This window comes from Streptomyces sp. NBC_00873 (assembly GCF_045207415.1).
GTDB lineage: Bacteria > Actinomycetota > Actinomycetes > Streptomycetales > Streptomycetaceae > Streptomyces.
In genome coordinates this window covers 6,127,340-6,358,025 of sequence record NZ_CP108803.1, presented here as the reverse complement: position 1 = coordinate 6,358,025, position 230,686 = coordinate 6,127,340, and the positions used below count along the sequence as shown (strand labels likewise).

The 230,686-nt window shown below is 70.1% G+C and carries 190 protein-coding genes, 7 tRNA genes and 13 pseudogenes (1 of these 210 only partly in view); 73 read left to right on the top strand and 137 right to left on the bottom strand.

Features of this window, described 5'->3' with window-relative positions; translation table 11 throughout:
• The first annotated feature begins 137 nt into the window (after positions 1-137).
• Complete coding sequence (locus OH809_RS29320) at positions 138-1,175, top strand: rod shape-determining protein (RefSeq protein ID WP_406515846.1); 1,038 nt, start codon at positions 138-140, stop codon at positions 1,173-1,175.
• Between the two features lie 28 nt (positions 1,176-1,203).
• Positions 1,204-1,928: pseudogene (locus tag OH809_RS29315) on the top strand (histidine kinase); the annotation flags it as partial.
• Here OH809_RS29315 and OH809_RS29310 read toward each other — a convergent pair.
• Positions 1,906-2,337, bottom strand: a complete 432-nt coding sequence (locus OH809_RS29310) for an Lrp/AsnC family transcriptional regulator (protein ID WP_406419193.1) — start codon at positions 2,335-2,337, stop codon at positions 1,906-1,908. The pseudogene OH809_RS29315 and the gene OH809_RS29310 sit on opposite strands and share 23 nt — an antisense overlap.
• 41 nt (positions 2,338-2,378) lie before the next feature.
• Here OH809_RS29310 and OH809_RS29305 point away from each other — a divergent pair.
• The 4 genes and pseudogenes from OH809_RS29305 to OH809_RS29290 all read left to right on the top strand — a co-directional run.
• A pseudogene (locus OH809_RS29305) lies at positions 2,379-2,846 on the top strand (MFS transporter); the annotation flags it as partial.
• Positions 2,843-4,318, top strand: a complete 1,476-nt coding sequence (locus OH809_RS29300) for an acyl-CoA synthetase (RefSeq protein ID WP_406515845.1) — start codon at positions 2,843-2,845, stop codon at positions 4,316-4,318. The pseudogene OH809_RS29305 and the gene OH809_RS29300, both read left to right, overlap by 4 nt.
• A 22-nt stretch (positions 4,319-4,340) precedes the next feature.
• Positions 4,341-4,607, top strand: a pseudogene (locus OH809_RS29295) (acetyl-CoA carboxylase); the annotation flags it as partial.
• 80 nt (positions 4,608-4,687) lie between these two features.
• Positions 4,688-5,488 (top strand): VOC family protein, encoded by an 801-nt coding sequence (locus tag OH809_RS29290; protein ID WP_406419197.1) that lies wholly within the window; start codon positions 4,688-4,690, stop codon positions 5,486-5,488.
• A gap of 215 nt (positions 5,489-5,703) precedes the next feature.
• On the opposite strand, the pseudogene OH809_RS29285 reads toward OH809_RS29290, so the two are convergent.
• The 3 genes and pseudogenes from OH809_RS29285 to OH809_RS29275 form a co-directional block, all read right to left on the bottom strand.
• Positions 5,704-5,922, bottom strand: a pseudogene (locus OH809_RS29285) (MFS transporter); the annotation flags it as partial.
• A gap of 122 nt (positions 5,923-6,044) precedes the next feature.
• Positions 6,045-7,928, bottom strand: a complete 1,884-nt coding sequence (locus OH809_RS29280) for an ABC transporter ATP-binding protein (protein WP_406515844.1) — start codon at positions 7,926-7,928, stop codon at positions 6,045-6,047.
• Between the two features lie 258 nt (positions 7,929-8,186).
• A complete protein-coding gene (locus OH809_RS29275) occupies positions 8,187-8,381 on the bottom strand; it encodes a hypothetical protein (RefSeq protein ID WP_406419199.1) in 195 nt (64 codons plus the stop codon).
• A 1,472-nt stretch (positions 8,382-9,853) separates the two neighbouring features.
• Here OH809_RS29275 and OH809_RS29270 point away from each other — a divergent pair.
• Positions 9,854-10,456, top strand: a complete 603-nt coding sequence (locus tag OH809_RS29270; protein WP_406419201.1) for a fasciclin domain-containing protein — start codon at positions 9,854-9,856, stop codon at positions 10,454-10,456.
• 223 nt (positions 10,457-10,679) lie between these two features.
• Here the strand turns inward: OH809_RS29270 and OH809_RS29265 are convergent, their stop codons facing one another.
• From OH809_RS29265 to OH809_RS29230, 8 genes are all read right to left on the bottom strand, one after another.
• Positions 10,680-11,333, bottom strand: a complete 654-nt coding sequence (locus OH809_RS29265; RefSeq protein WP_406419203.1) for a DedA family protein — start codon at positions 11,331-11,333, stop codon at positions 10,680-10,682.
• A 171-nt stretch (positions 11,334-11,504) separates the two neighbouring features.
• Positions 11,505-12,428, bottom strand: a complete 924-nt coding sequence (locus OH809_RS29260) for a M56 family metallopeptidase (RefSeq protein ID WP_406419205.1) — start codon at positions 12,426-12,428, stop codon at positions 11,505-11,507.
• Positions 12,429-12,431: 3 nt separating this feature from the next.
• Positions 12,432-12,809 (bottom strand): BlaI/MecI/CopY family transcriptional regulator, encoded by a 378-nt coding sequence (locus OH809_RS29255; RefSeq protein ID WP_406419207.1) that lies wholly within the window; start codon positions 12,807-12,809, stop codon positions 12,432-12,434.
• Positions 12,810-12,996: 187 nt separating this feature from the next.
• Positions 12,997-13,164: a hypothetical protein gene (locus OH809_RS29250; RefSeq protein WP_406515843.1), complete on the bottom strand. Its 168-nt coding sequence runs from the start codon at positions 13,162-13,164 to the stop codon at positions 12,997-12,999.
• A gap of 140 nt (positions 13,165-13,304) precedes the next feature.
• Positions 13,305-13,619 (bottom strand): hypothetical protein, encoded by a 315-nt coding sequence (locus OH809_RS29245; RefSeq protein ID WP_406515842.1) that lies wholly within the window; start codon positions 13,617-13,619, stop codon positions 13,305-13,307.
• A gap of 230 nt (positions 13,620-13,849) precedes the next feature.
• Positions 13,850-13,923, bottom strand: a tRNA-Ile gene (locus OH809_RS29240).
• A gap of 211 nt (positions 13,924-14,134) precedes the next feature.
• Positions 14,135-14,207 (bottom strand) — tRNA-Asn (locus OH809_RS29235).
• 5 nt (positions 14,208-14,212) lie between these two features.
• Positions 14,213-14,285 (bottom strand) — tRNA-Asn (locus tag OH809_RS29230).
• 182 nt (positions 14,286-14,467) lie between these two features.
• Between OH809_RS29230 and OH809_RS29225 the strand changes: the two genes are divergently transcribed.
• The 4 genes from OH809_RS29225 to OH809_RS29210 all read left to right on the top strand — a co-directional run bounded on the left by OH809_RS29225 (position 14,468) and on the right by OH809_RS29210 (position 20,106).
• A complete protein-coding gene (locus OH809_RS29225) occupies positions 14,468-14,773 on the top strand; it encodes a YtxH domain-containing protein (protein ID WP_406424914.1) in 306 nt (101 codons plus the stop codon).
• Between the two features lie 60 nt (positions 14,774-14,833).
• The gene (locus OH809_RS29220; RefSeq protein WP_406515841.1) at positions 14,834-16,279 is read left to right on the top strand and encodes an FGGY family carbohydrate kinase; all 1,446 of its coding nucleotides are present in this window, start codon (positions 14,834-14,836) and stop codon (positions 16,277-16,279) included.
• Positions 16,280-16,447: 168 nt separating this feature from the next.
• Entirely contained in the window at positions 16,448-18,181 is a 1,734-nt protein-coding gene (locus OH809_RS29215) for an ABC transporter ATP-binding protein (RefSeq protein WP_406419215.1), read from the top strand.
• Positions 18,181-20,106, top strand: a complete 1,926-nt coding sequence (locus OH809_RS29210; RefSeq protein ID WP_406419217.1) for an ABC transporter ATP-binding protein — start codon at positions 18,181-18,183, stop codon at positions 20,104-20,106. The genes OH809_RS29215 and OH809_RS29210 overlap by 1 nt, the downstream gene beginning before the upstream one ends.
• Before the next feature lie 191 nt (positions 20,107-20,297).
• Here the strand turns inward: OH809_RS29210 and OH809_RS29205 are convergent, their stop codons facing one another.
• The 7 genes and pseudogenes from OH809_RS29205 to OH809_RS29175 all read right to left on the bottom strand — a co-directional run bounded on the left by OH809_RS29205 (position 20,298) and on the right by OH809_RS29175 (position 28,057).
• Positions 20,298-21,413 carry an RNA polymerase sigma factor gene (locus tag OH809_RS29205; protein WP_406419219.1) on the bottom strand — a complete coding sequence of 372 codons (1,116 nt, stop codon included), beginning with the start codon at positions 21,411-21,413 and terminating at the stop codon, positions 20,298-20,300.
• Positions 21,414-21,610: 197 nt separating this feature from the next.
• Positions 21,611-23,515 (bottom strand): DNA primase, encoded by a 1,905-nt coding sequence (gene dnaG, locus OH809_RS29200; RefSeq protein WP_406419221.1) that lies wholly within the window; start codon positions 23,513-23,515, stop codon positions 21,611-21,613.
• A gap of 114 nt (positions 23,516-23,629) precedes the next feature.
• Entirely contained in the window at positions 23,630-24,889 is a 1,260-nt protein-coding gene (locus OH809_RS29195; protein WP_406419223.1) for an NAD(P)/FAD-dependent oxidoreductase, read from the bottom strand.
• 488 nt (positions 24,890-25,377) lie between these two features.
• A complete protein-coding gene (locus OH809_RS29190; RefSeq protein WP_406419225.1) occupies positions 25,378-26,703 on the bottom strand; it encodes a deoxyguanosinetriphosphate triphosphohydrolase in 1,326 nt (441 codons plus the stop codon).
• 36 nt (positions 26,704-26,739) lie between these two features.
• Positions 26,740-26,892 (bottom strand): annotated as a pseudogene (locus OH809_RS29185) (sirohydrochlorin chelatase); the annotation flags it as partial.
• A 100-nt stretch (positions 26,893-26,992) separates the two neighbouring features.
• Complete coding sequence (locus tag OH809_RS29180; RefSeq protein WP_406424916.1) at positions 26,993-27,805, bottom strand: Cof-type HAD-IIB family hydrolase; 813 nt, start codon at positions 27,803-27,805, stop codon at positions 26,993-26,995.
• Positions 27,806-27,829: 24 nt separating this feature from the next.
• Positions 27,830-28,057 carry a hypothetical protein gene (locus OH809_RS29175; protein ID WP_406419227.1) on the bottom strand — a complete coding sequence of 76 codons (228 nt, stop codon included), beginning with the start codon at positions 28,055-28,057 and terminating at the stop codon, positions 27,830-27,832.
• Positions 28,058-28,339: 282 nt separating this feature from the next.
• Between OH809_RS29175 and OH809_RS29170 the strand changes: the two genes are divergently transcribed.
• Both OH809_RS29170 and OH809_RS29165 read left to right on the top strand, forming a co-directional pair.
• Positions 28,340-29,044: a vancomycin high temperature exclusion protein gene (locus tag OH809_RS29170; RefSeq protein ID WP_406515840.1), complete on the top strand. Its 705-nt coding sequence runs from the start codon at positions 28,340-28,342 to the stop codon at positions 29,042-29,044.
• A 50-nt stretch (positions 29,045-29,094) separates the two neighbouring features.
• Positions 29,095-29,298, top strand: a pseudogene (locus tag OH809_RS29165) (molybdopterin dinucleotide binding domain-containing protein); the annotation flags it as partial.
• Here the strand turns inward: OH809_RS29165 and OH809_RS29160 are convergent.
• Both OH809_RS29160 and cutA read right to left on the bottom strand, forming a co-directional pair.
• Positions 29,258-29,725, bottom strand: coding sequence for a gamma-glutamylcyclotransferase family protein (locus OH809_RS29160; RefSeq protein ID WP_406424918.1), 468 nt, complete (start codon positions 29,723-29,725; stop codon positions 29,258-29,260). The pseudogene OH809_RS29165 and the gene OH809_RS29160 overlap by 41 nt on opposite strands.
• A 2-nt stretch (positions 29,726-29,727) precedes the next feature.
• Positions 29,728-30,066 carry a divalent-cation tolerance protein CutA gene (gene cutA / locus OH809_RS29155; RefSeq protein ID WP_406419231.1) on the bottom strand — a complete coding sequence of 113 codons (339 nt, stop codon included), beginning with the start codon at positions 30,064-30,066 and terminating at the stop codon, positions 29,728-29,730.
• Positions 30,067-30,206: 140 nt separating this feature from the next.
• On the opposite strand from cutA, the gene OH809_RS29150 reads away from it, so the two are divergent.
• Positions 30,207-30,476 carry a hypothetical protein gene (locus OH809_RS29150; protein ID WP_406515839.1) on the top strand — a complete coding sequence of 90 codons (270 nt, stop codon included), beginning with the start codon at positions 30,207-30,209 and terminating at the stop codon, positions 30,474-30,476.
• A gap of 56 nt (positions 30,477-30,532) precedes the next feature.
• Here OH809_RS29150 and OH809_RS29145 read toward each other — a convergent pair whose 3' ends face one another.
• On the bottom strand, positions 30,533-31,123 hold the full coding sequence (locus tag OH809_RS29145) for an NADPH-dependent FMN reductase (RefSeq protein WP_406419233.1): 591 nt from the start codon (positions 31,121-31,123) through the stop codon (positions 30,533-30,535).
• A gap of 74 nt (positions 31,124-31,197) precedes the next feature.
• Between OH809_RS29145 and OH809_RS29140 the strand changes: the two genes are divergently transcribed.
• The 4 genes from OH809_RS29140 (at position 31,198) to OH809_RS29125 (ending at position 34,477) form a co-directional block, all read left to right on the top strand.
• The gene (locus OH809_RS29140) at positions 31,198-31,989 is read left to right on the top strand and encodes an aminotransferase class IV family protein (RefSeq protein WP_406419235.1); all 792 of its coding nucleotides are present in this window, start codon (positions 31,198-31,200) and stop codon (positions 31,987-31,989) included.
• 18 nt (positions 31,990-32,007) lie between these two features.
• Entirely contained in the window at positions 32,008-32,469 is a 462-nt protein-coding gene (locus OH809_RS29135; protein WP_406515838.1) for a DUF5990 family protein, read from the top strand.
• A gap of 367 nt (positions 32,470-32,836) precedes the next feature.
• Positions 32,837-33,718, top strand: a complete 882-nt coding sequence (locus tag OH809_RS29130; protein ID WP_406425476.1) for a hypothetical protein — start codon at positions 32,837-32,839, stop codon at positions 33,716-33,718.
• A 132-nt stretch (positions 33,719-33,850) separates the two neighbouring features.
• Positions 33,851-34,477: a class F sortase gene (locus OH809_RS29125; RefSeq protein ID WP_406419239.1), complete on the top strand. Its 627-nt coding sequence runs from the start codon at positions 33,851-33,853 to the stop codon at positions 34,475-34,477.
• Positions 34,478-34,493: 16 nt separating this feature from the next.
• Here the strand turns inward: OH809_RS29125 and OH809_RS29120 are convergent, their stop codons facing one another.
• Both OH809_RS29120 and OH809_RS29115 read right to left on the bottom strand, forming a co-directional pair.
• Complete coding sequence (locus OH809_RS29120) at positions 34,494-35,279, bottom strand: sulfite exporter TauE/SafE family protein (RefSeq protein WP_406419241.1); 786 nt, start codon at positions 35,277-35,279, stop codon at positions 34,494-34,496.
• A gap of 284 nt (positions 35,280-35,563) precedes the next feature.
• The gene (locus tag OH809_RS29115; RefSeq protein WP_406424920.1) at positions 35,564-35,974 is read right to left on the bottom strand and encodes a VOC family protein; all 411 of its coding nucleotides are present in this window, start codon (positions 35,972-35,974) and stop codon (positions 35,564-35,566) included.
• Between the two features lie 123 nt (positions 35,975-36,097).
• Between OH809_RS29115 and OH809_RS29110 the strand changes: the two genes are divergently transcribed.
• Positions 36,098-36,253 (top strand): hypothetical protein, encoded by a 156-nt coding sequence (locus tag OH809_RS29110; protein ID WP_406419243.1) that lies wholly within the window; start codon positions 36,098-36,100, stop codon positions 36,251-36,253.
• Positions 36,254-36,286: 33 nt separating this feature from the next.
• Here OH809_RS29110 and ppdK read toward each other — a convergent pair whose 3' ends face one another.
• The 4 genes from ppdK to OH809_RS29090 all read right to left on the bottom strand — a co-directional run bounded on the left by ppdK (position 36,287) and on the right by OH809_RS29090 (position 43,045).
• On the bottom strand, positions 36,287-39,025 hold the full coding sequence (ppdK, locus tag OH809_RS29105; protein WP_406515837.1) for a pyruvate, phosphate dikinase: 2,739 nt from the start codon (positions 39,023-39,025) through the stop codon (positions 36,287-36,289).
• 544 nt (positions 39,026-39,569) lie between these two features.
• Positions 39,570-40,718, bottom strand: coding sequence for a tRNA dihydrouridine synthase DusB (gene dusB / locus OH809_RS29100; RefSeq protein WP_406419247.1), 1,149 nt, complete (start codon positions 40,716-40,718; stop codon positions 39,570-39,572).
• 398 nt (positions 40,719-41,116) lie between these two features.
• Complete coding sequence (locus OH809_RS29095; protein WP_406419249.1) at positions 41,117-41,347, bottom strand: DUF6243 family protein; 231 nt, start codon at positions 41,345-41,347, stop codon at positions 41,117-41,119.
• A 315-nt stretch (positions 41,348-41,662) separates the two neighbouring features.
• Positions 41,663-43,045: a glycine--tRNA ligase gene (locus OH809_RS29090; RefSeq protein ID WP_384136712.1), complete on the bottom strand. Its 1,383-nt coding sequence runs from the start codon at positions 43,043-43,045 to the stop codon at positions 41,663-41,665.
• Positions 43,046-43,254: 209 nt separating this feature from the next.
• Here OH809_RS29090 and OH809_RS29085 point away from each other — a divergent pair, with 209 nt between their 5' ends.
• The 4 genes from OH809_RS29085 to OH809_RS29070 all read left to right on the top strand — a co-directional run bounded on the left by OH809_RS29085 (position 43,255) and on the right by OH809_RS29070 (position 46,440).
• Positions 43,255-44,208: a metal ABC transporter substrate-binding protein gene (locus OH809_RS29085; RefSeq protein WP_406419251.1), complete on the top strand. Its 954-nt coding sequence runs from the start codon at positions 43,255-43,257 to the stop codon at positions 44,206-44,208.
• Between the two features lie 38 nt (positions 44,209-44,246).
• Entirely contained in the window at positions 44,247-45,029 is a 783-nt protein-coding gene (locus tag OH809_RS29080) for a metal ABC transporter ATP-binding protein (RefSeq protein ID WP_406419253.1), read from the top strand.
• Positions 45,030-45,031: 2 nt separating this feature from the next.
• Complete coding sequence (locus tag OH809_RS29075) at positions 45,032-45,940, top strand: metal ABC transporter permease (RefSeq protein ID WP_406419254.1); 909 nt, start codon at positions 45,032-45,034, stop codon at positions 45,938-45,940.
• 65 nt (positions 45,941-46,005) lie between these two features.
• Positions 46,006-46,440 carry a transcriptional repressor gene (locus OH809_RS29070; protein ID WP_037698100.1) on the top strand — a complete coding sequence of 145 codons (435 nt, stop codon included), beginning with the start codon at positions 46,006-46,008 and terminating at the stop codon, positions 46,438-46,440.
• A gap of 49 nt (positions 46,441-46,489) precedes the next feature.
• Here the strand turns inward: OH809_RS29070 and OH809_RS29065 are convergent, their stop codons facing one another.
• The 7 genes from OH809_RS29065 to leuA all read right to left on the bottom strand — a co-directional run bounded on the left by OH809_RS29065 (position 46,490) and on the right by leuA (position 55,065).
• A complete protein-coding gene (locus OH809_RS29065) occupies positions 46,490-47,317 on the bottom strand; it encodes an isoprenyl transferase (protein WP_406419256.1) in 828 nt (275 codons plus the stop codon).
• Between the two features lie 27 nt (positions 47,318-47,344).
• The gene (gene recO / locus OH809_RS29060; protein ID WP_037698093.1) at positions 47,345-48,091 is read right to left on the bottom strand and encodes a DNA repair protein RecO; all 747 of its coding nucleotides are present in this window, start codon (positions 48,089-48,091) and stop codon (positions 47,345-47,347) included.
• Positions 48,092-48,192: 101 nt separating this feature from the next.
• Entirely contained in the window at positions 48,193-48,876 is a 684-nt protein-coding gene (locus OH809_RS29055; RefSeq protein ID WP_406419258.1) for a response regulator, read from the bottom strand.
• Entirely contained in the window at positions 48,873-50,090 is a 1,218-nt protein-coding gene (locus tag OH809_RS29050) for a sensor histidine kinase (RefSeq protein WP_406515836.1), read from the bottom strand. The genes OH809_RS29055 and OH809_RS29050 overlap by 4 nt, the downstream gene beginning before the upstream one ends.
• 32 nt (positions 50,091-50,122) lie before the next feature.
• Positions 50,123-52,165, bottom strand: a complete 2,043-nt coding sequence (locus OH809_RS29045) for an MMPL family transporter (RefSeq protein WP_406419262.1) — start codon at positions 52,163-52,165, stop codon at positions 50,123-50,125.
• A 218-nt stretch (positions 52,166-52,383) separates the two neighbouring features.
• On the bottom strand, positions 52,384-53,088 hold the full coding sequence (locus OH809_RS29040) for a TerB family tellurite resistance protein (RefSeq protein WP_406419264.1): 705 nt from the start codon (positions 53,086-53,088) through the stop codon (positions 52,384-52,386).
• A gap of 180 nt (positions 53,089-53,268) precedes the next feature.
• Positions 53,269-55,065, bottom strand: a complete 1,797-nt coding sequence (gene leuA, locus OH809_RS29035) for a 2-isopropylmalate synthase (RefSeq protein ID WP_406515835.1) — start codon at positions 55,063-55,065, stop codon at positions 53,269-53,271.
• Between the two features lie 294 nt (positions 55,066-55,359).
• Here leuA and OH809_RS29030 point away from each other — a divergent pair, with 294 nt between their 5' ends.
• Together OH809_RS29030 and OH809_RS29025 are read left to right on the top strand one after the other, a co-directional pair.
• On the top strand, positions 55,360-56,436 hold the full coding sequence (locus OH809_RS29030; RefSeq protein WP_406419268.1) for a M4 family metallopeptidase: 1,077 nt from the start codon (positions 55,360-55,362) through the stop codon (positions 56,434-56,436).
• Positions 56,437-56,553: 117 nt separating this feature from the next.
• A complete protein-coding gene (locus OH809_RS29025; protein WP_406419269.1) occupies positions 56,554-56,820 on the top strand; it encodes a protealysin inhibitor emfourin in 267 nt (88 codons plus the stop codon).
• 509 nt (positions 56,821-57,329) lie between these two features.
• On the opposite strand, the gene era is transcribed toward OH809_RS29025, so the two are convergent.
• From era to OH809_RS28980, 9 genes and pseudogenes are all read right to left on the bottom strand, one after another.
• Complete coding sequence (gene era, locus OH809_RS29020) at positions 57,330-58,304, bottom strand: GTPase Era (RefSeq protein ID WP_393299175.1); 975 nt, start codon at positions 58,302-58,304, stop codon at positions 57,330-57,332.
• A gap of 50 nt (positions 58,305-58,354) precedes the next feature.
• A complete protein-coding gene (locus OH809_RS29015) occupies positions 58,355-59,299 on the bottom strand; it encodes a WxL protein peptidoglycan domain-containing protein (protein ID WP_406515834.1) in 945 nt (314 codons plus the stop codon).
• An 87-nt stretch (positions 59,300-59,386) separates the two neighbouring features.
• Positions 59,387-59,941, bottom strand: a pseudogene (locus tag OH809_RS29010) (beta-xylosidase); the annotation flags it as partial.
• A gap of 75 nt (positions 59,942-60,016) precedes the next feature.
• Positions 60,017-60,370: a cytidine deaminase gene (locus OH809_RS29005; RefSeq protein WP_406419274.1), complete on the bottom strand. Its 354-nt coding sequence runs from the start codon at positions 60,368-60,370 to the stop codon at positions 60,017-60,019.
• Positions 60,371-60,467: 97 nt separating this feature from the next.
• Positions 60,468-60,821, bottom strand: a complete 354-nt coding sequence (locus tag OH809_RS29000) for an MmcQ/YjbR family DNA-binding protein (protein WP_406419276.1) — start codon at positions 60,819-60,821, stop codon at positions 60,468-60,470.
• Positions 60,818-62,110 carry a hemolysin family protein gene (locus tag OH809_RS28995; protein WP_406419278.1) on the bottom strand — a complete coding sequence of 431 codons (1,293 nt, stop codon included), beginning with the start codon at positions 62,108-62,110 and terminating at the stop codon, positions 60,818-60,820. Before OH809_RS28995 ends, OH809_RS29000 begins: the two co-directional genes overlap by 4 nt.
• Positions 62,107-62,604, bottom strand: a complete 498-nt coding sequence (gene ybeY / locus OH809_RS28990; protein WP_406419280.1) for an rRNA maturation RNase YbeY — start codon at positions 62,602-62,604, stop codon at positions 62,107-62,109. Before ybeY ends, OH809_RS28995 begins: the two co-directional genes overlap by 4 nt.
• A gap of 12 nt (positions 62,605-62,616) precedes the next feature.
• A complete protein-coding gene (locus OH809_RS28985; RefSeq protein WP_406419282.1) occupies positions 62,617-63,633 on the bottom strand; it encodes a PhoH family protein in 1,017 nt (338 codons plus the stop codon).
• Positions 63,634-63,769: 136 nt separating this feature from the next.
• Complete coding sequence (locus OH809_RS28980; RefSeq protein WP_406419284.1) at positions 63,770-64,879, bottom strand: carbohydrate kinase family protein; 1,110 nt, start codon at positions 64,877-64,879, stop codon at positions 63,770-63,772.
• Positions 64,880-65,228: 349 nt separating this feature from the next.
• On the opposite strand from OH809_RS28980, the gene OH809_RS28975 reads away from it, so the two are divergent.
• Positions 65,229-66,587 (top strand): MFS transporter, encoded by a 1,359-nt coding sequence (locus OH809_RS28975; RefSeq protein ID WP_406419286.1) that lies wholly within the window; start codon positions 65,229-65,231, stop codon positions 66,585-66,587.
• On the opposite strand, the gene OH809_RS28970 is transcribed toward OH809_RS28975, so the two are convergent.
• The 9 genes from OH809_RS28970 to hrcA all read right to left on the bottom strand — a co-directional run bounded on the left by OH809_RS28970 (position 66,551) and on the right by hrcA (position 77,330).
• Positions 66,551-67,543: an adenosine deaminase gene (locus OH809_RS28970; protein ID WP_406516293.1), complete on the bottom strand. Its 993-nt coding sequence runs from the start codon at positions 67,541-67,543 to the stop codon at positions 66,551-66,553. The two genes, OH809_RS28975 and OH809_RS28970, sit on opposite strands and share 37 nt — an antisense overlap.
• Before the next feature lie 27 nt (positions 67,544-67,570).
• A complete protein-coding gene (locus OH809_RS28965; RefSeq protein ID WP_406515833.1) occupies positions 67,571-68,488 on the bottom strand; it encodes a ribonuclease Z in 918 nt (305 codons plus the stop codon).
• A gap of 234 nt (positions 68,489-68,722) precedes the next feature.
• Positions 68,723-69,082 carry a histidine triad nucleotide-binding protein gene (locus tag OH809_RS28960; RefSeq protein ID WP_406419289.1) on the bottom strand — a complete coding sequence of 120 codons (360 nt, stop codon included), beginning with the start codon at positions 69,080-69,082 and terminating at the stop codon, positions 68,723-68,725.
• Between the two features lie 168 nt (positions 69,083-69,250).
• Complete coding sequence (locus OH809_RS28955; protein ID WP_406515832.1) at positions 69,251-72,502, bottom strand: S41 family peptidase; 3,252 nt, start codon at positions 72,500-72,502, stop codon at positions 69,251-69,253.
• An 80-nt stretch (positions 72,503-72,582) separates the two neighbouring features.
• Positions 72,583-73,122 (bottom strand): hypothetical protein, encoded by a 540-nt coding sequence (locus OH809_RS28950; RefSeq protein WP_406419292.1) that lies wholly within the window; start codon positions 73,120-73,122, stop codon positions 72,583-72,585.
• A gap of 94 nt (positions 73,123-73,216) precedes the next feature.
• Complete coding sequence (locus OH809_RS28945; RefSeq protein WP_406515831.1) at positions 73,217-73,963, bottom strand: 16S rRNA (uracil(1498)-N(3))-methyltransferase; 747 nt, start codon at positions 73,961-73,963, stop codon at positions 73,217-73,219.
• The gene (locus tag OH809_RS28940) at positions 73,960-75,033 is read right to left on the bottom strand and encodes a nitronate monooxygenase (RefSeq protein ID WP_406515830.1); all 1,074 of its coding nucleotides are present in this window, start codon (positions 75,031-75,033) and stop codon (positions 73,960-73,962) included. The genes OH809_RS28945 and OH809_RS28940 overlap by 4 nt, the downstream gene beginning before the upstream one ends.
• Before the next feature lie 143 nt (positions 75,034-75,176).
• On the bottom strand, positions 75,177-76,313 hold the full coding sequence (gene dnaJ / locus OH809_RS28935; RefSeq protein WP_406419297.1) for a molecular chaperone DnaJ: 1,137 nt from the start codon (positions 76,311-76,313) through the stop codon (positions 75,177-75,179).
• Positions 76,314-77,330 (bottom strand): heat-inducible transcriptional repressor HrcA, encoded by a 1,017-nt coding sequence (hrcA, locus tag OH809_RS28930; protein WP_393299132.1) that lies wholly within the window; start codon positions 77,328-77,330, stop codon positions 76,314-76,316. It lies immediately after the preceding gene.
• Between the two features lie 183 nt (positions 77,331-77,513).
• Here hrcA and OH809_RS28925 point away from each other — a divergent pair, with 183 nt between their 5' ends.
• Positions 77,514-78,236: an MBL fold metallo-hydrolase gene (locus OH809_RS28925; protein ID WP_406515829.1), complete on the top strand. Its 723-nt coding sequence runs from the start codon at positions 77,514-77,516 to the stop codon at positions 78,234-78,236.
• A 25-nt stretch (positions 78,237-78,261) separates the two neighbouring features.
• Positions 78,262-79,080, top strand: a complete 819-nt coding sequence (locus tag OH809_RS28920) for a DUF3097 domain-containing protein (protein ID WP_406515828.1) — start codon at positions 78,262-78,264, stop codon at positions 79,078-79,080.
• Positions 79,081-79,157: 77 nt separating this feature from the next.
• Here the strand turns inward: OH809_RS28920 and hemW are convergent, their stop codons facing one another.
• The 4 genes from hemW to lepA all read right to left on the bottom strand — a co-directional run bounded on the left by hemW (position 79,158) and on the right by lepA (position 86,723).
• Complete coding sequence (gene hemW, locus OH809_RS28915) at positions 79,158-80,390, bottom strand: radical SAM family heme chaperone HemW (protein WP_406516292.1); 1,233 nt, start codon at positions 80,388-80,390, stop codon at positions 79,158-79,160.
• A gap of 42 nt (positions 80,391-80,432) precedes the next feature.
• Positions 80,433-82,415 carry a SpoIIE family protein phosphatase gene (locus OH809_RS28910; protein ID WP_406419303.1) on the bottom strand — a complete coding sequence of 661 codons (1,983 nt, stop codon included), beginning with the start codon at positions 82,413-82,415 and terminating at the stop codon, positions 80,433-80,435.
• Positions 82,416-82,631: 216 nt separating this feature from the next.
• The gene (locus tag OH809_RS28905; RefSeq protein ID WP_406419305.1) at positions 82,632-84,521 is read right to left on the bottom strand and encodes an AMP-dependent synthetase/ligase; all 1,890 of its coding nucleotides are present in this window, start codon (positions 84,519-84,521) and stop codon (positions 82,632-82,634) included.
• A gap of 327 nt (positions 84,522-84,848) precedes the next feature.
• Positions 84,849-86,723, bottom strand: a complete 1,875-nt coding sequence (lepA, locus tag OH809_RS28900) for a translation elongation factor 4 (RefSeq protein WP_406419307.1) — start codon at positions 86,721-86,723, stop codon at positions 84,849-84,851.
• Positions 86,724-86,938: 215 nt separating this feature from the next.
• Between lepA and rpsT the strand changes: the two genes are divergently transcribed.
• Positions 86,939-87,205, top strand: coding sequence for a 30S ribosomal protein S20 (gene rpsT / locus OH809_RS28895; protein ID WP_030921110.1), 267 nt, complete (start codon positions 86,939-86,941; stop codon positions 87,203-87,205).
• Between the two features lie 282 nt (positions 87,206-87,487).
• Here the strand turns inward: rpsT and holA are convergent, their stop codons facing one another.
• Positions 87,488-88,477 carry a DNA polymerase III subunit delta gene (gene holA / locus OH809_RS28890; protein WP_266985789.1) on the bottom strand — a complete coding sequence of 330 codons (990 nt, stop codon included), beginning with the start codon at positions 88,475-88,477 and terminating at the stop codon, positions 87,488-87,490.
• An 83-nt stretch (positions 88,478-88,560) separates the two neighbouring features.
• Here holA and OH809_RS28885 point away from each other — a divergent pair, with 83 nt between their 5' ends.
• On the top strand, positions 88,561-88,806 hold the full coding sequence (locus tag OH809_RS28885) for a hypothetical protein (protein WP_406419309.1): 246 nt from the start codon (positions 88,561-88,563) through the stop codon (positions 88,804-88,806).
• A 68-nt stretch (positions 88,807-88,874) separates the two neighbouring features.
• Here the strand turns inward: OH809_RS28885 and OH809_RS28880 are convergent, their stop codons facing one another.
• From OH809_RS28880 to leuS, 7 genes and pseudogenes are all read right to left on the bottom strand, one after another.
• On the bottom strand, positions 88,875-89,759 hold the full coding sequence (locus OH809_RS28880; protein WP_406424927.1) for a YceI family protein: 885 nt from the start codon (positions 89,757-89,759) through the stop codon (positions 88,875-88,877).
• A gap of 185 nt (positions 89,760-89,944) precedes the next feature.
• Positions 89,945-90,175: pseudogene (locus tag OH809_RS28875) on the bottom strand (arylamine N-acetyltransferase); the annotation flags it as partial.
• 146 nt (positions 90,176-90,321) lie between these two features.
• On the bottom strand, positions 90,322-92,874 hold the full coding sequence (locus tag OH809_RS28870; RefSeq protein ID WP_406419311.1) for a ComEC/Rec2 family competence protein: 2,553 nt from the start codon (positions 92,872-92,874) through the stop codon (positions 90,322-90,324).
• Positions 92,871-93,563 carry a helix-hairpin-helix domain-containing protein gene (locus tag OH809_RS28865; RefSeq protein WP_406419313.1) on the bottom strand — a complete coding sequence of 231 codons (693 nt, stop codon included), beginning with the start codon at positions 93,561-93,563 and terminating at the stop codon, positions 92,871-92,873. Before OH809_RS28865 ends, OH809_RS28870 begins: the two co-directional genes overlap by 4 nt.
• Positions 93,564-94,061: 498 nt before the next feature.
• Positions 94,062-94,907, bottom strand: a complete 846-nt coding sequence (locus tag OH809_RS28860) for a DegV family protein (RefSeq protein ID WP_406419315.1) — start codon at positions 94,905-94,907, stop codon at positions 94,062-94,064.
• Positions 94,908-95,147: 240 nt separating this feature from the next.
• Positions 95,148-95,897 (bottom strand): hypothetical protein, encoded by a 750-nt coding sequence (locus OH809_RS28855; protein ID WP_406419317.1) that lies wholly within the window; start codon positions 95,895-95,897, stop codon positions 95,148-95,150.
• A 157-nt stretch (positions 95,898-96,054) separates the two neighbouring features.
• The gene (gene leuS / locus OH809_RS28850) at positions 96,055-98,928 is read right to left on the bottom strand and encodes a leucine--tRNA ligase (RefSeq protein ID WP_406419319.1); all 2,874 of its coding nucleotides are present in this window, start codon (positions 98,926-98,928) and stop codon (positions 96,055-96,057) included.
• A 402-nt stretch (positions 98,929-99,330) separates the two neighbouring features.
• Here leuS and OH809_RS28845 point away from each other — a divergent pair.
• Positions 99,331-99,618, top strand: a pseudogene (locus tag OH809_RS28845) (oxidoreductase); the annotation flags it as partial.
• A 110-nt stretch (positions 99,619-99,728) separates the two neighbouring features.
• Here the strand turns inward: OH809_RS28845 and OH809_RS28840 are convergent.
• From OH809_RS28840 to OH809_RS28795, 10 genes and pseudogenes are all read right to left on the bottom strand, one after another.
• A tRNA-Ala gene (locus OH809_RS28840) sits at positions 99,729-99,801 on the bottom strand.
• A gap of 125 nt (positions 99,802-99,926) precedes the next feature.
• Positions 99,927-100,160: a hypothetical protein gene (locus OH809_RS28835; protein WP_266985765.1), complete on the bottom strand. Its 234-nt coding sequence runs from the start codon at positions 100,158-100,160 to the stop codon at positions 99,927-99,929.
• A 224-nt stretch (positions 100,161-100,384) separates the two neighbouring features.
• Positions 100,385-101,851 (bottom strand): annotated as a pseudogene (locus OH809_RS28830) (MFS transporter); the annotation flags it as partial.
• 546 nt (positions 101,852-102,397) lie between these two features.
• Positions 102,398-102,470 (bottom strand) — tRNA-Ala (locus tag OH809_RS28825).
• A 140-nt stretch (positions 102,471-102,610) separates the two neighbouring features.
• The gene (locus OH809_RS28820) at positions 102,611-103,264 is read right to left on the bottom strand and encodes a histidine phosphatase family protein (protein WP_406424929.1); all 654 of its coding nucleotides are present in this window, start codon (positions 103,262-103,264) and stop codon (positions 102,611-102,613) included.
• Positions 103,261-103,692: a ribosome silencing factor gene (gene rsfS / locus OH809_RS28815; RefSeq protein ID WP_406419321.1), complete on the bottom strand. Its 432-nt coding sequence runs from the start codon at positions 103,690-103,692 to the stop codon at positions 103,261-103,263. The genes OH809_RS28820 and rsfS overlap by 4 nt, the downstream gene beginning before the upstream one ends.
• Positions 103,693-103,807: 115 nt before the next feature.
• Positions 103,808-105,544 (bottom strand): LCP family protein, encoded by a 1,737-nt coding sequence (locus tag OH809_RS28810; RefSeq protein WP_406419323.1) that lies wholly within the window; start codon positions 105,542-105,544, stop codon positions 103,808-103,810.
• 19 nt (positions 105,545-105,563) lie between these two features.
• Positions 105,564-106,181 carry a nicotinate-nucleotide adenylyltransferase gene (nadD, locus tag OH809_RS28805; protein ID WP_406419324.1) on the bottom strand — a complete coding sequence of 206 codons (618 nt, stop codon included), beginning with the start codon at positions 106,179-106,181 and terminating at the stop codon, positions 105,564-105,566.
• Positions 106,182-106,219: 38 nt separating this feature from the next.
• A complete protein-coding gene (locus tag OH809_RS28800) occupies positions 106,220-106,384 on the bottom strand; it encodes a hypothetical protein (protein WP_037697690.1) in 165 nt (54 codons plus the stop codon).
• 85 nt (positions 106,385-106,469) lie between these two features.
• Positions 106,470-106,619, bottom strand: coding sequence for a hypothetical protein (locus OH809_RS28795; protein ID WP_406419326.1), 150 nt, complete (start codon positions 106,617-106,619; stop codon positions 106,470-106,472).
• A gap of 109 nt (positions 106,620-106,728) precedes the next feature.
• Between OH809_RS28795 and OH809_RS28790 the strand changes: the two genes are divergently transcribed.
• The gene (locus OH809_RS28790; RefSeq protein ID WP_406419328.1) at positions 106,729-107,838 is read left to right on the top strand and encodes a M48 family metallopeptidase; all 1,110 of its coding nucleotides are present in this window, start codon (positions 106,729-106,731) and stop codon (positions 107,836-107,838) included.
• On the opposite strand, the gene OH809_RS28785 is transcribed toward OH809_RS28790, so the two are convergent.
• From OH809_RS28785 to proB, 5 genes are all read right to left on the bottom strand, one after another.
• Positions 107,783-108,925 carry a hypothetical protein gene (locus OH809_RS28785; protein ID WP_406419330.1) on the bottom strand — a complete coding sequence of 381 codons (1,143 nt, stop codon included), beginning with the start codon at positions 108,923-108,925 and terminating at the stop codon, positions 107,783-107,785. The genes OH809_RS28790 and OH809_RS28785 overlap by 56 nt on opposite strands.
• 227 nt (positions 108,926-109,152) lie before the next feature.
• A complete protein-coding gene (locus tag OH809_RS28780; protein WP_406419331.1) occupies positions 109,153-109,758 on the bottom strand; it encodes a hypothetical protein in 606 nt (201 codons plus the stop codon).
• 65 nt (positions 109,759-109,823) lie between these two features.
• Complete coding sequence (locus tag OH809_RS28775; RefSeq protein ID WP_406419333.1) at positions 109,824-111,107, bottom strand: glutamate-5-semialdehyde dehydrogenase; 1,284 nt, start codon at positions 111,105-111,107, stop codon at positions 109,824-109,826.
• Positions 111,108-111,186: 79 nt separating this feature from the next.
• Entirely contained in the window at positions 111,187-111,699 is a 513-nt protein-coding gene (locus tag OH809_RS28770) for a hypothetical protein (RefSeq protein WP_406419335.1), read from the bottom strand.
• Between the two features lie 142 nt (positions 111,700-111,841).
• The gene (gene proB / locus OH809_RS28765) at positions 111,842-112,948 is read right to left on the bottom strand and encodes a glutamate 5-kinase (RefSeq protein ID WP_406419337.1); all 1,107 of its coding nucleotides are present in this window, start codon (positions 112,946-112,948) and stop codon (positions 111,842-111,844) included.
• A gap of 393 nt (positions 112,949-113,341) precedes the next feature.
• Between proB and OH809_RS28760 the strand changes: the two genes are divergently transcribed.
• Together OH809_RS28760 and rfbC are read left to right on the top strand one after the other, a co-directional pair.
• Entirely contained in the window at positions 113,342-115,381 is a 2,040-nt protein-coding gene (locus OH809_RS28760) for a glycosyltransferase family 2 protein (protein WP_406419339.1), read from the top strand.
• Between the two features lie 52 nt (positions 115,382-115,433).
• Positions 115,434-116,033 (top strand): dTDP-4-dehydrorhamnose 3,5-epimerase, encoded by a 600-nt coding sequence (rfbC, locus tag OH809_RS28755; protein ID WP_406419340.1) that lies wholly within the window; start codon positions 115,434-115,436, stop codon positions 116,031-116,033.
• Between the two features lie 165 nt (positions 116,034-116,198).
• Here the strand turns inward: rfbC and OH809_RS28750 are convergent, their stop codons facing one another.
• From OH809_RS28750 to rplU, 10 genes are all read right to left on the bottom strand, one after another.
• Positions 116,199-116,993 carry a class I SAM-dependent methyltransferase gene (locus OH809_RS28750; RefSeq protein WP_406419342.1) on the bottom strand — a complete coding sequence of 265 codons (795 nt, stop codon included), beginning with the start codon at positions 116,991-116,993 and terminating at the stop codon, positions 116,199-116,201.
• A gap of 154 nt (positions 116,994-117,147) precedes the next feature.
• Entirely contained in the window at positions 117,148-118,032 is an 885-nt protein-coding gene (rfbD, locus tag OH809_RS28745; protein ID WP_406419344.1) for a dTDP-4-dehydrorhamnose reductase, read from the bottom strand.
• Entirely contained in the window at positions 118,029-119,015 is a 987-nt protein-coding gene (rfbB, locus tag OH809_RS28740; protein WP_406419346.1) for a dTDP-glucose 4,6-dehydratase, read from the bottom strand. The genes rfbD and rfbB overlap by 4 nt, the downstream gene beginning before the upstream one ends.
• On the bottom strand, positions 119,012-120,082 hold the full coding sequence (locus OH809_RS28735) for a glucose-1-phosphate thymidylyltransferase (protein WP_406419348.1): 1,071 nt from the start codon (positions 120,080-120,082) through the stop codon (positions 119,012-119,014). The genes rfbB and OH809_RS28735 overlap by 4 nt, the downstream gene beginning before the upstream one ends.
• A 111-nt stretch (positions 120,083-120,193) precedes the next feature.
• On the bottom strand, positions 120,194-121,411 hold the full coding sequence (locus OH809_RS28730; protein WP_406424931.1) for a glycosyltransferase family 2 protein: 1,218 nt from the start codon (positions 121,409-121,411) through the stop codon (positions 120,194-120,196).
• A gap of 149 nt (positions 121,412-121,560) precedes the next feature.
• Positions 121,561-123,606, bottom strand: coding sequence for a hypothetical protein (locus tag OH809_RS28725; protein ID WP_406419350.1), 2,046 nt, complete (start codon positions 123,604-123,606; stop codon positions 121,561-121,563).
• A gap of 134 nt (positions 123,607-123,740) precedes the next feature.
• Entirely contained in the window at positions 123,741-125,240 is a 1,500-nt protein-coding gene (locus tag OH809_RS28720; RefSeq protein ID WP_406419352.1) for a D-ribitol-5-phosphate cytidylyltransferase, read from the bottom strand.
• Between the two features lie 336 nt (positions 125,241-125,576).
• On the bottom strand, positions 125,577-127,016 hold the full coding sequence (gene obgE / locus OH809_RS28715; protein ID WP_406515827.1) for a GTPase ObgE: 1,440 nt from the start codon (positions 127,014-127,016) through the stop codon (positions 125,577-125,579).
• A 165-nt stretch (positions 127,017-127,181) separates the two neighbouring features.
• Positions 127,182-127,439, bottom strand: a complete 258-nt coding sequence (gene rpmA / locus OH809_RS28710) for a 50S ribosomal protein L27 (RefSeq protein WP_018103204.1) — start codon at positions 127,437-127,439, stop codon at positions 127,182-127,184.
• A 14-nt stretch (positions 127,440-127,453) separates the two neighbouring features.
• Positions 127,454-127,774, bottom strand: coding sequence for a 50S ribosomal protein L21 (gene rplU / locus OH809_RS28705; protein WP_030921216.1), 321 nt, complete (start codon positions 127,772-127,774; stop codon positions 127,454-127,456).
• A gap of 343 nt (positions 127,775-128,117) precedes the next feature.
• On the opposite strand from rplU, the gene OH809_RS28700 reads away from it, so the two are divergent.
• The 4 genes and pseudogenes from OH809_RS28700 (at position 128,118) to OH809_RS28685 (ending at position 130,607) form a co-directional block, all read left to right on the top strand.
• A complete protein-coding gene (locus OH809_RS28700; protein WP_406515826.1) occupies positions 128,118-128,810 on the top strand; it encodes a hypothetical protein in 693 nt (230 codons plus the stop codon).
• Positions 128,807-128,950, top strand: a complete 144-nt coding sequence (locus OH809_RS28695; RefSeq protein ID WP_406419358.1) for a hypothetical protein — start codon at positions 128,807-128,809, stop codon at positions 128,948-128,950. Before OH809_RS28700 ends, OH809_RS28695 begins: the two co-directional genes overlap by 4 nt.
• A gap of 563 nt (positions 128,951-129,513) precedes the next feature.
• A pseudogene (locus OH809_RS28690) lies at positions 129,514-129,886 on the top strand (IS3 family transposase); the annotation flags it as partial.
• A gap of 103 nt (positions 129,887-129,989) precedes the next feature.
• Positions 129,990-130,607 (top strand): transposase, encoded by a 618-nt coding sequence (locus OH809_RS28685; RefSeq protein ID WP_406419360.1) that lies wholly within the window; start codon positions 129,990-129,992, stop codon positions 130,605-130,607.
• A 35-nt stretch (positions 130,608-130,642) separates the two neighbouring features.
• Here OH809_RS28685 and OH809_RS28680 read toward each other — a convergent pair whose 3' ends face one another.
• Positions 130,643-130,840: a DUF397 domain-containing protein gene (locus OH809_RS28680; protein WP_406515825.1), complete on the bottom strand. Its 198-nt coding sequence runs from the start codon at positions 130,838-130,840 to the stop codon at positions 130,643-130,645.
• A 13-nt stretch (positions 130,841-130,853) separates the two neighbouring features.
• Complete coding sequence (locus tag OH809_RS28675; RefSeq protein WP_406516291.1) at positions 130,854-131,702, bottom strand: helix-turn-helix domain-containing protein; 849 nt, start codon at positions 131,700-131,702, stop codon at positions 130,854-130,856.
• 227 nt (positions 131,703-131,929) lie between these two features.
• On the opposite strand from OH809_RS28675, the gene OH809_RS28670 reads away from it, so the two are divergent.
• On the top strand, positions 131,930-132,403 hold the full coding sequence (locus tag OH809_RS28670; RefSeq protein ID WP_406515824.1) for an ATP-binding protein: 474 nt from the start codon (positions 131,930-131,932) through the stop codon (positions 132,401-132,403).
• Between the two features lie 243 nt (positions 132,404-132,646).
• Positions 132,647-133,258, top strand: a complete 612-nt coding sequence (locus OH809_RS28665; RefSeq protein WP_406419366.1) for an acyltransferase — start codon at positions 132,647-132,649, stop codon at positions 133,256-133,258.
• Between the two features lie 136 nt (positions 133,259-133,394).
• Here OH809_RS28665 and OH809_RS28660 read toward each other — a convergent pair whose 3' ends face one another.
• Positions 133,395-134,960 (bottom strand): glycosyltransferase family 4 protein, encoded by a 1,566-nt coding sequence (locus tag OH809_RS28660; RefSeq protein WP_406516290.1) that lies wholly within the window; start codon positions 134,958-134,960, stop codon positions 133,395-133,397.
• Between the two features lie 301 nt (positions 134,961-135,261).
• Between OH809_RS28660 and wecB the strand changes: the two genes are divergently transcribed.
• The 4 genes from wecB to OH809_RS28640 all read left to right on the top strand — a co-directional run bounded on the left by wecB (position 135,262) and on the right by OH809_RS28640 (position 141,141).
• Positions 135,262-136,344: a non-hydrolyzing UDP-N-acetylglucosamine 2-epimerase gene (wecB, locus tag OH809_RS28655; protein ID WP_406419367.1), complete on the top strand. Its 1,083-nt coding sequence runs from the start codon at positions 135,262-135,264 to the stop codon at positions 136,342-136,344.
• A gap of 195 nt (positions 136,345-136,539) precedes the next feature.
• Positions 136,540-137,814 (top strand): glycosyltransferase, encoded by a 1,275-nt coding sequence (locus OH809_RS28650; RefSeq protein ID WP_406515823.1) that lies wholly within the window; start codon positions 136,540-136,542, stop codon positions 137,812-137,814.
• Positions 137,811-140,018 carry a hypothetical protein gene (locus tag OH809_RS28645; protein ID WP_406515822.1) on the top strand — a complete coding sequence of 736 codons (2,208 nt, stop codon included), beginning with the start codon at positions 137,811-137,813 and terminating at the stop codon, positions 140,016-140,018. The genes OH809_RS28650 and OH809_RS28645 overlap by 4 nt, the downstream gene beginning before the upstream one ends.
• Positions 140,019-140,064: 46 nt before the next feature.
• On the top strand, positions 140,065-141,141 hold the full coding sequence (locus tag OH809_RS28640; RefSeq protein ID WP_406515821.1) for an acyltransferase family protein: 1,077 nt from the start codon (positions 140,065-140,067) through the stop codon (positions 141,139-141,141).
• Positions 141,142-141,231: 90 nt separating this feature from the next.
• Here OH809_RS28640 and OH809_RS28635 read toward each other — a convergent pair whose 3' ends face one another.
• The 19 genes from OH809_RS28635 to OH809_RS28545 form a co-directional block, all read right to left on the bottom strand.
• Entirely contained in the window at positions 141,232-142,515 is a 1,284-nt protein-coding gene (locus OH809_RS28635) for a nucleotide sugar dehydrogenase (RefSeq protein ID WP_406419375.1), read from the bottom strand.
• A 4-nt stretch (positions 142,516-142,519) separates the two neighbouring features.
• Complete coding sequence (locus OH809_RS28630) at positions 142,520-144,163, bottom strand: glycosyltransferase family 2 protein (RefSeq protein ID WP_406419377.1); 1,644 nt, start codon at positions 144,161-144,163, stop codon at positions 142,520-142,522.
• Complete coding sequence (locus OH809_RS28625; RefSeq protein WP_406419378.1) at positions 144,160-144,411, bottom strand: hypothetical protein; 252 nt, start codon at positions 144,409-144,411, stop codon at positions 144,160-144,162. The genes OH809_RS28630 and OH809_RS28625 overlap by 4 nt, the downstream gene beginning before the upstream one ends.
• Positions 144,401-145,420 (bottom strand): Gfo/Idh/MocA family protein, encoded by a 1,020-nt coding sequence (locus OH809_RS28620; protein WP_406419380.1) that lies wholly within the window; start codon positions 145,418-145,420, stop codon positions 144,401-144,403. Before OH809_RS28620 ends, OH809_RS28625 begins: the two co-directional genes overlap by 11 nt.
• The gene (locus OH809_RS28615) at positions 145,417-146,535 is read right to left on the bottom strand and encodes a DegT/DnrJ/EryC1/StrS family aminotransferase (protein ID WP_406419382.1); all 1,119 of its coding nucleotides are present in this window, start codon (positions 146,533-146,535) and stop codon (positions 145,417-145,419) included. Before OH809_RS28615 ends, OH809_RS28620 begins: the two co-directional genes overlap by 4 nt.
• Before the next feature lie 366 nt (positions 146,536-146,901).
• Positions 146,902-150,954, bottom strand: coding sequence for an Rne/Rng family ribonuclease (locus tag OH809_RS28610; RefSeq protein WP_406515820.1), 4,053 nt, complete (start codon positions 150,952-150,954; stop codon positions 146,902-146,904).
• Positions 150,955-151,186: 232 nt separating this feature from the next.
• Positions 151,187-151,969 (bottom strand): TIGR03936 family radical SAM-associated protein, encoded by a 783-nt coding sequence (locus OH809_RS28605; protein WP_406515819.1) that lies wholly within the window; start codon positions 151,967-151,969, stop codon positions 151,187-151,189.
• Between the two features lie 125 nt (positions 151,970-152,094).
• Positions 152,095-153,324, bottom strand: coding sequence for a hypothetical protein (locus OH809_RS28600; protein WP_406515818.1), 1,230 nt, complete (start codon positions 153,322-153,324; stop codon positions 152,095-152,097).
• Between the two features lie 104 nt (positions 153,325-153,428).
• Positions 153,429-155,354: a TIGR03960 family B12-binding radical SAM protein gene (locus OH809_RS28595; RefSeq protein WP_406515817.1), complete on the bottom strand. Its 1,926-nt coding sequence runs from the start codon at positions 155,352-155,354 to the stop codon at positions 153,429-153,431.
• Positions 155,355-155,404: 50 nt separating this feature from the next.
• Positions 155,405-156,931: a CHAD domain-containing protein gene (locus tag OH809_RS28590; protein WP_406419392.1), complete on the bottom strand. Its 1,527-nt coding sequence runs from the start codon at positions 156,929-156,931 to the stop codon at positions 155,405-155,407.
• A 60-nt stretch (positions 156,932-156,991) separates the two neighbouring features.
• Positions 156,992-158,182, bottom strand: coding sequence for a rod shape-determining protein RodA (gene rodA / locus OH809_RS28585; RefSeq protein WP_406419394.1), 1,191 nt, complete (start codon positions 158,180-158,182; stop codon positions 156,992-156,994).
• Positions 158,182-160,356, bottom strand: coding sequence for a penicillin-binding protein 2 (gene mrdA / locus OH809_RS28580; RefSeq protein WP_406419396.1), 2,175 nt, complete (start codon positions 160,354-160,356; stop codon positions 158,182-158,184). Before mrdA ends, rodA begins: the two co-directional genes overlap by 1 nt.
• 58 nt (positions 160,357-160,414) lie before the next feature.
• Positions 160,415-161,074 (bottom strand): rod shape-determining protein MreD, encoded by a 660-nt coding sequence (mreD, locus tag OH809_RS28575; protein WP_406419398.1) that lies wholly within the window; start codon positions 161,072-161,074, stop codon positions 160,415-160,417.
• An 11-nt stretch (positions 161,075-161,085) separates the two neighbouring features.
• The gene (gene mreC / locus OH809_RS28570) at positions 161,086-162,123 is read right to left on the bottom strand and encodes a rod shape-determining protein MreC (RefSeq protein WP_406419400.1); all 1,038 of its coding nucleotides are present in this window, start codon (positions 162,121-162,123) and stop codon (positions 161,086-161,088) included.
• 109 nt (positions 162,124-162,232) lie between these two features.
• Complete coding sequence (locus OH809_RS28565) at positions 162,233-163,252, bottom strand: rod shape-determining protein (protein WP_037698738.1); 1,020 nt, start codon at positions 163,250-163,252, stop codon at positions 162,233-162,235.
• A gap of 290 nt (positions 163,253-163,542) precedes the next feature.
• Positions 163,543-163,956: a nucleoside-diphosphate kinase gene (ndk, locus tag OH809_RS28560; protein WP_037698740.1), complete on the bottom strand. Its 414-nt coding sequence runs from the start codon at positions 163,954-163,956 to the stop codon at positions 163,543-163,545.
• A 93-nt stretch (positions 163,957-164,049) separates the two neighbouring features.
• Positions 164,050-164,406 carry a DUF4233 domain-containing protein gene (locus OH809_RS28555; RefSeq protein ID WP_406419402.1) on the bottom strand — a complete coding sequence of 119 codons (357 nt, stop codon included), beginning with the start codon at positions 164,404-164,406 and terminating at the stop codon, positions 164,050-164,052.
• A 4-nt stretch (positions 164,407-164,410) separates the two neighbouring features.
• Entirely contained in the window at positions 164,411-165,943 is a 1,533-nt protein-coding gene (gene folC / locus OH809_RS28550) for a bifunctional tetrahydrofolate synthase/dihydrofolate synthase (RefSeq protein ID WP_406419404.1), read from the bottom strand.
• A gap of 312 nt (positions 165,944-166,255) precedes the next feature.
• Entirely contained in the window at positions 166,256-168,877 is a 2,622-nt protein-coding gene (locus OH809_RS28545; RefSeq protein ID WP_406419405.1) for a valine--tRNA ligase, read from the bottom strand.
• A 140-nt stretch (positions 168,878-169,017) separates the two neighbouring features.
• On the opposite strand from OH809_RS28545, the gene OH809_RS28540 reads away from it, so the two are divergent.
• Complete coding sequence (locus OH809_RS28540) at positions 169,018-170,064, top strand: hypothetical protein (protein ID WP_406419407.1); 1,047 nt, start codon at positions 169,018-169,020, stop codon at positions 170,062-170,064.
• 75 nt (positions 170,065-170,139) lie between these two features.
• On the opposite strand, the gene clpX is transcribed toward OH809_RS28540, so the two are convergent.
• The 5 genes from clpX to OH809_RS28515 form a co-directional block, all read right to left on the bottom strand.
• Complete coding sequence (clpX, locus tag OH809_RS28535; RefSeq protein WP_030921263.1) at positions 170,140-171,438, bottom strand: ATP-dependent Clp protease ATP-binding subunit ClpX; 1,299 nt, start codon at positions 171,436-171,438, stop codon at positions 170,140-170,142.
• Positions 171,439-171,595: 157 nt separating this feature from the next.
• Complete coding sequence (locus OH809_RS28530) at positions 171,596-172,279, bottom strand: ATP-dependent Clp protease proteolytic subunit (protein WP_030921266.1); 684 nt, start codon at positions 172,277-172,279, stop codon at positions 171,596-171,598.
• A 47-nt stretch (positions 172,280-172,326) separates the two neighbouring features.
• Positions 172,327-172,932 (bottom strand): ATP-dependent Clp protease proteolytic subunit, encoded by a 606-nt coding sequence (locus OH809_RS28525; RefSeq protein WP_051956806.1) that lies wholly within the window; start codon positions 172,930-172,932, stop codon positions 172,327-172,329.
• A gap of 297 nt (positions 172,933-173,229) precedes the next feature.
• Positions 173,230-174,624, bottom strand: a complete 1,395-nt coding sequence (tig, locus tag OH809_RS28520; RefSeq protein WP_406419409.1) for a trigger factor — start codon at positions 174,622-174,624, stop codon at positions 173,230-173,232.
• 150 nt (positions 174,625-174,774) lie between these two features.
• Positions 174,775-174,851 (bottom strand) — tRNA-Pro (locus OH809_RS28515).
• A 165-nt stretch (positions 174,852-175,016) separates the two neighbouring features.
• On the opposite strand from OH809_RS28515, the gene OH809_RS28510 reads away from it, so the two are divergent.
• A tRNA-Gly gene (locus tag OH809_RS28510) sits at positions 175,017-175,090 on the top strand.
• Positions 175,091-175,176: 86 nt separating this feature from the next.
• Here OH809_RS28510 and OH809_RS28505 read toward each other — a convergent pair.
• Complete coding sequence (locus tag OH809_RS28505) at positions 175,177-175,371, bottom strand: hypothetical protein (protein ID WP_037698756.1); 195 nt, start codon at positions 175,369-175,371, stop codon at positions 175,177-175,179.
• Positions 175,372-175,851: 480 nt separating this feature from the next.
• Here OH809_RS28505 and OH809_RS28500 point away from each other — a divergent pair, with 480 nt between their 5' ends.
• On the top strand, positions 175,852-177,006 hold the full coding sequence (locus OH809_RS28500) for an acyltransferase family protein (protein ID WP_406419411.1): 1,155 nt from the start codon (positions 175,852-175,854) through the stop codon (positions 177,004-177,006).
• Positions 177,007-177,011: 5 nt separating this feature from the next.
• On the opposite strand, the gene OH809_RS28495 is transcribed toward OH809_RS28500, so the two are convergent.
• Positions 177,012-177,518, bottom strand: a complete 507-nt coding sequence (locus tag OH809_RS28495) for an HD domain-containing protein (protein WP_406419413.1) — start codon at positions 177,516-177,518, stop codon at positions 177,012-177,014.
• A 289-nt stretch (positions 177,519-177,807) separates the two neighbouring features.
• Positions 177,808-178,953 carry a PP2C family protein-serine/threonine phosphatase gene (locus OH809_RS28490; protein WP_406419415.1) on the bottom strand — a complete coding sequence of 382 codons (1,146 nt, stop codon included), beginning with the start codon at positions 178,951-178,953 and terminating at the stop codon, positions 177,808-177,810.
• Between the two features lie 105 nt (positions 178,954-179,058).
• Between OH809_RS28490 and OH809_RS28485 the strand changes: the two genes are divergently transcribed.
• On the top strand, positions 179,059-180,291 hold the full coding sequence (locus tag OH809_RS28485; RefSeq protein WP_406419417.1) for a GNAT family N-acetyltransferase: 1,233 nt from the start codon (positions 179,059-179,061) through the stop codon (positions 180,289-180,291).
• A gap of 238 nt (positions 180,292-180,529) precedes the next feature.
• Here the strand turns inward: OH809_RS28485 and OH809_RS28480 are convergent, their stop codons facing one another.
• Together OH809_RS28480 and OH809_RS28475 are read right to left on the bottom strand one after the other, a co-directional pair.
• The gene (locus OH809_RS28480; RefSeq protein WP_406515816.1) at positions 180,530-181,339 is read right to left on the bottom strand and encodes an Fpg/Nei family DNA glycosylase; all 810 of its coding nucleotides are present in this window, start codon (positions 181,337-181,339) and stop codon (positions 180,530-180,532) included.
• 77 nt (positions 181,340-181,416) lie between these two features.
• Positions 181,417-181,905, bottom strand: a complete 489-nt coding sequence (locus OH809_RS28475) for a ribose-5-phosphate isomerase (protein WP_406419421.1) — start codon at positions 181,903-181,905, stop codon at positions 181,417-181,419.
• A gap of 248 nt (positions 181,906-182,153) precedes the next feature.
• Here OH809_RS28475 and OH809_RS28470 point away from each other — a divergent pair, with 248 nt between their 5' ends.
• Complete coding sequence (locus OH809_RS28470; protein ID WP_406419423.1) at positions 182,154-183,617, top strand: amino acid permease; 1,464 nt, start codon at positions 182,154-182,156, stop codon at positions 183,615-183,617.
• A 284-nt stretch (positions 183,618-183,901) separates the two neighbouring features.
• Positions 183,902-184,336, top strand: a pseudogene (locus tag OH809_RS28465) (FAD-binding protein); the annotation flags it as partial.
• 5 nt (positions 184,337-184,341) lie between these two features.
• On the opposite strand, the gene OH809_RS28460 reads toward OH809_RS28465, so the two are convergent.
• Positions 184,342-184,938, bottom strand: a complete 597-nt coding sequence (locus tag OH809_RS28460; protein WP_406419425.1) for a biotin transporter BioY — start codon at positions 184,936-184,938, stop codon at positions 184,342-184,344.
• Between the two features lie 289 nt (positions 184,939-185,227).
• Between OH809_RS28460 and OH809_RS28455 the strand changes: the two genes are divergently transcribed.
• Complete coding sequence (locus OH809_RS28455) at positions 185,228-186,637, top strand: amino acid permease (protein WP_406419427.1); 1,410 nt, start codon at positions 185,228-185,230, stop codon at positions 186,635-186,637.
• 147 nt (positions 186,638-186,784) lie between these two features.
• Entirely contained in the window at positions 186,785-188,200 is a 1,416-nt protein-coding gene (locus OH809_RS28450) for an amino acid permease (protein ID WP_406419429.1), read from the top strand.
• Here OH809_RS28450 and OH809_RS28445 read toward each other — a convergent pair.
• A complete protein-coding gene (locus OH809_RS28445; RefSeq protein ID WP_406419431.1) occupies positions 188,190-188,822 on the bottom strand; it encodes a histidine phosphatase family protein in 633 nt (210 codons plus the stop codon). The two genes, OH809_RS28450 and OH809_RS28445, sit on opposite strands and share 11 nt — an antisense overlap.
• Positions 188,819-188,971 carry a hypothetical protein gene (locus tag OH809_RS28440; protein ID WP_406419433.1) on the bottom strand — a complete coding sequence of 51 codons (153 nt, stop codon included), beginning with the start codon at positions 188,969-188,971 and terminating at the stop codon, positions 188,819-188,821. The genes OH809_RS28445 and OH809_RS28440 overlap by 4 nt, the downstream gene beginning before the upstream one ends.
• 329 nt (positions 188,972-189,300) lie before the next feature.
• On the opposite strand from OH809_RS28440, the gene OH809_RS28435 reads away from it, so the two are divergent.
• Complete coding sequence (locus tag OH809_RS28435) at positions 189,301-189,942, top strand: superoxide dismutase (protein ID WP_406419434.1); 642 nt, start codon at positions 189,301-189,303, stop codon at positions 189,940-189,942.
• A gap of 134 nt (positions 189,943-190,076) precedes the next feature.
• Here OH809_RS28435 and OH809_RS28430 read toward each other — a convergent pair whose 3' ends face one another.
• Complete coding sequence (locus OH809_RS28430) at positions 190,077-190,937, bottom strand: alpha/beta fold hydrolase (protein ID WP_406419436.1); 861 nt, start codon at positions 190,935-190,937, stop codon at positions 190,077-190,079.
• Positions 190,938-191,150: 213 nt separating this feature from the next.
• On the opposite strand from OH809_RS28430, the gene OH809_RS28425 reads away from it, so the two are divergent.
• Complete coding sequence (locus OH809_RS28425) at positions 191,151-191,801, top strand: CatB-related O-acetyltransferase (protein ID WP_406419438.1); 651 nt, start codon at positions 191,151-191,153, stop codon at positions 191,799-191,801.
• Positions 191,798-192,637 (top strand): MOSC domain-containing protein, encoded by an 840-nt coding sequence (locus OH809_RS28420; RefSeq protein ID WP_406419440.1) that lies wholly within the window; start codon positions 191,798-191,800, stop codon positions 192,635-192,637. Before OH809_RS28425 ends, OH809_RS28420 begins: the two co-directional genes overlap by 4 nt.
• A 43-nt stretch (positions 192,638-192,680) precedes the next feature.
• On the opposite strand, the gene OH809_RS28415 is transcribed toward OH809_RS28420, so the two are convergent.
• Complete coding sequence (locus OH809_RS28415; protein WP_406424937.1) at positions 192,681-194,324, bottom strand: IS200/IS605 family accessory protein TnpB-related protein; 1,644 nt, start codon at positions 194,322-194,324, stop codon at positions 192,681-192,683.
• 295 nt (positions 194,325-194,619) lie between these two features.
• Between OH809_RS28415 and OH809_RS28410 the strand changes: the two genes are divergently transcribed.
• Positions 194,620-194,808, top strand: coding sequence for a hypothetical protein (locus OH809_RS28410; RefSeq protein WP_406419441.1), 189 nt, complete (start codon positions 194,620-194,622; stop codon positions 194,806-194,808).
• A gap of 228 nt (positions 194,809-195,036) precedes the next feature.
• Here OH809_RS28410 and OH809_RS28405 read toward each other — a convergent pair whose 3' ends face one another.
• Positions 195,037-196,014 (bottom strand): ArsR/SmtB family transcription factor, encoded by a 978-nt coding sequence (locus tag OH809_RS28405; protein ID WP_406419443.1) that lies wholly within the window; start codon positions 196,012-196,014, stop codon positions 195,037-195,039.
• 74 nt (positions 196,015-196,088) lie between these two features.
• On the opposite strand from OH809_RS28405, the gene OH809_RS28400 reads away from it, so the two are divergent.
• A complete protein-coding gene (locus OH809_RS28400; protein WP_406419445.1) occupies positions 196,089-197,324 on the top strand; it encodes an MFS transporter in 1,236 nt (411 codons plus the stop codon).
• Between the two features lie 175 nt (positions 197,325-197,499).
• Positions 197,500-198,426: an NADP-dependent oxidoreductase gene (locus OH809_RS28395; RefSeq protein WP_406419447.1), complete on the top strand. Its 927-nt coding sequence runs from the start codon at positions 197,500-197,502 to the stop codon at positions 198,424-198,426.
• A 58-nt stretch (positions 198,427-198,484) separates the two neighbouring features.
• Here the strand turns inward: OH809_RS28395 and OH809_RS28390 are convergent, their stop codons facing one another.
• Positions 198,485-198,943: a GNAT family N-acetyltransferase gene (locus OH809_RS28390; protein WP_406419449.1), complete on the bottom strand. Its 459-nt coding sequence runs from the start codon at positions 198,941-198,943 to the stop codon at positions 198,485-198,487.
• A gap of 82 nt (positions 198,944-199,025) precedes the next feature.
• On the opposite strand from OH809_RS28390, the gene OH809_RS28385 reads away from it, so the two are divergent.
• Positions 199,026-199,559 carry a DUF4240 domain-containing protein gene (locus tag OH809_RS28385; protein ID WP_406419451.1) on the top strand — a complete coding sequence of 178 codons (534 nt, stop codon included), beginning with the start codon at positions 199,026-199,028 and terminating at the stop codon, positions 199,557-199,559.
• A 55-nt stretch (positions 199,560-199,614) separates the two neighbouring features.
• Here OH809_RS28385 and OH809_RS28380 read toward each other — a convergent pair whose 3' ends face one another.
• Positions 199,615-200,265 (bottom strand): DsbA family protein, encoded by a 651-nt coding sequence (locus tag OH809_RS28380; protein WP_406419453.1) that lies wholly within the window; start codon positions 200,263-200,265, stop codon positions 199,615-199,617.
• A gap of 131 nt (positions 200,266-200,396) precedes the next feature.
• Between OH809_RS28380 and pepN (OH809_RS28375) the strand changes: the two genes are divergently transcribed.
• The 4 genes from pepN (OH809_RS28375) (at position 200,397) to OH809_RS28360 (ending at position 209,042) form a co-directional block, all read left to right on the top strand.
• Positions 200,397-203,018: an aminopeptidase N gene (gene pepN, locus OH809_RS28375; RefSeq protein ID WP_406419455.1), complete on the top strand. Its 2,622-nt coding sequence runs from the start codon at positions 200,397-200,399 to the stop codon at positions 203,016-203,018.
• A 167-nt stretch (positions 203,019-203,185) separates the two neighbouring features.
• Complete coding sequence (locus tag OH809_RS28370) at positions 203,186-204,220, top strand: hypothetical protein (RefSeq protein WP_406419457.1); 1,035 nt, start codon at positions 203,186-203,188, stop codon at positions 204,218-204,220.
• 168 nt (positions 204,221-204,388) lie between these two features.
• The gene (locus OH809_RS28365) at positions 204,389-207,688 is read left to right on the top strand and encodes a S8 family serine peptidase (RefSeq protein ID WP_406419459.1); all 3,300 of its coding nucleotides are present in this window, start codon (positions 204,389-204,391) and stop codon (positions 207,686-207,688) included.
• Positions 207,689-208,013: 325 nt separating this feature from the next.
• On the top strand, positions 208,014-209,042 hold the full coding sequence (locus OH809_RS28360; protein ID WP_406419461.1) for an aspartate-semialdehyde dehydrogenase: 1,029 nt from the start codon (positions 208,014-208,016) through the stop codon (positions 209,040-209,042).
• Positions 209,043-209,123: 81 nt separating this feature from the next.
• On the opposite strand, the gene OH809_RS28355 is transcribed toward OH809_RS28360, so the two are convergent.
• Positions 209,124-209,630, bottom strand: coding sequence for a DUF1203 domain-containing protein (locus tag OH809_RS28355; RefSeq protein WP_406419463.1), 507 nt, complete (start codon positions 209,628-209,630; stop codon positions 209,124-209,126).
• A gap of 114 nt (positions 209,631-209,744) precedes the next feature.
• Between OH809_RS28355 and pepN (OH809_RS28350) the strand changes: the two genes are divergently transcribed.
• Positions 209,745-212,321, top strand: a complete 2,577-nt coding sequence (gene pepN, locus OH809_RS28350; protein ID WP_406419465.1) for an aminopeptidase N — start codon at positions 209,745-209,747, stop codon at positions 212,319-212,321.
• A gap of 273 nt (positions 212,322-212,594) precedes the next feature.
• Here the strand turns inward: pepN (OH809_RS28350) and alc are convergent, their stop codons facing one another.
• The 5 genes from alc to OH809_RS28325 all read right to left on the bottom strand — a co-directional run bounded on the left by alc (position 212,595) and on the right by OH809_RS28325 (position 217,557).
• The gene (gene alc / locus OH809_RS28345; RefSeq protein WP_406419467.1) at positions 212,595-213,740 is read right to left on the bottom strand and encodes an allantoicase; all 1,146 of its coding nucleotides are present in this window, start codon (positions 213,738-213,740) and stop codon (positions 212,595-212,597) included.
• Positions 213,741-213,805: 65 nt separating this feature from the next.
• Positions 213,806-214,726, bottom strand: coding sequence for a LysR substrate-binding domain-containing protein (locus tag OH809_RS28340; protein WP_406419469.1), 921 nt, complete (start codon positions 214,724-214,726; stop codon positions 213,806-213,808).
• A gap of 192 nt (positions 214,727-214,918) precedes the next feature.
• Positions 214,919-215,149 (bottom strand): hypothetical protein, encoded by a 231-nt coding sequence (locus tag OH809_RS28335; RefSeq protein WP_266985615.1) that lies wholly within the window; start codon positions 215,147-215,149, stop codon positions 214,919-214,921.
• 20 nt (positions 215,150-215,169) lie between these two features.
• Positions 215,170-217,326, bottom strand: a complete 2,157-nt coding sequence (gene malQ, locus OH809_RS28330; protein ID WP_406419471.1) for a 4-alpha-glucanotransferase — start codon at positions 217,324-217,326, stop codon at positions 215,170-215,172.
• Positions 217,327-217,557, bottom strand: coding sequence for a hypothetical protein (locus OH809_RS28325; RefSeq protein WP_406419472.1), 231 nt, complete (start codon positions 217,555-217,557; stop codon positions 217,327-217,329).
• A gap of 309 nt (positions 217,558-217,866) precedes the next feature.
• On the opposite strand from OH809_RS28325, the gene OH809_RS28320 reads away from it, so the two are divergent.
• The gene (locus OH809_RS28320; protein WP_406419474.1) at positions 217,867-220,866 is read left to right on the top strand and encodes a beta-N-acetylglucosaminidase domain-containing protein; all 3,000 of its coding nucleotides are present in this window, start codon (positions 217,867-217,869) and stop codon (positions 220,864-220,866) included.
• A 32-nt stretch (positions 220,867-220,898) separates the two neighbouring features.
• On the opposite strand, the gene OH809_RS28315 is transcribed toward OH809_RS28320, so the two are convergent.
• On the bottom strand, positions 220,899-221,435 hold the full coding sequence (locus tag OH809_RS28315) for an HNH endonuclease (RefSeq protein ID WP_037698282.1): 537 nt from the start codon (positions 221,433-221,435) through the stop codon (positions 220,899-220,901).
• Between the two features lie 363 nt (positions 221,436-221,798).
• Here OH809_RS28315 and OH809_RS28310 point away from each other — a divergent pair, with 363 nt between their 5' ends.
• From OH809_RS28310 to OH809_RS28275, 8 genes and pseudogenes are all read left to right on the top strand, one after another.
• Positions 221,799-222,863 (top strand): mechanosensitive ion channel family protein, encoded by a 1,065-nt coding sequence (locus OH809_RS28310; protein WP_406419476.1) that lies wholly within the window; start codon positions 221,799-221,801, stop codon positions 222,861-222,863.
• Positions 222,864-223,177: 314 nt separating this feature from the next.
• A complete protein-coding gene (locus OH809_RS28305; protein WP_406419478.1) occupies positions 223,178-224,401 on the top strand; it encodes an ROK family protein in 1,224 nt (407 codons plus the stop codon).
• Positions 224,402-224,471: 70 nt separating this feature from the next.
• A pseudogene (locus OH809_RS28300) lies at positions 224,472-224,627 on the top strand (carbohydrate ABC transporter permease); the annotation flags it as partial.
• 3 nt (positions 224,628-224,630) lie between these two features.
• The gene (locus OH809_RS28295) at positions 224,631-225,920 is read left to right on the top strand and encodes a 6-phospho-beta-glucosidase (RefSeq protein ID WP_406419480.1); all 1,290 of its coding nucleotides are present in this window, start codon (positions 224,631-224,633) and stop codon (positions 225,918-225,920) included.
• Positions 225,911-226,894, top strand: a complete 984-nt coding sequence (locus OH809_RS28290; protein WP_406515815.1) for an N-acetylglucosamine kinase — start codon at positions 225,911-225,913, stop codon at positions 226,892-226,894. Before OH809_RS28295 ends, OH809_RS28290 begins: the two co-directional genes overlap by 10 nt.
• A gap of 314 nt (positions 226,895-227,208) precedes the next feature.
• Positions 227,209-228,597, top strand: a complete 1,389-nt coding sequence (locus tag OH809_RS28285; RefSeq protein WP_406419484.1) for a hypothetical protein — start codon at positions 227,209-227,211, stop codon at positions 228,595-228,597.
• An 11-nt stretch (positions 228,598-228,608) separates the two neighbouring features.
• A complete protein-coding gene (locus tag OH809_RS28280) occupies positions 228,609-229,640 on the top strand; it encodes a glutamate ABC transporter substrate-binding protein (protein ID WP_406515814.1) in 1,032 nt (343 codons plus the stop codon).
• Between the two features lie 49 nt (positions 229,641-229,689).
• Positions 229,690-230,686: the 5' portion of a hypothetical protein gene (locus OH809_RS28275; protein ID WP_406515813.1), read on the top strand. 329 nt of this gene lie beyond the right edge of the window; 997 of the gene's 1,326 nt are visible here — the first part of the coding sequence; it begins with the start codon at positions 229,690-229,692; its stop codon lies off the right edge, out of view.

The following is a 230,686-nucleotide window of genomic DNA, read 5'->3' as shown; positions in this document are numbered from 1 at the left end:
CGCCCGCATCTGTCGACCCGTCAGCTCCATACTCCCTCCGGCTCATCCCAACGCGCGCGATTCGTCCGGACGGCGCACGATGCAGAGAGGGTCGGCTGCCGCCGGCACCCCCATCAGCGCTCTCGGGAGAACCTGCCGTGACCGTCAGTCTTGAGCAGTTGCGCCGTTGCCATGTCGCCGTCGACCTCGGGGCCGCCCGTACCCGGGTGTACGTCAAGGGGCTCGGGCTCGTCGTCGACGAGCCGAGCGCCGCCGCAGTGAACACCCGTACCGGCTCGCTCATCGCCGTCGGTGCGCTCGCCGAGCAGATGACAGGCCGCACTCCCGACTACATCCGGGTGGCGCGCCCGGTCTCCGGCGGAACCGTCGTCGACATCGACATGGCCCAGCGCATGCTCCGCCATCTGCTCGGCGAGAAGCTCCGCCGCCAACTGCGCCGCAAGCCGCGGCTGCGGGCGGCCGCCTGCACCCCACACGACAGCGATCCCCTCGCCCAGCGGGCCACCGTCGAGACCCTGGTCGGGCTCGGCGCCCGGCGGGTCGAGCTGATCGACACGCTGATCGCGGCGGCCGTCGGCTGCGGGCTCCCGGTCGAGGAGCCTGTCGGGAGCATGATCATGGTGTGCGGGGCGGCGACCACACAGATCGCGGTGCTCTCGCTCGGTTCGATCGTCACGGCCACCCGGATCCCGATCGGCGGCGACGCCATCGACCACGCGGTGATCCAGCATCTGCGCCAGCACCACGAGTTGATGCTGCCGAGTCAGTCGGTACGTCCGTTGCAGCTGGCGCTCAGCGGCAACGGTCTGACCCCGTACGGTCCCGCGACGACCGAGATCCACGGCCGTGACGTGGCGACCGGTCTGGCCCGCTCGGTGCACGTCGACACCGCCGCCGTGCGGCAGGCCATCCAGACCCCGCTGACCGCGGTCCACGACGGCCTCGGCAAGGTGCTGCGCGACTGCCCGCCCGATCTGGTGGCCGATCTCGCGGACCGCGGGATCATGATGGTCGGCGGCAGCGCGCTGCTGCCGGGTCTCGACCAGATGCTGCGTGATGCGACGGGCATGCCGGTACAGATCGCCGAGCGCCCCGACGTCTGCTCCGTCCTGGGGCTCGGCGCCATGCTGGACGGCAAGATCCAGCCGTTGGTCCTCAACCCGCTGGCCGCCTGACGACCGCGGGGGCGGCGTATGACGCACGAGGACGCGGTTCGGTCCCAGCATGATGCTGCCGCTGCAGAGCGGCGGGCGGCTCATCGGCACCCTCGCGCTGCCCCGGCGGCGCGCTGTACACGGCGGTGGACCGGCTGCTGGCCTCCCAGTTCGCCTCGCAGACGGCGCTCGCCCTGGTGCCGGCGGACGCCCAGCACAACAGGGAACAGCTCGCGGTGTACGAGGACCGTGACCGGATCGCCCGCGACCTGCACGATCTCGTCTTCCAGCGGCTCTTCGCGACGGAAATGATGCTCGAATCGACCCGCCGCCGGGCCGCCGCGCCGGAGACGGACGAGCTGCTCAGCCGGGCCGTCGACGAGCTGGACTCCACCATTGCAGGAAGCGCGGACCGCGATCTTCGCCCTCCAGCAGCCGCCCACCGAGGCGCCCTCCACGTTCGGCGGCCGGGTGCTGCGGAAGACCGGGGGCGCGGCCTCCGTGCTCGGATTCCAGCCGTCGGTGCAATTCTCCGGGGCGGTGGACGCCCTGGTGCGGCAGCCGGTGGACCAGCAGCTCCTCGCGGCGCTGCGCGGCGCCCTGGCGGCGGCGCACCGGCGGGCCGGGGTGCCGGCCATAGAGGTGGAGGTGGAGGTGGATGCGACGGCGCGGCTTCCGGACGGACGGTCCGCGGTCTGGCTGTTGGTTGCCGACGACGGGCGCACCGAGGACGGCTCGCGCTCGACGACCGTCACCTGGCAGGCGCCGCTCTGAGCGCGACCCGGGTGCTGGAGTGGGCGACGCCCGCCTCACGCTTGAGCCTGCGCAGAAGTCCGTCCAGGGCGGCGGTGTCGGCGACCGTGGCGCGTACGAGATAGTCGTGCCCGCCCGTCACATGCACCACTTCGGTGATGCCGGGCAGCGCGAGCACCGCGCGTTCGAACACCTCGTTGCTCGTGTCGATACGCAGCGTCACATCGATGAAGACCACCAGGCCCGTCCGTGTGTCGGCGGCCGGGTCGATGATCACGGTGAAGCCGCGGATGACGCCGTCCCGGCGCAGCCGGCGCACCCGGTCGGCCGCGGCGTTGGCGCTGAGGCCGACCCGTACCCCCAGATCGCGATACGAGATCCGCGCGTCCTCCTGGAGGACGCCGAGGATTTCCCTGTCCAGACGGTCCATACCGCGATTGTCGCAGCTTGTGCCGGATTGCGAATGCGGAGACCCGGGTCTTCCGGCCGATCGGCGGCTGGCTGCCGGACCGCATCCACCCGGCGCTGATCACCTCGGCGGCGCTGGGGCCGGCCGCACTGATGGCGATCGTCCGGGCCTTCGACCCGAAGCTGGCCCCGGGCGGCACGATCGCGCTGCTCTGCATGGCGGCCGGTCTCGGCACGTCGAGCGGCAGCATCTTCGCCCTCGTCTCGCAGGTGACACCGCAGCCGAAGGTGGGCAGCGTCACCGGGATCGTCGGCGTGATGGGCGGACTCGGCGGCTTCGTCCCTCCGCTGGTGATGGGCGCTGTCTACAGCGCGAAGGGCTCGTACTCGATCGGATTCATGCTGCTGTCCGACCTGGCACTGGCCGGGTGTGTGTACGCGTACGGGCGGATGCGGAACGTCAAGCGGGACGAACGGCCGTCCGGCGGATCGGGGCCGGGGCGGAGGAGGCCGTTAGGGTCGGGAGGGTGACTCCTCTTCTGCCTGCGCTGCAGGACGGTTCCGGCCCGGCCGCCTCCCGGGAAGCCGTCCGGTTCGGCGAACACACCCTGACGTACGCACAGTTGGCCGCAGCCTCGGATGCCCTCGCCGCGCGGCTCGCGGGCGCCGGGCGGGTCGCCGTCTGGGCCACCGCGACCCCGGAGACCGTGGTCGCGGTGGTGGCGGCGCTGCGGGCCGGGGTGCCCGCCGTGCCCCTCAACCCGAGGACGGGCGAGCGGGAACTGGCCCATATCGTCGCCGACAGCGCCCCGTCGGCGGTGCTGGCCGGAGCGGGCGACGTGCTCCCGCCCGCACTGGGCGCGCTGGACCGTACGGATGTCGACACGTCGGCAACGGTGGCGAACGGCGCCGGCTTCCCCGAGCCCTCCCCCGAGTCCCCCGCCCTGATCGTCTACACCTCCGGCACCACGGGCCCGCCCAAGGGCGCGATCCTGCCGCGCCGGGCGATCGCCGCCTCCCTGGACGCGCTTGAGGACGCCTGGCAGTGGACCGGCGACGACGTCCTCGTCCACGCCCTGCCGCTGTTCCATGTGCACGGTCTGATCCTCGGCGTCCTGGGTCCGCTGCGCCTGGGCGGTTCGGTGCGTCATCTGGGACGGTTCTCCGCCGAGGGTGTGGCCCGGGAGCTGGGGTCCGGCGGCACGATGCTGTTCGGCGTACCGACGATGTACCACCGGCTGGCCGAGACCCTCGGCGACGGTTCGGCGACGGACGCCGCCGGGCTGGCGAAGGCGCTCACAGGGGCGCGGCTGCTGGTCTCGGGGTCGGCCGCGCTGCCCGTCCATGACCACGAGCGGATCGCGGCGGCGACCGGGCGCCGGGTCGTCGAGCGGTACGGCATGACGGAGACCCTGATGAACACCGGTGTCCGCGCGGACGGCGAACCACGGCCCGGGACGGTCGGCGCACCCCTGCTCGGCGTCGGACTCCGGCTGGTCGAGGAGGACGGCACCCCGCTCGCCGACCCGACGGCCGAGGGCGCTGTGGGCGAGATCCAGGTACGCGGCCCGAACGTCTTCACCGGCTATCTGAACCGCCCCGACGCGACGGCGGCCGCGTTCACCGAGGACGGCTGGTTCCGTACGGGCGACATGGCGACCCTCGACACGGACGGCTATGTACGGATCGTCGGCCGCAAGGCGACCGACCTGATCAAGAGCGGGGGCTACAAGATCGGCGCGGGCGAGATCGAGAACGCGCTGCTGGACCACCCTGGCGTCCGCGAGGCCGCCGTCACCGGGGAGCCGGACACGGATCTGGGCGAGCGGATCGTCGCCTGGGTGGTGCCGTCCGATCCTGGCGCCCCTCCCACGGAGGCCGAGCTGGCGGACCACGTGGCGGCTCAGCTCGCCCCGCACAAGCGGCCGCGCACGGTCCGTTATCTGGAGGCGCTGCCCCGCAACGACATGGGCAAGATCATGAAGCGGTCCCTCGGTGCGTAAGCGGATGACGGCGCGGCAGGCGTTCGCGGTGATCGCCGAGGCCCGGGTTCCGGTGACGACCCTGGTGATCGGCGAGGGCGGCGCGCTGGCCCTGGCGGCGGCGGACAACACGTATGTCACCCGGGACAGCTACTTTTCCTTCATCGCCCCGGAGCTCGCGGCAGCCATCCCGAAGCGCTCCCCCGACGCCGTACGCGCCACGGCCGACCAGCTACGCCTTCGCCCCCAGGACCTGGGGGAGCTGGGCATCGCCCGCGGGATCGCGGCCCCTGGCGCGCCGACCCTCTGACGGCGAGTCCTCCGCGCGGGGTGCCGGATGGCTGGTTAGCGTGAAAACCGGACCAATCATCGAGTCAGGAGCGCAGAGTGATGGCCGCAGAACCTGAGGGCACGCCGTGCTGGGCGGACGCCATGTTCACCGATCTCGAGGGGGCGAAGAGTTTCTACGGTGACGTGCTGGGCTGGACCTTCAGCGAGGCGTCGTCGGAGTTCGGCAACTACACGCAGGCGTACGCGAACGGCAAGGCGGTGGCCGCCGTCGTACCGCCCATGCCCGGCCAGGAGGGCCAGTCTGCATGGTGTCTGTACTTCGCGTCGCCCGACGCCGCCGCCACCGCCGCGAAGATCCGGGACAACGGCGGCGAGGTGCTGATGGACCCGATGCAGGTCGGCGACTTCGGCTCGATGCTACTGGCCCGCGATCCGAGCGGAGTGACGTTCGGCGTGTGGCAGGCGGGGCAGCACGAGGGATTCGAGGCCAAGGGCACGCCCGGTGCGTACTGCTGGTCGGAGGTGTTCACCCGGGAGCCCGCGAAGGCGGACTCCTTCTTCCCCGCCGTCTTCCCGTACAACGTGAAGCAGATGAAGGACGACGCGATCGACTTCTCCATCTACGACCTGGGCGCCGACCCGGTCATGGGGCGGATGAAGATGACGGACGACTTCCCGCCCGAGGTCCCGCCGTACATCAACGTGTACTTCACCGTCGAGGACTGCGACGCGGCGGTGGCGAAGGCGACGGAGCGCGGGGCGATCCTCCGGTTCGGGCCGATGACCAGCCCCTTCGGCCGGTTCGCCGCGCTGAGCGACCCGCAGGGTGCGGCGTTCTCGGTGATCGACGTCAAGACGACCGGGGGCGACATGCCGGAGTTCTCCGACGCGACCACCTGAGCGGCGGCACAGTCCGGCCGTCCGGGTCACCGGCGGCCGGTCACAGTCAGCCGGTCGCCGTCTTTCGGCGACCGGCTGCTGTCTTCCCCCGTCCACTCAGCTCCGTACACAACTCCACAGGAGCGAGAGCACTGCCCTTGACTGCGAGCACCGCACTTGGAGGGCATTGCGTCCGACCGGTCACGGCTGCGGATCGCGCGCGTCGTACCGGGTGTGGTGGTCTTCGCGTCACCGCCGTACCAGACCACGGCGACGACCGGGAAGAGGGCCCGCGGGTGGACGAGGACCATGGGGCACAGGTCGCTGAAGAAGGTCATCCGCAGATTGGGCCGGGCCCCCAGGAAACGCAGCCCGTCGGCGGCGGACGCCCGCTTCTCCCCGCTCCCCCTCCCCACGCCGTCCCCCCGCTCGGGAAGCATCGGTGGCCGCCGGTAGTCGGGCGAGGTCCGCAGTGGAGTCAGCTCGGCGAGTACGCGCGTGCGATGTACAGGTTCTTCGGTCGTTTCGGTCACAGCGGATGGTGACGACCGGTCCGGAGCCGGCTCCCCCTAGGGCCCTACCGCCAATGGATTCCCGATGGGCGCGCATGCCGGGCGCGGGAGTTCACGGTGCCGTTGCGACGCGAGGGTTTGGCGTCGAACAGCGTGGCGTACAGGCCGCTCCGGTCGAGCAGCTGGGCGTGCGTGCCCGACTCCACCAGACGCCCCTCGTCCAGCACCAGGATGCGGTCGGCGTCGGCGGCAAGGGCCAGGTCGTGCGTGATGACGATGGTGGTGCGTCCCTCAGCGAGGCGTCGCAGCGGGCCGAGGATGCGTTGTGCGGCCAGTGCGTCCAGGCCGGTGGTGGGCTCGTCGAGAAGGAGAACGGGCGCGTCGCGGACCATGGCACGGGCGATCGCTATGCGCTGCAGCTGGCCTCCGGAGAGCCGGGATGTGCCGGGCGAGACAACGGTGTTGTAGCCGTCGGGAAGGGCACGGATGAAGTCGTGCGCGCCGGCTGCCCGCGCGGCCTCCTCTATGTCATGGAGGGTCGTATCGGTGCGCCCGCACGCGATGTTCTGCTCGATGGTGTCGTGCAGGACGAGAGTGTCCTGCGGCAACAGCGTGATGTTCCGGCGGAGGTGGGTCAGCGGCAACTGGTCCACGGATGTGCCGTCCAGCCGGACACTGCCGGAGTCCGGGTCGTAGAACCTCAGCAGCAGAGCAGCCAGGGTCGACTTGCCGGCTCCGCTGGGGCCGGTGATGACCAGCAGTTCGCCGGGGACCGCGGTGAACGAGAGACCGCGGAGAACCGGCTCCGGGTTACCTGGGTAGTGGAAGTCGACCTGCCGCGCCTCCACCTCACCGACAGCGCGCCGCCGGGCCGGGGCCGCCACGGAGGCGCTCGGGTCGGTGACGGTGGGCTCGGTGTCAAGAATCTCCAGAAGCCGCTCGGCTCCGGCGGTCGCGGCGGTGGCCGTCAGACCGAGCTGGCCGAGGGAGCGGATCGGCGGGTAGAGGGAACCGACGAAGGCGGCGAAGGCGAGGAGCTGCCCGAGTGTGATCCCGCCCGTGGAGATCTGCCACGCACCCAGACCGATGATCACCAGGACGCACACGGTTTCGAGGACCTCCACGAGTTGCTCGTAGAGCTCGGCGAGCCTGGTGCCCCTCACCGCCGCCGTGAACCGGGCACGCGCCTTGCCGAGGAGCCGCTCCTCCTCATCGTGCTGCCTGTTGTACGCCTGGGTCATGACGACGTTGACCAGCGTCTCCTCGACCACGGCAGTGATGGCACCGTCCGCCGCACGTCCGCGCCGGGACACCGCGCGCAGAGGCCCCGTGAACAGGCGGGTGGTGAGGTAGAAGAACGGGACCATGGCAAAGGTGGCGAGGGCCAGTTTCCAGCTCAGCCACACAGCGGCGGCAGCGTAGAAGAAGGTGTTGAAGAGAGCGGTCGCAGCCCCGACGATGCCGGAGACCACGAGGGCTTCGATGGCTTCCACATCGCCGGTGAGCCTCTCGACCAGGTCACCGCGGCGATTGCGCTGGTAGAAGTGGGGCGGCAGCGTCTGCAGATGACTGAAGACCCGGGCCCGCAGCCGCATCACGAAGCGTTCGGCGGTCCAGACCGCGAGCGAGCTGCACAGGTACCCCACAATCGCACCGATGACAGCCACGGTGAGCCACTGACCAGCAGGTTTCCAGAAGGCGCTGACGGATCCCTGCTGCAGAGCGTTGTCGGTCAGTTCCGCGAAGAGAAGGATGGTGATGGTCTCCGCGATCGCGGTCACGATGGCGAGGGCGCAGATGAGCAGCAGCCATCGCCGGTCGCCATAGGTGAGCGGCCAGAACCGTCGGAACGACCGCACCACGCTAATGGGGTCGGTACGGATCGGAACGTCCGCCACCGATTCCGGGGGCGGTTCGTCGGGGCGCGCGAGGGGGCCGAGAAGGCGCATGGGCCTCACATCACTGAGGAGTGCGGAATGCGGACCGCCGCCGGAGCCTCTTCCCGAATCAGAGCCGGATCGCGGCGCGAACTGCAATGCCGCCGCGATTCAAGCCTTGAAGAGCGCCTGCGGAGCGCCTGTCAGGGGCCGCAGGTCGACATGATCCGAACGGGAGGCCCCTGGGGCGCGGGCCCCAAAACCACAAGGCGGACCCGCGCGGGTGCGCGGGCCAGCCTCGTGTAGGGGGTTTGGAGATTCTGGGTAGGACTAGCGGCCTCCGAAGCCTCCGCGGCCTCCGCGGCCTCCGAAGCCTCCGAAGCCTCCGAAGCCTCCGCGGCCGAAGCCGCCGAAGCCGCCGAAGCCGCGTCCACGCCCGCCGTAGCCGCCGTAGCCGCCGCGACCGCCGTAGCCGCCGTAGCCGCCGCAGTCGCCGCCCCAGCGGAAGATGCTACGTGCGTTCATCTTCGCCTCCTTACGAGGTTGGTGTGCCGCCCCTTGCTCCAGCTGCGGCACTTCCGACATTACGACCACCCCCGACTACCAACAAGTCGGGCAAGCGCTGATTCGACCGGAACTTACGAAACGCCCCGAATCTCCGGAGTGTTGCCGGGCGCGACGCTCCTACATGCCCCTCCCGCACGGCCCGTCGGCGGCTCCCGCCGTGGCGCGGGCCGTGCCCGCCTGCGCGCACTCGACCTGACGGCACCTCGCGGCACCGAGCATCCGGATATCCGATCCACATGATGCATATGCCAATTGCACATTCAATTGGCATATGCGGTTCTTGCATGTCTCTGGCGCGACGCCGAGCCCGACGCCAACCAGGCCCGAACACAGCATTTCTGACGACTCAAAAGGTATTGGGGCTACCACTGCATCCCGCCCGGCGCATGCCCTGGACTCCCGGACCGTGTCGCCGCATCGACATCACCGATCCGGTTCGGGCGGGCAACGCGTCACCGCACGAGCGCACTTCCCGCAGCACACCCGGCATCGGAGCGCGCCGGGCGCCGGAAGCCCGCAGAAAGAAACCCGTATAGAGAGGAGTAGGGACGCATGCCGGACCGGACAGGCGGCCCGCACGGCCACCTAGGCGCCGAGTCCGGCGGGTCGCGACCCGCCAGGCCGACGCACAACCACTTGATCTCGGTCCGGCACCGGGGCGAGGACCCTCACATCTGCGTCGACGCAGGTCATAACGTTTCTGCCGGAACATCAGCGGTCGGGCGGGTGGCTCGAACCCACGGGCGACGGATGATGAGTATCCGGCGGCCCCACACATCGTAGTTGTCTGCCGACTCTCCTCGTCGGCTCACTCCCGGGCCGACGGTATGTCTCTTCCGCGCCGTCGAAATACGTTCACACGCGCTCATCGGGACCGTCAGATGGCGTTCGGACCAGCAGAAATCCCCCGCCACCAGCGGTGACGGATGCCTTGTACGTTCGACTTCCACGCCCCTCCAGTCCCTCCCTGCGAAGGCTCCGGGGCGGCCTCCACCAACTTCCACGCCCGAGGAACCAGCGCGGCCGCCCTCTCCGCGTTCTCCAGGTCCATCTCCTTCAGACGGCTGGTGTACGTGTCCGAATACCAGCCAATTGTCCAGCGACCTCCGTAGCACCAACGCCACCTGGGACCAGCCGGCCGAACAGATGCGTCAGCGACCGCCAGGACCACCGGGCGCTGACGGCGCGCATACGGCCGTAACTGTGGCCGCAATCCTCCTTGTACTCGTCCCCCCTGCTCCGGGGCCCAGGGGAGCCGGCAGGCCGGTCGCCGTCAAAATGCGCCTCCCATGGGGTGATGCCTAATCTTGACCTGGTGGTCCGATGAGGCATGCCGGAGCGGTGCAGACAACACCCCGGCCAGGTCGGCCATACAACTCCGGTCGCAGTCGGCACCTCGCGGACCTCCGCCCAGGCGAAGAGGAGCCGATATGAGTTCACATCGCGTCCGCACCACCGCCGCAGCGGTGACCGCTGTGGTGGCTCTCCCACTTTCGCTCGGAGCGTTCGCCCCGCAAGCGTTCGCCGACAACGCGGAATCCAGCCCTTCCAGCACACCGAGCCCGTTCGGCCCGGGATGCTCCGCGCTGCCGCACGGCGGCAAAGGCAGTGTCAAGGGCATGGCCAAGGAACGCGTGGCCACCGCGGCGGCCAACAACCCGAAACTGACCAAGCTGGCACTCGCGTTGAAGCACGCCGGACTCACCGCCAAGCTCAATCACGCGAAGCACGTCACGGTCTTCGCTCCCACGAACGCGGCCTTCGACAAGATTCCCAAAACACAGTTTGCCGACCTGCTCAGGAACAAGGCGCAGCTGAAGAAGGTCCTGACGTACCACGTCGTGGACAAGACGATCACCCCCAGCGAGCTTCCCAAGGGCAGCTTCAAGACGCTGGAGGGCTCCACGCTCAAGACCTCTGGATCTGGCACGTCGTTCAAGGTCAATGACACCGCCAACATCGTCTGTGGGGACATCAGGACGGCCAACGCCACCGTCTACCTCATCGACAAGGTCCTCGTGCCTCCGGCCTAGGCCGCTTCGCTGCGAGACCTGAACCGGACGTCTCCATCTACCAGGGTTCATCCGCCTGGGCGCCAAACTGGCTCGACGGCCTCAAGCCCGGTTACGGCTTCGGCATCCCCGGCGGCAAGACCGTGGGGCCCTGGAACCTCGCCGTACCGGATACTTGACGCCCCCTGCCCCACCTTCGGGCCGGGCAGGGGGCCGGGGACAGCATTCAACCCGGCGCCGGGTATCAGGGGGCGTCGCGCAGGCCACCCGCCGATTGGCCGGAGGCGCCGGACTCCTGGTGGGCTCGGCGCCGGCGCAGATGCCAGGCCACCAGGACGACGATCACGATGGCGGCCAGCACGAGTGCGAGGGCCCGGCCGACGGTGTGCTCGACCTGGGTATAGGCGGAGCCGGCGAAGTAGCCGAGCAGGGTGAAGCCGACGCCCCAGACGAGGCCGCCCAGGGCGTTGAAGAGCAGGAATGTGCGGTAACGCATGTGCGAGCCGCCGGCCAGGGCGGGCATCATCGCGCGGAAGAAGGCGATGAAACGGCCGAGGAAGACCGCGGCGGGCCCCCGGCGGCGGATCAGTGCCTGGGCGTCGGCGATCCGGTCCTGGTGTCGGCGCAGCGGGCGGGTGGTCAGGATTCGGGGCCCGAAGTGGTGGCCGACCTCGTAACCCACGGAGTCACCGGCGATCGCCGCGAGCACCACGGCCAGGGCGAGCCAGTACACGGAGACGTGGTGCTGACTGGCCAGGACCCCGCCCAGCACCACAGCGGTTTCCCCGGGAAGGACAAAGCCGACGAAGAGGGCATCCTCGCAGAAGACCAGAGCTGCGACGACGGCGTAGATCACCGGGCCGGACAGTCCGGCCAGCCAGTCGGTGATCACGTGCATGCCTGCGCTCTCCTTCGCGGAACGTGAGGGACGTGCTCCGCCGACTCTACAACATGTAGTAGAGTAGCCGGGCGGTCACTACGGGTTCACCCGAACGTCCTGAACTGGCCCCGCGCCACTGTCGGCCTGCGGTCGCCACCGGCGCGGCCGCCCCGGTCCGCCCGGCGGACCTCAGCGCGTCTCGTGTGTGGCGGCGCTGGTGTGCATGGCGTTCTCGAAGAGCTGCTCGGTGTCGTGGGTGGCCTCGGCCAGGCCCGCGCAGCAGACCAGCGTCAACGCGGCACAGACCAACACCGGGCCCCGCCGGAAGGGCGTGGGCGGGGTCAGCAGGGCTTGCACGCGCCGCGGGACCGGGCCGCCGGTAGCCGGGAGAGCGCGTTGCGGTGCCCTTTTCGCGGCCAGTGCCGCGCGGGCGACGGCATGGGCCACCAGAGTGCGGTCCGCGACCGCGGCGGCTGCTTCCTCGTCCGCCCACCGTTCCACCGTGAAGGCCCCCTCCCTGACCAGCGGGCGCAACAGAGGATGCACGGCCGCCGCCAATTGGAGCACGAGCAGGAACAGATGGTGGCGATGGCGCAGATGCGCTCGTTCGTGCGCGAGCAGGGCGCGTCGTTCATCGGCGGACAGTGCCTGAAGCATGCCGGAGGAGACCACGACCCTGCCCGGCATCCCGGGCAGGGCGAACGCTGTCGGCACCGGGTCGTCGACCACGGCCAGATCCCCCGCCGCCGGAAGCTCCCGGCATTCCCGCCACCCGTCGACAAGCACGCGCACCCGCCGCCAGGACACCACTGCCAGCCCCGCCACGGACGCCAGCAGCACCAGCCCGCAGACCAGCGCCACCGAGCGGTGCACCGGATCGTTCGCCGCCAGCACCCCGGCCGACCACGGACCTTCGGAGGCCACCAGCGGGATCTGCCCCACGAGGGTGAAGGCCAGCAGTGCCAGCGCCGTTGCCCAGGTGCCCGCCGCCACCACCGCGGTGCAGGTCAGCAGCCACGTGGCGGCGCGGGGCGGCAGCCTCCGGACGGCCCACGGTGCCGCCACGCCGGACAGCATGCTCAGCAGCAGCGGTACGTACACGTCGATCCGCAACCGTCAATCCTCCTGGTGTCCGTGCAGGAGCCGCTCCAGCACCTGCTCGTCCTCCGCCTCCAGCTCGGAGACGAACCGGGCGAGCACCGCGGCCCGGTCACTGCCCTTTTCCAGCAGCGCCCGCATCCCGGCCGCCGTGTGCGCCGCCTCGTCGCGCACCGCCGCATAGAGATAGGCGCGCCCCGCCCGCTCGCGGGTCACCTGGCCCTTGTCGTGCAGGCGGGTGAGGATCGTCAGCACCGTGGTGTAGGCAGGATCGCCGTGCAGCTGCTCACGTACCGTGCCTGCCGCCACCGGCTCGCCGGCCGCCCACAGGGCCGTCAGCACCTCGCTCTCCAACGCTCCGCGCGCCCGCCGGCCTGCCGCCCCCTGATCGCTCACTCCTGTCGCTCCTTCCGCACACGGATGGGACTGAACACCCAAACTACTACGAGACGTAGGAGATGACTCCGACGCCAAGGCAAGTATGAGGTCGAGCCGGTCCCTGCTGGGCGGTGGGCGCGGTTCAGCCGCGGGCGGGCAGTTCGTCGTCCCGCGGTGCGGTAGCGGCGGGGCGCGCGGACAGGTCCTACACGCTGAGCACGTTCGTGGCCGGCAGGCCGAAGAGCAGGAAGAAGCCGATCAGCAGCCCGGTTTCGGCGAAGATCACCGCGATGACGCCGAGCGCGCCGAGGCCGGTGAGCAGGGACGTGGTGTCGAGCGGATTCAGGGCCGGCGCCGCGGTCCAGCGGCCCACGGGTGGGAGGGCATGGGGTCCTTGTGTGCCGAAGCGGCCGGTCCCGGCGCCACGATGCGTGCGGCCGGAGAGGGACGCGCTTGGCCTCCAGCCGGAGCGAGGTCCCGCAAGGCCGTGATCAAGCGCAACGACTTCCGCGGCTAGGGTGTGGCGCTGCCCTGTCGATTACCACCCGGGCGCTGGCTCATTCCCATCAGGATGAGGCCGGTCAGCAGAAGCGCGCTGCCGAACAGGGTTCCCCACTGCCTGATGTCGATGTCGCTGATCACCGAGAAGAAGACCATCTGCCAGCACAGGGCGAAGGCAGCCACCAGCTGGCCCCAGCCGTAGAGGCGAGGGCGGCGGACCGGCCGCCGGTTCGTGGGGAGCACCCAGCCACGGGTAATCCCCGCTGCGCCGGAGGCGGCGAAGAGCAACGCCACCAGAACAACTGGTATGACGAGGTAGAGCTTCATGGTCCCTCCCTGTGCGCCGGACCCGCGCCGGACGCCCGCATGATCATGGCAGCGGGAGCAGTGCGACGCACTGTTCGAGGGAAGCCACCGGCGCGCCTCCCTGACTCCATCGACATTTCGGCCGAGCATGGGGCGAGCGAGCGATCACGAGGGACACGAAGAGGCCCCCGCCGACGCGGGGGCCTGATGCGTTGTTCCAGGTCAAACGTTTCCGCCAGGAACAGTGGGCGTGGGGCGGGTGGGACTCGAACCCACGGCCGACGGATTATGAGTCCGCTGCTCTAACCGGCTGAGCTACCGCCCCTTTTCGGCGTGGCGCGTACAAATGTGCGCGCCGTCTGCCGCAGCATAGCCGGTCATACGATCTCTCGCTCCGGATGGTCGGCTTCGCATGACCATGAAGCCAGAGTCGGCCGCTGCCCGGTTCCGAACAGCGGAAATCAGACGCGAAAGAGTCCGGGCCGGCGTCGGCCCGGCACGCGAAAAAGGACCCCGAAGGGTCCTCTTCCGTTCCGCTCCCCCGACTGGACTCGAACCAGTAACCCTCCGGTTAACAGCCGAATGCTCTGCCAATTGAGCTACAGGGGATCGCGCTCCCCCGACTGGACTCGAACCAGTAACCTGCCGGTTAACAGCCGGCTGCTCTGCCAATTGAGCTACAGGGGATTGCTGCGTTTGCACCGAACCCTACCTGCCTGGCTGCTGCCGGGCGGCGCGCGTTCGCTGCGACACATACATTAGCGCAAGCAGGGGGGTGCTTCGCCAATCGGTATCGCCCCGGGTGATCTCGGGCGTCGACGGGTAGGCGGGCAGCACACGTCGCACGGAGCAGGAGAAGGGTGGCAACCATGCGGTACCGGCTCACGTTCATCGCCGGAATGGCCCTCGGTTACGTACTCGGCACACGGGCCGGACGCGAGCGCTACGAGCAGCTGAAGAAGTCCGCACGCCAGTTCGCCCAGAATCCGGCCGTGCGCAACAGCGCCGAGTCCGCGGCGCAGAGCGGCCGCGAGTTCGCCGGCAAGGCGTACCACGCGGTGAGCGGCAAAGTAGGGGAGAAGGTGCCCGCCTCGGTGATCGAGCGGGTGCGGTCGCTGCGGGAGCGGGGCCAGGGTCAGGGCACCGAGGACGACTGGGGCACCAGCAACACGTAACCGGGCCGGCCGGCCCTCCTCCCGTACGGGAAGGGTCCGGCGGTGCGGCAGAATCTCCCCATGGGCATAGTCGCCGGCTTGGACAGTTCTTCGGCCTTCACGCACATCGTCGTCTGCGATGCGGACACGGGTGCCGTACTCCGGCAGGGGTACGCCGCACATCCCGTCGAGGCGAAGGCCACCGAGGTGGACCCGCAGGCGTGGCTGCTCTCACTCGGTGAGGCGGCCACCGGCGGGCTGCTCGAAGGTGTGCAGGCCATCGGGGTCTCCGCGCAGCAGCACGGTCTGGTGCCGCTGGACCAGCAGGGCAATCTCGTCCGTCCGGCGCTGCTCGGCAATGACAAGCGGGCGCAGGTCGCCGCGGCCGATCTGATCGACGGGCTCGGCGGGCGGCAGGCCTGGGCCGAGGCGGTCGGGGCTGTCCCGCAGGCCGCGCAGCCGGTGTCGAAGCTACGGTGGCTGGCGCGGAGCGAGCCGGATTCGGCGCAGCGTGTCGCCACGGTGCTGCAGCCGCACGACTGGCTGGTGTGGCAGCTGCTGGGCCGGCCGAGCCGACGGACCACCGACCGCGGTGCCGCGTCCGGGACGGGGTACTGGTCGGCCGGGACCGGTTCGTACCGGCCCGATCTGGTGGAGCTCGCGCTCGGACAGCAGGCGGCGCTGCCGGAGGTGCTCGGTCCCTCCGATGCGGCCGGGACGACGCCCGAGGGGCTGCTGATCTCGGCCGGGACCGGCGAGACGATGGCGGCGGCGTTCGGGCTCGGGGTCGGGGTCGGCGATGCGGTCGTGTCGCTCGGAGCCTCCGGCTCGGTGATGGCGGTGCACCACGAGGCGCTGTCCGATCCGACCGGGATCATCACGTCGTTCGCGGATGCCACCGGGATGCATCTGCCGGTCGTGCACACACTCAATGCGGTGCGCGCTCTGCGGGGCTCCGCCGAGATGCTGGGGCTGGAGAGCCTGGAGGAGCTGTCCGCGCTGGCGCTGAAGTCGACGCCGGGCGCCTCCGGGCTCGTACTCCTGCCCTATCTGGAGGGCGAGCGCACCCCGCATCTGCCGCACACGGCGGGCACGCTGAGCGGGCTGCGGCGCGAGTCGATGAAGCCGGAGCATCTGGCGCGGGCGGCGTTCGAAGGGATGCTGTGCTCGCTGGCCGACGCGCTCGATGTACTGCGCGGCCGTGGGGTCGAGGTGCGTCGGGTGTTCCTGCTGGGGGCGGCGGCCGAACTGCCGGCCGTGCAGGGTCTTGCCCCCGCGCTGTTCGGTACACAGGTCGTCGTGCCGCAGCCGGCCGAGTACGCGGCGCTGGGCGCCGCCCGGCAGGCGGCCTGGGCGCTCGGGGTCTCTCGGGGGACGCTCGATCCGCGGACTCCCCCGGCCTGGCAGGGTGCGGCGGCCCAGGTGCTGGAGCCGGGCGAGGAACTGCCGGTCGGCCAGGCGGTGCGGCAGCAGTACATGGCCACGCGGGACCAGCTTCACCCCGGGGCGTTCGACTCCGCGCGCTGAGCCGGGCACTCTCGGTGACAAGGCCGGTCCCCGGCCGAAGGTTCGGTCTCCGGCGGGTGGACCGGGGCTCGTTTTGACCCGGGCTTGAGGAAAATCGTTCGCGGTCACACCGGGCCTTGCCGGAAAATGGGTCGACTCCCGACCTCCTGCCGACTCCGAGAGACACGCGTGCTCATAAAACTCCTGCGGGGCTACCTCGGCCCGTACAAGAAACCGATCGTGCTACTGGTGGCGCTCCAGCTGCTGCAGACCTGCGCCACCCTCTATCTCCCCTCCCTCAACGCCGACATCATCGACAACGGTGTTGTCGAGGGGGACACGGGCTACATCCTGGAGTACGGCGGCATCATGCTCGCCGTCTCCCTCGCCCAGGTCGTCTGCAACGTGGGAGCGGTCTTCTACGGTGCGCGCACCGCGGCCTCACTCGGCCGGGACGTCCGGGCATCGGTCTTCGACCGGGTTCAGTCGTTCTCGGCACGCGAGGTCGGGCGCTTCGGGGCGCCCTCGCTGATCACCCGTACGACCAATGACGTCCAGCAGGTCCAGATGCTGGTCCTGATGACGTTCACCATGATGGTCTCGGCGCCGATCATGTGTGTAGGCGGCATCATCCTGGCGCTCGGCCAGGACGTTCCGCTGTCGGCGGTGCTGCTCGCGGTGGTGCCGGTACTCGGCATCGCGGTGGGTCTCATCGTGCGGCGGATGCGGCCGCTGTTCCGCACGATGCAGGAGCGGCTCGACACGGTGAACCGGGTGCTGCGCGAGCAGATCACCGGCAACCGGGTCATCCGCGCCTTCGTGCGGGACCCGTACGAGGAGAAGCGGTTCCGCGGCGCCAACACCGAGCTGACCGATGTGGCGCTCTCCACCGGGCGTCTGATGGCGCTGATGTTCCCGACCGTGATGACGGTCGTGAACGTGTCGTCGATCGCCGTGGTCTGGTTCGGTGCGCACCGGATCGACAGCGGCGGGATGCAGATCGGCGCGCTGACCGCGTTCCTCTCCTACCTGATGCAAATCGTCATGTCGGTGATGATGGCCACCTTCATGTTCATGATGGTGCCGCGCGCCGAGGTCTGTGCCGAGCGCATCCAGGAGGTCCTGGAGACCGATTCGAGCGTCGTACCGCCGGTCAAACCGGTGCGGGAGCTGCGCGCCCACGGTCATCTGGAGGTGCGGGGAGTGGACTTCCGCTACCCGGGCGCCGAGGAGCCGGTGCTGCGGTCGGTGGATCTGGTGGCACGGCCCGGCGAGACGACCGCGATCATCGGGTCGACGGGCAGCGGGAAGTCGACGCTGCTCGGTCTCGTACCGCGGCTGCTCGATGTGACGGACGGCCAGGTGCTGGTCGACGGCACGGACGTACGGACGCTGGAGCCGGCACTGCTGGCGAAGACGGTGAGTCTGGTTCCGCAGAAGCCGTATCTGTTCTCCGGGACGGTCGCGACGAATCTGCGGTACGGAAACCCGGACGCGACCGACGAGGAGCTGTGGCACGCGTTGGAGGTCGCGCAGGCCAAGGAGTTCGTCGAGGAGCTGGAGCATGGGCTGCACGCGCCGATCGCGCAGGGCGGCACCAATGTCTCCGGCGGGCAGCGGCAGCGACTCTCGATCGCGAGAACGCTGGTGCGGCGGCCGGAGATCTATCTCTTCGACGACTCGTTCTCCGCGCTCGACTACGCGACGGATGCCGCGCTGCGCGGGGCGCTGTCGCGGGAGACGGCCGAGGCGACCGTGGTGATAGTGGCGCAGCGGGTGTCCACCATCCGTGACGCGGACCGGATCCTGGTGCTCGACGAGGGCCGGGTCGTCGGGTCCGGCACCCATCACGAGCTGATGGACGGCAATGAGACCTACCGGGAGATCGTGCTCTCCCAGCTGACGGAAGCGGAGGCCGCGTAATGGCCGGTCCTGGCGGACGCATGATGGCGGGCGGGGCACCGACCGACCGGTCCATGGACTTCAAGGGGTCCTCGAAGCGGCTAGTGAAGCGCTTCGCGACGGAGAAGGCCACGCTGTACTGGATGCTGGCGGCCGGTGTGCTGAGCGTCGGGCTCTCGGTCGTCGGGCCGAAGATCCTCGGCAAGGCGACCGACCTGGTGTTCGCCGGCGTCATCGGCCGGCGGATGCCCGAGGGCACGACCAAGGAGCAGGCCGTCGAGGGCCTGCGCAGGAGCAACAGCGGCCTCGCCGACATGCTCTCCGGGGTCGACTTCACCCCCGGGCAGGGTATCGACTTCAGTGCGGTGGGGAACGTACTGCTGGCGGCGCTGGCGATCTACGTCGGTGCCGGTCTGCTGATGCTGGTGTCGACGCGGCTGTCGATCCGGGTGATCAACCGGGTCGTGTTCCAGATCCGCGAGGACATCCAGACGAAGCTGTCCCGGCTGCCGCTGTCCTACTTCGACCGGGCCAAGCGCGGTGAGGTGCTCAGCCGGGCGACCAACGACGTCGACAACATCTCGCAGACGATGCAGCAGACGATGGGCCAGCTCATCAACTCCCTGCTGACCATCATCGGCGTGCTGGTCATGATGTTCTGGATCTCGCCGCTGCTGGCGCTGGTCGCGCTGGTGACGGTCCCGCTGTCGGTGGTCGTGGCGACGAAGGTCGGCAAGCGGTCGCAGCCGCAGTTCGTGCAGCAGTGGAAGGTGACGGGCAAGCTCAACGCCCATATCGAGGAGATGTACACCGGGCACACCCTGGTGAAGGTCTTCGGACGGCAGGAGGAGTCCGCGAGGGACTTCGCCGAGCAGAACGACGCGCTGTACGAGGCGAGTTTCAAGGCGCAGCTCAACAGCGGGATCATGCAGCCGCTGATGATGTTCGTGTCGAACCTGAACTATGTCCTGATCGCCGTCGTCGGTGGTCTGCGGGTGGCGTCGGGTTCGCTGTCGATCGGTGACGTCCAGGCGTTCATCCAGTACTCGCGGCAGTTCTCGATGCCACTGACGCAGGTCGCGTCGATGGCGAACCTGGTGCAGTCGGGCGTCGCGTCCGCCGAGCGGATCTTCGAGCTGCTGGACGCCGAGGAGCAGGACGCCGACCCCGAGGCGGGTGAGCGTCCGGCGGAGCTGCTCGGCAGCGTCTCGCTGGAGAAGGTGTCGTTCCGCTACGACCCCGACAAGCCGCTCATCGAGGACCTGTCGCTGAATGTCGAGCCGGGCCACACGGTGGCGATCGTCGGCCCGACCGGTGCCGGCAAGACGACGCTGGTCAACCTGCTGATGCGCTTCTACGAGGTGACGGGCGGGCGGATCGCTCTCGACGGGGTCGACGTGGCGAAGATGTCGCGCGACGAGCTGCGGTCGGGGATCGGCATGGTCCTGCAGGACACCTGGCTGTTCGGCGGTTCGATCGCGGACAACATCGCGTACGGCGCTTCGCGCGAGGTCACCCGGGAGGAGATCGAGGAGGCGGCGAGGGCGGCCCACGCCGACCGCTTCATCCGTACCCTGCCGGACGGTTACGACACGGTGATCGACGACGAGGGCTCCGGGGTCAGCGCAGGTGAGAAGCAGCTGATCACCATTGCGCGGGCGTTCCTGTCCGACCCGGTGATCCTGGTGCTCGACGAGGCGACGAGCTCCGTCGACACGCGTACCGAGGTGCTGATCCAGAAGGCGATGGCCCGGCTGGCGCACGGCCGTACGAGCTTTGTGATCGCGCACCGGCTCTCCACCATCCGGGACGCGGACGTCATCCTGGTGATGGAGAACGGATCGATCGTCGAACAGGGCACGCACGAGGAGCTGTTGGAGGCGCAGGGGGCCTACGCCCGGCTGTACGCGGCACAGTTCGCGCAGGCGGTCGCCGAGGTCGACTGATCCCTCACGGAAGTTCTGTCGTCACACTGCCGTCGTCACCCGGAGGGCGGCGCGCGGCGCGCGGCGCCCGGTGTGTGTGCCGGGCGTCGTGCGGCGTCCGGCGTCCGGCAGTGTGACGACAGAACCTGGGGCCTTCCGGGTGGATCAGGCCGCATCAGGGAGCGGCCCGCCGCGGAGCGGCTGGACAGGACCTAGTCGAGGTAGCCGCGGAGCTGGTCGGCGAAGGCGTGGTCCCGCAGCTTGTTGAGGGTCTTGGATTCGATCTGGCGGATGCGCTCGCGCGTCACGCCGAAGATCCGGCCTATCTCCTCAAGCGTGCGGGGCCGGCCGTCGTCCAGCCCGTAGCGCAGCTGGACGACCTTCCGCTCCCGCTCGTTCAGGGTGGAGAGCACCGCTTCGAGGTGCTCGCGCAGCAGCAGGAACGCGGCGGACTCCACGGGGGACGCCGCGTCGCCGTCCTCGATCAGGTCGCCGAGCGCGACGTCGTCCTCCTCGCCGACCGGTGCGTGCAGCGAGACGGGTTCCTGGGCGAGCCGCAGCACTTCGCCGACCCGTTCCGGCGTCAGGTCGAGCTGGGCGGCGACCTCTTCGGGCGTCGGCTCGTAGCCGCGCTCCTGGAGCATCCGGCGCTGGACCCGTACGACGCGGTTGATCAGCTCGACGACATGGACCGGAACCCTTATGGTCCGCGCCTGGTCGGCCAGGGCGCGGGACATGGCCTGCCGGATCCACCAGGTCGCGTACGTCGAGAACTTGTAGCCCCGGGCGTAGTCGAACTTCTCGACCGCCCTGATCAGTCCGAGGTTCCCCTCCTGGACCAGATCGAGCATGGTCAGCCCGCGGCCGACGTAGCGTTTGGCGACGGAGACGACGAGCCGCAGGTTCGCCTCGATCAGACGGCGCTTCGCCATCCGCCCCATGACCACCAACCGGTCCAGATCGACGGCGAGCCGGGAGTCCGGGTCCGGGGTGCTCGCCAGCCGCTCCTCGGCGAACAGACCGGCTTCGACGCGGCGGGCGAGTTCCACCTCGTCGGCTGCGGTGAGCAGCGGGATGCGTCCGATCTCCCGCAGATACTGGCGGAAGAGGTCAGAGGACGGGCCGCCGGTGTCGGGGCGCCCGCGCGGCTCCGGCGGTTCGGGCAGCTCCGCCTGCTCCTCCATGACGTCGGCTGCTTCGGGTATTTCCGACGACTCGGGCGGTTCGGGTGTCGGCGGGTCCAGCGCGGCCTCCGGATGATGCATGGCCCGGTTCTGCGCGGGGACGGCCGAGACACGCTCGGTTGTGGTCACGGTCCGGGTCTGCACGGGGGCGACCTCCAGGTGATCGCTGCCGGATCGCGGGGGATGGGGGCCCACCGTGCAGTGGGCAGACCGCGCTCCGATGACTCAGGCACCGCCATCCAGTGTGGGGGAAGACTCATCGCCGCCACGAGGGGCGTGCGCGGACTTTCTGAGTCCGGTCCGTAACCGCTCGGTTACCGGAGGGAACCCTCAGGGGTCGGTCAGAGTGCGTCGGCACCGTGATTGTGCAGGGACTGGGCGTACTGCTGCAGCACCCAGACCTCGTTCTGCGCGGCCGCCAGGTGATCCGGGGCGACATTGCTGCCCAGGCGGGTGAGGCTGCCCTGGACGTCGTTGATCCGGCGGTCCACGGCTCGCAGCCGGACCTTGACCAGATGCTCGCCCGCGTACGCCTCGTCGATGGACTTGCCGTGGAAGACCTCGACGGCGAGCTCGGTGACCAGCTTGCGCACAGTGTCGTTGGGGGCGGCGTCGAGGACGCCGACCAGATACTCGCGGTTGTCGGCGAGGCCCTGTTCGGCGCCGCCCGCCTCCGCGATGCACTGGCGCACCGCGGCGTACGGCGGGGCGGTGAACTCGTCGATCCCGTAGGCGTCGAAAGCCGGGGAGACCAGGGCGGGCTTCTGCAGGGCGAGCTTGAGGAGCTCCCGCTCGGTGCGGTGGGCCGGGCTGCGGAGGTTGAGCGCGGGGCCCGAGGGGCCGGCGAGGGCCTGGACCTGCTGGTGCGGGGGGCCGCCGCGGGAGGGTGCGGGTGCGGGACCCCGGTCGCCGCGGTCGCGGGCCCAGCGGGCGAGCTGGGCGACGCGCTTGACGACGAACTGGGTGTCGAGAATGCCGAGCATCCCGGCCAGCTGGACGGCGACCTCGTGCTGGGAGGAGCTGTTCTTGATCCGTGCGACGACGGGCGCGGCCTCGTCGAGCGCGGCGCCGCGGCCCGCCGGGGTCTCCAGGTCGTACCGCCCGACGATCTGGCGGAGCGCGAACTCGAAAAGCGGGGTGCGGGGTTCGACCAGGTCACGGACGGCCTCGTCGCCCTTGACGAGGCGCAGATCGCACGGGTCCATGTTGTCCGGGGCGATCGCGATGTACGTCTCCGCGGCGAACTTCTGGTCGTCCTCGAAGGCGCGCAGGGCGGCCTTCTGACCGGCCGCGTCACCGTCGAACGTGAAGATCACGCGGGCGCTGCCGTTGTCCATCAGGAGCCGGCGGAGGATCTTGATGTGGTCGCCGCCGAACGCCGTGCCGCAGGTGGCGATGGCGGTGGTGATCCCCGCGAGGTGGCAGGCCATGACGTCGGTGTAGCCCTCGACGACGACGGCCCGGCTGGCCTTCGCGATGTCCTTCTTCGCGAGGTCGATCCCGTACAGCACCTGCGACTTCTTGTAGATCGCGGTCTCGGGGGTGTTGAGGTACTTGGGGCCGTTGTCGTCGTCGCGGAGCTTGCGGGCGCCGAAGCCGACGACCTCGCCCGACGTGTCGCTGATCGGCCACATCAGCCGGCCGCGGAAGCGGTCGATGGGGCCGCGGCGGCCGTCCTGGGAGAGGCCGGAGGTGATCAGCTCCCGGTCGCTGAACCCCTTGCCGCGGAGGTAGCGGGTGAGGTGGTCCCAGCCGGCCGGGCTGTAGCCGACGCCGAAGTGGGCGGCAGCCGCCTGGTCGAAGCCGCGCTCGGCGAGGAACTTCCGGCCGATCTCCGCCTCGGGGCTGTCCAGCTGCTCGACGTAGAACTGGGCGGCGATCTTGTGCGCCTCGACCAGCCGGATGCGCTCGCCGCGCTGGTGGGAGGGGTTGTAGCCGCCCTCCTCGTACCGCAGGGTGATGCCCGCCTTGGCGGCGAGGCGCTCGACCGTCTCGGAGAAGGAGAGATGGTCGATCTTCATCACGAAGGCGATCGTGTCGCCGCCCTCCTGGCAGCCGAAGCAGTGGAAGAGACCCTTGCTCGGGCTGACCTGGAAGGAGGGGGACTTCTCGTCGTGAAACGGACAGAGCCCCTTGAGGTTGCCTCCGCCCGCGCTCCTCAGCTGCAGGTACTCGGAAACGACGGCGTCGATCGGGACCGCGTCCCGGACCGCCTTCACATCGTCGTCATTGATCCTGCCTGCCACGGGTGAAGTCTACGGGTGGGCTCGGACAGGACAGGTCCGTGATCGGTGTCGCGGGCGCCGGGCGGGATGGTGATCACACCCGCCCGGCGCGGAACAGCAGCTTCCGCAAAGGGCTCAGACCAGGGATTCCAGCGGTACCGACGGGTCCGCGAGCGCGTCCGCGTCGACCGGCCGGCCGGCCTTGATCAGCTCCTGCAAGGTCTCGGTGACGTCCCACACATTGACGTTCATCCCGGCCAGCACCCTGCGGTCCTTCAGCCAGAACGCGATGAACTCCCGCTTGCCCGCGTCCCCGCGGATCACGACCTGGTCGTACGAGCCCGGCGGCGCCCAGCCCGAGTATTCGAGCCCCAGGTCGTACTGGTCGGAGAAGAAATACGGCACCCGGTCGTAGCTGACGTCCTGGCCGAGCATGGCGCGGGCCGCGGCCGGACCGCTGTTCAGCGCGTTCGCCCAGTGCTCCACGCGCAGCCGGGTGCCGAGCAGCGGGTGCAGCGCGTTGGCGACGTCCCCGGCCGCGTAGATGTGCGGGTCGGAGGTGCGCAGCGAGGCGTCGACGGCGATGCCGCCGCCGTCGCTGCGGGCCGCGATGTCGAGACCGGCGGCCTCGGCGAGGGCGGCGCGCGGGGCGGCGCCGATCGCGGCGAGCACGTCGTGGGCGGGGTGTTCCTCGCCGTCGTCGGTGCGGGCGGCGAGAACCATCCCGTTCTGGCCGATGATCTCGGTCAGCTTGCGGCCGAAGTGGAAGCGGACGCCGTGGTCGCTGTGGAGCTCGGTGAAGATCTGGCCGAGTTCCGGGCCGATGACCCGGAACAGCGGGGTCGCCTCCGGTTCGACGATGGTGACCTCCGCGCCGTATCTGCGAGCCGCCGCCGCGACCTCAAGGCCGATCCAGCCAGCTCCGGCGATCACCAGATGGCCGTTGTCGCGGCCGAGCGCGGACAGCACGTTCTTCAGCCGGTCGGCGTGCGCGAGGCGGCGCAGATGGTGGACGCCCGCCAGGTCCGTACCGGGAATGTCGAGGCGGCGCGGTTCTGCGCCGGTGGCGAGCAGCAGCTTGTCGTAGTGGATGACCGTGCCGTCTCCGAGCTCCACGGAGCGGGCGTCGCGGTCGAGAGCGGTGACGGGCGTGCCGAGGTGCAGCTCCACATCGGCGCCTGCGTACCAGGCCGTCTCGTGGACGAATACGCTCTCGCGTGCCTCCTTGCCGACCAGATAGCCCTTGGAGAGGGGAGGCCGTTCGTACGGATGGTCACGCTCATCGCCGACCAGGATCACCCGGCCGCTGAACCCCTCCGACCGGAGTGTCTCTGCCGCCTTCGCTCCTGCCAGTCCTCCGCCGACGATGACGAACGTGCGATGTGCGTCGACCACTTGATGCCTCCTCGGTGCTTGCTGCGCGGCGCCGCCAACTGCGAGCGTCCCGCACGCAGCGTGATGGCGAAAGAGGGTGTACCCCGATCAGGTCACACCCAGTGGTCACAGGCCAGTCTGCCGACCGGGACCGGCACCACGCAGAGCAGGGTCCCCCGGACGGAGCCGGCGACACCTGGATACGGGGCCGGAGTGGGCCGGTGGCATGGGGTGTGCTGTGAGACAGCTGCTTTCACGGCGGCCCGGCTCCCCTGCGCAGTGCGGTATGTGCTCCCAGCACATCACCTGCGGCATTGCTGTGCGTCATCGCCGCGCCCCACTGCCGCAGGACATGCCCGAGGGAGCCGCCTGCGAGGGACCCCGGGTGCGTGCCGGCGGAGACGCTCCCTGCGGATGGTCCCGCCTGCCGCCCCCGTGGGGCACGCGTGGACCACCGCCCGCCACGGAGTCCTGCGGACGGCGGCCCGCGGAACGGGCCTGCCGGGCTCTCACCCCTCCCGCGACCACCGCCCCCGCGAGGTGAGCGAGGTGTTCAGGGAGCGGGCCGACGCATCGGTGAGGGCGGCGATCTGGTCGACCAGGACCCGCTTGCGCGCGCGGTCGTCGGGCGCGTGCTCGTACAGCGCGCGGAACTGCGGTTCCATGCCCTCCGGGGCGCGCGCGGTCAGCGCCGCCGCCAGTTCGGCGATGATGATCCGCTGGTCGGCACGGATCGCCTCCTGTTCGGAGCGCTGCATCACATAGCGGTCGGCCACCGCCTTCAGGACCGCGCATTCGCTGCGCGCCTCGCGGGGGACGACGAGTTCGGCGGCGTACCGTCCGAGGCGGCCGTGCCCGTACGCCTGCCGGGTGGCGGTCTCCGCCGCGAGGCAGAACCTGCCGATCAGCTGGCTCGTCGCGTCCTTCAGGCGGGCCTGGGCGACAGCCGATCCGTCGTAGCTGTGCGGCCACCACTCCTGGGCCATGAGCCGGTCGAGGGCGTCGGCCAGCTCCTGCGGGTCGGTGCCGGCCGGGACGTACCGTCCGATCGCGACGTCCCAGATCTCGCGGCGCTCCGGCTCGGCGAAGAGGCAGTTGGGGTCGATGTGACCGGCGTGCAGCCCGTCCTCGAAGTCGTGCACCGAGTACGCGACGTCGTCGGACCAGTCCATCACCTGGGCCTCGAAGCACTTGCGGTGCCGCGGGGCGCCCTCGCGGGCCCAGCGGAAGACCGGCAGGTCGTCCTCATAGACCCCGAATTTCGGCGAGCCGGGGTCGGTGGGGTGGGCGCCGCGCGGCCACGGGTACTTGGTGGCGGCGTCGAGCGCGGCCCGGGTCAGATTGAGCCCGACACTGACCAGCTCGCCGGTCCGCACATCGCGCACGAACCGCTTCGGTTCGAGGCGGGTCAGCAGCCGCAGCGACTGGGCGTTGCCCTCGAAGCCCCCGCAGTCCGAGGCGAAGTCGTTGAGCGCCTGCTCGCCGTTGTGCCCGAACGGCGGGTGCCCCAAGTCGTGCGCCAGGCACGCCGTCTCGACCAGGTCGGGGTCGCAGCCGAGTGCGGCCCCGAGCTCCCGGCCGACCTGGGCGCACTCCAGGGAGTGGGTGAGTCTGGTCCGGGGGCTGGCGTCCCAGGCGAGGCTGCGGGTGCCGGGCGTGACGACCTGGGTCTTCCCGGCGAGTCTGCGCAGCGCGGCGGAGTGCAGCACGCGGGCGCGGTCCCGCTGGAAGGCGGTGCGACCGGGCCGTTTGTCGGGCTCGGTGTCCCAGCGCTCGGCGTCGGCAGCACCGTAGGGCGCGGTGCTGTGGTCCTGTGTGCCCTGCGTACCGTCCATGGTTCCGACAGTAATCGGCCGGACCGACAAGACGGCTCAGGCAGACGCCAGGAGAGGCCCGTTCGCCGCGGATTCATGCGCCTCACGTGCGCCGGAACGTGCCTGGCCGGCCAGCGCCCGGTCGTACCGGTGCAGGATCAGCCGCGCCATCGCGGGGTGCGCGCCCAGCGGAGCCGCAGCGGTCCCGGGGCGGCAGCGGCGGCAGCTGTGCCGACTCCGTCATGGACCGATGGTGCAGGGCGTAGATTGCCGGGCCGTTGCGCAGGGGTGACGGGGCGTTGCCGCGGACTCACGGAGCGGCCGGCGGCCCGAAGAGGCCCTCCAGGACGTGCGCGACCCCGTCCTCCTCGTTGGACACCGTGTGCGTGGGTACGGCGGCGAGCACGGCCGGGTGGGCGTTGCCCATGGCGTAGCCGATGCCCGCCCAGTCGAGGACGGTCAGGTCGTTGGGCATGTCACCGAAGGCGATGACCTCTGTGGCGTCGATCCCGCGCCCGGCGCAGAGCTCGGCGAGGGTGCCCGCCTTGGTGACTCCGGACGCGCTGATCTCCAGGAGTCCGCGTCCGCCGGAGTGGGTGAACTGCACTTCGCGGCCCGTCGCGCCAGCCCCTTCGCGGGCGGCGGCCAGCAGAGTGTCTGCGTCGAGCCGGGCGGACCAGGCGAGGAGTTTGGTGACGGGCACGTCGGTGAGCCACAGGTCGGCGAGGGACGGTACGGGCAGTTCGGCGTCGATGTCCTCGGAGAGCCGCAGCCGGTACGCCGGTTCGTACAGCACCTGGTTGCCGGTCTCCAGGGCGAATCCCACCTCCGGCACGGCGGCGGCGACCGCCGTGGCCACGCGCCGGGCGACGGCGACGGACAGGGCGCGGGAGGAGACGACCGTACGCGTCCCGATGTCGTAGACGAGCGCGCCGTTGCTGCACACCGCCGTCCCCGCCAGCCCGGTCGCGGCGGCGAGCCGGTCGACGAACCTGGGCGGTCTGGCGGTGACGAGGACGACCTCCGCACCGGCGCTCTCGGCCGTGCGCAGGGCGCGGAGGGTGCGGGGTGAGAGAGTCCCGTCGCCCCGCAGGAGAGTGCCGTCGAGGTCGGAGGCGATCATCCGGGGAAGCAGCATCGCACGATGCTACTGGGCTGGATCCGGGCGTGGCGGGCGTACGGCCCGCTCCGCCGCCGCATGCCACCAGCGCGGCGGCGAGGGCGAGTTGGGCTGTGCCCAGGGCTGATCCGGGTGAAGGCCGAGCGGGAGGAGGGCTGTTGCGCGGATGCGGACGGTGATCCAGCCGTGCCAGTGCCCGTCGGGTCCGGGGCCGCAGGCCAGGCTCCACTGCATGTCGTCGAGCGGGAAAGGCATCCAGTCGATGCCCCGGTCACGCAGTCAGGCGCGGACGGCGGCCGCCGGGTGCGGGCGGCCCTTCACGTTCTCGTACGCGGCGATGGTCACCCAGTCGTCGGAGGGCCTGCGGGCGCTCGGGAGGTTCATGGCTGCCATGATGCCCGACGCGTCGACGGCTCGTCAGTGGTTCACCAGGAGCGCGTCGACGGCTCGTCGGCGAAGAAGTCCGCAGGGCGGAGAACCCTTGCGCCCAGATACTCGTCCGACCAGGTAACGCACCGACACTGACAAGGGGCTCCGATGCGAGGGAAACGGCCGCAATGGCCGGTGCGGCTGTGGCCGCGCACGCGGCGTGGGCAGCGCCGGGCCGTGCAAGGGGTCATGATCGCCTGTGTGCTGGGGCTGGCACCCGTCACGTGGATGTACTCCGTGGCCGACGCCCGTGTCAGGACGACCGCGGACGCGCCCGCACAGCAGGTCGCCGTGGTGTTCGGGGCCGGGCTGTGGGACGGGAAGCCGTCGCCGTATCTCGCGAACCGGCTGCGGGCCGCCGCCGAGCTGTACCGGGACGGCAAGGTGAAGGTCGTGCTCGTCACCGGGGACAACAGCCGGAAGGAGTACGACGAGCCGGACGCCATGCGGACGTTTCTCGTCGCGCACGGGGTGCCGGACCGGCGGATCGTCAGCGACTTCGCCGGGTTCGACACCTGGGACTCCTGCGTGCGGGCCAAGAAGATCTTCGGTGTCGACCGGGCCGTGCTGGTGAGCCAGGGGTTCCATATCCGGCGGGCGATCGCGCTGTGCCGGGCCGCGGGGATCGATGCGTACGGCGTCGGGGTCGACGCCAAGCACGATGTGACCTGGTACTACGGCGGGACGCGGGAGGTGTTCGCGGCGGGGAAGGCGGCGCTGGACGTGATGTTCAAGCCGGACCCGCGCTTCCTGGGGCCGCAGGAGCCCGGGGTCGGGGAGGCCCTGACGGCCAGGACACCCCCTCAGGGGTGAGGCTCCGGCCGACCTCACGGTCCCGGTGGTGGCGGGCTGGGATGCACGTTCCGGTGGCGGTCACCCCACGGCGCGGGCGGGCGGTGGCGCCTGCCCGGATCACCGGGGCCATCCGGCAGGACACCGTCTTCATGCCGTTCCGCTGGGCGGGTGAGGGCCGGGCCGACACGCTGACGAACTCGGCGCTGGACCCGGTGTCGCGGATGCCGGAGTTCAAGGTGTGCGCGGTGCGGGTGGAGGCTGTCGGCGGGTGAGCCAACTGCCTCCGGGGATGAGGGTGCCGTTGGAGCGGAGGGAGCGGGCGACGGGAGCGGCGGCGAGATAGACCCAGGCGCGGGCGGTTCCGGTGCCGGGTGGCTTCCCGGCCGGGATGCGGACTTCTCGGGCGACCCTCTCGTACAGGTTGCCCGGATGTCCGGGACCGACGTACTCCTCCAGCCGGTCGAGCTCTACGAGCATCTCGGCGTAGCTCGCGGGCGCGGCGGTGAGGAGCGCGCCCTGCACGGCGCCGTCGCCCTCGATTGCGTACGGGTAGCCGGGGCCGTCGTAGAGGAGGGCGCCCGGCAGGAGGGCGGGCTGTTCCGCGATCGCCCGGCCGTGGAGGAACAGGTCGTGGTTGGGTTCGCCGGGGAGCAGCGTTCCGTAGACGAAGAAGGGCAGTTCGGGGGCGGTCTGCGGCATGGTCACAGGGCCGTGATCGGAGCTGTCTCCGACGTCAGCCAGGCGAGGTAGCCGGCGCTTCCGCGTACCACCGGCATGGCGATGATCTCCGGGGTCTCGTAGTCGTGCGCCGCTCGGAGGTGCTCCTCCAGTTCGTCGTAGCGCTCGGCCGTCGTCTTGAACAGCACCTGCCACTCCTCGGTGGTCTCGATGGCGTTCTGCCACCGGTAGACGGAGGTGACGGGCGCGGAGATCTGCGCGCACGCGGCGAGCCGTGCCTCCACCGCACCCTGGGCCAGGGTGTGGGCCTTCTCCTCACTGTCCGTGGTGGTCAGTACGGTCAGCCATGCCGGCGATGTCACCGTCGGTCTCCTCGGTTCTTCTCGGTTCTGCTGCCTGTCGGGCTTCCTTCTTCGTCGATTGTCCGGGTGCTCCGGCCCGCTGTCCTCCCCTCGATCCCGCGATACGGCATGAACATGAAATGTCGTGAACCCTGAATCTGATGCGAGCTCAGATTCACCGCCCGCCGCCCGCCGCCCGCACGGCGACGCTCAACGCGGCGAAGGACCTGTACGGGGCGGGCAGCGCGGAGCAGAACGCGGGGGCGGACAACGCGGAGCAGAACGCGGGGGCGGACAACGCGGAGCAGAACGCGGGGGCGGACAACGCGGAGCAGAACGCGGGGGCGGACAACGCGGAGCAGAACGCGGGGGCGGACAACGCGGAGCAGAACGCGGGGGCCGCGACCTGGTCCGCGGTCTCGGTCGGCTGACAGGGAGCAGGTCCCGGAAGCACTCGCTCCGGGACCGGCGTCCGGCCGAGAAGGGATCAGCTTCCGTACGGGCGGACCGCCTTGGCGTCCCGCAGCGCACTCCCCCACCAGGTCAGCTGGTCGAGCAGAGTCTTCGCCGCCGCGTCGACGGCCACGGGGTCCTTGTGCCGGCCCTCGTCGTCGAAGAGAGCGCCCGCGTTGTGGAACGACACGGTGTCGCGGAGGGAGACGGCGTGCAGCTCGGCGAAGACCTGGCGAAGATGTTCGACGGCCCGCAGACCGCCCGACACTCCCCCGTACGAGACGAAGGCGACGGGCTTGGCCTGCCATTCGGCGTGATGCCAGTCGATGAGGTTCTTCAGCGGGGCGGGGTACGAGTGGTTGTACTCGGGCGTGACCACGACGAAGGCATCGGCGGCGGCCAACCTGGGCGACACTCTCGCCAGTCGGGCCTGCACGTCCGGTCCCGGGCGGTAGGTGAGCGCGAACGGAAGCTCGAGTTCGGCGACATCGATCAGGTCGGTCTCGATACCCGGGTGGTCGGCGGTACGGGAGAGGAACCAGTCGGCGACGACCGGGGCGAAACGGCCCTCGCGATTGCTGGCAAGGATGACCGCGACCTTCAGGGGTGCTGTGGTGAGTTCCATGCGGCGAGACTCGTATGTCAACCATGGTTGGGGTCAAGCGCCGCCGCTCACCTCTCCGACGTACGGTGGAACACATGACGACCGCCGCGCCCCTGTACGTCGAGTTCAACGGACACGCAGCAACGGAGGCGGATCTCCGGATCCCCGCCTTCTCCAACTACGGTCACTTCACCGCCATGCAGGTCAGGGACGGGAAGGTACGCGGCCTCGCACTCCACCTGGCACGGCTGGACGCCGCCAACCGGGAACTCTTCGGTCATGGGCTCGACGGCAGCCGGGTGCGCGAGCTGATCCGGCACGCGCTGGACGGCGCCGGGGTGCGGGACGCCTCGACCCGGGTGCACGCCTTCCTGCCGCCGGGCGACACCGGGACGACCGTCATGGTCACCGTGCGCGGACCGGCGCAGAAGTCCACCGAACCGCACTGCCTGATGTCCGTTCCGTACGTCCGCACCGTCCCGCACATCAAGCGCCCCGGCGAGTTCGGCCAGACCTATTACGGGCAGCTCGCCGCACGCTCCGGCTTCGACGAGGCGCTGCTGATCGCACCGGGCGGGACGGTGACGGAAGGGGCGATCACCAACGTCGCCTTCTGGGACGGCACTTCGGTCGTCTGGCCCGACGCGCCCGCACTGCTCGGCATCACCATGGCCCTGCTGGAGCAGGAACTGCCGGGCGCCGGGCTCGAGTCCGTACGGCGCCCGGTGACGCTGGACGGGATCGGCGCCTACCGGTCGGCATTCCTCACCAACGCGCAGGGCATCGCTCCGATCCGGCGGATCGACGACACGGAGTTCGTGGTCGACGAGGAACTCATGAAGCGGGTGGGGTCGGCGTACGAGGCTGCGCCCTGGGACACCGTCTGACAGGGGAGCATGGGGCTCATGCAGATCCACATCGAGGGCTCGGACCTCCCCGGCCGCACCTGCGGGCCCGACAGCGACTTCCCCGGCGCCCGGAACATCCATGTCGGCGTACAGCGCAAGGACAGGCCCGGCGAGCTGCTGGGCCTGCACCCCGGCGACGCACCGTCGGCCGGATGGACACTGGACTGCACGGCCACCGCGACCGACGACGGCATCACGGTCGCCGGGCCGTATGTGCAGAACCGGCTCGGCGGGCGCTTCGTCCATCTGTCCTGGGGCACCGTGGACGACCACGGCGTCTTCTCCATGTTCCGGCGGGCCAAGCTGATGTTCGACGACATCGATCCGACCGTGCTCGAGGCCGCCGCGCGCTCCGGACATCTCACCGCACGCCTGCGCCTCTCCGACGCCAAGGGGCAGCCTCTCTGCGCCCGCGTCCGGCCGCCGGCCGTCACCTGGACCGCCCTCGCCCCCGAGTGACGGGACAGGACCGCCCCCATCGGGCCCAGGGGGGGTGGGTCCGATGAGGGCGGCGACCTGGGGCGGCGGGGGGAAAGCCGTCCCGTGGGGGGGGTGTCATGCGTGTGCCCGGGGCCGGCGAGGTCATGCATGTGACGTACACCACTCATTCCTCGTGGCTCGTCACCCGATCAGCACGGTGTGTCGCGGGGACGGCCGCCCGCCCTCCCATCCCCACTCTGACCTGCACGCTTACCTCTCGACAAGGGGCCCGGCCCGGACCGGTCGAGTGAAAGCTGACCCGGTGTCAGCATGCATGGGTGGCGCGTCGCCCGTTAGCTCTGCAACAAGAGATACCCGCCAGCGCCTCTGCTCGGAGGAACCCCCCATGCGCAGTCCTGCCCGCCTCGTGACCGGCACCGCCGCCGCAGCGCTCACCGCTGCCACGCTCGGCCTGTCCACCGCCGCGCCGTCCGCGTCCGCAGGGGACCTCGGTCAGCTGGAGATATCCCCGGCGGACGCGGCTCCGGGCACCACGGTCACGGTGAACACCACCGCTTGCGGGAACGACACGAAGGCCGCCGGGGATGCGAACTCCCTGGAAGCGGGGGACTTCACGCTGGCGTCCACCACCCGCGAGGAGGTGGTGGTCGGCACGTTCACGGTGCCGAAGAAGACCCATGCAGGGCCGTACAGCATCGACGTGTCCTGCGAGAACGGCAGAGAGGTCACCGGAACGCTGCGGGTGAAGGCGGCGGACACCGCGAAGTACGCCGCCGCGGGTTCCCCCGCCGGCACCGTGGAGGACAACGGCTCCGGCGGCAACACGGGCAGCGGCAACTCGGTGCCTTCCCTCGACGACCTGGCAGCCAGGGGCGAGAGCCTCCTCGGGAACCAGAACCCCTTCGGCATCGGCAACTCCTCCGGAAACGAGAGCGGGCGGGGCACCGGGAACGGGACCGGGCGGGGCACCGGCCGTGACACCGGAAACGGCCAAGGCCGCGACACCGGGAACGGCCAAGGCCTCGACACCGGCCGCGACACCGGGAACGGCCAAGGCCTCGACACCGGAAACGGCCAAGGCCTCGACACCGGCCGCGACAGCTCCGTGCCCACCTCTCCCTCCGGGCACGTCAAAACTGGTGTAGGCGGCAGCGTCCGCCCGGACACCTCCCAGATCGCGGCGGGTGCCGGCGTTCTCGCCGTGTCCGCCGTCGGCGGAGCCTGGCTCCTGCGTCGTCGGGCGAGCGGCACGCAGGCGGACGGCTGACTGACGGGGACGTACCCACGTCCCCGTACCGCCACGATTCCGTCCCGGTGGCCGCGCGTCACCGGGACGGGACCCCCACTTCCTTCCTCACGTCCTTCCCCGTCCCGGAGGACGACACCCCGGAGGACGACCGTGCCCCAGAAGGCCAAGGGCTGGCTGGTCGCCGTCGCAGCGCTGGTCGGCGTCTGGCTGATCCACAACGGCGCCGGCACCGTGCTGGTACCGCCGCAGCCGACCACCGCCCAGGCCTTCGCCGCCGGCGGTCCCGGAGTGCAGCCCGGCTCGCCCGTCGCCGCCCCTCTGCGGCCCTCGACGCCCGTCCGTCTCCGTATCCCCAGCATCAAGGTGGACGCCCCGATGATCCGGCTCGGGCTCAGGTCCGACGGCAGTCTCGATGTGCCGCCGGCCGAGAACCGTAACGTCGTCGGCTGGTACAAGGACGGCACCCCGCCCGGCGCCAAGGGCACCGCACTCGTGGCCGGTCATGTCGACAACGCACAGGGACGGTCCGTCTTCTACGACCTGGGGACCCTGGCCAAGGGCAGCACCGTCGAGGTGGTCCGGCAGGACGGGAGCACCGCCGTCTTCTCGCTCGACGCCATCGAGGTGTACAAGAACACGAACTTCCCCGACCGGCGGGTGTACGGCGCCTCGTCGTTCGCCTCGCTGCGGCTGATCACCTGCGGCGGCGGCTTCTCACCGAACACCGGCTACCAGGGCAACGTGGTCGCGTACGCGCACCTCACCGGAGTGCGCTGACGCCGGTCGCGCACCCTCAGGCCCACTGGTCGAACGCCAGCTTCGCGACGAGTGAGAACACCACGACCAGCAGCACACCACGGACGAACTCGCTGCCCTTGCGCAGCGCCATCCGCGCACCGAGCAGCCCACCCGCCAGGTTGAACACCGCCATCAGCGCGGCCAGCTGCCACAGCACGCTGCCCTGGTAAGCGAACATCGCGAGGGCGCCGGCGTTGGTGCAGACGTTGACGATCTTGGCGGTGGCGGACGCCGTCACCAGGTCGAGGTGGAGCACAGCGGTCAGCGCGAGCACCAGGAACGTGCCGGTGCCCGGCCCGAACAGCCCGTCGTAGAAGCCGATGCCGCCGCCGACCAGCACGATCGCGGTGACGGTACGGGCCCGGGTGACCTTCCGGTCCGTGCCCCCGTCCGCCTCCTTGCCGAACTGCGGCCGCAGCATCACGAACGCCGCCACCGCCAGCAGCACCACCATGATCACCGGACGGAGCACGTCACTGCTGATCCCGGCGGCGAAGAAGGCACCGGTCATCGATCCGGCCAGCGCCATCAGCCCGATCCGCACCGCCGTCCCGACCTTCACCGGCGCCTTGCGCACGTAGGTCACGGCGGCGCCCGAGGTACCGACGATGGCCACCGCCTTGTTGGTGCCGAGGACGTGCGCGGCCGGGACGTGCGGCAGGCCGAGCAGCAGCGCGGGCAGCAGGAGCAGCCCGCCGCCGCCCACCACCGCGTCGATCCAGCCCGCGGCGGCAGCGGCGAGGCACAGGACAACGAGGGTGGTCAGGGTGATGTCGGGCATGCTCGCGACCCTATGGAGGCGATACGTGTCCCGTCCAACTGCTTCTGCGGGATTGCCGGAAAGTTGAGCCAACTCTGAGCTTCCGGGGCTCTGCGGCCCTCACAGACCCTCTTCGGAGGCGCTGAGCGCAAGGTTCCTTCCGGGAAACAGCGGGGATCCGGTCGGGCAACACCCGCCGCGCACGCGTCTCACCATGAGGCGCGCAGCGGTGCGCGGGTGCTGAGCAACTCACCGGGGTGACCTGGCCGGGCCTCGGGGCCTGAGGCCCGGGCCGCGCGCTGCGCTCAGCCCTGGTCCTGGACCGCGGCCGGGTCCATCCACACGATCTCCCAGATGTGGTGATCGGGGTCCTGGAAGGACCGGCCGTACATGAACCCCTGGTCGATGGGCTCGTTGGCAGGCGATCCGCCGGACGCGAGCGCGGTGTCGGCCAGCTCGTCGACCTTCTCGCGACTCTCGGCGCTCAGCGCGATGATCGCCTCGGTGGACTTCGAGGCGTCGGCGATCTCCTTCTTGGTGAAGTCCTTGAAGCGCGGCTCGGTGATGAGCATGGCGAAGATCGTGTCGCTGATGACGAGACACGTGGTGGTCTCGTCACTGAACTGCGGGTTGAACGAGAATCCGAGCTTGCCGAAGAAGCTCTTGGTCGTCTCAAGGTCCTTGACCGGCAGGTTCACGAAGATCATCTGCGGCATGTCCGTCTCTTCTCTACTCATGTGTGGTGCTCTGTTCGAGTACTTTCGAGGGGTAGACGGCGGGCAGACTCCGAACTCATCGCCGACGGCGAAAAAATCGCCGGAGCTCCTACCGTCGGACCCATGAACGTATCGAAGGACTGGGCAGGGAGCGGAGCGACCGGCCGACGGATCACCGAGAAGCTGTCGGACGACCGTGAAGCGGCGGCACCCCCGCACGGGGTGCCGCCGCTTCAGGGTCGTCCGGAGCTGTCGTCGAGTCGTGGAGGGTGGACGTGAGCCGACGACAGCCCCGGAGTCCGGGTGGTCACATCAGCGGCTGTCACTGCCCTTCGCCTCTGCCGCGGCGCGGCCCGCCTCCAGGCGCGCGACCGGGATCCGGAACGGCGAGCAGGAGACGTAGTCGAGGCCCACCTCGTGGAAGAAGTGCACCGACTCCGGGTCACCGCCGTGCTCGCCGCAGACACCGAGCTTCAGGTCCGGGCGGGTGGCCCGGCCGGCCGCGACGGCGCTGCGGACCAGCGAACCGACGCCGTCCTTGTCGATCGTCTCGAACGGCGACACCCCGAAGATGCCCTTCTCCAGGTACGCGGTGAAGAACGAGGCCTCCACGTCGTCGCGGGAGAAGCCCCACACCGTCTGGGTCAGGTCGTTCGTGCCGAAGGAGAAGAACTGCGCGGCCTCGGCGATCTGACCGGCGGTCAGCGCGGCGCGCGGCAGCTCGATCATCGTGCCGATCGTCAGCTTCAGCTTGGTGCCCGTGGCCGCCTCGACCTCCGCGATGACCTGGTCGGCCTCCTCCCGGACGATCTCCAGCTCCTGGACCGTGCCGACGAGCGGAATCATGATCTCGGCGCGCGGGTCGCCCTTGGCGTTCTTGCGGTGGGCGGCCGCCTCGGCGATCGCCCGCACCTGCATCGCGAACAGACCGGGGATGACCAGCCCGAGCCGCACGCCGCGCAGACCGAGCATCGGGTTCTGCTCGTGCAGCTTGTGCACGGCCTGGAGGAGCCGCAGGTCGTTCTCGTTCGCGTCCTTGCGGGACTCGGCGAGCGCGACCCGTACCGACAGCTCGGTGATGTCGGGCAGGAACTCGTGCAGCGGCGGGTCGAGCAGCCGCACGGTGACGGGCAGCCCGTCCATCGACTCGAACAGCTCGATGAAGTCGGCCTTCTGGAGCGGCAGCAGCGCGGCAAGCGCGGCCTCGCGCTCGTCGTCGGTGTCCGCGAGGATCAGCTTCTCGACCATCTCGCGGCGCTCACCGAGGAACATGTGCTCGGTGCGGCACAGGCCGATGCCCTGGGCACCGAAGCGCCGCGCCCGCAGCGCGTCCTCGGCGTTGTCCGCGTTGGCCCGCACCCGCAGCCGGCGCACCCGGTCCGCGTACGCCATGATCCGGTGCACCGCTGCGACCAGCTCGTCGGCGTCGTCGGCGCCCGCGTGCATCCGGCCCTCGAAGTACTCGACGACCGGGGACGGCACGACGGGGACCTCACCGAGGTACACCTTGCCGGTGGAGCCGTCGACCGAGACGATGTCGCCCTCCTCGACGACGGTCCCGCCGACGGTCAGCCGGCGCCGCTTGGTGTCGACCTCGATCTCCTCGGCGCCGCAGACACAGGTCTTGCCCATGCCACGGGCGACGACGGCGGCGTGCGACGTCTTGCCGCCGCGCGAGGTCAGGATGCCCTCGGCAGCGATCATGCCGTCGAGGTCGTCGGGGTTGGTCTCGCGGCGGATCAGGATGACCTTCTCGCCCGACCGGGACCACTTGACCGCGGTGTACGAGTCGAAGACCGCCTTGCCGACCGCGGCGCCCGGCGACGCGGCGATGCCACGGCCGAGCAGCACCGTCTTCGCGTCCTCGTCGAAGCGCGGGAACATCAGCTGCGCCAGCTGAGCCCCGTTGACGCGCTGGAGCGCCTCCGCCTCGTCGATGAGCCCCTGGTCGACGAGCTGCGTCGCGATCCGGAACGCGGCACCGGCGGTGCGCTTGCCGACCCGGGTCTGGAGCATCCACAGCTGGCCGCGCTCGATGGTGAACTCGATGTCGCACAGGTCCTTGTAGTGCGTTTCGAGGGTCTGCATGATCTGCATCAGCTGGTCGTACGACTTCTTGTCGATCGACTCCAGATCGGCGAGCGGCACGGTGTTGCGGATACCCGCGACGACGTCCTCGCCCTGCGCGTTCTGCAGGTAGTCGCCGTACACGCCCGCGTGGCCGCTGGCCGGGTCGCGGGTGAAGGCGACGCCCGTACCGGAGTCGGGACCGAGGTTGCCGAAGACCATCGAACAGACGTTGACGGCCGTGCCGAGGTCGCCGGGGATGCGCTCCTGGCGGCGGTAGAGCTTGGCGCGGTCGGTGTTCCACGAGTCGAAGACGGCCTTTATGGCCAGGTCCATCTGCTCGCGCGGGTCCTGCGGGAAGTCACGCCCGGCGTCCCGCGAGACGATCTTCTTGAACTGCTTGACCAGCTTCTTCAGGTCGGCCGCGTCGAGATCCACATCGACGGTGACGCCCTTGGCCTCCTTCGCCGCCTCCAGCGCCTCCTCGAAGAGGTCGCCGTCGACACCGAGGACGGTCTTGCCGAACATCTGGATCAGGCGGCGGTAGGAGTCCCACGCGAACCGCTCGTCGCCGGCCTGGGTGGCGAGACCGGCCACGGACTCGTCGGACAGGCCGATGTTGAGGACCGTGTCCATCATGCCGGGCATCGAGAACTTCGCACCGGAGCGGACCGAGACCAGCAGCGGGTCGTCCGCCTGGCCGAGCTTCTTGCCCATCCGCGCCTCAAGGGCGTCGAGATGCGCGCTGACCTCGTCCCGGAGCTCCGCCGGCTCCTCGCCACTGTCGAGGTAGACCTTGCACGCCTCGGTGGTGATCGTGAAGCCCGGAGGGACGGGCAACCCGAGGTTCGTCATCTCGGCGAGGTTGGCACCCTTGCCGCCGAGCAGGTCCTTCAGATCCTTGTTGCCCTCGGTGAAGTCATAAACGAACTTCTGCCCCGGGAGCTCCGGCGTGGGTACGTGAGGATCTTTGTTTTCCGACACGGGTCTCGACTCCTAGAGGACTCGGGTGGCTGCCCTGACGGCGAGGAACATACCCAGATCGAAGGAGTCTGGGTACGTCCACTTGCGCGTCATGCGGCCTTAACCACTCGTCCGCCCGCAAATCGAAAGTTTTGTTCCAGACCCACGCATCGAAGCATTCATTCACTTCTTGAACGCATAACTACTTAAAGTGCCCGAGTTCAGAGAATTACACACGCTACGTAGTGGATGCGTTGATCGATCAAAGTAAAGCGGGGGTGGCACCGAGTGCCATCATTTGAGAAGTGCAGTTCGCAAAAACCCGCTCATCTGAGCAATGCGCCCCTCAGGGGTGGCGAGAATCACGCCCCGACGGGCGCTCAGATGTCACTATCCGGACGCCTCCGAGGCCACGCACGGTCACGCGCCGACCACAAACGGCGAAAGAAGTGCGGACGGGGCACCCCCAGCGCACGCCGCGGCGCCCCATGCCATCCGCTCCACCCTCGATTCACCCCGGATTGACGCTCAGATGAGCGGGAGGGAATCAAGGGCACCCGGTGCCTCAGCCGCCCGAGGTGTCGAGCTCGGCTTCCGCGCTCACGCCCGAGCAGTCGTAGGGGTCATTCAGCCAGCCGTCCGGCAGTACCACACGGTTGTTGCCGGAGGTGCGCCCGCGCGGCCCGTCCGCCCCGTCCGGCCAGGCCTGGTCCAGGTCGAGCTCGTGCAGCTGCGCACCCAGCTCGTCCAGCGACGAGGTGATCGCCAGCTTCTTGCGCATCTCCGAGCCGACCGAGAAACCCTTGAGATACCAGGCCACATGCTTACGGAAGTCGATCACGCCACGGGTCTCGTCGCCGATCCACTCCCCCAGCAGCGTCGCGTGCCGCAGCATCACCGTCGCGACCTCCCGGAGCGTCGGCGCCTGCCTCGCCTCCGTGCCCTCGAAGGCACTCACCAGGTCACCGAAGAGCCACGGGCGCCCCAGGCAGCCGCGGCCCACGACCACGCCGTCGCAGCCGGTCTCGCGCATCATCCGGCGGGCGTCGTCCGCACACCAGATGTCGCCGTTGCCGAGGACCGGGATCTCCGGGACGTGCTCCTTGAGGCGGGCGATCGCGTCCCAGTCGGCGGTGCCGCCGTAGTGCTGGGCGGCGGTCCTGCCGTGCAGGGCGACGGCCGTGACGCCCTCCTCCACCGCTATCCGGCCCGCGTCGAGGTAGGTGAGGTGGTCGTCGTTGATGCCCTTGCGCATCTTGATGGTGACCGGCAGGTCGCCGGCGTTGGATACGGCCTCGTTGAGGATCGCGCGCAGCAGCGGCCGCTTGAACGGGAGCGCGGAGCCGCCGCCCTTGCGGGTCACCTTGGGGACCGGGCAGCCGAAGTTCAGGTCGATGTGGTCGGCGAGGTTCTCGTCGACGATCATGCGGACGGCCTTGCCGACCGTGACCGGGTCCACTCCGTACAGCTGGATCGAGCGCGGGGTCTCGCTCGCGTCGAAGTGGATGAGCTGCATGGTCTTCTCGTTGCGCTCGACCAGCGCCCGCGTCGTGATCATCTCGCTGACGAACAGCCCCTTGCCGCCGGAGAACTCCCGGCACAGGGTGCGGAACGGGGCGTTGGTGATACCGGCCATGGGGGCGAGCACCACCGGCGGCTGCACCGCGTGCGGGCCGATCCGGAGCTGCGGGAGCGAGGGGGCGAGCGTGGTCATTGCTCCATTGTCGCGTACAGCGGGAGCTGCTTCGGCGGGCGCCGAGGCGAGAGGCGGGCAACCGCGCGGCGGTCGCCTCGACCAGCCGGCAGATCGGCGGGACGCCGGGCGCCGCCGTGATCGGTGCAGGCGGCGGGCGTGGCGGGCACCGGTTCCCCGCGCCGCGCCGCATATGCCACCGCCTTCGTGCAGTCCGACGTGGGTGGCGACCTCCTCGCGCCGCAGGCCGGGGTGCGACGGCGTCCGCCCCGGGGCAGACCGACCTGCTCGGGGGTCTGCGGCTGCCGCGCACGGTGGCGTGAGCCCGCGCACGGACGGGGCACGGGTACGGGAACGGGTGTGGGCCCGGATCACCAGGGGTGATCCGGGCCCACAGTCGTACGGGCGCCGAGAAGGCGTCAGCTCTGCGCCGCGGAGTCGCCCGCGCCGGCCGACGTCGCGGCATCGGCGGACGCCGGGGCCTGCCCGGACCCGGCGCGCTCGCGCATCTTGCGCAGCAGTTCCTGCTTCTGTTCGTCCGCGGTCCTGCGGTCGGCGTTGCGCGCACTGCCCGCGCCCTGCTGATCGGCGCGGGACAGCTTCTTGCGCTGTCCGCCGACACCGAGAAGGTTGTTGCGGCTCTTGGCCACGGGGTTCTCCCATTCGTGGTGAGACGTCGTGTGACGTGAGGTCGTGAGCGACCTGGAATCGATCCGGTGGGCGGCGGGTGGTGGGCCCGCCGCGCTCTCACTCGTAGATCTGGAAGAAGGAAGACATGCGGGAACCGTACCCCGGCCGCACCGGGTGCGGCACCCGGTTTTCGGCCTGCCCGCGCGAAGCACACGGAACCCGCCCCGTCGCAGCTGCGGCACTGGCCGGCGGCGGGGTCGGATGGTGCCCAGTGTGCAACGAAGCCCCCGGTTCCGTACGAGGAACCGGGGGCTTCGCGGTGGAACCGTGATGCGTCAGCAGCCGAGCAGACGGGCGCCGAGGTACGCCTGGATCTGGTCCAGCGAGACGCGCTCCTGCTTCATGGTGTCGCGCTCGCGCACCGTGACCGCGTTGTCGTCGAGGGTGTCGAAGTCGACGGTGACGCAGAACGGCGTACCGATCTCGTCCTGGCGGCGGTAGCGGCGACCGATGGCGCCGGCGTCGTCGAACTCGATGTTCCAGTTCTTCCGCAGGTCGGTCGCGAGGCCCTTGGCCTTCGGCGACAGCTGCGGGTTGCGGGACAGCGGCAGCACCGCGACCTTGACCGGCGCGAGGCGCGGGTCGAGGCGCATCACGGTGCGCTTCTCCATGACGCCCTTGGCGTTGGGCGCCTCGTCCTCGATGTAGGCGTCGAGGAGGAAGGCGAGCATCGAACGGCCGACACCGGCCGCGGGCTCGATGACGTACGGAGTCCAGCGCTCGCCGGCCTCCTGGTCGAAGAACGACAGGTCCGTGCCGGAAGCGGCGGAGTGGGCCTTGAGGTCGTAGTCCGTGCGGTTGGCGACGCCCTCCAGCTCGCCCCACTCGCTGCCGCCGAAGCGGAAGCGGTACTCGATGTCAGCGGTGCGCTTGGAGTAGTGGGAGAGCTTCTCCCTCGGGTGCTCGAACCACCGCATGTTCTCCTCGCGCAGGCCCAGGTCCGTGTACCAGTTCCAGCGCTGCTCCATCCAGTACTCGTGCCACTGCTCGTCCTCGCCCGGCTTGACGAAGAACTCCATCTCCATCTGCTCGAACTCGCGGGTGCGGAAGATGAAGTTGCCCGGAGTGATCTCGTTCCGGAAGGACTTGCCCATCTGCGCGATACCGAACGGCGGCTTCTTGCGCGAGGTCTGCTGCACCTGACCGAAGTTGGTGAAGATGCCCTGCGCGGTCTCGGGGCGCAGGTAGGCGACCGAGCCGGAGTCCTGGGTCGGGCCGAGGTGCGTGGAGAGCAGACCCGAGAACTGCTTGGGCTCGGTGAAGGTGCCCTTGTTGCCGCAGTTGGGGCAGTTGAGGTCGGCGAGGCCGTTGACGGGCGGCTTGCCGTGCTTCTCCTCGTACGCCTCTTCCAGGTGGTCCGCGCGGAAGCGCTTGTGACAGGAGGTGCACTCGGTCAGCGGGTCGGTGAACGTGGCGACGTGGCCGGAGGCGACCCACACTTCGGGGGCCAGGACGACCGACGAGTCGAGACCGACCACGTCCTCGCGCGAAGTGACCATGTAGCGCCACCACTGGCGCTTGAGGTTCTCCTTCATCTCCACGCCCAGCGGCCCGTAGTCCCAGGCGGCCTTCTGGCCACCGTAGATCTCACTGCAGGGGTAAACGAAGCCACGGCGCTTGCTCAGGCTGACGATGGAGTCGATCTTGTCGGCGGCCACGGTGCTCTCTTCATTACGACGACGAAATTGGACAGGGGTGGCGCGAAGCGCCTCGGTGGGGGGTGGTGGTCGGGAGACGGGCGGGCGAATGCTTCAGATTACCGGCGGGCACGCCCTCCGGATCAAATCGGTGTGCGGACGGCTCACCCAGTGGGCACCCCCATCAGCCTTGTTGACAATCGTTTCCAATTTTGTTGAAAATGACTGTCATGAACATACGCCGCCTCATACCCACCGCTGCCGTCGCCGGCGCAGTCGCCCTCGGGCTCACGGCCCTCTCCGCCTGCTCCACGTCGGACGCCGCCGACCGCAAGCCCGGCGACAAGCTGAATGTGGTGGCGTCGTTCTATCCCATGCAGTTCCTTGCCGAGGAGATCGGCGGGACCCACGTCTCGGTCAGCACGCTGACCAAGCCGGGCGTCGAGCCGCATGACCTGGAGCTCAGTCCGCGGCAGATCGGCGGACTCGGCGACGCCGACTACATCCTCTACCTCAAGGGTATCCAGCCCGCCGTCGACGACGCGATCAAGCTGTCCGCGTCGACCCACAGCGTCGACGCGGCGAAGCTGACCACGCTGGAGGACCACGGCACCGAGACCGGCGGCGACGAGCACGGCCACGACCACAAGGGCGACGGCGCCGGGGCCGACCCGCACATCTGGCTGGACCCGGTGAAGTACGCCGAGGTCGCCAAGGGCGTCGGCGCGTCCCTGGAGAAGACCGACCCAGGCCACGCCGCGGACTACCGCAAGAACACGGACGCCCTGGTCAAGAAGCTCGACGCGCTGAACACGGCGTACGAGACGGGCCTGAGGAACACCGCCACCAAGACGTTCATCACCACCCACTCCGCCTTCGGCTACCTCGCCGAGCGCTATGGCCTGGTCCAGGAGGGCATCGCCGGCATCGACCCCGAGGCCGAGCCCAGCCCCGCCCGGATCCAGGAGATCCACACCATCGCGGAGAAGAGCAAGGCCACCACGGTCTTCTTCGAGACCCTCGCCAGTGACAAGACCGCGAAGACCGTCGCGGCGGACACCGGCCTGAGGACCGGCGTCCTCGACCCGCTCGAGGGAATCACGGACAAGTCCAAGGGCGACAACTACTTCGAGGTCATGCAGTCCAACCTCGCCGCCCTCCAGAAGGCGCTCGGTGCGAAGTGACCCTCGTAACACCCGCCACAGCAGCATCGGAGGCGCTCATGCCCGAGCCCGAGAGCACCCAGCCCGACGCCGTGATAGCCCTGCGCGGAGCCACCGCGACCCTCGGCGCGCGGCCCGTGCTGCGCGGCATCGACCTCACCGTGCACCGCGGCGAGGTCGCCGCGCTGCTCGGCGCCAACGGCTCCGGCAAGTCCACCGCCGTCCGGTCCGTCATCGGCCAGGTCCCGCTCACCGGCGGCTCGGTCGAGCTGTTCGGCACCCCCCTGCGCCGCTTCCGCAGCTGGGCACGGATCGGCTACGTACCGCAGCGCACCACGGCGGCCGGCGGAGTTCCCGCCACCATCCGCGAGGTCGTCTCCGCCGGGCGGCTGTCCCGTACGAAGCTGGGGCTGCTCCGCAAGGCGGACCGGGCCGCCGTCGACCACGCCATCGCGCTCGTCGGCCTCGCCGACCGGGCCGGGGACTCGGTGAGCGCCCTCTCCGGCGGTCAGCACCAGCGGGTGCTGATCGCCCGGGCACTCGCCGCCGAGCCCGAGCTGCTGATCATGGACGAGCCGATGGCCGGCGTCGACCTGGCCAGCCAGGAGATCCTCGCCGAGACGCTGCGCGAGCAGGTGACGGCCGGCACCACCGTGCTGCTCGTCCTGCACGAGCTGGGCCCGCTGGAACCCCTCATCGACCGCGCGATCGTCCTCCGCGACGGCTGTGTGATGCATGACGGGCCGCCCCCGAAGGCCGTCGGCCAGCACGCGCTGCCCGGCCACGACCACGTACACCCCCATGCGGCTTCCGAGCCCGTCCGGACGGGACTGCTGACCTGATCATGGAATTTCTCCAGCCCCCCTTCATGCAGCGGGCCCTGCTCGCCGCCGTACTGGTCGGCGTCATCGCCCCCGCCGTCGGCATCTACCTCGTGCAGCGCCGCCAGGCCCTGATGGGCGACGGCATCGGCCACATCGCGATGACCGGTGTCGGTCTCGGCTTCCTGCTCTCCACCAGCCCGGTCTGGATGGCCACGGCCGTCGCCGTCGTCGGCTCGATCGTCATGGAACTGGTCCGCTGGTACGGACGCACGCGCGGCGACATCGCGCTGGCCATGCTCTTCTACGGCGGTATGGCGGGCGGTGTGCTGCTGATCAACCTCTCCGACACCGGCTCCAACGCCAACCTCACCTCGTACCTCTTCGGCTCCCTCTCCACGGTCTCGTCCGAGGACATCACCGCGATCTGCCTGCTCGCCGCCTTCGTGCTGCTGGTGACGCTGGGGCTGCGGCGACAGCTGTTCGCGGTCAGTCAGGACGAGGAGTTCGCGCGGGTCACCGGACTGCCGGTACGCGCACTCAATCTGCTGATCGCGGTCACGGCGGCGGTGACCGTCACCGTGGCGATGCGGGTCGTCGGTCTGCTGCTGGTCAGTGCGCTGATGGTGGTCCCGGTCGCCGCGGCGCAGCAGATCTCGAAGTCCTTCAAGGTGACGTTCGTGCTGTCCGTCGTCATCGGTACGGCGGTCACCCTGGCCGGCACCGTGACCTCCTACTACCAGGACGTACCGCCCGGGGCGACCATCGTGCTGCTGGCCATCGGCGTCTTCGTCGTGCTGACCCTGCTCGCCACGCCGCTGGCCAGAAGGCGCGCCCGCAGCAGCGATGCGGTCTCGGCGGAGTGCACCCTGGAAGAGGAGACTCAGGAAGTACCGGCTGCCCGCCCGGCCACGAACGGCGTCCGGGTCTGACCCCGGCGCCCGGGCGGGCTGGCACAATGGCCCGACACATGTACGGGCGACACGAGGAGGCACCTGTGGCGACGGCGCCGATCAGTGGAACGAACGCAGCCCCGGTACGCGGCCGGTCGACCCGGCAGCGGGCCGCGGTGGCGGCGGCGCTCGACGAGGTGGACGAGTTCCGCAGCGCCCAGGAGCTGCACGACGTACTCAAGCACCGCGGTGACTCGGTCGGGCTGACCACCGTCTACCGCACCCTGCAGTCCCTCGCCGACGCGGGCGAGGTGGACGTTCTGCGCACGACGGACGGTGAGTCCGTCTACCGGCGGTGCTCCACCGGCGAGCACCACCACCATCTGGTGTGCCGGGTCTGCGGCAAGGCGGTCGAGGTCGAGGGTCCCGCGGTGGAGCAGTGGGCGGAGACGATCGCCTCGCAGCACGGGTTCGTGAATGTGGCGCACACGGTGGAGGTCTTCGGTACGTGTGCGGAGTGCGCGACGGCGACGGGGTGACCCTCCGGGGGCTGCGCCCCCGGGTTCCCGCTCCTCCATTCCGGCAGGGTCAGGCCGTCGGTTCGGTCTTTTCCGCCGCCTCCACCGCGCCGCCGAAACGCCGGTCGCGCTGGGCGTACTCCAGGCAGGCCCGCCACAGGTCACGGCGGTCGAAGTCCGGCCACAACACATCCTGGAAGACCATCTCGGCGTACGCGCTCTGCCAGATCAGGTAGTTGGAGGTGCGCTGCTCGCCGCTGGGGCGGACGAAGAGGTCCACGTCCGGCATGTCCGGGTAGTAGATGTATTTCGCGAAGGTCTTCTCGTTGACCTTCGCGGGGTCCAGCTTTCCGGCCGCGACGTCCTCCGCGATGCGCTGCGCGGCGTCGGCGATCTCGGCCCGGCCGCCGTAGTTGACGCAGAAGTACAGCGTCATCCTGTCGTTGTCCTTGGTCTGCTCCTGGGCGACCTGGAGCTCCTGGACGACGGACTTCCACAGCTTCGGCATCCGGCCCACCCAGCGGATGCGGATGCCCAGTTCGTCCATCTCGTCGCGGCGGCGGCGGATGACGTCCCGGTTGAAGTTCATCAGGAACTTCACTTCCTCCGGGGAGCGCTTCCAGTTCTCGGTGGAGAAGGCGTACAGAGAGAGGTTCTTGACGCCCATCTCTATGCAGCCCTTGAGGACGTCCATGACGACGCCCTCGCCGACCTTGTGGCCCTCGGTGCGCGGGAGACCCCGCTCCTTGGCCCAGCGGCCGTTCCCGTCCATGACGACGGCGACGTGCTTGGGCACCAGTTCGCCGGGGATCTTCGGGGGCGTTGCCCCGGAGGGGTGCGGCTCGGGGGTCTTGTACGTACGCCTGTTACGGCCACCGAGGATCCCGCGTACTGCCATGAGCTGTCTCGTCTCCCTGTGCCTGTGTTACTTCTCTACGTATCGCAACGAGCGCAGTCCGCGCTCCAGATGCCAGTGCAGATAGGCGGACACCAGCCCGCTCCCCTCCCTGACATGCCGCGCCTCGCACGCGTCGGCCGTCTCCCAGTCACCGGTGAGCAGCGCGCTCAGCAGGGCGACGGCCTCAGCTGAGGGTACGACGCTGCCGGGCACCCGGCAGTCGCCGCATATGACGCCGCCCGCCGCGACGGAGAAAAACCGGTTCGGACCGGGCATTCCGCACCTCGCGCAGTCCTCGAAGCTGGGTGCGTAGCCGTTGACCGCGAGGGAACGCAGGAGGAAGGCGTCGAGGATCAGGTTCGGGGCGTGCTCCCCGCGGGCGAGGGTGCGGAGCCCTCCGACGAGCAGCAGGTACTGCTGGACCGCGGGCTCGCCCTCGTGGTCGGTGAAGCGCTCGGCGGTCTCCAGCATCGCGGTGCCCGCGGTGTACCGGGCGTAGTCGGTGACGATGCCGCCCCCGTACGGTGCGATGGTCTCGCTCTGGGTGCAGAGAGGCAGTCCGCGGCCGATCAGCTCGCTGCCGCGGGCGAAGAACTGCACGTCCACATGGGAGAACGGTTCGAGGCGGGCGCCGAACTTGGACTTTGTACGCCGCACCCCGCGTGCGACGGCCCGCACCCGGCCGTGGCCGCGGGTCAGGATCGTGATGATCCGGTCGGCCTCGCCCAGTTTCTGCGTGCGCAGCACCACGCCGTCGTCCCGGAACAAGCTCATGCGCCCATTGTCCTGTACGCAGCCGCCGGAGCGGGCCCGCCCCGGAAGACCGCCCGCGACGGGCGCCCCGGTTCAGACCGACCGGCAATTGGGGGGCGGTGTCAGCTTCCGTCGGCCGCACCGCCGGCCGGTACCGCGAGCCCCGACTCGTACGCCACGATGACCAGCTGCGCCCGGTCCCGGGCGCCCAGCTTGCCCATGATCCGGCTGACGTGGGTCTTGGCGGTGAGCGGGCTGAGGCCCAGGGTCTCGGCGATCTCGGTGTTGTTGAGTCCGCGCGCGACCAGGCCGAGCACCTGCCGTTCCCGGTCCGAGAGGCAGTCCGGACCGCTCGGGGCGCCCCGGAACGGCAGCCCGGGCCCGCGCAGCACACGGGAGATCAGCCGGGCGGTCGGGCCGGGCGAGAGCAGGGCCTCGCCCGCCGACACCGTTCTGATCGCCGCGAGGAGTTCGGCGGGCCTGGTGTCCTTGACCAGGAAGCCCGAGGCGCCCGCGCGCAGCGCCTCGACGACATGCTCGTCGGTGTCGTACGTGGTCAGGACCAGCACCTTCACCCCGGCGAGTTCCCCGTCGGCGGCGATCAGCCGGGTCGCCTCGATGCCGTCGAGCTCCGGCATGCGGATGTCCATGACGACGATGTCGGGCCGGTGCGTGCGGGCCAGGCCGACCGCTTCGAGGCCGGTGCCCGCCTGTGCCACGACCTCCATGTCGGACGCCGACTCGACGAGCATCGCGAACGCCGCCCGGACAAGGGTCTGGTCGTCGGCGAGCAGTACGCGGATCATGGCGCGGTCTCCCCCTCGTGGCAGGGCAGCACCGCCGCGACCTCGAAGCCCCCGGCCGGGCCCGGCCCGGCCGTCAGCGTGCCGCCGGTGCTGCGTGCGCGTTCGCGCATCCCGACTATGCCGAACCCGGGTGCCGGGCCGTTCGCCCGGGGTCCTGCGCCGTCGTCGGTGACCTTGACGCTCAGTGCGCCACGGCCGTCCGGTTCGACGGCCACCGTGATCCGTACCTCGGGTCCGGCATGGCGCAGCGCGTTGGTCAGCGACTCCTGCACGATCCGGTAAGCGGCCGCGCCGGTCGCCGGGGCCACCCTGCTGCCCGGTGTGCGGACAGCCAGGTCGACCCGGGCCCCGGCGGCCTCCGCGGCCCGCACGAGACCGGGCAGCGCCGCCAGGTCCGGCAGCGGTCCGTCCGCCTCGTGTCCGTCGCCGCGCAGCACCTGCAGGGTGGTGCGCAGTTCGGCGCGTGCCCCCCGGCAGGTGTCGGCGATGTCCTCCAGCGACTGGGCGACCGCCTGCCGGTCGAGCCGGTCCGGGTCGACGGTCAGGATGTGCGAGGCCACCGAGGTCTGGACGCCGATCAGGGTGATGCTGTGGGCCAGCAGGTCGTGCAGGTCGCGGGCGATCCGCAGCCGCTCCTCGGCGACCCGGCGCCGGGCCTCCTCCTCGCGGGTCCGTTCGGCGCGTTCGGCGCGCTCCAGCACGGAGGCGACGTACTGGCGGTAGATGCGCACATCGACGCCGCAGAACAGCACGGCGATGATCCACCCGGAGATCCGCAGCAGCTGCAGGCCTTCATGGGCGTTGATGGTGAGCACCACCGTCACCATGACGGAGAGCACACCGATCCCGGTCAGCAGCGTGCGCAGCGGCCGTCCGGTCACCGCCACCGTGTAGAGGGCGATCCAGGTCTGCGGCATCGGTGCCGCATGCGCGTTGTCGAGCGCGTGGTACGGCACCAGGACCGGAATCATGGCGAGCAGGGCGAGCAGTGGGCTGCGCCGTCGCCACACGATCGGTACGGCGCTCGCGATCAGCAGCACCCAGCCGAGCGCGTCCGGCGTCCGCGCCTGGTCGGTGGTGAGGGCGAGGACGGCGGAGAGCGCACCGGCGCCCCCCGCGACGAGGGCGTCGGTGCGCGTCTTGTGCGGTGCATGCAGGGGGTCGCGGTTGACGACCGCCAGGATGCGTTCGCGCCGGCGCGTGGATCGGGACACGCCGCCATCCTCCGGTACGCGCACGGGCACCGTCACGGGTTCCGTACGAGTTCGGGCTCGCGCGGCCCGGGGGCGGCGGGCGTCCGGCTGAGCTTCCCCGGCCACCAGATGGTGCGCTGGAGTGCCACGCTCGCCGAGGTCACCAGGTAGGTGCGGACGACGAAGGTGTCGAGGAGGACACCGACCGCGATGACGAAGCCCATCTCGACCAGGCTGACCATCGGCATGTTCGTCAGGACGGCGAAGGTGGCCGCGAGCACCAGTCCGGCCGAGGCGATCACACCGCCGGTGGTGCGCAGGGCGGTGAGTGCGGCTGCGGTCGGTTCGGCGCCGGAGAGCGCCTCCTCGCGGACCCGGTGCATCAGGAAGATGCCGTAGTCGACGCCGAGCGCCACCAGGAAGACGAAGGAGAGCAGCGGCAGTCCGGGATCGGCGCCCTTCAGTCCGAGGACCGGTTCGAAGACCAGGCCGCCGATGCCGAGGGCGGCGCCCCAGACGGCGACGACTGCGGCGACGAGCAGCAACGGGGCGACGAGGCTGCGCAGCAGCGCGATCAGGATCAGCAGGACGGAGAGGAGGACGAGCGGGACGACGATCTTCAGGTCCCGGGCGTCGGCCGTCTCCAGGTCCATCTGCTGGGCGCTGGGGCCGCCGACATGGCTGCCGTCCAGTCCGTCGCGCAGGGCCTTGATGGTGGCCTGTTCGCCCGCGGACTCGGGGGCGTCGGTGGCGGCGACGGAGAGTTCGGTCCAGCCGCCGCCGCTGCGGCCGCGTTCGACGGCGGCGACACCGTCGGTGTCGCGGGCTTTCGCCATGGTCTCGGCCACCCGGTCGGTGGGGGCGATCACGGTGATCGGCTGGGTGGACCGCTCGGGGTAGGCGGCGGCAAGTGTCTCCATCGCGGAGATCGAGTCCGGTTTGCTGGTGAAGGAGTCCTCCTGCTTCAGGTCTCCGGGCATGTTGAACGCGCCGAGCGCCAGCGCCCCCAGCAGCACACCGCCGCAGGCGAGTACGGCGACGGGCCGGCGTCCGGCCGAACTGCCCATCGCGGCGAACAGTGAACGCCGTCGCCCGGGCGTGCTGCCGTACGCGGGGACGAGCGGCCAGAACACCCGGCGGCCGAGCAGGACAAGGAGCGCGGGCAGCAGCGTCAGCATGGCGAGCAGCGCACAGAGCACGCCGACAGCGGCGATGGGGCCCATGCCGCGGCTGCTGGTGAGGTCGGCGGCGAGCAGGCACAGGAGGCCCGCGGCGACGGTGCCGGAGGAGGCGAGGACAGCGGGTCCGCAGCCGCGCAGGGCGGCGGCCATGGCGTCGTACGGCCGTGCGGCGCGGCTCAGTTCCTCGCGGTAGCGGGAGACGAGCAGCAGCGCGTAGTCGGTGCCCGCGCCGAAGACGAGGATGGTCATCACGGCGGAGCTCTGGCCGGTGACGGTGACGTCGAAGCCCCGGTTGAGGCCGTAGACGACGGCCATGGACAGCGCGTCGGCGACGCCCGCGACGACGAGCGGCACCAGCCACAGCAGCGGACTGCGGTAGATGACGATCAGCAGGATCGCCACGACGGCGACGGTCGTGTAGAGCAGCGGTCCGCCCAGCGACGTGTAGACCTCCTGGGAGTCGACGACCAGCGCCCCGGGGCCACCCACCTCGACGCTCAGCCCGCCGCCGCCCTTGGCGACGTCGCGCACCTCGTCGACGAACGCCTTCCTGGCCTCGTCGTCCTGGCCGGGCTCGGTCGAGGAGACGGGGTACATCAGCGTCGTACCGTCCTTGGCCGGGACGCCCCTGGGGGTGCCGGTCAGGGTGTGGCCGCCCGCGAGCGCGGCGGCCTGCCGGGCCGCCGTGGCCCGGTCGGCGGCGGTCAGACCGCCGTCGCGGTGGTAGACGAGGACGAGATCGGTGGACTCCCCGCCGGGCAGCGCGTCCTGGATCTTCGCCACCTGCGTGGAGTCGGCACTCGCCGGCAGGTAGTCGACGGCCCGGTTGGTCTGTACGTCGGCGAGCTTGCCCGCCAGCGGCCCGGCGAGCGCGATCACGGCGACCCAGAGCGCGAGGACCGCCCAGGGCAGCATGCGTCTTTGGCTACCCGCCCGGTGCGGTGTGCCGCTGTCTTCTGTTACGGCCCTCATCACGGGCCCCCCTTCGTCCGGTTGTCCGGTACGTGTCCAGACTCCCGGCCGCCGGGGGCCGATTCGTCGCGCTGGGGGCCGACTTCGCGGCTACTGCCGGGGTGGGCGAAGAGGCGCCCGTACTCCCGCGGGAGTACGGGCGCGGTGCGGAGCGGTGTATGTCACGAGGGGGTGCGCGCCGCCGCGGCGAGCAGCCGGGCCGTGTCCTGCGGGCAGAGCTGCAGCGCGGCGCCGACCGTGGTCAGCACCTCGCGCTCCGCCTGGCTGTACGGGCCGTCGGCGAGCGCGATCCTGGCGCCCTGCAGGAGGATCGATTCGCGTCCGCCGGGCGCCAGGTGCGGGGCGAGGGGTTCCAGCGCCTCGTGGAGCTCGATGGCGAGGGCGGCGCCGCACGCCTCGGCGGCGGCGTCGAACGCGGAGCCGTGTCCGATGTCGGCGGCGAGGACCTCGACGACGGTGGAGAGTTGGTCCTCGGTGCAGTCGTCGACCCCGGCGCCGCGCACGGTGGCCGCCGCCGTCTCCAACGCGGTGCGGGAGGCGGTGCCACCGGCGGCGAGGATGCCGAGCGCGACGATGTGGACGGCGTCCCGGAGCATCGCGGAGAACCGGGTGGTGGTGGGGTGGTCGAGCGCGTCGGTGCCGAAGTGGGTCCGGCAGGCGGCGCATTCGACGACGGGGCCCACGGTGCCGCGGCGCAGCAGTGGCACGCCGAGCACGGCGAAGCGGCGACGGCCGGTGAGACGGCGGTAGTTGCGGTCGCCGCCGCAGCCGGGGCAGAAGAACTCGCCGTCACCGACGGCGTCCCAGGTGGTGCGGATGCCGCAGATACGCAGCTTTATGGCGCGTTGTCCCAGGGCTGACCGCACTTCGCACACCTCCGTAACGCTCCGGCAACATTGCCGTGTTGACGTGATGTTAACCACAGTCGCGATGTGACGTCAGCACCTCGCTCGTCACAACCGTCGGGAGATGGCCGAACCCCGCCCCCTGGAGCGGGTGGGCGGGGTCCGTCGGCCGTGCGGTTCTACGCCCTTTCGGGCGCGGGGTCAGCGGGTCGCGCGGTTGACCGCGGAGACGACCGCCTTCAGCGAGGCCCGCGTGGTGTTGGCGTCGATGCCGATGCCCCACAGGACCTTTCCGTCGATCGCGCACTCGATGTACGAGGCGGCCTGGGCGCTCGCGCCCTCGCTCATGGTGTGCTCGGTGTAGTCCAGCAGACGGGCGTCGATGCCGATGGCCTGCAGCGCTTCGAAGAACGCGGAGATCGGACCGTTGCCGGTACCGGTCAGCACGGTGTCCGCGCCGTCCACGGTCGCGTCGACGGTGATCGTGTCCTGGCCGTCGGAACCGGTCGTGGTCTGACCGGAGCGGATCTGTACGCGACCCCATTGAGCCGCAGCATTCTCCGGGTTGGGCAGGTACTCGTCCTGGAACGTGGACCAGATCTGCGTCGGCGTGACCTCGCCGCCCTCGGCGTCGGTCTTGGCCTGAATGATCCGGGAGAACTCGATCTGCATCCGGCGCGGCAGGTCCAGCTTGTGGTCGTTCTTCAGGACGTAGGCGATTCCGCCCTTGCCCGACTGCGAGTTGACCCGGATGACCGCCTCGTACGAGCGGCCGACGTCCTTCGGGTCGATCGGCAGGTACGGCACCGCCCACTCGATGTCGTCGACGGTCCTGCCCTGGGCGGCCGCGTCGGCCTCCATGGCGTCGAAGCCCTTCTTGATGGCGTCCTGGTGGGAGCCGGAGAAGGCGGTGTAGACCAGGTCGCCCGCGTAGGGGTGCCGCGGGTGGACCTCCATCTGGTTGCAGTACTCGCTGGTGCGGCGGATCTCGTCGATCTGCGAGAAGTCGATCTGCGGGTCGACGCCCTGCGAGAACAGGTTCATGCCCAGCGTCACCAGGTCGACGTTGCCGGTGCGCTCGCCCTGGCCGAACAGGCAGCCTTCGATCCGGTCCGCTCCGGCCATGATCGCCAGCTCGGCGGCGGCGACGGCGGTGCCGCGGTCGTTGTGCGGGTGGACCGACAGGCAGATGTGCTCGCGGCGCGACAGGTTGCGCGACATCCACTCGAACCGGTCCGCGTGCGTGGACGGCGTCGAACGCTCCACGGTGGCAGGCAGGTTGAGGATGATCTCGCGGCCCTCCTCGGGCTGCCAGACGTCACAGACGGCCTCGCAGACCTCCAGGGCGAAGTCCAGCTCGGTGTCGGTGAAGATCTCCGGGCTGTACTGGTAGCCGAAGATCGTCTCGTCGCCGAGGATCTTCTCCGCGTACTCCATGACCAGTCGGGTGCCGTCCACCGCGATCTGCTTGACCTGCTCCTTCGAACCGCGGAAGACCACGCGGCGGAAGGTGGGAGCGGTGGCGTTGTACAGGTGCACCGTGGCGCGCCGCGCACCGACCAGCGATTCAACAGTTCGCTCGATCAGCTCCTCGCGGGCCTGGGTCAGGACGGAGATCGTCACGTCCTCGGGGATCGCACCCTCTTCGATGATGGAGCGCACGAACGCGAAGTCGGTCTCGCCGGAGGACGGGAAGCCGACCTCGATCTCCTTGTACCCCATGCGTACGAGCAGATCGAACATCTCGCGCTTGCGGGCCGGCGACATCGGGTCGATCAGTGCCTGGTTGCCGTCACGCAGGTCGGTGGAGAGCCAGCGGGGCGCCACGGTGATCCGGTTGTCCGGCCAGGTGCGGTCGGGGATCTCGACGGCCTCGTACCGGCCGTACTTGTGGACCGGCATCCCGGACGGCTTCTGCAGCTGAGTGGCGTTGGTGATCGGCGTGGGCCGGCCGACGGCGTTCTCGGCGGGGGTCTGAGCGGGATTCGCGGTGGTCATGGCGTACGGCTCCTCGGGGTCCAGCGGTGGGACGGCCGACTGTGTCGCTGCAACACCAGACTCCGCGGGGAGGGGGTCGGCCTACGACTACAGGCCCTCGCCGCGGCAGCTAAGAAGAAGCAGCCCGAAACGCATGATGCGACGAGACTAACCGAGAGGCGCCCGAGACGTCCGTCGCGTATCAGTATGCGGGACCGGACCTCGGTAACGGGTAAACAGTGATCGATCACTCCATTTGTTCAATCCTGATGGCAAACAGTGACATCACGATGACGCAGTGCCACAGTCGAACCCATGCAGCCTCGACCTCAGCACGGGTTCCAGCCCGTCTTCTGCACGATCGTGCCGCCCCACGTACTCGACAAGCTGTCACAAGCCGACGACCCCGATCTGGCCGGTCCGGCCCGCCGCACCCTGGAGGGCGACGCCGCCCGGCGCACCCGCCGCCAGATGGCCACCCTCGTCACCCCCGCACCGGGCCCCGCGACGGCGGACCAGCTGTCCGACAAGCCTGAGCGCACGCTCTACGACTGCCGCCACGGCACGCAGCTGCCGGGCTTCAAGGTCCGCGGCGAGGGCGAGGAGCCGACGAGGGACGCGAGCGTCAACCGCGCGTTCGCGGGACTCGGCGCCACCTTCGAACTGCTGCTCACGGCGTACGGCCGCCATTCGATCGACGGCAACGGGCTGCCGCTGATCGGCTCCGTCCACTACGACGAGAAGTACAACAACGCCTTCTTCGACGGCGAGCAGATGGTCTTCGGCGACGGGGACGGGGAGATCTTCCTCGACTTCACCGTCGCCATCGATGTGATCGCCCACGAGCTGACGCACGGGCTGACCCAGCACACGGCCAACCTGAGCTATTTCGGCCAGTCCGGCGCGCTCAACGAGTCCATGTCGGACGTCTTCGGTTCCCTGGTGAAGCAGTACTCACTGGGCCAGACCGCCGACCAGGCGGACTGGCTGATCGGTGCAGGTCTGCTGGCCCCACGGGTGCAGGGCGAGGCGCTGCGCTCGATGAAGGCGCCCGGGTCGGCGTACGACGACGACGTGCTCGGCAAGGACCCGCAGCCCGCGTCGATGGAGGACTACATCCACACCACCGAGGACAATGGCGGTGTACACCTCAACTCCGGCATCCCGAACCGTGCCTTCTACCTGTTGGCCACGGCACTCGGCGGCAACGCGTGGGAGCGGGCGGGACAGCTCTGGTTCGACGTCCTCACGGGCCGCCGCCTGGCCGCGGACGCGGAGTTCACGGACTTCGCCCGCCTGACGGTCGAGGCGGCAAGGGACCGCTTCGGCGAGGGCGACGAGTTGGAAGCGGTACGGAAGGCATGGTCGGAGGTGGGCGTGCCGTCCGCGTAGGCCCGGTCACGGTTCCTGTCCTCGATCGCCGGAGCCCGGCCAAGAACAAGCCCCTCCGGCGATTGAGGAGCGGGATCCGGGGCAGAGCCCCGGAAACAACCTGAGAGGAGTCGAACCATGCGGATCCAGGTCACCCGCACCGGCGGCTTCACCGGCATCGCCCGCCACCGCGAGATCGACACCTCGGACCTCACCGACGCAGCGGAGTGGGAAGCCCTGGCCGAATCCGCACTCGCGGCGGGCCGCGGCACCGCACCGCCCGGGGTACCGGACGGCTTCCGGTACCGGATCACGGTCGACGACCGCACCGCGCACTGCGCGGATCCGCACCTGACCGACGCCCAGCGCGCACTGATCTCACGCGTCCTCAAGGAGGGCGCGTGAGATCAGCGCACAGCTGACCCGTCTCAGAACCCCGGCTTGCGCAGCCGCTTCGAAAACACCCCCACGGCCACCCTCGCACCGTTCCTGGGCAGTGAGCAGGAGTGAGTCCCGGCTCACCGGTACGCCCCGAACGGTCTTGGGCGCACTGGTACTCCGCTTTCGCGTCCCGGTCGGCGACGCATATCCCGTATGCGGTCCGTCCCGGGCGGGCGGAATTCCTACGACCTGGCCATATGGGTGTGGCCAGAGGCGACGGGGAGGCCCCGAACCATCTCGCTGGTGACACGGGGGCCCCGACTGCTGACGCCACACCCGGCGTCCCAGATCGCACCGAGAACGCTACGCACACCCCGCCGGGCATACCCGCAGCTCGTCACACCGTTCACCCCATCGTGTCCACGTTCACCAAAACGACGTGCGCGCCCAGCAGTTGTGAGCCCCTCGACCTCAGGGGTCTCAACGGCTTCGGGCGGCTGCGCCGGCCTCCGGCCGCCGGACTCCGCCGGCGCTCAGAACCCCAGCTTGCGCAGCTGCTTCGGATCACGCTGCCAGTCCTTGGCGACCTTCACGTGCAGGTCCAGGAAGACCGGCGTGCCGAGCAGCGCCTCGATGTGCTTGCGCGACTTCGTGCCGACCTCTTTCAGCCGCTTGCCCTTCGGGCCGATGATGATGCCCTTCTGGCTGGGCCGCTCGATGTACACGTTCGCGTGGATGTCGAGCAGCGGCTTGTCCGCGGGCCGGTCCTCGCGCGGCAGCATCTCCTCGACGACGACCGCGATCGAGTGCGGCAGCTCGTCGCGTACGCCTTCGAGCGCGGCCTCCCGGATCAGCTCCGCGACCATCACCATCTCGGGCTCGTCTGTGAGGTCGCCCTCCGGGTAGAGCGCCGGGCTCTCGGGGAGCAGCGGCGCGATCAGGTCAGCGAGAAGGTCGACCTGGCTGTCCTTCACCGCGGAGACCGGAATGATCTCTGCCCATTCGAAGCCGAGCTCCTCGCCGAGACGGGAGACGGCGATCAGCTGTTCGGCTAGCTGCTTGGAGTCGACCAGGTCGGTCTTGGTGATGATCGCGATCTTCGGGGTCTTCTTGATGCCCGCGAGTTCCTTGACGATGAACTTGTCGCCGGGGCCGAGCTTCTGGTCGGCGGGCAAGCAGAAACCGATGACGTCGACCTCGGCCCAGGTGGTCCGCACGACGTCGTTCAGCCGCTCGCCGAGCAGCGTGCGCGGCTTGTGGAGGCCGGGGGTGTCGACCAGGATCAGCTGTGCGTCCTCGCGGTGCACGATGCCGCGCACCGTGTGGCGGGTCGTCTGGGGCCGGTTGGAGGTGATCGCCACCTTCTGGCCGACCAGAGCGTTCGTAAGGGTGGACTTGCCCGCGTTGGGGCGGCCCACGAAGCAGGCGAAGCCGGCCCGGTGGGGGGCGTTGTTCTCAGCCTGCTGCGCAGCAGCTTCTGGGTTCGGTCGAGCGCTCATGGCGCCCATTGTCCCCGATCCCGGCGGCCCCGCCGCACAGCGGGCGGCCTGCTGTCGTCTCAGGCCCTACGGATGCGGCTCCGCCGGGCCCGTATCCACATCCCCGTACCGCCGCCGACGATCACCAGCAGGACCGCGGCCATCAGCCAGGGCAATGCGATGTACCGGGCGGCGGCGGACTCGTGGGTGTCGCGGGCGCTCGCGGTCAGTTCGATCTCGCCCCATTCCAGCTGCGGCGCGTCGGCCCACTGCTCGGTCAGCCGGACCTCCTGGCGGGGCAGCAGCTCGGACGGGATCTTCTTCAGGTCGCGGGCGAGCAGGGTACGGCCGAAGAGCCCCTGGGCCTTGAGGGCGACCTTGGGGTTGAGGGTGACGTTCCCGCGGTTGTGGAGGGTGTACGAGATGACGGCCCGGCTCTTTCCGGTGCCCGGGACGAGCGGCTGGGTGTGCTCGATGGTGACATCGTCGACGGACAGCGCGGGCATCGCCGGCCCGTTCACCCGGAGACAGATCCGGGCGCCGACCGCTTTCCGGATGCCGACGGCGACGGCTCCCCGGTCGGCGGGGGCGATGCGCTCGTCGAGGGCGACGAGGGCGCCCGGGTGGTCGCCGGGCTCGGCGGTCTCCGGGAGGGTGACGGTGACCGGCACGGTGACGGAGCCGTGCGGTTTGACGGTGACCTTGTCGCGGCCGGTCCTCACCCAGGCGCCGACGGAACGCTGCTTCTCGTCCGGGGAGCGGACGGCGAACCCGCCGTCGCGTTCGGTGTTGTAGGTGTCGGCGGCATACAGCCGGAAGGTCAGCGGCTCGGCGGTCTTGTTGGTGACGGTGACCTTGTCGGTGAGGGTGGCACCGGGGTCGGCGGAGAGATAGAAGTACGGGCGCTGCCCGAGCTTCGTGGTGGCCGGGTAGACGGACCAGCTGCCGTTGTCGGCGGCATGGCCCGCGGGTGCGCCGGCCAGCAGCAGAACGGCGGCCAGGAGGAGTACGTACAGCTTGCGCACGGTGCGGAACCCCCAGGGTGCTCGGTACGGACGGGGTGGGCCGGCCGGGTTCGCCGCCCGACCCACCGGTCAGTCGGGGACCGACGCTCAGGTGAGGGTGAGCGTCAGCACGCCGGAGTACGTGCCGGTCGCGGTGTACGCCGGTACGTCCAGGGCAAGCCGGGCGTCGACGGTGAACTCACCGCCGGTGAACGCCCCGTTCGGGGTGGACGCCAGGGTGGCGCCCGCGCTGCCGACCGAACCCTCGGAACCTGCGGCGCAGGTGCTCGGGCTGCCGGGCTTTGTCGCGCAGACCGGGGTCCAGCTGAGCGCGGAGGCGCCGATCGTCGCACCGCCGGGGCCGCTGAAGTCGGTGACCTTGCCGGTCAGGGACCAGCCCGCGGGGCCGCCGCGGAAGTCCTTGACCGTCACCGTCTGCAGGGAGCCGCGGGAGGCGCCGCCCGTGCCGAAGTCGACCGCCGACATCTCGACGGTGTCGTCGGCCTGGGCCATGGACAGGGTGCCCGCCTTGACGGACGAGGTGAGTCGCTGGCTGTCGCCGGGGATCTCCCCGCCGCCACCGGTGACGGTGTATGCCTGCGGGCCCGCGCCCTTGTCGGCGTCCCAGCCGGAGCCCTCGTACGCGACGATGCCGGTGGTCGCCGGAATGCACCGACTGATGGGCCATCAGGTGCTGTCAAGATCCCTGCTCCCCAGGGATCCTGACGACATCCGAGGTCAGCCGGCCGTCACACTGACCCGCACCGCGCCGTCCGGTCCGGCCAGCAGCACCGGGGTCTGCGGCCCGCCCAGGTCCCGCACCGCCGCGCGGTCCGCGTCCGACGGGGTCTCCGCCTCGGAGACGATCGCGGCCGCCTCCAGAGAAGTGGCGCCGCTGGCCACCGCCATCGCGACGGCGGTCTGCAGGGCGCTCAGCTTCAGCGACTCCAGCTGTACGGTGCCCGCGACATACGTACGTCCGGTCTCGTCCCGTACGGCCGCGCCCTCCGGCACACCGTTGCGGGCGCGGGCGCTGCGCGCCAGCGTGACGATCTTGCGGTCCTCGGGGCCGAGTTCGGTGCTCTCAGTCATGTGCCGAGCATACGAAGCGGACGGCCGGGACCGGCACGCGGGCGGTCACCTTGTCACCCGGCGGGTCCGGCGCGGCGCCCCGGACCTCGGGCCCGCTCTACCCCCGGTCCAGCCGCAGCCGCTCCGCCCGCGGCAACCCCGACACCACCAAGTCGTACGAGTCCTCGATCAGCTCCCGCAGCAGCCGCCCCGGCACTCCCGGCACCGTCACCGTGTTCCAGTGCCGTTTGTTCATGTGCCACCCCGGGGCGATCGCCGCGTGCTCCTCCCGCAGCCGCACCGCGTCATCCGGATCGCACTTCAGATTGACCGTGAGCGGCCGTGCGTCCAGCGTGCTGAGCGCGAACATCTTGCCGAGCACCTTGAACACCGAGGTCTCCGGTCCGAACGGAAACTCCTCGACGCTCGCGTTGAACTCCAGGCAGAACGCCCTCAACTCCTGCGGAGTCATTCCGCTGCCGCCTCCTCCGGCACCACCGGCTCCACCAGTACCGTGACGATCTTGTTCCGGCGCCCCGCCGGGGACTCCGCGGTCAGCCGCAGCCGACGCCCGTCAGGCAGATCGACGACCGCGGAAGCCCCGGCGATCGGCACCCGGCCGAGCGCCTTCGCCAGGAGTCCGCCGACCGTCTCCACGTCCTCGTCGTCGAAGGCGCCGACCCCGAACAGCTCGCCCAGGTCGCCGATGTCGAGCCGGGCGGTCACCCGGAAGCGGCCGTTCTCCAGCTCCTGGACGGGCGGGAGCTCACGGTCGTACTCGTCGGTGATCTCACCGACGATCTCTTCCAGGATGTCCTCGATCGTGACGATGCCCGCCGTGCCGCCGTACTCGTCGATGACGACAGCGACATGGCTGCGTTCCTGCTGCATCTCGCGCAGCAGATCACCGGCGTTCTTGGTGTCCGGCACGAACGCCGCAGGACGCATCGCCGTGGAGACCGGATCGGCCTCCGACTCCCGGTTGATGTGCGTCTTGCGGACCAGGTCCTTGAGGTAGACCATCCCGACGATGTCGTCCTCGTTCTCCCCGGTGACCGGGATCCGGGAGAACCCGGAGCGCAGGGCCAGGGTCAGCGCCTGCCGGATCGTCTTGGACCGCTCGATGCAGACCAGGTCCGTCCGCGGCACCATCACCTCGCGCACCAGCGTGTCGCCGAGCTCGAAGACGGAGTGCACCATGCGCCGCTCCTCGTCCTCGATCAGCGACTCCTGCTCGGCGAGGTCGACCATCGCCCGCAGTTCCGCCTCGCTGGCGAACGGGCCCTTGCGGAACCCCTTGCCGGGGGTGAGCGCGTTGCCGAGGAGGATCAGCAGCTGCGGGATCGGGCCCATGATCCTGGCGAGCGGCAGCAGCACGTACGCCGCCGCCGTCGCCGTGTTCAGCGGGTGCTGCCGCCCGATGGTGCGCGGCGAGACGCCGATGGCGACGTACGACACGAGGACCATCACGCCCATCGCGACGGCCAGCGCCTCCCAGGTCTCCGGGAACTCCTTCAGGCAGGCGTACGTGACGAGCACGCCGGCCGACATCTCGCAGGCGACCCGCACGAGCAGGGCGACATTGAGATAGCGGGTCGGGTCGGCCGCGACCTGTTCCAGCTTGTCGCTGCCACGCCGCCCGGAGCGCACCGCCTCGGCCGCCCGGAAGCTCGACGTGCGGGCGATGCCCGCCTCGGCGCAGGCCGCCAGCCAGCCGAACACGACCAGCAGAACGGCGCCCAGGACGAGGGGGACGCTCACGAGACGGTGGGGGCGGGCGACGGACCGGTCAGTCCGTGCTCGGCGCGCCAGCCGTCCACGATCGCCGCTTGGAGACCGAACATCTCGGTCTTCTCGTCCGGCTCCTCGTGGTCGTACCCCAGCAGATGCAGCACCCCGTGGACGGTGAGGAGCTGGAGCTCCTCGTCCATGGAGTGCCGGGTCTCCGCGTCCTCGCCCTGCTTCTTCGCGACCTCCGGGCAGAGCACGATGTCACCGAGGAGCCCCTGCGGGGGCTCCTCGTCGTCCTTCGCCGGCGGACGCAGTTCGTCCATCGGGAAGGACATGACATCCGTCGGACCCGGCAGGTCCATCCACTGGATGTGGAGCTGCTCCATGGCGTCGGTGTCCACCACGATCACCGAGAGTTCGGAGAGCGGGTGGATCCGCATCCGTGCGAGCGCATAGCGGGCGATGTCGAGGATCGCCTGCTCGTCGACCTCGGTTCCGGACTCGTTGTTGACGTCGATCGACATGGTGCGCTGCGACTACTTCCGTTTGTGGCTGTCTCGGTTGTCGTACTTCTCGTACGCGTCGACGATACGGCCGACCAGCTTGTGCCGGACGACATCCTGGGAGGTGAGCCGGGAGAAGTGCACGTCCGGCACGCCTTCCAGGATGTCCTGGACCTGGCGCAGACCGCTCCTGGTGCCGCTCGGCAGGTCGACCTGGGTGATGTCACCGGTGACGACGATCTTCGAGTCGAAGCCGAGCCGGGTCAGGAACATCTTCATCTGCTCGGCGCTGGTGTTCTGCGCCTCGTCGAGAATGATGAACGCGTCATTGAGGGTCCGTCCGCGCATGTACGCCAGCGGCGCCACCTCGATCGTGCCCGCCGCCATCAGCCGCGGGATCGAGTCGGGGTCGAGCATGTCGTGCAGCGCGTCGTAGAGCGGGCGCAGATACGGATCGATCTTGTCGAAGAGCGTGCCGGGCAGGAACCCGAGCCGCTCGCCCGCCTCGACGGCGGGCCTGGTCAGGATGATCCGGTTGACCTGCTTGGACTGCAGGGCCTGGACCGCCTTCGCCATGGCGAGATACGTCTTGCCGGTACCGGCGGGCCCGATGCTGAAGACGATCGTGTGCTTGTCGATGGCGTCGACGTAGCGCTTCTGATTGAGCGTCTTGGGGCGGATCGTGCGACCGCGGTTGGAGAGGATGTTCTGCGTGAGCACCTCGGCGGGCGTCTCGCCCTGCGGCTCCCCCTGCCCGTTGCCACTCGCCCGGAGCATGGCGATCGACCGTTCCACTGCGTCCTCCGTCATCGGCTGCCCGGTGCGGAGCACGAGCATCATCTCGTCGAACAAGCGCTGAATGAGGGCGACATCTGCTGCGTCACCCGTGGCTCGGATTTCGTTGCCCCGGACATGGATATCGACCGCCGGGAAAGCCGATTCGATCACGCGCAGCAGGGAGTCGCCCGATCCGAGGAGCATCACCATGGGGTGTGCGGCCGGGATCCTGATCTGGGCACGCGCCTGCGGCTGTGTGGGTGTCTGAGTCATGGGCCGGCCCTCAGGCCTGCACATACCTCCCGTTGCAGGGTTCTCGCCGCTCGACAACCTCTGGAACCAAGCCTACGACTCCGCACGGACAACACCGAGGGCTTTTTCGCACACGGTGCGAACATCCGTGCCCGCGTCACGCGGGATGGCGGAAGCCGATCGTCGGTACGGCCCGGCGCAGCGGCCACGGCCGGGCGGCGGCGGGAAGCAGATGCTCCAGGAACGCGTACCGCTGGAGGGCCGCCGGATCCTGCCCGTCGCAGGTGCGGACCCGCTGCCACCAGGCGGCGATCTCCGCCCAGCCCGGCGCCGACAGGGACCCGCCGAACTCCTGGACGGAGAGCGCCGCGGTCAGTCCGGCGAAGGCCAGCCGGTCGGCCAGCGGCCAGTCCGCCAGGGTGCCGGTGACGAATCCGGCGACGAAGACATCGCCCGCGCCGGTCGGGTCGAGGGCCTCGACCTCGATCGCGGGCACCTCGGCGGTGACACCGGTCGCCGCGTCCACCGCGTAGGCACCCTCCGAGCCCAGCGTGACGACGGCGAGCGGCACCCGTTCGGCGAGGGCGCGGGCGGCGGCACGGGGGCAGTCGGTACGGGTGTAGCGCATCGCCTCCTCCGCGTTGGGCAGGAACGCCTGGCAGTGCTGCAGGTCGGGCAGCGCGTCCAGGTCCCAGCGGCCGGTCTCGTCCCAGCCGACGTCGGCGAAGATCCGGGCGCCGTGCCGGGCCGCGACGGCGACCCACGGCTCGCTGCGGCCGGGGGTCAGCGAGGCGACGGCGGCGCGGGCGCGCGGCGGGCAGCGCGGGAAGGCCCGGTCCGCGCGCGAGGGGGCGGCGGGTGGCGGGGCCTCATGTCCGTGCGAGACCATCGTCCGCTCGCCCTCGTACGCCATGGAGACGGTCACCGGTGAGTGCCAGCCGGGGACGGTGTGCGACATCGAGAGGTCGATGCCCTCGCCCTGTTCGAGGGCGTCCCAGCAGTACTCCCCGTAGTGGTCGTCGCCGAACGCGGCGGCGAGCGAGGTGTGCAGTCCGAGCCGGGCCAGCGCAGTGGCCATGTTGGCGACGCCGCCGGGGCTGGAGCCCATGCCGCGCGCCCAGGACTCGGTGCCGCGGACCGGGGCGCTGTCCAGGCCGGTGAAGACGATGTCGAGGAAGACCGTGCCGGTGAGGAACACATCGCAGTCCGGGTCCTGCGGGGCACGCAGCCCGTCCAGTGGGTCGATGCCTGGATTGTCTGTGCTCACCTTGCACTCCCCGGTCGTGGCAGATCCGGCCAGTGTGCCCGATTCGCCCCTGCAACCGGCGGGTCCGCGCCGTCGCACCGGGCGGGCGTGAGCCGGACCGGTGCCTGACGCGCCCCGGGTCCGCGCACACCGACACTGACCTGCGTAAACATGCGCTGTTACCCGCTTCGTAAGGCAGCAAACACCAATGTGACCCAGATCACTCAGGGACGCCTTTCGGTCGGCCGTGCGCACTTGATACAAATTGGCCCGCACGCGCCGTCGCGATCGACACCGACGAGTGCCACGTCCCCCCGCTGTACCCCTCCCCGCCTTCCCTGCCTCCTCCGGCATGTCTTCAGGAACGCCCATGTCCCCGCGCCCTCGCGCCGCGTGGCCCCTGGTCGCCGTGTTCACCGCCGGTTACCTCGCCGCCTATCTGCTCCCCACCATCGTCGGCCGGCTCTCCGCCCATCTGGGCCTCAGCGCGGCCCAGGCGGGTCTGGTCGGCAGCGCGCTCCTGCTGAGTTCGGCCACCGCCGGGTTCACACTGGCGGGCCGTGTCGAGCGGTACGGGTCGCGGAGACCGGCGCGGGCCGGACTCGCGCTGGCCGTGGTGGGCTACGGCTGCGCCGCACTGGCCGGGTCCGTGCCCCTCGTGGTCATGGGCGCGGTGATCGGCGGGCTCGGCTCGGGTACGGCGACGGCAGTGGCCGCGGCCGGTATCGCCGCACAGCGTGATCCGCACCGGACCTCGTCCCTGGGCCTGCTGAGCGTCTCCGCGACCGCGGGCGCCCTCTACCTGACAATCCCTCACCTGACTGGCGGCCACCGGCTGCCGTTCGCCTCGATCGCCCTGGTCGCCCTGCTCGTCTGGCCCGCCACCGCGCGGCTCGGCGGCTCGGCGCCCACCGGTTCGACGGCACCGGTGGGCGGCCGGCTGCCGCACCGCCGCTCCGGTCTGGTGCTGGCGGGCGGCATGCTCGTCTGGTCGATGGCGCAGAACGCCCTATGGGGGGTCAGCAGCCGGATCGGCGTGTCCCAGGCCGGGCTCTCCGAGGTCACCATCGGCGCGGTGTTCGCCGCCGCGCTCGGCGCCGGCCTGCTCGGCGTGATGGGCGCCGGAGTGCTGGGCGCCAGACTCGGCCGGGCCGTCCCGATCGGTCTCGGCACCGTGATCATCGCGGGCAGCATCGTGCTCAGCTCGTCGGCCGCCGGGCTCGGCTCGTTCGCCACCGGTGAGATCACGTGGAACACCGTCTACCCGGTGGTCCTGTCGTATCTGATCGGTCTGGCCGCCTCACTGGATGTACGGGGCCGCTGGGCGGTCCTCGCGGGCTCCGCGTCGTCCGTCGGCGTGGCCTGCGGCCCGGTCCTCGGCAGTGTGCTGTCCGAGACGGCCGGCTACCCGGTGATGGGCCTGATCCTGGGCGCCGTGACCCTGCTGGTCGCCGCCCCGGTCACGGCCGTCGCGCTGCACACCGGCGGCCGTCCGCTGGTGCCCGGTTCGGTCCGCCGCCGAGGTGGCGCTCCCGCGGCGCTGCTCGCCGCGACCACCGGCACGCTGCCCGGCGCGGTGCCCAGGATGGGCGCGCCCGAACAGGCCGTCACGGAGATCAGCATGCCCGCGCTGCGCCGCAGGCGCCTCGGCAGGAACGCGTTCCGGACGGCCGGTCCTTCGGGCGCGGACGGTCAGTCGAACGCGTACGCCTCGACCTCCGACAGGTAGCGCGACCTGCGCTCCTCGTCGTGGTCGAGGAAGGCCGCCTCGAAGGAGTTCCGGGCCAGGGTGCGCAGCTGCTCACGCTCCAGTCCGAGCGCCTCGTGGACGGCATGGAAGGTGTCTCCGACGTATCCGCCGAAGTACGCGGGGTCGTCGGAGTTCACCGTGCAGAGCAGCCCGGCGTCCAGCATCGCCCGCAGCGGGTGCTGCTCCAGGGTGTCGACTGCGCGCAGCCGTACGTTGGACAGCGGGCAGAGGGTGAGCGGCACCCGGTCGGCTGCGAGCCGCTTCACCAGGTCCGGGTCCTCCATGCAGCGCAGTCCGTGGTCGATGCGCTCGACCCCGAGGACGTCGAGCGCCTCCCGGATGTACTCCGGCGGACCCTCCTCCCCGGCGTGTGCGACCTTCCGCAGCCCGAGCGCCCCGGCCGCCTCGTACACCTCACGGAACTTCGCGGGCGGATGCCCGACCTCCGCCGAGTCCAGGCCGACGGCGCTGATCCGGTGCAGGTACGGCTTCGCGGCGTCGAGGGTCTCCAGGGCCGATTCGGCGGACTGGTCGCGCAGGAAACACATGATCAGCTGGGTGGAGATGCCATGGGTCTCCTCGCTGCGGTCGAGCGCCCGGCCTAGTCCTTCGACGACGGTGCCGATCGGGACGCCGCGGGCGGTGTGCGCCTGCGGGTCGAAGAAGATCTCCGCGTGGCGGACGCCCTGGGCGGCCGCGCGGGTGAGGTAGGCGTCGGCGAGCTGCTCGAAGTCCTCCTCGGTGCGCAGGCCGGCCATCAGCGCGTAATAGAGGTCCAGGAAGGACTGCAGATCGTCGAAGAGATAGGCGGTGCGCAGCTCTTCGCTGGTCGCGTACGGCAGCTCCACGCCATTGCGCTCGGCGAGGGCGAAGGCCAGCTCGGGTTCGAGGGTTCCTTCGATGTGGAGGTGGAGTTCTGCCTTGGGGAGTTGCACGGGTTGCTCGCTCACTCTCGCTGCGGGTTATTGCTGCTGTTGATGTCGGCTCGGGACGGGAACGCTGATCAGGTCCTGGGCGATGGTCAGTTCGCTCTCGAACCCTGCGGCGCGGGCCTGGGTGGCGAAGGCGTCCGGATCTCCGTACCGCTGCGAGAAGTGCGTCAGCACGAGATGTCGTACGCCCGCCTCCCGGGCCACCCGGGCCGCCTGTCCGGCGGTGAGATGACCGTGGTCGACGGCGAGCCGTTCGTCCTCGTCGAGGAAGGTCGACTCGATGACCAGCAGGTCGCACCCTTCGGCAAGCCTGTACACGCCGTCGCAGAGCCTCGTGTCCATGATGAACGCGAAGCGCTGGCCGCGCCTGCGCTCGGAGACCTCGTCGAGGCCGACGCCGCCCAGCGAGCCCTCGCGCTGGATCCGTCCGACGTCCGGCCCGCTGATCCCGTGCTCGGCGAGCCGGTCGGGCAGCATGCGCTGCCGGTCGGGCTCGACGAGGCGGTAGCCGTACGACTCGACGGGGTGGGAGAGCCGGTGGGCGTGCAGGGTGTACGCGGCGGTCTCGGCGAGCACCCCGTCGGCCGTGACCGGGGCCTCGGTCAGCTCGACGGATTCGCGGTAGGCGGTCGCGTACCGCAGCCGCTCGAAGAAGCGCTGCCCGCTCGCCGGGTAATGCGCGCTCACCGGGTGCGGAACCTGGTCGAGATTGATGCGCTGGATCACCCCGGCAAGGCCGAGGGAGTGGTCGCCGTGGAAGTGCGTGACGCAGATCCGGTTGATGTCGTGCGCGGCAACACCGGCGCGCAGCATCTGGCGCTGGGTGCCCTCACCGGGGTCGAAGAGGATGCCCTCGCCGTCCCAGCGCAGCAGATAGCCGTTGTGGTTGCGGTGCCGGGTGGGGACCTGGCTGGCGGTGCCGAGGACGACGAGTTCGCGTACGGACATGGGTGCGGAGGCCTGCGATTCGGGTGTTTCGGCGTTAGACCGACCGGCAATTGGGGGGTGGGTGAAGGAGCGGGGCTGGGGTGCGTGCATCGCAAGGCGGAGGATTGAGCCATGGCGAATGGGGCCTCCCCTGCTCGAGCGAAGCCGAGAGCTCGGGGAACATGGTGATGGACGACAACGCCGCGAGGTGCGTGCCCCAGCCCCGTGACGCCGCCCCCCAATTGCCGATCGGTCCTATCCGGGCGGCCACTGCATTCCGCGGCCGCCCAGGATGTGGGCGTGCGCGTGGAAGACGGTCTGCCCGGCACCGGTGCCGGTGTTGAAGACGACCCGGTAGCCGGTGTCGGTGATCTTCTCGTCGGCGGCGACGTTCGCCGCCTCGAGCAGTATGTCGGCGGCGATCTGCGGCTCGGCGGCGGCGAGGGTGGCGGCGTCGCGGTGGTGGACGCGGGGGATGACGAGGATGTGGGTGGGGGCCTGGGGGTTGATGTCGCGGAAGGCGACGGTCGTCTCGGTCTCGCGGACGATGGTTGCCGGGACGTCTCCCGAGACGATCTTGCAGAACAGGCAGTCGGGCTGCGGTTCTCCCGCCATGGCCGGGCTCCTCGGTCGCGTGGTTGATCCGTACACCGGCATGCTATCGGGCGCGGTCGCCCCGCTACCGAAACCGGGGGCGGAGCCCCGGTCCCGGGAACGGGCGGGTAGGGGATCGAGGGCCTTTCTTCCGGATCGGGCCGGATCCGGAAGAAAGGCCCCGGCCCCCTATCCCGGCAGACCCGGTGCCGACTTCGCCGGGCTCTCCGCGAGCCCCTCCAGCGCGATCCGGATCGCCGCGTCCAGCTGCGGATCCCGCCCCGCCGCATGGTCCTGCGGCGCCATCACGACCTCCACATCCGGGTCCACCCCGTGGTTCTCCACACCCCAGCCGTACCCCTCAAGCCAGAACGCGTACTTGGGCTGCGTGACCAGCGTGCCGTCGACCAGCCGGTACCGGCTGTCGATGCCGACCACGCCGCCCCACGTCCGCGTACCGACCACCGGCCCGATCCCGAGCGCCTTGATCGCCGCGTTCACGATGTCGCCGTCCGAGCCGGAGAACTCGTTCGCCACGGCCACCACCGGACCGCGCGGCGCGTCCCCGGGGTAGCTGTACGGCTGCATGCCGCGCGGCAGGTCCCACCCGACGATGCGGCGGGCCAGCTTCTCCACGACCAGCTGCGACGTGTGACCGCCGCGGTTCTCCCGTACGTCCACCACCAGCCCCTCACGGGCCACTTCGACCCGCAGGTCCCGGTGGAGCTGCGCCCAGCCGGAGCCGACCATGTCGGGGACGTGGAGGTAGCCGAGGCGTCCGCCGGACTGCTCGTGCACGTACGCCCGCCGGTCCGCCACCCACGCGTGGTACCGCAGCGCCTCCTCGTCCGCGGTCGGCACGACGACCACATGACGCAGGTTGCCGCCGTCCGCCGGCGAGACGGTCAGCTCGACCGGCTTGCCCGCCGAGCCGGTGAGCAGCGGCCCTGGCCCGGTCAGGGGGTCGATCTCCTGCCCGTCGACGGCGAGGATCGCGTCCCCGGCGCGGACCGCGACGCCGGGCGCGGCGAGCGGCGAGCGGGCTGCCGGGTCGGACGTCTCGGACGGCAGGATCCGGTCGATACGCCAATGGCCTTCGTCCGTGCGGGAGATGTCGGCCCCGAGCAGCCCCTGCAGGCTCGCGTCGTCGTGCCGGCCGCCCGGCGGCGTCACATACGCGTGCGAGGTGCCGAGTTCCCCCTGCACCTCCCAGAGCAGGTCGACGAGGTCGTCATGGGTGGCGACGCGCGCCAGCACCGGCCGGTAGCGGCCGAGGACGCCGTCCCAGTCGACGCCGCCCATGTCGGGCCGCCAGAAGTTGTCGCGCATGATGCGGCCGGCCTCGTCGTACATCTGGCGCCATTCGGCGGCCGGTTCGACGGTCCGGCGGATCCGGGAGAGGTCGACGGTGATGCTGTTGTCGCTGCCGCCGTCGTGGTCGTCGTCGGAGCCTGCCGGGACACGGCTGTCGGCGGGTACGACGCGCAGCTTGCCCCGGGTGTGCAGGACCAGCCGCTTGCCGTCGCCGCTGACGGCGAACCGGCTGACGTCGGAGGCGAGTTCGTCGCTGTGCAGCTTCTCCAGGTCGTACCGCTCCAGGACGGTCTCCGGTCCCCGGGAGTCCGGCGTCGCCGCTGCCGTACCGAGCACGCCCGTCACCGGGTGCCGCAGCCACAGCAGTCCGTCCTTCGCCGCGCGCAGCGAGGAGTAGCGGGCGGCCTCAACGGGCAGCGGCACGATCCGGTCGGCGAGCCCGTCGAGGTCGATCCGGGTGACGGGCAGCGCGGTGGGGTTGTCCTGGTCGCCGTCGCCGGAGCTCTTCTCCTTCTCGGTCGGGCGGCCGTGGCGCTGCGGCCCGAACGGGGAGGGCGTGGTGGCGGCGAGCGTCAGCAGGTGCGGGCGGCAGGCGCCGACGAAGGCCAGGTCGAAGACGTGCGCGTCGTAGACCGGGTCGAAGGCCCGCTCGGAGAGGAACGCGAGGTGCTTGCCGTCGACGGTGAACGCGGGGGCGTAGTCCCGGAAGCGGAGCGGCGTGGCCTCGGCGACCGACAGATCGGCGAGGTGCGCGAGCTTGAGCTGTCTCAGCGGCGCGGGCCCGGGGTGGGACCAGGCGAGCCATGCCGAGTCCGGCGAGAAGACGAGTCCGGAGGCGTCGCCGTGTTCGCTGCGGTCGACCTCGTGGACCTCGCCGCTCTCCCGGTCGACGATCAGGATCCGGCCGTCGTGCGAGGCGACGGCGAACCGGCTGCCGTCGGCGGCCGCCGCCAGGTCGAGCACCCTGCCGAGCCGGCCGGCGGCCAGTCGGCGCGGTGCGGTGCCCGGAGCGGTTCCGATGGCGGGTACGCACTCCAGGGCGTCGTCGCCCTCCGCGTCGGTGACCCAGACGACGTGCTGATCGCCGTCGGCCTGGAAGGTACGGGGCAGTCTGGCCCGCACCCCGGGTTCGACGGCCAGGGCGCGGGCCGGGCCCTCACGGTGGGTGACCCAGTGGACTGCGCCGCGCGTCCCGACGGCACTGCCGCGGCCGGTACGGTCCGGGGACGCCGAGTCGAGGTGGCTCCCGGCGTGCACCGAGTGCGGCTGGAGGTCGGCGCGCTGGCCGCCGAGGCGGATGTCGAGACGCCGGGGTCCGGCGCCTTCCAGGTCGTCGAGCAGCCACAGCTCACCGGCCGAGGCGTAGCTGACGCGGGTGCCGTCGGTCGTCGCGTGGCGGGCGTAGAAGCCCTCGGCCTCGGTGTGCCGACGCAGGTCGGAGCCGTCGGGGAGCGAGGAGTAGAGCGCGCCGACGCCTTCGTGGTCGGAGAGGAAGGCGAGACGGTCGCCGACCCACATCGGGCATTCGATGTTGCCGTCGAGGCCCTCGTGGATCCGTACGAAGTCCGGGACGCCGTGCGGCCCCTGGCCTTCCCCGGGTGCTTGCGCGAGCCACAACTTGCCTGCCGTGCCGCCCCGGTAGCGCTTCCAGGTGGCGGCCTCGCGCCCCATGGTGGCGGAGAGCAGCAGGACCCGTCCGCCGGGTCCGTACGCGAGGGAGCCGACCGGTCCGTACGGCAGGGTCCGCGCGGGCCCGCCGTCGATCGGGACGGCCCGGGCCCAGCTGCGGCGCAGCGACACCTGCCCCTGGGTGCTGGTGACCAGGACGTCGCCCTCGGGGGTCCAGCCGCGTACGGTGGTCCGCGCGTCGCCCCAGTAGGTCAGCCGCTTCGAAGGGCCTCCGTCGACGGGGGCGAGGTGCACCTCGGGGGCGCCGTCCCGGGTGGATGTCCAGGCGACGTGGGTGCTGTCGGGCGATATGCGTGGCTGGCGGACGGGCCGGTTGTCGGCGCTGACCCGCCAGGCCCGGCCGCCGTCGAGCGGCGCGAGCCAGACATCGTCCTCGGCGGTGAAGGCGATCAATTCGCCCTGGACATGGGGGTACCGGAGATAGGCAGGCTGTGTCACATCGATCACCCTAGGCTGCGGTCGTGCTCCGGGGAACGGGGTTGGCCGGAGTCCGCCGCCCGTCCGCGTGTCGGACGCACTCACTTGCCCTGCGGATATCCGGTCACCGTGACGGTCACCGTGACGGTCGGCCGGGCACGGCCGCCACCGCCGTTTCCACCGCCCGTCGGCGGTGTCACGCGGCTGGTCGAGGGGGCGGCGTCACAGTTGCCGAGCGCATCGGCCCGCAGGACGGTCCTGCCATCGACCTTCCCGGTCAAGTCCCCCCGTACACAAAGCCCGTTGACCTCCCTCGTGACCTTGCCGACGAGCGTGACGTCCTTGCCGCCCGCGGTCCGGCCGCGGCAGTCGACGTGCGCCACCTGCCGCACGGACGCGGAGGGCGAGGTCGAGGACGGCGTCGTACCGCCGCCCTCGACCTCGGCCGTGCAGTTCAACCACTGCACATCGACCCCTTTGCGCTCCAGCGCCCCGGTGCCGGTCCGGTCGGTGGTCAGGGCGACGGACGCGGAGTTCAGCCCGTCGATCGGCTCACAGGCGACGGCCCCCGCAACCGCCGTACCGACGAGGCACAGTACGGCCGGAATTCGATGGGTCCGGCCGCGACCCCATGGACTCAATGCCCTCAATGTCCCCATACGTGGCAGGGTCCCACCACTCCCCCGCGGTGCGGTAGACCGCTTGCAGCCACACCGGACATCCTGTATACGGCGGTTACGCCCAGCGGCCGGTGCGCCCCAGCAGCAGTGCCGTCGCCGCGGTGCCCGCCGTCGAGGTGCGCAGGACGCTCCTGCCGAGCCGGCAGGTCCGGGCGCCCGCCTCGGCGAAGGCCGCCAGTTCCTCGGGCGACACACCGCCCTCGGGGCCCACGACCAGGACGATCTCGCCCCCTGCGGGCAGTCCGACGGTGGCCAGCGGCTCGCTGCCGTACCCCCGGTCCTCGTGCAGGACGGCTGCGAAGTCGGCTGTGGCCAGAAGTGCGGCAACCTGTTTGGTCGTCAGTGCGTCCGCCACCTCCGGGAATCGCACCCGGCGCGACTGCTTGCCCGCCTCGCGGGCCGTGTTCCGCCACTTCGCGAGGGCCTTGAGACCGCGGTCGCCCTTCCACTGGGTGATGCAGCGCGAAGCCTGCCACGGCACGATCGCGTCGACGCCCGTCTCCGTCATCGTCTCGACGGCGACCTCGCCTCGGTCGCCCTTGGGGAGTGCCTGGACCACGGTGATGCGGGGTGTGGGCCGGGGCTCCTCGTGAACCGTGCAGAGGTCCGTCACCACCAGCCGGTCCTTGCCCTCGGCGGCCCGCACGACCCCTTCCGTCCACCGGCCGTGCCCGTCCGTCAGGACGACGTCCTCACCGGCCTGCAGCCGCTTGACCGAAACGGCGTGCCGCCCCTCGGGACCGTCCAGGACGAACTCGGGCCCGGCGGGGACCTGTTCGACGACGAAGACCGGTGCGGTCACTGCGTGCTCCTTGTGCTCAGTGCCGTGCGTGCGGCGTCCAGCTCTTCGGCGAGCAGCTCGACCAGCCGGCCGGCCGGCAGCTCGCGTGCCATGCGGTGGCCCTGGCCCGCCCACAGGGCCATGCCCTGCGCGTCCCCGGCCTTGGCCGCGGCCTTGCGCAGCCCGCTGGTGACATGGTGCACCTGCGGGTAGGCGGCGGGGGCGTACGGTCCGTGCTCGCGCACGAAGCGGTTGACGAGGCCGCGGGCGGGGCGCCCGGAGAACGCCCGGGTCAGGGCCGTCCGTACGAACAGCGGGTTGGTCAGCGCCTGCTTGTGCAGCAGATGGGCGCCGGACTCGGGGCAGACCAGGAACGCCGTGCCGAGCTGCGCCGCCTCCGCGCCCGCCGCGACGACCGCCGCGATCTGGGAGCCGCGCATGATGCCGCCGGACGCGATGAGCGGCAGCTGGACGGTCTCACGGACCTGGGCCACCAGGGAGAGCAGCCCGATGCCGGTGTCGTCGGTCTGCGGGTCGTCGCGGTGGGTGGACCGATGGCCGCCCGCCTCGGCGCCCTGGACACAGATCGCGTCTGCGCCCGCCGACTCGGCGGCCTGGGCCTCCTCGGGCGAGGTGACCGTCACGACGGTGTACGAACCGACTCCGGCGAGCGCGTCGAGGGCGTCGCGGGTGGGGCAGCCGAACGTGAAGGAGACCACCGGAACGGGGTCTTCCAGGAGAATCGCGAGCTTGGCCTCGTAGCCGTCGTCACCGCTGGAGTCCGGGTCGCCGAGCGGGGTCTCGTACCAGGCGGCCTCACCGGCGAGCTGGTGCCGGTACACCTCGACGGCGCTCGGGTCGGCGAGGTTCGGCTGCGGCATGAAGAGGTTGACGCCGAACGGCTGACCGGTCATTCTGCGCAGCTGTTTGATCTCGTTGTACATGCCGTCCACCGTCTTGTACCCGGCGGCCAGAAAGCCGAGCCCACCGGCTTCGGCAACGGCCGACACGAGCTGTGGACGGGACACACCGCCCGCCATCGGGGCCTGGACGACCGGATACCGGCAGAGATCGGTCAACGCGGATGACATGACCGCATCGTGTCACGTCCGGTGCACCCTGCCGAATCAGCCACGGCATGGCCGGAGCGGTATACGCGGAACGCGGCAGCGCCCGCCGGTCCGGGGACGGGCGGGCGCTGCGGCGCAAGGGAACATCGGGGTGTGAACGGTCCTCAGCGGCCGTTGAACGCATCCTTCAGGCGGGAGAAGAGTCCCTGTTGCCCTGGCTGGAACTGACCGGTGGGCCGCTCCTCGCCACGCAGCTTCGCCAGCTCCCGCAGCAGTCGCTCCTGCTCCGGGTCCAGCTTCGACGGGGTCGTCACCTCGACGTGCACGATCAGGTCGCCGCGCCCGCCGCCCCGCAGATGCGTGATGCCGCGGCCGTGCAGCGGGACCGACTGGCCGGACTGGGTGCCCGGCCGGATGTCGACCTCCTCCAGGCCGTCGAGCGTCTCCAGCGGCACCTTCGTGCCGAGCGCGCCCGCCGTCATGGGGATGGTGACCGTGCAGTGCAGATCGTCGCCGCGCCGCTGGAACACCTGGTGCGGCAGCTCATGGATCTCGACGTACAGGTCGCCGGCCGGGCCGCCGCCGGGGCCGACCTCGCCCTCGCCCGCGAGCTGGATGCGGGTGCCGTTGTCGACACCGGCGGGGATCTTCACGGTGAGCGTGCGCCGCGAACGGATGCGGCCGTCACCGGCGCACTCCGGGCACGGGGTCGGCACGACCGTACCGAAGCCCTGGCACTGCGGGCAGGGCCGTGAGGTCATGACCTGGCCGAGGAACGACCGGGTGACCTGGGAGACCTCGCCGCGGCCGCGGCACATGTCACAGGTCTGGGCGGAGGTGCCGGGCGCAGCGCCCTCGCCGTTGCAGGTCGTACAGACGACGGCCGTGTCGACCTGGATGTCCTTGGTGGTGCCGAACGCCGCCTCGGCGAGATCGATCTCCAGCCGGATCATCGCGTCCTGGCCGCGCCGGGTGCGCGACCGCGGTCCGCGCTGCGACGCCGTGCCGAAGAACGCGTCCATGATGTCGGAGAAGTTGCCGAAGCCACCCTGTCCGAATCCACCCGCGCCACCGCCGCCGGAGGCGGACAGCGGGTCGCCGCCTAGGTCGTAGACCTGCTTCTTCTGCGGGTCCGACAACACCTCGTAGGCGGCGTTGATCTCCTTGAACCGCTCCTGGGTCTTCGGATCGGGGTTGACGTCCGGATGCAGCTCGCGTGCGAGCCGCCGGAAGGCCTTCTTGATCTCGTCCTGAGATGCGTCGCGGCGCACGCCGAGAACGGCGTAGTAGTCCGTGGCCACTTACGACTCCGCCAGGATCTGTCCGACGTAACGTGCCACTGCGCGTACCGCTCCCATCGTTCCGGGGTAGTCCATGCGGGTCGGTCCGACCACGCCGAGTTTGGCGACTGCCTCGTCGCCCGAACCGTAGCCGACCGCGACGACGGACGTGGAGTTGAGCCCCTCGTGGGCGTTCTCGTGCCCGATACGTACGGTCATGCCCGAGTCCTTGGCCTCGCCGAGCAGCTTCAGCAGCACGACCTGCTCCTCCAGTGCCTCCAGCACCGGCCGGATCATCAGAGGGAAGTCGTGCCCGAAGCGGGTGAGGTTGGAGGTGCCGCCGATCATCAGCCGCTCCTCCGTCTCCTCGACGAGGGTTTCGAGCAGGGTGGAGAGCACGGTGGACACGGTTCCCCGGTCCTCGCCCTCGAAGGATTCCGGCAGGTCCTGCACCAGCTGCGGGACGTCCGAGAACCGGCGTCCCACGACCCGGCTGTTGAGCCGGGCCCGCAGATCGGCGAGAGATGTCTCACCGAACGGCGCGGGACAGTCGATCATGCGCTGTTCGACCCGGCCGGTGTCCGTGATCAGCACGAGCATCAGCCGGGCGGGTGCCAGCGACAGCAGTTCCACATGCCGCACCGTGGACCGGGTCAGCGAGGGGTACTGCACGACGGCGACCTGCCGGGTCAACTGCGCGAGCAACCGTACGGTGCGGCCCACGACGTCGTCGAGGTCGACCGCGCCGTCGAGGAAGTTCTGGATGGCCCTGCGCTCCGGCGACGACAGGGGCTTGACCCCTGCGAGCTTGTCGACGAAGAGCCGGTAGCCCTTGTCCGTCGGGATGCGACCCGCGCTGGTGTGGGGCTGGGCGATGAAACCCTCGTCCTCCAGCACAGCCATGTCGTTGCGGACGGTGGCCGGGGAGACCCCCAGCTTGTGCCGCTCGGTGAGCGCCTTGGAGCCGACGGGCTCCTCGGTGCCGACATAGTCCTGGACGATGGCGCGCAGCACTTCGAGTCTGCGTTCGCTGAGCATGGCGCACACCTCCAGCTGTGTTTCCTCGGTGGTTCTGGTCGATCTCCGGTGATTCCTGGCACTCGATGCGTACGAGTGCCAGCGATCCCCCGCCAGTGTACGGCGGCCGGGTGGGGCCCTAGCAAGGGCGACCGGCCACGCTACCCCGAGACTGTGCAGGTCGTTTGCCGATAGCGTCTCCGCATGGACGCGTCTTGGGAAGAGTTCGGCTGGGAGCGACTGGGCAACGGTGTGGGCCGTCGGAGGCTCCCCGGGTGGGATGCCACGGTGGCACTGGTCGTCGGAGCGGAGGCGGCCCTGCTCTTCGACACGGGATCGACGCTGCGCGAAGGGGTGGAGATACGGACCCAGGTGCAGGCCATGACCGGCCGGAGGGTGACGCATATCGCACTCAGTCACCCTCATTTCGACCATGTGCTCGGCACCGCGGCATTCGCCGGGGCGGAGGTGTACGGCGCGATCGGTACGGCCGCTCTGCTCACCGGCAGCGCGGACGAGCTGTACGCCGACGCGGTACGCCACGGGGTGTCCGAGGAGGACGCGGCGCAGGCGGCGGACGTCCTGGTGGCGCCGCACCACCAGGTGTGCGGCGAATGGACGCTCGACCTGGGTGGCGGCCGTCAGGTGCTGCTGGCGAACGTGGGCCCCGCCCACAGCGGCCACGACCTCGTCGCTCTCGTGCCCGACTCCCCGGCCGTGGTCCTCTGCGGCGACCTGGTCGAGGAATCGGGCGAACCGCAGGCGGGCCCGGACGCGATCCCGTCGCGCTGGCCGGCCGCGCTGGACCGGCTGCTGGCGCTGGGCGGCGAGGACGCGGTGTATGTACCGGGGCACGGGGCCGTCGTGAACGCGGCGTTCGTACGGGCACAACGTGACCGGCTGTCCGCCGCCTTCGGCGTGTCGTGACCGGTTCCCGTCCTATCGTCGTCCGATGCGCAGCTACCACCCGGACCTGACCCCGCCCTGGAAGAAGTCCGCTCCCGTCCCCGAGGTCCCCGCCGAGCCCGATCTGGTCGTGGAGGAGGTCTCCACCGGCTTCTGCGGTGCGGTGATCCGCTGCGAGAAGACGGCGCAGGGCCCGACGGTGACCCTGGAGGACCGATTCGGCAAGCACCGGGTGTTCCCGATGGAACCGCGCGGCTTCCTGCTGGAGGGCCGCGTCATCACTCTCGTACGCCCCTCGGCGGCCGGCCCGGCCCGCCCCGCCCGCACGGCCTCCGGTTCTGTGGCGGTCCCCGGGGCGCGGGCCCGGGTGGCGCGGGCGGGCCGGATCTACGTGGAGGGCCGGCACGACGCGGAGTTGGTCGAACGGGTCTGGGGCGACGACCTGCGCATCGAGGGCGTGGTGGTGGAGTACCTGGAAGGCATCGACGACCTCCCGTCCATCGTCCGCTCGTTCGCCCCCGGCCCGGATGCGCGACTGGGCGTCCTGGTCGACCACCTGGTCCCCGGCTCCAAGGAGTCGAGAATCGCGGCCGATGTCACCGATGCGAACGTGCTGGTGGTGGGCCACCCGTACATCGACATCTGGGAGGCGGTGAAGCCGGCGTCGGTGGGCATCGGCTCCTGGCCGGTGGTGCCCCGCGGCCTGGACTGGAAGACGGGCGTGTGCCGGTCACTGGGCTGGCCGGAGAACACGGGCGCGGCGTGGCAGCGCATCCTGTCGACGGTCCGCTCGTACAAGGATCTGGAGCCGGCACTGCTGGGCTCGGTTGAACACCTGATCGACTTCGTGACGGCGCCGGCCTAGTGCCCCTCCCGGCAAACTCTGCCCCGTCGCACCGCCCGGCACACCCGCTTCCCGATCGAAGGCAGCCCGACAGCCTCTCAGTCCACCAGGTCCCTGACCACCGCATCCGCGAGCAACCGACCCCGCAGAGTCAGCACCGCCCGTCCCTCCGCATAAGGCGCCGCCTCCAGCAGCCCGTCCTCCACCGCGCGCCCCGCCGCTGCCAGTCCGGCGGGCGCCAGCAGCGACAGCGGACACCCGTCGACCAGCCGCAGCTCCAGCAGAATCCGCTCGACCCGCCGGTCCTCCGCCGACAGGATCTCCCGTCCCGCGCCCGGTGACCGCCCCTCCGCGAGCGCCTGCGCGTACGCGCCGGGATGCTTCACGTTCCACCAGCGCACCCCGCCCACATGGCTGTGCGCCCCCGGCCCGGCCCCCCACCAGTCGGCGCCCCGCCAGTACAGCTCGTTGTGCAGGCACCGCCCGTCCACCGTCCGGGCCCAGTTCGACACCTCGTACCAGGAGAAGCCCGCCGCGGCCATGGCCTCGTCGGCGATCAGATACCGGTCGGCGTGTACGTCGTCGTCCGTCATCGGAACCTCGCCGCGCCGGATCCGCCGCGCCAGCTGCGTGCCCTCCTCGACGATCAGCGCGTACGCGGACACATGGTCCGGCCCCGCGCCGATCGCCGCGTCCAGCGAGGCCCGCCAGTCGTCGTCGGACTCCCCGGGCGTGCCGTAGATCAGGTCGAGATTGACGTGCTCGAAGCCCGCCTCCCGGGCCTCGGCGACACACGCCTCGGGCCGCCCCGGCGTATGCGTACGGTCGAGGATCTTCAGCACGTGCTGCCGGGCACTCTGCATCCCGAACGAGATCCGGTTGAAGCCGCCTTCCCGCAGCTCCGCCAGATACGCCGGGTCGACCGACTCCGGATTGGCCTCGGTGGTGATCTCGGCGTCGTCGGCGAGCCCGAACTCGTCACGGATCGCCGCCAGCATCCGTACGAGATCCCCGGCGGCCAGCAGCGTGGGCGTACCGCCGCCGACGAACACCGTACGGACCGGTCGCGGGTCGTCGCCGAGCACCTTGCGGGCCTGGCGGACCTCGCCGGTCAGATGGGTGGCGTAGTTGTCACGGGAGGCCAGCGCGCCGCCCGACCCCCGCAGCTCGGTCGCCGTGTACGTGTTGAAGTCGCAGTACCCGCAGCGCGTGGCGCAGTACGGCACATGCAGGTAGAAGCCGAGCGGCCGGTCGGCGGCGCCTTCCAGGGCATGGCGGGGCAGCGCCCCGTTGTCGGGCACGGGCTCACCATCGGGCAGTACGGAAGGCATACCGTCCATTGTCACTCCTCGCCGGTCGTGCCCCGCCCGCGCTCACCGGGCCTGCAGAACCACCAGCGCCAGATCGTCGTCCGGGGGGCGCTCGGCGAACTCGTGCACGGCGCGTTTGATCCGGTCCGCGATCCCCTCCGCGGTCAGCCCGGTGCACCCGGCCAGCGCCCGGGCGAGCCCGTCCCCGTCGTCGAACATCGCCGGCCCGGAGCGCCGCTCCGTGACCCCGTCCGTGACGCAGAGCAGGCTGTCCCCCGGCACCAGGTCGAAGGTCTGGCTCTCGTACGCGACGTCCTCGACGACCCCGAGCAGTACCTGCGGCTCGGCGGCGGCCCGCACGGTGCCGTCGGGCCGCAGCAGCAGCGGCAGCGGATGGCCCGCGCTGGCGAGGGTGCAGCGCACTCCGCCACCGGGCAGCGGCACCATCTCCCCGTACAGCAGGGAGAGGAACCGGGGCTGCCCGCCGTCCGGCAACTGCGGACCGTCCTCGCGCAGATGCTGGCCGCCGTCCGCCAGGTGCTGCCCGCCCGCAGCCGCGACCATGAGCGCGGCGGCCTCGGCGGTCTCCATCGCGTCGTCGAGAAGCAGCCGGTTGAGCCGGTCCAGCACCTCGCCGACGCGGAACCCCTCCCGGGCCAGCAGCCGCAGCCAGGGCCGGGCGAGACCGGTGACGACGGCGGCCTCGGGTCCGCTGCCCTGCACATCGCCGAGGATGAAGCACCAGCGGTCGCCGGGGCACGGGAAAATGTCGTAGAAGTCACCTCCGACGACACCGTCGTCGGAGGGCTCGTACACCAGCGAGCTGGTGACGCCGGGTATCTCCGCGACCTTGCTGGGCAGCAGACCGCGCTGCAGGACGCGGCTGATGGTGGCCTGCCGGGTGTACGCGCGAGCGGCGCCGACGGCGAGGCCGACGCGGCGCACGAAGTCCTCGACCAGGGCGGTCACCCCGTCGGGAACGCGCGCGATGCCTTCCCGCCCGAGGAGAACGGCGCCGAGCGTACGGCCGCCCGCGGCGATCCGGTAGGCCATCGCCGCCCCCTCGCGGCTGCCCGCACCACCGGAGACCTCGCAGGCCCCCTTGTCGGCCGCGTCCTCGTCCGCCCCGGGCCACGGCATGGAGACGGGTCCGGTGCCCACGCGCTCCGGCAGCCGGATCGGCTCGCGCTCCAACGCCGCACGCAGTCGCCCCGTCTCGGCTTCGTCGCGGTGCCAGACGCTGGCGAGCCGGGGGACTGCCGCGGGTCCGCCGTTCTCCGGCTCCAGCCAGATAGCGCACCAGTCGGCGAGCCGGGGCACCAGGAGCTGTCCGGCGAGCGCCGCCACGATGTCCTCGTCGAGCTGGCCGGTGAGCAGATCGGAGGCTTCGGCGAGGAAGGAGAGGGCGCCGCGGCCCACCCAGTCCGCATCGTCGCGCAGGGCGCGCCGGGCAGTGGGGGCGAGCAATTCGGCGGTGCGGAGCCCGCTGCGGAGATCGGGCTCGGCGGTCCGGCCGGACTGCGCGGTCCAGTCGTCGACGGGCAGCCGGGCCCAGACGGTCTTGAGGCCGGTGCGGTACGTGATGCCCCAGCGCTCGGCGAGAGCGGCGACGACTTGGAGCCCCCGACCGCACTCGGCCGGGCCGTCCTGCTCCGCCGCGGGTAACGAGCCGGGGCGTTCACTGCGCAGCGGACGGGCGGGGTGGTGGTCGGCGACCTCGAGGACCAGCGCGGCGGACTCCTCGTCGGTTGCCTCCTCCAGCCGGAAGAGCAGTTCGACGGTGGTCCCGGCGTGCACAACGGCGTTGGTGACGAGCTCGCTGACCACGATCACCGCATCGTCGCCCAGCCGCTCGCTGAAGCCGACGGCCGCGGGCAGGTTGAGTCCGGTCCACTCGGCCAGCGCGGCCCGGACGAACCGGCGGGCGGCGGCCGGTGCGAGCGGGTTGCCGGGCAGGCTCGTCCGGGCGATCGGGTGCGGGTCCACCTGTCCGAGGTGGGTACCGGGACGCTGAACGGTGTCCCGCTGCACGGGAATGGGCCCCATGGCGCAGCTCCTGACCTGTTTTCGCACGGCCTGTTTTCGCCGTGTGCCGCTGACGACACCGACAGAGTGACAGACCGGCCCTGCATATAAGCACCGAGTTACCGAAGTGAACTAGAGAAGACACAGGACCGGTTGTCAGGAACGGCGGCGCGAAACGACGGTGCGGACGGGGCAGCTCACTCCGTCCGCACCGCGCGTGCTTCATGGCGGCTCGCTCTACGCCTCGCGGGCTCCCGCATACATCTCGTCGATGATGCTCTTGTACTCGCGCTCGACGACCGGCCGCTTGAGCTTGAGGCTCGGCGTCAGCTCGCCGTGCTCGACGTCGAGGTCGCGCGGCAGCAGCCGGAACTGCTTGATGGTCTGCCAGCGCTGCAGCCCCTCGTTGAGCCGCTTCACATAACCGTCGATGAGCTCCACGGTCTGCGGGGACGCGACCACGTCGGCGTACGGCTTGCCCGCCAGGCCGTTCTCGGCGGCCCAGCCGAGGACGGTCGGCTCGTCGAGGGCGATCAGGGCGGTGCAGTAGTTACGGTCCGCGCCGTGCACCAGGATGTTGGAGACGAACGGGCACACCGCCTTGAACTGTCCCTCGACCTCCGCCGGGGCGACGTACTTGCCGCCCGACGTCTTGATCAGGTCCTTCTTGCGGTCGGTGATCCGCAGGTAGCCGTCCACCGAGAGCTCGCCGATGTCACCGCTGTGCAGCCAGCCGTCGGCCTCCAGCACCTCGGCGGTCTTCTCCGGCTGGCGGTGGTAGCCCTGCATGATGCCGGGGCCGCGCAGCATGATCTCGCCGTCGTCCGCGATCCGTACCTCGGTGCCGGGGAGCGGCTTGCCGACCGTACCCGTGCGGTAGGCCTCTCCCGGGTTCACGAAGGAGGCGGCGCTGGACTCGGTGAGCCCGTAGCCCTCCAGGATGTGGATGCCGGCTCCGGCGAAGAAGTAGCCGATCTCGGGGGCGAGCGCTGCGGAGCCGGAGATACAGGCGCGGAGCCGGCCGCCGAAGGCCTCGCGGATCTTGGCGAAGACGAGCGCGTCGGCGACCTTGTGCTTGGCGCCGAGTGCGAACGGTACGGAGGCCGTGCCGGTGCGCCGGAAGTTGTCCTGGGAAACCTTGGCGTACTCGCGGGCGACCCCGGCCGCCCACTGGAAGATCTTGTACTTGGCACCGCCACCGGCCCGCGCCTTGGACGCGACCCCGTTGTAGACCTTCTCGAAGATCCGGGGCACAGAGGCCATGTACGTCGGCTGGACGACCGGCAGGTTCTCGATGATCTTGTCGATCCGGCCGTCGACCGCGGTCACGTGACCGACCTCGATCTGGCCGGAGGTGAGAACCTTGCCGAAGACGTGCGCGAGCGGCAGCCAGAGGTACTGGACGTCGTCCTCGGTGATCATGCCGGTCGCCACGGTGGCCTTGGCCATGTACGACCAGTTGTCGTGCGGCAGTCGCACACCCTTGGGGCGGCCGGTGGTGCCCGAGGTGTAGATCAGGGTGGCCAGCTGGTCGGCGGAGATCGCGCCGACCCGCTCCTGGACCACGGACGGGTTCTTCGTCAGGAGCTCGGTGCCGCGGGCCTCCAGGTCGGCCAGCGAGAGCACCCAGCCCTCGGGGTCGGCCGCGTCGGGCTCGACGCCGTGCGGGTCGATGACGACGACGTGGGCGAGCTCCGGCAGGTCGGCGCGGCGCTCACGGGCCTTGGCCAGCTGGCCGGCGTCCTCCGCGATCAGCACCCGGCTCTCGGAGTCGGCGAGGATGAACGCCGACTCCTCGGCGTTCGTCGACGGGTAGACCGTGGTCGTCGCGGCGCCCGCGCACATCACACCGAGGTCGGCGAAGATCCACTCGACGCGGGTGGCGGAGGACAGCGCGACCCGCTGCTCCGGCTCCACACCCAGACCGATGAGCCCGGCGGCGATCGCGTACACACGTTCCGCGGCCTGTGCCCAGCTCACCGACTTCCACTCATCGGGGCCCTGGCCGGTGGCCGACGGGACCGGGAAGCGGTAGGCCTCCCCGTCCGGAGTGGCCGCCACGCGGTCGATGAAGAGGCTCGCCACGGAGGGCGGCCGGTTATCGATCATGGTCTGTGTGTCGCTCACGACATCCTCCGGGCCTGCGGCAGTGCTTCACGACCGATTGGTGGTTGCTGCGTGCTGCTGCTTGTTCCTGCTTACATACGTCCGTCTGCGTGCTTGTCCTGCGTGCTTTTCCGCGCGGATGGTTCCGCTTGTTTAACTGGCGAGTAACTACGAAGCCGTGATCAGGGTAGAGCGCCCGCGTCCGCCGCGTAAGAGGCAATCGGACGCCGCTTCATAACGAACGGGCCCCCACACCGCAGCGTGCTGCGGTACAGGGGCCCGTTGGGCTACCACCCAGTAGCGGGTACGGGAGCCGGAGCCTGCTCGGAAGCGGGAATCCGCCGGGAACTACTTCTTGCCCTTGCCCTCGCCGCCCGACTCGTCCGTCGACAGCACGGCGATGAAGGCCTCCTGAGGCACCTCCACATTGCCGACCATCTTCATCCGCTTCTTGCCTTCCTTCTGCTTCTCCAGCAGCTTCCGCTTACGGGAGATGTCACCGCCGTAGCACTTGGCGAGGACGTCCTTGCGGATGGCGCGGACGGTCTCACGGGCAATGACCCGGGAGCCGATGGCGGCCTGGATCGGCACCTCGAAGTTCTGCCGCGGGATGAGCTCGCGCAGCTTGGCGACGAGCCGCACGCCGTACGCGTACGCCTTGTCCTTGTGCGTGACCGCGGAGAACGCGTCGACCTTGTCGCCGTGCAGCAGGATGTCGACCTTGACGAGCTGGGCGGACTGCTCGCCGGTGGGCTCGTAGTCGAGGGAGGCGTAACCCCGCGTCTTGGACTTCAGCTGGTCGAAGAAGTCGAAGACGATCTCGGCGAGCGGCAGGGTGTAGCGGATCTCGACCCGGTCCTCGGAGAGGTAGTCCATGCCGAGCAGGGTGCCGCGCCGGTTCTGGCAGAGCTCCATGATCGCGCCGATGAACTCGCTGGGGGCGAGGACGGTGGCCCGCACGACCGGCTCGTGCACCTTGTCGATCTTGCCCTCGGGGAACTCGCTCGGGTTGGTGACGATGTGCTCGCTGCCGTCCTCCATGTCCACGCGGTAGACCACGTTGGGGGCGGTGGCGATGAGCTCCAGACCGAACTCGCGCTCCAGGCGCTCGCGGATCACGTCGAGGTGCAGCAGACCGAGGAAGCCGACACGGAAGCCGAAGCCGAGGGCCGCGGAGGTCTCCGGCTCGTACACCAGGGCGGCGTCGTTGAGCTGGAGCTTGTCGAGGGCCTCGCGCAGGTCGGGATAGTCCGAGCCGTCCAGCGGGTACAGCCCCGAGAACACCATCGGCTTGGGGTCCTTGTAGCCGCCCAGCGCCTCGGTCGCACCCTTGTTCAGGGAGGTGATCGTGTCACCGACCTTGGACTGCCGGACGTCCTTCACACCGGTGATGATGTAGCCCACTTCGCCCACACCGAGACCGTCGGCCGGGGTCATCTCCGGGGAGGAGACACCGATCTCCAGCAGCTCGTGGGTGGCGCCGGTGGACATCATCCTGATGCGCTCGCGCTTGTTGAGCTGGCCGTCGACGACACGGACGTACGTGACGACGCCGCGGTACGAGTCGTAGACCGAGTCGAAGATCATCGCGCGGGCCGGTGCGTCGGCCTTGCCGACGGGCGCCGGGACGTCCCTGACCACCCGGTCCAGCAGGGCGTCCACACCGATGCCGGTCTTCGCGGAGACCTTGAGGACGTCCTCGGGCTGGCAGCCGATGAGGTTGGCCAGCTCCTCGGAGAACTTCTCCGGCTGCGCGGCAGGCAGGTCGATCTTGTTGAGCACCGGAACGATGGTGAGGTCGTTCTCCATCGCCAGGTAGAGGTTGGCCAGCGTCTGGGCCTCGATGCCCTGCGCGGCGTCGACCAGCAGGACCGTGCCCTCGCAGGCGGCGAGCGAGCGGGAGACCTCGTACGTGAAGTCCACGTGGCCCGGCGTGTCGATCATGTTGAGGACGTGGGTGCTGCCCTGGCCCTCGCCCGTGGTGGGCGCCCAGGGCAGACGTACCGCCTGGGACTTGATGGTGATGCCGCGCTCGCGCTCGATGTCCATCCGGTCGAGGTACTGAGCGCGCATCTGCCGCTGGTCGACCACACCCGTCAGCTGAAGCATCCGGTCGGCAAGGGTCGACTTGCCGTGGTCGATGTGCGCGATGATGCAGAAGTTGCGGATCAGCGCCGGGTCGGTACGGCTCGGCTCGGGCACGTGGATAGGAGTCGCGGGCACGCAGGGTCCTGATTCTTGAGACGCCGAACGCCGTGTCTCGGGTCGATGTCGGGTCGGTCGGATCGATACGTAGCTTCCATCGTCCCACGCCCGCGGGGCAGAGACCGGTTTGGGCCGGTCGGAGCGCGACTGGTACCGTTGACAGCTGTGCTTCGTGGCTCTTTCGGGCGGCGGGGCACACATCGAAGATCCAACGAACCTGAAAAGGCTCTTTCGTGGCGAACATCAAGTCCCAGATCAAGCGGAACAAGACGAACGAGAAGGCGCGCCTGCGTAACAAGGCCGTCAAGTCCTCGCTCAAGACCGCGATCCGCAAGGCCCGTGAGGCTGCCGCTGCGGGCGACGTCGAGAAGGCCACCACGGCCGTTCGCGACGCTTCGCGCGCGCTCGACAAGGCCGTCTCGAAGGGCGTCATCCACAAGAACGCCGCCGCCAACAAGAAGTCGGCGCTGGCCTCCAAGGTTGCCGCCCTCCAGGGCTGAGCTTTCTGATGTAACTGCCGGAAAGGACCAGCGGGCCCTCTCTCCCGCCCCTGCCCGGCCCCCGCGCCGCACACCGAACCTGCGTTCGCCACGCGGGTGCGGCGCACCAAGCGTGAAACCGAGGCCCCGGCCATCGCTCTCCCCAGAGCGACAGCCGGGGCCTTCGGCATGCCCGGACATGCCGGTCCCGTCAAGGCCGCCCGGCGATCACCACCGCGGACACACCGCACTCAAGGGCCAACCACCCACCGGCCGCGTCCCCAACCTCACGCGGCAGTACAACTAGCGCCGCCCGGCCCGCGCCGCCCGCGCAACAGCGACTACGGCCTTCTCCAGGGCGTACTCGGGGTCGTCCCCACCGCCCTTCACGCCCGCATCCGCATCCGCGACCGCCCGCAGCGCCGCCGCCACCCCGTCCGGCGTCCACCCTCGCATCTGCTGCCGCACCCGGTCGATCTTCCACGGCGGCATGCCCAGTTCACGCGCAAGATCCGCAGGCCGGCCCCCGCGCGCCGAGGACAGCTTGCCGATCGCCCGTACGCCCTGCGCCAGCGCACTGGTGATCAGCACCGGCGCCACCCCGGTCGACAGCGACCAGCGCAATGCCTCCAGCGCCTCCGCCGCCCGCCCCTCCACCGCCCGGTCGGCGACCGCGAAGCTGGACGCCTCCGCACGACCGGTGTAGTAGCGCCCGACGACCGCCTCGTCGATCGTGCCCTCGACATCCGCGACCAGCTGGGACACCGCGCTCGCCAGCTCCCGCAGATCGCTGCCGATGGAGTCGACGAGCGCCTGGCACGCCTCGGGGCTCGCGGAACGCCCCAGCGCCCGGAACTCCGACCGGACGAACGAGAGCCGCTCGGCAGGCTTCGTGGTCTTCGGGCAGGCGACCTCCCGCGCACCCGCCTTGCGCGCCGCGTCCAGCAGCCCCTTTCCCTTGGCGCCGCCCGCGTGCAGCAGGACGAGCGTGATCTCCTCGGCCGGTGCGTCGAGGTACGCCTTGACGTCCTTGATCGTGTCTGCGGAGAGATCCTGCGCATTGCGCACGATCACCACCTTGCGCTCGGCGAAGAGCGACGGGCTCGTGAGCTCGGCAAGGGTGCCGGGCTGGAGCTGATCGGAGGTGAGGTCGCGGACATCCGTGTCGGCGTCGGACGCGCGGGCCGCCGCCACCACCTGCTGCACCGCACGGTCGAGGAGGAGGTCCTCCTGGCCCACGGCGAGCGTGAGGGGGGCGAGCGGATCGTCGGTGGAATTCCTTCTGGTGGCCATCGCCGTCCAGCATCCCACGCCCCTCTGACAGCCCGGCTTCGACGCCTCTCCCCGCACCCGTCGCCGTACCGGAGAATGGGCAGGTGAGCGATGTGAGACATGTACTGGTGCTGCCCGACCGCGATACCGCGGAGGAGGTGGCCGGGGAGCTCGCCAACCGTTTGGGAGTCGCCGAGGAACCTCAACTCGTACGCGACGCGCTGGCCGGCGAGGACGACGCGGAGGACGCCCAGTGGCTGGTGGTCGTGGAGGACGCGGACGGCCGGCTCGACCCATCGGCACTCGACGCGCTGGCAGCGGAGTACGAGGGCTGGCTGGAGGCGCCCTAGGACTGTCCGACCCTGATCCGCCCGACACCACCCAGCCGCGGGGCCCCGGCAGCAGCGCCCCCCGGGGCTCAGCCCTTGGGGACGATCTGGATGTCCATGTCGATGACGATGCTGGAGCCGACGGCGGCGATACCGCGGGCCAGCATTGTCTGCCAGGTGAGGGTGAAGTCCTCACGGTGCAGCTCGGTGGTGGCCCGGCACGCCGCCCTGGTCTCCCCTTCCACACCGTTGCCGACGCCGAGGTACTGGGTGTCCAGCATCACGGTGCGGCTGACGCCGTGAAGAGTGAGCGCGCCGCTCACGCCCCAGCGGCTGCCGCCCCGGTGAACGAAACGGTCGCTGTAGAACTCCATCGTCGGATAGCGCCCGACGTCGAAGAAGTCGCTGGACCGCAGATGGTCGTCGCGCATCTGCACGTTGGTATCGATCGACGAGGCGTCGATGATCACGTGCATGGCGGAGTCCTCCATGCGGTCGGCGATCCGTATCGCACCTGCGAATGTGTTGAATCGGCCATGGATACGGGCCAGCCCGATGTGGCGGGCCGTGAAGCCGATCTGCGAGTGGTTCGGCTCGATCTCCCACTCACCGGGGTCGGGCAGCTGTGGGGGCGCGGCCACCTGGAGCATGACGTCCCCGAGTCCCGCGTAGCCGCTCTCGGAGACCGTGGCCGAACCGTGGAACGGGGTGAAGCCCTCGGCCGTGACAGCCAGCCGGTAGTCACCTGCCGGTACGGCGGCGAGGACGTTCCCGAAGGGGTCCGTCTCACCGCCGACGACCTTGCGGCCCGCACTGTCCGTGACAACGAACTCAGCCTGCTGAACAGCCTCGTTGACCGGATCGAGGACGCGGCAGCTCAGGACTCCCGCGGTGCGCGGCACCGCGAGTCCCGCGAGCGGGTTGCCTTGCGCCGCACCCGTTGCCTTCTTGCTTTTCAGCCAACGGCCGAACATCTTCACGTACCCCCGGGGGAGATTCACCTTGGGGCCGTACGGCTGGACGTCGTTGTCGGAGCAGCGGCCCGCCGACGAGCATGCATTCGATCACTCTTGAGGTGTTCGAGGCAAACGGAGGGACTGGAAGGGGCTTGGGTGGAGGTGTTACCGAAGGTCCAAATTGAACGTTCCGCTTGTGTACATCAGCTGTTGCGTCCGAAAATCTCAACCTGATGGACCGTGGGCAGCCGGTGGAGACGCAGCCCGAAGTGTTCGCGGTAGGCGTCGAGCACCTCGGCGTCCGTGGCGAGCGGCACCTCGCTGCGTTCGCCACGCACCGTCATGACGAGCGTACGACCGCTCAGGGTGACCCTGCCCTCGTCGGTGAGCCAGGAGCAGACCACGGACCGGGTGAAGTGGGAGTCGGGCGAGGTGGGGGGCACGGCGGTGAGGTGTCGCAGCTGCAGCTCGCGCAGAGCGGCGGCGTCCGGTCGTACGGGGCGCGGTTGAAGGGGGCACGGCCGAACGGGGCACGGTCGGCCACGACGCGGTTGCACGGGTGCGGTCGGCCGGATGGTGGTCATGAGCGCCCGACCACCCGCAGCCGCGACCCGGCACCCGTCACCGCGATCGCACCGTCCAGGTCCGTGCGCAGCACCACCGCTCCCCCGGCCCTCAGCGCCTCGACGGTCCGGGCCGCCGGGTGCCCGTACGGGTTGTCCCTGCCCACACTCACCAGGGCGAGCCGGGGACGCGCGCTGCGCAGCAACGCCGGGTCCTGGTGGGCGGATCCATGATGGGCGACCTTGAGGACGTCCACCCGCGGAAGCGCCGGGTACTGGCGCAACAGCCTTTGCTGGGCCGCTGGTTCGAGGTCACCGAGGAGCAACAGGCTCAGTCCGCCGGTCCGGACGAACAGCGTGACACTGGCGTCGTTCGGCTCCTCCGGTAGGGGGCCTGCCGTCGCGCCTCCCGCCGGCCACAGGACTCGCCAGTCGAGCGTGCCGATGCGGCGGCGCTCTTCTCCTGCTGCCCGTACCAGGGGTACCCGCGCCGCGGCGGCTGTTCTGCGTACGAACGCCGCCTGGTCCGGTGGTTCGTCCAGACTCGTCGTCTGGATCGCGCCGACCGCTCTGCCCCGCAACACGCCGGGCAGACCTCGGACATGATCGGCATGAAAGTGTGTGAGCAGCAGGAGCGGTACCCGGGTGATGCCCAGGTCACGCAGGCAGCGGTCGGCCGGACGTGGATCGGGCCCGGTGTCGATCACCACGCCCTCGCCGTCCCCCGCCGCAAGCACCATGGCGTCGCCCTGACCCACATCGCACATCACGAACGCCCAGCCCGGCGGTGGCCATCCCGTCAGCACCCGGGTGAGCGGCACCGGGCGCAGCACCGCGAGGACCAGCAGCAGCGCGGCAGCCGAGCAGGCCCATGGGTGACGCGCGATACGGCGGGCGAAGAGCGCCGCCAGGGCCGTGAGGGCGGTCAGCAGGAGCGCTCCGCGCCAGCCGTCGGGCCAGTCGATCTCCGCCCCGGGAAGAGCCGCCCCGGTGCGGGCCACGGAGGCGATCCACCCGGCCGGCCAGCCCGCGATCCGGGCGAGCAGCTCGGCCACGGGCATGGCCACCGGTGCCGCGGCGAGCGCGGCGAACCCGAGGACGGTGGCGGGCGCCACCGCGAACTCGGCCAGCAGGTTGCACGGAATCGCCACCAGACTGACCCGCGAGGCGAGCACCACGACGACGGGCGCGCACACCGCCTGCGCCGCGGCGGCCGCACCCAGCGCCTCCGCGAGCCGGGGCGGCACCCGCCTCCGTTGCAGCGCGGCACTCCATCGCGGGGCGATCGTGAGCAGGGCGCCTGTCGCCAGCACGGAGAGGACGAAGCCATAACTGCGTGTCAGCCACGGGTCGTACAGCACGAGCAGCAGAACGGCGGCGGCGAGTGCGGGAATCAGCGAGCGGCGGCGGCCCGTACCGATCGCGAGCAGTGTGATCAGTCCGCAGACCGCGGCGCGCAGCACGCTCGGCTCCGGTCGGCACACGAGGACGAAGGCGAGCGTGAGTCCGCCGCCGAGCAGCGCGGTCATCCGCAGCGGGATGCCCAACCGGGCTGCCAGACCGCGGCGTTCGACCCGGAGCGCGGCGCCGGGCGGTCCGATGAGTAACACGAGCAGGATCGCCAGGTTGGCGCCGGAGACCGCCATCAGGTGCGTGAGGTCGGCTGCTTGGAAGGCCTCGTGGAGTTCGGGGGTGACCCTGGAGGTGTCGCCGACGACCAGCCCCGGGAGCAGCGCCCGCGCATCGGGATCCAGCCCGTCCGTCGCGCGTCGCAGGCCTGCGCGCAGTTCGCCCGCCGTGCGCTGGAGAGGATTCGGCGGCCCGGTGACGCGAGGCGGCCCCTTGCCGTCCGGACGCAGGACCGCGGCGTTGCGTTGCCCGCTGTGCAGCGGTGGCGCGAGTCGGCCGCTCACGTGCAGCCTCGTGGACGGCAGCAGCCGCTCCCATCGCGCCGTCGAACCGGAGGGCGACACGATCAGCAGCACTGGGGTGCGGAGACGGGTGGTGGCACCGTCGGGTGCCGTGAGCCCGGTGATCTCGGCGTCCAGGAGGATAGCGGCCGGGGTGCTGTGGTCGCCGTGGACCCGGGGGCGGGTCCGGCGTGCGTCGGACGTGACCGTTACGTCCGCCGCGACCCTCTCGAAACGGTCGGCCAGACCGGGAACGGGCCCCTGCCGTGCGTCCGCGCCGTGCAGGCCCGCCGCCGTCGCTCCGGCCGCCGCGCAGAGCAGCACCGCGGCCGCCGCGGTGGCATGGAGCCTGTGCCGGTTCCGTCCGGCGCTGCCCTCACCGCCCTCGCACTCCCGGTGGTCGGCGGGCCGAGCGCGCGCTGCGCGGGTCGTTGAGGCCCGTGAGAGGCCGAGGAGCACCAGGGCGGCGACGAGGCAGAGCGCCGTCCCCGCGGCCGTCCAGCGCCACGGCGCACCCACGGCGAGCGCCGCGGCGGCCCAGGCCGCGAGGGCCGGCGGGACCAGTCGCAGATCGACCGGGCCCTCCTGTCGCGGGTCGGAGGCGCCAAGCCGTCGGCCCGACGCCGTATGGACGTCCGGTGGGACGTGCGGGCGGGTCATGGCCGTACCAACGGCTGAAGATCGGCGAACCGGCGGTCGCCGATCCCGTTGACCTCACGGAGTTCGTCGACGGAACGGAAGCCGCCGTGCTGCGTGCGGTAGTCGAGGATGTGCTGGGCCAGGACCGGACCGACGCCGGGCAGGGTGTCCAGCTGTTCCACGGTCGCGCTGTTGAGGCTGACCGGCCCGGCCGCCGGGCCACCACGGCCGCCCGTGCCGGCGCCGCCCGTGGCACCGGAGACGAGTGCGCCGGGTGGCGCGCCGACCACGACCTGTTCCCCGTCCAGCAGCACCCGTGCCCGGTTGAGCCCGGTGATGTCCACGCCCGGCCGGACCCCGCCCGCCGCCCGTAGCGCGTCGGCCACCCGCGCTCCGGACGGCAAGGGGTAGATGCCCGGCCGCCGCACCTTGCCGCTGACGTCGACGACGATCCGCCCGTCCGGTCCCGGGGTGACCGGTGGTCCGGGTGACGGTTCGGGGGTAGGGACGGGATCCGTCATCGGGTCCGATGTCGGGGCGTGCGCACGCTCGTTGACCGGATCGGGCGCGCGCACGGACTGGGGCCGTGCGGACCGGAAGTGGAGCGCTGCGAAGACTGCGGCAGCGACCAGCACGACGGTGAGCGCGGCAAGGGTTCTCGGCTCCAGACCGCACCTGAGCCGCAACCACATCGGGAGCCGCTCCCGCACCGCGGGCACCATCCGCTCCCACCGCCCCGGTGCAGCCGGAGCCGGCTCGACCACCCGCGCCGGCTCGTCGGACGGCGCGGCACTCGCCGGACCAGGAACTGCCGGGGCCGGTGCGGGGGCCGTGTCCGAGGTCGGGGCCGGCCCCGTCACCGACCGGTCCGCACGTCCTCCGTACGCCCCCGCCATGAGCGCGTCCGCACGCCGCCTCGAAGCGGCAGCGACCACGGCGGCGCGCCCGCGCGAAGGCCGTCGCCGCCCGGGGCCAGTACCGGGTCCAGGACCAGGCCCGGAATCAACGCCTTGGCCCGCACCGGGCCTGCGTCGGTCCCGCACGTCCGAGGCCGCAGCGCGGCCGGGTCCACTTCCGCTGCTTGCACGATGTGATCGGGGAGCCATGCCTCACGACGCTAGGCACATGTGCCCGAACCCGCTGAGCAGGCCCATATCCGGTGGACAACCGACCAGTTGTGGATATCTCGCTCACTCCCAGGAGTGAGATCAACGCGGCGAAACCACTGCTCCCAGCAGACCCGGGCCGGTGTGCGCACCGATCACGGCACCCACCTCGCTGACATGCAGTTCGGCCAGTCCCGGGACTCGCACGCGCAACCTCTCGGCCAGTCGCTCGGCGCGCTCGGGCGCTGCCAGGTGGTGCACGGCGATGTCCACCCGGCCCGTACCCGCCCGCTCGACGACGATCTCCTCCAGCCGTGCGATCGCCTTCGAGGCCGTCCGTACCTTCTCCAGCAGCTCGATACGGCCGCCGTCCAGCTTCAGCAGCGGCTTCACCGCGAGCGCCGACCCCAGCAGTGCCTGGGTCGCGCCGATGCGTCCACCGCGGCGGAGATAGTCCAGCGTGTCGACGTAGAAGTACGCGGAGGTGCCCGCGGCCCGCTTCTCGGCGGCCGCGACCGCCTCGTCCAGGCTGCCGCCCCCCTCCGCCGTCTCCGCCGCCGCCAGGGCGCAGAATCCCAGGGCCATGGCCACCATCCCGGTGTCCACGACCCGCACCGGCACCGGAGCATCCTTCGCGGCGAGCAGCGCGGCATCGTACGTACCCGAGAGTTCGGCCGAGAGGTGCAGCGAGACGATGCCGGTTGCGCCCGCCTCGGCCGCCGCCCGGTACGCCGCGGCGAAGACCTCGGGGCTGGGCCGGGATGTCGTCACGGGTCGGCGCTTCTGGAGCGCCAGAGCGAGGGAGCGGGCCGAGATCTCGGTGCCCTCCTCCAGCGCCTGATCGCCGAGGACGACGGTCAGGGGCACTGCGGTGATGCCATGCCGCTCCATCGTCTGGGGCGGCAGGTGGGCCGTGGAATCGGTGACGATCGCGACATGGCGGGACATGAGCGGGAGGTTACCTGCCGGGGCGGTGGCTCGGCAGTCCGCCCCCGAGCGAGTGATCACATCCGGTCGCTTCAGGGCGCATCCTGCCACCACCAGTCACGTCGGTTCGAGCCTGACACGACGGCCACTCGTCTGTGCACGCCCGGACCCGACGGCCACGCGCGTGCGTACCGTGCCCGGAACCGCCCGCAGCCGCCCATGCGCGCGACCGAAGTCCCCGGTCGCGTCCGCCCCGCCGCCTCAGTTCGTCGTCTCGGGCCGCGCGGCCTTCTGCCACGGATAGCCCGTCTGCCCTCGAGGATCCCGAGCCGTGAGCGCCTCCGGCCCCTCCTCGCCGACCTGCGCATTCCACGCCCGTCCGTCCCCACCCGGGCGTGCCCCCGCACCGGCGCCGACCCGCCCTTCGGCACGGGCGTCCGCCCCAGCCGAAGGCTCCACGGGCTCCTCCACCGTCCAGTGCCGCAGCGCCGCCACCTCCACGTCGATCTGCGTGTTCAGCGCCGCCAGATCGTCGTCGGCGAACTGCCGTGCCCGGTCGCGCGCGGCCCACCGCAGCGACTCCGCGGAGTGCGTGATCCGCTGCGTGCGCTGCTTCAGCCCGGGCAGCAGCGAGGCGACCGTCGCCCGGTCGGGCTCGCGCTCCAGCCTCTTCAGCTCCTCGTCGAGCTCCCGCCCATGGACGCTCAGTCGCTGGAACAGCCCCAGCGACTCCGACAGCGAGGCGTCCTCGGCCACCCCTGTCTGCAGCGCCTCCTGCGTGGCCCGCATCGACGTACGCAGCGCGAGCCGGAGCTGCGCCAGCTCACCAGCCACGCCCGGCTGGCCATAGCTCTTCGCCCGCAGCGTGGTGTCCTCGACGGTGCGGCGCGCCTGCGTGATCGTGCGGTCCACGCCGCGCTTCGCCGCGCCGATGACCTTGACGCTCACATAGACGCCCAGGGCCATGAGCGCGACAAAGATCAGCCCCAGGATCAGGATCACGGCTTCCATGACGCCCCTTGATGTCGGTTCGGATGCCGAGTACCGGCCCCTCAACCGTAAACGGAACGGGCAGGTTGGGGGTTCCGTCGGAACCCCCAACCTGCCCGTAGGGGAAAGCCCTCAGACCGCCGTACGACAACCGGCGGTCAGCCTCGGACCCGGACCGTCACGCGGGGACGATGTTGACCAGCTTCGGCGCCCGCACGATCACCTTGCGGATCCCGGCCCCGTCCAGGGCCGCGACCACCGCCGGGTCGGCCAGGGCCAGCGCCTCCAGATCCTCGTCCGAGATCGACGGGGAGATCTCCAGCCGCGCCTTGACCTTGCCCTTCACCTGCACCACGCAGGTCACGGTCTCGTCCACGACGTACGCCGGATCGGCGACCGGGAAGTCCTGGTGCACGACCGACTCGGTGTGGCCCAGCCGGCGCCACAGCTCCTCGGCGATGTGCGGCGCCAGCGGTGCGACCAGCAGCACCAGCCGCTCGGCGACGGACCGCGACAGCGGGCCGCCCACCTTGGTCAGGTGGTTGTTCAGCTCGGTGACCTTGGCGATGGCGGTGTTGAAGCGCATCCCGGCCATGTCCTGGCCGACGCCGTCGATGGCCTTGTGCAGCGCGCGCAGCGTGTCCTCGCCGGGCTCGGTGTCCACGACGGTGACCTCACCGGTCTCCTCGTCGACGATGTTGCGCCACAGCCGCTGCAGCAGCCGGTACTGGCCGACGACGGCGCGCGTGTCCCACGGACGCGACACGTCCAGCGGGCCCATCGCCATCTCGTACAGACGCAGCGTGTCCGCCCCGTACTCGGCGCAGATCTCGTCGGGCGTGACGGCGTTCTTCAGGGACTTCCCCATCTTGCCCAGGACACGGCTGACCTTCTCGCCCTGGTGGTAGAACGTGCCGTCGCGCTCCTCGACCTCGGCCGCCGGGACCGCGATGCCGCGGCTGTCCCGGTAGACGAAGGCCTGGATCATGCCCTGGTTGTACAGCTTGTGGAACGGCTCCGCCGACGAGATGTGCCCCAGGTCGTGCAGGACCTTGGACCAGAAGCGGGCGTACAACAGGTGCAGTACGGCGTGCTCGGCGCCGCCCACGTACAGGTCGACACCACCGGTCGGCTGACCCTCGCGCGGCCCCATCCAGTACTGCTCGATCGCCGGGTCGACCAGCTTCCGGTCGTTGTTCGGGTCCAGGTAGCGCAGCTCGTACCAGCAGGAACCGGCCCAGTTGGGCATGGTGTTGGTCTCGCGGCGGTACTTCTTCGGGCCGTTGCCGTCGCCCAGGTCCAGCGTGACGTTGACCCAGTCGGCGTTCCGGGACAACGGAGTCTCGGGCTGGGTGTCGGCGTCCTCCGGGTCGAAGGTGCGCGGCGAGTAGTCGTCGACCTCCGGCAGCTCCAGCGGCAGCATCGACTCGGGCAGCGGGTGGGCGATGCCGTCCTCGTCGTAGACGATCGGGAAGGGCTCGCCCCAGTAGCGCTGGCGGCTGAACAGCCAGTCGCGCAGTCGGAAGTTGACGGTCCCCTCGCCCAGGCCCTTCGCCTTCAGCCACTCGGTGATCTTCGCCTTGGCGTCGACGACACCCAGGCCGTCCAGCGAGATCTCGTCGTTGGCGGAGTTGACCAGCTTCGCGTCGTACGAGGCGAACGCGTCGTCCCACGTGGAGGTGTCCGTACCGCGGTCGTCCGACGGCTCGACAACGCAGCGCATCGGCAGCTCGAAGGCGCGCGCGAACGCGAAGTCGCGCGCGTCGTGCGCCGGTACGGCCATGATCGCGCCGGTGCCGTAGCCCATCAGGACGTAGTCGGCGATGAAGACGGGCACCTTCTCGCCGCTGACCGGGTTGGTCGCGTACGCACCGGTGAAGACACCGGTCTTGTCCTTGGCCTCGGCCTGTCGCTCCACATCGGACTTGGCGGCGGCCTGCTTGCGGTACGCGGTGACAGCCTCGGCCGGGGACGCGTGTCCGCCGGTCCACACCGGGTGGGTGCCCTCGGGCCAGGCGGCCGGAATGATCCGCTCCACCAGCTCGTGCTCGGGCGCCAGCACCATGTACGTGGCGCCGAACAGGGTGTCCTGGCGGGTGGTGAAGACGGTGATGTCACCGGCGCCGTCGACGGGGAAGTCGACGCGCGCACCTTCGGAACGCCCGATCCAGTTGCGCTGCTGCAGCTTGATCGCCTCGGGCCAGTCCAGCCCGTCCAGGTCGTTCAGCAGCCGGTCGGCGTAGGCGGTGATGCGCATGTTCCACTGGCGCAGCTTGGCCTTGAAGACGGGGAAGTTTCCGCGCTCGGAACGGCCGTCCGCCGTCACCTCTTCATTGGCCAGTACGGTGCCCAGCCCCGGCGACCAGTTGACGGGGGCGTCGGAGGCGTACGCCAGGCGGTACTCGCCCAGGACATCGGCGCGCTCGGCGGCGCTCAGCGCGCTCCAGTCGCGGCCGTCCGGGGTCGGGCGCTCACCGTTCTCGAACTGCGCGACCAGGTCGGCGATCGGCCGGGCCCGGTCCGCCTCGGTGTCGTACCAGGAGTTGAAGATCTGCAGGAAGATCCACTGGGTCCACTTGTAGTACTCCGCCTCGATCGTCGCGAACGAGCGGCGCTTGTCGTGGCCCAGGCCCAGCCGGCGCAGCTGGGACTTCATGTTGACCATGTTTGCCTCGGTGGAGGCGCGCGGATGCGTACCGGTCTGTACGGCGTACTGCTCCGCCGGCAGGCCGAAGGCGTCGAAGCCCAGGGTGTGCAGCACGTTGTGCCCGGTCATGCGCTGGTGGCGGGCGAAGACATCGGTGGCGATGTAGCCCAGCGGGTGACCGACGTGCAGGCCCGCACCGGAGGGGTACGGGAACATGTCCATGATGAACTTCTTCGGCCTGGCGGCCAGCTCCGCGTCGCCCGCCAGATCGCCCGTCGGGTTCGGCGCCTCGTACGTGCCGTGGGCGTCCCAGAAGTCCTGCCAGCGTGCCTCGATGTCGGCGGCCATCGCCGCCGTATAGCGGTGCGGCGCAGCCACGTCGACTGCGGAATTCGTCTCGCTCATGATCCTCAAAGCTCCATCGATCGTCATCTGCCAGCGCTTACGGAAACGAAAAAGCCCCTCGCACAGGAGGGGACGCCGCGCCGATTCCAACCAGGCATTCACACCGGTCGGGACTGATCAGCGCGGCTCGCTAAGCAGAAGGCGTACGGCACGCATGGCGTCAGGGTACCGCACGGGCCCGGAGCGCAGCCGGGCGATTCCGCTCCGTGGACGACGGCGGACGGCCGGAGCGCCGGCGAGGCGGCGGCGGAGCACGCACCGGGCCACGGCGGAACGTCCGGGAAGCGTGGGTTACTCCGCGTAACGCCCTCTATCGGGACAACCGCTCAAACCTCGTACTGGTCGGTATGGAGCGACTTGGCATGCGGCAACGGGACCGCTCTGCCGAACCATTCGGAGTCGGAGTCGGGAGTCGCCGGCGCCCCGACGCCGCTGCCGAACGCGCAGACGTACGCGCAGCTCGCCGTCGCGGCCCGGATCGGTGCCCGCCGCTACGGGCACACCGGCCTGCCCGACGAGCCCGGCACGGTGCTGCTCACCCCCTCCGGCGCCGTCTCGCGCCCGGTGGTCATCGAGGTGCCCACAGCTGTGCCCCTGCGGTACGTGCTGCAGCTGGCCGGCGCACCACCACTGCCCCAGGACGTGCTGACCGGCGGCTACCACAGCAACTGGATCGACGCCCTGTCCGCGTTCACGGACCATCTTGCCGCCCATGTCCTGGACCTGCCGGCCGCAATTGACTTGTACAGACAGGAAGCGGGTCATCCAATTCGGATGACCCGCTTCCTGTTACTTCCCTGTGGAGCTAAGGAGAATTGAACTCCTGACCTCCTGCATGCCATGCAGGCGCTCTACCAACTGAGCTATAGCCCCGTGCTGTGTTCCGCCCGGTCTCCCTGGCGACATCGAGAACATTACACGGTCACCCCGGCCCACCACCAAATCGATTCCCACAGGAACTGATTTGCCCCATTCGGGAAGATTGTGCGACCGGGTGCTCAGGCGGTCGCGAAGGAGTAGAAGCGCTTCAGGGTGCAGTGCTCCTCCAACAGCCGTCCGTAGATCGGCTCCCCCTCCAGCTCCCGGTACGTCTCGATCGGGTCGCCTTTTATGATCAGCGCCCGCGCACACTCCTCGCACCAGTACTGGTACTCGGCATTGATCGGATCCATGTCCCGGACAATGGGCGTACCGCCGCCGCACCAGTCGCACTTCCGCCTGTGTGCACCCATGGGTCAGCTCCGGCCGTGGCTGCGGGCCGTACACATGCGGGAGGTTCCGCCGTTCTCTTCGGGAACTCCGGGAACGTCAGGAACTCCGGGAACAAGGGGCAGGTCCGCGACCTCGTGGCGGCTCGCAGGCATCGCGCTCCCTCCCGTTCGGTCCGTCGCCCCCTCCGGCGGTCCGATTCTGCCATGACCCCGCAAGGGGGGCAGCCCTGCTGAGAATCGCCCCGCTGCCGACGCCTTACGAGACCGACCGACACGCCCACGATCGCGGCCGCCGACAGCACGAGGGCGCACACCCACAGGGCATGGCCGGACCCGTGCGCCCCTGGCGTATCAAGGCGGTTGAGGTACAGCGTGCCGAAGGTCGCGACACCGATGAGCTGACCCAGCTGGGTGACGTTCACCAGCACACCACTCGCGTCGGCGGCGTCCTCGGGCCGTACGTTGGCCAGTGCGCGGGTGAGGAGGGGACTGAATCCCAGCGACACGCCCGCCCCCATGACGACCAAAGCCGCATACAGCATGAACCCGCCGTCCCCGCCATCGCGCATCACCAGCCCGACCCCCACCGAGGCGACGGCCACCAGGACGAACCCGCCCGGAACCAGCCCCCTTTGGAGACGCGTCGGCCACCGGCGCCAGGTCAGCCCGACCGCGCCGAAGACCACCGCAGTCGGTGCGAACATCAGCCCGGCACGCAGCGCCGAGTAGCCGATACCGCCCTGGACGTGCAGCGTCATCGCAAAGAGGAAGCCCGAGTTGATCGCCATCACCAGCAGAATCCGCAGCGCCGCCGACGCGATTCCGGGGATACGCGGCACCCTGAGGGCGATCAGGGGTGCGCCGCCGCCCGCGGCCAGCCGTGTCTCGTACGCGACGAACCCGGCGAAGAACACGACGGAGGCGAGCAGGCAGACCCGGGTCCAGGCCGGCCAGCCCAACTCCCGCCCGAGGACGAGGGGCACGGCGAACAGCGTGACGGCGGCGGTGAGAAGGACCAGGCCGGGCAGATCGAGCCCGCGGGCCCGCGCTTCCTCCCTGGCCTGCCCCGTACGCGGTTCGCGTGGCAGCACGCGTCGGCCGAGCACCAGCAGAACAAGCCCGATCGGTACGTTCACCAGGAAGACCGGCCGCCAACCCGCCCCGAACAGATCGGCGCTGACCAGCACCCCGCCCACCACCTGCCCGGCGGCCGCGCCGGTGGCGAGGACCGCACTGTAGGCACCGAGCGCCCAGGTGCGCGCCGTACCGGTGAAGTGCCGCTGGATCAGGCTGAGCACCTGCGGAATCATCACCGCCGCACCCGCCCCCTGGATCAGCCGGAAGGCGATCAACTGTGCGGTGTCCGCGGCCAGTCCGCAGGCGAGTGAGGCGGCGGTGAAGACCGTGAGCCCGGCCAGATGGGCACGGCCGTGGCCGAGCAGCCCCCCGAGCCTGGCGTCGGTGATCAGCAGAACGGCGTACGTAATGGTGTAGCCGGCCACGACGAGCTGTAACCCAGCACCGGAGGCGCCGAGTTCGGTGCGGATCGTCGGTGCGGCGACATTGACGATGAAGGTGTCGAGCAGGGCCATGAACTGGGTGGCCAGGACCAGGGCGAGCAGCCGGCCGGAACGTCCATCCGTGACGCCGTTGTCATTGGTGCCGTCTTTGCTGGGTACGGAACGTGGAGTTGCCTCGGATGTCGATGTCATGACCCGAAGCGTGCCGCCGGCCTCATACGGGTAACGAGAGCCCGCTGATGCTGTTACCGGCAACTCCGTTATGGGGCACCGACCATGGGGGGTCACGACTGCTGGGCACGCAAGCTGCTTTTGGCGCAGATAGGCACGATTGGGTGAACGGTGTAACGATCTGCGGGTATGCCTGGCGGGGTGTGCGTAACGTTATCGGTGCGATCTGGGACGCCGGGTGTGGTGTCAGCAGTCGGGGCCCCCGTTCTACCGGAGAGATGGTTCGGGGCCTCCCCGTCGCCTCCGGCCACACCCACATGGCCAGGTCGTAGGGATTCCGCCCGCCTGGGACGGACCGCGTACGGGATATGCGTCGCCGCCCAGGACGCGAAAGCGGAGGACCAGTGCGCCCAAGACCGTTCGGGGCGTGCCGGTGAGCCAGGACTCACTCCTGCCCACTGCCCAGGAACGGTGAGTGGCCGCACGCGTGCAGGACCACAGCCGGATCCAGGAACACCTGGGGGAACGCAAAGATCCCGCCCCCTGCCGGGGACGGGATCCTGATTGTGGAGCTAAGGAGAATTGAACTCCTGACCTCCTGCATGCCATGCAGGCGCTCTACCAACTGAGCTATAGCCCCGCTGTCCGCTGTGTTTCCCTGCGTTTCCGCGCTGCGAACAAGAAGAACTTTAGCCTGTGACCAGCCAGAAAGTGAAATCCGGCCGACGCGGCCCGGAGGGGGCCTCCGGGCACCGCCGTGAGGCGCCCCGGAGAGACGTTCTAGGCATCGTCGCCGAGCACGGGTTCGGGCAGGGTGCCCGCGTTGTGCTCCAGCAGGCGCCAGCCGCGCGCGCCCTCGCCCAGCACCGACCAGCAGCAGTTGGAGAGCCCTCCCAGCCCTTCCCAGTGGCGCGCTTCCAGACCGAGCAGCCGCCCGATGGTGGTGCGGATGGTGCCGCCGTGGCTGACCACGACGAGCGTGCCGCCGTCGGGCAGCTTGTCGGCATGATCGAGCACGACGGGGGCGGCCCGGTCGGCAACCTCGGTCTCCAGTTCGCCGCCGCCGCGCCGCACGGGCTCGCCCCGCTTCCACGCGGCGTACTGCTCGCCGTACCGCTCGACGATCTCTTCGTGGGTGAGGCCCTGCCAGGCACCCGCGTAGGTCTCGCGCAGTCCCGCGTCAGGGGTGATGTCGAGCCCGGTGATCGCGGCGAGCTCGCCGGCCGTGGCCGCCGCCCGCCGCAGATCCGAGGCGACGATGGCATCCGGCTTCAGCGAGGCGAGCAGCCGGGCGGCCCGGTGGGCCTGCCCGACGCCGGTCTCGGTGAGCTCGATGTCCGTGGAGCCCTGGAATCGGCGCTCCAGGTTCCACGCCGTCTGGCCGTGTCGCCAGAGGACGATCCTGCGGCCCCTGCCGCTGCTGCTGCCGTTCAGCTCTGGTCACCTTCCATGCCGCCGGTGAGCTGGGCGTGCTCCTCGGCCTTCCCCCGGGTCCTGACGGCGTCCTCGGGCAGGGCGATCTCGGGGCAGTCCTTCCACAGGCGCTCCAGCGCGTAGAAGACGCGCTCCTCGCTGTGCTGGACGTGGATCACGATGTCGACGTAGTCGAGGAGGATCCAGCGGGCGTCGCGGTCACCCTCACGGCGCACCGGCTTGACCCCGAGCTCCTTCTGAAGCCGCTCCTCGATCTCGTCGACGATCGACTTGACCTGGCGGTCGTTGGGGGCCGAGGCCAGCAGGAAGGCGTCTGTGATCGACAGCACGTCGCTGACGTCGTACGCAATGATGTCGTGCGCGAGCCGGTCGGCGGCCGCCTGAGCGGCGGCGTTGATGAGCTCGATGGAGCGGTCCGTGGCGGTCACAAGCAGGCTTTCGTCGGCGGTCAGATCAACCTCTAGGGTCTCACGGACCGCCGACAGCCCACGCAGTGATCTTCCGAAGATCGTTCCTGGAGATCGTCCAGGAGGTGGAGCCCGACTATTTGATCTTGTAGTCCTGGCCGAGAACGACGGACACATCCGCGTTCGCGGCAGGCTTGCCCCGCTTCACCGCGCTCACCGGCAGGCCCAGGGTCTTGGCGACCTGGGTCGCCCTCTCCTTGTCGGCCGCATCGCGGTAGAGGACCTCGGACAACGCCTCGGTGCCGGTGTTCCCGCCGCCGACGAAGGCATAGCCACCATTGACCAGCTCGATCCGGGCGGACTCCGTACCGCCCGCGTTCCCGGTGCCGTTCCTGACTCCGACCCGCACGGCCGCGTCCTGGTCCGGTGCCTTCACCGTGCCGCCGAGGACGTCCTTGACGACACTCTCGGTGGCCGCGTCGGTCAGGGTTCCGTCGGCCTGCACCGGCAGCAGCGCCGTCTTGTAGTCGCCGATCTTGGCGTGTTCGGCGAGCTTCGCCAGGGACGCGCCGAGGTCCTCCTCCGGCAGCGACGGGTCGAGAATCTGCGCCAGCGTCTGCACAGTGACCGTGGCGGCCTTCGGATCGTCCGAGATCTTCCGCAGCACGCCGCGCATGACCTGCCCGAACCGCATGAGCTGATTCGCCTCGGCCTCACCGGGGCCCCGGTACGTGGCGTACGCGACGGCCATCTGCCCGCTCAGGGTCTGCGCCTCGCCCTTCTTCACGAGGGGGGACACGTCCTTCTTGGTGTCGGGTACATCGGTGTCGGTGTCGACCTCGATATTGCCGACCAGGTCGACGAGGTTCTCCAGGTACGGGGTGTCCAGCCGCCACGTTCCGGAGATCTTGGTGCCGAGCAGCGTGTCGATCGACTCGCGGGTGCCGGTCGAACCGTCGGCGTCGACGGACTTGCCGAGGGTGGTCGTGTTGCCCTCGTCGTCGGAGACGGCGAGCGAGTTGGGGAGCAGGACCGTGGTCCCCTGCTTGGTGGTGATGTTGTCGACGAGCAGCGCCGTGGAGGTGCCGCCCTTCTTGGTGCTGTGCAAATGGACCACGATGACATCGCGCTGCTGCGGACCCGTCGTCGCGGAGTTCTTCTCCTCCGAGCCGCCGAGGCCCGGGAGTTTGCCCGCGGACCAGAGGTAGCCGACTCCGCCGACGACGACGAGGGCCACCACGACGACGAGCGCGACCATCCGGTTGCGGCCGCGTCGCCGTGCCTCCTCGCGCCGCTCGCTGCGGCTCTCGGTGAACTTCAGCCAGTCGATGACGTCTTCGGAGTCCTCGTCGGGCTCCTCGATGAAGGAGAACTGCCCGGTGCCGTCCTCGCGGTCCGCGCGGCGCTGCTCCGGAACGGCCGGCTCGGGCTCGGGCTCGGAGTCGAACCCGGACCGCGGTTCCGGCTGCTGCGGGGCGGATACGGGTGCGGGCGCGGGAGCCTGCTGCGGGATGCTCCACTGCGCCGTGGCGTCGACCGCGGCCGACTGCTGACCGGTGTCGTAGCCGTACCCGTCGTAGCCATAACCCTGCTGCTGGGAGGCATACGGGTCGTACTGCTGCGGCTGCTGCTGCGGCTGCTGCTGCTGCCGGCCGTACGGGTCGTATCCGTACCCTTGCTGCCCCTGCTGCTGCGCGTACGGGTCGTACTGCTGCGGCTGCTGTTCCTGCTGCTGCGCGTACGGGTCGTACTGCTGCGGCTGCTGTTCCTGCTGCTGCCCGGGCTGCTGATACACCGGCTGCCCGTACTCGTCGTAGCCGACGATCTGCGACTGCTGGTAGTACGGGTCGTACGGGTTCTGTCGGTCGTTCACCGGTCCCCCTCTCCGTGGCTCATTCGCCGCGGTACAGCTGGCGCTTGTCGATGTATCGGACCACGCCGTCCGGCACCAGGTACCAGACGGGATCCCCGTGCGCGACCCGCTCACGGCAGTCCGTGGACGAGATCGCGAGCGCGGGGACCTCCACGAGGGAGACACCGCCCTCCGGCAGGCCGGCGTCCGTGAGCACATGCCCCGGCCGCGTCACACCGATGAAGTGGGACAGCGAGAACAGCTCCTCGGCGTCTCGCCAGGTGAGGATCTGGGAGAGGGCGTCGGCGCCGGTGATGAAGAAGAGGTCCGCGTCGCCGTGGATGGCGCGAAGGTCCCGCAGCGTATCGATCGTGTACGTCGGTCCGCCACGATCGATGTCGCTGCGGCTGACCGAGAACTGCGGGTTGGACGCCGTCGCGATGACTGTCATCAGATAGCGGTCCTCGGCCGGGGACACATTCTTGTGGCTCTTCTGCCACGGCTGCCCGGTCGGGACGAAGACCACCTCGTCGAGGTGGAACCGGGCGGCCACCTCGCTGGCCGCCACCAGGTGTCCATGATGAATCGGGTCGAACGTCCCGCCCATCACGCCGAGTCGGCGTCTTGCGGCACCGGTAGGCACTTCCTGCTCTCCCATGCGTGCAGAGCCTACTGGCACAGCTGTACGCCTCGGCCTCAGCGGTCGCGGTTGAAGCGCGTGGTGATCCACAGCAGGAGCAGCAGCACGACGAACGCACCGCCACCGGTCAGGTACGGGTTGAGGCTTTCGTGGTTACCACCGTTCTCGCCGCCCTCGGAGGCGAGAGTGACCAGCTGGTGCGCGGTGCTTGTGAGGCTCATCTTCTGCAGGACCTATCGATCGGGAGTCGGAAGGGAAGACGTCGCGGACATCGTATGCGGGTGCCCCGGGCACGCTCACGCCGACTCAGTCGTTGTCGTCGTTGCGGTATCCGCGGAGCAGGAACCACGCGAGCAGCGCCGCGCCGATGAGCGAGGCGAGCAGCACGATCCGGATGGTGTTGCCCGGGCCCTGATCATCGGATGCGGCGGCGAGCAGAGCAACGGTGTGCGGCATGTTGGGCGTCTCCTCAGTTATCCACAGCCCCCCGCACACCGTAGCCCCAGCACCTACGCTGGGATTTGTCAGGGGGCGAGCGACGTCTCGTACGAACAGGGGGCCATCCATGACCGACAGCAGCCACACGAGTCACGAGAACGTGCCGAGCAGGCAGCGCAGGCGTTTCGCCGGCATCTCGTCCCGGGCGTACGAACACCCGGCGGACCGCTCGGCCCTGGTGGCCCTGCGCAAGCTGAGCGGGTTCGACACCGTGTTCAAGGTCCTCAGCGGACTGCTCCCCGAGCGCAGTCTGCGGCTGCTCTTCCTCTCCGACTCCGTTCGGGTGAGCGACGCCCAGTTCGTCCATCTCAACGACATGCTGCGCGACGCCTGTTACATCCTGGACCTGGAGAAGGTCCCGCCGATGTACGTCACCCAGGACCCGAAGCCCAATGCCATGTGTATCGGTCTCGACGAGCCGATCATCGTGGTGACGACGGGGCTGGTGGAGCTGCTCGACGAGGAGGAGATGCGGGCGGTCGTCGGCCACGAGGTGGGACACGCCCTCTCCGGCCACGCCGTGTACCGCACGATTCTGCTGTTCCTCACCAATCTTGCGCTGAAGGTCGCCTGGATTCCGCTCGGCAATGTCGCGATCATGGCGATCGTGACGGCGCTGCGCGAGTGGTTCCGCAAGTCGGAGCTTTCCTCGGACCGGGCGGGACTGCTGGTCGGCCAGGATCTGCAGGCGTCGATGCGCGGCCTGATGAAGATCGCCGGTGGCAACCATCTGCACGAGATGAACGTGGACGCCTTCCTCGCCCAGGCGGACGAGTACGAGAAGGGCGGCGACCTGCGCGACTCCGTGCTCAAGATCCTCAATATGCTGCCCCGCTCCCACCCGTTCACCACGGTGCGCGCTGCCGAGCTGAAGAAGTGGTCCGAGAGCCGCGACTACCAGCGGATCATGGATGGCCACTACCCGCGGCGTGACGAGGACAAGGACGCCTCGGTAACGGACTCGTTCCGTGAGTCCGCCTCGCATTACGCCGATTCGGTGCGCACCAGCAAGGATCCGCTGATGAAGCTCGTCGGCGACATAGCGGGCGGCGCCGGGGACCTGGGCGGCAAGCTCCGCGACAAGTTCACCGGCGGCGGTGGCTCGGCCGGCAAGGGTGGCGCTACGGGTGGCTCCGAAGAGACCCGGCAGTCGGGGCCGGAAGACCCGGAGAGCTAGAGCTCACAGGAGCCCGGGACGGGCGGGCGCTGAGCTCCAGCGCCCCGCAGAGCGCCCCAGCGGGCCTGCCCGTGGCGTACGGGTCGGTGCCCGCCGGTCCGCGGGATACCGCCTGCTGGCCGGCGAGCAGCGGACGCAGTGCGCCGGTCGTGTCGGCCGAGCAGGCCTGCGGTCCGGCCTGGACGTAGCTGGTCCGCAGCTCCAGCCGGTGCAGCCGCAGGTCCTCCCGGTCGAAGCGGAAGTGCAGCTCGCGCCGGACGGTGAACAGGGAGACGCCGCCTGCCTGTTGGGGGCCGGAGACGGCCGGGCGCAGGGCGTACGTGAAGGTGTGGTCCGACACCACCTCCAGGGTGCCGGACCCCTCCTCCGAGTAGGACAGGGTGCCCTGGACGCGAACGCCCGGGTCGGCCAGTGCCACCTTCGCCGGGTCGAACCGCACCAGCCAGCCGGCCGCGGCGTGCTGCCCGTCGTCGTCCGGCCGGCTCATGCTCCGGTCGAACTGACGCACCTGGTCCGGGTCGAGCAGGAGCTTCACCGGCCGTATCGCGCCGCCGGTGAGGACGCCGGGGTCGAGTGAGGACGCGACCAGGTAGTCCTTGACCGTGGTGAGGGCGGTGATCACCTGACTGTCCGAGAAGTTGTCCGTCTGCCGGACCATCGGGAAGTTGATGCCTGAGGCACCTGTCCGGAACTGTGCGGCGGGGCTGGTGGCGAAGAGACCGGCGGCCGTGCCGCCGGGCACGGCACCGCGGGGCGCCAGGGGTATGACGGTCGAGCGGAGTGCCTCGGCCCGTGGGCCGACGGGCGCCTGGTACGGATGCCGGAAGCCCATGTAGACGGCTGCGGCGAAGGCCAGGGCTATCAGGACGACGAGGGCCAGGAGGGCCCGGGGGCCGGTGCGCAGGTGCCGGGCGGGGAGGCTGCGTACGGCGCGGGCGTGCTCGCCCATGCGTTCCTGGGCGGAGAATTCCTGGAGCCGGGCAGCACGGACGAACGACTCGTCGAAGACGACGGATCGGTACTCGTCCTCGCCGCCACCGGCTGCGTTCCCGGACGCTCCTTCTGGCGGTTCTTCACGGCCTGCCATGACTTCTCCCGACTCCACGTCACCGGCCGAGGCCGACACGCTACGCTCTGCTTCGGCCGATAGGCCTCGGGCAGGGCTTGTCCGTCACGAGTTCGCCTGTGCGGACGAGTGAGAAGCCCCCTCCGGGGGGAGGGGTCACACCTTCAGAGTAGGTCGATTGCCAAGAAGGTAAACGCCCTGGCGGGTGAGAACTCGGGCCGGGTTCTCATGCGCCGGGCGACTTCGCTTCAGGGCGTGTGCGGCACCGCGGAGACCGCAGGCCGGGAATAGCCGGAGGGGGCGGACGCGGACGGGGTGGCATCGACACCCGGTGCGCTGTCCACGCCGGTCGAGGCGGGCGGTGGCACCTGGTCCTGCCGGTTGGCGGAGGCGCCCCGGTAGACCGCGCTGAAGGCCAGCGCGACCATGCCGATGCCCATCAGCAGCGCGAGCAGCCAGGCCACCGGCCGGTGCCAGCGTGCGGCACCCCGGTAGGGGCGCAGGGCGCCGCCGTGGCGCCCGTAGGGGCCGTTGTCGTAGTCGCCCAGCCCGTCGGGGTCCATCGGGTCGCCGTAGGGGCTTCCGGGGCCGTAGCCGCCGCCCGGGCCGTACCCGTCGTCGAAGAACTCGTCGTCGCCGGGGCCGCCGCCTGCGCGGGCTCGGGCCGCCTCGGCCTCGGCACGCGCCTCGGCAGCAGCCATCAGCCGCTCCACCGCGGTGGGTTCATGGAAATCGGCAGCCCTGACGAAGTCCTCGTCGAACACCACGGAGGCGAAGTCCTCGTCCGCGCCCCCGCGGTCGTCGTCGGGCTCCCAGCCGTCCGGGAACGGCCTGCCCCCCACGTCGTCCGGCACAACTTCAGCGTAGCCCCGGCGGGTCGATTTGGGCAGGGAGAGCGCAAAATCACCGGGGCCGGAGATCACCGAACGTGACCGTCACCGGTCACGATGTACTTCGTCGAGGTCAGCTCCGGCAGCCCCATCGGGCCCCTGGCATGCAGCTTCTGCGTGGAGATCCCGATTTCCGCACCGAACCCGAACTGCCCGCCGTCGGTGAACCGGGTGGACGCATTTACGGTGACCGTCGTGGAATCCACCAGTTGGGTGAACCGGCGGGCGGCGGCCTGCGAGGTGGTGACGATCGCCTCGGTGTGGCCCGATGACCAGAGCCGGATGTGTGCCACCGCCGCGTCCAGCGATTCGACGACGGCTGCCGCGATGTCGTACGAGAGGTACTCGGTCTCCCAGTCCTCGGGCGTCGCCGCCACGACGGTGGCCTTGGACCCGTCGGCGTACTCCAGCACCTGCTCGTCACCGTGGACCGTCACCCCTGCGTCGGCCAGCGCGTCCAGGGCCCGGGGAAGGAACTCCGCGGCGATGTCCTTGTGGACCAGCAGCGTCTCGGCGGAGTTGCAGACGCTCGGGCGCTGGGCCTTGGAGTTGATCAGGATGCCGACGGCCATGTCGAGGTCGGTCTGCGCGTCCACGTACACGTGGCAGTTGCCGGTTCCGGTCTCAATGACCGGAACCGTCGATTCCTCCACGACCGTACGGATCAGCGAGGCGCCGCCGCGCGGGATCAGTACGTCGACGAGACCGCGGGCCCGCATCAGTTCACGTACCGAGTCGCGGCTCTCGCCCGGCACCAGCTGCACCGCGTCGGCCGGCAGGCCGGAACCTCCGACCGCGTCGCGAAGCACCCGGACGAGCGCGGTGTTGGAGGCGTACGCGGATGACGAGCCCCGCAGCAGGACGGCGTTGCCGGACTTCAGGCAGAGCGCCGCGGCGTCCACCGTCACATTGGGCCGGGCCTCGTAGATGATCCCGACGACACCGAGCGGCACCCGGACCTGGCGCAGGTCGATGCCGTTGGGCAGGGTCGAGCCACGCACCACTTCGCCGACCGGGTCGGGCAGGGCCGCCACGTTCCGCACATCGGCGGCGATGGCCCGGATCCGCTCGGGGGTGAGGGTGAGCCGGTCGACGATCGACTCGCTGGTGCCGGCCTCGCGGGCGCGGGCGACGTCCTCGGCGTTGGCCTCGACGATCTCGCTCGTCCGCACTTCCAGCGCGTCCGCGATCGCCAGCAGCGCGTCGTCCTTGGCCGCACGCGGCAGTGGCGCGATGTCGGCGGCGGCAGAGCGTGCCCGGTAGGCGGCCTGGGCGACCGGGGACATGTTGTCGTACGGCGAAAGCGTGGTCATGCCCGCAGGGTAGTGCGCACGCTGCGGGCATTCCTCACGTATCCCGTGATGCGAGACAACCGTCCCAGGACGGGCCGGTTCAGTACGGGTGGACGCCGACCGGTGCAGCCGGCGGCGGCCCGTATCCCTCGGCGATCCGCTGGTGGTATGTCTCCCGGTCGATGACCTCCAGGCCGACGATCTCCCAGGGCGGCAGTTTGGCGCTGGAGCGGTGTTCGCCCCACAGCCGCAGCGCGACCGCCGCCGCGTCGTGCAGATCGCGGGCCTCCTCCCAGTAGCGGATCTCCGCGTGATCGTTGGCGTACCGGCTGGTCAGCAGGAAGGGGTGGTCGTGCGCGAGCTGTTCCAGACAGCGTCTGACCTCCTTCAGCGGAGTCTCATTGCCCGAGACGCTGAGCGTGATGTGCCACAGCTTCGATTGGGTGCGTTCCTCCTTCACCCCCACCGGCTCGGGGCTGGTGGTTCCGTCGGTGGCCCCGTCGACGGTCCTGTCCGCGGGCCGGTTCCCGTCGAAGCCGGCACCTGCTCCGACGCTGGTCAGGGTGCGGCCACCCGTTGCTCGGGGCGGCGTCCCCGGGCGCGCTCGTCTCACCGGCGGCCTCCTGTGAATGCGTTGCTGTGCTGTACCCCGCTGTGTCCCCGTTACAAAGTTGACCAGTCCCGGGCCGGGCGTGGGGCGGTTTTCATGAAGGTCTCTGCCGGAAGTCCGGACTTTCAGCCGATTCAGGAGCCGGTCAGTGGTGCAGGAGGACCAGATCGTCCCTGTGTACGACCTCGCGCTCGTATGCCGGCCCGAGCTCGCGTGCCAGGTCACGGGTGGAGCGCCCGAGCAGTTGCGGAATCTCCTTGGCGTCGAAGTTGACGAGTCCGCGGGCCACGGGGCGGCCGCGCAGGTCGCGCAGCTCCACCGGGTCCCCCGCGGTGAACTCGCCCTCGACCGCGGCGATCCCGGCCGGCAGGAGCGAGCTGTGGCGCTCGACGACGGCCCGTACGGCCCCGTCGTCCAGGGTCAGCCATCCCTGCGGGGTGGAGGCGTGGGCCAGCCAGAGCAACCGGTCGGCCGAGCGGCGTCCGGTGCGGCGGAAGTACGTACCGGTGTCGCGGCCCGCGAGGGCGTCGGCGGCGCGGCTCGCGGAGGTCAGCACGACCGGCACCCCGGCGGCCGTGGCGATCCGGGCGGCTTCGACCTTGGTGACCATGCCGCCGGTGCCGACGCCCGCCTTTCCGGCGCTGCCGATGGTGACGCCCGCCAGGTCGGCGGAGCCCGTCACCTCGGCGATGCGTGTGGTGCCGGGGGTGCTGGGGTCGCCGTCGTAGAGACCGTCGACGTCGGAGAGGAGGACCAGCAGGTCGGCGCGGACGAGGTGGGCGACGAGCGCGGCGAGCCGGTCGTTGTCGCCGAACCGGATCTCGTCGGTGGCCACGGTGTCGTTCTCGTTGACGATCGGGAGCGCACCCATGTCCAGGAGCTGGTCCAGGGTGCGGTAGGCGTTGCGGTAGTGGGCGCGGCGACTGGTGTCGTTGCTGGTCAGCAGCACCTGGCCGACGCGTACGCCGTACCGCGCGAAGGAGGCAGTGTAGCGGGCGACGAGCAGCCCCTGGCCCACGCTGGCCGCGGCCTGCTGCCTGGCCAGGTCCTTGGGCCGGCGCACCAGGCCGAGCGGGGCGAGTCCGGCCGCGATGGCACCGGAGGAGACGAGGACGATCTCCTTCTCCCCGCCGCTCCTGACCTTGGCGAGCACATCGACGAGTGCGTCGACCCGGTCGGCGTCGAGGCCCCCGGCCGCGGTGGTGAGGGACGAGGACCCGACCTTGACCACGATCCTGCGCGCCTCGGTCACGCTCTGCCTTGCCCCTGCCACGTGCACTGTCCCCGTCCTCGCCGTCGGCTGCGCCTCCTGGCCGTCAGGGTACGCGAGTCGGGTGGGGCGCCGGACGGAACGGGCGTTCCCGATATTCGGACTCCGCTCTCCCTTTTTCGGACATTGAGCGGAGACCGGCTGCTCCGAGGAGCGCCACAGTGCCAGCGGTCATATCAAATGATTCGCAAATCCGTACGCACCTTTCGGCGGCCGAATCATTGACCGCCGCCCCAGGCAACCATCCGGACACGTCGTCCATCCAACAATCGATAGGGTGCACGGCAGGTGGTGCTGTATCGCCGTTTTCCGCAGCGCGCGGACCTGCACCCGCCGCCGGCTCAAAGGGCCTCTATCAGCCATGGGACAGTAGCGATGCCAGTTAAAGTAAGTGTCGTCATTCCGGTATACAACCCGGGCAGGTTCATCGAACCCTGCATCGACTCGCTCCTGCGGCAGACCCTGCCAGCACAGGAGTTCGAAGTCCTCTTCGTCAACGACGGGTCGACGGACGACACTCCTGACCGCCTCAAACAGCTGGCCGCTGAGCATCCTCATTTCCGGGTGATCACCATCCCTAATTCCGGCTGGCCGGGAAAGCCCCGCAACATCGGGGTGGCCGAGGCGAAGGGTGAGTACGTCCAGTTCCTGGACCAGGACGACCATCTCGCCTCCGGCGCCCTGGAGCGGCTGTACGACATGGGCCGACGCAACGGCTCGGACATTGTCATCGGCAAGGTGGCCAGCAACTTCCGCGGTGTCCCGCACGGCGTGTTCAAGACGAACCGCGAGAAGTGCACCCTGCACGACGCCCCGCTGTACGACAGCCTCACGCCGCACAAGATGTTTCGTACGGAATTCCTCCGTGCGAACGGCATCGCCTACCCCGAGGGGAAGCGCCGGCTGGAGGACCAGCTCTACATGATGCAGGCGTACTTCCCGGCCAAGGTCGTCTCCATCCTGGGCACGTACACCTGCTACTACTACTCGAAGCGGGACGACGGCAAGAACGCCGGATCGACGAGGATCGTGCCGTCCGGCTACTACGGGAACCTCCGCGAGGTCCTGGATGTCGTCATGGCCCATACGGAACCGGGAGAATTCCGGGACCGGCTGCTGCGCCGCTTCTACCGCGTCGAGATGCTCAGCCGGCTCAGCGAGCCGGCGGTGCTGCGCTACCAGCCGGAGTTCTACGACGAGATGTGCGACGCCATCCGGCCGCTGGCCACGGACTTCATGGGCGACGGAGTGCACGACGGCCTGGGTCCGGTCCTGCGGGCGCGGTCCACACTGCTGCGCGAGAACGACCGGCAGGGTCTCCTCCGCATCGCGCGTTTCGCCTCGTCCGTCACGGCGGCGGCACGGCTGGAGACGTTCGCCTGGCAGCCGGACGGCAGGATCGCGATCACCGTCAGCGCCCGGCTGGTCCACGGCGAGGACCGGGCCCCGGTGCGGCTACTGCGCCGCGACGGCCGCTACTACCTGCACCCCGAGCTCGCCGACGGGCTGCAGGCCGACGGCGGACTGCTGGACATCACCGACGACCTCGACGGCTTCTCCGCCGAACTCTCGCTCCGCAACCGCGAGACGGCCGTCGAGTGGCCCTGCCCCGCGACGTTCACCACGGAGCTGGAAGAGCTCGGCGACGACGTCTGCGAAGTCGTCCTGCACGGCAGCGGCCATCTGTCCGCCGAGGCGGTCAAGGGTCGCGGACGGGTGTCGCGCGGCTTCTGGGACGTCTGGGTGCCACTGCGCGGACTGGGTCTGGTCCGCAAGGCCCGGCTCGGCGCCGACCGCGGCGAAGGCGTGGACGCCGCCTGTCTGCCCGCCTCCCTCGGGTCCCCGGCGCGCGCCGTCATCCCGTACTTCACCGATCCGCACGGCAACCTCACGCTCGATGTCGCCCGCCGCAGCAAGAAGCTGGCCGACCATCTCGCGGGCCGTCCGGTGCTGCGCACGCCGGGCAGCCGGCCGGAGCTGCGGCTGGACCTCTTCACCACCGCTGCCACCGCCGTCTCCGGCGCCCAGCTGGTCCTGAGCCCGGCCGACGGGACAACCGGCGCCGTCCGCACGGTACGGACCTCGCTGCACCCCACCGAGGGCCGCGCCCATCTGACGGTGCCCGGACGTGCGCGGGGCGTCGCGGCGGGCAACTGGAAGCTGTCGGTCCGGCTCGATGGCGAGGGCGGTCCCGCGCTCCCTCTCTGCAACGTCACCGTCGGCGGCCGCGGCCGGATCCACCTCGACCCGGCCCTGCCCGAGGTCGACGCCGCGATCATGGCGGAGGTCGGCACGCAGCGCCGGAAGGCGGCGCTGCGGCGGGCGCTGCGCACGGTCGGCGGCCCGCTCGTCCGCAGGCTCCCGCCCGGCGGCCGCAAGCGGGCGCGTCGCCTGGCCGCCCGATTCACCCGCTGATCCGGGATCCCGGACCACCCCCTCAGCCAGCACGGAACAAGGACGTGATCGCATGCGGCAGCTCTCTCTCGAAGGCGCCTGGGTGCATGAGCCGAAGGTCTTCCCTGACAGTCGCGGCAGCTTCCACGAATGGTTCAGGGCCTCCGAGCTCAGCGAGGCCGCGGGCCACGGTCTGCAGCTCGCCCAGGCCAATTTCTCGGTCTCCCGCCGCGGCACGCTGCGCGGTATCCACTTCGCCGATGTGCCGCCGAGCCAGGCGAAGTACGTCAAGTGCGTGCGCGGCGCGGTGCTCGACGTCATCGTGGACATCCGGGTCGGCTCCCCCACGTACAAGCAGTGGGAGGCCGTGCGCCTCGACGACATGGACCATCACGCGGTCTACCTCGCCGAGGGGCTCGGCCACTCGTTCATGGCGCTGACGGACGACGCGACAGTTGTCTATCTGTGCTCCGAGGGGTACGCGCCCGGTCGTGAGCACGGCATCGACCCGCTCGACCCGGAACTGTCGATCGAGTGGCCCGAGGGCATCACCCCGCTGCTCTCGGAGAAGGACGCCGCCGCCCCCTCGCTGGCCGAGGCGGAGAAGCAGGGCCTGCTTCCCTCGTACGAGGCGTGCCGGGCGTACTACGCAGAGCTGCGCGGCCGGGGCTGAGAGGCTGTCGGGCCACCTTCGATCGGGAAGCGGGCGGGGCGAGCGTGCGTGCCAGGGCACGACCGCCCGATCAGAGGTAGCCCGACAGCCTCTGAACCGGCGGCAGCGCAGCAAAAGCCCCCGTGGTCCGGGGAAGGATCACGGGGGCTTTCTCCGTCCAGGCCGTCAGCCCGCGACGGCCTCGATACGCCCGCGCAGCGGCGTGAACGCCGAGCGGGGACGGCGCAGATTGCGGGCCCGGGTCAGCGCGGGCCAGAAGTCGGCTCCGAGCAGCGTCTCGGGCCGGACCGCGGTCTTGCGCACCAGCACCTCTTCGGGCACATCCTGCGGATCGGGTACGACGTACTCCTCGATGATCTTGTCGTACGCGTTCTTCAGAATGTCGCTCTCCGGATCGGCACCGAATACGGCGACCACTCCCGTCGGTGCCGTATCGATCTCGACGACCACCAGGTCGGGGCGGTAACGGCGCAGCACCTGCACCACCTTGTAGACATCGCCGGTCCAGAATTTGGTGTGCCGGTCCCGGGCCGCCTCATCGACATTGCGCGGCAGCATGTCGTCAAGAACGATCACGCTCGACCAGCGGGAGTGCCGTTCGACGTTCATGAAGTCGCGCAGCGCGTACTCGAAGAGGTGCATGCCGTCGATGAAGGAGAGTTCCAGCTTGGGGTCCCCGCCGAGCACGTTGAGCGGGTCCCGGCGGGCGAGTGCGCGGAACGGGTTGCGGCCGTTGCGGAGGTGGAGCAGCGGGTCCTTGCGGGCGAAGAAGTCGTCGCTCGTCGCCTTGACCAGGTGGACGTCGCAGCTGATGTCCGTCACTACGCGGAAGGCCGGGTCGACGGCGACGGAGGGCACCCGCGAAAGGGCCAGGCTTCTGCCGTCGTTGACCCCGATCTCCAGATAGTTCCGGGGCCGGTAGATGCGGTGCATGTGACGCAGGAACTCATGGCGGTTCACGTGGAGCGGCCCTTCGACAGAAATCAACTGGTCCGATTCCCGGCGAAGTTACCCTATGAATGCACGGTGGCGTAAGCATTCTTCCAGTGTTAACACCTGTGGTCTCCCACACGCGGAATACAGAAGACCAGATGTCGATACGATCATTGGATGATCAAGGGCGTTCCGCTCGGAGCAGTGCCGGAAATGCCTCCGCCAGCGCCTCCCGCCAGTCGCGGACCGGTTCCATTCCGGCCGCCGCCCAGCGGTCGTGCCCGAGCACGCTGAACGCGGGCCGGGGCGCCGGCCGGACGAAGGCGTCGCTGGTGGTGGGGCGGACGCGTGCCGGGTCGGCGCCCAGCAGCCGGAAGATCTCCCGGGTGAAGCCGAACCAGGTCGTCTCACCACCGCTGGTGCCGTGGTAGACGCCCGCGGGGGCGGTCCCTGCCAGGGCGGCCTGCCCAAGCCGGACCAGCAGGCCTGCCAGATCGGCGGTCCAGGTGGGCTGTCCGTGCTGGTCGTCGACCACGTCGAGGGTGTCCTTGACTCCCTCCAGTTTGATCATCGTACGAACGAAGTTGGGGCCGCCCGCGCCGTACAGCCAGGCGGTGCGGACAACGTAACCGGTGTCCGGAAGGGTCTCCAGGACCGCACGCTCCCCCGCCAGTTTGGTCCGCCCGTAGGCGCTGCGCGGGCGGGTCGTGGCGTCCTCCGGGTACGGCTTCTCGGCGTCCCCGGCGAAGACGTAATCGGTGGAGACCTGGAGGAGGACCGTGCCGTACTCGCGGCAGGCGGTGGCGAGGACCTCCGGGCCTGTGCCGTTGACCCGCAGCGCCGCGTCCTCCTGGGACTCGGCGTCGTCGACGGCGGTCCAGGCGGCGCAGTTCACGACAACGGCGGGGCGGTGCCGCTCGAAGCCCGCCCGCACCGAGGCGGGGGCGGTGATGTCCATGGCCCCGCGGTCGGCGGCGACCGCGGTGAGGCCCTCGCCGGCGAGCCGGGCCAGGACATCCTGGCCGAGCATCCCGGCGGCTCCGGTCACCAGCCAGCCGGCGCTCACAGGGCGGCCCGGCTCTTCAGCGGCTCCCACCAGGCACGGTTGTCGCGGTACCACTGCACGGTTTCCGCGAGTCCGGTGCGGAAGTCCTTGCGGGGCTCGTAGCCGAGCTCCTCGCTGATCTTCGTGCAGTCGACCGAGTAGCGGCGGTCGTGGCCCTTGCGGTCCTCGACGTAGGTGACGCTGGTGTCCCAGTCGGCGCCGCAGGCGTCCAGCAGCAGGCCGGTGAGTTCCTTGTTGGAGAGCTCGGTCCCGCCGCCGATGTTGTAGACCTCGCCGGCCCGGCCCTTCGTACGGACCAGCTCGATGCCCTGCACATGGTCGTCGATGTGCAGCCAGTCGCGGACGTTGGCGCCGTCTCCGTACAGCGGGACCGTCCGGCCGTCCAGCAGGTTCGTGACGAACAGCGGGATGACCTTCTCGGGGAAGTGGTGGTGCCCGTAGTTGTTGGAGCAACGGGTCACCCGCACATCGAGGCCGTGGGTGCGGTGGTACGAGAGGGCGATCAGGTCGCTGGACGCCTTGGCCGCGGAGTACGGCGAGTTGGGCGCCAGCGGGTCGGTCTCGGGCCAGGAGCCCTCGTCGATCGAACCGTAGACCTCGTCGGTGGAGATGTGCACGAAGGTCCTGATGCCCGCCAGGTGTGCGGCGTGGATCAGGGTGTGGGTGCCCACCACATTCGTACGGACGAACTCGGCACCGCCGTCGATGGACCGGTCCACATGCGACTCGGCGGCGAAGTGCACCACCTCGTCGTGCTCGGCCATCAGCTTGGAGACCAGCTCGGGGTCGCAGATGTCGCCCTGCACGAAGGCGAAGCCGGGGTGCTCGCGGACCTCGTCGAGATTGGCCGGGTTGCCCGCGTAGGTGAGCTTGTCGAGCACGGTCACGGCGACATCGCCGGGCCCCTGCGGGCCGAGCACCGTTCGGACGTAGTGCGAACCGATGAAGCCGGCCCCACCGGTCACCAGGATGTTGGTCGTCATGAAGAGATCTGCACCTTGCTGTGGTCGCCGAGCACGAGTCGGTGGGCGGACGGGGATCGGGGCGCGGGGGTCACTTCGACGTCATGGCCGATGAGCGATGCCTCGACGCGGCGGACACCGGCGATGGAGGCGCCCTGCAGAACGATGGAGTACTCGATCTCGCTGTCCTCGATCCGGCAGTTCTGCGCGATCGAGGTGAACGGGCCGACGTACGCGTCGCTGATCACCGATCCCGCCCCGATGATCACGGGACCGACGATCCGGCTGCCGGTGACCTTGGCGCCCGCCTCGATCCGGACCCGGCCGATGATCTCGCTGTCGTCGTCGACGTCGGCGCCCTCGACGGACGGCTCGACGGTCTCCAGCACGGTTCGGTTGACCTCCAGCATGTCGGTGACATTGCCGGTGTCCTTCCAGTACCCGCGGATCGTGGTGGATCGGACGTCGCGCCGCTGATCGATCAGCCACTGGATGGCGTGCGTGATCTCCAGCTCGCCGCGCCAGGAAGGCTGGATCGAGCGCACCGCCTCGTGGACGGCGGGTGTGAAGAGATAGACGCCGACGAGCGCAAGATCGCTCTTGGGCCTCTTCGGCTTCTCCTCCAGAGCCACCACCCGGCCGTCGCCGTCGAGTTCGGCGACACCGAACGCGGTCGGATTGGGCACCCGGGTCAGCAGGATCTGGGCCTCGGGCCGGTCCGCGCGGAACTCCTCGACCAGACCGGCGATCCCGCCGACGATGAAGTTGTCACCGAGGTACATCACGAAGTCGTCGTCGCCCAGGAAGTCACGGGCGATCAGCACCGCGTGCGCGAGCCCGAGCGGCTCGGCCTGCGGGATGTAGGTGACATCGAGACCGAACCGGGAACCGTCGCCGACCGCCTCGCGGATCTCCTCGGCGGTGTCGCCCACGATGATGCCGACTTCGGTGATGCCGGCCTCCGCGATCGCTTCCAGGCCGTAGAAGAGCACCGGCTTGTTCGCCACGGGGACCAGCTGTTTGGCCGAGGTGTGCGTGATGGGACGGAGGCGGGTGCCCGCCCCTCCGGACAGTACGAGAGCCTTCACGTGACCAGTCCTCATGGTGAGATGTCGGTCCTGTCGCGCGGTGCGACCTTCTGGGCGATTTTACTGAGAATCTCCCTGCGATTCGGGTGAATCCGCGGACCGGAGGGCCGTTCAGCCCGTGCTCAGGCGCAACTTCAAGCGCCGCACGTCCCTGCGCATACGGCGCGCCACCCGCTGGGAGAGCGACGCCCGGCGAGCCGCGGCCCTGGGCTGCTCGATGCGCTTGCCGCCGTGCCAGTCGGGCACGGTGACCTCGAAAGTGGAGTCGGGGAGCCCGGCCGACCGGTCGCGGAAGTGCGGGTACGCGAGATAGACCTTGTCGCCCCCGCGCGAAGGGATCACGTCCGGAAGGGTCTTCGCCCGGAGGAACTTCAGGTGGTCGACGAGCAGATCGGCACGCCCCTTGGCGACGCAGGCGAGCCGCAGCCGCTCGGCCACCTTGATCCGCCGGGCCACGCCGTCGTTCCAGTAGGCGTCCATCAGGGGCGCCGCGAGCTCCATCTTGTGGCGACGCACCTCCGGCGACTCCTTGAGCACGCGAGGACCGAACTGCTGCAGCATGCCGACCGTGAAAGGCCGGATCATCAGGAAATCCCGCTTCGGACCTGCGGGTTCGAGCCGGTGGATGAGGTCCATCATCGCCCGCATGGAATCGAAGCGCCATTCATAGGTGCCGCTCCTGGTGACGTGCTTTCCGTCGTCGCGGCCGACCAGGTAATAGCAGATGTAGTCGGAGATCACGGAGATCCCGGCGCCTCGCAGATAGGCCTCCATAGTGAAGAGGGCATCCTCACCGGTCCGGAGATCTTCGTCGAATCGCAGCGCGAGCCGTTCCAGCAATTCCCGCCGGAAGAGCTTCTGCGCGCTCAGCGTGTAAATGACTTTGGAGTTGTATACGTCGACCCGGTCCTTGGTGGCGGTCCACATCGACTGGGGCGCTCCCCGGTTGACGCCGACCACTTTCCCGAGCACCACATCGGTGCCGGCCCGGTCGGCCGTGGTGACCATCCGCTCCAGGGCCTCGTCGCCGAGGTAGTCGTCGGCGTCGAGGAAGAAGACATAGCGGCCGCGTGCCCTGCCGAGACCCACGTTGCGCGGGCCGCTCGGGCCGCCGGAGTTCGCCTGACGCACCACTGTCGTCGACACTGCGGAGCGGGCGGCGAATTCCTCAAGGTATTCGCCGGTGCCATCGGTCGAGCCGTCGTCGACCGCGACAATTTCGACCCGGCCGGCGCCGATGGTCTGGGACTCCACGGACTCAAGACAGCGGACGAGGTACGGCATTGCCTCGTACGCTCCGACGATCACCGTCACGTCAGGAATTTGCATCTCGTTCACACCCACAGAAGACAGTCGATGCCACCCGTTGGTTGCCCAACACTCAACGCGTGAATAGTGACACTCATCACAAAGGCCCGGCACCCCCCTCTCAGGGTGTTTGCCGGGCCTCGGTGAACCTGTATAGGTTGCGGCGATTTTCAGCCGTTCACGGGCTCGCCCAGGCTGATCGCCACACCGGTGTTCCGAGCCTGCGACTTGGCGGCGAGCGCCGTCACGGCCGCATCGAACTGCACCATGGACGTGGGCTCGTCCGGGCCGAGCAGATACTGCTTCAGTTCACGCCGGGCGTCCGCCAGCGCGTCCGCGCTCTCGTCGACCACCGCGCCGAGGAGGGCATCCAGCTCGGTCGCGGCGTGGGAGAGGACCACTGCGGCACGCACCGCGGTGTTCTGCCGACGGAACTCGTCCTCGCCCAGCTCGGCCGAGTCCGTGACCGCGTACGGCTTGCCGCTCGCGATGAAGTCGGACACCACGCTGGAGATGTCCGAGACCATGGCGTCCGACTCGTTGAAGCAGTCGTACAGACGCATCTGGGAGCCGGAGATGACCTTGTGCTTCCACCAGCCCAGCGAGCGCCAGAACGCGGCGTTCCACTCGTCCTTCAGCTTCGCGGTCTCGGCCTCGCGCGCCGGGTCCGCGAGCGAGTCCCGGGAGAGCTCCGCCTCGTCCCGGGCCACCCGGCCGCCGCTCGGCTCCGCGGCCAGCTGCGCCTCGATGCGGGCCAGCTCGGACTGCGCCGCGGCGCGCTCACCCTGCAGGGCGGCCGATTCCGTCGCCCAGCGCGGGTCGGTGGCCCGCTTGGCGGCGGCCTCCTCGATCATCGCGGTGATGCGCAGATCCACGGCCTTGGCCGCGCGGCTGCGGGTACCGGTGAAGGGGTGCGGCTTGTACAGCAGCCGGACCGGCGGCTCGGCCTCCAGCAGCCGCCGGACGATGTTCTCGCCGGCCAGCAGCAGCGAGGTGTTCCCCGGGTTGTCGTCCCAGCCCTCCCAGGTGGGCGCGTACAGCACGGTCGGGATCGGGTTCTTCGGCGCGCCGGTCCACGGCTTGATGGTGGCCAGCTGGGGACGGCCCACCTCGACGATGTCCTCGTCCCGTACGCCGACATCGGCCAGCGCGTAACGGTCGCGGCCGGCCCGGCCCGCGGTCCACACCTCGTCGTAGACCTTGCTGTACGGGTTGACGCTGGCGAGCTTGTCGCTGTCGCCGTGGCCGATGAAGACGTGCTTCATGGTCGGCACCCGCAGCAGGTGGATGTTCTTGCCGACGTTGGCGGCGTAGAGCGCGACCCGCACCGATGACAGGTTCAGGTTCATCAGGTGCACGCCACCGGGTACGCAGAGTACCGGCACCGAGGTCGTGTTCAGCTGCGGGACCATGGTGCGCTCCCGCAGCAGGATGAGCGGCCGACCGCCGAGCTGCCCCATCGTTTCCAGCCACATATTGACCTGGTAGGCCGATTCCTTCGAGCCGGAGAAGTACAGCATCACCGTCGGCTGGTACTCACCGAGCCAGTCGCCCACGGCCTTGAGCACCTTGGCGTCGGACGGCGCGAGGCGGCTCGGCCGGACATGCGGAAGGAGCGCTGCCAGATAGCCGACCGCGAGGACGAGCGTGAGCACGAGTCCCACGTAGGCGAGCCCGTGCCTGCCGGTCTCGATCGCGGCCAGGACGCCGACCATCGCGAAGACGTCCAGATGCAGCATCTTCTCCGCAGGCCGGTTCATCAGCAGCTGCGGCGGGGCGTCCGGAATCCGTGCGGCTTCGAGGTCGACGTTGCGGGTGACCACCGGAAGCTTGCGGCGCAGCCGGATGAGGGCGACCATCGCGCCCTGCGGCGCCTGGAGACCGTAGAAGGTCAGCAGGCAGGCGATCGTCACGTAGAAGAGCGTCATCTCGCCGTATCCCATGCGGGAGAGCAGCAGGATCAACAGCAGTTGGCGCACCAGGAAACGGATCGAGAGCCCGGCTCGGACGGCGGTCAGGCGGTTGATCAGGTAGCTGCCGCAATGGTGCAGATACCGGTCGGCCAGATACGTCACCGCTGCTGCCACGATGAAGAACCACAGATTGGGGATTATCGCCGCGAGCATTATGCACGGGAACCCCAGAGCCATGGAGAGCGCGGCGGCCAGCTCCGAACCGCTGCCCACACGAGCCAAGCGAATGGCTTTCGAAATCACGAAGTACCGCTTCCGAAAAGGGTGCCGACTTTTTACCTTACGAGGGAAATGTGAAGAAGACCTTCACGAATTCGGACCCCTGCGGTTCGCACGGAGCGACAGCAGGGGTCCGAATAGTCGATTACCAAGCAGTATTACACATCCGCCTGTCGATCCAGGACAGCGGCAAGCGCCTGTTCGAAGCCGGATGCCTCGGATGCACCACGGGTCGGGTCCTGCTGACGTACGTCGATCACGTGGCCGGTCATCTCGGAGAGCAGGACGTCGAGCGAGGTGCGGGCGACCGCCTCGGAGGAGAGCAGCGTGCCGGCGGGCTCGTCGCCGAACGCCTTGGTGCGCATCGGGGTCGCGGTGCGCTCGGGGTTCACGCAGTTCACCCGCACACCGTCGCCCGCCCACTCGTCCGAGAGCGCCTGGGTCAGGTTGACCATGGCGGCCTTGGTCGACGAGTAGAGGCTGTACTCCGCGCGTCCGCGGGTGTAGCTGCTGGAGGTGTAGAGCAGCAGCTGGCCCCTGGTCTCCACGAGGTACTTGTACGAGGCGCGGGCGATCTGGACGGGCGCCAGGTAGTTGACGTTCAGCGCTTCCTGGATGGTCGCGCTGTCCGTCTCGGCCAGCTTGCCGATACGCAGCACGCCCGCGGTGTTGATCACGTAGTCGACGCGGCCGGTGTCCGCGTAAGCCTTGGCGAGAGCGTCGTCGACGTGCTCGGGGTTCTCCACGTGCGTACCAGTGGTGGAGCGGCCCAGGGCATAGACGTTGGCGCCGTAGGACTCGGCGAGCGTCGCGATGTCCGCGCCGATCCCGTACGAGCCGCCGAAGACGACCAGGGTCTTGCCGGTGAGCTGTTCGCGGTAGGCGGCGTCGTCGGCCGGCTGCGGGACGGCTGTGGACGCCAGCTGGAAGAGCTTGTCCGCGATGAAGACGTCGACCGGCTGGGTGACCTTCATGTTGTACTCGTCGCCCGCCACGACGTAGATCGGTACGTCGGGGAGGTACTTCAGCACGACCGAGCAGTCGTCGGTGGCCTGGAAGTTCGGGTCGCCCGCGGCAACCTCGTAGGCGCGGCGGATCGTGGAGAGCTTGAAGGCCTGCGGCGTCTGGCCGCGTCGCAGCCGGGACCGGTCGGGCACGTCGGTGATGAACTCACCGTCACCGCCGTGGGTGCGGGTCACGATGATCGTGTCCGCGGACGGGATGGCGACGTCGACGGCCTGGTAGCGGTCCAGGGCGTCCACGCAGTCCTGGATGACTCGCTGCGACAGCAGGGGGCGCACGGCGTCGTGGAAGAGGACGTTGCGGTCCTCGCCCTCGGCCAGGCCCTCGCCGAGGGCCGCGATGGCGCGCTCGGTGGTCTCGTTGCGCGTGGCGCCGCCCTCGATCACCTTGGTGACCTTGGTCAGACCGGCCTTGGCGATGATCGCCTCCACGTCGGGCACATAGCCCGGCGCCATCAGAACGATGATGTCGTCGATGGAGTCGGCCTGCTGGAAGATCGACAATGTGTGCTCGATGACAGCCTTGCCTGCGATCTTCAGCAACTGCTTGGGGATCGACAGCCCCACGCGCTGGCCGGTACCGCCGGCGAGCACGACTGCTGTGGTTCGGGCTTTGGCTATGTGCTGAGCAGACACAGACGACCTACCTTGCGAGGGCTGGGAGACAAAGCGATGGTTGCACTCTCCGTTACCGTCTCGCAAGGTGGACGTCAGCTCCCGCATGCCCCGTGGACACCTGCCGTTGCCTTGTGATCAGGGCGAATGCCGGAATCGACGCTTCCCCGCCGGGTGACCGACACCACACGGTTGAGCGGTATGAACCACCTGTGAGCGGGATTTCTGACCACCAGCCGCGACGGACGGCGACTCCGGGTGCGGGGTCTCCGCAGGGGCGGGCCGTCGGTACAGATCTTCCACCACGACCCGCCACACCCTGCGTGACCCGTCCGGAACGGGTTAACTCGTCGAACTCTAGAACGGGTTGAAGTCGTCGAACTCGCGCTGCACCTCGTCATGCTCCGCCTCGCGGTCGCGACGGCGCTGGGCCGCCGGACGGGGTGCTTCGAGGCGGTGGTCCTCGCCGCGCCGGCCGAGCATCTCCGCGCCCGCCGCCATGGTCGGCTCCCAGTCGAAGACGACCGCGTTGTCCTCGGCGCCGATGGCCACGCCGTCGCCCGCCCGGGCACCGGCCTTCATCAGCTCGTCCTCGACCCCGAGCCGGTTGAGGCGGTCGGCGAGATAACCGACGGCCTCGTCGTTGTTGAAGTCGGTCTGGCGGACCCAGCGCTCCGGCTTCTCGCCGCGCACCCGGTAGATGCCGTCCTCCTCCTCCAGCGTGACGGTGAAGCCCGCGTCGTCCACGGCCTTCGGGCGAATGACGATGCGGGTTGCCTCCTCCACCGGCTTGGCGGCGCGCGCCTCGGCGATCACACCGGCGAGCGCGAAGGAGAGCTCCTTCAGGCCGATGTGCGCGACGGCGGACACCTCGAAGACACGGTAGCCGCGCTCCTCGAGCTCCGGGCGGATCATGTCGGCGAGGTCCTGGCCGTCCGGGATGTCGATCTTGTTGAGGACGACGATGCGGGGCCGGTCGTCCAGTCCGCCGTACTGCTTCAGCTCCTCCTCGATGATGTCGAGGTCGGAGACCGGGTCGCGGTCGGACTCCAGCGTCGCGGTGTCCAGTACGTGCACGAGAACCGAGCAGCGCTCGACGTGCCGCAGGAACTCCAGGCCGAGGCCCTTGCCCTGGCTGGCACCCGGGATCAGCCCGGGGACGTCGGCGATGGTGTAGACGGTGCCGCCCGCGGTGACCACGCCCAGGTTCGGGACGAGCGTGGTGAACGGGTAGTCGGCGATCTTCGGCTTGGCCGCGGACAGGACGGAGATGAGCGAGGACTTGCCCGCGCTCGGGTATCCCACCAGCGCGACGTCGGCGACGGTCTTGAGCTCCAGGACGATGTCCCGGGACTCGCCCGGCTCGCCGAGCAGCGCGAAGCCGGGGGCCTTGCGGCGGGCGGAGGCGAGTGCGGCGTTGCCGAGGCCGCCACGGCCGCCCTGCCCGGCCACGAACGTGGTGCCCTGGCCGACCAGGTCGGCGAGCACATTGCCGTCCTTGTCGAGGACGACCGTGCCGTCGGGAACGGGCAGGATCAGGTCCTGGCCGTCCTTGCCGGAACGGTTGTCGCCTGCACCGGGCTGGCCGTTGGTGGCCTTGCGGTGGGGGCTGTGGTGGTAGTCGAGAAGCGTGGTGATGTCCTGGTCGACGACGAGGGTCACATCGCCGCCACGGCCGCCGTTGCCGCCGTCGGGACCGCCGAGCGGCTTGAACTTCTCACGGTGAACGGAGGCACAGCCGTGGCCTCCGTTACCCGCGGCGGCATGCAGCTCGACGCGGTCCACGAAGGTGGTCATGGTGGAAACCTCCAGTTACTTACATGCAGAAATGACTCAAAGCTCATGGTGTCCCGCTGGGGACAGAAGCTGTCTCTCACAGGAGAAACACGCGAAAGGCGGACCCGCTTCCCGTACGGGAAGTGAGGTCCGCCTCCGCAGAAACCGCTCGACGAGCGCCGAAAATCAGCCGGCGATCGGAACGATGTTCACGACCTTGCGGCCACGGTGCGTGCCGAACTCGACCGCACCGGCGGCGAGTGCGAACAGCGTGTCGTCGCCACCACGGCCGACGCCCGTGCCCGGGTGGAAGTGGGTGCCGCGCTGGCGGACCAGGATCTCACCGGCGTTGACGGCCTGACCGCCGAAGCGCTTCACGCCGAGCCGCTGAGCATTGGAATCGCGCCCGTTCCGGGTGGACGATGCGCCCTTCTTGTGTGCCATGTCTCCTCAGTCCCTTACTTCGCAGCCGCGGGGATACCGGTGACCTTGATCGCCGTGTACTGCTGACGGTGACCCTGGCGACGGCGGTAGCCGGTCTTGTTCTTGTAGCGAAGGATGTCGATCTTCGCGCCCTTGTGGTGGTCCACGACCTCGGCCTGGACCTTGATCCCGGCAAGCACCCACGGGTCGCTGGTCACGGCGTCGCCGTCGACCACGAGCAGGGTCGAGAGCTCGACCGTGTCGCCAACCTGGGCAGTGGAAATCTTGTCAACCTCAACGATGTCACCGACAGCAACCTTGTGCTGGCGGCCACCGCTGCGCACGATGGCGTACACGCGGATCTCTCTCTCACTCGGAACGGGTCCCCTGATGCCAGCCGCTCGCGCAGGCCGAAACCTGCGACGATCCGGAAGGATGAGCGGCCTCTCCTGACAGACGGATCCGTCACGAGGGATGTGCTCAGGGGTGGGCGCGCATGGAAACACGCCGAGGTGCAAGGCTACGGGGCCGCACACTTGTGGGTCAAACCGGGACCCTCGGACCTGTCGGCCGGCTTCCGCCGGGTCGTCGCCAGGCTCCGCGGGCCCGCCCGTGGAGCCTCCGCACGGGCCGAAGCGCCGGGTCGGCACCGTGCTAGTTTGTCGGTTTTGATCACTCTCTGTATTCCCGAGGCCGTAGATGCTGCGCTCCGCCCTGCTCGGCCGCACCTGGCTGTTGCCCCTTCTGGTCTGTGCCGTCTACGCGCTGGCGCAGCTGACCGCCGGTTCCTCCTGGACCCTTTTCCCGGACTCGTACCGTTACGCACGCGCCGCGGAGCAGCAGCTCGGCGCCACGCGCGAGGAGGCGCACCAGACCGCGCTCAAGGCGTTCTGCACGAGTCGCGCCGACGCGGCCGCGGAGACCAGGTCCCTGGATCCGCTGGCCGATTCCGCCGACGTGGCCGCCGCCAGGTCATCGAGCTCCGCCGCCTGCCTGACCCGGTGGTCCGACGCCACCGACATCACCACGGCGGACGACCGCTACCAATCGATCTTCTCGTCCCGGCCCGGGTATCCGCTGCTCGCCGCTCCTTTCATCGGCGCTCTCGGCGTGCTGGACGGGATGCGCGCCCTGGGCCTCGTACTGGCCCTGGCCGGTTCACTGACGGTGCGCGGACTGCTGCGGAGCGCCGGTCTCGGACGCGTACCGGCCGTCGTCGGGCAGATCGCCTTTCTTGTCTCGCCACTCGGCTGGTGGAGCCTGCAGGCGCTGAGCGAGGGTCTGGTCACGATTTGCGCGCTGGGGACGGTGTGTGGTGGTGTCCTGATGGCGCGCAGCAGGCGGCTGTCGGTGCGGCGCTGTTCACCGGCGCCCTTGCCGTGTGCGCGGTGACGCGCTACTCGACGGCTCTGCTGCTGGCCGCCCTGATCGCGGCCGCGGGGCTCGCCTCCTGGCTCTTCCGCCGCTCCCGGCACGATCTCCTCCTCGCCGGTGCAGCCACCGGATGCGCAGCCCCGCGGTCTCCTCGCTGACGCGGGCCAGGCGCAGGGTGGGGGCCGCACCTTTGCGGCGTCTGTTCGAGACGCTTGCCGGGCCCGCCGATACCGACCTCACCGACGCGGTCGTCACCGTCGATGCCTTGCACGCCCAGACTGCCCATGCCCGCTACCTCGTGGAGCAGCGCAAAGCGCACTACCTGCTGTCCGTGAAGCACAACCAGCCCACCCTCGCCCGCCAGTTGGCGAAACTGCCCTGGCGTGAGATACCCGTCCAAGACCGCTCCCGCGACCGTGGTCATGGCCGTGAGGAAGTACGCGAGGTCAAGGTCGCCAGCGTGGACAACCTGCTGTTCCCGCACGCCAATCAGGTCGTACGCATCCACCGTAAGCGTCGCCGACTCGGCACGAAGGCTATCCACAGGCATCAAGCCGGTGGATCCGGGCTGAGTCAGGTGGGGCAGGCCGAGCTTGGTGGCGGTGGCGCGGATCCGGGCGGTGACCAGCTCGCTCAACGCATGTCCTTGGGGTCGATGGGGGCGGGGGGTGAAGGGGCGGGTGCCGGTGATCCGGTCGTAGAGCGAAGCAGCAAGGACGAGACCCAGGCCGCGCCCGAGGGCCGCGACGGCAGCGTGAGCGCGGCCGAGGAGCTGGCCCGGCTGCGGGCGGAGAACGCCCGGCTGCTCAAGGCCGAGCAGGAGTGGCAGCTGGAGCGCGAAATCCTGCGCCGGGCAGCCGCCTATTTCGCTCGGGAGGTGAAGTGAGCCCCCGCCGCTGGGACTTCATCTCCGACAACCGCGCCGACTTCGGCGTCAAGCGGATCTGCCGGGTGCTCGGGGCGTCCCGCGCCGGCTGCTACCAGCACCTGGCCACCGAGCAGGCCTGCGCCGAGCGCCGGGCCAGGAGAAGCGGACCGTGAACGAGATCCGCGCCATCCACGCCGAACACCATGGCGCCTGGGGGAGAGGGCGGGCCTGTAGGAGGAGGGCGCGCATCTGGTTCTCTCCGATCTGGAAGAGGTGGGCGATCAGCGAGGCGGGCAGCCCCGCTGGTCCAGGACGGAAGCCCAGATGATGTGCTCCACGGCCAGCTTGCGGTGGCGGGGCCACTGCCGGGCAACCCCACCCGCCAGCACCGCAAGAACGAGGGCTTCGGCCGGGACGACTTCCACATCGACTTCGACCCCCGGCAGGTCACCTGCCCCCAGGGCCAGATCAGCAGGGGCTGGTATGGCCCCTACCCGACTTCCTCACCCACCGCCGCCCCGCTGATCGTGGCCCGGTTCACCAAGGGTCAGTGCCAGCCCTGCCCGGTCCGCACCCGGTGCACTACCTCCCACCAGAGCGCCCGGAACGTGGGCTTTCCCCCGCGCGAACTCCGCGACCTGCAAATCCGCGTCCGTGCCGAACAGCAGACGCCCGCCTGGAAGGCCCGCTACGCGGTCCGCTCCGGAGTGGAGAGCACCATCAACGAGCTCGTCCATGGACATGACATGCGCCGCTGCCGCTACCGAGGCCAGCCGAAGGCCCACCTCCAGCACGTCTTCACGGCCATCTCCGTGAATATTGAGCGCCTCAGCGGCCTGCCACCGACCGGCGAAACACTCTCGCCACGGCCACCAACCGCCTTCCAGGACTCCCTGGACCAACACGGAATCCCCCGGCGCAAGTCCTGGCGGGCCCCCAGCGACTGACACCGACAGCTACAAGATCCCCGAGAGAGTCAAGCTCAGGTAGGCCCGGGTTCGAAGGATTCGGTGATTACAGCGCCCAGGAAGCGACGAAAGGCACGGCGAGTCGTGGCGACAGTGGCCGCGGGCACCTTGCTGTCGCGGAGGAGGATCGCTCCGTCGGGGGCGACGGCGAGGCAGACGCAGTTGGAGGCATCACCGCTGTAGGAAGACTTCCTCCACTGGTAGATGTGCACTCCACTCTCCTTTTCAGAGCTGTCGGGCTAGCCGCTGGATGAAGTCACGCGACTCCGCAGGCGTGAGGGCCGCGGCTTCCATCCGGTCGAGGACCGAGCTGTACTTGACCAGCTGAGACCTCGCATCGAGGAATTCGCAGCCGTGGTGGGTGTCCAGTTGCACAGTGTCGAGCTGCGGCACGGGCCCAGACAGATAGTCGATGGACTGGCCAGTGCCAGAAAAACCACCCCCGAAGCGGGTCACCCGAACAATAACGTTGTCGCGCTCGCTCATGCTGATGATGTTCTCAAGCTGGGCACACGCGACGTCACGCCCCCCGAACCTCATGCGCAACGCCGCCTCGTGGATGAGCGCTGTGTACCGGACAGCCCGGTCGCCATGGAGGATTCCCTGCCGCTTGATGCGGTGCGAAAGACGGTGCTCCACCTCGTAGGGCAACAAGGGCGGAGCTACTTCCCGGAAGAGTGCCCGCGCGTGGTCGACGGTCTGAAGAAGCGCGGGGATGTGGATGACAAGACTCACTCGTAGTTCCACAGCGTGGTACTCAAGTTCAGCGAGGTCCACGAGGGCAGCCGGAAGGTGCTCGCGATAGTCATCCCACCACCCTCGGGTACGCCCTCCGGTCATCGCGCAGATCGCCTCGACCAGCCGCTCATCGCCGCAGTCATAGCTGCGCGCAAAGGCACGCACGCGTTCGGCACTGACCGCGTAGCGACCTGACTCGATGCTGCTGACCCGGGCTTGGTTAAGGCCCAACAGTTCAGCGGCGGCAGTCGACGTCAGCCCCGCATGCTCGCGAAGTTTCCGCAGCTCAGCACCGAGCCGCTGTTGCCTGAGGCTTGGAACAGCACTTTGGGGCACGACACTCCGTTCTACGTACTCATGTGCCAGGCGCAGCACCCACACGCGGGAACTTGAAATGAATCCCCGTGATTCATTGGCAGGTATACCAGCGACACCTCTACGGTGTGACTCACACCACGCAGCCAGCTGGCCGGTAAGCCGGAAGCGCACCGCGTATCGCAACACTGCCACCGCACGGCCCGCAGCAGAGTGGTCCAACTCCACCTCCCCGCAGGAGACTTCCCATGGACACCGTATCGCCGCAGACACCCTGGTCGTACGTCCTTCAACTCCCCCATGACCCCCGCGCCCCAAGGGTGGCGCGCATGACCCTGCGAGCCGCGCTCCAGGGCCACGGCCTGGCTGAACTGCTCGACGTCGCCGAACTCTTGACGTGTGAACTGGTCACCAACGCCTACCGGCACTCGGACGGGCTGGCCGCCCTTCGACTGCGCCACGTGGAGGGAGACCGGCTACGTATCAGCGTGTGGGACACCAATCCGATGATCCCTGCCCCCTTCGACAGGCCGCCGGGGGTGCCGGCACCCTTGTCCGTGCTGGCCCCCGCCACTGCCGAAGGTGGGCGCGGACTGCATCTCGTACAACAATGCGCCGACGACTGGGGCGGCTACCCGCTCGGTGACGACCTCTTCGGCCGAAGCGGCAAACTCCTCTGGTTCGACCTCATGCCCAAGCCGGAACTGACCTGCGCGGCGTAATACATCCGGTTGGCCCCCTGCGGGTTTGCTCGCCACACGTCCATCAAGCAGCACCCACCTTGGCGCGACGTGTATGGATGGAGATGACCCCGCTTCTCCTCCCTCAGTACCGGGACCGGAGTCCAGGCACTGGTCAAGCGCTGGACCGGCAGTGTGATCTGGGAGTCGCACCCTCGCGAGAGGCGGCGGGCCCTCATGACCTTATGCTTTCTGGGCGAGTCCGCTCTCCGGAAGGCATGGCAAGTGAATTACAGGGTCCAGCCCACCGCTCAGGTCGACGATCGCGCCGAGATCGGCAACGGCAGCAGCGTCTGGGAGCTCGCTCAGATCCGCGAGGGCGCCCGGCTAGGCGAGGCCTGCGTGGTCGGTCGCGGAGCGTATGTGGGCACTGGCGTACAGATCGGCAACAACGTCAAGATCCAGAACTACGCCCTGGTGTACGAGCCCGCGGAGCTCGGTGACGGCGTCTTCGTCGGGCCCGCTGTGGTCCTCACCAACGACCATAACCCGCGCTCCGTGGACCCCGAGGGCAAGCAGAAGCGCGGCAGCGACTGGGAGGCCGTCGGAGTCAAGGTCGCCGAGGGCGCCTCCCTGGGGGCACGGTCCGTGTGTGTCGCACCCGTACGGATCGGGCGCTGGGCCATGGTGGCGGCGGGTGCCGTGGTGACGAAGGACGTGCCGGACTTCGGCCTGGTCGTGGGCGTTCCGGCCCGCCGGATCGGCTGGGTGGGCCGCAGCGGCGTCAAACTCGTCGAGCGGACGGACGAGCCGGGCGTGTGGGAGTGCCCGCAGACGGGCGCACTGCACGACGAGAAGGACGGCGTCTTGAGCGAGCGTCCGGCCCGCAGCCTGTAACACGCCAAGGCCAACGGGCCGCCGAAGCAGGCCGGTTGCCTACGCCATGGCGAAGGGCCGGCCCCTCGGAGGAGTCCGATCGCCTCGACTCCTCCGAGGGGCCGACCCTCGATTCGTTCGCCTGTGAGGCCGTGACTCAGGCGTCCTTGCGAGGCCGGTCGGGCAGCAACTCCGAGTAGATGCCGTCCAGCACCTCGGCCTGCGCCTCCCAGGTCCACTGCTCCAACAGTCCGGGCTTCTCGTAGGCCTTCCGGTACCGGCCGGGATCGGCCAGTACGGCCTTCACCGCACGGACGTAGTCCTCCACGTCCTGGGCCTTGAAGACCTCGCCCTGACCGGTCTTCTCGACCATGTCCGCCATGGTCTTGATGTCGCTGACGACCACCGGCAGCTTCGCCTGCGAGTACTCGAAGAACTTGTTGCTCAGCGCAAGCTCGTGGTTGGGCAGGTGGTGGAGAGGGCTCACCGCGGCGTCTGCCTTGGAGAGGTATTCGGGCACCTGCCAGTGCGGCACGAACGGCAGCACGTGCACGCGGTCGCCGACGCCCATCTCGTCGATCAGCTTCTGGATCTTGGCGGTGGTCGCATACGCCTTGCCCGGCGGAACCGACACGAGAGCGACATGCACCCCCGGCAGCGAGGGCATGGCCTCGATCATGGTCTCGACACCACGGACCGGATTGATCCCGCCGCAGTAGGCGAGCAGCGGCGTGTCCTCGTCGATGCCGCACAGCTCCCGCAGATCGGGCACCGGGTCGGCAGCCTCGACCTCTCCGGGGTCGGGCGAGCAGACGGGGGCGTTCAGCACGACGTACGGCAGCCGGGAGAGCTTGTGGTCCTTCTTCAGGAGTTCGGCGAGCGACGGAGACACCGTGATCGCTGTGTCGGCGAAGACCGCGTGCTCTTTCTCCCACGCGACGTGTCCGGGCAGCCAGCGCCCGTGGGCGGAGTGGAGGCCCGGGACGTACTCGTGGGCGTCCCAGATGAGCTTCACCGGACGGCCGGCGGCGCGTCCGCGCACAGCGGCGCGCGCGCCCACACCCAGCATGCGGAAGTCATGGGCGTGGATGAGGTCCGGCTCGAGCTTGTCGATGTGCTTGGCGAAGGCCAGCTCATAGTCGTAGAGGTAAGGAAGCAGCTGCCGCCAGGCACGCTCGCCCCGCAGCTTCCCCCACATACCGGTGGTCGCCCGGTCGATCGGGCCGTAAAGGCCCTTCCGCCGCTCCTGAAGATCGAACGTCTCGCGCGCCCGGAGCCCCACCCACTTGCTGTACAGCTTCGCGCTCACGCGAGGCACGATGAGCCGGCCCTTCGAGCCGCTCACGGTCGAACCGGGGCCCTTCGCACGCGAGGCCGCCTGCCTGAAGCGCAGGTCCGAACGCCATGCCTTGACCGCCTGCACCCGGTAGCGCGCCTGCTGCGGCGTCCGATAGGCGAGGGGCTTGCGCAGAATCGGGCGGCGCATGTCGTGGCGCCTCGGGGCAAGGGGTGCCGGTTTCGGAATGAGCCGTACCTCGGCGTCGCCGATCATCCACTTGTGCTTGTGACTGTCGGGCGAAATGCCGAAAAGGACAACGTCCCACCCGGCATCAGCAGCGGACCGGGCGGTCTTCTGCACACGGGAATCGTTCCTGACGCCGTTGTCGACGAGCATGACGATCCGCCCCCGGCCCCCTCGGGACGGCGTGGACTCGAGCTCCATGTACATGCCTCTCTTGGTCCTCAACGGCCTGGCTTGTCGCGGCCGCCCAGCCGGCGTACCAGTGCCTCGTACACATGCAGTATTCATGGGTACGTCTGTCGCGGCGCTGAACTTTACCGCGTCTCACAAATTGTTGGCATGTCCGGACCCGGTCGAGACCTTCCCCGAATGCGGGGCGAGGGCGACAGGGAACGCGCACCGGTCAGGTGAGCCGGACGTTCTATTATCTCCTAAGCATTTTGCATGCCCCGTACCATCGAGCACTCGCCGGTACGCCGGCCCACTCAAGGAGCACAGCAACGTGAAGGTCCTCAGTGTCGTAGGGGCTCGCCCCCAGTTGGTGAAGCTCGCCGCGATCGCCTCGGCCTTCACGGGAACGCCCCACCAGCACGTCATCGTGCACACCGGCCAGCACTATGACGCGGATCTGTCCGACGTGTTCTTCGACGGCCTCAACATCCCCGCCCCCGATGTGCACCTGGGAGTCGGCTCGGGGAGCCACGGTGTACAGACCGGTGCCGTCCTCGCCGCCATGGACAAGGTCCTCGAGGACGAGCGGCCGGACTGGGTGCTGGTGTACGGAGACACCAACTCCACCGTTGCGGGCGCTCTTTCCGCCGTGAAAATGCACCTTCCCGTCGCTCACCTGGAAGCGGGTCTGCGGTCCTTCAACCGCCGGATGCCGGAGGAGCACAACCGCGTCCTCACGGACCACTGTGCCGATCTACTGCTGGCTCCGACCGAGGAAGCCGTCCGCCATCTCGCCAACGAGGGGTTGCGGGACCGGACGAAGCTCGTCGGCGACGTGATGGTCGACATCTGCCTCCGCATCCGGGATGCGGTAGCCGCGGGAGAGCACCCGGCACCGGCGCTGCCCGAAGGCATCGATCCCGCGTCGCCGTTCCTGCTCGCCACACTGCACCGGCCCGACAACACCGATGACCCGGAGCGGCTTTCAAAGATCATCGCCTCTCTGGCGTCGCTGCCGGTGCCGGTGGCACTGCTCGCCCACCCCCGGCTCATCGCCCGCGCCAAGGAGCACGGCATCAATCTCGCCCAGGGTTCCGTCTGCGTCGGCAGGCCCCTTCCGTACGCGGGCCTGGTGGCGTCCGTGATGGCCAGCGCCGGTGTCGTCACCGACTCGGGTGGCCTCCAGAAGGAGACGTTCCTCCTCGGCCGCCCGTGCACCACGATCCGCCCCGAGACCGAGTGGGTGGAAACCCTGGAGAACGGCTGGAACGTCCTCGTGCCCGACCCGCAGAAGCTGGAGCCGGTGGAGTGGGCTGCCACGGCTACCCGCCCCGCGCCCGAGACCCCGCGGGGAACGCCGTACGGGGACGGAAACGCCGCACGCAACGTCGTCACGGTCCTCGAACAGAGTTGACGCCTTCCTGCATACGGACCATCCGGCACAGCGTCCCTGGAGCTTCACTTGCGTCACTCCACCAAACACCCCGTGGCTCGCAAGGGTGCGGCCGTCCGCTCCCGTGGCCGCGGGCCTTCGACGGATGCGTCCCGGCCGCATCTGATCTATCTCGCCGTCGGTTTCCCCCCGGCCGCAAAGAGTTGCGCCTATCGCATGCGTGAAACGGCGAACCAGTTCTGCGCGCTCGGCTGGGACGTCACCGTGGTCACCATTCTCGAGGAATCGTGGGAGCGGGAGTACGGCCTCGACCACACGCTGTCCGAGCCGGTCGATCCGCGCGTGCAGATCGTCGAGTTGCCGCTGGCCAGGGAAGACCTGGAAACGGACATCCGGAAGTTCTCCGAGAGCCGGGCGTTCCGGCCCGCCGCCTGGGCCAAGAAGGAGCGTGAACGGCATCTGGAGTTCTTCCCAGAACTCGTCTTCGGCGGCTGGCGCGACTGTCTGGAACAGGGCGTCCTCGACGTTCACCAGGAGCGGCCCGCGGACCTGCTCCTGGTGAGCTGCGCGCCCTACGTCAACCTCGCGGCGGCCCGCCGGCTCTGGCAGGAACACCGGGTCCCCTACGCCGTGGACTACCGGGACGGCTGGTCCGTCGACGTCATCGGCGGCGGCGAGGCTTTCCCCAAGGACTCCGAGGCGGGGCAGTGGGAGGACGAGGTCCTGCGCGACGCGACGGCGGTCTGGTGTGTCAACGACCCGATCGCGGACTTCTACCGGGAGCGTTTCCCGGACATCGCCCACCGCGTGGATGTTGCGCGCAACGGCTTCGACCCCGACAGCGTCCCCGAGGTCACGAGCGGCCGGCCGGCGGCGGACGGCCTGGTCTTCGGCTACCTGGGGTCCGTCAACTTCCGGCCCGAGTTCCTGGAAACGGTGCTGGACGCCTGGCGGGCGGCGAGGCTGCGCGACCAGCTGGTCGCCCGCTCGAGGTTCGAGATCCGGGGTCACATAGGGGCAGGGGCCAGTCGTGAGGCCAACGCCCACATGGACCTCATCAGGAAGGCGGAGGCGGACGGTGTCGCCTTCGGAGGACCTGTCGCCAAGGCCGAGGTCGCAGAGACGTACGCCGGCTGGGACGCGCTCGTCCTGATGCTGGTGGGCGGCCGGTACGTGACCTCCGGCAAGGTGTACGAGTTCATGGCCACGGGTCTGCCGGTGGTGTCCGCCCATGCGGTGGATCACGACGCCTCCACCGTGCTGGACGGCCGTCCCCTGTGGACCGGTGCCCGGGGCATGGACGTGGAACTACTCGCGAGCGCCTTCGTGGATGCCGCACGCATGGCCGGTGAGGCCGACGACGACGAGCGCGCCGCGGCACGGGCGCACGCCACACGGTTCACCCGCTCCTCACTGCTCGCTCCTTCGGTCCGACGGCTCTCGGACGCGGTGCGAGCGGGCTCAGTCACGGTAGAGAGTGTTCAGGCATGATCGACGTACTTCTGGTAGCCGTGGCGGAGGTACCGGCCGAGACTCTGGCCGCCGCAGCCCGCAATTTCGAAGGTATGAACGTACGGCTGAGACTGGCGTCGTTCGCCGGCACGGACGGACTCCCCGACTCTCCCCTGCTGGCCGAGCGCCGCTCCTTCGCCCAGTCGTCCGCGGCCCTGGGGCGGAAGCTCGCCGCATCGGCGGCTAAGGCTCCCGCGCCCAAGCGGGCCTGGACGCACGCCCAGCGCGATGCCTGGTTGCTTCGCCATGCGCGGAAGTCCAAGGTGCTCGTGGCACTTGATGCACAGGCCGTCTACACGGTGTGGCATCTCGCGCGCGTCAACACCAGCGCCCATGCCTGCTACGGGGTGGCCGCCGCCGTGCGTGCGGTGACCGACCGGCGGGAACGGCCGGGCTATTACACCCGGACGGATTTCGTCAACGCTCTGCCCTCACCCAAGGCCGCTGTGCGCGCCGCAGCGAGCAGGACGCGCCGACTGCCCAAGGCCGTTGCCCGCAGGGCGATCGGCCCGCGGGTCCTGAGGACCGATCCGGGCGCCCGCGCCTGGCGCATGGCCGTGGGAGCACCGGGGCTGCCGGAGAACGTCCGCTTCAGGCTGGCCAAGCGGGTCGGTGACGGCCTGCGGAAGGCCAATCGTCCCTCCGGGGCCGTGCTCACGTTCAACGCCGCGGCGGAACAGACCCGCGAACCACGGCATCGTGCGGACCTGCTCCGCACGGCCGCACAGCTGGAGCTGAAGCGGGGTCAGGTTCCGGCCAGGCTCGACGACGCCGTCGCGGCGGAGTCGGCATGTGCGGACCTGAGCTGGCGGAAGGGGAACGGCAAGGCTGCGGCCGCTTCTCTGGCCAGGGGCATGGAGCTCGCGTTCCACCGGGTCCTGCATTTCGACCGGACAGAGTCCCCCATGGCGGGCGACCCCGGGGCCTACCTCGCCGCGCTGCACTCCGGCGCGGCGTTCACGGCGATGACGGCGGCGTCCGGCCGTGCGGAGCCGGCCGCCGCCCCTCCTTCCGACCGCCCCCTCAGGCTGCTCTTCGTCACCCGGAAGAACGCCAACTTCCTCACCGAGATCCGCGATCGGTACGAGGACCGGGCCGACGTCGAGGTCCGCTCGCTCGATATCACGAACGAGCCGCCCCTGGACGCCCTGGTCAAGTCGCCTGCTCGCATGGCAGCCTTCCGGCTCGGCGCCGACCCCGCGTTCGGGCACACGGTGGAGGACCACCTGCGTCCGCACCTGGACTGGGCCGACACGGTCTTCATCGACTGGTGCACCGGGCCGGCGGTGCTTTTCACGGCGGTGGACCCGGGTACCACACGGATCGTCGTGCGGCTGCACAGTTTCGAGACGTTCAGTGTCTGGCCGTTCCTCACCGACTTCTCCCGGGCCGACGACGTCGTGTTCGTCGGCGCGCACCTGCGGGATCTGACGGTTGCTGCCGTACCTGCGCTGCGCGGCTCCGGCAGCGCTCCCGCGCTCCATGTCATCCCGAACGCCATGGATCTGGGACGCTACGACCGCCCCAAGAGCGACGACGCCCGTTTCACCGTCGGGCTCACCGGGATCTCAGCGGTGGCCAAGGATCCGCGATGGGCGCTCGCGGTACTCAAGCTGCTCCGGGCCTCGGACGACCGCTACCGCCTGTTCCTCATCGGCGCGGATGTGGACGGGAGCCTCAGCCTGGCCGCACGCGCGTACGCAGCCGCGTACGAGAAGGAGGTGGCGGCACTCGAATCATCCGGAGCCGCGCGCCGGCTCGGCCAGCTCTCGGACGTGCCCGCGGCGCTCGCTGGCATCGGCGTGATCATGAGCTCGTCGGTACGTGAGAGCTTCCACTGCGGCTTCGTCGAGGGAGCGGCCAGCGGCGCCGTGCCGGTCAGCCGCAACTGGCCGTTCTTCGCGGACAAGCCGAACGGGGCCCACACCCTCTTCCCCGCCGAATGGCTGGCCGCCACCCCTCAGGAGGCCGCGGACCGCATCCTCGCCCTGACGGGTACGGAAGAGGTATGGCGTGCCGCCGCCTCGGAAGCTGCCGCGCACGCCCGGTCGGCGTGGGACTGGCCGGTGGTCGCCAATGCCTTCGACGCCCTTCTGTTGTCCCCCAGCACCCTGTTGTCCCCCAGCACCTCGCCCAGCGCCGAGGGAGGGGAGTCGACTGAGATCCGCGCCTTCCAGCCGTGACCGGCTCCCCTCGCTGACAGGGCTGCGTTTCTGGGCAGCGCTTCTCGTGGTGCTGTACCACCTGTCCCGGCAGGTCGGTACCGTGCCCGTGGTCAGCGAGGCGGCATGGTACGGGCGCAGTGGCGTCACCTTCTTCTTCGTCCTGTCGGGCTTCGTGCTCGCCTGGACGTACGACGGCGCCCACGTCCCCGCAAAGGTCTTTCTGTGGCGGCGCTTCGCGCGGATCTGGCCCATGCTCGCCGTGAGCGTCGGCCTGTCCGTCTGCGCGTGGATGATCATGGATCATCCGGTGTCGCGGAAGGCCGCCGCCGCAACTCTTCTCGCCGTCCACGCGTGGATTCCCGAGCAGGTGTACTACTCCGGCGGCAACCCGGCCGCCTGGTCGCTCAGCGACGAGGCGTGGTTCTATCTGACCTTCCCGCTGCTGCTGGCCTTCTTCGCCCGACGGGGTGGCCGGTTCTGGACGGTCACCGCCGGGTTGGTCAGCCTGGGGGCGGTCGTCCTGTGGCTCGCTTCGTCCTCCATGTCTCCGGACATCCGTGGCTGGGCGCTGGACTACTTCCCGCTCACTCGGTCCCTGCAGTTCGTGCTGGGCGTGGTGGCCGGCCTCGCGGTGAAGCGTGGCTGGCGTCCCCCGGTACGCCTGATTCCCGCCGTGGGGCTCATCCTGTGCTGGCATCTGGCGCTCGTTCCCTGGCACCATGCCGTACCTGACGCACAGTGGTACAGCCCGTACGCCGCTTCCCAGCTGCTTTCCGCCCCGCTCTTCGCGGCGCTGATCTGCGCGGCGGCCCGAGCCGACCAGGAAGGCCGCCGGACGGCTCTCACGGGGCGCTGGTCGATCCGGCTCGGGCACTGGTCCTTCGCCTGGTACCTGGTGCACGAGATCGTCATCCGACTGGTGATCCATGTGCACGGCAAGCCGTCTTCCCTGCTGGGCACGGTCTCCATCTGGCTGCTGGTCGTTCCCGTGAGCCTGGCCCTGGCCGGACTCTGTTACGAGTACGTGGAGCGGCCGACGGAGCGTCTTCTGCGACGGCTCGGGCCCACGGTCGCCAAGGCCGCACCCGCACCTCACAGGCCGGCGGAGCGGAGCGGTCCGGCTCCGGCGGGCCGGAGCTGAACCGGGATTCTCACGCCCGGGACCACGTGCGAAACGCAATGGTCGGCAGGCACCCACGGGCGCCGGCCGACCATTGTCGGCAGGAGCCTCTCAGCCGCCGATGACGACGCGGCGCACGCCTTCCCACTTGGCCGGGTCCGTCGTGCGGCGGCCGTCGACCAGGACGCGGACGTCCGGGAGGTCGGCGGCGGCCAGCTCGCGGTACTCGGCGTGGTCGGCCTGGAGGATCGCGGCGGTGACGCTCTGGCCCTCGTGCGGGACGAGACCGTGCGCGGTCAGCTCCTCGGCCGTGTACATCGGGTCCGAGACGAACGGCACCGCACCGCGCGCCTTCAGCGCCTCGACCGTCCCGTAGACGCCGGAGAAGGCCGTCTCCTTCACGCCGCCGCGGTAGGCCGCGCCCAGCACCAGCACGCCCACCCCGTCGAGGTCGCCGTAGGCGGCGGCGAGCAGGTCGACCGCGTACTCGGGCATGGCCGCGTTGGCTTCGCGCGCCGAACGCACCACGGTCGCCGACGGGTCGTTCCACAGGTACATCCGCGGGTAGATCGGGATGCAGTGGCCGCCGACGGCGATGCCCGGTTGGTGGATGTGGCTGTACGGCTGGGAGTTGCAGGCCTCGATGACCTTGAGGACGTCGATGTTCTGCTGGTCGGCGAAGCGGGCGAACTGGTTCGCCAGACCGATGTTGACGTCGCGGTAGGTCGTCTCGGCGAGCTTGGCCAGCTCGGACGCCTCCGAAGTGCCCAGGTCCCAGACGCCGTTGGGGCGCGGCAGGTCGGTGCGGTCATCGAAGTCCAGGACCGACTCGTAGAACGAGACGCCGTGCGCGGCCGACGCCTCGTCGATCCCGCCGACCAGCTTCGGGTAGCGGCGCAGGTCCGCGAAGACCCGTCCGGTGAGCACCCGCTCCGGGGAGAACACCAGGTGGAAGTCCTCGCCGACCTTGAGGCCGGAGCCCTCTTCGAGCATCGGCGCCCAGCGGGTACGGGTGGTGCCGACCGGCAGCGTGGTCTCGTAGCTGACCAAAGTGCCCGGCTTGAGTCCGGCGGCGATCGCCTTGGTCGCGGAGTCCATCCAGCCGAAGTCCGGCGTGCCCTCCGCGTCCACGAAGAGGGGGACGACGACCACGACGGCCTCGGACTGCGCGACCGCGGACGCGGTGTCCGTCGTCGCGGTCAACAGGCCCGCCTCGACGGTCTCCTTGAGCTTGACGTCGAGGTCGTGCTCACCGGGGAACGGCTCGACGCCTGCGTTGACCAGCTCGACGACCTTCTCGTTGACGTCGGCGCCGATCACCCGGTGGCCCTTGGCGGCGAACTGCACGGCAAGCGGCAGACCGATCTTGCCGAGGGCTACTACACAGATGTTCATGGGATTACTTCCTCTTGGAGCGCTTGGCACCGGTCAGCCGGGATCGCAGCCGCGAGCCCAGCGATGGCTTGGGCGGATGGAGTGGACCGGTGCTGATCACCATGCGCCCCTTGGAGTTGAGGCGCGCCGCCGCCCGGTACGGGTCCGTCTCACGGCTCCATCTGCGGGCCAGTGGCATGGGCCGGCCGTCGCCCCGTACCGGAATCTCGTACGTTTCTCCGGCCACGTCCACGAAGACCCGCACACCTCGCTTGACCGTACGGCGCGCGAGCGGGATCAGGGCACGCAGCAGGGTGGCGTCGCCGTCGGGCGCCGGTGTCCTGGTCAACTCCCCCTGCGCCGGGGGCAGATCGTGCCCGTCCGGCAGTGGGCGGGCGCGCGCCTTGTCGGCGCTCTTGGGCATGGCTCCCTCGACGAGTCGAACAATCGCGGAGCCGGTGTCACCGACAACACCCACGCGTACCGTCAGCGACAGCGCCAGCTCCTCGCCGGTCTGCACCCACTCCGATTCGACCAGCTCGGTCTTGTTGGCGAGCCGGCCGGGGACGATCTCCCCGACCAGTTCGAAGCAGCGGTCGGGGAGTTCCAGGCCCGCGTCACGGAACCCGGGGTAGAGGGCGAAGGCCCGGCCGTCTTCCAGGTGGAAGGGGGGCGCACCGTGCTCGGCCTCTTCGCTGATCGCACGGCAGAGTTCGTCGACGGCGCCGCGCTGCGCGAGCCGGAGTCTCGCCCGCAGCTTGACCGGGAGCGAATCGCTCAGCGGGTCCGTCAGATAGGTGTCGGCGAGCCGGGTGATGCCGGCGCAGATGTCCCGCTTCGTCTCGTCGTCGAGTCCGACGAAGTCGCCCTGGATGAGCTTGGACAGCTCCCAGGTGAAGTGGCGTTTGAAGAGGGCGTCCCGGTTCGGACCGGCCTCGATCAGCCCGGCCGCGTGGTCCATGATCGCCGCGGTGCAGCGCAGCCGCGCCAGATGATCGGCGCGGTAGGTGATGTTGCTGGCGTCGCCGCGCTTAACCGCGTAGTAGCAGGTGTAGTCGGCGACCACCGATATCTTGCGGGCGCGGTAGCAGGCCTCGATGGTGAACGGCTGGTCGCTGCCGACCGGCAGGTCCTCCGGGAAGCGCAGCTTGTGCTTCTCCACGAGCTCGCGGCGGAAGAGCTTGGTGTTGGCCAGCGCGAACGGCAGTTCCGGCCCGTAGAGGCTGACGTCCGGGTCGTTGGCCTTGTAGAGGGACTGGCGCACATACCGGCCGTTGGTGCCGACCATCTTGCCGACCACGACGTCCGACTCGTTCCGGTCGGCGCAGGCGACCATCCGCTCCAGCGCCTCCTCGCCGAGGTGGTCGTCGGAGCCGATGAAGTAGACGTACCGGCCGGTGGCCAGCTCCAGTGCGCGGTTGCTCGGCGCTGCCGGGCCACCGGAGTTGGGCTGGTGGACCACCTTGACGACGTTCGGGTAGCGCTCGGCGAACCTGTCGAGTTCGGCGCCGCTGTCGTCCGTCGAGCCATCGTCGACCGCCACGACCTCAAGGCGGTCCGTACCGATGGTCTGCCCTATGAGCGAATCGAGGCACTCGGTGAGGTAGGGCATGGTGTTGTACACGGCCACGACGACCGTCACATCAGGAACATCGGTTCTGCCGGTCACACGGTCACCTCGGCGGCTCTGTCGACGGATGTGCGCGGACGTGCGGGAAGCAGTTTGGCGTCGCCGATCATCCAGTGCTGTTCCGTCTTGCCGGGCGACTTGCCGAGCAGGGGCACGTCCCAGCCCGCTTCGGCGGCCGAGCGCGCTTCCTTCTGTACCCGGGAGTCCCCGTTCACGCCGTTGTCGACCGGCATGACGACCCGTCCGCGGGTTCCGTTCAGGGGTGCTGGGTTGTTCTCAGACCCCATGAGCAGCCAGCTCTCCCGCCGAGGTGGTGACGGTGAGTCCGCTGCGTGCGGATTCCAGGACCGCGGCGGCGACCTCGACCGTCCGCAATCCGTCCCGCAGTGTGCAGATGTCCTGCGAGACGCCGAGCACCGCGTCGCGGAAGAGCTCGTGCTCGACCAGCAGCGGTTCGCGCTTGGGGATGGCGTACCGGATCATGTCGCCCTCGGAGACACCGCGGAAGGCCTGGAGCGCCTCCCACTCGGTGGCCACGGCCGCGTTCGAGTGGAAGGTCAGGTCGGCAGTGAGGGTGTCGGCGATGAAGGTGCCGCGCTCGCCGGTGACGGAGGTGAAGCGCTCCTTGAGCGGGCTCAGCCAGTTGACGAGGTGGTTGGCCATGCTGCCGTCGCTGAGCAGACCGGCGACGGAGACCATGTCCTCGTGCGGCCGGCCGCTCTTGTGGGCGGTGTGGGCTGCGACCGAGACATAGCTCTGGCCCGTCACCCAGCCGGTCAGGTCGATGTCGTGCGTGGCGAGGTCCTTGACGACGCCCACGTCGGCTATGCGGTGGGGGAACGGGCCCTGCCGACGGGTGACCACTTGGAAGACCTCGCCCAGCTCGCCCGCCTCCAGACGGGTACGCAGGGAGCGCAGCGCCGGGTTGCAGCGCTCGATGTGCCCGACGCCCGCGACCAGACCACGGGACTCGAAGGCCTCGACCAGACGGCGGGCCCCTTCGACCGTGTCGGCGACCGGCTTCTCGATCAGGGCGCAGACGCCGGCCTCGGCGAGCTGCAGGCCGACTTCCTCGTGCAGCGCGGTGGGGCAGGCCACCACGGCGTAGTCGATGCCGAGCCCGATCAGTTCCTCGACGGTGGACAGCACCGGAGCGCCCTGGGCCCATCCGTTCTTGTCGCCCATCGGGTCGACGACGCCGACCAGCGTCACGTTCTCCAGGCCGGCCAGCACGCGCGCGTGGTGGCGGCCCATCGAGCCGAGACCTATCAGCCCGGCTCTCAGTCCTGCGGTCACTGTATGTCTCCCAGCGAGTTCACGGCCGCGACAATACGGTCCAGGTCGTCCGGCGAAAGCGAAGGGTGTACGGGCAGGGAGACGACCTCGGCGGCTGCGCGCTCGGTCTCCGGAAGATCCCATTGGCGGCCGGCCTTCTGGTCGGGCTCCCAGTACGGCTTCAGCCGGTGGATCGGGGTCGGGTAGTACACGGCGTTGCCGATACCCGCCTCGTTCAGTCTGGCCATGGCGGCGTCCCGGTCACCATGCACCCGGACGGTGTACTGGTGGTAAACGTGGCGTGCACCTTCGGCAACGGGCGGGACCGTCACATTGGCCGCGGTGATGTGACGGTCGAGGTAGGCGGCGTTGGCGCGGCGCTGCTCGGTCCAGCCGAGCACCTTTCCGAGCTGCACGCGGCCGACGGCTGCCGAGACGTCCGTCATCCGCATGTTGGCGCCGACGATCTCGTTGGCGTACCGCTGCTCCATGCCCTGATTGCGCAGCAGCCGAAGGGTCCGCGCAATCTCGGCGTCAGCGGTGGTGATCATGCCGCCTTCGAGCGCGTGCATGTTCTTGGTCGGGTAGAAGCTGAACGTGCCGCCGGATCCGAAGGCGCCGACGGGCGTGCCGTTCAGAGCCGCGGCGTGTGCCTGGCAGGCGTCCTCGACGACGGCGAGGCCGTGCTTCGTCGCGATCGCCATCAGCGCGTCCATCGCTGCCGGGTGCCCGTAGAGATGAACGGGCATGATCGCGGCGGTGCGCGGGGTGATGGCGGCCTCGACGGCGGCCGGGTCCAGACCGAAGCTCCCGGGCTCGATGTCGGCGAAGACGACGTCGGCCCCGGTCAGACGGACCGCGTTGGCCGAGGCTGCGAAGGAGAACGACGGGACGATGACCTCGTCGCCGGGGCCGATGCCCAGAGCGAGCAGCAGGAGGTGCAGCGCGGAGGTGCCGGAGTTGACGGCGACGCAGTGGCGTCCGTCGACCAGCTCCGAGAAGCCCTCCTCGAAGGCGGCCACCTCCGGCCCCTGGACCACGCGACCGCTGCGCAGTACGCGCACCACCGCTTCGATCTCTTCCTCACCGATCACCGGCCGGGCAGCGGGGACAGGTCCCCGGGTCTCGCTCGACATGGGCATCCTCCTTGAACAGCACAAGAGCTTGATCGGCGAGGGCTTTGAGGCGTGCGGATGTCCGGCGGGACCCCTACGCCCGGCACATAACCGATGGCGCACCAATGCATTACGGACAAAATCTGCCATTCCCTACGGAATTGGTTCACGCAGGGAATGAAGGACTCCTTCGCCCTGGCTGGGCCAGGGCACCGCCAGGAACAGGACCTTTCCGGGAAAACCTCCCCCGGCACGGCCGCGTCACATTATCAGGCTTTTCACAGCGGGTTTCCTCGAGGTTAAGGGTAGAGAAAAGGGCCGCCCGAACGACGAGGTGCGGCCTCCCGTGAGAGGACCGCACCTCGTCGATCACCTTCTGCCCGTCGGTCAGCCTTCGGTGTCGGCCGAGACGGCCGCGGGCGACGACTGCTCCGTGGCGACCGTCTTCTTCGCCGCCTTCTTGGCCGTCGTCTTCTTCGCGGCGGTCTTCTTGGCAGCCGTCTTCTTGGCGACCGCCTTCTTGGCCGTCGCCTTCTTGACGGTCTTGCGCGCCGTCTTCTTCGCCGGAGCCTCGGTCTCCGCGGCTTCCGCGGCCTCCGTGGCCCCGACTGCGGCGGCGACAGGCTCCGCGTCGGGCTTCGGCGCGGTGGAGCCGGTCACCACGACGACCTCGGCGCCGTCCGCACCCGCGGGCGATCCGGCGGGGGCGGTGACCTTGCGGGTCACCCGGCGCCGGGCACGCGGCGGGACGGCCGGAGCGGCCACCTCCTCCGGTGCGGCCTCCGGCTGCGGCGCCTCGGCCACCGGGGCCTCGGCCATCACGTCCGCGACGGACAGCGGCGCTTCGACCGGCGCGACCTGCTCGGCCGGGGCCGGCGATCCTGCCGGAGCAGTCGCCTTACGGGTCGCCCGTCGGCGCGTACGGCCCTGCGGCGCCTCGGCCACGGGGGCCTCGACAGCCACCGGGACCTCGACGGCCGGCTCGGGCTCGACGACCGGCTCCGGCTCGACCACCGGGGCGGGTGCTGCTGCAGCCTTCGGGGCGCCGGCCGGGGTCGTTGCCTTACGGGTCGCGCGGCGCCGGCCGCGGCCGCGCGAGGCGGCTGCCTCCGCCTCGGCCGGGCTGCTGTACAGCTCCTCGTCCGGGACGAACTCCGGCTCGGGCAGCGCTACCGGGGCGGCCACCTCGGCAGCCAACTCGGCCTCGGTCTCGATCTCGGTCTCGATCTCCGCCACGTGCTCGTGGTCCACGCCGCCCCGGCCGCGCTTCTTGGCCCGCTTGCCGTTGCCACCGCCACCGATCGAGCTCGGCTGCTCCATGTGCACGATCACGCCGCGCCCGTTGCAGTGGACGCAGTTCTCGGAGAACGACTCCAGCAGCCCCTGGCCCACCCGCTTGCGGGTCATCTGGACCAGGCCCAGCGAGGTGACCTCGGCGACCTGGTGCTTCGTACGGTCGCGTCCCAGGCACTCCAGCAGGCGCCGCAGCACCAGGTCGCGGTTGGACTCCAGGACCATGTCGATGAAGTCGATGACGACGATGCCACCGAGGTCGCGCAGCCGCAGCTGACGCACGATCTCCTCGGCCGCCTCCAGGTTGTTCCTGGTGACGGTCTCCTCGAGGTTGCCGCCCTGACCGGTGAACTTGCCGGTGTTGACGTCGACGACGACCATCGCCTCGGTCTTGTCGATCACCAGCGAACCGCCGCTGGGCAGCCAGACCTTCCGGTCCAGCGCCTTCATCAGCTGCTCGTCGATCCGGTACGTCGCGAAGATGTCGACCTCGGAGGTCCACTTCGACAACCGGTCCGTCAGGTCGGGGGCGACATGCCCGACGTAACCGTGGATGGTCTGCCACGCGTCGTCACCGCTGACGATGACCTTCGAGAAGTCCTCGTTGAAGATGTCGCGGACGACCCTGACGGTCATGTCCGGCTCGCCGTAGAGCAGCGTCGGCGCGTTGGCGCTGCCGTTGCTCTTCGACTTCTTCTGGATGTCCTCCCACTGCTGCTGCAGCCGCTCGACATCACGGCGCAGCTCGTCCTCGCTCGCGCCCTCGGCCGCGGTACGGACGATAACGCCCGCGTCCTCGGGGACGATCTTCTTGAGGATGGTCTTCAGCCGGGCGCGCTCGGTGTCGGGCAGCTTGCGGCTGATGCCGGTCATGGAGCCCTCGGGCACATAGACCAGGTAGCGGCCGGGCAGCGAGACCTGGCTGGTCAGGCGGGCACCCTTATGGCCGATCGGGTCCTTCGTCACCTGGACGAGGACGGACTGGCCGGACTTCAGCGCGGTCTCGATCCGGCGCGGCCCGTGGGCCATGCCAAGTGCCTCGAAGTTGACCTCACCGGCGTACAGGACGGCGTTGCGCCCCTTGCCGATGTCGACGAAGGCGGCCTCCATGGACGGCAGTACGTTCTGCACCTTGCCCAGGTAGACGTTGCCGACGTAGCTGGTGGCCTGCTCCTTGTTGACGTAGTGCTCGACGAGCACGTTGTCCTCAAGGACACCGATCTGGGTGCGCTCGCCGTTCTGGCGGACGACCATCACGCGATCGACAGCCTCACGGCGGGCCAGGAACTCCGCCTCGGTGATGATCGGGACGCGGCGGCGGCCCTGCTCACGGCCCTCGCGGCGACGCTGCTTCTTCGCCTCCATACGGGTCGAGCCCTTGATGGACTGGACCTCGTCGAAGCCGGTGCCGGGCTCGCGCTCGGCCGCTTCCTTCCCACGCCGTTCCCGCGGCTCGCGGACCTTGACGACCGTACGCTCCGGGTCGTCCGTGCCGGACTCGGCCTCGGGCGACACATCACCACTGCGACGGCGGCGACGACGGCGACGACGGCTGCTGCTGGAACCGGAGGCGAACGCCTCGTGGTCCTCTTCCTCCTCGTCGGCCTCGTGACCGCGCTCGTGCTCGTCCTCGGACGTGTCGGCGGCGTGCTCGTCGGCGAGCTGCTCCGCGGCTTCGTCCGACTCGCTGGGCTCACCGCGACGACGGCGACGGCCACCGCGACGGCGACGGCGCGAAGGACGGTCCCCGTACTCGTCCGACTCCTCGCCCTCGTGCTCGGCTTCGCTCTCGGCCTCCGCCTCGAGCTCGTCCTCGGCGTACTCCTCCACCGGGGCGGCAGGGGCGGGCGCCAGGTCGGCGACCGGCTCGGTCTCGACGGCCTCGCCGCGGCGGCGGCGACGGCGCCGGGAACCGGCCTGCGGTGCCGCCTCGGCGGCCGGAGCCGCCTCTTCGGCCGACGGGGTCTCCTCGGCCGTCTCGATCTCTTCCTCGGCCTCGTCGTAGTGCGAGGCGGGACCGGAGGCCGCGGCGGCAGCGGCGGTCTCCGGGGTCTGGAACATCGGCTCGGAGAAGACCGGCGCCTGGAAGACGGCCACGGCGGGACGCGTCGCCCGACGGCTCTTGCCGGCGGGCTCCTCGACCTTGCCGGTGAACTCCGGCCGCCCCGCGGCGGCGGTGGCCCGGCGGCGCTGACGGCCACGCGGCGCGGCGGCCTCGGTCTCCTCCTCCGGCTCGGCGACCGGCTCCTCGGCGGCCTCGGTCTCGACCACGGTCTCCACCGGCGCGACGGGCTCGACGATCTCGGCGGCCTGCGGGGCACCCGCGGGCGAGGTGGCCTTGCGGGAGGCCCGACGACGGCCGCGCGGGGCAGCCGGCTCGGCAGCCTCTGCGGTCTCTGCGGTCTCTGCGGTCTCTGCGGTCTCGGTGACCTGCACGGCCTCCGCGGCCGCCACGGGCTCGACGATCTCGGCGCTCGTGGTGTCGCCCGACACGGGCTGCGGGGCACCCGCCGGAGCGGACGCCCGGCGGCGGGTACGGCCACGCGGGGCGGCGGCCTCGACGGGCTCGGCGACGGGCGCCTCGACCGGAGCGGCGGTCTCGACGACCTCAGCGGCCTGCGGGGCACCAGCCGGAGCCGTGGCCTTGCGCGTCGCCCGACGACGCGCACGCGGCGCCGGAGCGGCCTCAGCGGGCTCTGCGGCCTCGGCGGGCGCAGCAGCCTCGGGGGTCTCCTCGGCCTTCGGCGCACCCGCCGGAGCGGTCGCCTTGCGCGTCGCACGGCGACGCGCACGCGGCGCCTCGGCGGGAGCAGCGGCTTCGGCGGGCTCCTCCACCTCGATGGCCTCGACGGCCTCGGCGGCCTGCGGGGCGCCCGCGGGGGCGGTCGCCTTGCGGACCGCCCGGCGGCGGGTACGCGCCGGCGGCGCGGCCTCCGCCTCGGCGGCAGCGGTGTCGGACATTTCGGCGTCAACGGCCGGTATGGCCGGCGCGACCGCCTCGGCGGCTTCCGCGCCCTTGGCATCCGCCGACGGCGGGCCTGCCGGGCGGGACGCTGCGCGGCGCCTGCGGCGCGGCGGCAGCTTGTCGCCGGGGGCGTTGTTCTCTTCGGCGTTCCCGGTCGTACCGGGTTCGATCGGTTCGAGCATGCGGGCGGTTCTCCCGTCACGCTCCCGGGCGCCGCGCCTGATTCCGGTCCGGCACGGTCCGCATGAGAAACGCGGTACCGCCGTCCGGGGCGCGGGCGCCGCACGGGAGCTGAATGTCTGGCTCGCCGGTTCCGTTCGCGATGTACGTACGGCCTGGCGAAAGTCTTATGGGTCAGCGCGCGGCCCGGCCCAGGTGGCTCCCGAGCCCGAGGGCTGCGCTACAACGACCGCCTTACGCGGAACCTGCACCTTCCGGCGCCGTCGCGACAGCGGTCCCGGTGGCCGTGAGTAGCACGGCCGGGGCTGCCTCGCGGTCGGGCGCGAGCGGGTCGGTCACCGTGCCGGACTCCTCGTCGAAGAGCCCCTGCGCCAGCCTGGTCACCGCTGCGGGGACCGGCGGCGCCAGGTCGGCCACAACGCGGAGACCGGACAGGACGTCGTCAGGTCGCACGGCAGGTGTCACGTGCCGAACAACCAGCCGCAGTATCGCACAGGGCTTGTCCCCCGGCCTATCAGCGCCGGGATCGACGGCCTCGAGACCGGCGACCGCCGCGCGGGCGTCGAAGGTCCGCATGCCGTTCTTCGTACGGCGCTGGACCTCGACGGTCTCGGCGCCGAGAAATCCGGCGACGGCCTTCTCGGCCTCCTCGAAGGGGACCCCGTCGAGCCGCATCTCCCACACGGAGGCGGTCAGCCGGTCGGCGAGACCCGAGGTGCGGGCCTCCACCGCGTCGGTGATGTCGAGACCGTCCGGGAGCGACGCGTCGAGCAGTGCGCACAACGTGTCGGGGTCCCGCGGCTCGGTGAGGGCGATCTCCAGGAACTCGGCCTCGCTGCCCGTGCCGGTGGGTGCGGCATTGGCGTACGAAACCTTGGGGTGCGGGGTGAAGCCCGCCGAGTAGGCCATGGGCACCTCGGCGCGCCGCAGCGCCCGCTCGAAAGCGCGCTGGAAGTCGCGGTGGCTGGTGAACCGGAGGCGGCCGCGCTTGGTGTAGCGCAGTCGGATGCGCTGCACTGCCGGTGCGGGCGGCGGGCCTTCGGGCTGTCGCTTGCCCAGTGGTTCTTCTCCTCGGTGCGGAGCGGACGCGGTGGCACGCCGCCCTCGAAAATACGGGGTGGCCCGGGGGTGTCCGGTCCGGCTCACCCCTGCTTGCGCAGGGAGATCTCGGGTTCGGGCGCCGCGCTGGGCACGGTCTTTGTACTACCCAGAGTACGCGCAAGGCGGCCTACCGGTTCCCGGGGCTCGGGGACCGGGCCCCCGCCGACCAGTGCGCGCCATGCGTCGCGGCGAGCCTGCCGCACGGTCTCGCGTGCGGTGCGCAGGGCACTGCGGGCCGCACGTCCCGCCTCGACCGCGGCGCGCTTGGCGGGGGCCCAGACCGCGTCGCGCACGACATGGCCGACCGGGGTGCACACCGTGCGGTACACCCAGGCCACCGGGGCGCCGATGAGATGCCACGCCAGCCAGGCAAGGCCGCGGCCGACGGCCGGCGAGATGTGTCCGGCGACACGCCAGGCGACGCCGATCGCGGCGGCGATCTCGCGGCCGACCGGGGCGAGGACCCGCCGGTACAGCCAGGCGACGGGGGCGACGAGCAGCGTCCCGACCAGCCGGCCGACGACCGCCCCCAGCCCCCGCGCGGCTGCGACGACACCGCTCGCCACCACGTCGGCCAGCCAGGCGATGCCGCGGCCGAGCGGGGTGAGCAGCGCCCGGTACGTCCAGGCCATCGGGGCCACGACGAGGTGCTCCACCAGCCAGCTGACGGCGAGCGCGAGCGGCACCAGAACGTACCGCCACACCCCGACCACCGGCCACACGAAGACAGCGGTGAGCACCCAGCCGATGCCGGTGGCGAGGCCCCGTCCGGCGGGGGTGAGCAGCTTGCGGTACACCCACCGCAGCCCGTGCCCGAGCGGGGTGAGCGCCCACCTGTACAGCCAGACCACCGGCGCCACGACCCCGTACCGGACCACGGGCACGACCACATACCGCCACAGCGCCACCCACGGCCACACGAAGACGGCCGCGCCCAGCCACAGCAGCCCCTGCCCGACCACAACACCCAGCCACCGCAGCCCGTGCCCCAGCGGGGTGAGGACCGACTCGTACAGCCGGACCAGCGGGACGACCACGAGCACCCTGCCCAGCCAGGACAGGGCCCGTCCCAGGGGGCGCAGCAGGACCCGGTCGGCGGCGCGTGCGGTGGCGACGAGTACGTCCCAGATCATCCGTACGGGCAGGACGACGACCAGCACCACGACCCGTACCGGAATCCTGATGAGCGTGGTCAGGCAGCCGTCGCCGTTTTCGTAGTGCGCGGGTGCCTGATGCCTGCCGTACACGTGGGGCTGCTTCTCCTGGTCCATGGGAGACAGGACGCGAAAGGCCCGGCCCAGGGTTTCCCGGGCCGGGCCTTCGTCATCGAGCTGTCACCCGAACGGTGACGCCCTGTGTGACGCAATGTCCGGTGTTACTTGACGACCGTCAGCGGAAGCAGCTTCTTTCCGGTCGGGCCGATCTGGATGTCGAGACCGAGCTGCGGGCACACGCCACAGTCGAAGCACGGGGTCCAGCGGCAGTCCTCGACCTCGGTCTCGTCGAGCGAGTCCTGCCAGTCCTCCCAGAGCCAGTCCTTGTCCAGACCGGAGTCCAGGTGGTCCCAGGGCAGGACCTCCTCGTACGTCCGCTCGCGGGTGGTGTACCAGTCGACGTCCACGCCGAACTCGGGGAGCGTCTTCTCGGCGCACGCCATCCAGCGGTCGTACGAGAAGTGCTCGCGCCAGCCGTCGAAGCGGCCGCCGGACTCGTAGACGGCGCGGATGACGGAGCCGACACGGCGGTCGCCGCGCGAGAGCAGGCCCTCGACGATGCCGGGCTTGCCGTCGTGGTAACGGAAGCCGATCGAGCGGCCGTACTTCTTGTCGCCACGGATCTTGTCGCGCAGCTTCTCCAGCCGGGCGTCGGTCTCCTCGGCGCCCAGCTGCGGGGCCCACTGGAACGGGGTGTGCGGCTTGGGCACGAAGCCGCCGATGGAGACGGTGCAGCGGATGTCGTTCTGACCGGAGACCTCGCGGCCCTTGGCGATCACATTGACCGCCATGTCGCCGATCTGGAGGACGTCCTCGTCGGTCTCGGTGGGCAGGCCGCACATGAAGTACAGCTTCACCTGGCGCCAGCCGTTGCCGTACGCGGTGGCAACCGTCCGGATGAGGTCCTCCTCCGAGACCATCTTGTTGATGACCTTGCGCATGCGCTCCGAGCCGCCCTCGGGGGCGAACGTGAGACCCGAACGGCGGCCGTTGCGGGTCAGCTCGTTGGCCAGGTCGACGTTGAACGCGTCGACGCGGGTGGAGGGCAGCGAGAGGCCGATCTTGTCCTCGGTGTACCGGTCCGCGAGCCCCTTGGCGATGTCGCCGATCTCACTGTGGTCCGCGGAGGAGAGCGAGAGCAGGCCGACCTCTTCGAAGCCGGTCGCCTTGAGACCCTTCTCGACCATGTCGCCGATGCCGGTGATGCTTCGCTCCCGCACGGGGCGCGTGATCATGCCGGCCTGGCAGAAACGGCAGCCGCGGGTGCAGCCGCGGAAGATCTCGACGGACATCCGCTCATGGACGGTCTCGGCGAGGGGGACGAGGGGCTGCTTCGGGTACGGCCACTCGTCGAGGTCCATGACGGTGTGCTTGGACACGCGCCACGGCACGCCCGACCTGTTCGGCACGACGCGGCCGATACGGCCGTCCGGGAGGTACTCGACGTCGTAGAACCGCGGCACGTAGACGCCACCGGTCCTCGCGAGGCGGAACAGCACCTCCTCGCGCCCGCCGGGCCGGCCTTCGGCCTTCCAGGCGCGGATGATCTCGGTGATCTCCAGGACCGCCTGCTCGCCGTCGCCGATGACCGCGCAGTCGATGAACTCCGCGATCGGCTCGGGGTTGAACGCGGCGTGGCCGCCGGCCAGGACGATCGGGTCGTCGAGACCGCGTTCCTTGGCATCCAGCGGGATGCCGGCGAGGTCGAGCGCGGTGAGCATGTTGGTGTAGCCGAGCTCGGTGGAGAAGCTCAGCCCGAAGACGTCGAACGCCTTCACCGGGCGGTGGCTGTCCACGGTGAACTGGGGCACCTTGTGCTCGCGCATCAGCTCTTCGAGGTCCGGCCACACGCTGTACGTGCGCTCGGCCATGACGCCCTGGCGCTCGTTGAGCACCTCGTACAGGATCATGACGCCCTGGTTGGGCAGCCCGACCTCGTACGCGTCCGGGTACATGAGCGCCCAGCGGACGTCGCATTCGTCCCACGGCTTGACGGTGGAGTTGAGCTCACCGCCGACGTACTGGATGGGCTTCTGCACATGCGGGAGCAGAGCTTCGAGCTGTGGGAAGACCGAATCGACAGACATCGCGAACTTTCGAGAGCCGGCAGAGGTGACCATCCAGCGTACCCCGGCGCTCAGCCTGTCAGCCCCGACCGCAATTCCGGCCGGGAGGCCCGCTCCCACACCCCGGGCAGTTCCCGTTCGCGGGCGGCCGCGGCCGCCTCCTCATGCCCGTACAGCAGCCCCCAGGTGAAGGCGGACTCCCCCGCCGCGTGCGCCTGGGCGGCCAGGGTGCGCACGGCTTCGCGGGCGACGACGCTGTCCTGGTGGTCGCCGAGCACGGTCTGCACGGCCTTCATCCGCTTGGCGAACTTCTTGGCGGGCTTGCCCAAGGCGGGGGTGGCCGCCTCCCCCGCGTACCTGGCCCGCTTGGCGGCCTTGCGGGCCTGGTGCATCGCCACGTCCCGGCTCTGGCCCGCGGGGAGGTCCAGGGCGTGACCGATCCGGGTGGCCAGGCGTGCGTAGTCCTTCAGGACGGCGCGCGGCAGTGCGTCCTGCGGGCTGCGGTCCGCGGCGGGCAGCAGCGGCGGGTCGGCGAGGAACGCGTCGAGTGTGTCGAGGAGCGCCAGATACCGCTTTCCGTCGAGTACGCCGACGGTCCGGCTCCGGGAACCCGAGCGGCGGGCGGTGGACCAGATGCGCAGGCGACTGCGGACGGGCCCGAGGACGAGCGTGCCGGGCAGGTCCGCGATCCGGGTGCGGAACCGTTCGTCGAGGACCTCCTGGTCCCGGTCGACGCCGAGCTCCGCGGCCAGCCATTTCAGCTCGTCACCGATCGGATCGGTGACCGTCCGGTCCAAAATCTTCCCGTACGTCCTGAAGACGCTGCGCAGCCTGCGGGTGGCGACCCGCATCTGATGCACGGAGTCGGGCAGATCGCGGCGTACGGCGGGGTCGAGGGCGACGATCGCCGTGATCTGGTCGCGTGCGTACGCCAGGACGTGGTCGCCCGCCGTCCGGGGCCGCGGCTTGCCGTCCCCCTCCGGGCGCTGCTTCCGCTTCGGGGCTGTCTCGTCGAGGGCCCTGGCCAGTTTGGACGACGCCGCGGAGGGACGTACGCCGCCCTTGCGCAGCCGGCGTTCGACGGCGTCGAGGAAGGCGGGGTCGCCGTCGTCGGCGAGTTCGACCTCGATCTCGGTCCAGGCGGCGGTGCCGCTGCCGCCCGTGAGCCGCTCGGCCCGGACCTCGTCGACGCTGAGTTCTGCGAGCAGCGCGCCGTCGGCGTCGAGCAGGTGGTGGACGTCCCGGGTGGAGAGCAGCCGGACGACGGGGACGAGCTCCGTCTCGCGGACCCGGGAGCGCAGCAGCCCTGCGAGGCTGTCCGGAAGGGTGTCGGAGAGCGGGGCCCGGATCTCGTCGCGGATCCCGGAGGCAACCGGGAATTTGAGGTGCCAGCCGGCATCGGCGCCGCCGGTGCGGCGGCGCAGGGTGAGCGCGTCGGCCGCGAGCCGGAGGTCCTCGGTGTCGTAGTAGACGGCGTCCAGCTCCATGACGCCGCGGTGGTCCACGGCCGCGACGGCGGCCACCCGGGTCAGATCGGGAAGCCGGGTATCGACCGTGGCTTCGTACTTTCGCTCGATTTCACGCTTCGAGTCCGCCATAAACTGAATCTAGTCGCGTTTGCCCCCTCCCGGCAGGGGGCCGGGCGGATCCTCACCTGCTCAGGCCGACATCGGCCGCTGCACCCGGATCGACTGGAGCAGTCCGATGGCCACCCAGACGGCGAACATCGACGAACCTCCGTACGACACGAACGGCAGCGGGAGTCCGGCGACCGGCATGATACCGAGCGTCATCCCGATGTTCTCGAACGCCTGGAAGGCGAACCAGGCGATGATTCCGGCGGCGACGATCGTGCCGTACAGCTCGGTGGTCCCGCGGGCGATCCGGCAGGCGCGCCACAGGACGACGCCGAGGAGGACGAGGATCAGTCCGGCACCGAGGAAGCCGAGTTCCTCGCCCGCGACGGTGAAGACGAAGTCGGTCTGCTGCTCGGGAACGAACTGGCCGGTGGTCTGGGTGCCCTGGAAGAGGCCGGTGCCGGTGAGTCCGCCGGAGCCGATGGCGATGCGGGCCTGGTTGGTGTTGTAGCCGACGCCCGCCGGGTCGAGCGCCGGGTTGGCGAAGGCGGCGAAGCGGGCGATCTGGTAGTCGTCGAGCAGGCCGAGCTGCCAGACGGCGACGGCTCCGGCCGCACCGGCGCCGAGGAGTCCGAAGACCCAGCGGTTCGACGCGCCGGAGGCCAGGAGCACGCCGAGCACGATGACGGCCATGACCATCACGGAGCCGAGGTCCGGCATCCCCATGACGATCACCATGGGGAGGAGCGCGAGACCGAGTGCCTTGGCGACGGTCCGGTGGTCGGGGTACAGCTGGTCGCCCGCGTCGACGCGGGCGGCGAGGATCATCGCCATCACCAGGATGATGGTGATCTTGGTGAACTCGGACGGCTGCAGGGAGAAGCCGCCGCCGATGATGATCCAGGCGTGGGCGCCGTTGACGGTGGCGCCGAGCGGGGTGAGGACCGCGAGGACCAGGAGCACCGAGAGACCGTAGAGGACCGGGACGGCGCCGCGCAGGGTGCGGTGGCCGAGCCAGATCGTGCCGACCATCAGGGCGAAGCCGATGCCGGTGTTGAGGGCGTGCCGCAGCAGGAAGTAGTACGGGTCGCCGTGGTTGAGGGAGTCCCGGCCGCGGGTCGCCGAGTAGACCAGGGCCGCGCCGATGAGGGAGAGCGCGACCGCGGAGCCGAGCATCGGCCAGTCGAGCCGGCGCACGACGGAGTCGCGGGCGGTGAGTCTGCCCCAGAGGCCGCGGTCGGGGGCGTACCGGGAGACGGAGAAGCCGGCCATCAGTCGCGCCTCCCGAGCACCGCGGCGAGTGTCTGCTCCTCCGGGGTCTTCTGCGAGTTCGGGTCGTAGGGCTTGATCGTCGGGGCGTCGATCGTGCCGTCGTGCTGGATCTTGGGCAGGGTCTTCTGCGGGGTGGGCAGCAGCGCCTTCTTGAGGTCCTGCTTGCCGGAGTCGTCGAGTCCGTAGAGCGCGTCGTAGATGTTGCGGACGGCGGGCCCGGAGGCGCCGGAGCCCGTACCACCCTGGGAGATCGTCATGACGACCGAGTAGTCCTTGGTGTACGTGGCGAACCAGGAGGTCGTCTGCTTGCCGTAGACCTCGGCCGTGCCCGTCTTGGCGTGCATCGGGATCTTGTCCTGCGGCCAGCCGCCGAATCGCCAGGCGGCGGTACCGCGGGTCGCGACACCCGCCAGCGCCCCCTCCATCTGCTTCAGGGTCTTGGCGCTGGCCGGCAGCTTGCCGTGCGAATGGGGCTCGATCATGCGGACGTTCTTGCCGTCGGGGCTGACGATCGCCTTGCCGACGGTCGGGTCGTAGAGCCTGCCGCCGTTGCTGATCGCGGCGTAGATGGTCGCCATCTGGATCGGGGTGACGAGGGTGTCGCCCTGGCCGATGGAGTAGTTGATCGCATCATAGGCGTGCAGCTTCATGCCCTCGAGGCAGTTCTCGTGGGCGAGCACGGTGCCGAAGTCCTTCTTCTTGGGCCATTTCTTGCCCTGTTCGCACCAGGCGTCCTTGTTGGCCTTCCAGAAGTCCTTCTTCCACTGGCGGTCGGGGACCCGGCCGGTGACCTCGTTGGGGAGGTCGATGCCGGTCTCCTTGCCGAGGCCGAACTGGTGGGCGGTCTTGAAGAACCAGTCCTTGGCGTTCTTCTTGGGCTTCAGCCCGCCGTCCTTCTGCCACTGCTGGTGGCCGAGGGCGTAGAAGACGGTGTCGCAGGAGACCTCGAGCGCCTGGCCCAGGGTGATCGCGCCGTGGCTCTGCGATTCGAAGTTCTTGTAGACCTGGCCGTCGGCGCTGTACGAGCTGCCGCAGGTGTAACGGCCGTCGAACGAGTAGCCCGCATTGACCGAGGCCGCGGTCGAGACGACCTTGAAGATCGAGCCCGGTGCGGCCTGGCCCTGGATGGCCCGGTTGAGCAGCGGATAGTTGGACTTCTTGCTGGTCATCCGGGCGTAGTCCTTGCCCGAAATGCCGCCGACCCAGGCGTTGGGGTCGTAGTCGGGGTTGGACGCCATCGCGACGACTCGGCCGGTCTTGGCCTCCATGACGACGACGGCGCCGGAGTCGGCCTTGTAGTTCTGGTCGGTGTTCTTGTCGAAGGTCTTACGGGCCGTCTTCATGGCCTCGTTGAGCTCGTACTCCGCGATGGCCTGGACCCTGGCGTCGATGGAGGTGATGACGCTCGATCCGGGCTCCGCCTTGTCGTCCTTAGCCTGGCCGATGACCCGGCCGAGGTTGTCGACCTCGTAGCGGGTGACACCGGCCTTGCCGCGCAACTCCTTGTCGTACGTGCGCTCCAGGCCGGAGCGGCCGACCTGGTCGGAGCGGAGGTACGGCGAGTCGGTGTTCCGGGCCTTGGTGATCTCTTCGTCGGTGACGGGCGAGAGGTATCCGAGGACCTGGGCGGTGTTCGCCTTGCCGGGCGAGGCGTAGCGGCGTACGGCAGTGGGTTCGGCGGTGATGCCGGGGAAGTCCTCGGCGCGTTCGCGGATCTGCAGGGCCTGCTGGGTGGTGGCCTCGTCGGTGACCGGGATCGGCTGGTACGGCGAGCCGTTCCAGCAGGGCTGCGGGGTCTTCGCGTCGCAGAGCCGGACCTTGTCGAGGACGTCCTTCGGCTTCATGTCGAGCACATCGGCGAGCCGGGTCAGAACGCCCTTGCCGTCGTCGTCCATCTTCAGCAGCTCGGTGCGGCTGGCGGAGACGACGAGGCGGGTCTCGTTATCGGCGAGGGGCACGCCGCGGGCGTCGAGGATGGAGCCGCGGACGGCGGGCTGGACGACCTGCTGGACGTGGTTGCTCTTCGCCTCGTCGGTGTATTCCCGGCCGTTGCGGATCTGGAGGTACCAGAGGCGGCCGCCGAGTGTCAGCAGCAGGGAGAAGACGAGGACTTGGATGACGATGAGCCTGATCTGGACCCGCTGGGTCCGGCCCGTCTCCGGAATGTTGCTCACAGGGCGCCCCCGGTGGTCGGGCCGGGTGTCCGGGGGGTGCCCCCCGGGAGATACAGCCTCACAGTCGCTTGACTCCCTTGATCCGTCCGGCCCGTGCCGCCCGGCCGCGGGCGACCTTTACACGCAGTCCGCCGCGCTGGCTGCCGATCCTGAGTCCGGTGCCGGAGGAGAGCCAGCCCGAGGCCACGTCGCCGCCGGAGGGCTCGGACAGCGGGTCGTTCCCGGTGCGTCTGGCGAGCGCCATGATCAGTGGAACGGTGAACGGCGCGAGAAGCAGATCGTAGACAGCGGCGGTGAACACCAGGCCGCCGAGGCCGACATGACGGGCGGCGGTGTCCCCGACGAGGGCGCCGACGAGGGCGTACAGCAGCGTGGATCCGATCGCGGCGGCCACGACCACGGCCATCGGGGCGAACGCGGACTTGAGCCGGCCGTTCTCCGGCCGGGCGAGTCCGGCGAGGTAGCCGATGATGCACAGGACCATGGCGTAGCGCCCGGCGGCGTGGTCGGCGGGCGGCGCCAGGTCGGTGAGGAGCCCCGCTCCGAAGCCGATCAGGGCACCGGCCACATGCCCGTACACGAGGGAGAGGCCGACGACGACGAGAAGCAGCAGGTCGGGGACGGCGCCGGGGAGTTGGAGGCGCGCGAGTACCGAGACCTGGACGACCAGGGCGATCACGACCAGAGCGGTGGAGAGCAGAGTCCGGTTGAAGCGCATGGGAATCAGCTCTACCTCTGCTCGTTGACCGCGTTGCCGGTGGTTCCGGTGGGGCTGGGACTCCCACTGGGACTGCCGCTCGGGGTCCCGTTGACGTTCCCCACGACCTTTCCGTTGGTGTCGACGATGTCACCGTTGGGCGAGATGGTGACGGTGACCGTCGGGGTGGGGGTGGGTTTCGGTTTGGCGGGCTGTTTCGGCAGGACCATGTCGCGCGGGTCCTCGCGCGGTGCCTGGACGACGACGCCGACGATGTCGAGCCGGGTGAAGCCGGCGTACGGGCGGACATAGACGGTACGGGTGAGGTCGCCGCCGGACGGGTCGACGCGGACCACCTCGCCGACCGGGACTCCGGGCACGAACGGCTTGTTCTTGCTGGAGCCGAAGGTGACCAGCCGGTCGCCCTTCTTCACCTTGGCCTTGCCGTTGAGGAATTGAACGGAGAGCGGGCGGTCGCCCTGGCCGGTGGCGAAGCCGAGTTCGTCGGTCTTCTCCATCCGGGTGCCGACGGTGAAGTCGGGATCGATGGCGAGGAGCACCGTCGCGGTGTCCGGGCCGACGGTGGTGACGCGGCCGACGAGTCCGTCGCCGTTGATGACGGTCATGTCGCGCCCCAGGCCGTCGTTGGAGCCCGCGTCGATGGTGACGGTCCAGGAGAAGCCCTGGGCCGCTCCTATGGCGATGACCTCGGCGGCCTTGATGCCGTACTGCCCAGCGGCGGACTTCTTCAGCATCTTGTCGAGTTCGCGCACCCGGTTGCGGTTGCGGTCGTCGCTGCCGAGCTTCGTCTTCAGCGCGGTGTTCTGCTGTTCCAGGGCGGCGATCCGGTTGTGCCGTTCACCGGAGTCGCGGATCGCCCCTATGGCATTGCCCACCGGATCGACGGCTGCCGCAACGCCGTTCTCGACCGGGCCGAAGGCCGTTGCGGCGGCCCGCCGGGCGCCGTCCACCGGTGACTCCTCGCCGCCGCGGATGTCCACCGTAATCAGTGCGAATGCGATGGCGATCAGCAGCACCAGGAGCAGCCGGCTCTCTCGTGTGTCCCTCACGTGCGGCGGCCGTGCCTTCCTCGTCGGAATGTTCGTGCCTGTATATCAACGATCCGCCGTACGGGGCGGCAGCGCCCGTACGGCGGACCGCTGTGTTGTCGTTCCGGTGCTACCTGCGGGGCTGGGCGTCCAGCACCTGCTGGAGCGCCTCGAACTCCTCGACACACTTACCGGATCCGAGTGCCACCGAGTCCAGCGGGTCCTCGGCGATGTGGATCGGCATGCCGGTCTCCCGGCGCAGCCGCTCGTCCAGTCCGCGCAGCAGCGCGCCGCCGCCGGTGAGGACGATGCCGCGGTCCATGACGTCGCCGGAGAGCTCCGGCGGGCACTTGTCGAGCGTGGTCTTCACCGCGTCGACGATCGCGTTGACCGGTTCCTCGATGGCCTTGCGGACCTCCGCGGCGGAGACGACGACCGTCTTGGGCAGTCCGGAGACCAGGTCGCGGCCGCGGATCTCGGTGTGCTCGTCCTTGTCCATGTCGTACGCCGAGCCGATCGTGATCTTGATCTGTTCGGCGGTGCGCTCACCGAGGAGGAGCGAGTACTCCTTCTTGATGTGCTGGATGATCGCGTTGTCCAGCTCGTCACCGGCGACCCGGATCGACTGGGCAGTGACGATTCCGCCGAGCGAGATCACGGCGACCTCGGTGGTGCCGCCACCGATGTCGACCACCATGTTGCCAGTGGCCTCGTGGACCGGCAGCCCGGAGCCGATGGCCGCGGCCATGGGCTCCTCGATGATGTGCACCTGCCGCGCCCCGGCCTGCGTCGACGCCTCGATGACGGCGCGTCGCTCGACCCCGGTGATGCCCGAGGGCACGCAGACGACGACCCGCGGGCGGGCCAGGTAGCGGCGCTTGTGGATCTTCAGGATGAAGTAGCGGAGCATCCGCTCCGTGATCTCGAAGTCGGCGATCACGCCGTCCTTCAGGGGCCGTACGGCAACGATGTTGCCCGGTGTACGCCCGATCATCTTCTTGGCCTCGGAACCGACCGCCAAAATGCCGCCGGTGTTGGTGTTGATGGCCACGACGGACGGCTCGTTCAGCACGATGCCGCGCCCCCTGACGTACACCAGCGTGTTGGCAGTCCCGAGGTCGATAGCCATGTCACGGCCGATGAACGACATTGAGTTCCCCTTGTTCCCCATGAGGATGCGTCGGGCCTTCCCAAGAAGCGGTTATGGCTTGTTTTGGTAGGCGAGGTGAGCGCTGCGGGCGTGGAAGATTCCATCGTAGTGCCGTATTCACGGACACCGCGCGAGGGTCCTTCGCCAGTCTGGGCGGAACGGGTGGCCGTTCCACTCATGGTGACGTTACGTCGGAGGGATGCGTTCCCGCGATCGGGGACCCTATGCCGAAGGGCGACCGAATTACTTCGGTCGCCCCGGCTCATGAGCGCTGTTTGGCTGATCCGCGGTCAGGAAAGTCCCGGAAAGAACAGCTTCAGTTCTCGCTCTGCGGACTCCTCGGAGTCCGAGGCGTGGATGAGGTTCTCACGGGTGATCGTGCCGAAGTCGCCACGGATGGAGCCGGGCGCGGCGGCGATCGGGTCGGTCGGGCCGGCCAGGGCACGGACGCCCTCGATGACCCGCTCGCCCTCGGCGACCAGGACGACGACGGGGCCGGACTGCATGAACTCGACGAGCGGCTCGTAGAACGGGCGGCCGACGTGCTCGGCGTAGTGCTGCTCCAGGGTCGCACGGTCGAGCGTGCGCAGCTCCAGCGCGGTGACCTGCCAGCCGGCCTTGCGCTCGATCCGGCCGACGATCTCGCCGATCAGCCCACGCCTGACAGCGTCGGGCTTGAGAAGGACGAGGGTGCGCTGAGTCATGTGCGGCTCCTTGAGGGCATGCGGGTGCGGTGAGGCGAGGTTACAGGGGCGCTGAGACGGGCCGGCGGCCGGGTTTGCCCGCCGTGCCCGGCTTCAGCCACCGGCCGGAGCTTCGGTCGCCGCCTGTGCCGCCCAGCGGGCCTTCGCCTCGTCGATCTTGCGACCGTAGTGCACCGAGGCCCACCACAGTCCGCCGAAGGCCAGCCCCAGGATGAACATCATCGGGACGACGAACCCGCTGGCGACCAGTGCGACCTGCAGCGCCCAGCCGAGCGCTGTGCCGCCGGGGCGGGTGATCATCCCGCAGAGCAGGACGGAGAGCAGCATGCCGATGCCGCAGACCGTCCAGACGGTGGTGTTCGACAGGTCGTCGGACTTCATCGCAACGAGTCCGGCGAAACCGATCACAAAGAATTCGCCGATCAGGGTCGACGCGCAGAGCGTACGCACAGGGTCAGTACCTTCCCAGAAGCAGCCGGGCCTCGCCGACCGTGATCACGGAACCGGTCACCAGGACGCCGGCGCCCGCGTACTCGTCCTCCTCCTCGGCGAGGGTGATCGCCGCCTCCAGTGCGTCGTCGAGGCGCGGCTCGACCTGGACGCGGTCGCCGCCGAAGACCTCGACCGCGACGGCGGCCAGTTCGTCTGCGTCCATCGCGCGGCCGCTGGAGTTCTGGGTGACGACGACCTCGGCGAAGATCGGCTCGAAGGCTTCGAGGAGCCCCCGGACATCCTTGTCGTCGCTGGCGCCGACCACGCCGATCAGCCGGGAGAAGCCGAACGCCTCGGACAGCCCGTCGGCGGTGGCGCGGGCGCCCGCCGGGTTGTGGGCCGCGTCCAGGACGACGGTCGGGCTGCTCCGGACGACTTCGAGGCGGCCCGGCGAGCGGACCGAGGCGAAGGCCCGGCGGATCGTGTCGATGTCGAGCGAGCCGGACTGCTCGGCGCCGATACCGAAGAACGCCTCGACCGCGGCGAGCGCCACCGCCGCGTTGTGCGCCTGGTGGGCGCCATACAGAGGGAGGAAGACCTCTGTGTACTCGGTGGCCGCACCCCCGAGGCCGCGCAGCGTCAGAAGCTGGCCGCCGACCGCGATCTCGCGGGAGACGACGCCGAACTCCATGCCCTCGCGAGCGACCGTGGCGTCGACCTCGACGGCCTTCTTCAGCATGACCTGCGCGGCGTCGACCGGCTGCTGGGCCAGGATGACGGTGGCGTCCTGCTTGACGATCCCGGACTTCTCACCGGCGATCTCGGCGGGTGTGGCGCCGAGCCGGTCGGTGTGGTCCAGCGAGATGGGGGTGACGACGGCGACCGAGGAGTCGATCACATTCGTCGCGTCCCAGCTGCCGCCCATGCCGACCTCGACGACCGCGACATCGACCGGCGCGTCGGCGAAGGCCGCGTACGCCATGCCGGTCAGCACCTCGAAGAAGGAGAGCCGGTAGGGCTGCTGGGCGTCGACCATCTCGACGTACGGCTTGATGTCGTTGTACGTCTCGATGAACCGCTCCGGGTCCATCGGCGAACCGTCCAGGCTGATCCGCTCGGTGATCGACTGGACGTGCGGCGAGGTGTAGCGGCCGGTGCGCAGCTCGAAGGCGCCGAGCAGGGACTCGATCATGCGGGCGGTGCTGGTCTTGCCGTTGGTGCCGGTGATGTGGATCGACGGGTACGCGTGCTGCGGCTCGCCGAGCACGTCCATCAGCGCGGCGATCCGCGACACGGACGGTTCGAGCTTCGTCTCGCCCCAGCGGCCGGCGAGCTCCTGCTCCACCGCGCGCAGCGCCTTGTCCACCTCCGGGTCGGCGGGTCGGGCGGGGACCTCGTCACCCGGGACCGGTCCCGAGGCCGTGCGCAGGGTGCGGCTGCCGGCCTCGATCACCGCCAGGTCGGGGTCGCGTTGGGTCGCTTCGTCGACGATCTCCGCGAAGGTGTCGTCGGACTCGGACGCGTCGTGCCGGTCTGAAGGGCGGGGCTCACTCACGGGTCCCAGTCTACGGATCGGGACGGACATCCGGCGCGGGGCCCGGCAACGGTCACGAATCGCCCGCCCGGGCCGCTGACGGCACGACGCGCCCGGGGGCACATGGTGGTCCCTGCCCTCTGAGCCCGACTGCGGCGCCCGAGCGGTGTGCGCCCCGGAGTCCGGGCGGACGACTGCCCTGCACCGCACACGCCGTACGAGCTGTACGAGCCGCTGCTACGGGTCCGGCCGCGGCGCGGGCGCCGGAACGGGTACGGCGAAGCCCCCGTATCCCTGGTCGGTCAGGGACACGGGGGCTTCGCGCTCAGATCATCAGCTCTGCGGCAGGTTCGCCAGCTGAGCGGTGATCCGCGCGATGTCCGCGTCGGCCTTGGCGAGCCGGGTACGGATCTTGTCGACCACGTTGTCCGGCGCCTTGGCCAGGAACGCCTCGTTGCCGAGCTTGGCGCTGGCCTGGGCCTTCTCCTTCTCGGCGGCGCCCAGGTCCTTCGTCAGGCGCTTGCGCTCGGCCTCCACGTCGATGGTGCCGGACAGGTCGAGGGCGACGGTGGCGCCCGCGACCGGCAGCGACGCGGTGGCGTGGAAGCCGTCACCGGCGGGCTGCAGGCGCAGCAGTTGGCGGATGGCCGCCTCGTGCGGGGCGAGTGCCGTGCCGGTCAGGGTGAGCTCGGCCGGGACCTTCTGGCCGGGCTGGAGACCCTGGTCGGAGCGGAACCGGCGGACCTCGGTGACGACCTGCTGGACGAGCTCGATCTCCTGCTCGGCGGCCGCGTCGCGGAAGCCGGAGTCCTTCGGCCAGTCGGCGATGACGACGGACTCGCGGCCGGTCAGCGTGGTCCAGAGCGTCTCGGTGACGAACGGGACGACCGGGTGCAGGAGCCGCAGCATCACGTCGAGGACCTCGCCGAGGACCCGGCCGGAGACCTTCGCCTGCTCGCCGCCCGCGAAGAACGTGGTCTTCGACAGCTCGACGTACCAGTCGAAGACCTCGTCCCACGCGAAGTGGAAGAGCGCCTCGCTGAGCTTGGAGAACTGGAAGTCGTCGTAGAACGCGTCGACTTCGGCGACGGTCTTGTTGAGCTTCGACAGGATCCAGCGGTCCGTCGCGGACATCTGCGACGGGTTGGGCAGCTCGCCCTCGATCGTGGCGCCGTTCATCAGCGCGAAGCGCGTGGCGTTCCAGATCTTGTTGGCGAAGTTGCGCGAACCCTGGACCCAGTCCTCGCCGATCGGGACGTCGGTGCCCGGGTTGGCACCGCGCGCCAGGGTGAACCGCAGGGCGTCCGAGCCGTACTTGTCCATCCAGTCCAGCGGGTTGACGACGTTGCCGAACGACTTCGACATCTTCTTGCCGAACTCGTCACGGACCATGCCGTGCAGAACGATGGTCTCGAAGGGCGGGACACCGTCGTTGACATACAGGCCGAACATCATCATCCGGGCGACCCAGAAGAAGAGGATGTCGTAGCCGGTGACGAGGACGGAGTTCGGGTAGAACTTCGCGAGGCTGTCGGTCTGTTCCGGCCAGCCGAGCGTGGAGAACGGCCAGAGGCCGGAGGAGAACCAGGTGTCCAGGACGTCGCTGTCCTGCTTCCAGCCCTCGCCCGTGGGGGCCTCGTCGTCCGGTCCGACGCAGACGACCTCGCCGTTCGGGCCGTACCAGACGGGGATGCGGTGACCCCACCAGAGCTGGCGCGAGATCGTCCAGTCGTGGAGGTTGTCGACCCAGTCGAAGTACCGCTTCTCCATCTCCTGCGGGTGGATCTTGACCTTGCCGTCGCGGACGGCGTCACCGGCCGCCTTGGCGAGCGGGGCGACCTTGACCCACCACTGGAGGGACAGGCGCGGCTCGATGGTGGTCTTGCAGCGCGAGCAGTGGCCGACGGAGTGGAGGTACGGACGCTTCTCGGCGACGATCCGGCCCTCGGCGCGCAGCGCGCCGACGATGGCGGACCTGGCCTCCAGGCGGTCGAGTCCCTCGAAGGGGCCGGGGACCGTGATGACGGCGCGCTCGTCCATGACCGTGAGGAACGGCAGGTCGTGGCGCTTGCCGATCTCGAAGTCGTTCGGGTCGTGCGCGGGCGTCACCTTGACGGCGCCCGTGCCGAACTCCGGGTCGACGTGGTGGTCGGCGACGACGGGGATCGTACGGTCGGTGAGCGGCAGCTTGATGTGCGTGCCGACGAGGTGCTTGTAGCGCTCGTCGTCGGGGTGGACGGCGACGGCGGTGTCACCGAGCATCGTCTCGGCGCGGGTGGTGGCGACGACGACGGTCGCGTCACCGTCGCCGTACTTCATGGAGACGAGCTCGCCGTCGTCGTCCTGGTACTCGACCTCGATGTCGGAGATCGCGGTCAGACACCGGGGGCACCAGTTGATGATGCGTTCGGCGCGGTAGATCAGCCCGTCGTCGTACATCTTCTTGAAGACGGTCTGGACGGCGGTGGAGAGACCCTCGTCCATGGTGAAGCGCTCACGGGACCAGGCGACGCCCTCGCCGAGGCGGCGCATCTGCCCGGAGATCTGGCCGCCGGACTCGTTCTTCCACTGCCAGACGCGCTCGACGAAGGCCTCACGGCCCAGGTCGTGGCGGGACTTGCCCTCCTTGCCGAGCTCGCGCTCGACGACGTTCTGGGTGGCGATGCCCGCGTGGTCCATTCCGGGCTGGTACAGCGCCTCGAAGCCCTGCATGCGCTTGCGCCGGACAAGGGCGTCGATCAGCGTGTGCTCGAAGGCATGCCCCAGGTGCAGGCTGCCCGTGACGTTCGGCGGCGGGATGACGATGGAGTACGGCGGCTTCTCGCTGTGCTCGTCGGCTTCGAAGTAACCACGTTCTACCCAGCGCTCATACAGCTTCCCCTCTACCTCGGCCGGTGCGTACTGGGTCGGCAGTTCGGGGTTGCTGGCTGGCGTCTGCTGAGTGTTCTCGGTCACGGGGGACAGTTTAGGGCCGTCACAGTCGTGCACTGAAACCGGTTTGTCGAGTAACGGTGTGACTCCCGTTGCTCCATGCGGGTGGACCTTCCGTCAGGATGTTCGGAACGCATAAGCATGACGAACAGGGGACACCGCAGATGAGCTACAACCAGCCGGGCCCGTACGGCGGGCAGCCTCCGCAGGGCCAGCCCGGACCGTACGGTGGCCAGCCGCCGCAGGGCCAGCCCGGACCGTACGGCAGCCAGCCGCCGCAGGGTCAGCCCGGACCGTACGGCCAGCAGCCGGGCCCGTACGGCGGCCAGCCGCCGCAGGGCGGCCAGCCGGGTTACGGGTACCCGCAGCAGGCCCCCCAGGGTGTTCCGCAGCAGCCCCAGCCGGGCTACGGCTACCCGCAGGCCCAGCAGCCGGGCCCGTACGGCCAGCAGCCCCAGGCCCCTTACGGCCAGGCGCCGTACGGCGGCCAGATGCCTATGCCCCCGGCCCAGCCGAAGAAGAAGACCGGCCTGATCATCGGCGGCGCAGTCGTGGCGCTGGCGGTCATCGCGGGCGGGGCGTACTTCCTGACGTCGGGCGGCGCCAGCAACAGCGACGTCGCGGACAGCACCAAGGGCTACAAGCTGACGCCGGCCGCCACGCTGGACGGCTACAAGAAGAGCCCCAGTGCTCCGGCGCAGTCGGGACCGATGACCGGCGCCGACAAGGCCAAGACCGAAGCTCTGGGGATCAAGAACCCCCAGCAGGCGGGCGCGGCGTACCAGGCCGGCTCCAAGGACAATCCGCTCGCCACCAAGTCCGTGACGCTTTCGGGTATCTGGGGCGATGTCACCGACCCGGCGAAGGTCATCGACAACTCCTTCAACAACGCGGAGTCGGACTTCAAGAAGGGCGACGACGGCATGGACGTCAAGCTCGTCGGCAGCGCCAACGCCGTCACACCGGCAGGGTTCGACGGCGCGCTGATGAAGTGCCAGAACATGAAGGTGATCAACAAGGACGGAGACGGTACCGCCGCAAAGGGCCCCAAGGAGTTCGAGATCCCCATCTGCGTCTGGGCCGACTACAGCACGGTCGGCGTCGTCACGGGCGTCGACGTGGCGCTCTCCATGGCGGGCAAGGGCATGTCCCAGGACGACGCGGCCGCCCTGACCGCCAAGCTCTACAACACATCCCGCACCAAGATCTGATCACGCGGCGACGCGGAAAAGGGGCGCCCGGCCAGTCACCTGGCCGGGCGCCCCTTCTCGTACCTATCGCTACCGCTACGCGGACTTCTCGTGGCGGCCGCCGTCGTTCTTGCCGATCGTCCGCGGCTCGCGCGGGACCAGCGTCGGGTTGACGTTGTTGCGGACCACGTCCGCTGTGATGACGACGCGGGCCACGTCCTTGCGGGACGGCACCTCGTACATCACGGACTGGAGGACCTCTTCCATGATGGCCCGCAGACCGCGCGCGCCGGTGCCGCGCAGAATCGCCTGGTCGGCGATGGCCTCCAGCGCCGGACGGTCGAAGTCCAGCTCCACACCGTCGAGTTCGAAGAGGCGCTGATACTGCTTCACCAGCGCGTTGCGCGGCTCGACGAGGATCTGCAGCAGCGCCTCGCGGTCCAGGTTGTGGACCGAAGTCAGCACGGGGAGGCGGCCGATGAACTCGGGGATCATCCCGAACTTCACCAGGTCCTCCGGCATGACCTCCTGGAACTGGTCGCTCGCCTCGATCTCGCGCTTGGAACGGATCGTCGCGCCGAAGCCGATGCCCTTGGCACCCGCCCGCGATTCGATGATCCGCTCCAGACCGGCGAACGCACCGCCCACGATGAACAGCACGTTCGTCGTGTCGATCTGGATGAACTCCTGGTGCGGGTGCTTCCGGCCGCCCTGCGGCGGCACGGAGGCGGTGGTGCCCTCCAGGATCTTCAGCAGCGCCTGCTGGACGCCCTCGCCGGAGACATCGCGGGTGATCGACGGGTTCTCGCTCTTGCGGGCGACCTTGTCGATCTCGTCGATGTAGATGATCCCGGTCTCGGCCTTCTTGACGTCGTAGTCCGCGGCCTGGATCAGCTTCAGCAGAATGTTCTCGACGTCCTCGCCGACATAGCCGGCCTCCGTCAGCGCCGTCGCGTCGGCGATGGCGAACGGAACGTTGAGCATGCGGGCCAGCGTCTGCGCGAGGAGCGTCTTGCCGGAGCCCGTGGGGCCCAGCAGCAGGATGTTGGACTTGGCCAGCTCGATGGCGTCGTCGCGGCCCTGCGCGCCGCCGTTCTCGCCCGCCTGGACCCGCTTGTAGTGGTTGTACACAGCGACCGAGAGGGCCTTCTTCGCGGGCTCCTGCCCGACGACGTACCCCTCGAGGAACTCGTAGATCTCGCGCGGCTTGGGGAGTTCCTCCCACCGCACCTCGGAGGTCTCCGCGAGCTCCTCCTCGATGATCTCGTTGCAGAGATCGATGCACTCGTCGCAGATGTACACACCGGGTCCCGCAATGAGCTTCTTCACCTGCTTCTGGCTCTTTCCGCAGAACGAGCACTTGAGCAGGTCGCCGCCATCACCGATGCGTGCCACGAGGTGCTTCCCCTTCGCCTGGGAGCAGCTTGGTGCAGCAGCTCCTGGTGCCTCTATCCGACGGTACCTTGCCTGGCCCCCCGTTCGGGCCCCCCTTGGCACGGTTCACACGGTCACAACCGTGTGAAACCACCGCACCAAGGGGCAAAGGCCGACGTCAGGCCATCGCTCCGGCCGCACTCTTGCGGGTGGAGACGATCTGGTCGACGAGACCGTAGGCGAGGGCGTCCTCGGCGGTCAGGATCTTGTCGCGCTCGATGTCGTCGCGGATCTTCTCCAGCGGCGTGGTGGAGTGCTTGGCCAGCATCTCCTCCAGCTGGGTGCGCATCCGCAGGATCTCGTTGGCCGCGATCTCCAGGTCGGAGAGCTGCTCGCGGCCGGTCTGCGAGGACGGCTGGTGGATCAGCACACGGGCGTTGGGGAGTGCCATGCGCTTGCCGGGCGTACCGGCGGCGAGCAGGACCGCGGCGGCGGAGGCCGCCTGGCCCATGCAGACCGTCTGGATGTCCGGCTTCACGAACTGCATCGTGTCGTAGATCGCGGTGAGCGCCGTGAACGAGCCGCCGGGGCTGTTGATGTAGATCGAGATGTCGCGGTCCGGGTCCATCGACTCCAGGCACAGCAGCTGCGCCATGACGTCGTTGGCGGAGGCGTCGTCGATCTGCACGCCGAGGAAGATCACGCGCTCCTCGAAGAGCTTCGCGTACGGGTCGTACTCACGCACACCCTGCGAGGTGCGCTCCACGAAGCGCGGCACGATATAGCGGTTGTCCACCTGCGGGCCGGTGTAGAGACCGCTCGCGGAGGCGCCGGGGAAGTTGTTCATGTGGGTGTTCACCATCCTGGTGGCGTTCTGGGGGCTGGGGCTGCGGGCTGGGCGGGCAGGGCTCAGGCCCCGGTGCCGCCGCCGCCCGGAACGCCCGAGGCGATCGTGATGATCTCGTCGATGAGGCCGTACTCCTTGGCCTCCTCCGCGGTGTACCAGCGGTCGCGGTCACCGTCGCGAATGATCGTCTCCACGGTCTGGCCGGAGTGGCGGGCGGTGATCTCCGCCATCCGCTGCTTCGTGCGGAGCAGGTACTGCGCCTGGATCTTGATGTCCGAGGCGGTACCGCCAATGCCGGCCGAACCCTGGTGCATGAGGATGTCGGTGTTCGGGAGCGCGAAGCGCTTGCCCGCGGTGCCACCGGTCAGCAGGAACTGACCCATCGAGGCCGCCATGCCCATACCGATGGTGACCACGTCGTTCGGGATGTACTGCATGGTGTCGTAGACCGCCATGCCGGCCGTCACCGAGCCGCCGGGGCTGTTGATGTAGAGGTAGATGTCCTTGTCCGGCTCCGCGGCAAGGAGAAGCAGCTGCGCCGTGATCTTGTTGGCGATGTCATCGTCGACCTGCTGACCGAGGAAGATGATGCGCTCGCCGAGCAGTCGACTGTAGACCTGGTCGCCGAGGCCACCACCGAGGGACGGCTCTCCGGCGACGTAAGGCATCAGATTCGTCACGTATCCACCTGCTCGTCTCTGACGGCTCCGGCCGTCTCAGCGTCTTCGTACCGGGCGGGCGGGACTCCCCTGCCCTTCCTATTCATGGACCCTAACGCGCAGGTAGGACAACGCCATCCCGCTTCCGCAACTGTTCGCTGGGAGCGCAAGCTGGGCAGTGCGCACAAGGGTTCCGCGGCACCGGGCGGGGAGCTCGGGGCCGGCTGCGCGGGACTCTGCGGCGAGACGACGACGGGCTCCGGACGCTCAGCGTCCGGAGCCCGTCGCACGGGTTCAGCGCGAGGCTCAGGCCTCGTTCTTCTCCTCGGCAGCGTCCTCGGTGGTGCCCTCGGCGGCCTCGACCGTCTCGATGGCCTCCTCGAGCTCCTCCTCGTCCTCCAGCTCGACGACCTCACCGTTGGTGTCGACGACCTTGGCGGCCTCGACGACCACAGCGAGCGCCTTGCCGCGGGCGACCTCGCCGACGAGCATCGGCACCTGGCCGCCCTCGACGACGGCCTGGGCGAACTGGTCGGGGCTCATGCCGGAGGAAGCTGCGCGCCGCATGAGGTGCTCGGTGAGCTCCTCCTGGTTGACGTTCAGCTTCTCCTTGTTGACGAGCTCGTCAAGGATGAACTGGGTCTTGATGCCCTTGATGGCCTGCTCGGAGGTCTCGGCATCGAACTCCTCGACCGTCTTGCCCTGGATCTCCAGGTACTTCTCCAGGGTCAGACCCATCTGGCCGAGCTGGTGGTGCTCCAGGTTGTGCTTGCGGGTCTGGACCTCGTCCGCGAGCAGCTTCTCGGGGATCGGGACCTCGGCGAGCTTCAGCAGCTCCTCGAGGACGCGCTCCTGGGCCTGGGTGGCCTGGTCGTACTGCTTGGTGTTCTCCAGGCGCGTACGGCTGTCCGCCTTGAGCTCGTCGAGCGTGTCGAACTCGCTCGCCATCTGGGCGAACTCGTCGTCCAGCTCCGGGAGCTCACGGGCGGCGACCGCGGTGACCTTGACGGTGACCTCGGCCTCCTTGCCCTCGGCCGAGCCGCCCTTCAGCTCGGAGGTGAAGGTGGCCTCGCCACCCGCCTCCAGGCCCGTGACAGCAGCGTCGATGCCGTCGAGGAGCTCGCCGGAGCCGATGGTGTACGAGACACCCTCGGCCACGCCGTCCTCCAGGACCTCGCCGTCGACCTTGGCCTGCAGGTCGATCGTGACGACGTCGCCCTCGGCGGCGGCGCGCTCGACCGGGTTGGTGGAGGCGAAGCGCTCGCGGAGCTGCTCCACGGCCTTCTCGACCTCTTCGTCGGTGACCTCGAGGGCGTCCACGGTGACCTCGATGCCGGAGTAGTCCGGGATCTCGATCGCGGGGCGCACGTCGACCTCGGCGGTGAAGGCCAGCAGCTCGCCGTCCTTCAGCTCGGTGATGTCGACCTCGGGCTGGCCCAGGACGTTGAGCTCACCCTCGTTGACAGCCTCGGTGTAGAACTTCGGGAGGGCGTCGTTGACGGCCTCCTCCAGCACAGCACCACGGCCGAACCGCTGGTCGATGACCCGGTTGGGGATCTTGCCCTTACGGAAGCCCTTCACCGTGACCTGCTGGTTGATCTTCTTGTACGCCGCGTCGAGGCTGTCCTTGAGCTCCTCGAAGGGCACCTCGATGCTGAGCCGAACCCGAGTCGGGTTCAGGGTCTCCACGGCGCTCTTCACGGTTCGGTCTCCTTGGTGGCTGACTTCTTGGGGTTCTGCTCGGCCACCGGACAGCGGCTCCGCGGATCGAGCCCGGTACATCAGACACGCGGGCACGCATTTTGCATAGTAACGGCAAGGGGGATGACTCCCACAATGCGATCTTGCTGGTGGTCGGGGTGGCCGGATTCGAACCGACGACCTTCCGCTCCCAAAGCGGACGCGCTACCAAGCTGCGCCACACCCCGTTGGTGCGACACGTAGGGTACATGCCGACAGGCGGTGCACGGGACGCCTTTCGGGGGCGGCGCGGAACGCGTCACCCCGTGCCGCAACCATGTGTGCGCAGACCGGCCGCGACCCGCTACGATGCTCTTCGTGCCGCGGTCCTCGTGACCTGCGGTGCGGTGCTTGCGGGCGTAGCTCAATGGTAGAGCCCTAGTCTTCCAAACTAGCTACGCGGGTTCGATTCCCGTCGCCCGCTCCATGCCACTCAGGGCCAGGCCGGAGGACATCCTCCGACCTGGCCCTGATGCGTTCGGTGACCCGCCCCACGGGCCGGCCGACGGTGCGTCAGAAGGAGATGTTGCTGATCGTCTCCGCTATCGAGTTCATGAACCTGTTGATCGACGGCGCCATGCCGGTCGATGCCAGGAAGAAGCCGAAGAGCACCGCGACGACCGCGGGTCCGGCCTTGATGGAGCCGCTGCGGATCAGGACCACCAGGATGATCGCCAACATCAGCACCACAGACAGTGAAATGGCCACGACTGATCACACCCTTGGTCGGTCCGCCTTGCCGGCCCGGAGGCGCGCATCCCGGCACTCCTCCGTTACGCCCATCGTGCCACCAACTCCCCCGTGGTTGCTGCCAGGTGACGCATCGCACTGTCCGGATCACGCCATCCTCACGCCCCGCGTGCGCGAGGCGCGCACCACCCTTCCGGCACGCCTGCCGGCGCTCCGCCGGAACCGTCCCGGGGCAGCGCAGGGGCCGTTCGGGGCCCGGATCAAATGGCGTGCGACTGTGATGGTTTCCATATCCACACACATCATTCACATGTATTTCGTCGAACTTGATGCGATGAAATTCACTCCCTCCAACTGCCTGGCAATATGCACCGTTTAAGGCGGATCAATCAGGTCATAGCGGGCATTTTTCGGTGGTTTCACTTTCGAATGGGCGGGAACACGCGATATCCGATGGCCGTTTTACGAATTGCATTCGAGACGCCTAAGGTGCTTTAGATGTTCCACGCTCCGAACGTATTTCAGAGGGACCCGATCTCCCCGGCGACCCGGGAGTCGGAGCCCAGACCGGACGGTGGCAGGACCACCACCGCGACAGCCCCCGCGCCGGTGGCGAACAAGCCTCCTGCGGCCGAGCCCGCGAAGCGGCGCGACGCCTACTTCGACAACGTCAAATACCTGGCGATCGTGCTGGTCGCCGTGGCGCACTCATGGGAACCCGTGATGGACGGGAGCCGGACCACCCGTGCGCTGTACATGGTTGCGTACACCTTTCACATGCCGGCGTTCATCATCGTCTCCGGCTATTTCTCCCGCTCGTTCGACCTGAGCGTCAAGAAGGTAAAACGCCTGGTCACCGGCGTCGCCGTGCCGTATGTGGTGTTCGAGACGGCGTACTCGCTCTTCAAGCGGTACGCGGACAACTCGCCGGACCATCCGATCAGCCTGCTCGACCCCTGGTATCTCACCTGGTTCCTGTGCGCGCTGTTCATCTGGCGGATCACCACGCCCCTGTGGCAGGCGCTGCGCCATCCGCTGCCCGTCGCGCTCGTCATCGCCGTACTCGCCTCGTTCTCCCCCACGATCGGCGACGACCTCGATCTCCAGCGAGTCCTGCAGTTCCTGCCGTACTTCGTGCTCGGTCTCCAACTGAAGCCCGAACACTTCCAGTTGGTGCGCCGACGCGAGGTGCGACTGCTGGCGCTTCCGCTGTTCGCGGGGGCCATCGTGTTCGCGTACTGGGCGGCGCCGCGGATGCAGTTGGGCTGGTTCTACCGCAGCAACAGCGCGCCGGAGATGGGCGCTCCGTGGTGGTCGGGTGCGGTGATGACGCTCGCGATGTTCGGCTGTGCGCTGCTGCTCACCGCCGGGTTCCTGGCCTGGGTGCCACGCCGGCACATGTGGTTCACGGTGCTGGGCGCCGGAACGATCTGCGGCTATCTGCTGCACGGGTTCCTGATCAAGGGCGTCGGCTATGCCGGGGTGTTCGACCGGTACCCGTGGCTCTCCGAGCCGGGTGGCCTGGTCCTCGTCTCCCTGGCCGCGGCCGCCGCGGTGACGCTGATGTGTACGCCACCCGTACGGCGGGTGCTGCGTTTCGCGACCGAACCGGACATGCACTGGGCCTTCCGGCGGGACGCCGCCAGGCTCTGAGTGGATCAGCCGCCCGCGGTGTTGGCCGGATCCGGCCGGTCGGCGGGCGGTTCGCCGGTGGTGAGCCCGAGCAGCGCGCGTACCTGCGCATATTTCGCGGTCAGCCGGGTATGCGTCGCCGGGTCCAGTACCGCGAGGCGGTCCGGATCGGCGTTGTGCGCGAGGTCGGACTCCTTGATCAGCAGGGCGCCCGGGGTGGCGAGGATGCGCCGGGTGTACGAGGCGAGGTCCTCGCCGTCCCGTTTGGTGACGGCGAGGACCATGTCCTTGACCTGCTGAGGCAACGCGGCGTCGGCCAGCCATTCTTCCGACAGCGCGTCGTCCTCGACGGCGTCGTGCAGCCAGGCCGCGGCGATCTGTTCGTCGCTGCCGCCCCTGATCCGTACGCCCTCCGCGACGGCGTGGAGGTGTTCGCCGTAGGGACGTCCCGCCTTGTCCGTCTGTGAACGGTGGGCCATGCGGGCGATTGCCTCGACTTCGGCCAGGTTCAGGTTCCTGCGCGGCGTGGTCATGGCCCGACTCTACGGACGGGCGGCCGTTCCGCGCAGGTCCGCACGGGCCGGGACCGTTGTGGCGGCGAGGCCGAGCCCGACGGTCGCGGCGACGAGCACCAGGGTGCTACCGGCGGTCGCACTGGCCGGCCCGGGTCCTGCCGGGGTCCTGCCGGGGTCCTGAGCGGGTCAGGCGCTCTCCGGGTGCGGGCCGCCGCGTCCCGCACCCGGAGAGCGGGCGTTGCCCCACGTTCGGGTGGCGGGCCGACTTCCCTTGACGGAAGCCCGGTTCAGGGCGGTTACGTACGGTTCAGGGGCGGCGGGACAGGAGCAGCAGTGCCCGGTCGTCGTTGACGTCCTTCGCGCACGCCTCGATCAGATGCCAGGCCGCGCCCTCGAAGCCGCTGACGACATAGCGGTCCGCCTCTCCGGTCAGCCGGTCGATACCGTCCGCGATGTCCCGGTCGGACGCCTCCACCAGGCCGTCCGTGAACAGCATCAGGACGTCACCGGGGGCCAGCGAGCCCTTCACCGCGTCGAACTGCGCCCCGTCGTACACCCCGAGCAGCGGGCCCTCCGCGGTCATCTCCTCCCAGTGGCCGCTTCCCGCGTGCAGCTGCACGGCGGGCGGGTGGCCCGCGGAGAGGAGCTCGTAGTCACCCGATTCCAGGTCCAGCACCAGGTGGATCGAGGTGGCGAAGCCCTCGTCCCAGTCCTGGCGGAGCAGATAGCCGTTGGCCGCGGGCAGGAAGCCGTGCGGCGGCAGTGAGCCGAGGAGACCGCCGAAGGCACCGGACAGCAGCAGGGCGCGGGAGCCCGCATCCATGCCCTTGCCGGACACATCGGTGAGGACGACCTCCAAGGTGCGGCCGCCGTTGGTGCGGGCCGCGACGACGAAGTCGCCGGAGAACGACTGGCCACCCGCGGGGCGCAGCGCCATCTCCCGGTGCCAGCCCTGCGGCAGGCGTGGCAGGGCGCTCTGCACCCGGATGCGTTCGCGCAGGTCGAAGAGCATGGTGCCGCCGCGTCGCCAGGGGACTCCGACCCTGGCCCGGAACTGGGCGAGGATCAGACCGAAGAAGCCGCAGGCCGCGACAACCAGGACGGTGCCCGGGGTGACCCGGGCCGACCCCTGTCCGTACGGGCCGAGCGCGACGGACTCCACGATCAGGGCCGCGGCAGCGGTCGCGTACAGCCCCAGCAGACTGGCCGGCCGCAGCAGCAGACCGCCCGCCACGATCGGCAGCACGAGCGCGGCCGGGGCGCACCACACCGCGTTCAGCAGCGTCCCGCAGGTGATCGCCGGGATGGTGAGCAGCAGTCCGGCCAGAGCGATCCAGTCGGAGCCGTCGCCACGGAAGTAGTCGACCCCGGATTTGCGCAGCGCGATGCGTGCCCGGTGCGCCGATTTCCGCAATCGGGCCGGGTACGAGTCTGCTCTTGCGCGACGGGCCATTGCGGGGACCTTATCCACCCGGGCGCCTCCGGTGCAGGGGGACCCCTGTGACAATGCGTTCGAAAACGGGTCGCCCGTCTGCCGTACCCCTGGTAGGCATGGCATATGACTACAGAGTTGCGGGTGCTGCGTCCGTCCGAATGGAACGAATGGTTCGCGAGTCTGGAACTCGCCTTCGGCGGAGTCGCCGAGTCCCCGGAGGAACGCGAACTCTGGAACGCGCTGACCGAGCACGAGCGGTCGATCGGCATCTGGGACGGCTCGGACGTGGTCGGTACGGCGGGTGCCTTCAGCTTCCGGCTGGCCGTACCGGGCGGGGCTCTGGTGCCTGCGGCAGGGGTGACGATGGTGAGCGTCGCGGCCACGCACCGCAGGCGCGGACTGCTGACCTCGATGATGCGGCGCCAGCTCGACGACGTGCGGGCCCTGGGTGAACCACTCGCTGTGCTGGGGGCTTCGGAGCCCGCGATCTACGGCCGGTTCGGGTACGGGGCGGCCACGAAGCAGATGTCGCTGGAGATCGACACGGACCGGGTACGGCTGACGGTGCCGGACGGCACGGACGGGATCCGCCTGCGGTACGCGAAGCCGGACGAGGCGGTCACCACGATCGAGGGCGTGTACGAGCAGCTGGTGGCAGGGCGGCCGGGCGCACCGGCGTGCGGTCCCGGCTGGGAGCGGAAGGCGACGCTCGACCCGGAGAGCACACGGCAGGGGGCGTCGCCGCTGCAGTGCGTGCTGGCGGAACGGGACGGTGGGGTGGTCGGGTACGCGGCCTTCCGCAACAAGCCGGACTGGGACGCGGGGGTCCCCAAGGGCCGGATCGTGGCGGACGATGTGTCGGCCCTCGACCCGGCGGCGTACGGGGCGCTCTGGCGGTTCCTCTTCGGGATCGACCTGACGTCGACGGTCGAGGCACGGAACCGGCCGGTCGACGATGCCCTCCTGCATCTCGTCTCGGACGTGCGGCGGTGCAACATCAAAGTGCGCGATGCGCTGTACGTTCGGCTGGTGGAGCTGGGCGCGGCGCTGGAGGCGCGGGCGTACCGGGCACCGGTGAACGTGGTGTTCGAGGTGACGGACGCGTTCTGCCCCTGGAACGAGGGGCGTTGGCGGCTGACGGCCGATGCGAAGGGGGGAGCGTCGTGCAAGCGGACGGACGACCCCGCGGATCTGGCGCTTTCGGTGCGGGAGTTGGGGGCGGCGTACTTGGGCGGCACATCGGTGGTCTCGCTGGCGCGGGCGGGCCGGGTACGGGAGTTGCGGGCGGGGGCGGTCGACGAGGCCTCGCTGGCGTTCTCCTCGGCGGTGGAGCCGTGGCTGCCCCGGGGGTTCTAGCGGCGTGTGCTGCCGGGCGCGTCCGGCGCGGCCGCTTCGTCCTCGGACGCGGGACGGGCTGAAATGGGCCGCCCGGGCCCGGGACGGCGAGGGAGCCGGGGGCGCCCGGCAGACGCTCGGTCCTCAATCGCCGGACGGGCTGGGGGCTGACCGCATGCCGAGCCCGTCCCGCGCCCGAGGACGAAGGGGGTGGGCCAGGGTCTTGCGTTTGGATCAGGCCTGATCCAAACGCAAGACCCTAGTACGGCTGGCAGGCGGGGCACCAGAAGAGGTTGCGGGCTGCCAGGTCCGCCGTGCGGACCTCCGTGCCGCAGATGTGGCACGGCTGGTGCGTCCGGCGGTACACGTACACCTCGCCTCCGTGGTCGTCCACCCGCGGCGCGCGGCCCATCGCCTCGGGAAGGTGCTCGGGGCGGACCGTGTCGATGCGGTTGTTCCGCACACCCTCGCGCATCAGCATCACCAGGTCGTCCCACATCGCGTCCCACTCCGCACGGGTGAGGTCCTTGCCCGGCCGGTACGGGTCGATGCCGTGGCGGAAGAGGACCTCGGCGCGGTAGACGTTGCCGACGCCCGCGATGACCTTCTGGTCCATCAGCAGGGCTGCGACGGTGATGCGGCTGCGCGAGATCCGCTGCCAGGCGCGTTCGCCGTCCTCGTCGGTCCGTAGCGGGTCCGGGCCCAGCCGGTCGTGTATCGCGCGCTTCTCGGGTTCCGTGATCAGGGCGCAGGTGGTCGGACCGCGCAGATCCGCGTGGTGTTCGTCGTTGGCCAGGCGCAGGCGGACCGTTTCGGTGGGCGGCGGTACCGGTGCCGTACCGAAGTGGAGCTTGCCGAACAGTCCCAGGTGGATGTGTACCCAGCCGAAGTCCTCGAAACCGAGGAACAGGTGCTTGCCGTGCGCGTCGACGCCGGTGAACGCACGGCCGTCGAGGAGCGCCGCGCTGTCCGAGAACCTGCCCTGCGGGCTGCTCACCCGCACCGGCCCGCCCACGAACCGGTCGCGATGGTCCGCGGCCAGGCGGTGGATCGTGTGTCCCTCGGGCACGGCGGTGGCTCTCCTCGGTCGGGTGGGGAAATGGCTGTGCCGCCGGGCGGGCCGGCGGCACGGGGGGTGTGGGGCGGTCAGCCCTGCTGCGGGTGGTGGGCGGGGATCGGGGGAAGCTCGCCCGTCGTCTCGTACGCCGTCAGCATCTCAATGCGACGGGTGTGACGCTCCTCACCGGAGTACGGCGTGGCGAGGAAGATCTCGACGAACTTCGTCGACTCCTCCACCGAGTGCATCCGGCCACCGATGGCCACCACGTTGGCGTTGTTGTGCTCGCGGCCGAGCGCGGCGGTCTGCTCGCTCCAGGCGAGTGCGGCGCGTACGCCCTTCACCTTGTTGGCGGCGATCTGCTCACCGTTGCCGGAGCCGCCGATCACGATGCCGAGGCTGCCCGCGTCCGCGGCCGTCTTCTCGGCTGCGCGGAGGCAGAACGGCGGGTAGTCGTCCTGGGCGTCGTAGATGTGGGGGCCACAGTCGACGGCTTCGTGGCCTTGGGCCGTGAGCCACTCGACGAGGTGGTTCTTGAGTTCGAAGCCGGCATGGTCTGAGCCGAGGTACACGCGCATGTTCCGAGTGTGGCACGCGCGGCGCCGGGTAGCCGTCATCGGGGTCGGGACCCTCCGGTCCGGCCGGAGCTGCGGAGCCCTTGTGCGGGGTGTGTGGGAAATCCCACTCCACGATCCGGTCACCAATCTGGAAGAGGGGGTTCCGCTTCCGGGGTTCCACAGGCTTCAATGCTGAGACTCCGCCGCGACACCACCGTGTAGCGGCACAGCCACGGAACTGAGTGATCCAAGACATAAGGATTCGATCCATGACCCAGACGACTCTGGCAGGGCCGGGCCACCAGCCCGGCGAGCCGGACCGGGCGGACAAGCCGAGCTCCTCCGACGGGCTCCAGGCCGGTCTCAAGAATCGTCACCTCTCGATGATCGCCATCGGCGGGGTGATCGGCGCCGGCCTCTTCGTGGGCTCCGGCGCAGGTATCGCCGCCGCGGGACCCGCCATCCTGCTGTCGTACGCGCTGGTCGGCCTCATGGTCGTCTTCGTGATGCGGATGCTCGGCGAGATGGCCGCGGCCCGACCGAGCTCGGGCTCCTTCTCCGCCTACGCCGACCAGGCCCTCGGCCGCTGGGCCGGCTTCTCGATCGGCTGGCTGTACTGGTTCTTCTGGGTCGTGGTGCTCGCCGTCGAAGCCACGGCGGGTGCCAAGATCCTGGAGGGCTGGGTGCCGGGCGTCCCGCAGTGGGCGTGGGCGCTGATCGTGATGGTGGTGCTCACCGCGACGAACCTGGTCTCGGTCGGTTCGTACGGAGAGTTCGAGTTCTGGTTCGCCGGGATCAAGGTCGTGGCGATCGGCGCGTTCGTCGTCGTCGGGCTGCTCGCCGTCTTCGGGCTGCTGCCCGGTTCGGACAACCCCGGCTCGGGGCTCGCGCATCTCACGGACACCGGCGGGTTCTTCCCCAAGGGGCCGGGCGCCATCCTCACCGGTGTGCTGATGGTCGTCTTCTCCTTCATGGGCAGCGAGATCGTGACGCTGGCGGCCGGCGAGTCGGAGAACCCGCAGCGCGCCGTCCAGAAGGCCACCAACAGCGTGATCTGGCGGATCGCCGTCTTCTACCTGGGCTCGATCTTCATCGTGCTGACGCTGCTGCCGTGGAACGACGCGTCGATCCTCAAGGACGGCAGCTATGTCGCCGCACTGAACTCGATCGGCATCCCGCACGCCGGCCAGGTGATGGACGTCATCGTGCTGACGGCCGTGCTGTCCTGCCTCAACTCCGGCCTCTACACGGCCTCGCGGATGGCGTTCTCGCTCGGCGGCCGCGGTGACGCACCGAAGGCGTTCGCCCGGACGAACAAGCGGGGCGTGCCGCAGGCGGCCATCCTGTCCTCCGTCGTCTTCGGCTTCGTCGCCGTGTTCTTCAACTACCAGTGGCCGGACACCGTGTTCCAGTTCCTGCTGAACTCGTCCGGTGCGGTCGCCCTGTTCGTCTGGCTGGTCATCTGCTTCACCCAGCTGCGCATGCGGGGCATCATCCTGCGCGAGTCGCCGGAGAAGCTGGTCGTACGGATGTGGCTCTTCCCGTATCTGACCTGGGCGACCATCGCGATGATCTCGTTCGTGCTGGTCTACATGCTGACCGACGACAGCGGCCGTGAGCAGGTGCTGCTCTCGCTGCTCGTCGCGGCGGTCGTGGTGGCGATCGCGCTGGTACGTGAGGTCCGGCAGCGCAGGAGCGGAGCGGTCACGGCGGACGCGTCCGCCGAAGCCTGACCGAGCCCGTCCGTACCTGACGGCCGATGTCAGGTATACCGGGGAGGCTCTCTCCTGCCAGATGTCACCGGGCAAACGGAGAGCCTCCCCATGAACGACCAGTTGCCTGCCCAGTTCACCTTCCGCCCCGGCGACCTCGGATACACGGAGGAACTGGCCGGCTTCCAGACCGGTTTCACGCTCCGGCCCGGACCTCGTCGGCGCCACCGATGCCGACGAGGTCCGGGCCGCCGTCGTGTACGCCGCCGCCCGCGGACTTCCTGTCGCCGTCCAGGCCACCGGGCGACCCGCCGTTCCCGCACGCCTATTACGGCGACAGCGCGATGCTGAGCGGGCTGGACGCGGAGCGTGCGCTGCGGGCCCTGGAGCTGACCGGGCCGAAGGCGCCGATGATGACCGTGGTGCAGATCAACCATCTGGGCGGGGCGCCGGCCGCGGAGCCCGCGGTGCCCACTGCCGTGCCGTACCGCGACGCCGCCTTCCTGCTGCGGCTGCTCTCGCCGCTCGACGGGACCGGTGTGGCGGCGGTACGGGCCCCGTACGCACAGGTGTCCTCCGTGCCGGAGCCGCCGGCCGTGGGGCGCTCGCTGAACTTCTCGTTCGGCGGCGGGTACCGTGCCGAGGGATTCCACGACGAGCGGACGCGGAAGAGGCTCGCCGGTGTGGTGTCGCAGTACGACCCGGCGAGCCTCTTCGGAACGGTTTACGAGGGCGAGTAGCCCGGTCAGCCGCGGCGGCCGACGAGCTTCCAGGCGGCGGGCAGCGCGCCCATCGCCAGGGCCGCCTTCAGCGCGTCACCCAGCAGGAACGGCACCAGGCCGGCCGCGATCGCGGCGCTCGCCGACATCCCCGTGGAGAGCGCCAGGTACGGGACACCGACCGCGTAGATGATCGCGGAGCCGAGCGCCATCGTGCCCGCCGTGCGCAGCACCGAGCGGTCGCCGCCGCGGCGGGCGAGGCCCCCGACCACGGTGGCGGCGAGCAGCATGCCGAGGACGTAACCGAACGAGGCACCGCCCGCGCCGGAGCTTCCGCCCGCGAACCACGGCATGCCCGCCATGCCGACGAGCGCGTACACGGCCAGGGAGAGGAAGCCGCGGCGGGCGCCGAGGGCGGTGCCGACGAGGAGCGCGGCGAAGGTCTGGCCGGTGACGGGGACCGGGGAGCCGGGGACCGGGACGGCGATCTGGGCGGCGATGCCGGTGAGCGCGGCGCCGCCGACGACCAGGGCCGTGTCGACGGCATAGCGGTGCCGGGCTGCGGGCAGCAGGTCGGCGAGGACCGCTCCGGTACGGACGGGGGCGGCGGCAGCAGTGCTCATCGGGACTCCGCGGTGGTAGGGCAGGTGGGGACAGACTGGGGCTGACGTTAGCCCACGGGGCAACGCTCGATCACCATCAGCCGCCCACAAAGCGGCGCTTGACGGCTTGGTGGGGTTCACACAAAGGCCGGTGAGCGATCACGCGACGGCGTGATGCTCGTCACTGAGGTGGGGGCGGAGAGGGGGCTGTCCGCCGGGCGGGGTTTTGCAACGTGAGACTGTAGGTTCCCCATAAGAGGGTCCCCCAGCTACCGGACCCGCTGAATGATCCGAGAGTGATCCGCACCCCATGCACGACGCCCCTCCCCCCACGGAGCCCAGGCAGCCGGAACCGCTGGCGCACGGGCTGAAACAGCGCCATCTGACGATGCTCGGACTGGGCGGGGTGATCGGCGCCGGGCTCTTCGTGGGTTCGGGCGCCGGGATCGCCGTCGCGGGCCCGGCCATCATCGTGTCGTATCTGATCGCGGGCACCCTCGCGATGCTGGTGATGCGGATGCTCGGCGAGATGTCGGCCGCGATACCCGCCTCCGGTTCGTTCTCCGTCCATGCGGAGCGGGCGCTCGGCCGGTGGGCCGGGTTCAGTGTGGGCTGGCTCTACTGGTTCCTGCTGGTGGTGGTCCTCGCCGTGGAGGCGACCGCTGCCGCGACGATCGCCCATGGCTGGGTGCCGGCCGTGGACCAGTGGGCCTGGGTGCTGGTGTTCATGGTGGTGTTCACCGTCGCCAATCTGACCGCGGTGAAGAACTTCGGCGAGTTCGAGTTCTGGTTCGCCGCGCTCAAGGTCGCCGCGATCGTGGTCTTCCTCGTACTCGGACTGCTGGCCATTCTCGGTCTGCTCCCGGACACGGATCCGGTAGGACTGACCAACCTGACCGGCCAGGGCGGTTTCCTGCCGAACGGCTGGGCCGGGGTCGTGTCCGGTGTCCTGACCGTCGTCTTCGCGTTCGGCGGACTGGAGGTCCTGACGATCGCGGCGGCCGAGACCGACGATCCGGCGCGCGCGGTGGGACGCGCCGTGCGCAGCGCGGTCGTGCGCATCCTCTTCTTCTACGTCGGGTCGATGCTGGTGATCGTGACAGTGCTGCCGTGGACCGCGCAGCAGGCCGGGCTGAGCCCGTACGTCAAGGTCCTGGACGCGATCGGGGTGCCGTCGGCCGGGCAGATCATGAACATCGTGGTGTTCGTGGCGCTGCTCTCCGCACTGAACGCCAATCTCTACGGCGCGTCCCGGATGATCTTCTCACTGGCCGAGCGCGGCGAGGCGCCGCGCGGGCTGCTCAAGGTGTCGGGCGGCCAGGACGGCAATGGCAAGGGCGGAGTGCCGCGGCGGGCGGTGCTCGCGTCGGTCGCCTTCGGCTTCGTCTCCGTCCTCCTCAATCTGAAGTGGCCCGACTCCGTCTTCCTCTACCTGCTCAACTCGGTGGGCGCGGTGCTGCTGTTCGTATGGGGGCTGATCGCCGCGTCCCAACTGCGGCTGCGCCGCCGTATCGAACGTGAGGCGCCCGAGGCCCTGACGCTGCGGATGTGGTTCTTCCCCTGGCTGACCTGGCTGACCCTGGTCGCGCTGGTGGCCGTGCTCGTGCTGATGCTGACCGATGACGTGGCGCGGCCGCAGGTGCTGTGGTCGGCGGGGGCGACCGGCCTGATGCTGCTCGTGGCGCTGGCGCGGGAGGTGCGGGACCGGCGCCGGGGCTGACGGGGCGGAGCCGTCGCGGGTGCGTACGCGCGTGTGCACCATGTGTGAGCCCGGTGCCCGTATAGCGGACAGCTGTTCCCTGCGGGCGGGGGGCGCGGACAGACTGTGGCCTCGTCCACCGTCTCACCTACCGAACAGAGCACGTCCATGTCTCGGACCTCCGCGTCTCCCCCCACCGCCGGCTCCGAAGTCTCCGCAGCCCCGGTCGACTCCGCCCTCACCCATGGGCTCAAGCAGCGCCATCTGTCGATGATCGCCCTCGGCGGCGTCATCGGTGCCGGGCTGTTCGTCGGTTCCGGCGCCGGCATCGCCTCCGCCGGGCCCTCGATCGTCCTCGCCTACGCCATCTCCGGACTGCTGGTCATGTTCGTGATGCGCATGCTCGGCGAGATGTCCGCCGCCAATCCGGCATCCGGCTCGTTCTCCGTCCATGCGGAGCGGGCGATCGGTCCGTGGGCGGGGTTCACCGCCGGGTGGGCGTTCTGGGTGCTGCTCAGTGTCGCCGTCGGCCTTGAGGGGATCGGCGCCGCGAAGATCGTCACCGGCTGGCTGCCCGGCACCCCGGAGTGGGCCTGGGTCGCGCTGTTCATGGCGGTCTTCCTCGGCACGAACCTGGCCGCCGTGAAGAACTTCGGCGAGTTCGAGTTCTGGTTCGCCGCGCTCAAGGTCGCCGCGATCACGCTCTTCCTGGTGCTGGGTGTGCTGGCGATCCTCGGCGTGCTGCCCGGCACGGACGCCCCCGGCGGCGCCAATCTCACCGGCGACGGCGGGTTCCTGCCGAACGGCTCCAACGGCTTCATCATCGGGCTGCTGGCCTCGGTCTTCGCGTACGGCGGTCTGGAGACGGTCACCATCGCCGCGGCCGAGTCCGAGAACCCGGTACGGGGTGTCGCGAAGGCGGTGCGGACGGCGATGTGGCGGATCGCGCTGTTCTACGTCGGTTCGATGGCGGTCATCGTCACGCTCGTGCCGTGGGACGACCCGAAGGTCGCCACGGTCGGCCCGTTCTACGCGACCCTCGACCACCTCGGCATCAGCGGCGCCGCGGAGATCATGAATGTGGTCATCCTGGTCGCGCTGCTCTCCGCGATGAACGCGAACATCTACGGCGCCTCGCGCATGGCCTGCTCACTGGTCGCCCGCGGCCAGGGCCCGCAGCGGCTCGGCAGGGTCACCTCCGGGGTGCCCCGCAACGCGGTTCTCGTCTCGTCCGTCTTCGGTTTCCTCTGCGTGCTGCTCAGCTACTGGCGGCCGGACGATGTCTTCCCCTGGCTGCTCAACATGATCGGCGCGGTGATCCTGGTCGTCTGGATCTTCATCGCGGCCTCGCAGCTGGTGCTGCGCACCCGGCTGGAGCGCGAGGCGCCCGAGAAGCTGGTGGTACGGATGTGGCTGTTCCCGGTGGGGACGGTGCTGGCGCTGCTGGCCATGGCCGGCATCTTCCTGCTGATGCTGCGCCAGCCCGAAACGCGTGACCAGCTGCTGGCGACCGGTCTGCTGACCGCCGTACTCATCGTGATCGGTGTCGTACGACAGCGGCGGGCCGCGGCCGTCAAGGGCTGACGTCCGGTGCGCACGGCACATTGAGGGAGAGCAGCGCGCCGCCCTCCTCCCCCAGCCGCACCTCGCTCACCGCCGCGTTCCGCAGCTGCGGAAAGACGCGGCGGTAGGCGCCGAGCGGGATCGACAGCAGTTCGCACAGCACCAGCCGCAGCAGCGTGTTGTGCGCGACGACGAGGACCCGCTGCCCCGGATGGCCGTCCGCGATCCGGCGCAGCGCCATCGTTCCCCGGGCCGCTGCCACCCGCGGGTCCTCGGCCCCGGGGAAGGCGTTGATCACCGGGTCGGCCCGGAACGCCTCCGCCCGTTCCGGGTCCTCGGCGGCGAACTCGGCGAGAGTGCGCCCCTCCACCGTCCCGAAGTCGCACTCCCGCAGATCGGGTTCGCGTCCGGGTACGAGGTCAAGCGCCCAGCAGGCGGGTTGGGCGGTCTCGATGGCACGGGTGACGGTCGACGTCCAGATCGCGTCGACGCGGTGTCGCAACGCCCACTGCGCCAACTGTTCGGCCTGGCGGCGCCCCTCGTCGGTGAGGGCGACGTCACTGACCCCGGCGTAGCGGTTCTCGGCGTGCCACGCGGTCTGTCCGTGCCGGGCGAGGAACAAGGTGGTGGGGCTGGTGGTCATCGGCTCTCCGTTCGGGACCGGGCGTGGGTGGCGAGCGCTCCGGACAGCCGGCCCCGCCGTTCCGGTCCGTCCACCAGCTTGAGGTACGGCTCCGTGTGGCGGGCGGTGCGCGCCGGGTCGGGGCGCAGGACCTGCCGGATTCTGACCATGTGGCCCGCGGGTCGCGGGCGAGGGCGCACGACGACCGCCTGCCCCGGCTGCCCCACGGTCGTACGCGCGGCCGCGCCTGAACGGAACGCGTGCTTACGCAGGGAGCGGACGTGCCTGGTTCCCGTCCGTCACCTCGTACGGATCGACCCGCAGCAGGCGCCGAACGTGCCGCGGAACCCGCTCGGCAGCCTGCACCGACGAGGTGGGCACCACCCGCGTCCGACACCGGCACCGGCATCCCCGCACCACAGGCCTCCCTTCCTCCTGTTAGCCTGCATTTGCATATAGGTTGCAATAACAACAGGAAAGCAGCTGGAGGGTTCGCCCCATGGCCACGTACACGCTCCCGGAACTCCCGTACGACTACGCGGCGCTCGAACCGGTCATCAACCCGCAGATCATCGAGCTCCACCACGACAAGCACCACGCCGCCTACGTCAAGGGCGCCAACGACACCCTGGAGCAGCTGGAGGAGGCGCGCGCCAAGGAGGCCTGGGGAGCGATCAACGGCCTGCAGAAAAACCTCGCGTTCCACCTCTCCGGTCACATCCTGCACTCGATCTACTGGCACAACATGAGCGGTGACGGCGGCGGCGAGCCCCTCGCGGCGGACGGTGTCGGTGACCTCGCGGACGCGATCACGGAGTCGTTCGGGTCGTTCGCCGGCTTCAAGTCCCAGCTGACGAAGGCTTCGGCCACCACGCAGGGCTCCGGCTGGGGCGTCCTCGCGTACGAGCCGCTCAGCGGGAAGCTGATCGTCGAGCAGGTCTACGACCACCAGGGCAATGTCGGCCAGGGCTCCGTCCCGATCCTGGTCTTCGACGCCTGGGAGCACGCCTTCTACCTCCAGTACAAGAACCAGAAGGTCGACTTCATCGAGGCCATGTGGCGTGTCGTCAACTGGCAGGACGTGGCGAAGCGTTACGCGACCGCCAAGGAGCGCGCCAACGTGCTGCTGCTCGCCCCCTGACGGGGCGGCGCTCATGAACGTCCTGCCTCGTGATCGTCTTCTCAACCTTCACCGGGCAGGCGGATGAAGGGGGGATCCTCGCCTGGACGTGACAGGTGAGGGTCCTTCTGTTTGTTGCGCGCGAGGGAGAGGAGTCAAGAGACGGGGGCATGCTTCAGCAGAGTGCTCAGTACGTGCTCGGCATGCGTCCAGAGCACCGCCCCGCCCGCATCCGGCACCAGGTGCCGGACCGCGCCCGGGATGCGCGAGGCCAGTTCGGCCCCCTGGTCGGGCGAGTGACCGGTGTCCTTCCCCCCGTACCAGAGGACCACCGGTACGCCGATGTCCGACAGTTCGATCCCCCAGTGGCCCATGGCCAGGACGGTGTCCCGGGCATAGCCGTCGCCACCCTGCGCGAAGGCTTCGTCGAGCGCTCGCCGGTAGGCGGCCGCGAACGCGGGCTGCTGATAGACGGCGAGGTCGCACTCGGGACTGCCGGACATGACCATGTCCCACATCGCCTGCGGGGTGAACCCGGCGAAGGTCTTCTCCGCGGCGGCCGGGTCGGACACCGCCAGGTCGACGAGGTGCCGCAGTTCACCCGGCAGCGCGTCGGCGAAACACGACGCGGCGATCTCGTCCGCGCCGGAGACCACCGCGAGCGCGCCGACCACACCGGCAGCAGCGCATCCGAGGGCGAAGGGCGCCCCCTGCGAGTTGCCGACCATCAGGGGCCGGCCCAGGCCGCGCAGGGCGGCGAACGCGCGGATGTCGTCGGCGAAGTCCCCGAAGGTACGGCCGGGCCGGGGCGAGGAGGCACCCAGTCCCGGACGGTCGAGCGAGATCAACCGCACGCCGAGGCCGTCCACCGTCTCGCCGCCGAACCCGAGATGCCTGCTGGTGGCCGCCCCCGGCGACAGCAGCACCGGCACGCCGTCCACCGGCCCCCACTCGGCCCAACCCAGCCGCCTCCCTCCCGACAGCTGTTCCGTACCGATACGAACCGGATCAGACATGTGCAAACTCATAGGTCCGATCCTGACCGGATCCGCGGACCGTGTCGAAGGGATTTCCGCCGAACCCCGGACCGGACCGCTTCAAGAGGTGACGGTGTCCGGCCAGAGGATGTCGGTCTCGACCGGCGCGGCATAGTCGATGCCGGGTACGGCGAACGCATGAGTCCCTAAAAGGAACTTACCGCGTGCAAGGTGAATGCGAAGATGGGCGCCATGAGTTCCGCTCCCGCTGACCCCACCGTCCTGCACCCGATGCCCGGCCAGCCCCGGGTCGTCCAGCTGAAGCCCCTGGTGAAGTCCGAACTGATCGAGGTCGGCGACTACTCGTACTACGACGACCCCGACGACGCGACCGCTTTCGAGACTCGCAACGTGCTGTACCACTACGGCCCGGAGAAGCTCGTCATCGGGAAGTTCTGCGCGCTGGGGACCGGAGTGCGGTTCATCATGAACGGCGCCAACCACCGGATGGACGGCCCGTCCACGTTCCCCTTCCCCACCATGGGCGGCTCCTGGGCCGAGCACTTCGACCTGCTGACCGGGCTGCCGGGCCGGGGCGACACGGTCGTCGGCAACGACGTCTGGTTCGGCTACAACTCCATGGTGATGCCGGGCGTACGGATCGGGCACGGCGCGATCATCGGCGCCGGCGCGGTCGTCACCGGTGACGTACCCGACTACGGCATCGTCGGCGGCAATCCGGCCAAGCTGATCCGTACCCGGTACGACGACGAGACCATCGCCCGGCTCCTGGCCGTCGCCTGGTGGGACTGGCCCATCGAGCACCTCACCCGACACATCCGCACCGTCATGTCCGGCAGCGTCGACGACCTCGAAGCGGCTGCCCCGGAGGGGACATCGTGACGATCGCCGTTCGAGAACTCACCTACTACCCGGTCAAGGGCTGCACCGGCACCACGGTCGATTCCGTGCAGGTTCTCGGGACCGGCCTCGAACACGACCGGACGTTCATGGTGGTGGACGCGGCGGACGGCGCCTTCCGCAGCCAGCGTACGCATCCTTCGATGGCCGCGATCAGGGTCGAAGTCCTTGACGACGGGGCGACGTTGGCCCTGTCCTCCGAGGGCGTCGAACCGCTCCGCCTGAAGGTCGACCGGGACGGCCCGCGCCGCGAGGTCAGCATGTTCGACCGCCCCCTCGGCGCGGCGGCGGACCAGGGGGACGAGGTCGCGGAATGGTTCTCCGACGCGCTCGGAGCCAAGTCCCGCCTGGTACGGGTGGCCCCCGGCTTCGACCGGGACGGCTGGGGCGAGACCCCCGGCAAGGTCAACTTCGCGGACGCCCACGCGGTGCTGGTCGCCTCGACGGCCTCCCTGGACGGCCTCAACGCCCGCATCGCCGCCCGGGGCGACGCCGCGCCCGTCCCGATGGACCGCTTCCGCGCCAACATAGTCCTGACCGGCAACGACGAACCCCACTTCGAGGACCGGGTACGCCGGATGATCCTCGGTTCCGTGGAACTCGCCTATTCGGTACGGGCGATACGGTGCAACGTCCCGCTCGTCGACCAGCGCACCGGCCGCCGCGCGGGTCCGGAACCGGTCCGGACTCTCGCGACGTACCGGCGCGAGCCGGAGTACAAGAACAAGGTGAGCTTCGGCGCGAAGAACGCGGTGGTCCGCGAGGGCGTGGTGACCGTCGGGGACGTGGCCGAGGTCACGGACTGGCTCAACCCTTGAAGACCCCGACCTTCACCCCGTCGATGAACGCGGCCCACCGTTCCTAACCAGTGTGCGTAAGTGAGTCTTGGACCCACTGCTGCGTACTGGGCGCATCCCGAACGGTGTTGGATGCGCTGGGTTCCCGCTTTCGCTTCCCACTCGGCGACGGCCCTCCAGGGGGCCGGTCCGTTGTGGGTGGGCGGGTTCCCTCACGCCCCCGGTCACCTGGTCCGGCCTGGGCGGTCCGATGCCCCGCACGATCACTCCGGTCGTGTGGGGGCGGTGCCGTCCGACGCCGGATCGGGTGTCCGAGGGCGCGTCGTCCGATCGCGATACCGGCGGCATCGTGACGGGACACGGTGCGGTGCGGGGTGACCAGTGGCTTCTGCCAGTGCTGGGCACCCCACATGCTGGTGTAGGCGGGGTCGACCGCGACGATCGCGAGACCCTGCGCGGCGGCCATGGAGACGAGCCGGGCCTTGAACTTGCCGGTCGGGATGCCGGAGATCAGCTGCCGGAACCGCTTCTGGCGGCCGTGCTTCTCCCGGGTCTTCTCGGCGGTGAAGTCGAGGTCCTCGATGCCGATCGCGGCGACACCGACACGCACCGCCCAGTTGATCAGGCGGGTCAGGGCGTGGCGGATCTGGGCGTCGCGGTGGCCGGCCGAACCGGACAGGTCGTAGGGGAAGCGGTGCGGGTCACCGACCGGATTGCCGTGCCGGTCGAGGTGGTAGGCGGCGAAGTGGTCGGCGTTGGTGTCGACGCCGATCATGCCCTGGGCGCGGGCGGCGGCGAGCGGGACCGTCTTCACGAGGGGGCGTTGCCAGGATGCAGTGAGGTACCAGCGATCACGGTCCACGTCGAGGTGGATGCGGTAGGCGACGGCCCGGTGCGCTTCGATGCGGTCGGCCCACTCCGAGCCCCGGTGCGCGAACACCACGGTGGAGGCGAGGACGTACCGGCCGTGCCGGGCGTTGGCCAGGTGCGCAAGCGGGTCAGGCAGCTTGATCGACACTTCGCCGTCCGGGGTGACGCGGATCGTCTCGTTTCCGAACCGCTTCCCCGACTCACCGTCAGCGGCAAGAAACCAGCGCTCCACCTTCCACCGTTCCTGCCACTGCTCCTCGGTGAGCTCGGCTTGGGTGAGATGGTGGCGGGTGTTCAGGAGCCGTTTACCGCCCCGCACCACCCGGACCCATCCAGCCTGCCAGTCGGAGACAGCGGCGGCGTGCCGGTCTTCCAGCATCGCAAGGCGACGGGACTTGCGGAACCACTCGCTCTTCGACTGGTAGCCGCCCGCAGCCCGCTTCGTCCCGCGTTCCCCGAGCGGGAGGGACAGGCGGTGCCGCAACGTCTTGATCCCGGCTGCCAAGTTCTGAATATGCGCCGCCTGGCAACGGCGGGCCAGCGCCCACTGATCGTGGGTGGCTTTGGTGATCGCACCCGCGATCCGCGACGACGACACCCCGGTCAGGTCCCGCTTGCGCGCCGCCCAGGTGTCTGCACTGTGCTTCAGACCGTCCGCGCAGCGGGCCTTGAGATCACGGGAGGCCAGCGCACCCTGGTGCTCACCGACCGCACGCAGCACCTTCTCGTCCTGGGGCGTGAGGTGCTTGAGACGGTCCCGGATCGCCACCCCGGCAGGCCCGGGCACCACGAGGGACACGGCCAACTCCCGCAAACCACCCACCACATCACCCCCCATCCTCAAGGCCGGACACCTGCCACCCAGCCCAACGAGCAGCAGTCGCCAAGGTCACCCATTCGGCCCCAGAACTCCCGTTCCCACCCCTCGCAACCCACCGACAGGACTCACTCCCGCTCACCACAACTCACTTCGACTCAGCAAACCAACAGCAGCCCGCAACCCCCACGCTCGACGACCTCTCCGGCCGGGGCCTGGTCATCGTGGACGCGATCGCCGAGAAGTGGGGCGTACGGCCGCGTGACCCCGGCAAGACGGTCTGGGTCCATCTCGCCATCGGCCTGGCGGAGTTGCCATGAGGCAGCCCCTCAAAACCACCTGGCGGTACGAGGTCACCGTCGCGGGAGGCGTCGTACAGGCCGAGCACGCCACCACCGCCACACAGGCGCTGATCTGGATGCGGGTCTCCGTACGGACCCTGCTCTTCGGATTCGACGCGGAGGACCGCGCGCGCACCTACCGCTGGCTCGACCAAGGTCAGTGAGAGGCCATCATACGGCTCAGGGCCGGCGAGCCGTACGCCTACACCGCACGGGCGGGTGCCAGCGTGAGTGATGGCGACCTGGTGGTCGCCCACGGTCAGCCGGGTGACCTCGTCCCACGGGATCTCGTCGGCGGCACCCTTGACGTACAGGTACGTATCGCTGATCTCGAAGGGGTCGGGTTCCCGCAGCCTATGCCCGCCCCCGGCGCCCGGAACGCCCGCACCCTCTCAGTCGTGGCGCTGCGCCTCCACCAGCACGTCGCCCACCTCCGTACGGAAGTACAGCACCGACCGCCCGGCCCTTCGGCGGCCCGCCAGGCCGCTGTCCAGCAGGACCTTGAGGTGGCGGCCCACCGAACCCAGTCCCTGGCCGGTCAGGGCCACCAGCTGGGTGGTGCTCTTCGGGCTGGAGAGGAGGACGAGGACCGCCGCCCGCGCGGGGCCGAGCAGACGACCCAGGCTGTCGGGCACCCTCGCCCGACCCGCGTCGGCCAGAGCGCCCGAGCACGGGTAGACGACCGCGTACCGTTCGGCGCCGTCGTCCCAGGACACCCAGCCCGTGCGTTGGGTGACCGGCACGAACAGCAGCCGCACACCCGCCAGTTGCTTCGGCGGGTAGTCGTGCGCGTTGATCTGGAGCCGACTCCCGCCGAGCCACCGCATTCCCGGGCGCAGGCCGCTCAGGGCGGCGGCCCAGCCGCCCTGGCTCAGCTGTCCGGTCCGCGCGACGATGTCCGCCTCAATGATCCGGCGGCGGCGCGGCCAGTCCGGCAGCACGGTGTGTCGCCAGACCCACTCCAGCACGTCGGCGGCGCGTTGTGCCAGGTCGTCGCGGTCCAGGAGGGCTGGGAGGGGGCCGCCGCCGAGGGACACCTCCAGGTCGGCTCGGGCGCGCTCCGGCGAGGTCGCCCGGACGGGTGCCAACTCCTCCTCGAAGGAGGGTGCGCCCTCGCCCGTCGGTGTGGGGGTGATGAAGTCCGCGTTCCAGCTGCCGCCGAGTGCTGCGGGTACGAGGCGGGCGGCGACCGGGTCGGCGGCCTGCCGTGCACGGTGGGCGGGCAGATGGGCGTCGAGCCAGGCCCGTTCGCCGGGGTGCTCGGCCCGTCCGCTTTCCAGGGCGTTCAGGGCGGAGATGGTCTCGGCGAGCGGCGAGACGACGAACCGGCTCCCGGCCAGCGTGTCCGTGTTGATCTGCCACAGGCCCACGACGTCATGCCTCCACGTTTCGCCGACACGCGAAACAGTAGCGGTCGCCCCGGACGGCCGCTGAGACTCCTCGCATGCGCACCTACCGGGAACTCTTCCGAGCGCCTCAGTTCGGACCGCTCTTCGCAACCAGTGCCGTACAGGTCGCGGGGTCGACGATGAGCGGGCTGGCCCTCGGCACCCTCGTCTACGCCGCGACCGACTCGCCGCTGCTCGCCGCTCTGTCCATGTTCGGCTCCTCGCTCGCCCAGGTGATCGGCGCGACCGTGCTGATGTCGGCGGCGGACCGGCTGCCGCCACGGGCCACGATGACCGGCATGGCGCTCGCCTTCGGGCTGGCCACCGCCGTCCTCGCCGTCCCCGGTCTTCCGCTGCCAGCCGTCTTCGCGATCATCCTGATCGAGGGTGTGGTCGCCGCGGTGGGCGGCGGTGTGCGGTACGGACTGCTCAACGAGGTGCTGCCCAAGGACGGGTATCTACTGGGGCGTTCCGTACTGAACATGTGTGTCGGCCTGATGCAGATCGGCGGGTTCGCGCTCGGCGGGCTCCTGGTGACGACGCTGTCCGCGCGCGGCACGCTGCTGGTCGCCGCCGCCCTGTATCTGGCAGGTGCGGCCGTCGCCCGGTTCGGGCTGGCACGCCGTCCGCCGCGCGCCGCCGGGCGGCCGTCGGTCGCGCAGACGTGGCGGACCAATGCCGTTCTGTGGTCCTCGGGCCCGCGCCGCCGGATCTATCTCGCGCTCTGGGTACCGAACGGGCTGATCGTCGGCTGCGAGTCGCTGTTCGTCCCGTACGCCCCCGAACACGCGGGGCTCCTCTTCGCCTTCGCCGCGCTGGGGATGCTCGTCGGGGACACCGTGGCGGGCCGGTTCGTCGCGCAGCGTTGGCGGGGGCGGCTGGCCATGCCGATGCAGTTGCTCCTGGCCGCCCCGTATCTGCTCTTCGCCGCGCGTCCGGCGCTGCCGGTGGCGTTCGCTCTGGCCGCGCTCGCCTCGGTCGGGTTCTCGGCGAGCCTGCTGCTGCAGGAACGCCTGATGGCCCTGACCCCGAACGAGATCACCGGTCAGGCCCTCGGTCTGCACTCCTCCGGCATGCTCACCATGCAGGGCGTCGCGGCCTCGCTGGCGGGCGCCGTCGCCCAGTGGACGTCACCGGCGACGGCCATGACCGTGATGGCGGCGGCCTCTCTCGCGGTCACCCTGGCCCTGGCCGCGGCCGGGCGCCGGGCTGCGGGAGCGGTGGACAACGTGAAGCCCCACGGGACTTCGGAAACGGTGGACGTCACGGGTTCTGCTGGTCGACCAGCGTGACCGGCTCCTGCTGCTGTGCGGCAGGGCCCCGGAGGCGGGACGGTGCCCGGTGGTGGTCGTTCGGAACGAACTCGGGTGCCCCATCGGACCATCGCTCGGTAGCTTTGGCTGCGTCTTGGCGGAGCATCCGCGCTCCTGACCGGTCTCGGTAGACCCCAAATGGGCAAAGGAAAACATGTTAAAGACATATCGCGCTGTGCAGTTCACGGAGTACGGCGGACCCGAGGTATTGCACGTTGTGGACCGCGAGGTGCCGCGCCCAGGTCCCGGGGAGGCGCTGGTCGAGGTCCGGGCTGCCGGGGTGAATCCGCTGGACTGGCAGCTGCGCAGCGGGGCCGTCGCGGCCATGATGCCGGTGGAGTTCCCCGCGGTGCCGGGGGGCGACGTAGCCGGTGTCGTTGTGGACGTCGGCAAGGACGTGACCGACTTCGCTGCAGGTGACGAGGTCTTCGGTTCGATCGGCTTCGGCAGCTACGCCGAGTTCGTACTGGCCCCTGCGGCGCAGATTGCGCGAAAGCCCGGAAACGTGCCCTGGGAGATCGCTGCCGGACTGCCGGTGGCCGCCAACACGGCATACCAGGCACTCTGCGACCTCGATGTGAAGGCCGGGGAGACTCTGGTCGTGGACGGGGCCGCCGGCGGTGTCGGGTCCGTGGCCGTGCAGATCGCCAGGCATCTCGGCGCGACCGTGATCGGTACGGCAAGCGAGCGCAACCACGCGTACCTGCGTTCGCTCGGCGCCGAGCCCGTGACCTACGGCGAGGGGCTCGCCGAGCAGGTCCGCACCATCGCGCCGAACGGCGCGGACGCGGCATTCGACGCCGCAGGAAAGGGCTCGTTGCCGGCACTCGTCGACGTGACCGGCGGGCCGGAACGCGTGGTCACCATCGCCGACCACCGAGCGGAGGAACACGGCGTGCGCTTTGTGTTCGCCAGCGCCGGTGCGATCCGTGAGCGTCTTGAGCAGGCAGCCGCGCTGGTCGTGAACGGCGAACTCACCCTGTCGGTGGCACGGACGTACTCGCTGTCCCAGGCAGCCGACGCTCACCGGGAGAGCGAAGGCGGCCACGTACGCGGCAAGCTGATCATCGTGCCGGACTGACGCGGGTACGTCTGCCCCGGGAACAACTGATGGCCCTGCCCTGGCCCCCGGCAGGAGGTCAGCGTGACGTGAGGCCGACTTCCAGCAGCGGCAGCTCGCGGCCGGGGATCGAGCCCGACGGGGTCGACCCGATCCGTACCGCGCCCATCGCAAGGTAGAACGGCTCCGCGTTCGGGTCGGCGTCGATGGTGAACCGTGCGAAGCCGAGGCGGCGGGCCTCCGCCACGGCATGTTCGAAGAGGAGACGGCCGATGCCCCGGCCGATCGCGTCCGGGGCGACGAACATCATGCCGAGGGCGCCCTCGGGCGGGGTGCCGTCCAGGGTGGTGAAGCCCAGGACGCGGCCGTCCTCCTCGGCGACCGTCGTGCGGCGGCGCTCGATGTCGGCCGGGTGCATGGTCAGTTCGTCGCAGCAGGAGGCGAGGAACGCCTCGTCGTAACCCCAGTGACCCTTCGATGCCAGGGCCAGCTCGGTCAGTGCCGCGGCCTCGGACCTGCGTGCCGGTCGTACGTTCATGTCCGCCCGATTCCCTTCCCTCGGCTCCCTCGGCAGCTCGCCGCACCCGAGACTGTCAGACTTCCCCGGCATGCTGCACCGCATGGACACTACGGACTTCTGGAATCCGATCGACGACGCCCGCGCGCAGGTCACCGACCCGGCGGATGCGGAGGCCGTCGTCGAGCGGGCCTCCGCGCTGCTCGCCACCCGGCCCCGGGATGAGATCGTCGCCGCGCAGCAGCTTCTCTGGGACCTGATGGCCGCTTCCTACCGGGCTCCGCTCTGGGCTGCGGCGTACACCATCAATGGCGGCTGTTCCGACGACGGTTTCGAGTACTTCCGGGGATGGCTGATAGCGCAGGGGCGGGAGGTGTTCGAGCGGGTCGTTGCCGACCCGGACGCGCTCGCCGAACTTCCGTTGGTCCGCGAGGCGGCGGCCGCGGGCATCGACCTCGAGTGCGAGGAGATGCTCGGGGTCGCCTGGGACGCGTACTCGGTGACGACGGGTCAGACCATGCCCGAGCGCTCGTTCACGATCGAATACCCCGACCTGGACCCGGAGTGGAATTTCAGCTTCGACGACGCGGAGCGGGTGGCGCTGCGGCTGCCGAAGCTGGACGCGTTGTACGCGTGAGGCGGTGCGGTGCCGGGTCCGGACGGCGGCCGGAACCCGCACCGCACCGGGTGAATCAGTCGAAGATCGGGCCCTGGGTCCGGGTCCGCTTGATCTCGTAGAAGCCGGGGATCGACGCCACCAGCAGCGTGCCGTCCCACAGCTTCGCCGCCTCCTCGCCCTTCGGGGCGGGGGTGACGACCGGGCCGAAGAAGGCGATCTGCTCGCCGTCGGAGCCGGGCACGGCGATGACCGGCGTGCCGACGTCCTGGCCGACCTTGTCGATGCCCTCCTTGTGGGAGGCGCGCAGCTCGGCGTCGTACACGTCCGAGTCTGCGAAGTCCGCCAGCTCGGCCGGCAGGCCGACGTCCTGGAGCGCGCCCACGATCGCCTCACGGGTGGGACCCTCGCCCTGGTTGTGGAAGCGGGTGCCGAGCGCGGTGTACAGCGGGCCGACGATGTCGTCGCCGTGCTTCTGCTGGGCGGCGATGACGACGCGGACCGGGCCCCACGCCTTCGTCTCCAGCAGGTCGCGGTACTCCTCCGGCAGCTCGTCGAGCTTGTCCTCGTTGAGGACGGCAAGGCTCATCACGTGCCAGCGGACCTCGACGTCGCGGACCTTCTCCACCTCCAGCATCCAGCGGGAGGTCATCCAGGCCCAGGGGCAGAGCGGGTCGAACCAGAAATCGGCGGGGGTCCTGCCGTTCACCGGGCTGTTCTCAGACATGTCTCTCCTCAAGAGGCAATCGCACCTGTGCGCGAGAACACCGCAGAACGTCCCCGTCATTCCCGGCCACCGGGGCCGGAACGCGCGTGGGAGGATCAAAGCATTCGAACGTGACACAAAGGAGTGCACCTGTGCCCGGTCAGAACCTGTCCCGCGACGAGGCCCACGAGCGGGCCGAACTGCTGACCGTCGACGGATACGACGTCGTGCTCGACGTGCGTTCCGCGATCGACGAGCCCGGCGGCAACGCCGGGGACGGCGGCGGGGAGCAGCCGGCCGATCCGCGGACCTTCCGCTCGGTGACCACGATCCGGTTCCGCACCGCGCGGGCGGGGGCGTCGACCTTCGCCGACCTGCTGGCGCCGAGCGTGACGTCGGTGACCCTGAACGGGCAGGCGCTCGACCCCGCCGTCGTCTTCGACGGGACGCGGGTGGCGCTGAACGATCTGCCGGAGGGCGAGAACGTCCTGGTGGTCGACGCGCAGTGCGCGTACAGCCGGACCGGGGAGGGAATGCACCGGTTCGTCGACCCGGAGGACGGCGAGGTCTACCTCTACACGCAGTACGAGCCGGCCGACGCGCGGCGCGTCTTCGCGAACTTCGAGCAGCCCGACCTGAAGGCACCCTTCCGCTTCGAGGTGACGGCGCCCGAGGCCTGGACGGTCTGGAGCAACGGGTCGGAGGAGTCCCGGGACGGCGGGGTCCGGCGGTTCGCCGAGACGAAGCCGATCTCCACGTACATCACGGCGGTCGTGGCCGGCCCGTACCACTATGTGACGGACTCCTACAGCCGTACGTTCGACGACGGCACGACGCTGGACATCCCGCTCGGCGCCCTCTGCCGCAAGGGGCTCGCCCGGCACTTCGACGCGGACGACATCTTCCTCGTCACCAAGCAGGGCCTGGACTTCTTCCACGACAACTTCGACTACCCGTACCCGTTCGGCAAGTACGACCAGGCGTTCGTGCCCGAGTACAACCTCGGCGCGATGGAGAACCCGGGCTGTGTCACGTTCCGCGAGGAGTACATCTTCCGCGGCAAGGTGACGCAGGCGTCGTACGAGAGCCGGGCCAACGTCATCCTGCACGAGATGGCGCACATGTGGTTCGGCGACCTCGTCACCATGCAGTGGTGGGACGACCTGTGGCTGAAGGAGTCGTTCGCCGACTTCATGGGCGCGTTCTCCATGGTGGAGTCGACCCGCTTCAAGAACGGCTGGATCACCTTCGCCAACAACCGCAAGTCGTGGGCGTACCGGGCCGACCAGCTGCCGTCCACGCACCCGATCACGGCCGACATCCGTGATCTGGAGGACGCCAAGCTGAACTTCGACGGCATCACCTACGCCAAGGGCGCCTCCGTGCTGAAGCAGCTGGTGGCGTACGCCGGGCGGGACGCGTTCCTGGAGGGCGCCCGGCGCTACTTCAAGAAGCACGCGTACGGGAACACGCAGCTGGGCGACCTGCTGTCGGTGCTGGCCGAGACGTCCGGGCGGGACATGGTCACCTGGTCGCGGTCGTGGCTGCAGACGGCGGGCGTGAACTCGCTGACGCCGGTGGTGACGTACGACGCGGCGGACCGGATCACGGAGCTGGCCGTGCTCCAGGAGGCGGTCGAGTCGCACCCTGAACTGCGGCCGCACCGGGTCGCGGTCGGCCTGTACCGGCGCAGGTCGAACGGTGACCTGGTGCGGTACGCGCGCGCCGAGGTGGACGTGGCGGGGGCGCGCACGGTGGTCGGGGCGCTGGCCGGGGCCGAGCGGCCCGAGCTGATCCTCGTCAACGACGACGACCTCACGTACTGCAAGGTCCGCTTCGACGAGGCGTCCCTCGACACGCTGCGCGCGCACCTCGGTGACATCACCGACCCGCTGGCGCGGGCGCTGTGCTGGTCCGCGCTGTGGAACCTGACGCGGGACGGTCTGATGCCGGCCCGCGACTTCATCTCACTCGTGCTGGACTTCTCCGGCAAGGAGTCCGACATCGGCGTCCTGCAGATGCTGCACACCTGGACCCGGACCGCGCTCGTCCACTATGCCGCTCCCGGATGGCGCGAGGAGGGCGGCCGGGCGCTGGCCGAAGGCGCGCTGCGGGAGCTGCGGATCGCCGCGCCGGGGAGCGAGCACCAGCTGGCGTGGGCGCGGTTCTTCGCGGCGGTCGCGGACTCGGACGCGGACTTCCAGCTGCTGTCCTCGCTGCTGGGGGCGTCCGCGCGGATCGACGGTCTTGAGGTCGACCAGGAGCTGCGGTGGGCATTCCTGTCCCCGCTGGCTGCGCACGGGGTCGCCGACGAGTCGGTGATCAATGCCGAACTGGCCCGGGACGACACGGCGTCCGGCAAGCGGCACCAGGTGCGGTGCCTGGCCTCCCGGCCGTCGGCGGCGGTCAAGGCACAGGCGTGGGCGGCGGTGGTGGAGTCGGACGCGCTGTCCAACGCGCTGGTGGAGGCGACGATCGCGGGGTTCGAGCAGCCGTCGCAGCGGGAGTTGCTGGCGCCCTACGCGGCTCGGTACTTCGAGGCGATCGAGCGGGTGTGGGCCGAGCGGTCGATCCAGATCGGAATGGCTGTGGTGAGGGGGCTGTTCCCGGCGCTGCAGGACGACGAGTCGACGCTGGCAGCCACGGATGTGTGGCTGGAGGCCCATGCGGACGCGGCGCCCGCGCTGCGGCGGCTGGTGCTGGAGGCCCGGGACGATCTGGCTCGGGCGTTGCGGGCGCAGGCGTGTGACGCGGGGGCCGGCGGCCGGTTCTGAGCGTGCGCGGCGTCGGACGGAGGCGGGGACGGGGACGGGGACGTCAGGGGTGGGATCGTGCCTTTTCGGTTGTCGAACTCCCGTCCTTTAGAGCGGGCTTGTCCTGAATCGTCGACGGGCGTGTAACAGGGGTTAGCCGCACGACGGCGTGCGGCATACCCCGGAACATGACCCAGAACACCCCGCTCTCCTCCCGCCCCATCCGCCTCCCCGCTCACGTAGAGCAACGCGTGCTCTCCGTCGAGGAGTTGAAGGCTCACGGGGTATCCCCCGCCCGCGCCGCCGCACAATGCCGGGACGGTGGACCGTGGCAGCAACCGCTGCCCGGTGTGTATGTGCTGCACCCGGGGCCGCCCACCGGTGAGGAGCGGCTGCGGTCCGCCCTGCTGTACGCCGGACGGCGGCGCGGCGCGACGGGGGCGGGGTACGGCGAAGGCATGGTCACCGGGCTCGCCGCGCTCGCCCTGTACGGGTTCTCCCTCGCACCGCCGCTGGGCTCGCTCGACCGGATCGACGTTCTGGTGCCCCGCACCCGCCGATTGCGGTCCGCCCGGTACGCGCACGTGGTGCGGACGGCCGAGCTGCCCAGCCCGGTCCGGCTCGCCGGGCTGCCGGTGGCCCCCGTGGCGCGGGCGCTCGCGGACGCGGTCGCCGGGATCGGGGACGCCTCCGCCGCACACCGGCTGCTCACCGAGGCGGTCCGCGGCGGGCTTTGCGAGCCGGCCGCGGCGGTACGGGAGTTGAGCCGCGCCAAGCTCCTGGGCCGGACCTATGTCGTGCACGCCGTGGACTCGTTGATCGCCGAGGGGCGGGCGTCGGCGGAGTGCCGGTTGTACGAGATGGTGCGGACGTACGACCTGCCGGAGCCGTTGTGGAATGTGGACCTCCGGCTGCCGGGCGGGCCGCATCTGGGCGGGGTGGACGCCTACTGGCCGGACGAGGCGGTCGCCGTCGAGCTCGACACCGGGGCGCCCCGGCACAGCGCGCTCGACGACGACCGGTCTCAGGCCGGGCACGACGCCCGGTGGTCCGCGTACGCCGCCGAGCGGGAGCATCTGGAAGGGCTCGGCGTCACCGTCGTCCACCTCACGCCGAAGAGGCTCCAGGAAGCACCGGAGCAGCAGGCGACCGTGGTGCGTACCGCGCTGATGGCGGCCGCCGACCGTGACCCCGCAGCGGATGTGGTCATCCTGCCCCGGTGATACGGGAGTTATCACCGGGTTCATCCCTCATGGCGCATCAGCCCCGTTGGCGGAAGTACGCCACGGCGGCAACTCGGACACGTCAACCCTCCACAAACCCCTCCCATTTGCGAAAGGCTGAGCGGTCATCCGGTACCGAATTCCGGACTTTCTCTTTCACATACAGGGATGCTGATGACCTCCGAATCCCCCATTTCCATACCCGGGGCAAGACGCGTGGCCCGAGTCGCGGCCGCTGCCGGTCTGGTGGCCGCACTGGCCGCCTCCGGTGCCGCCCCGGTCTTCGCCGCCGACGGCCCGGCCACCACCCCCGTGAAGGCAGCCGCCGACAGCGACAAGCTCGGTGCGGCCGATGCCGATGTTCTGACCGAGGCGCAGGCCAAGGGCGAGAAGAACATCACCATGATGGTCGCCACCGCGCCCGGTGCGACCGAGCAGGTCACCAAGCAGCTGGAAGCCGTCAAGGGGTCCGTGCTGGGACGTACGTACGACAAGCTCGGCTACGTCCGCGCGACCGTACCGACCGCGACCGCCGAGGCGACCATCAAGGCGGCCTCGAAGCTGACGTCCGTCCAGGGCATCGATCTCAAGCAGGAGATCATGCTCGACGACCCGACGCCCTCGGGCGACCGGGCCGCCGGGGCGGAGACGACGTCCACGGGCACCTACCCGGCGCCCAGCAGCAGGACGCCGGCGAAGAACCCGTACAACCCGTCCTTCGAGACGGGTGCGGTCGACTTCGTGGAGCAGCACCCGAAGGCCGACGGCCGCGGCGTGACCATCGGCATCCTGGACTCGGGTGTCGACCTCGGTCACCCGGCGCTCCAGAAGACCAGCACCGGCGAGCGCAAGATCGTCGACTGGGTGACGGCCACCGACCCGGTCAGTGACCGCGACGGCACCTGGCTGCGGATGACCGACTCGGTGAGCGGCCCGACCTTCACCTTCGGCGGCCGCACCTATTCGGCGCCGGACGGCTCGTACAAGATCCAGCTCTTCTCCGAGGCCGCCACCAAGGGTGGCGACATGGCCGGAGACCTGAACCGGGACGGCGACACCACCGACGTCTGGGCCGTGCTCTACGACCCGGTCGCCGGCACCACCCGCGTCGACCTGGACAACGACGCGAACTTCAGAGACGACGCCGTCATGAAGCCGTACAAGGACGGCCACCAGGTCGGCTACTTCGGCACGGACGATCCGGCGACCGATGTCGTCGAGCGCATCCCGTTCGTCGTCGAGACCCGCAAGGACGTCGTGTACAACGCGGCCGGCGACAAGGCCGACTACGTCAACATCGGTGTCATCGAGAGCGAGCACGGCACCCACGTCGCCGGCATCACCTCCGCCAACGGGCTGTTCGGCGGCAAGATGAACGGCGCCGCGCCCGGCGCGAAGATCGTCTCCTCGCGCGCCTGCACCTGGACCGGCGGCTGCACCAACATCGCGCTCATGGAGGGCATGACCGACCTCGTCGTGAACCGCGGTGTCGATGTCGTCAACATGTCGATCGGTGGCCTGCCGCCGCTCAACGACGGCAACAACGCCCGCGCGCGGCTCTACAAGCGGCTCATCGACATGTACGGCGTCCAGCTGGTCATCTCGGCCGGGAACAACGGCCCGGGTGTCAACACCATCGGTGACCCCGGCCTCGCCGATCACGTCATCTCCGTCGGCGCGTCCATCTCCAAGGAGACGTGGGCCGCCAACTACGGCTCGGACGTCACCAAGAAGTACGACATGATGCCGTTCTCCTCGCGCGGTCCGCGTGAGGACGGCGGCTTCACGCCGACCCTGACGGCCCCGGGTGCCGCGATCAACAGCACCCAGACCTGGCTGCCCGGCGGCCCGGTCAAGGAGGCGGGCTACGACCTGCCGGCCGGTTACTCCATGCTGCAGGGCACCTCGATGGCCTCGCCGCAGGCCGCCGGTGCCACCGCGCTGCTGCTGTCGGCCGCGAAGCAGAAGCACATCGCGCTGCCGCCCGCCGATCTGCGCACCGCGCTGACCAGCACCGCCACCCACATCAAGGGTGTGCCCGCGCACGCCCAGGGCGCCGGTCTGATCGACATCGTCGGCGCCTGGAAGCTCATCGAGAAGCAGGGTGCCCCGGCGCACGAGTACGCGGTGAAGGCCCCGGTCGACACGGCGATCGACTTCGCGCTGAAGACGCCCGGCTTCGGCACCGGCCTGTACGACCGCGAGGGCGGCCTGAAGGCCGGCCAGACGAAGTCGTACGACGTCACGGTCACCCGCACCACGGGCCCGGACAAGGCCGTCGCGCACGAGCTGTCCTGGAAGAACAACGACGGCACCTTCGCGCTCACCGGCAGCAGCACCGTATCGCTGCCGCTGGGCGAGCCGGTGACCGTCAAGGTCCAGGCGAAGCCGGGCAGCGCGGGCGTGCACAGCGCGATCCTGCAGGTCGATGACGCGAAGACCTCCGGTGTGGACCAGCAGATCCTCGCCACGGTCGTCGTCGCCAAGGACCTGGTGAAGCCCGCCTACGCGTTCACGGCGTCCGGCTCGGTGCAGCGCAACGGCACCACGTCGTACTTCGTGAACGTGCCGGAGGGCGCCAAGACCCTTGAGGTCGCGATGAGCGCCCTGCGCTCGGGCAGCCAGACGCGGTTCATCTCCATCCACCCGTACGGGGTGTCGATGGAGAACAGCGGAACGCCGTTCTGTTACCCGAACTACGACAACCCGACCAACACCTGCCGCCCCGACGTGCGCTCGTACGCCGACCCGCAGGCCGGTGTCTGGGAGATCGAGGTCGAGGCACGGCGCACGTCGCCGCTGCTGGACAACCCGTTCACGCTCGATGTCTCCCTGCTCGGCGCGTCCTTCGACCCGGCCGTGCAGACGCTGCCGGAGGCGAAGATCGGCACGCCGACCGCGGTGAACTGGACCGTCACCAACGGTGCGGGCGACCTGGAGGGCAAGCTCAAGGGCGGCTCGCTGGGCTCGGCCAAGGTCGCCACCCCGTCGATCAAGACGAAGGACCAGCAGATCACCACCGTCACCATCGGTGCGGGCGTCGAGAAGCTGGACGTCGCCATCGGCGGCACCTCGGACGCCAACGCCGACCTGGACCTGTACGTCCTCGACAAGGACGGCAACCAGGTCGGCTCCTCCACGAGCGCGGGCGCGGAGGAAGCGGTCAGCCTGGTGAAGCCCGCCGCGGGTACGTACACGATTCGCGTCGACGGCTACTCGGTCCCGGCCGGGACCACCACGTACAACTATCGCGACGTGTACTACACCCCGTCGCTCGGCACGCTCAAGGTCGACGAGTCGAAGGCCGTGAACCTGGCCAACGGCGCCTCGGCACAGGTCGGCGCCGAGGTCGTGGTCGCCGGTGCGGCTCCCGAGGGACGTCAGTTCTTCGGCGAGGTCCAGCTGGTGAACAGCCGCGGCACCGCGGCGGGCACCGGCAGCGTCGTGATCGAGAAGGTCACGCCGTGACCGCAGCACGCTGAATGTGTGATCCGTACGACAGTGGGGCGGGCGTTCCCGTGAACGCCCGCCCTTTCCCGTTCCCGCGGCAGGACCGCGCGGACCCGGTCCACCTGTGCCGGGCCGAGGTGGTCCCGCCCCCGCTCCCGCGGCTCTCCTCCTCAGCGAGGACTGCCTCCCCCGGAGCGTGTTTCCCCTCTGCCGCCGGGGCGCCGCGAAACGTTCGATCCGCGCCCGCTGTCCGTCTGCCGGACAATGGATTGGACAAGGAAGCCGTGGACCTACGCATCATGGAACGGCAACCGCGCCAGTTCGTACGTTTGAAGGAGTCCCTGTGAAGGTCGGAATCGTCGGCGCCACCGGTCAGGTCGGCACAGTCATGCGCAGGATCCTGGCCGAGCGGAAGTTCCCGGCCGACGAGCTGCGGCTGTTCGCCTCCGCGCGCTCCGCAGGTTCCACGATCGAGTGGGAAGGCCAGGAGATCACGGTCGAGGACGCCTCCACCGCGGACTACACGGGTCTGGACATCGTGCTGTTCTCCGCCGGTGGCGCGACCTCCAAGGCGCTCGCCGAGAAGGTCGCCTCCCAGGGCGCCGTCGTGATCGACAACTCCTCCGCGTGGCGCAAGGACCCCGAGGTCCCGCTCGTCGTCTCCGAGGTCAACCCGCACGCGATCAAGAACCGCCCCAAGGGCATCATCGCGAACCCGAACTGCACCACGATGGCCGCGATGCCCGTGCTGCGCCCGCTGCACGACGAGGCCGGCCTCGACGCACTGGTCGTCACCAGCTACCAGGCGGTCTCCGGCTCCGGTCTGGCCGGCGTCGCCGAGCTGCACGGGCAGGCGTCCAAGGTGATCGCCGACGCCGACAAGCTCACCCACGACGGCGGCGCCGTCGAGTTCCCCGAGCCGGCCGTCTACAAGCGGCCCATCGCCTTCAACGTGCTGCCGCTGGCCGGCGCGATCGTCGACGACGGCTCGTTCGAGACCGACGAGGAGCAGAAGCTCCGCAACGAGTCCCGCAAGATCCTGGAGATCCCGGAGCTCAAGGTGTCCGGAACCTGCGTCCGGGTCCCGGTCTTCTCCGGCCACTCCCTCCAGATCAACGCCCGCTTCGCCCGCCCGATCAGCGTCGAGCGCGCCCACGAGCTGCTGAAGGGTGCCGAGGGCGTCGAGCTCTCGGAGATCCCGACCCCGCTCCAGGCGGCCGGCCAGGACGTGTCGTACGTGGGCCGCATCCGGGCCGACGAGACCGTGGAGAACGGGCTGGCGCTCTTCGTCTCCGGCGACAACCTGCGCAAAGGCGCGGCGCTGAACGCGGTGCAGATCGCGGAGCTCGTCGCGGCGGAACTGAACGGCTGACGCGTCGCACGGACAAAGGTATCGGCGGGCACCCGGCAGGGTGCCCGCCGATACCTTTGTCCGTCCCCCTCTCGCCCCCCGTCAGCCCTGCGGCCTGCGGACCTCGAAGTGGAAGCAGCCGTACTCGACGGCCCTGACGTGCACCAGCGCCACCTCCGGGTCGGCGAACGCCTCCGCGAACGCCTCGTCGAAGCCCCGCGACGGGTCGGCGGGGATCTCCAGCAGACGGCCGCCGACGATGTGGCCGTCCGCGTTGTAGCGGCGGACCGTACGCAGCGCGCCGACCCTGGCGAACGGATAGCCGTCCCCGTCCGCCGCCGGGCCCTCGCACTCCTCGGCGTGGATGTAGACGGGGCCCTGCTCGTCGTACGCCCCGGGCCTGGCCCAGGTCGCGGCCGCCCAGCGGCGCAGCGGCGCGTACGAGACGAGGGCGATCCGCTCCCCCGGCTCGACGCCTCGCAGACAGCAGCGCAGCGGGCTGCCGCCTTCCCGCTCGGTGTACGGGACGCAGGGACGGCCCGCGTCGTCGGTGTCGCGGAGCTCCTTGAGGACAGCAGGTTCGATGGGACGTGCCTCGTAGCCGGTCATGGTTCGAGCGTCGCGCGTGGCACCGCCGGGGTCCGGCGGAAAACGGACATAGCGTTGCGCGCGCTCCGCGTGGAAGGATGGCCGGGAAACATCACATATCAAGGAGATGACCGGGTGCCTGGCACGAATCTGACCCGCGAAGAGGCACAGGAGCGGGCGCGCCTGCTGACCGTGGACGCGTACGAGATCGATCTCGACCTCTCCGGCGCACAGGAGGGCGGCACCTACCGGTCCGTCACCACCGTGCGCTTCGACTCCGCCGAAGCCGGTGCGGAGACCTTCATCGACCTGGTCGCCCCGGCCGTGCACGAGGTCGAGCTGAACGGCAAGGCCCTCGACGTCGCCGCCGTCTTCCGCGACTCGCGGATCGCACTGCCGCACCTGCACGCGGGCTCCAACGAGCTGCGGGTCGTCGCGGACTGCGCGTACACCAACACCGGCGAGGGCCTGCACCGCTTCGTCGACCCGGTGGACCAGCAGGCGTACCTGTACACGCAGTTCGAGGTGCCGGACGCCCGCCGGGTGTTCGCGAGCTTCGAGCAGCCCGACCTGAAGGCGACCTTCCAGTTCACCGTGAAGGCGCCGACGGGCTGGACAGTCATCTCGAACTCCCCCACTCCGGAGCCCAAGGACGACGTCTGGGTCTTCGAGCCGACGCCGCGCATCTCGACGTACATCACGGCCCTGATCGCCGGTCCGTACCACGCGGTGCACAGCAGCTACGAGAAGGACGGCCAGTCCGTTCCGCTCGGCATCTACTGCCGTCCCTCGCTCGCCGAGTTCCTCGACGCGGACGCGATCTTCGACGTCACGCGGCAGGGCTTCGACTGGTTCCAGGAGAAGTTCGACTACGACTACCCGTTCGCCAAGTACGACCAGCTGTTCGTCCCGGAGTTCAACGCGGGCGCGATGGAGAACGCGGGCGCGGTCACCATTCGCGACCAGTACGTGTTCCGCTCGAAGGTGACGGACGCGGCGTACGAGCGGCGCGCGGAGACCATCCTGCACGAGCTGGCGCACATGTGGTTCGGTGACCTCGTCACCATGGAGTGGTGGAACGACCTGTGGCTGAACGAGTCGTTCGCCACGTACACCTCGGTCGCCTGCCAGGCGTACGCGGAGGGCTCGAAGTGGCCGAACTCCTGGACCACGTTCGCCAACTCCGAGAAGACCTGGGCCTACCGCCAGGACCAGCTGCCGTCCACGCACCCGATCATGGCGGACATCCGTGACCTGGACGACGTCCTGGTCAACTTCGACGGGATCACGTACGCCAAGGGCGCCTCGGTCCTGAAGCAGCTGGTGGCGTACGTCGGCACGGACGAGTTCTTCAAGGGCGTCCAGGCGTACTTCAAGGCGCACGCGTTCGGCAACACCCGCCTGTCCGACCTGCTGGGCGCGCTGGAGGAGACCTCTGGCCGCGACCTGAAGACCTGGTCGAAGGCGTGGCTGGAGACTGCGGGCATCAACATCCTGCGCCCGGAGGTCACCACCGACGAGAACGGTCACGTCACGTCGTTCACCGTCCTTCAGGAGGCCCCGGCGCTGCCCGCCGGCGCCAAGGGCGAGCCGACGCTGCGCCCGCACCGGATCGCGATCGGCTGCTACGACCTCGACGACTCCGGCAAGCTGGTCCGTACGAACCGGATCGAGCTGGACGTCGACGGCGAACGCACCACCGTCCCGTTCCCGGCGAACACCGCCCGTCCGGCGGTCATCCTCCTCAACGACGACGACCTGTCGTACGCGAAGGTCCGCCTCGACGAGGAGTCCCTGCGGGTCGTCACCGAGCACCTCGGCGACTTCACCGAGTCGCTGCCGCGCGCCCTGTGCTGGGCCTCCGCCTGGGACATGACCCGTGACGGCGAACTGGCCACGCGCGACTACCTTTCGCTCGTCCTGTCCGGCATCGGCAAGGAGTCGGACATCGGCGTCGTCCAGTCGCTGCACCGCCAGGTGAAGCTGGCCCTGGACCTGTACGCGGCGCCGGAGTCCCGCGAGGCGGCACTGACGCACTGGACGGAGGCGACGCTCGCCCACCTGCGCGCCGCGGAGCCCGGCAGCGACCACCAGCTCGCCTGGGCCCACGCACTCGCGGCAACGGCCCGCAACCCGCAGCAGCTCGACCTGCTCCAGGCGCTGCTCAACGGCACGGAGACGGTCGAGGGCCTCGCCGTCGACACCGAGCTGCGCTGGGCGTTCGTCGAGCGACTTGCCGCGGTCGGCCTGCTGGACGAGGACGAGATCGCCGCCGAGTACGAGCGCGACAAGACGGCCGCCGGCGAACGCCACGCGGCGAACGCCCGCGCGGGACGCCCCACGGCCGAGGCGAAGGCGGAGGCATGGGCCTCGGTCGTCGAGTCGGACAAGCTCCCGAACGCCGTCCAGGAGGCAGTCATCGGCGGCTTCGTCCAGACCGACCAGCGCGAGCTGCTGGCCCCGTACACCGAGCAGTTCTTCGCAGCGGTGAAGGACGTCTGGGACTCGCGCAGCCACGAGATGGCCCAGCAGATCGCCGTCGGCCTCTACCCGTCCCTTCAGGTCTCGCAGGAGACCCTGGACGCGACGGACGCCTGGCTGGACTCGACGCAGCCGAGCGCGGCACTGCGCCGGCTGGTCTCCGAGTCGCGGGCAGGCGTGGAGCGCGCGCTGAAGGCCCAGGCGGCGGACGCGGCGGCGGCTTCCGCGTAGCAGTAACAGCAGCAGCTGAGCAGTGGGGGCGCTTCCTTCGGGGAGCGCCCCCTTTGCGCACCTCTTCTCCGTGTTAGGCCGACCGGCAATTGGGGGGTGGGTGAAGGAGCGGGGCTGGGGTGCGTGCATCGCAAGGCGGAGGATTGAGCCATGGCGAATGGGGCCTCCCCTGCTCGAGCGAAGCCGAGAGCTCGGGGAACATGGTGATTGACGACAACGCCGCGAGGTGCGTGCCCCAGCCCCGTGACGCCGCCCCCCAATTGCCGGTCGGCCTTACGCGCCCGACTCCTCGTAGCGGGCGGCCAGTTCGGCGGCGCCCGATTCCGTGAGCGTGCCGTGCAGGCGCATGCGGGCCACGCCGCCGTCCGGGAACGCGTCGAGGCGGACGTGGGTGACCACGGCCTGCGCGCGCAGGGGGAAGCGGTGGAGGGTGTCGGGCTGGAGCTTGGTGCGGGGGATGATGTCGAACCATTCACCCGTCTCGCCGTTGCGGCCCTGGAGGGCGATCCAGCCGGCTGCGTTGCCCTTGAGACAGGCCGTGTCGATCTCGACCGCGCGGACCGCGCCCTGGGCGACCAGGCGGAAGCGGACCCAGTCGTTCGTGTCGCGTACGCGGCGGCGGCGGTTCTCCCAGCCGTCGTCCATCTTGCGGGAGGTGCCGGGCAGGATGATCTGGGTCGGTGAGGAGTAGAAGCGGTCCGAGGCGTCCTCGTACGCACCGCCGTTGAGCACCGCGATCAGATCGATCGTGCCGAGGGCCGCCAGCCACGTGGGGTCGGGGAGGACCTCGCCATGGACGCGGAGGCGGGCTATGCCGCCGTCGGGGTGCTGGCAGAGGCGGATGTGTGTGTAGCGGCGGCCGCCGGTGATCTCGAACCCGTTGGCGGCATGGCCGCGTACGGGGGTCGGCGGGACGATCTCCTCCCATTTCACGTCGTCGGCGAGGAGCTCGGAGGGGCTGGGAGCGCCCTCGGCCGACGTCGCCTGGATCGAGACGCGCTGCGGGTAGTTGCCACGGAAGTGGGCCGTGTCGACGACGATGCCACGGATGATGCCGGGGGCGCCGAGGCGGACGAGGGCCCAGTCGTGGTCCTCGGGCGCCGGGAAGGGGTGTGCGGCGTCGGTGCCGCGGCGGCGGCGGGTCTCCCAGCCGTCCATGATCTTGCCCTTGTGCCCGAAGTGCTCGGGGTCGAACACGGCGCGCTCGCGGATCAGCAGGTTCTCGCGCTCGGCGAAGAACTCGTCGTTCGCGGCGATCACGCCCGCACCGAGGCGGCGGTCGGCGAGGTCCACCAGGTCGATGAAGGGGAAGTCGCCGGTCCGGTAGTCGGCGTAGGGGTCGCCTCCGCCGTACGGGGCCGCGTCGTTGGCGTGGGGGTCGTTGTCCGAGGCAGTGGTCTCGCTCGCGTCGAAGGTCATGTGGGTAACTGTCGCGCCGAATGAACCATCAGGTCCATCGAAAGTTTTCGCACAATTTCTTCAGGTCAGCTGAATGTATTCGCGCGGGCCGTGCTGACCTGTTCGAGCGCGGCCAGGACCCGGGCCACCGCCGGGCCCTCCTCCGCCCCCTGCCGTACCGCCGCCACCACATGGCGCCTGGGCAGGTCCGCCTCCAGAACGCGCATCACCACACCCTTGCGGCGTCCCGCCGATGCCATCCGCGGGATCAGGGCGACACCCATGCCCGCCTCGACCATGGCGAGGATCGCGGTCCACCCGGATGCGCTGTGCGCCTGCTCCGGCACGAACCCGGCCGCCTCGCACGCGGCCGTGGTGATCTCCGACCAGGGGCCCGAGCCGCCGAAGATCCACGGTTCGGCGGCGAGGTCGGCCAGCCGGAGCCCTGGGGCGTCCGCGAGCCGGTGACCGGCGGGGAGGGCGACGTCGAGCGGGTCGGTCATCAGGGGGAGGAGGGTGAAGCGGGGGTCGTGGGCGGTCGGCGCGTGCGCGGCGAGGGAGAGCGCGAGGTCGACGTCACCGGCCGACAGGAGTTCGTACGCCTCCGCGGCCTCCGCCTCCCGTACCCGTACCGACGGTCCCGGCCGGTCGGCGGCGCGCAGGAGCCGGACCGCCGGTACGACGAGGGCGGGCACCGCCGTCGAGAAGGCGCCGACCCGCACCTCCCCCGCCTCGCCCCGCAGGTAGCCGGTCAACTCGGCGTCGGCGCGTTCCAGTTGGGCGAAGACCGCATCGGCGTGGCGGAGTACGAGGTGTGCGGCGTCGGTGAGCCGGACGCGGCGGCCCTGTGCTTCCAGCAGGGGTACGCCGAGCTGCTTGGCCAGGTTGGAGAGCTGCTGGGACACCGCGGAGGGGGTCATCAGCAGCGCCTCGGCCGTCGCCGTGACGGTCCCGCGCTCGCTCAGCGTGCGCAGAATCCGGAGCTTCTTGATGTCCCACTCGGTCATGTCCGCACATTATCCGCCGCCGCGGACCCGGCCCTTCCGGCCCCCAGCGCCACTCCGCAGCAGAACTCAATGATGAGTGGCGCGCTCTGCCGGAACGCACAACAGGGCGCCTCGACGTGCCTTACGCACGTCGAGGCGCCCTGGGGCAGCACTCATGGGTCCACGCAGTTCGGGCGCTGCGCAACCGGAGGGTCAGGCCTGCTTCTTGGACTTGTCCAGGAGCATGACCAGGCCCGCGATGATCACGAACAGAGCGATGGGGGCCACGACGTAGAGGCCGATCGTGTCGATCGCGCTGAGGCCGGGGCCCGGGTCGTCACCGTCGTCACGCGTCAGCGCAAGCGCGGGGGACGACATGAGCAGCATCATCAGCGTCGTACCGGCCGCCACGGCGCCGGCGCGCATTGCGTTCTTCTTGTCCACGGTGCAAACGTAGCGAACGCCTAGGAGCGGCGCACGCCCGGGGGTGCCGTACGGGGACGTGGGCGACTGTTCTCGGGGTCGAGGACCTCCATCAGGCGGTGCAGGCGAGGTGATGCGGCAAGCTCCTCCAGGGTGACCGGGTGGCCCTCCGCGTCGGCGATGGGCAGCCGCCAGTTGGGGTACTGGTCCCAGGTGCCCGGCAGGTTCTGCGGGCGGCGGTCGCCGACCGTGTCCGGGAGCCAGATGCCGGCCATGCGGGCGGGGGTGCGCAGCAGGAAGCGGTGGACGGCCCGGACCGCGCCCTCCTCGTCGCCCTCGCCCTCCGGGAACAGTCCGAGTCGGGCGAGCAGGGCGAGCCACTCGGCGGTGTCGGTGGCGGCCTCGGTCCGTTCCTGCTCCAGGGTGCGGGTGAGCAGGCCGAGGCGGTGGCGGAGGGTCACATGGTCGCCGGTCAGCCGGGCGGCGGTGGACGGCAGGTCGTGGGTGGTGGCGGTGGCCAGGCATCCCTCGCGCCAGTCCTGCGGGGGCAGCGGGCGGCCGGCGCCGGCCCAGTCGCGCTCGAACCAGAGCACGGACGTGCCGAGCACTCCGCGCCGGGCGAGTGCTTCGCGTACGCCGGGTTCGACCGTGCCGAGATCCTCCCCTATGACGACCGCGCCGGCCAGGTGCGCCTCCAGGGCGAGGACGGCGAGCATCGCCTCGGCGTCCTGACTGACGTATGTGCCCTCGGTCGGCGGCTTTCCCTCGGGAACCCACCAGAGCCGGAACAGGCCCATGACGTGGTCGATGCGGAGTGCGCCCGCGTGGGCGAGGAGACCGCGGAGCAGTCCGCGGTACGGGGCGTAGCCGGACGCGGCGAGGACGTCGGGGCGCCACGGGGGCAGCCCCCAGTCCTGGCCGCGCGCGTTGAACGCGTCCGGGGGTGCGCCGACCGACATGCCGTGCGCGAAGGCGTCCTGCTGCGCCCAGGCGTCGGCGCCGCCGGGGTGCACGCCGACGGCGAGGTCGTGGACGATGCCGACCGCCATCCCGGCGTCCCGCGCGGCGCTCTGGGCGGCGCCGAGCTGGGTGTCGGTCAGCCAGGCGAGCCGGCAGTGGAAGTCGACCCGGTCGAGGAGCTCGCCGCGGGCGCGGGCGGTCGCCGGGGAGCGGGGGTCGCGCAGCGCGGGCGGCCAGGCGTGCCAGTCGGAGCCGTGCACCTCGGCGAGGGCGCACCACAGGGCGTGGTCCTCCAGGGCCTGCCCCTGCTCGGCGAGGAAGTCGCAGTAGGCGGCGCGGCGGCCGGGGGTCAGCGGGACTTCCGATACGAGTTCGAGAGCCTGGCGCTTGAGTTCCCAGACGGCGTCCCGGTCGATCAGGGCACCCTTGTTCAGGACCGCTTCGCTGAGGGCTTCGGCACTGTGCCGCAGGTCGTCGAGGGCGGCCCGGTCCCGCACGTGCGCGTACTCCGGAATCGACTCGATGTGCAGATGGACGGGGTCGGGGAAGCGGCGCGAGGAGGGGCGGTACGGGGACGGGTCGGTGGGTCTGCCCGGTACAGCGGCGTGCAACGGGTTGACCTGGACGAACCCGGCGCCGAGGGTCCGGCCCGACCAGGCGGCGAGATCGGCGAGGTCGCCGAGGTCGCCCATGCCCCAGGAGCGGCCGGAGAGCAGGGAGTAGAGCTGAACGAGGAAGCCATGGGTGCGCCGGGGCGGCTGGGGCACCCGGGCGGGGGCGACGATCAGAGTGCTGGTGGCGGACCTGCCGCGCTGGGTGCGCACGGTCAACCGGTGCACGCCGAGCGGAGGTTCGGCCCACCAGGCGGGGGTGGCAGTGCTCACCGCGGACACGGCCGGATCCGGCTGTCCGCCCGGCACCCTCATCCGTGGCGGCCGGGGCGATCCGTCCGCTCCATCGGGCTCGATGTCCAGTGTGGTGCCGGGGCGCAGTGCGGTCAGGGCGGACGGCAGGGGCTCCCCGGTCCACACCACGAGCGTCGGCGGGAGCAGCCGGGAGGCGGCCGCCGACTCGGCGGCGGCGAGTGATTCCCGTACCGCTTCGGGTGTGGCGGCGGCCACGCCCAGCGCGGCGAGCACGGTGATCACCGTGTCGTCGGGGACGGTCACCGTGACATCCGCGGACGGGGAGTAGGAGGTGGCGACACCGTGCAGTGCGGCGAGCCGGGACAGGCCCATTCAGACTCCTGGGGACTCCGTGCCCCCCGCGGTGCCGGGGGCGGTCGGCTCGCTGGTCAGCGGGGCGACGACGGCGAGCGGCGGCTCGCTCGTCAAAGGGGTGGCGGCGGCGAGCGGCGGCTCGCTGGTGAGGGGTATGGCGTCGGCATACGCGGGTTCGCCGGTGAGCGGCCCGGGACCCGGTACCTGTTCGGACAGGGCGGAGATCAGAAGCTGCGCGGCAACGGGCATGGCGGCCTCCTGGCCGTGGACAAGTGGACACAGCAGGCCTACCCAGCGGGCGCGACCGCAGACATAGGCGCTACAACAACGACTCCAACGTGCCCTGGGTCACATTCCGTTCCTCAGGCGCCGGTTACCCGTAAACCGTCCGCCATTTTCGGCCATTCGGCGTCATCCCTGTTGTGGTCCGCCGATCACTGACCACACCTCATCCCACCCGCCATATCGGGTATATGCGGCACAACGGCCACACGCATTGACACCCTCGCGCCCGGGTGATGGGCTCGGAGCCCATCGATGGGAGCGAGGGAGTACGGCATGCAGCTCAGGCGCAGAAAGCAGGCGGCGGCCGTCGCGGCCGCCGTGCTCGGGGGACTGCTCTCCACGGGCTCCCCGGCCGCCTTCGCCGCACCCTCGGACCCCGGCTCTCCCACCATTTCGACATCCGACCGTACGGACGACGGCGCGCTGCCCACCGTGTGGCCGCGCCCACAGACCATCAAGGCGTCCGGAGCCGCCGTACCGCTCTCCACCGAGGTGACCCTCCTCGCCGGTGCGCGCACCGATCCGTACGCCCTCGACGCGGCCCGGCAGGTGCTGCGCGACGCGGGGGTACGGACCGTCCACGAGGCGCTGCCGGGCCGCGGGCCGGTCATCCGGCTCGGCGGCGACGACGCCCAGGACGCCCTGCGGGCCCTGCGCGCCCCGGAGCGCGCCGATCTGCCGTCCGGCGGCTACCGGATGGCGGTCGGTACGGTCGCGGGCCGCCCCACCGTCGCCCTGGACGGCCTCGGCGACGACGGCCTCTTCCACGCCGTGCAGACGCTGCGTCAGCTGATCCGGAACGGAAGCGTCGCCGGGGTCACCGTGCGGGACTGGCCCGCCACCGCCGTACGCGGCATGACCGAGGGGTTCTACGGGCATCCGTGGACGCGCGCGGAGCGGCTCGCGCAGATCGACTTCATGGGGCGGACGAAGCAGAACCGGTACCTCTACGCGGCGGGCGACGACCCGTACCGGCAGGCCCGCTGGCGCGATCCGTACCCCGCCGAACGGCGCGCCGACTTCCGGGCACTGGCCGAACGGGCCCGCGCCCGGCATGTGACGCTCGGCTGGGCGGTCTCCCCCGGCCAGGCCATGTGCATGTCCTCGGACAGCGATGTGAAGGCGCTGACGCGGAAGATCGACGCCATGTGGGCGCTGGGCGTGCGCGTCTTCCAGCTGCAGTTCCAGGACGTCAGCTACAGCGAATGGCACTGCGACGACGACCCGGACACCTTCGGCAGCGGACCCGAGGCGGCGGCCAGGGCTCAGGCGCGGGTCGCGAGCAAGGTGGCGCAGCATCTCGCGGACCGGTACCCGGATGCGGAGCCGCTGTCGGTGATGCCGACGGAGTTCTACCAGGACGGGGTCACCGACTACCGCGCGGCTCTCGCGAAGGAGCTGGACGACCGGGTGCAGATCGCCTGGACCGGCGTCGGGGTAGTGCCGAGGACCATCACCGGCGGGGAACTGGCCGGTGCGCGCGCCACGTTCCGGCATCCGCTCGTCACGATGGACAACTACCCGGTCAACGACTACGCACAGGACCGCATCTTCCTCGGCCCGTACACCGGCCGGGACCCGGCGGTCGCGATCGGCTCGGCGGCGCTGCTCGCCAACGCGATGGAGCAGCCGTCCGCGTCCCGCATCCCGCTGTTCACCGCCGCCGACTTCGCCTGGAACCCGAAGGGCTACCGGGCGCAGGAGTCCTGGCAGGCGGCCATGGACGATCTGGCGGGCGGCGACGCCCGCACCCGGGACGCGCTGCGGGCGCTGGCCGGGAACAGCGCGACGTCCGTGCTGGGCGGCGACGAGTCGGCGTATCTGCAGCCGTTGCTCGCCGCGTTCTGGAACTCCCGTACGACGGCGGACGCCACGGCGCGGGCCGACGCGGCACGCGAGCTGCGGGCCGCTTTCACCGTGATGCGGGAGGCCCCGCAGCGGCTGAAGGGCCCGGCGGACGGGCGGCTCGACGACGAAGTGCGGCCCTGGACGGAGCAGTTGGCCCGGTACGGGCGGGCGGGTGAGCTCGCCGTCGATCTGCTGCAGGCCCAGGCGCGCGGCGACGGCGCGACCGCGTGGAAGGCGTCGCTGGCCCTGGAGCCGCTGCGCGCGGCGGTCAGGGCGAGCGGGGCGACGGTCGGCAAGGGGGTGCTCGACCCCTTCCTGGACCGGGTGCGCAAGGAGGCCGACGCCTGGACCGGCGCGGACCGTTCCGCCGGCACGGTGACCACGGCCCCGGGCAGCCATACGGTCCGGCTGAACCGGGCCCGCCCGGTGGAGGCGGTGACCGCGATGACCGTACCCGGCAACGGAGCCGCGGCGGACGCGCGGCTCGAGGCCCATGTGCCGGGCGAGGGCTGGCGCCGCCTCGGCCGGCTGTCGACGTCCGGCTGGACCCAGACCGCGGCCAAGGGCGTGCGGGCCGACGCGATCCGGATCAGCTGGGCGACGGGTGCCGCCGTGACCGCCCCCGGCGTGAGCGCGGGCACGCTGCCACCGGCGGTATCCGGAACCGTCCCCGAAGCCCCGCAGGTACGCGCCCTCGTGCCGTGGTTCGGCGACGAGCCCGCTGCCGGGCTCGATCTCGTACGCGGCGAGACGGACGCCGAGATCGGTGGCCGGCCGCAGCGGGTTGCGGCGCGGCTCGCCGCCCGCCGCCCCGCCGAGGTGCGCGGCGCGCTCACCGTGAAGGCGCCCCGGGGCATCGAGGTGAGCATCCCGAAACAGACGACGGTGCCGCGCGGGTCACGTACCGACGTCCCCGTGGAGATCACCGTCCCGGCGGACACCCCTGCCGGTGAGTACGAGGTGCCGATCAGCTTCGGCGGCGAGGAGAGCACCCTCACCGTGCGGGCCTACCCGCGGACCGCCGGGCCCGATCTGGCGCGTACGGCCACCGCCTCCTCGTCCGGCGACGAGACCCCGGACTTCCCGGCGGCCGCCGCGTCGGACGGCGATCCGGCCACCCGCTGGTCGTCCCCGGCCGAGGACGGCGCCTGGTGGCAGGCGGAACTGGCGGAGCCCGCCAGGATCGGGCAGGTGGTGCTGCGGTGGCAGGACGCGTACGCCTCCCGCTACCGCATACAGGTCTCCGCGGACGGCCGCAGCTGGCGTACGGCGGCGACCGTCCGGGACGGCAAGGGCGGGCTGGAGTCCGTCCGCATGGACGCGAAGGACACCCGCTTCCTCAGGGTCCAGGGCGACGCCCGGGGCACCGAGTTCGGCTACTCGCTCTGGTCGGTGGAGGCGTACGCCGTCGAGGACAGCCCTTAGGGCTGCCCCGGGGACGACAAAGGCCCGGGTCCTCAGGCTGAGATGCCATCGATCCGGGCCATCGCGTCGTCCGCGCCGAAGGGTTGCAAGTACGGCAGCCAGCGCGGGTCCCGGTGTCCCGTCCCGATGATCCGCCAGGCGAGTCCCGTCGGCGGGGCGGGCTGCTGGTGCAGCCGCCAGCCGAGCTCCGGCAGATGGCGGTCGGCCTTGACGTGGTTGCAGCGGCGGCAGGCCGCCACCACGTTGTCCCAGGCGTGCTGTCCGCCTCGGCTGCGGGGGATGACATGGTCGACGCTGGTCGCGGCGGCACCGCAGTACATGCAGCGCCCGCCGTCCCTGGCGAAGAGCGCCCGGCGGGTCAGTGGAACGGGCCCCCGGTAGGGAACCCGTACGAACCGCTTCAGGCGGACGACGCTCGGGGCTGGGATGGCGCGGGTGGCGCTGTGCATGAGGGCGCCTGACTCCTCAAGGCAGATGGCCTTGTTCTCCAGGACGAGGACGAGCGCGCGGCGGAGCGGTACGACGCCGAGCGGCTCGTACGACGCGTTGAGAACCAGGACATGCGGCACGGTGGATGCCTCCTTGTACGCCGGCGGCGCGTGGCTCGCGCCGGGACGATCCGATCTCAGTCTCTCCTCATGCCTGGTCAATCCGCCACCACGTGCGGGTAACGGGCCGGAAGGATTTTCCCGGGTCCCTGCCGTCCGCACGGCCCAAAAGCGCCGGAACAGGTGCGCAAGAGGCCGTTGCCGGAGCGGTCCCGGGATCGATGTGTGATCGGCCACAATCGGCCTCGCACCCCGTTCCCGGAACCGGCTGCCCCTTCCATATGCCCAGGTGAAACGTGCCTCTCCCCTCCGTCACGGCAACGGAGCACTCCCGATACCCCGTTAGTGTGGTTGGTCAGCCCACGTCCATCTGGAGGTTCCGCCGTGTCCCTGTCCGTCCTGTTGGCCGCAGCCCCGTCACCCGAGCCCGGCGGCTCGCTGGACGAAGCCGCCAAGCAGGCCGGCAACGCTGCGGGCTGGGTGGAGGAGAACTGGTCCACCTGGCTGAACACCGGTCTGCGGATCCTCCTCATCGCGGTCATCGCGGTCATGTTGCGCATCGCGATACGCCGTGCTCTGACCAAGCTCATCGAGCGGATGAACCGCAGCGCCCAGGCTGTCGAGGGCACCGCTCTCGGCGGCCTGCTGGTCAATGTGGAACGCCGCCGTCAGCGCTCCGAGGCCATCGGGTCCGTACTCCGTTCGGTCGCTTCGTTCCTGATCCTCGGTACGGCCGCCCTGATGATCCTGGGTGCCTTCCAGATCGATCTGGCGCCGCTGCTCGCCTCCGCCGGTGTCGCCGGTGTGGCGCTCGGTTTCGGTGCGCGCAACCTCGTCACCGACTTCCTCTCCGGTGTCTTCATGATCCTTGAGGACCAGTACGGCGTCGGGGACACCATCGACGCGGGCGTTGCCTCCGGTGAGGTCATCGAGGTCGGTCTGCGGGTCACCAAGCTGCGCGGTGACAACGGTGAGATCTGGTACGTCCGCAACGGCGAGGTGAAGCGGATCGGCAACCTCAGCCAGGGCTGGTCGACCGCCGGGGTGGATGTGCAGGTACGCCCCACGGAGGACCTCGACCGGGTACGTACGGTGATCACCGAGGCCGCCGGGCTGATGGCCAAGGAGGACCCGTGGAACGAGCGCCTGTGGGGTCCGGTGGAGATCCTCGGGCTGGACTCCGTGCTCCTGGACTCGATGACGGTCCGGGTGACGGCGAAGACGATGCCGGGCAAGGCGCTGGCTGTGGAGCGCGAGCTGCGCTGGCGGATCAAGCTGGCCTTCGACGAGGCGGGCATCCGGATGGTCGGCGGCGTCCCGGCCCAGGCGGACGAGCCGTCGGCGGCGGACCCGACCGCCGGGATGGCCGCACCGTCCGCCTACGCGTCGGCGACGTCGCCGCAGTCGCTGGCCGCGACGCCCATCCCGCCGTCGAACCTGGCCAAGTAGCACCGCGGATCCATGGGCGTCCCGCCCGGCCCTCAGGGGCCGTGCGGGGCGCCCTTCGGCGTGAAAGCGGGGCGCCCTTCGGTGTGAAAACGGGGTGGAGCAGCAGGGGTGCAGCAGTTGACGCCGAGACGGGTGCCGGCTCCTGCCGAACCCCGCGAAAGCGGGTGCGCTTCGGCCTGAAGCGCCTTGTACGGCCCCCCGGATAACGCTTTGGTTGCCACCGGCGCTCTGCCCATTGACGCGTCGGTGACGTGCGCCATACCGTCCTCTCACCGAATAGGAAACTTTCCTAACAGAGGGCAGGTGCAGCACGCATGGCCGGAACGACACCGGGAACCCCCCGCGTCCTGCGGGCCATGAACGACCGGGCCGCCCTCGATCTGCTGTTGGAACACGGCCCTCTCTCCCGGACCAGGATCGGGAAGCTGACGGGCCTCTCCAAGCCCACCGCCTCGCAGCTGCTGGCCCGTCTGGAGGCGGCCGGTCTGGTCGTCGCCACCGGCACCGTCGCGGGACGGCCCGGCCCCAATGCCCAGCTGTACGCGGTGAACGCCCGTGCCGCCCATGTCGCCGGTCTCGATGTGAACGCCCACCGGATCGTCGCCGCCGTCGCCGATGTGACCGGCGAGACGGTCGGCGAGTTCGAGCTGCGCACCCCCGGGCGGCGTGCCGACAGTGTGGTGCGGCAGGTGGCGGACGCACTGGACGGCGCGGTCAAGGACGCCGGGCTGACCCGCGCAGACGTGCACCGTGTCGTCATCGGCACGCCGGGTGCCTTCGACCCCGGTACCGGGCGGCTGCGGTACGCCTCCCACCTGCCCGGCTGGCACTCCCCCACCCTGCTCGACGAGCTGGCCGCCTTCCTGCCGATGCCGGTCGAGTACGAGAACGACGTGAACCTCGTCGCGGTGGCCGAGCAGCGGCTCGGCGCGGCCCGCGGCCACGACGACTTCGTCCTGCTGTGGAACGAGGAGGGGCTCGGCGCCGCCCTGGTCATCGGCGGGCGGCTGCACCGCGGCTTCACCGGCGGCGCCGGTGAGGTCGGTTTCCTGCCGGTGCCCGGTGTCCCGCTGGTCCGTCAGGTCACCAAGGCGAACTCGGGCGGCTTCCAGGAGCTGGCGGGCGCCCAGGTGCTGTCCCGGCTGGCCGGTGAGCTCGGCATCAACGACGAGCTGACCCGCGCCACTGGTACCCATCACGAGGTCGCGGCAGACCTGATCACCCGGGCCGCCGCGGCCGCGGAGCAGGGCGAGGACGGCCCGTATGCCCGGCTCCTCGATCTGTTCGCCACCGGCCTCGCGACCGGTCTGGCCTCCATGGTCGCCGTACTCGACCCCGAACTCGTGGTGCTCTCCGGCGAGTTGATCGCCTCCGGCGGGGAACCGCTGCGCGCCCGGGTGCAAGGGGAGCTCGCCGAACTGGCGGCCTCCCGGCCCCGGCTGATCACCGGTGACGTCACGCACAGGCCCGTACTGCGCGGGGCGCTGGAGAGCGCCCTCGCCACCACCCGCGACGAAGTCTTCGACACGTCGCGCTGACCCGCCCGCCCTTCGCACGTCCGTCCCTTCCCTGCCTCAACCCTTCACCGGGAGACACCGCCATGTCTTCAGTTACGGCCTGGAATCCTTCAAGCGCGCACACCACACCGACTGGAACCTGACCATGGCCGCGACCGTACTGGTCATGGCCCCCGTGACCCTCGTCTTCTTCTTCGCTCAAAAGGCATTTGTCGAGGGCGTCACACTGACCGGAGTAAAGGGCTGACCTATGAAGCTCGCAGTAGTTGGTGGCGGGTCCACCTACACACCTGAACTGATCGACGGCTTCGCCCGGCTGCGGGACACGCTGCCCGTCGAGGAGCTCGTGCTCGTCGACCCGGCGGCCGACCGTCTCCACCTCGTCGGCGGTCTCGCCCGGCGGATCTTCGCCAAGCAGGGACACCCGGGGCGGATCGTCACCACCTCGGACATCGACGCGGGCGTCGCCGACGCCGACGCGGTCCTGCTGCAGCTGCGCGTGGGCGGCCAGGCCGCCCGCAACCAGGACGAGACATGGCCGCTGGAGTGCGGCTGCATCGGCCAGGAGACCACCGGGGCCGGCGGCCTCGCCAAGGCGCTGCGCACCGTCCCGGTCGTCCTCGACATCGCCGAGCGGGTCCGTCGCACCAACCCCGACGCGTGGATCATCGACTTCACCAATCCGGTCGGGATCGTGACCCGGGCGCTGCTCCAGGCCGGCCACAAGGCCGTCGGTCTGTGCAACGTGGCGATCGGCCTCCAGCGGAAATTCGCCAGGCTGCTCGACGTCACCCCCGGTGAGGTGCACCTCGACCATGTCGGGCTCAACCACCTGACGTGGGAGCTCGGGGTGCGGCTCGGCGGCCCTGACGGCGAGAACGTCCTGCCGAAGCTGCTCGCCGAGCACGGCGACGCGATCGCCGGCGATCTGCGCATGCCCCGGGCGATCGTCGACCGGCTCGGCGTCGTCCCCTCCTACTATCTGCGGTACTTCTACGCCCACGACGAGGTCGTGCGGGAGCTCGGCACCAAGCCGTCCCGGGCGGCGGAGGTCGCCGCGATGGAGAAGGAACTCCTCGCCATGTACGGGGACCCGGCGCTGGACGAGAAGCCCACGCTGCTCGCCAAGCGCGGCGGCGCGTTCTACTCGGAGGCGGCCGTGGACCTGGCGTCCTCGCTGCTGGGCTCGGGCGGCTCGGCGGTGCAGGTCGTCAATACGTACAACAAGGGGACGCTGCCGTTCCTGCCGGACGACGCGGTGATCGAGGTGCAGGCCCGGGTCGACGGCACAGGGGCGACGCCGCTCGCCGTTCCGGAGCTGGACCCGCTGTACGCGGGGCTGATCGCCAACGTGACGGCGTACGAGGACCTCGCCCTGGAAGCGGCGCTGCGCGGCCGCCGGGCCACCGGGCGGGCGGGTGGGAGAGACGCGGTGTTCAAGGCGCTGCTCGCCCACCCCCTGATCGGCCAGTTCGAGTACGCCGAGGCGCTCACCGACAAGCTGATCGCGCACAACCGGGAGCACCTCGCGTGGGCGTGAACGCTGCGGTCCTCGCCATCGACGCGGGGAACAGCAAGACCGATGTGGCCCTGATCGGACCGGACGGAACGCTGCTGAGCTCGGTGCGCGGAGGCGGCTTCCAGCCGCCGGCCGTCGGCATCGATGTGGCCGTGGACGTCCTGGCCTCGGCAATCGGCGAGGCGCTGGCGAAAGCGCGGGCGTACAACGAGCCGGTGGACTCCGTCGCGCATGTGTCGGCGTGTCTGGCCAATGCCGATCTCCCGGTCGAGGAGCAGGCGCTCGCCGCGGCGCTGCGGGCCCGTGACTGGGGTCGCACGGTGGAGGTCCGCAACGACACGTTCGCGATACTGCGCGCCGGGGTCGACGAGCCCCGGGGCGTGGCCGTCGTCTGCGGTGCGGGGATCAACTGTGTCGGCATGGTGCCGGACGGGCGGACCGCGCGCTTCCCCGCCGTCGGCCGGATCTCCGGTGACTGGGGCGGCGGTGCGGGGCTCGCCGAGGAGGCCATGTGGTTCGCCTCGCGGGCCGAGGACGGGCGCGGCGAACCGACCGAACTGGCGCGCACCCTGCCCGCGCACTTCGGGCTCGACTCGATGTACGCGCTGATCGCGGCGCTGCATCTGGGGCACATCGAGTTCGAGCGGCGGCACGAGCTGACGCCGGTGCTGTTCGCGACCGGTGCGGCCGGGGACCCGGTGGCGCGCGGTCTCGTGCACCGGCTGGCGGAGGAGGTCGTCGCGATGGCGTCGGTCGCGCTGACCCGCCTCGGGCTGCTGGACGAGGAGGCACCGGTGGTCCTGGGCGGCAGCGTGCTGGCGGCGCGCCACCCGCAGCTGGACGACCGGATCGCCGAACTCCTCGCGGCACGCGCCCCGAAGGCGGTGGTCCGGGTCGTGCGGGAGCCGCCGGTGCTGGGCGCCGGACTGCTGGGTCTTGACCACATGGGGGCTGCGCCGGAGGTGCACAGCAGGCTGCGTGCACAGTACGGCTGACACCTCGGCAGACGGGCACTGAAGGGGCGTCCTGCGGCGATCACGCCGCAGGACGCCCCTTGCGTACGGGAACCGATCAGTTGTCCCGAACGTGTTCATGGGTGGGGAGATCGGTCCGCTTCGGGGATTGCTCCGCCGATTCGTCTTGATCGGCGGCGCCTGCCTTGATCGAATGCGTGGTGCATCCGTGGATCGATGCACGATCCAGGCGTTCCTGGTGTGGATGTCGGTCCCTGCGGCCATACTTCTGGCCGGGTGCCAGTCCCCTGATCGGCCGGGGGAATGGCACCGTCAGCGACCGAGGGGGAGGTCACGTGACATACCCGCCGAATGTGCGCACGGCGCCGGACCACGTGCCGGCCCAGCCGCCCGTGCCCGCTTCCGTGCCCGCGCCGCGGCGCGGCACCTGGTCCGAGCCGGCGGCGCGGCTGCGCGCCGCGGCGACGACCGAACCGGGCAGGCTCCAGATCATCGGTGCCGTACTGGCGGCGCTCGTCGTCGCGTTCGGAGCCGTGACGGCGATCGAGGTCTCCGACCGGGCGGACGCCGTCGACGACGTGGTGAGCCGCAGTCAGCCGCTGAGCGCCGAGGCGGCTAACATCTACCGCTCGCTGGCCGATGCCGACACCGCGGCGGCCAGCGGATTCCTGGCGGGGGCGCAGGAACCGCGCGATGTCCGCGAGCGGTACGAGAAGGACATCAAGGACGCGTCCCGGCTGCTGGTGAAGGCGGCGTCCGCCACGGACGCCGCGTCGCCGTCCGGCCAGGAGATCGCCACGCTCAACCAGGAACTCCCCCGGTACACCGGCCTGATCGAGCGGGCACACGCCAACAACCGGCAGGGACTGCCGCTCGGCGGCGCCTACCTCCGGTACGCGAACCAGAAGATGTCCAAGGAGCTACTCCCCGCCGCCGAGCGGCTCTACACGGCGGAGACCGGACGGCTCGACCAGGACTACGACTCCGCCCGAGCCTGGCCGTTCTTCTCGCTGGGTCTCGGTGTCGTCGCGCTGGGCGGGCTGTTCTGGGCGCAGCGGCGCAACTACCGCAGGACGAACCGGGTCTTCAATCACGGGCTGCTCGCGGCGACCGCCGCGTCCACCGTGCTGGTGCTGTGGCTGGCCGTGGGACACACGGTCGCACGCACCGAACTGCAGGACGCCGATGTGCACGGGCAGCAGTCGCTCGATGTGCTCAACCAGGCACGGATCAACTCGCTGAAGGCACGCGCCAATGAGCTCCTGACCGTGGTAGCCCGCGGCGCGGTGCTCACCGCCGACGGCAGGAACGACAAGTACGAGACCGACTACACCACGGGCATGAAGGCCCTCGGCGATGAGCTGGGGACGGCCAGGAAGCTCGCCGACGACTCCCAGGGGAGCGGGCCGGTGGCGAACGCCATCAGCGGTGTCTCCGAGTGGCAGACCCGCCACCGGACCGCCCGCAAGACCGATGACAGCGGCGACTACGAGGGCGCGCTGAAGCAGATCATCGGGGCGAAGGACTCCACCGGGGCGTCCTTCAACCGGGTGGACGACGCACTGGAGCAGGCACTCGCTCATGAGCAGGGTGAGTTCACCCGGGCCGCGAAGGACGGGCGCGGGGCGCTCGGCGGGCTGCCGGTCGGGGCGGCGGCTCTCGCCGCGCTCGCCGCGGTCGCCGCGATCACCGGGGTCAACCGCAGGCTGTCGGAGTACCGGTGAGAGGGGGAACGATGACCAGGACTGGTTCCGCCCGGGCCGGACTGCGGGGCTGGGGCGGGGTGACGGGGATGGCCGTGGCCTGCGCGGTGACGGCCTCGCTCACCCTGCTGCCTCTCTCGCACGGGGGCGCCGGCTCCTTCGGCGTCGGTGTCTCCGGGCCGGGTACGGCGACGGCGGTGCCCGCCCGGGCCGGCGACTGCAAGGACCCGGAGGCGAGCCTGCAGCCGTCGAGCGCCGACGGGCCGAGCATCGCGAAGATCAAGGCGCGCGGGAAGCTGATCGCCGGGGTCGACCAGAACAGCTTCCGCTGGGGCTACCGCAATCCGGAGACGGGCAGGCTCGAAGGCTTCGACATCGATCTGGTGCGGGCCATCGCGCAGGACATCCTGGGCGACCCCGACAAGGTGATCTTCCGGGCGATCCCCACCAACCAGCGCATCGCCGCCCTGGAGAACGACAAGGTCGACGTCGTCGTGCGAACGATGACGATCAACTGCAGCCGGCTCGACCAGGTTTCCTTCTCCACCGCCTACTTCCAGGCCGGGCAGCAGGTCCTCGCACCGAAGGACTCGCCGATCACGGGATACGACAAGTCCCTGGCCGGCAAGCGGGTCTGCACCGCGGAGGGCTCCACGGCGTACGAGGCGCTGGAGAAACAGTCCTTCGGCGCCGTCTTCAAGGACGAGCACGACGGCACGGAGGCGGACGAGGACCGGCTCACCGTCCCCAACCAGCTGGACTGCCTGGTCCGGCTGCAGCTGGGCGAGGTCGACGCGGTGGTCACGGACAACGCGCTGGCGGCGGGCCAGGCCGCCCAGGATCCGGCCGTCGTCCTCAAGGGCGACAAGCCGTTCACCACCGAGTACTACGGCGTGGCCACGAAGCACGGCGCGAACGACCTGGTGGCCCGGGTCAACCAGGTGCTGGTCGACTACCGCAAGGGTGGTGTGGACAGCCCCTGGATGGTGTCGTACCGGAAGTGGCTGGCGACCGGGCTGCCCGGTATAACGGCGCCGCCTGCGCCCAAGTACCGGAGCAATTAGTCCTTGATCCCGCCGGGTCCGCCCGGCGGGGAGAGCGAAGAGGTGATCGATGGGCGTCGCGGGCCCCTTCCCCGGCTATGCGGGGAGGTCCTCCGGCCCGGTCATGGACCGGGACGAGGCGGACCGTGCGCTGGCCCGGCTCGGCGCGGAGCACGAGGCGATCGAGACCTCGCTCCTCGCCCTGCAGGACCATGCGGGCCGCCGGCTCCTGGAGGGCGCCGATCTGACCGGTGTCACCAAGGAGCGCTGGGCCGCCACCGAGCAGTTGATCACGCTGCTGTGGGCATATTTCGACGCCTATGCCGGGGCGATCGGCGCGGCACGTGAAATACGGGCCAGGCGTCGTTATCCCAACCGTGAGGACCTGCTGGCGCTGACCGAACTTCTGCGCGGCCAGGGCGTCACGGTGGCGTCCACCGCCACCCGGCCCGATCCGTCGATCACCGGTCCGGCCAGGCTCTCCGAGCGGTTCACGCTGGAGGAGCTGGTCGCCCGGATGAACGAGCTGTACGCGCGCTCGCTGGACATGGTCGTCGCCTCCGACTCCGTATGGTCCGCGCTGCCCGCCCGGATAGATCTGCTCGCCGCCGAGCTGCACCGGACGCGTTCGCTGGCACACTCCGTCGGTGTGCGTCCCGGGGAGCACCCGGCGGGCGACGACCTGGAGTCGATCACCCATGAGCTGGCCACGCTGCGGGTCCAGGTGATCTCCGACCCGCTGGCGTTCTGGCTGCCGGGCCCCGGCAGCGCGGCGCCCGGCGGCGGACGTCCGGACACGACGCGCTACGACCGGGCGGCCCGCGCGCTGGACGACGTGCGGCGGGAGATCGAGGCGGTGCTCGCGGTCCGCCAGGACGCCGAGCAGCGCCTGGTACACCTGCGCGACGTGCTCTCCCGTGCGGACCGCACGCTGGCCGAGGCCCGGTCGGCGCGCGGCGAGGTGCTGGCGAAGATCGCCGCGTCCGAGGTGCCCGCGGTCAGCGGTCCGCCGACCGCGCTGCAGGAGCGGCTGGCCGCCGCGTCGGAGTACCGCAGGCACGCCCAGT

Excerpts from the sequence above, each read along its gene's own strand:
- OH809_RS28355 (WP_406419463.1), bottom strand. The coding sequence starts at position 209,630 with ATGACCGGCTACGAGGCACGTCCCATCGAACCTGCTGTCCTCAAGGAG.
- OH809_RS29160 (WP_406424918.1), bottom strand. The coding sequence starts at position 29,725 with ATGCCGCAGACCGCCCCCGAACTGCCCTTCTTCGTCTACGGAACGCTG.
- OH809_RS28860 (WP_406419315.1), bottom strand. The coding sequence starts at position 94,907 with ATGTCCCGCCATGTCGCGATCGTCACCGATTCCACGGCCCACCTGCCG.
- OH809_RS28590 (WP_406419392.1), bottom strand. The coding sequence starts at position 156,931 with ATGGCGGACTCGAAGCGTGAAATCGAGCGAAAGTACGAAGCCACGGTC.
- OH809_RS28940 (WP_406515830.1), bottom strand. The coding sequence starts at position 75,033 with ATGTCATCCGCGTTGACCGATCTCTGCCGGTATCCGGTCGTCCAGGCC.
- OH809_RS28910 (WP_406419303.1), bottom strand. The coding sequence starts at position 82,415 with ATGGGGCCCATTCCCGTGCAGCGGGACACCGTTCAGCGTCCCGGTACC.
- OH809_RS29245 (WP_406515842.1), bottom strand. The coding sequence starts at position 13,619 with ATGAAGCTCTACCTCGTCATACCAGTTGTTCTGGTGGCGTTGCTCTTC.
- OH809_RS28625 (WP_406419378.1), bottom strand. The coding sequence starts at position 144,411 with ATGGGGTCTGAGAACAACCCAGCACCCCTGAACGGAACCCGCGGACGG.
- OH809_RS28485 (WP_406419417.1), top strand. The coding sequence starts at position 179,059 with ATGACTACAGAGTTGCGGGTGCTGCGTCCGTCCGAATGGAACGAATGG.
- OH809_RS29075 (WP_406419254.1), top strand. The coding sequence starts at position 45,032 with ATGGAATTTCTCCAGCCCCCCTTCATGCAGCGGGCCCTGCTCGCCGCC.
- OH809_RS28445 (WP_406419431.1), bottom strand. The coding sequence starts at position 188,822 with ATGACCACCAGCCCCACCACCTTGTTCCTCGCCCGGCACGGACAGACC.
- OH809_RS29170 (WP_406515840.1), top strand. The coding sequence starts at position 28,340 with ATGCGAGGGAAACGGCCGCAATGGCCGGTGCGGCTGTGGCCGCGCACG.
- recO (WP_037698093.1), bottom strand. The coding sequence starts at position 48,091 with ATGAGCTTGTTCCGGGACGACGGCGTGGTGCTGCGCACGCAGAAACTG.
- OH809_RS28320 (WP_406419474.1), top strand. The coding sequence starts at position 217,867 with ATGCAGCTCAGGCGCAGAAAGCAGGCGGCGGCCGTCGCGGCCGCCGTG.
- OH809_RS28670 (WP_406515824.1), top strand. The coding sequence starts at position 131,930 with ATGGACACCGTATCGCCGCAGACACCCTGGTCGTACGTCCTTCAACTC.
- OH809_RS28295 (WP_406419480.1), top strand. The coding sequence starts at position 224,631 with ATGAAGCTCGCAGTAGTTGGTGGCGGGTCCACCTACACACCTGAACTG.
- OH809_RS28430 (WP_406419436.1), bottom strand. The coding sequence starts at position 190,937 with ATGTCTGATCCGGTTCGTATCGGTACGGAACAGCTGTCGGGAGGGAGG.
- OH809_RS29265 (WP_406419203.1), bottom strand. The coding sequence starts at position 11,333 with ATGCACGTGATCACCGACTGGCTGGCCGGACTGTCCGGCCCGGTGATC.
- OH809_RS28365 (WP_406419459.1), top strand. The coding sequence starts at position 204,389 with ATGCTGATGACCTCCGAATCCCCCATTTCCATACCCGGGGCAAGACGC.
- OH809_RS28495 (WP_406419413.1), bottom strand. The coding sequence starts at position 177,518 with ATGACCACGCCGCGCAGGAACCTGAACCTGGCCGAAGTCGAGGCAATC.
- OH809_RS28615 (WP_406419382.1), bottom strand. The coding sequence starts at position 146,535 with ATGTCGAGCGAGACCCGGGGACCTGTCCCCGCTGCCCGGCCGGTGATC.
- rodA (WP_406419394.1), bottom strand. The coding sequence starts at position 158,182 with ATGGCCGGCTTCTCCGTCTCCCGGTACGCCCCCGACCGCGGCCTCTGG.
- hrcA (WP_393299132.1), bottom strand. The coding sequence starts at position 77,330 with ATGCTCAGCGAACGCAGACTCGAAGTGCTGCGCGCCATCGTCCAGGAC.
- OH809_RS29055 (WP_406419258.1), bottom strand. The coding sequence starts at position 48,876 with ATGATCCGCGTACTGCTCGCCGACGACCAGACCCTTGTCCGGGCGGCG.
- OH809_RS28785 (WP_406419330.1), bottom strand. The coding sequence starts at position 108,925 with ATGGCAGGCCGTGAAGAACCGCCAGAAGGAGCGTCCGGGAACGCAGCC.
- OH809_RS28775 (WP_406419333.1), bottom strand. The coding sequence starts at position 111,107 with ATGACCACGCTTTCGCCGTACGACAACATGTCCCCGGTCGCCCAGGCC.
- OH809_RS29180 (WP_406424916.1), bottom strand. The coding sequence starts at position 27,805 with ATGATCGCCTCCGACCTCGACGGCACTCTCCTGCGGGGCGACGGGACT.
- OH809_RS28800 (WP_037697690.1), bottom strand. The coding sequence starts at position 106,384 with ATGAGCCTCACAAGCACCGCGCACCAGCTGGTCACTCTCGCCTCCGAG.
- OH809_RS29135 (WP_406515838.1), top strand. The coding sequence starts at position 32,008 with ATGCAGATCCACATCGAGGGCTCGGACCTCCCCGGCCGCACCTGCGGG.
- OH809_RS28645 (WP_406515822.1), top strand. The coding sequence starts at position 137,811 with ATGATCGACGTACTTCTGGTAGCCGTGGCGGAGGTACCGGCCGAGACT.
- alc (WP_406419467.1), bottom strand. The coding sequence starts at position 213,740 with ATGACCTTCGACGCGAGCGAGACCACTGCCTCGGACAACGACCCCCAC.
- OH809_RS29150 (WP_406515839.1), top strand. The coding sequence starts at position 30,207 with ATGCGAGCTCAGATTCACCGCCCGCCGCCCGCCGCCCGCACGGCGACG.
- OH809_RS29280 (WP_406515844.1), bottom strand. The coding sequence starts at position 7,928 with ATGCGCCTTCTCGGCCCCCTCGCGCGCCCCGACGAACCGCCCCCGGAA.
- OH809_RS29080 (WP_406419253.1), top strand. The coding sequence starts at position 44,247 with ATGCCCGAGCCCGAGAGCACCCAGCCCGACGCCGTGATAGCCCTGCGC.
- OH809_RS28500 (WP_406419411.1), top strand. The coding sequence starts at position 175,852 with ATGTTCCACGCTCCGAACGTATTTCAGAGGGACCCGATCTCCCCGGCG.
- OH809_RS28460 (WP_406419425.1), bottom strand. The coding sequence starts at position 184,938 with ATGAGCACTGCTGCCGCCGCCCCCGTCCGTACCGGAGCGGTCCTCGCC.
- OH809_RS29175 (WP_406419227.1), bottom strand. The coding sequence starts at position 28,057 with ATGCCTTTCCCGCTCGACGACATGCAGTGGAGCCTGGCCTGCGGCCCC.
- leuS (WP_406419319.1), bottom strand. The coding sequence starts at position 98,928 with ATGAGCGAGACGAATTCCGCAGTCGACGTGGCTGCGCCGCACCGCTAT.
- OH809_RS28470 (WP_406419423.1), top strand. The coding sequence starts at position 182,154 with ATGACCCAGACGACTCTGGCAGGGCCGGGCCACCAGCCCGGCGAGCCG.
- OH809_RS29000 (WP_406419276.1), bottom strand. The coding sequence starts at position 60,821 with ATGACTCCGCAGGAGTTGAGGGCGTTCTGCCTGGAGTTCAACGCGAGC.
- OH809_RS28325 (WP_406419472.1), bottom strand. The coding sequence starts at position 217,557 with ATGCCCGTTGCCGCGCAGCTTCTGATCTCCGCCCTGTCCGAACAGGTA.
- ndk (WP_037698740.1), bottom strand. The coding sequence starts at position 163,956 with ATGACTCAGCGCACCCTCGTCCTTCTCAAGCCCGACGCTGTCAGGCGT.
- OH809_RS28280 (WP_406515814.1), top strand. The coding sequence starts at position 228,609 with ATGACCAGGACTGGTTCCGCCCGGGCCGGACTGCGGGGCTGGGGCGGG.
- OH809_RS29085 (WP_406419251.1), top strand. The coding sequence starts at position 43,255 with ATGAACATACGCCGCCTCATACCCACCGCTGCCGTCGCCGGCGCAGTC.
- OH809_RS28975 (WP_406419286.1), top strand. The coding sequence starts at position 65,229 with ATGTCCCCGCGCCCTCGCGCCGCGTGGCCCCTGGTCGCCGTGTTCACC.
- OH809_RS29140 (WP_406419235.1), top strand. The coding sequence starts at position 31,198 with ATGACGACCGCCGCGCCCCTGTACGTCGAGTTCAACGGACACGCAGCA.
- OH809_RS28595 (WP_406515817.1), bottom strand. The coding sequence starts at position 155,354 with ATGTCTGTCGATTCGGTCTTCCCACAGCTCGAAGCTCTGCTCCCGCAT.
- OH809_RS29030 (WP_406419268.1), top strand. The coding sequence starts at position 55,360 with ATGCAGCCTCGACCTCAGCACGGGTTCCAGCCCGTCTTCTGCACGATC.
- OH809_RS28960 (WP_406419289.1), bottom strand. The coding sequence starts at position 69,082 with ATGGCGGGAGAACCGCAGCCCGACTGCCTGTTCTGCAAGATCGTCTCG.
- OH809_RS28650 (WP_406515823.1), top strand. The coding sequence starts at position 136,540 with ATGCGTGAAACGGCGAACCAGTTCTGCGCGCTCGGCTGGGACGTCACC.
- OH809_RS28450 (WP_406419429.1), top strand. The coding sequence starts at position 186,785 with ATGTCTCGGACCTCCGCGTCTCCCCCCACCGCCGGCTCCGAAGTCTCC.
- OH809_RS28870 (WP_406419311.1), bottom strand. The coding sequence starts at position 92,874 with ATGACCCGCCCGCACGTCCCACCGGACGTCCATACGGCGTCGGGCCGA.
- OH809_RS28730 (WP_406424931.1), bottom strand. The coding sequence starts at position 121,411 with ATGCAAATTCCTGACGTGACGGTGATCGTCGGAGCGTACGAGGCAATG.
- OH809_RS28610 (WP_406515820.1), bottom strand. The coding sequence starts at position 150,954 with ATGCTCGAACCGATCGAACCCGGTACGACCGGGAACGCCGAAGAGAAC.
- OH809_RS29225 (WP_406424914.1), top strand. The coding sequence starts at position 14,468 with ATGCGGTACCGGCTCACGTTCATCGCCGGAATGGCCCTCGGTTACGTA.
- rpmA (WP_018103204.1), bottom strand. The coding sequence starts at position 127,439 with ATGGCACACAAGAAGGGCGCATCGTCCACCCGGAACGGGCGCGATTCC.
- OH809_RS29220 (WP_406515841.1), top strand. The coding sequence starts at position 14,834 with ATGGGCATAGTCGCCGGCTTGGACAGTTCTTCGGCCTTCACGCACATC.
- OH809_RS28925 (WP_406515829.1), top strand. The coding sequence starts at position 77,514 with ATGGACGCGTCTTGGGAAGAGTTCGGCTGGGAGCGACTGGGCAACGGT.
- OH809_RS29310 (WP_406419193.1), bottom strand. The coding sequence starts at position 2,337 with ATGGACCGTCTGGACAGGGAAATCCTCGGCGTCCTCCAGGAGGACGCG.
- OH809_RS28415 (WP_406424937.1), bottom strand. The coding sequence starts at position 194,324 with ATGGGGGGTGATGTGGTGGGTGGTTTGCGGGAGTTGGCCGTGTCCCTC.
- OH809_RS28385 (WP_406419451.1), top strand. The coding sequence starts at position 199,026 with ATGGACACTACGGACTTCTGGAATCCGATCGACGACGCCCGCGCGCAG.
- OH809_RS28455 (WP_406419427.1), top strand. The coding sequence starts at position 185,228 with ATGCACGACGCCCCTCCCCCCACGGAGCCCAGGCAGCCGGAACCGCTG.
- OH809_RS28525 (WP_051956806.1), bottom strand. The coding sequence starts at position 172,932 with ATGCCTTACGTCGCCGGAGAGCCGTCCCTCGGTGGTGGCCTCGGCGAC.
- OH809_RS28400 (WP_406419445.1), top strand. The coding sequence starts at position 196,089 with ATGCGCACCTACCGGGAACTCTTCCGAGCGCCTCAGTTCGGACCGCTC.
- OH809_RS28880 (WP_406424927.1), bottom strand. The coding sequence starts at position 89,759 with ATGTTCGGCCGTTGGCTGAAAAGCAAGAAGGCAACGGGTGCGGCGCAA.
- malQ (WP_406419471.1), bottom strand. The coding sequence starts at position 217,326 with ATGGGCCTGTCCCGGCTCGCCGCACTGCACGGTGTCGCCACCTCCTAC.
- OH809_RS29130 (WP_406425476.1), top strand. The coding sequence starts at position 32,837 with ATGCGCAGTCCTGCCCGCCTCGTGACCGGCACCGCCGCCGCAGCGCTC.
- OH809_RS29210 (WP_406419217.1), top strand. The coding sequence starts at position 18,181 with ATGGCCGGTCCTGGCGGACGCATGATGGCGGGCGGGGCACCGACCGAC.
- OH809_RS29025 (WP_406419269.1), top strand. The coding sequence starts at position 56,554 with ATGCGGATCCAGGTCACCCGCACCGGCGGCTTCACCGGCATCGCCCGC.
- OH809_RS29270 (WP_406419201.1), top strand. The coding sequence starts at position 9,854 with ATGAGTTCACATCGCGTCCGCACCACCGCCGCAGCGGTGACCGCTGTG.
- OH809_RS29120 (WP_406419241.1), bottom strand. The coding sequence starts at position 35,279 with ATGCCCGACATCACCCTGACCACCCTCGTTGTCCTGTGCCTCGCCGCT.
- OH809_RS28490 (WP_406419415.1), bottom strand. The coding sequence starts at position 178,953 with ATGGCCCGTCGCGCAAGAGCAGACTCGTACCCGGCCCGATTGCGGAAA.
- OH809_RS28370 (WP_406419457.1), top strand. The coding sequence starts at position 203,186 with ATGACCCAGAACACCCCGCTCTCCTCCCGCCCCATCCGCCTCCCCGCT.
- OH809_RS28305 (WP_406419478.1), top strand. The coding sequence starts at position 223,178 with ATGGCCGGAACGACACCGGGAACCCCCCGCGTCCTGCGGGCCATGAAC.
- OH809_RS28760 (WP_406419339.1), top strand. The coding sequence starts at position 113,342 with ATGCCAGTTAAAGTAAGTGTCGTCATTCCGGTATACAACCCGGGCAGG.
- OH809_RS28965 (WP_406515833.1), bottom strand. The coding sequence starts at position 68,488 with ATGTCCGTACGCGAACTCGTCGTCCTCGGCACCGCCAGCCAGGTCCCC.
- OH809_RS28700 (WP_406515826.1), top strand. The coding sequence starts at position 128,118 with ATGCTGCGCTCCGCCCTGCTCGGCCGCACCTGGCTGTTGCCCCTTCTG.
- OH809_RS28660 (WP_406516290.1), bottom strand. The coding sequence starts at position 134,960 with ATGGAGCTCGAGTCCACGCCGTCCCGAGGGGGCCGGGGGCGGATCGTC.
- OH809_RS29275 (WP_406419199.1), bottom strand. The coding sequence starts at position 8,381 with ATGAACGCACGTAGCATCTTCCGCTGGGGCGGCGACTGCGGCGGCTAC.
- OH809_RS28540 (WP_406419407.1), top strand. The coding sequence starts at position 169,018 with ATGAGCTACAACCAGCCGGGCCCGTACGGCGGGCAGCCTCCGCAGGGC.
- OH809_RS29115 (WP_406424920.1), bottom strand. The coding sequence starts at position 35,974 with ATGCCGCAGATGATCTTCGTGAACCTGCCGGTCAAGGACCTTGAGACG.
- era (WP_393299175.1), bottom strand. The coding sequence starts at position 58,304 with ATGGGCGCCATGAGCGCTCGACCGAACCCAGAAGCTGCTGCGCAGCAG.
- OH809_RS28835 (WP_266985765.1), bottom strand. The coding sequence starts at position 100,160 with ATGGGTGCACACAGGCGGAAGTGCGACTGGTGCGGCGGCGGTACGCCC.
- OH809_RS28440 (WP_406419433.1), bottom strand. The coding sequence starts at position 188,971 with ATGGTCAGAATCCGGCAGGTCCTGCGCCCCGACCCGGCGCGCACCGCC.
- OH809_RS29145 (WP_406419233.1), bottom strand. The coding sequence starts at position 31,123 with ATGGAACTCACCACAGCACCCCTGAAGGTCGCGGTCATCCTTGCCAGC.
- leuA (WP_406515835.1), bottom strand. The coding sequence starts at position 55,065 with ATGACCACCGCGAATCCCGCTCAGACCCCCGCCGAGAACGCCGTCGGC.
- hemW (WP_406516292.1), bottom strand. The coding sequence starts at position 80,390 with ATGCCTTCCGTACTGCCCGATGGTGAGCCCGTGCCCGACAACGGGGCG.
- OH809_RS28340 (WP_406419469.1), bottom strand. The coding sequence starts at position 214,726 with ATGACCGAGTGGGACATCAAGAAGCTCCGGATTCTGCGCACGCTGAGC.
- OH809_RS29190 (WP_406419225.1), bottom strand. The coding sequence starts at position 26,703 with ATGGACGGTACGCAGGGCACACAGGACCACAGCACCGCGCCCTACGGT.
- dusB (WP_406419247.1), bottom strand. The coding sequence starts at position 40,718 with ATGACCACGCTCGCCCCCTCGCTCCCGCAGCTCCGGATCGGCCCGCAC.
- OH809_RS28635 (WP_406419375.1), bottom strand. The coding sequence starts at position 142,515 with ATGAACATCTGTGTAGTAGCCCTCGGCAAGATCGGTCTGCCGCTTGCC.
- OH809_RS29065 (WP_406419256.1), bottom strand. The coding sequence starts at position 47,317 with ATGGCAGTACGCGGGATCCTCGGTGGCCGTAACAGGCGTACGTACAAG.
- mreD (WP_406419398.1), bottom strand. The coding sequence starts at position 161,074 with ATGCGCTTCAACCGGACTCTGCTCTCCACCGCTCTGGTCGTGATCGCC.
- OH809_RS28390 (WP_406419449.1), bottom strand. The coding sequence starts at position 198,943 with ATGAACGTACGACCGGCACGCAGGTCCGAGGCCGCGGCACTGACCGAG.
- OH809_RS28380 (WP_406419453.1), bottom strand. The coding sequence starts at position 200,265 with ATGTCTGAGAACAGCCCGGTGAACGGCAGGACCCCCGCCGATTTCTGG.
- OH809_RS28795 (WP_406419326.1), bottom strand. The coding sequence starts at position 106,619 with ATGCCGCACACCGTTGCTCTGCTCGCCGCCGCATCCGATGATCAGGGC.
- OH809_RS29005 (WP_406419274.1), bottom strand. The coding sequence starts at position 60,370 with ATGACTGAGAGCACCGAACTCGGCCCCGAGGACCGCAAGATCGTCACG.
- nadD (WP_406419324.1), bottom strand. The coding sequence starts at position 106,181 with ATGGGAGAGCAGGAAGTGCCTACCGGTGCCGCAAGACGCCGACTCGGC.
- obgE (WP_406515827.1), bottom strand. The coding sequence starts at position 127,016 with ATGACCACCTTCGTGGACCGCGTCGAGCTGCATGCCGCCGCGGGTAAC.
- holA (WP_266985789.1), bottom strand. The coding sequence starts at position 88,477 with ATGGCCACCAGAAGGAATTCCACCGACGATCCGCTCGCCCCCCTCACG.
- OH809_RS28435 (WP_406419434.1), top strand. The coding sequence starts at position 189,301 with ATGGCCACGTACACGCTCCCGGAACTCCCGTACGACTACGCGGCGCTC.
- rfbB (WP_406419346.1), bottom strand. The coding sequence starts at position 119,015 with ATGACGACCAACATCCTGGTGACCGGTGGGGCCGGCTTCATCGGTTCG.
- rfbC (WP_406419340.1), top strand. The coding sequence starts at position 115,434 with ATGCGGCAGCTCTCTCTCGAAGGCGCCTGGGTGCATGAGCCGAAGGTC.
- OH809_RS28410 (WP_406419441.1), top strand. The coding sequence starts at position 194,620 with ATGAGGCAGCCCCTCAAAACCACCTGGCGGTACGAGGTCACCGTCGCG.
- OH809_RS28530 (WP_030921266.1), bottom strand. The coding sequence starts at position 172,279 with ATGGTGAACACCCACATGAACAACTTCCCCGGCGCCTCCGCGAGCGGT.
- OH809_RS28855 (WP_406419317.1), bottom strand. The coding sequence starts at position 95,897 with ATGGAAGCCGTGATCCTGATCCTGGGGCTGATCTTTGTCGCGCTCATG.
- OH809_RS28985 (WP_406419282.1), bottom strand. The coding sequence starts at position 63,633 with ATGACTCAGACACCCACACAGCCGCAGGCGCGTGCCCAGATCAGGATC.
- OH809_RS28425 (WP_406419438.1), top strand. The coding sequence starts at position 191,151 with ATGAGTTCCGCTCCCGCTGACCCCACCGTCCTGCACCCGATGCCCGGC.
- ybeY (WP_406419280.1), bottom strand. The coding sequence starts at position 62,604 with ATGTCGATCGACGTCAACAACGAGTCCGGAACCGAGGTCGACGAGCAG.
- OH809_RS28475 (WP_406419421.1), bottom strand. The coding sequence starts at position 181,905 with ATGCGCGTGTACCTCGGCTCAGACCATGCCGGCTTCGAACTCAAGAAC.
- OH809_RS28395 (WP_406419447.1), top strand. The coding sequence starts at position 197,500 with ATGTTAAAGACATATCGCGCTGTGCAGTTCACGGAGTACGGCGGACCC.
- OH809_RS28920 (WP_406515828.1), top strand. The coding sequence starts at position 78,262 with ATGCGCAGCTACCACCCGGACCTGACCCCGCCCTGGAAGAAGTCCGCT.
- OH809_RS29290 (WP_406419197.1), top strand. The coding sequence starts at position 4,688 with ATGGCCGCAGAACCTGAGGGCACGCCGTGCTGGGCGGACGCCATGTTC.
- OH809_RS28600 (WP_406515818.1), bottom strand. The coding sequence starts at position 153,324 with ATGGACCAGGAGAAGCAGCCCCACGTGTACGGCAGGCATCAGGCACCC.
- OH809_RS29045 (WP_406419262.1), bottom strand. The coding sequence starts at position 52,165 with ATGCTGCCCTGGGCGGTCCTCGCGCTCTGGGTCGCCGTGATCGCGCTC.
- OH809_RS29110 (WP_406419243.1), top strand. The coding sequence starts at position 36,098 with ATGAACGTATCGAAGGACTGGGCAGGGAGCGGAGCGACCGGCCGACGG.
- OH809_RS28790 (WP_406419328.1), top strand. The coding sequence starts at position 106,729 with ATGACCGACAGCAGCCACACGAGTCACGAGAACGTGCCGAGCAGGCAG.
- OH809_RS28565 (WP_037698738.1), bottom strand. The coding sequence starts at position 163,252 with ATGTCGTTCATCGGCCGTGACATGGCTATCGACCTCGGGACTGCCAAC.